This window comes from Clostridium aciditolerans, from assembly GCF_016316925.1.
GTDB classification, from domain to species: Bacteria; Bacillota; Clostridia; order Clostridiales; family Clostridiaceae; genus Clostridium_AM; species Clostridium_AM aciditolerans.
In genome coordinates this window covers 115,344-326,960 of record NZ_JAEEGB010000003.1, presented here as the reverse complement: position 1 = coordinate 326,960, position 211,617 = coordinate 115,344, and the positions used below count along the sequence as shown (strand labels likewise).

The following is a 211,617-nucleotide window of genomic DNA, read 5'->3' as shown; positions in this document are numbered from 1 at the left end:
CTTGACAGGGAGCAGTTCAATCTAAGCTCTTTTATTCTATATTTCCTCTTAAATTAAGCTACTAAATACTAATGAAGCATACTTATTCATTGTAAATAAAGACTTCTTTAGTAACTATACCTGCAATTCTCCACCTTTATTTTGTAATTCTTCATCTTTTACAACTAAACCGTTTAAAGTTTTATCTAATGACCAAAGAATAATGCCAGCTGCAAGAGCAATACCTGCAATTACAAAGTATACAGTTGAAAATTTAAATTTTAATGTAAATTCATATAACCATCCGTAAGATTTTCCTGCAAAGAAGACAGCAAGTACCCAAACACTCATCATTTGTGATAATAATCTAGGTGGAGCGAATTTACTAATAAAAGAGTTTCCAAGTGGTGAAAATACCATTTCACCAAGAGATAAAACTATACCAAATGCAATGATCCAACCTAGAGGTGCAAGATTGCTGCCTCTTGTAACATCTGCCATTGCAAAAATTACATAAGATAAACCTAATAATAGCATACCTAAAGCAGTTTTCTTAAACATACTTAAGTCACCTTGAGGTCTCTTAGCTAATTTTGTCCACAATCCGCCAAGAATCGGTCCTAATGTGATACACATAAATGCATTTAATGAGTCAAACCAAACTGATGGAACTTTAAAGCTACCTATCATCCAGTTAGCAGCTGCATTGTCTCCATCCCAGTATAAGTACACAGGCATATATGCCAAGTACCAGAACACCCAGAAGATTACGGAAAATACAGATATTAAAACAATGGCTGCAACTCTCTTTTTTTCCATTGTTGTAAGAGGTTTCTTTTCTTCTGTTTGTTTCTTTTCTTTTACTTCTTTGTGTTCATCAATCTTAAAAGGTTTTTTACCTGTTTCTCCTAAGAATCTCCATCCAAAGATGAACCAAGCAGCATCAATAAACATCATAATTGCACAAATTAAGAAACAGAAGGCGTATCCTTTAGTTACAGCAAGTACACCGATAATTGTTGTACCAAAGAAAGAACCGAAGTTAACGAAAGAGTATTGAGTAGAGAATGCACTATCTAATTGTCTTGGGTCATCAAAAAGTCTACCTGTAATAGCATTTGTCTGACACTTGAATAAACCTGTACCTATAGAAACCAAAGCAATCATTAAATTAATCATAGCAGCGCTTGAAGCCTGCCATCCTACTAAGTAACCTGCTCCCATGAAAATCATTCCGACAGGAACAAGGTATCTAGCACCTATGATACGGTCAGAAACATATGCCCCGATTAATGGTGCAAGATAAGTAAATGCAACTAGGTTTGCAGACATTTTTGCTGCATCTCCGGCAGTAAGACCAAGTCCTCCGTCTACTACTTTAGCAGCTACAAATGCTACAATTAACCATTTTGCTGAGTAGAATGCAAACCTTTCCAATGAGAAGGCTAGTGAGCATACATAAAAGCCAAATGGTCTTCTGTTTGTACTTTCCATTTTCCATCCCTCCTATAAAAATCTTAAATATTAGATGTGTATTTAAAAAACTATGTGTTCTCATCTTTGTTAAGACGATGTGCAATAGTTTCAAATACCATAGGTTGGTAACTGGTAACTTAATTCTTTTTTTGGAGTATTTAGTTGAAAAATTTAAAGTGAGAATATATTTAAAATTTAGAATATATTTCTATTATATATTAATTTAAGTTTTTTTTGTATAGTTTTACAGTGAAAATTCAAGTGTAACTATAAAATTTTTAATTTATTAAAAATTTTTAATTAATATCAAAGTTCATTCATACTTTTCATATTTTAATACGCTGTATTTGAATTCTAATTAATATATTACAAAAATTATATGATTAAAGATATTAGAGATTTATATATGAAAGAGTGGTGAGAAAATGAATTTAAAGAAATTGAACCCGTTGAGACAGTGATAAAGATAGCAAAGAAGAATATAAGCTATTTTGGAATATAAAACATTAGCAACAAAAACTGTTCTAGTTTTTGTTGCTAAGAGGTTGTATCACAATGAAAGTTATATCACTGTAATAGATTAGTCGTTTTTATTTAACCATTTATTAAGCACTTCTATATATTTCTCATTTTCCTCTACGAATGGCGCATGGCGACTGAATTCAAATAATTCCCACTCTGAATTCGGAATCTTATCATACATTGTTTTGGCAATAAGTGGTGAGCAAAGATCAAGTAAACCGCTGGTGATTAAGCAAGGTTCTTGAATATCTTCAATCTCTTTCATAAAATCAAAGTCTTTTAATGTACCAGATGGGCTGAATTCATTCTGACCCCATGCAGTTACATAAGCTTCTGTTCCAGCAACTTTTGGACGTCTTAAGCATTCTGGTGAATCTGGTCCAACTTTGCCTGCACAGTGACGAAGCATGAATTCTGCTTCTGCTTCCTGATATTCTTTTGATGAATAATCTCCAGTTTTTTCTGCTTTTGCAATGGCATCCTGCATTTCCTGTGGAAGGTATGCAACTCTTCTACGCTGTTCTTTTTCCCATAATGCAGCAGATGGTAAAGTGCTGGATAAGATATAGCTCTTTATTCCTTCTGGTTTGTACTGGCAAGCATATTGAATCGCCTGCATTCCCCCCCAGGATTGTCCTAATAAGTGAATTTCGTCTAAGCCTAAGTGTTTACGTAACTGGATTAATTCTTCAATCCATGTCTCCGCACACCACAAGTCAGGACGGGAAGGTGTTGCGGATAATCCACATCCCAATTGGTCATACATAATAACCGCACGTCCATCTTCTGCAACTTTGTCGAGTACTTCGAAATAATTATGTGTAGAACCTGGTCCGCCGTGTAATAAAACCAATGGCTTCTTATTTCCTGTACATTCACCCACTATACGATAGTATGTTTTATATTCTAGATAAGGCATATAGCCTTCAGTAATCTTCATAAGTAATCTCCTTCTGTCTATTTGGATTCAGGAACAATAATTACGTCTTTTGTATACTTATTTAATACTTCGCAGCCATCTTCAGTTATGATAACAAGGTCCTCAATACGAACACCTATCCCTTCTTCTGGAAGATAAATTCCTGGCTCAATAGAGAAGCATTGTCCCGGTTTGATAATGTCTTCATTTACAGAAGAAACATCGCCGAATTCATGATCTTCTAAACCACAGGAATGTCCAGTTCTGTGTGTGAAATATTTTCCGTATCCTTTTTCTTCAATGTAGTTTCTTGCAGCTAAGTCTACGTCACACATTCTGTTTCCAGGTTTTGCAGCAGCGATACCTCTTAAGTTTGCTTCTACAACGATATCATAGATTTCTTTCTGTCTTTCGGAAATTTCACCGATAAATACAGTTCTTGTCATATCAGATGCATAGTTCTTGTAGAATCCTCCGATATCAAGGATAACGCAGTCTCCATATTTACCTTTTGTATCATCTGTTACATGGTGTGGATCTGCTGCTCCCTTAGCATATGCTGTAATTGGATCGAAAGATACTTCGTTAATACCATGTTTTTTATAAATTTCACGAACTTTAACATTTAATTCTTTTTCAGATAAACCTTTTCCTGCCCATGGAATCAACTCATCCATTACAAGGTCATTTAATCTTGATGATTCTCTCAAAATAGCAATTTCTTCTTCATCTTTTATCATTCTTACATAGTCTACAATTAAAGAACCATTTACGAATTTGCTGCCTCCGCCAAGTTCTTGTAATCTTAATAAGAATTTAGATGGCCATACTTTATCGATACCCATAACCTTATCTTTTTCTACAAACTTGGATAAAATTTCAACTCCATCCTGAATATCGTTATACCATACGATTTCTACACCAAGATCCTTTTCTTGTGGAAATAATTCATTGATAAGGATTTTGTGATTTCCATTAACATTTAAGTATAATGCTAATAATCTTTCTCCTGGATGAATCCATTTTCCTGTTAAATAAAAAATAGCTGTTGGATCAGAGATAATCATTTGAGGAATCTTATGCTCCTCCATTGATTTTAGTATTCTGTTTAGTTTTTTTGTATCCATAGTTATTCCCTCCTAATTAAGTTATTAAATAATAATGTAATATTTTTAGTCATTGTAAACAATGATTTCTTGGTAACTATTCTATAATTATTTATTTTCCATTTCTTCTGGAGTGCTTAGCTAAAAGCTTTAAAATAAGAATATACTTAATATTTAGGATATATTTCTATTATATATTAATTTGAAGTTTTTTCATATAGTTTTACAGCAAAAATTTAAGTGCAACTGTAAAAAATTCAGTTTAATAAAAATATTTAATCAATATCGAAAGTTAAAGAATAATTAGAAAAATTAATTTAAGAGTTAGAACTGATAATATACTAGGCTTTTATCCGATCGCTACCATTGCTAACACTCCCATCTTCTATCAAAGTGGGGGATAAGCACTGCTACACGCCTGGATAAGTTCTTCTAAGGTTCAGATGGAGAAAGTCATCCTTATAAGCAAATTCCATCTGAACCTAAGAATCACTTGATAAAAGAAACTTGGTTTCAGGAGAAAGAATAGTAAAAAGAGAGTTTTTAATTAATGGTGAGTTTTATTATTCTCTTTATTCCTTTTGTTTGACAAACAGAATAGATTAATATAATATAAGAACATACCCCTAAAGGGTATGCGTTAATTAACTAGTATAAACCACAATTAATAAATAAAAGGTAAGTGTTAGTTTAGAAGGAGATGGTTTAGATGAATGATAGTAAAATTAATAAACTTGAAAATCCAATAAGAATAGAAGAGCTTAATCCAAAGAATACATTAATAAAAACAGGATTAAAAGAGAATATGGTATTATGTGATATTGGTGCTGGTACGGGTATATTTTCTTTTACAGCTGCGAAAATTAGCAGTAAAGATATTTATGCCCTTGAAATATCAGATAGTATGATTGAATTGCTAAAAAATAGAATGGATGAGCAAAATATTAAAAATATTATAATTAAGAAAGTTGACTCCAACAAGCTTCCACTAGACAGTAACATCTGTGATATGGCTATAATGGTAACTGTATTACATGAGATAGAAGATAAAGAATATATGATAAATGAGATAAAGCGAGTTTTAAAAAGAAAAGGAAAGCTTATGATAATAGAGTTTCATAAGAGAAAAACACCAATGGGACCTCCAATCGATCATAGGCTGTCAGAAAATTATGTTGAAGAACTTTGTAATAACAATGGACTAAAAACTATAGAAAAATTTTCATTAGGAGAGAACTTTTATTGTGCCGTATTTGAATCCTAATTCCGTAATTATTTAGATTTTAGAGATTTTTAAGTGGAAGTTCATTCACAAGGTTAAATGTAATAAATAACTATACTGCAGTGGAGAAATCTAGTGCAGTTTTTGGTATTTATTCCTACTGATTATGATATAATAATTATCTATTATAGAAATTATATGATTAAAGATATTAGAGACTTATATGTGAAAGGGTGGTGAGAAAATGAATTTCAATGAATTAGAACAAATAATTTTCAAAACGTCTTCTAATCTAATGCGGAAAAGTGGAGAAAAGATATTTAGAGATGGATTAGTATCTAATATTAAAGGGAAAAAAATAGATAATATATATCATATATATGGAGATGTGCTAAATAATCTTAATCATAATAAATATAAAACATATATAAAAATAAATTTATCAAATAAAAAATTAGACAGTGTAAGTTGTACTTGTGAGGATTTTAAAGAAATTTCTATAAATAAAAATCTATTTATGTGTGAGCATTTGACTGCCACAGGATACAAGTTTTTAAGTATACTTCATAAGAAAAAAGGTAAAGAAGATAACTCATTTAAAAAATTACCTGAAGATAAAAAGACAAAAGTTGAAGTAGGCATTGATGTAAAGATAACTTGCAAGTCTTGGAAAGATGAAACTAATTATGAACTAGAATTTAGATTAGGACGTGACCATAAATATTTAATTACTGATTTGAAGAATTTTATCTCTTCTTTAAATAAGGGTGAAACTATCTTTTTCAATAATCAGTTTACATATAATCCTTCACAGTATACTATTTGTACTAATGATATAAAAGTAATAGATTTTATTAAAGAATATGTTTCTTCAAATAGAGGAATATCAGATACTGGGAGAAATTTAATAATACAACCAGAGGATTTACGAGCATTTTTAGAATGTGTTGGCGGAAATAAAATTTTATTTAAATACAATGGGATAGAGTATAAAGTAGATATTCTTAAGAGAGACCTACCTGTTAGCTTTACATTAAAAGAGAAAAATGAACATTTTGTGTTAACAACACATAAAAAACTTCCAATTCCTTTAAATAGAAATAAAGATGTATACTTTTTTAATGGGCAACTTTATTTACCTTCAAAAAATCAAATTGAAATATATAGCCCTTTATATGATAAGTTTCAAAAAGAAGGTGAAATTCTATATAATAAAACTATAAAAAATTATAATGCAATTATTTCTATAATAAGCAGTATTTCAAATAATATTATAATTGGAGAAGATGTAAAGAGATTTGGGGTTAACTCTCTAAGATTTGAATTTTTAATTTATAAAGAGGAATCCAATATCTATTGTGAAGTATATGCAATTTATTATAATGAAAAAGTTAACATATTAAAGAGCAGCAGTAACAAAACAGATTTTATAAGAGATTATAATAAGGAAGAAAAAGCTCTTATGAAACTAGAATATTATAAGTTTATTAAAAGAAAAGACAAACTTATATTTATTGGCGAGGATGATGATATTTTTAATCTTTTGAGCACAAGAGAAAGTAGTATACGTTCATTAGGTAATGTTATGCTCGGAAAGGGCATGGAAGATGTAAAAATATTTGATTCATCTTTTATTGAAATAGACTTGTACGAAGAAAATGGATATTTAAGATTTAATTATAATATTGGAGACATTGATAAAACAGAGCTGAGCAATATATATGAAAGTTATAAGTCTAATAATAGATTTTATAAAACTAAAGATAATAGATTTATTGATTTTGAAGATGATGGTATTATAGGTTTCTTTAATTTAATTGAGATCTTGGATACTGATAAAAATATAGAAAAAGATTCAATAAAAATAGAAAAAAGCAAGGCTTTATACATATGGGAAAGCCTAAATAATAAGAATTATAAACTTGGTAAAGGTATTAATCTAATAAAAGATATAGAAAAGAAGTTAACTGAGATAAATGCTAGGGAAATAGCTTTACCAAAGAATCTGAAAGCAATATTGAGAGAATATCAGATAAGTGGATTTAAATGGTTTAAAAATTTAAGTGAGTTAGAATTTGGCGGCATTTTGGCAGACGAGATGGGGCTAGGTAAAACAGTTCAGACAATAGCCTTTCTTACATCAGAAGAAAATAAAAAATCTTTAATAATTACTCCAACATCGCTGATTTATAATTGGAAGGATGAGATGGATAGGTTTGCTTCTAGGTTAAAAGTTGGAATTGCACATGGAAGTATTAAAGAACAGGAAAAGGTACTAGATAAATTAGAAGAGTATGAAGTAATTTTAACTACTTACGGAACTTTAAGAAATAATATTAAAAAATACAGTAATATTCAATTTGATTATTGCATTATAGATGAGGCTCAAAATATAAAAAATCCAATAACCCAAAGTACAAGAGCAATTAAAGAAATTAAAGCAAAGGTGAAATTTGCACTTACTGGAACTCCTATTGAAAATAATTTAACCGAGCTTTGGTCAATATTTGATTTCATAATGCCAGGATATTTATACTCTAGGGAAACCTTTGATGAAAAGTTTATTTCTGACTGCGGCTGTGATTTAGATAACCTCAAATTGCTAATAAAACCTTTTATTTTAAGAAGAACTAAAAAAGAAGTTATAAAGGATTTACCAGATAAAATAGAAAAAAAGATACTAGTTGAAATGCCAGCAGCTCAAAAGGCGATATATGGTTCCTATATAAAAGAGGTCCGAGGGAAAATAAAAAATAACTCCGACGGCAAAATAGAAGTTTTTTCTTATTTGACAAAGCTAAGACAAATTTGTTTAGATCCATCCCTTATAGTTGACGAATATAAAGGTGGAAGTGGAAAACTCAAAGTTGCAATGTCATTAATTGAAGAACAGATAGCCTCTGGCGGGAAACTGCTATTATTTTCTCAATTTACTTCTGCTTTGAAAAAAATAGGTAGATCCTTAAATGAAAAGGGTATTCAATACTTCTATTTAGATGGCTCTACTGGATCTAAAGAAAGAATTAGATTGGTAAATGAGTTTAATAATAGTGATAATATAAAAGTATTTTTAATTTCACTAAAGGCAGGGGGAACTGGACTTAATTTGACTTCAGCAAGCTTAGTCATTCATTTTGATCCATGGTGGAATCCGGCAGTAGAAAATCAAGCCACAGACAGAGCTCATAGAATAGGTCAAAGGAATGTAGTAGAAGTAGTTAAGTTAGTTGCTAGAGGAACAATAGAAGAAAAAATTATTTTGCTGCAAGAACATAAGAAAGAATTGATTGACAATATCATTACAGGAGAGCTTAAAAATAGTGATATTATAAATAAATTATCAAAAGAAGAGTTAATGAAGCTTTTTGATAGAGAGTGAGCAAAACTATAGAGCTTCTAAGCTCTTTTTTGTTGAAAAAATAAAATCTGTAACAAAATAGTTGACATATCAATTATTTTCTTGATACAATAACTAAGTCAATGACAAAGAACAAAATATTAATATAGAGGGGAATTATATGGAATATATTTTTGATGAAGCACTTGGATGGATTGTTTATAAAGCAAGATTGTTAATGAAAAATAAATTACAGAAGACACTTAAAGATTACGATATTACAACGGAACAGTGGGTAATTTTAAGCGGATTATATACAAAAGAAGGGTATAATCAAAAAGATTTAGCTAAAAGATGTCTTAAAGATAGAGCTGCGCTCACAAGAATTTTAGATATACTTGAAAGAAAAGAGCTCATTAAGAGGGAAAACTCATCTAATGATAGGAGAGAATTTCTAGTTTATATGACTGATAAAGGTCGTAATTTATATGAAGAAGTGTTGCCAATGGTTATAAAAATGAATCAAGAAAATGGTTCAGTTTTTAGTGAAAGTGAGCTTCACCAATTAAAAGATTTATTAAATAAGTTGATTTTAAATTTAGAGTAATTTTTTTAATCAAATAATTGATATATCAATTATTGATAAGTCATACTTTAGCAATTATTTTGAAATTATATAATAATTACTCTAAAGTTTAATAATTAAAATTTTAAAAAGACTTATGAATAAGGAGGTGAAAAATATTTTAACTAAAAATCAACAAGCAATTATACAATATACATTTATGGAGGAATTTTATGAGTAACGTACAAAGCAAAAAGAATCGAGCAAGAAATATTACAGTATTCGCTACATTTTTAGCATTTATGGGCATAGGTGTTGTTGATCCTATATTACCAATAATTGCAGAACATATAGGTGCCAGTCCTTGGCAGGTTGAAATGTTATTTACAGCATATATTTTAACTATGGCAATTATGATGATTCCATCAGGAATTTTAGCTAATAAATTAGGTAATAAAAATATGATGTCAATTGGATTAGGCTTAGTTACACTGTTTTCTTTACTATGTGGAATTTCAAACGGAATTCCTGCACTTTCAATTTTCCGTGCAGGTTGGGGACTTGGAAATTCAATGTTTTTTGCTACAGCAATGATTTTATTAATTTCATTTACAGATAATGCAAATGATGCAATAGGTTTATACGAGGCTGCAATCGGTCTTGGAATGGCTGGAGGACCTCTACTAGGAGGAATTTTAGGTGGATATTCTTGGCGTTATCCCTTTATGGCTACTTGTATTCTTATATTCATTGCCTTTATTTTAGTTAGCTTTTTTGTTTATGAATCTAAAGATAAAAGTAAGCACAAAATAGCTGGTGGTAAAGAACTATTAAAATTAATTAAATACCGTCCTTTTATTAGTGTAGCAATGTCCTCTATGTGTTATTATTACGGATTTTTCGTAATATTAGCTTATTCACCACTTGTTATAAAAGTTTCACCTATTCAATTAGGTTTTGTGTTCTTTGGTTGGGGATTAATGCTTGCTTATGGTTCAGCTATCCTTTCTCATAACCTAGAAAAGAGATTTAGTCCTAAGAGTATTCTACCATATAGTTTATTATTATTTTTTATTTTTACTGGGTCTCTATTTTTTATAAACAGTCTATATGGGAAAATCATACTAATTATTCTATCAGGTCTAGTTTGCGGATTAAATAATGCATTATATACTAGCCATATCATGGAAGTATCTCCATATGAAAGAGGTATTACTTCAGGAGCATATAATTTTGTTCGTTGGCTTGGAGCAGCTATAGCACCTGTTTTGTCTGGAGTTTTAGGACATACATTTTCACAGCAACTTCCTTTTGCAGTAGCTAGTATTATTATTTTATTAGCAATTGGTTTAATTACAGTAAAACCTCAACAGGAGAAAGAATTAGAAAATGCAGCATAGATAAACAGTAAGCAATAACTAAAGCTCCTATAAAAATACTCTTTATTGATTTACATAAAGAGTATTTTTATAGGAATATTTCCATTATTGCTGTATAATAAAAACTACATACTTATACTGTTAAGGGGATGTGGCTAGATCGTGGATAAATTTGTTGACTTGAATTGTTGTAATAAAGTGCTTCAGCTAATGCACGAAAGTAGAAGCTGTACAGGGCTTATAAAAACCCTTTACAAGGAATGTATTCTTGTAAGCGTTGATTATTATGAGCATTTTATTTTTCCAGTAAATAAACAGGTAGAACTTATAGTATTACAAGGGAATGAACTGTTTCTTTGTAAATCAACTGTTTTAGGAATAAAAAGCAATGAAGAATACATACATCTCGTATTAAGTCCTCCTAAGATAATAAGACTTATTGACAGACGAATGTACCATAGAATTCCAATTAACTTGAAGATTTCATACCTACCTTTAGCTGCAAGCATTCATTATTACTCAATATCGGATATACCAACTGAGATACTTGCAAGAAATAGATTCAAAGCTGGTATTATAACTGATATAGGCGGTGGAGGATTAAAACTGCAGTGCTCTGATAACTTAGACGTTGGAAGTCAAATAATAGTATGTATGAATGTAAATTACAGGTTATCTCTTCTAAGTAAGATAACAAGAAAAGAAGTTATTTCAGATCCTGAAGAAACTATTTATCTTTATGGAATTTATTTTGATATTATAACAGAAAAAGAAAGAGAAAAAATAATAGAGTTTATTTTTGAAAACGAAATTTATTTAAGAGCTAAAAATAGAAAAAATGGAACAGAATAATTTATTGTATGTAGGAATACTTTTGCAAAATATTAAATAATATTAAGTGTAAATGAAGATAATTTATCCGATGACTACCAGCTCTAATACTCCCTCGTACTCTGTGAAAGCGACTATCACCAAATCACAGATTTGGGATGTCTGCTTTTCTCAAAGAGGGAGTAAAGAGCGGCTACGTCCTTGGATTCGTTCAACTAAGAATCAGGTGGGGGTTAAATGTCTAAATGGCATTTAACGGGCAAAGCCCAGGGTCGTAGACGAAACCCCATCTGATTCAAGTTTCCACTTCATCATTAGCTTTTTAACAAAAGTTTGATATTTATTAAATGAGTATTTTATTAATATACTAATATTTGCTAAAAGAATTAACATATTATTAAAAAATCTCACTATAAAAAGCATATATAGAAATGATTTGAATATTGGTAATTTTATGAAGTTAACTTTTTAACTATTATTGAAAATAATTGCAGAGAGCAATATAATTAACTTAAAAATAAAACTTAATATTTTTCGGATGACTACAGTGTGAGATAACATTTGTTAACCGAAGGAGCAATGATATAGTACCACGGCTGTATTAGAAACTCTCAGGTAAAAATAACGTTGTAGGACGAAACTCTGAAAAGACTGTTTTAAATAGCAGAACCAACGGTGTAAGATATGGGTACATATCGAAACTCTCAGGTAAAAAAACAGAGGACATGTGGGCTAACTTAAAGTTTGCCTTCATGTCCTTTTTATTTGTTGTACAAAAAATTATAGGGGGTATTGAAGTATGGAAGGATTAAAGAAGACTCCGTTGTTTAATTCTTATGAAAAATATGGGGGAAAAATTATAGATTTTGCTGGTTGGGCTTTGCCGGTGCAATACGAAGGAATAATAGCTGAGCATGAAGCAGTGCGCACGACAGCTGGGCTATTTGATGTTTCCCATATGGGGGAAGTAGAAATAATTGGAGAAGATGCTTTTAAATTCGTACAAAATTTAGTGACAAATGATATATCTATACTAGAAGATGATCAAATTTTATATACTCTTATTTGCTACCAAGATGGGGGAGTTGTTGACGATCTAATAGTTTATAGATTTAATGAAAACCACTTTTTTTTAGTAATAAATGCTGGAAATATTGAAAAGGATTTCGAGTGGATGTTAAAAAATAAAGATGGATTTGATGTAGATATAACAAATATCTCATCATCTATTGCTCAGCTTGCAATTCAAGGACCGAAAGCTCAGGCAATACTTCAAAAGCTTACAAATACAGATTTAGGGGATATTAAGTTTTTCTTCTGCAAAAGAGGTATTTTAATAGGGGGGATAAAATGCCTAGTTTCCAGAACTGGCTATACTGGGGAAGATGGTTTCGAAATTTACACAGACGTTGAAAGTGTAATAGACTTATGGGATAGGATATTGGATGTGGGAAAAGAAGATGGATTGAAACCAGTAGGGCTTGGCGCTAGAGATACTTTAAGATTTGAAGTTAATTTACCGCTCTATGGAAATGAATTGTCAGAATCTATAACACCACTTGAAGCTGGATTAGGATTCTTCGTTAAGTTGAACAAGGAGAATTTCATAGGTAAGGATGCTCTTGTAAAGCAAAAGAAGGAAGGCCTAAAAAGAAAAATAGTAGGGTTTGAAATGAAAGAAAAGGCCATTCCAAGACATGGATACGATGTTTTTGCAGAAGATAATAAGATAGGAGCTGTTACAACTGGCTATCTTTCACCATCTATTAAGAAAAATATAGGTTTAGCCTTAATTGATTCAAAGTATTCTGAACTAGGGACTACAATCTTCATTAAGGTTAGAAACAAGCTTATTGAAGCTGAAGTAGTGGATAAAAGATTTTATAAAAAAAATTACAATAAATAATCAATATTAAAAATAAGTATATGAGGGGGATATTTATATGAAAATTTTAAATGAATTATTGTACAGTAAGGATCATGAATGGGTAAAGGTTGATGGAGATAAGGCTTATATAGGGATATCAGATTTTGCTCAGCACTCCTTAGGAGAAATCGTATTTGTAGAACTACCAGAAGTTGATACGGAATTTTCTAAAGATGAAGCTTTTGGAGTTGTTGAATCGGTAAAAGCTGCTTCAGATCTTTACATTCCTGTTGGTGGAAAGGTAGTTGAAATAAATGAAAAGCTAGTTGATAATCCAGAGCTAGTCAACGAAGATGCTTACGGCAGCTGGATGATAGTAGTAGAACTATCAGATAAATCAGAACTTGATGCGCTATTAAAGGCTGACCAATACGAAAAGTTATGCGATAAGGGGGAATAGTATGCATCCATATTTACCGCTAACAGCGGAAGATAAAGAGCTAATGCTAAAAGCAATAGGGGTAAACTCTATAGATGAATTATTTGCAGATATTCCAAAGGATGTTCGTTTAGATAAAAGCTTAAATATAAACAAGGGTATGTCAGAGTTAGAGGTTCAATCTTATTTTAATAGCTTAGCTAATTTAAATAAAAGTTGTAATGACTTAGTATGTTTTTTAGGTGCAGGAGCTTATGATCACTATATACCTTCATTGATTAAGCATATAATATCAAGATCAGAATTTTACACTGCATACACTCCTTATCAAGCAGAAATAAGTCAGGGAACTCTCCAAGTAATATTTGAATATCAAACAATGATAGCAAATCTTACAGGAATGGAAGCTGCTAACGCTTCAATGTATGATGGAGCAACTGCTTGTGCAGAAGCAGCTCAAATGGCTGTAGATTCAACAAGAAGAAAGTCTGTTATTATTTCAAAAACTGTTCATCCAGAAACAAGAAAAGTACTAAAAACTTATTTGGGATTTAAAAATTTAAATTTAATTGAGATAGAAGAAATTGATGGCGTTACTGATGTAGAAAGACTTAAAGTTGAATTAAACAAAGATATAGCTGCTGTGATTATTCAAACTCCAAATTTCTTTGGAATAATTGAAGAACTAACAGAAGTAGAAAAACTTGTTCACCAAAACAAATCCTTGCTTATTGTTAGCTGTGACCCTATATCTCTTGGGGTTTTAAAAAGCCCAGGAGAATATGGCGCAGACATAGTAGTAGGTGAGGGCCAATCCTTAGGAAATAGTTTGAATTATGGAGGACCTTATTTAGGTTTTTTAGCAACAACAAACAAGTATTTAAGAAAGATGCCCGGTAGAATAGTAGGTCAAACAATAGATAAGGAAGGTAAAAGAGGTTTTGTTTTAACATTACAGGCAAGAGAGCAGCATATAAGAAGAGATAAAGCTTCATCCAATATTTGTTCAAATCAATCACTTAATGCTTTAACTGCTCTAATATATCTAACAACTCTTGGTAAAAAGGGCATAAGAGAAGTAGCTATGCAAAGTATGCAAAAATCCCATTATGCTTTTGAACAAATAACAAAGAGTGAAAAATACAATACAGTATTTAATAAACCATTCTTCAAAGAGTTTGCGGTAGCATCAAATAATTCTGCGCAAGAGATAAATAATGTTTTACTAGAAAATAAAATCCTTGGTGGATATCAATTAGAAAAGGAATACCCTCGCTACAAAAATTCAATGCTTCTTTGTGTAACTGAGAAAAGAACAAAGAGCGAAATCGACAAATTGGCATGTGTATTGGAGGGAATTAAATAATGAAGGAATATAATAAAGTTATTTTTGAACTATCCAAAGAAGGAAGAAAGGCATATTCTCTTCCTAATTGTGATGTACCAGAAGTAAGTATTGATAAATTAATTCCTGAAGAGTTCCTAAGCAGTAAAGAACCAGAGCTTCCAGAAGTCAGTGAAGTAGATGTAGTTAGGCATTTTACATTACTTTCAAATAAAAATTACGGCGTTGATTCAGGATTTTATCCTTTAGGTTCCTGTACTATGAAATATAATCCTAAAATCAATGAAGATATGGCTTCAATACCTAAGTTTTTAAATCTCCACCCCTATCAGCCAGAAGACACTGTACAGGGTGCTTTAAAGTTAATGTATGAACTTAGTGAAAAGCTAGCAGAAGTAACTGGTCTTGAAGATGTATCTCTTCAACCAGCTGCAGGGGCACATGGAGAGCTGTCAGGACTTATGGTTATTAAGGCTTATCATGAAAAAAGAGGAGATTTTAAAAGAACAAAGATAATAGTAGCAGATTCAGCCCATGGTACCAATCCAGCTTCGGCATCAGTGGCAGGATTTGATGTAATAGAAGTTCAATCTGACTCAAGTGGAGCTGTAGACATTGAAAAGCTAAGGGCTGTGTTAAGCGATGAGGTAGCAGGATTAATGCTTACTAATCCAAGCACCTTAGGATTGTTTGAAAAGAACATTGTAGAAATAGCTGAGCTTGTTCATGAAGCAGGGGGGTTATTATATTATGATGGCGCTAATATGAACGCTATTATGGGGAGAACAAGACCAGGAGATATGGGATTTGATGTATGTCATTTGAATTTACACAAAACTTTCTCAACTCCTCATGGTGGAGGGGGACCAGGAAGTGGTCCAATAGGCGTAAGAAAAGACTTAGTAGAATTCTTACCGAAACCAGTAATATCAAAAAAAGATGATAAATATTATTTAGATTATGATAGACCTTACTCAATAGGAAAGGTAAAAAGCTTCTATGGGAACTTTGGTGTCATGGTTAGAGCATTTTCATATCTCTTAACTATGGGGGCGGAAGGCTTAAAAGAAGCAAGTGAACTGGCAGTTTTAAATGCAAACTATATAAGAGCTAAATTAAAAGACTATTATGAATTACCTATAGATGATATATGTAAACATGAATTTGTTTTAGCTGGATTAAAGGATAATGATAATGTGTCAACCTTGGATATAGCAAAGAGACTGCTTGATTATGGATACCATCCTCCAACAATCTACTTCCCACTAATTGTGCATGAAGCTATAATGATAGAACCTACAGAGACAGAAAAACTTGAAACCCTTGACGAGTTTATAAATGCAATGATTAAAATTGCTGAAGAAGCAAAGGAAAATCCTGAACTTGTAAAATCCGCTCCAAATTGTACTGAGATTAAGAGGCTAGATGAAGTTAAAGCAGCAAGGTATCCAGTATTAAAATGGAGCAGATAATATAATTAACCCAACCCCAGACTGAATTAAAAAAATACCATAAAAAACCTAAGAGTTCTTAGGTTTTTTATGGTATTAAGTTTTGCTATAAGTTATAGAAATTACTACAAAAAATGATATAATATTAATGGCTATCAAGTGATTCTTAGGTTCAGATGGAGTTTGCTTATAAGGATGACTTTCTCCATCTGAACCTTAGAAGAGCTTATCCAGGTGCGTAGCAGTGCTTATCCCCCACTTTGATAGAAGATGGGGGTGTTAGCAATGGTAGCGATCGGATAAATAATCTAACAAATCATAAAGGAGTATAATATGGAAGCTAAACAAGTTTTAGAGATTGCGCTTTCTACGGGGCAAATACTTTTAAGTAATGGTGCAGAAGCTTATAGAGTTGAAGAAACAATCGAAAGAATATGTAGTTCTTACAATCTAGAGTGTGAATGTATGGTAACAGCCAAAGGCGTACTAATATCTCTTTTAGACGGCAATGATGAAAAGATAACTTCACTGAAAAAAATTAGGGCAAGGCGAGTGGATTTATATAGAATAGAACTTATTAATTCTTTTTCAAGAAATCTTCAGCATAAACCTATGACTTATGAAGAAGCTAAGCAGGTATTAAAAGATATAGAAGAAGCACCCTATTTCAGCTTTCCAGTAAGACTTTTTGCTGCAAGCATGACATCCTTTGTATATTCATTCTTCTTTAATGGGACAATCTATGATTCTATTGTTTCGGCCTTAGTAAGCATAGGGATTTACTATATGTTAGAGAAAATATCTAAAGTTGGATTCTTTCAGTTTTTTGAGTTTTTTCTTTCTGGCTTTATTATAGGAGGGTCAAGCATAATTGCACAAAGGCTATTACCCTTTGTAAGTAAAGGAAATGTTATAACCGGTGCAATAATGATATTATTACCTGGTGTAGCACTTACCAATGGTGTTAAAGATGTAATTTATGGTGACTTTGAATCAGGTATGGCTAAATTTGGTGAGGCAATGCTTATTATAATTGCTATAGGCGTAGGGATTGGTGCAGCATTAGCTATAGGAGTAGGTGTGAAATTATGATAAAACAAATAGTATTAGCGTTTTTTGGTAGTATATTTCCTGTTATTCTTTTCAATATTGACAGAAAAAAGATAATATGGACTGGCTTTTGTGGAGCTATTGGTTGGGCAACTTATCTTGTAGTATATAAGTATACAGTTAGTCCAGTTTCTTCATCCTTTGCAGGATCTTTCGTTGTAGGCGTATACAGTGAATTAATGGCAAGAAAGCTTAGAACTCCTGCGGTGCAGTTTTCAATACCAGGAATATTTCCGCTTGTGCCTGGTATAACAGCATTTAATACTATAAATTACATAGTAGAACAAGATTATTCTGCAGCATATTCAAAGGGCATGCAAACAGTAGCTGTAGCAGGAGCGATTGCTTTTGGTATAATGCTTTCAGCAACAACATTTCGTTTTGTTTCTAAATTAATGATGTCAAAAAAATTAGCACAATAGTTTTAAAGGCTGTATTCTTAAAATATGAAGAATACAGCCTTTTTTAATTAAAATTTTACAAACCACTGCTAATATTTAGTATAAAATCTATAAGCATTTGTTCATATATATAAACTGAATCTACTTTTATAAATTCATCATCACCATGCCAGTTTTGACCTGTAGGTCCAAACTCCACAGCTGGTATATCATATTTTGAATAAAATCTAGTGTCTGCAGAGCCATGCTGACCGAATATTTCAGCATTATTATTGGTTATTTTTGCTATTGACTCACTTAATTTTAATACGTATAAATCATCAACTTTTGTTTTTACAGCATCACCTATGGAGTGAATATTTACTTTAACACCAGATACTTCTTCAATTTGTCTTATTATTTCTTGAGGATCTTGTCCAGGAAGAAATCTTATATCAAGACACATTTTGCAGTAAGCAGGTACTTTATTATAAACATCTCCCCCTTCCATTTTTGATAGATTGATAGAAGGGCAGTCATAGAGTTCTGATTTTTCTTTTGCAAAAGGTAATTCTAAAATAGCGTTAAAGGTCTCATAAGCTTTTATTATAGCGTTAGTTCCCTGCCAAGGCCTACTTCCATGAGCGGATTTTCCCAAAAACTCTAAGTATACCTGCAGTATACCTTTTGCTTGTACTCCTATACCTAATTGAGTAGGCTCACCGCAGATTACAAAATCTCCTCTAAAACCATTGTCAACTAAATATTTTGAACAGTTAAAGCCACCTGTTTCTTCATCTGTAACCAATTGAAGCTGCAGCTTACAATTCAAATCTTCGTTCTTAAGCTTTAACATTGTAGTAAGCATAGCGGCAGCTCCAGCTTTCATATCGGCACTACCTCTTCCAAAAAGGTTTCCATCTTCTATATAGGGAACAAATTGTTCAGCCTTTCCAGGTACAATGTCTAAATGGCCATTAAGTATTATTTTTTTATCACCATTTCCAATAGTACATATTAAAGTTTTAAACCCATTATTTTCGATTATTTCTGTTTTTAATCCCTGGGATAATAATATATCCTCACAGAAATCTATAGCTTTGTTTGCACCTTCTAAATTTGAACTATCAATTTTAATAAGTTCTTTTGTAATTTCTATACAGTCCATATAAATAACCTCCTAGTTGTATTTATGCTAAATTAATATAGCAAAAAACATACCAAAAAGAATATAATATAAATTTTCATTGATAAATTATCAATTATTAGTTAAAGTTTTGTATATATAATAATTTGGAGGTAACAAACTAATGAAAACAATAGCTGTTGTAACAAATAGCAATTCTAGGCTAGCAAAATTTTTAAAAAACAATTTGCAAAATATTTTTAAAGGATTTGTAAAAATAAATAATTATTATATAGATGACTTAAAGGATGACTCCATAATTAAGGATGATATAGTGCTTTTTATGATAAAAGAAAAGGCTCTAGAATGTGAAAAATATGTACAAAACAAAAAGAATACCATAATAATAGAAAGAACCTTAAGGGATAGTGAAATATATAAATTATTTACCCTTCCTAAAAATACTAAAGCCTTAGTAATCAACGATAGTAAAGAAACTACTTTAGAAACAGTTTCACTACTTTATCAGATAGGAATAAGTAATTTGCAACTTATAGCTTACGAACCTGATAAAATTTATGAAGATATTAATATTGCTATAACTCCAGATGAAGAAGAACATGTGCCTAAGTATATAGAGACTATAATAAATGTTGGGAATAGGTGTATAGATACTACTACTTTCATAAAAATAATAAATAAACTCAACATAGAGGATAAAAGATTAAGCGAAAGAGTTATAAACTATTCTGAAAGTATTATAAACTTAAATAATGGTATAAAAGAAAATTATAGGCAGCTTTATGTTGCAAATGAAGAGTTAGACATCATAATTAATTCTTCTAAGGAAGGATTTTTGCTTATAGACAATGAAGAAAATATATCTTTCTATAACAATGCTTTTAAGAACATTTTCTATATAAGAGAAGATATAAAAGGTAAAAAAATTGGTGATGTTTTAGATAAAGAAGTTGTAAATACATTTACAAAAGAGATTATTAAGGATGAAATATTAGAGCTAAAAGGAAGATATATTAATGTTAATAAACAAATTGTAAAGTCCTTAGGGCAAAACATTGGCTACTGTTTCAACATTCAAGAAGTAACTTATATTAAGCAGTTGGAACAAAATTTGAGTAAAAAGCTTAGAAATAAGGGACTTATAGCTAAGTATGATTTTAATGATATACTCACTAATTCAGTTAGAATGAAAGAGTGTATAAGCTTGGCAAAAAAAATTGCTTCTTCGGATCTTACAGCATTAATTACAGGAGAAAGCGGTACTGGCAAAGAGGTCTTAGCTCAATCTATTCATAATGCATCAAATAGATCTAAACAACCTTTTGTTGCAATAAACTGCGCCGCTTTACCTGAGAGCTTACTTGAAAGCGAATTATTCGGGTATGAAGGAGGGTCCTTTACTGGGGCCTTAAAAGAAGGAAAGGCAGGATTATTTGAGCAGGCTCATAACGGTACCATATTTTTAGATGAGATAGGAGATATGCCATTATCTCTCCAAACTAGAATGCTTAGAGTAATTCAAGAAAGACAAGTTATGAGAATAGGTTCTCAAAGCGTTATAGACATTAATGTAAGAATAATTGCTGCTACCCATAGAAATTTAATGCAGATGATAAACGAGGGTAAATTTAGAGAGGATTTATTTTATAGATTAAATGTACTGCCAATAAATATTCCTCCACTTAGAGAGCGAAAAGAAGATATAATATTAATTTTAGAGAGTTCCTTAAATGGGAAAAAGAATCTAAAGCTTTCGAAAGATGTAGTAGATTTATTATTAAATTACACTTGGCCTGGAAATATAAGAGAACTTAAAAATGCTGCAGATTATATTGAGCTTATGAGTGATGAAGAAATCAAAATAGAAAATATTCCTTTTTATATTTTAAATTGCAATGTAGATTATAAGCGGGAGTGTGACTATTTAAATGATAAATGCAATGTGGAAAATGCCTTAGAGATATTAGAAATTATTGAAGAAAAAAATTCAAGTAACATGGGTGTAGGAAGAAAAAATATAGAAGAAGCCTTAAAAAATAGAAGTAGAAGCATAACGGAAGCAGAAGTAAGAAGAATTTTAACAATCTTGAATGACTTAGGAATAATTACATCCAGCTTAGGTAGAAGAGGCAGTGAACTCACTGTTAAGGGAAGAAATTTTATAAAGTGGATAAAAAATAGGATAAACTAATAACCTATTTAACCAATAAAGTAGAGGAAATTATTTGAATTTCCTCTACTTTTATTTAATTTTTAACAAAGAGAAAATTAAATATGAGAATTAACTGACACTTAAAAGTATATTTATAATTAAAATTCATTTGGCACGCAAATTGCTATATATATTTGCGAAGAAGTTACATTGGAGGGACAGATATGAATAAACCACTAATAGGAATTATAGGAAATTTATTAATTGATCAGGGAGGAATGTTTCCAGGATACAAAAGAGCATATGTAAATAACGATTATGTACAAACTGTTGCTATGGCTGGAGGTACACCATTTATACTTCCGCTGATATCGGATTATGAGACTATTAAAGGTCAGATAGCTAATATTGATGCTTTAATAATTTCAGGAGGATATGATGTAAATCCTTTAGTATATGGCGAAGAACCAATACCAGAGCAAGGGTTCTTATGTCCAGAAAGAGATGACTATGATATTAAAGTTATCAAAATTGCATTAGAGTTAAATAAACCAATACTTGGAATATGCAGAGGACTTCAAATACTAAATGCAGCACTAGGAGGAACAATATATCAAGACACATCCAAAATAGAAGGAAGCTACATAAAACATCAACAGAGTTCAAGACCAGATGTAGCTAGCCATACTGTTGAAGTAATAAAAGAAACAAAATTATATGATATATTAGGTGAAAGTGCTTTAACAAACAGCTTCCATCACCAAGCAATTAAAGAAGTTGCCACCGGATTTAAGGTTTCAGCAAGGGCAAAGGATGGAGTTATAGAAGCAATAGAAAAAGAAGAGGGTTTTGTAATCGCTGTACAATGGCACCCAGAAATGATGGCCAAAAAAGACTCAAAAATGCTTGACTTATTTAAAGCGTTAATAAAACAATGTACTAAGGAGGATTAATAATGGATAACAAGAAAAAACTAGGGCTTTGGAGTATAGTTTTACTCGGAATCAATGGAGTAATAGGTTCAGGCATATTTCTACTTCCAGGTAAGGCAATGAAGCTCATGGGACCAGGAAGTATATGGGTATATTTATTTGATATGATATTAGTTCTGTCAATGGCCTTATGTTTTGCAGAAGTTGCAGGTATGTTTAATAAAAATGGAGGTCCATATGTTTATGCAAAAGAAGCCTTTGGAGAATTTATTGGCTTTGAAGTTGGAATTATGAAGTGGGCAGTAGGTATTATAGCGTGGGCTACAATGGCGGTTGGATTCCCAACAGCTTTAGCAAAAATTTGGCCAGCAGCGGCTGATACTTATACTAAAAATATGATAGCTGTTTTAATACTTGTAGGCTTAGGATGTGTAAATATTTTAGGTGTAAGCGCTACTAAGTATTTAAATAACATAATAACTATAGGAAAATTAGTACCGTTAATATTCTTTGTAGCCATAGGTATATTTTGTATAAAGGGTTCAAATTTCACACCTATGTTTCCTAGTAATGTTACCTCAGCAACCTTTGGATCAGCCGCAATATTAATATTCTATGCCTTCACTGGCTTTGAATCTATAGCAGTAGCTGCTGAAGATATGGATAATCCTGAGAAAAATATTCCAATAGCAATTATTATAACTATGGTTTTAGTATCAATTATATACATATTAACTCAAACAGTATCAGTAGGTACTTTAGGATCAAAACTTGCTTCAAGTACTACTCCAGTTGCAGATTCAGCTAATACTTTCTTTGGGGGCTTTGGAGGAATGCTTGTTACAGCTGGAACGCTAGTTTCAATAGGGGGTATAAATATTGCTGCATCCTTTATCACTCCAAGGTCAGGAGTTGCTTTAGCTGATGACGGACTATTACCTAAAGTAATTGCAAAGAAAAGTAAATTTGATACACCTTATATTGCTATAATAGTGACTGTAATACTCGCAATTCCAATCGCAATATCAGGAAGCTTTACTCAGCTTGCAGCAATAAGCGTAATTTCAAGATTTGCCCAGTATATACCAACATGTCTTTCAGTAATTATATTTAGAAAAAGAAATGATTTAAAAAGTACATTTAGAATACCTTTTGGCCCAGTACTGCCTATTTTATCTGTAGTAGTTAGCTTATGGCTATTAACTCAAGCAACTAAACAGCAGATTATATGGGGACTTGGAGCATTAGTTATAGGAATACCACTATACTTTATAATGAGAAAAGGAAATAATTCAACAGAAAATAAAGAAGTTTATTAAAATAACATAGCTATTGCTAGATATATTCTGGCGATAGCTATGTTTTTAGTATAAAAATAGCACCAGAATTGTACTAGTGTCATTTAAAATCTTATCTCTTTGCTCTATCAAGAGCTCTATTAACAGCTAACTTCCAGTTATCAACTACATTTTTTTCATTCCCAACGTCACCAATAGTAACATTAGTTGTTTGGTTTTGAACTATAGAAGATGCTAAGTCTCTTCTAACTCGCTCATAGTTATTTACAGTATTTCCACCTGCAGTTGTGCCGTTAATAGTAGTTCCATCAGTAGCGCCGCCAGTTGTGCCGCCAGTCACCAGATTCCCAGATGCAGTTCCATTTGCACGTCCGCCTCCAGTACCAGTTATTGCTCCACTAGTAGCTCCACCTTTAGTTCCACCAGTAGTTCCTCCAGTAACATTGTCTTTAGTACCTCTAGTAGTTTCACCAGGAGTTCCGCTGGCAGTACCACCCATATTGGAGCCAATAGCAGTTCCAGCATTTCCTGTAGAAGTTTGCCTGTTAGTACTTATTTCGTTGCCTTTGGCATCAAGAGTTTTAAGGACAACATTAGAAATTCTACCTCCAGTAATTGTAACTACAGCTGCTTGATTTCCCGTTGCAGTTTTGTTACCTTCGCCAATATAAACACCATCTCTATATGTTGTGGTAGTTCCTGGATTACTGCCTTGATTTAAACCTATATTTGCTCCGCCTTGATTAATTCCCGCATTATTAAAGGAAGTATTTCTATTACCACATGCATTTAAAGAACATGTTATCAGTGCTACTGCAACAATGCTTACTACTTTTTTCATAGTATTACCTCCTAAGTTTTCATCCTTTGAGAACAGGTATAAAATATCCACGTAAAGGTAAAATAAATTTAATTAAAAATATATTTTACTAATATAAGATATCAATATTTAGGTTATCCGATATATAGGTTTTTATGCTTGCATAGTATTTTCTATCAATAGCAGTATATTCAATTAAATAATTAATACTTTATTTGAAGTGGTAGAAACATAATATGATTTCAGTGATGAAGGGGCAATGGAAAAAGTAGAACATAACTTATATAGAAAGCATGATTAAGGTGGTGAAAGAAGTCAAAATGAAATATATTTTTATAACTTTTTTTATAGCAATACAGATATATGTTTTGTTTCTTACATATTATTACAATGTTATATCCATTTTTGGATTAAAAAGGGAGAAGGAAGAGGAGGATTGCCCACCGGAGAAGAACTTTGCAATCGCCATAGCTGCACATAATGAGGAAAAGGTAGTCGGGCAGATACTTGACAATTTAAAAGAACTAGACTATCCAAAGGAACTATATGATGTTTTCGTCATATGTGATAACTGTACTGATAATACTGCTAAAATAGTTAGAGAAAAAGAAGTAGTAGCATTAGAGAGAGTTGATAGAAAAAATAAAGGAAAAGGTTACGCATTAAAATGGTTTTTTGATTTATTATTTAAAATGGACAAAAAATATGATGCAGTTGTAGTATTTGATGCTGATAATCTTGTAACAAAAAATTTTTTATTAAAGATGAATAATAATTTAATAGATGGCAATGAAGTTATACAAGGATATTTAGATAGTAAAAACCCAGATGATTCATGGGTTACACTTTCAAATGCACTGGCATATTGGATTACCAATCGGGTATTTCAATTAGCACGAAAGAGACTCAAATTAAATGCAGCACTTGGTGGAACTGGTTTTTGTATGTCTACTAATGTTTTAAGAAAATTTGGTTGGAACGCCATGAGTTTAACTGAAGATCTTGAATTCACTATGATATGCACATTAAATAATATACCAGTAGTTTGGGAGCACCATGCAAGAATTTACGATGAGAAACCTCTTACAATGAAGGCATCCTTTAGACAGAGAGTAAGATGGCTTCAAGGACATTGGGATTGCTGTTTCAGATATTCAGGTAAGTTATTAAAGCAAGCATTTACTAAAGGAAGTTTCCCATGCTTTGATGCTTTTATATATCTTATTCAGCCATCAAAGATGATATTAGATGCTTTTTCATTTACAATGTTACTATTAAGGCTCATTTTCCATAATATACCTATAATAAAATTAGTGCTTCCAGGATGGTTCTGGTTTATAGCATTGTTTTTTAGATATATAATACCAATAATAGCATTAGCTTTTGAAAGGGTGCCAATAAAGAGAATGTTTGCTATATTTATATATCCTTTATATGGCATAACATGGGTTCCAATAAGCGTACTAGGTCTAATAAAAAAGGATCAGAAAGTGTGGAGTCATACAAAGCATGATAGAGTAATTGAAGAAGAGCATTTAGAATCTATAATAAATAAAAAGAGAATTTAAGTGTAAAAAAGGAAGTGATATGACATAAAGTCATATACTTCCTTTTTTACACTACAAAATGGTAACCATTAAAGTATCCTATAGTAGTTAGCGCATTAAAAATGGTAAATAAAAATAGATATCCTAAAAATATAAATTCATACTTCTTACATAATTCCACAATATAAAAATACATTGGTATAGATACCATGAGATATCGAGGTATGCTCACTAAATCGGAGCCGGCATTTGAAAAGGGGATAGTAATAACTAAAAAACCATAAATCAGAAGAATGACTTCTTTAATAGTAAGCTTTCTAAAGTACAATATAGCATAAAGAATGAATACGCCTAAAACTGCTGTTGCAATGCAAAAACTAATTATTCCATTGTTCCATCCACCACTAGACAAAAAGTAGGGATTGAAAATATAATCTACATAACTTTTAAATGGAATACTCAACTTTCTACCCCAGTTATTTACGTCGTGAAGTGGTGCCAAAAAATCACCAGTTAGATATTTCATATAGGAAAAGTATATGCTTATTGGAATTATAGAAATAACCATACACATAAAAATCTTTTTTAATTGATCAGTAACATTTTTCTTGTTATTGATTTCTGACAGCATCATTAAAAAAATATACATAACGTTTACAAAACCGGGGAAACGGGTAATAGCTGACAATCCTGCAAAAATTGATGCATTAATATATCTGCCTTTCATAGAATAATATAGTGTTGCTGCAGACAAACATAGAAACAAGCTTTCAGTATAGGGAACAGAATAAAAGATTGAAGAAGGATAACATAATATAAGTGCTAGTGTAAAATATGTTTCACTCCTTGAAAATCTTCGAAGTTCACATATTTTATATATGTAAAATAATGCAAATAAAAGCAATCCATTTGATAAAATTAATGCGTTAATCAAGTTACTAGAGCTTATATTTAAAATTCTCATAGCTCTAATTAATAACGGATACAGCGGGAAAAAGCTTATTCTTGTAGCAGAATTGCTTTCTGACATAGTAACTTTTGGATAACCTATGTCAGCAATTTGGAAATAGAACCCGCTGTCAAACTTGTTAAAATCCTCGACAGATATTCTTTTTAATCTCGGTGATTTTATAGTATTCGTAATATCACTTTTAGCTGAATCATACATAGGAAAAGTATTAATACTAATAAATCCAAGAATATATAATGATAATCTTGAAATAAATATTAAAACAAGAATTTTTAATATTAGTATTATATTGTCAGTGAAGTTTCTTTTCAATTTGCAACCACTCCTGTATCTTAACTTGTTTGTTGCCTTTCTTTTGAACTGCTAAAAACTAAGACTTTACTTCCGACATAATTTGAAATAGTAGAAAAGACTGTTGCAAATATTTGCGACACCATGCTATCAATATTTAATTTATCAACTAAAATATAAATTACAAATAAATTTATTCCAAGAGATATTAAATTTACTATGGTAAACTTAATAAACTGTGCAATAACCTTTTTATCTCTATTTTGAAAGGTCCACCTTTTATTTAAGATATAACTATTTATCATTCCAAGAACGTATCCAAATAATGAACTTGTTAGATAGTTTATCTGTAATATTTTGTTGAGAATATAGAAAGTTGCCAATGTAATTAAAGTATTAACAGAACCTACAATGCAAAATTTTATTAATTTAATCATAAATTACCTCAAAGTTAAACTATGTTTATTTACTCAATTCCATATCTTTTATCAGAGTGAAGTTCTCTACTAACAACATATAGATGTTTAGCCAAATTCTTTTTTAAACTTAAATTTGCTGCTTTATTTATGTTCTTATCAATATTTATCTCTTTATCTATTATATATAAAGGTCTTCCTTTACTCTCATCATAAATTCTTGCTATATACTCTCCAACCACACCAATAGAAAGCAATTGAATTCCACCTATGAAGGCAATAACAGTAATAATCAAGGTCCAACCGATTGCAAAACTATTAGGTCTTATTGGAGTTGTTACCAGCAAGCAAATAAGAATACTAAGAGCTATTAAGGCAATAAAAGATCCTAGATATTCAACCATTTTTATAGGTTTTGATGAAAAAGAGAAGATACCGTCTAATGCAAATTTTATCATCTTTTTTAATGGATACTTTGTCTCACCTGCAAAACGTTCTTTTCTTTCATACTCTAAAGGGGTTTGATTAAATCCTACCCAACTAGACATACCTCTTAAAAATCTGTTTTGTTCCGGCATTTGCTTTAGGGCTTCAACAACTCTTCTATCCATTAATCTAAAATCGCCAGTATCCATAGGGATTTTTACATTGCTCATTTTATCTAGCATTCTGTAGAAGGTTTTTGCAGTAGCAAGTTTAAACCAACTTTCACCATCACGTTTTTTTCTTTTTCCGTATACTACATCATATCCATCTTCCCAAAGTTTAATCATTTCAGGTATAACCTCTGGAGGGTCCTGTAAATCAGCATCTATAATTACTATAGCATCTCCACAGGCTTTATCTATACCAGCAGTAACAGCAATTTGATGGCCAAAGTTTCTTGAAAAGCTTATTACCTTAACTCGTTGATCCTTCTGAGCTATTTTTTTCAATATCTCAAAGGTTGCATCTGTGCTTCCGTCATTAACAAAAACAATCTCATAACTAAGGTTATTTTCTTTGGCTACAGTAGTTAACCTGTTATAACATTCTTCTGCAACTTCTTCCTCAAAGTACATAGGTACGATTATTGATATAAGTTTTGAGCTCATGTTAGTAACCTCCATTTTAAAATGTTATATATTATGCTATTTTAAACATCCTCACTTATTTTGCCACATTCTGCATGTATTATTCTGATAGTAATATTTTTATTAGATAATGTTTTAGTATATTATTTGCGGCCTAGGTCACTATAAAATCAGTGATAATGTAATTTTAAGTAAAAATAAAGATAATGAGTTTATTATATATTCTTGAGGGAATAATGAGTTTAGACTGTTGATTTTAAGCAACAGTCAGGAAGGAGGAAAAATTTTGAATATATTCAAAAATAAATTTTTTGATAATATTATTGAGTATATAGAAAAATATTATTATATATTTCTTATTATAATACTGGCAATAGCACTAATTAATCTATTTTATAATTTAGGTAAGTTTCCAATCAATAGTTGGGATGAAGCAAGACATGGCGTAAGTGCTTATGAAATGATTAAAAGAAATAATTACATAGTAAATACATATTCATATACAAATGATTATTGGAATTTGAAGCCGCCTATAAGTTACTGGGCAATAGCAGCAGGGTATAGAATTGCAGGATATAATGCATTAGGACTAAGAATTTTTTCAGCCTTAGCAGGATTTATCACAATACTTTCCGTTGCTGTTTTTACATTACATAAATATGGAAGATTATCATCAATAATATCAACTTCTACTATAGCTTCAACTATGCCATATATTTTAGAACACTGTGCAAGATCAGGGGATGCGGATTCCGCATTTGTAATGTTTTTTACTTTATCTATAATTTCAATATCTTTATTGAATAGAAGCGTAAAATGGTTATATATATCAGGGACAGCTTTTTCATTAGCCTTTCTTACAAAAAGCTGGCATGCAGGTAGTATTGGGGTTATTATTGGATTATACTTAATCTTAAGTAGAAAGTTATTTAAATTAAGAGTTAGAAGTATTTGCATATTTGTTCTCAGCTGTATTTTCCCAATTATCATTTGGGGAATTTTTCGGTATGGCGCGGATAAACTTCTCTTTTTTAAAAACATGATAAATTACGATTTGCTAGCCAGATCTTCAGTAGCTTTAGAAGGTCATGTAGGAAGTACTTCCTACTATATAGAAGTATTGCAAAGCTCTTATTTCTACTGGATGCTAGTATTAGTAAGCACGGTAGTAGCTTTTACAGTAATACTTGAGCAAGAAATGATAAATAAAGATTCAATAAATGATATATTACTAATTTTATTGTGGATAATAGTACCTTTCCTTTTTTATACTAAGGCAAAGACCAAAATTGGTTGGTACATATTGCCTATATTTCCTGCAATGGCAATAATTATAGGTGCAGCATCAGGATATTTATTAAAATGTAAAAGTAGAAACCTAGCTTCTCAATTATTAATAAGTATATTGCTTTTATTCTCTACATATAAAAATGAGATATCTATTATAAAAATGATTGTAAACCCTGGAATAGATTATGCTCAAGAGACCCTTAAAAATATAGGAAAGCTACCTCAATACAAGGGACATAACATATATACATTATATAAAACTAATTCTGCAGATAATCCTAACAGATGGGATCAGAGTTATTTGCTATGTGCAGAACTTTATGGAGACATGAAGGCAGTTGAGGGGGGAGTTGAAGGCTTCTTAAGGGATAAAAGCAGTAAGCCTTTATTACTAATTTCTAAAGATAAAATATTAATATCTGAAATACAAAAAAATAATTTTAAGGTTGTCACCGAGAATGAATTTGTATACATACTAAGTAAATAATACTAGTGTTTGCTAACATAGAAAATTCAGTGCATGAAAGTGCATCTAGTATACTGAGTTTTTATTTGAAGATTGTAGGCTGTACTAACGGTATTATAATTATTGAATAATAGATATTTGCTGTATTATATTATAAGTTGTAACTCTAAAATATTGACAAATGTTGCATTTAAAAATAGAATAATTATATCATAGTAAATTACTCAGAATTTTAGTAGCTTATATTATTTATGAGGAGCGATAAGAATGGAAAGAGAAATCTATATGGATTATGCTGCTACAACCTTTATTAAGCCAGAGGTTTTAGAAGAAATGAATCCATATCTTACACAATATTTTGGTAATCCATCTTCAATTTATCATATATCAAGAAAAACAAAAGCTGCAGTTGATATAGCAAGAGATAGAATTGCCAGTGCCATAAACTCTAGAGGTGATGAGATATATTTCACAAGTGGAGGTTCAGAAGCAGATAATTGGGCAATTAAAGGAATAGCTTTTGCAAATAAAGACAAAGGGAACCATATAATTACCAGTTGTATTGAACATCATGCTGTGCTGCATACTTGCGAATACTTGGAAGATCAGGGCTTTGAAGTTACTTATTTACCCGTTAACGAACAGGGTATAATTAAAATAGATGATCTAAAGAATGCTATAACAGATAAAACTATACTCGTATCAATAATGTTTGCAAATAATGAAATTGGAACTATTGAACCTATAAAAGAAATAGGGGAGATATGTAGAGAAAAAGGAATTATTTTTCACAGTGATGCAGTACAGGCAGTAGGAAATGTTCCGATAGATGTAAAAGATATGAAAATAGATCTATTATCGATGGCATCACACAAATTCTATGGTCCTAAAGGAATGGGAGCCCTTTATGTGAGAAAAGGCATAAAAATTCATAATTTAATACATGGTGGCGCTCAAGAAAGAGCAAGAAGAGCAGGTACAGAGAACGTCGCAGGCATTGTAGGTATGGGAAAAGCTGTAGAATTGGCAGCCCAAAATATGAAAAATGAAAGTAAGAGACTAGAAAGTCTTAGAGATAAGCTTATAGGAGGACTATTAAAAATACCTGGTGCAAGGCTAAATGGAGCAGTAGGAGACAAAAGATTGCCAGGCAACGTAAATATAAGCTTTGAAGATATAGAAGGTGATGTGCTTCTTATGTCTCTTGACAGTTTAGGCGTGTGTGCTTCCAGTGGAAGTGCTTGTTCAGCAGGGGCTATAGAGCCTTCGCAGGTATTACTTTCTATAGGATTGTCAAAAGAAATGGCTAAAGGAGCCCTTAGGTTAACAATAGGTTCAAGAACAACAGAGGAAGAAGTAGATTATTTACTTGAAGTAATACCAAGTATTATAGAAAGAATTAGAAAAAATCGTATGTAAGGTTAATATTTTAGAAAATAGGTGATAAACATGAAGAAAAAAGTTGTAGTAGGAATGAGCGGAGGAGTGGATAGCTCCGTTACAGCATATCTTTTAAAAGAACAAGGATATGACGTCATAGGTGTAACTATGCAGGTTTGGCAGGAAGATGAGGAGTATGAAGCTGCTGAAGGAGGCTGCTGTTCATTAAGTGCAGTAGAAGACGCTAGAAGAGTGGCATACAAATTAGATATTCCTTTTTACGTTATGAATTTTAAGGATATATTTAAAAAGAATGTTATAGATTATTTTATCGATGAATATATGGAAGGAAGGACCCCAAACCCATGTGTTGCATGTAATAAATATATTAAATTTGATGCACTGCTCAAAAAGGCTATGGATTTAGGTGCTGAGTATGTTGCTACAGGACATTATGCAACTATAGAAAAAATAGAGGATAGATATTTGCTTAGAAGATCTGAGGATGATAGAAAAGATCAGACTTATGCGCTATATAACTTAACTCAGTTCCAATTAGCTCATACATTAATGCCATGTGGATTATATAAAAAAGATAAAATAAGAGAGATTGCTAAGGAAATAGGATTACTTGTTCATAATAAAAAAGATAGTGAAGAAATATGCTTTATTCCTGACAATGACCATGGTTCTTATATAAAAAAGCAGGTTCCAGGTAAAGTCAGAGAAGGATATTTTGTAGATAAACAAGGAAATATTTTAGGAAAGCATAAGGGAATAGTGTACTACACAATAGGCCAAAGAAAAGGTCTTGGTATAGCCCTTGGCACGCCTGTATTCGTAACTGATATAAACCCACTTACCAATACTGTTGTTCTTGGTAGTGAAGAGGATATATTTAAGACAGAATTAATAGCTAAGGATATAAACTTTATTCCTTTTGATAAACTAGAAGATACTATGGAAGTTATGGCTAAAATAAGATACTCCGCTAAACCAGAAAAAGCGTGGATAACTCCACTTGAAGATGGCAGAGTAAAGGTTAAATTTGAAAATAAACAACGTGCTATAACAAAAGGCCAATCTGTAGTATTCTATGATAAAGAATACTTAGTTGGTGGAGGAATTATAGACGAAATTATATAGAGGTCCTAACTCATAAGTTAACTTATGCTGTAATCTAATTTGGTAATTTTTATAGTATGAGAGAGGATGAATAATTGACAATTGACAGTGGACAGAGGACAATGAAGGAGGATTTTTCTACGTTACACTACGAAAAATCTTTAAATTTAAAAGAAACTCCTGCTCTTTTGCTTCGCATGAGTAAGCGATGTTTTGCTTTAGTAAAACAAGCCTGAAAAAAATAAATTAGTTTTCAGACGTAAGGAAGAAAACTCACCTTCACTGTCAATTGTACTCTGTCCTCTGTACTCTGTCCTCTGAAAATGTTACTAATACTTTTTAGTGTATAAAATAATCTTGGATTTAGAAACCCCATAATTATATGTAGACCTAGCGTTTGGCTATATAGCCTTTAATTTTTACTTTACCCATATCATTTACTCTTTTCTTATATTCCCAGTCACTTTCTCCGTCATTTCTAGCAATAAATACATCAAGTCTATGTATAGTATCAAAATTGTTTCCACCTCTGTCTGCTACAGTTAAGGTACCAAATTCATTTGTATAAATTTCTGTTCCAAGAGGCAGTACGTTATTTGCAACTATTCCTGGAGTAAGCTTTCCACCTGTACAAGTAATACCAGTATATCCACCGTTTTCTTCTGCAAGGCTTGTATAGAAAGTTAAAACAATATCTATTTCGTCTCCTAAACTATTTGTCTCTAGGCTCCCCCCACGTGAAAGCTGTTTTTTATTTGAAGGATTATTTTTTTCATCATTTTTTTCTTCAGCTTCAGATTTATTTAAATCAGACTGCTCGTTATTATCTTCAGTAATTTTGTTTTGTTCAATTTGAGAATTATTTTCCTTATTAACAGGAATTTGTTCCGGTTGATTTTTAACTTCTTGTTTAGTTTCTTGCTTTATTGTTGTTTGTTTGTCTTGGTCTATATTTTTAGTATTAATATTTTTTAATTCATTTATGTATGCTACTTCATTGCTTTTAACATTATTATATATTTGACTAGCAATACTATCTTTGCTATATACATTTGCATATCTTATGGCTATAAGATCAATTATTATAAGAATTATTAACATTACTTTCTTAACATTCGTACTCAATTAAAACATCCTCTCTATATGTTATTTCATTATATTATTATGGACAAGTTTTCAAAAATATAACCAAATTTTTCATAATAGAATTTTAAAAAGTGTGTTTTTGGCATATAAGAAAGAATTTAACAATTAGATAAAACCATTGAGATGACTTAAGTTTATAAGAAAACTATGTATAAAAATATAAAAAATGTAAAATATTATAATGAGGTGATGTCATGTCATTTAAAATTACATGGAAAACTCATTTAATATGTTTACTTGTAGCTATAATACTAACTGAGTCTATAGGAAAAATAGTAGATGAAATATTAAATAACTTCTTATCAAGAGGTGTAATAAGTTATCCTACAGATAATCCATTATTTAATTTTTATATTATAGTTGCATTGACAATAATACCAATTTGCATAATCCACGAATTAATTCATGGTATAACATTTAAACTCTTTGGGGGTAAAGTAAAATACGGGTTTAAAATAATTTATGCATACACACAAGAGGTATCAAACATGCCTATTAATAGGAATAAGTTTTTAATAGTACTTTTATCTCCAGTAGTAGTAATATCTATTACTTCTACACTATTTCCACCTTGGATTGGAGGTTTAGTCTATTTTTTTAATTTAATAGGAAGCATAGGAGATATATATATGGCTTTTGTTTTATGTAGATGCAGTTATGATAGTAAAATAATAGACAGGAAATATGGATTTGATGTTGTTAAGTAAGCTATTGTAATAATACAGTATATATATTATAATTAAAATGTTGTTTTCAAAATTATACAAATAACTCCAATATATACTATAATGTAGCAAAAGCATACATTTATTAATGCTAATTTTTAATATATATATTTTATATCGACAATAGCACACTTATTGAAAAGTAAGGTCGCAAAGCTATGGGTCTAAGGGAATTGTTAATCCTATGATTGCCAGGTTGCCGAAATATAATTTTATGTTGTATTTACATATAACATAATCTATTAGGCACCTAAAATTATTTTAGGTGCCTTTAATATTTCGTAGGTGAGGTAATGTTATGAAAAATAATTTTATGAGATTTAAAGAATGTGGCTGTAATATATATGGCACGGACAATAATATTTCTTTTCGGAAGGACGAAGTGATAGGTCAATATATAAGTTCTATTATAGGAGTGCATATCATGGAAGCAGAACTGCTAGCAGCTTTAATTTACGAAAAAGACTTTTATACCTGGGAGCATTCAAAGAATGTGGCATTCTACGCCAATACAATTTGTGAAGTACTACCAATATCAGAGGAAGAAAAGTTGAAAATTCATTTAGCATCTATATTGCACGATGTAGGGAAAATAAGTATAGATGATTTAATATTAAAGAAGCCAGATAAGCTAACAGTAGAAGAATATGAGGAAATTAAAAAGCATTCAATTATTGGCGAAAAAATAACAATGAATATTGAATACCTTGAAGATTTAAGTGATATAATAAGAAGCCATCATGAAAGATGGGATGGAACTGGTTATCCTGACGGTTTAAAAGATGATGAAATTCCACTTGCTTCTCAAATTATTGCAATTGCAGATACCTTTGATGCTTTAACATCAGACCGGATATACAGGAAATCTATTTCACAAAATTCAGCTATAGAAATATTAATTAGTGAAAAGGGAAAGCAATTTAATCCTGAGCTAGTGGATATGTTTACGGATATCTTATACAATGATATTTCATTAGAAAAATGAATTTTGTAGTTCGACATTACTTGCAAAGTGAGGTACACTAATTGATCTTTTTATCCAAATTTTACCTTGTAATGTGGCATATAAAATACTATAATACCATTATATGAATAAAAAATATAAAATAAATGTAAAATAATCAATATAAAGGTTGCAGTTAAGTATTATCTAGTCACTAAGAGGAGTGTATGCTATGAGTGGTTATGTTGAAAGCACAAAAAAAGCAGAAATATCTATGAGATTATCAGAATTTGAAATGCCTCCAATGCAAGATGTTTTAATTGTTGGTAAAAAAGCTCCAATAGGGCCAGAGGGCGCAAGAAGGATGGCAGATGCTTTGTCACCAGATCAGTATGATATTATTAGAATTGATCACGAAGCAATTGAGGCAGTTGTAATTAGAAAGTCTTTACTCAATATTCTGCCTAAGGAAAGATTAATACCATTAGTCTTAGAAGAAGGAGGAAGAATTGCTACACCTTCTATGATAATAAAAGTACAAGTAAACATTGTGCTTCAGGTTAGCAGGTCAATAGATATATGATAGGAAACATATCAGATATAATATCTTCAAATTATGTAACTATAAATGCATGTGACAGTATTCAAAAAGTTCAAGATTTGATTTTGGATAGTGATTGTCACTATTTTTTGGTTGTAGAAAATAACGAAACTGTTGGCCTGTTAACATATAAAAATTTATTTAAAGCACATCCTAATAGACTTGTGGCTGATGCTATGACAAGCTCTATTATATATATAGACAGCAATACATATATGTGGAAGGCAAAAGAGATATTTGATAAAAGCGGAGAAGAGGTTTTATTAGTTAGAGATGATAATAGGCTATTGGGAATGCTAATAAAAAATCAACTTTATAAAGAATTAGGTAAGCACATAGACCTTCTAACAGGTTTATACAAGAGTGATTACATATATTATAATATACTGAAGCTAATAAAGGGAGGAATAAATCCTGTTATTATTTTTATTGACTTAAATAACTTTGGATATATAAATAAAAAATATGGACATATTAAGGGAGATATAGTACTAGAGGAATTAAGCAAGATATTAAAGGACAATACCCCTAAAGATACTTTTTTATCAAGATTTGCAGGAGATGAATTCATTGTTTTAACTCCTTACTCAATAGAGAAATCTATTGATCTAGCAAGATATTTGATAAAAATTGTTTCTTCAAATACCTTTACTGATAATATAGATATTACTATTTCAGTTGGAGTATCTGAAGTAAAAGAGAACAGGACTATAGATGATAATATAATTTCACTTATATATAAGATGGTAAATGCAGCTAGCTTGGCTTCTACAAAAGCTAAAAATAATGAAGAACATTTAATTATTGCTAACACAGATGATATACATGAGTCTGCATAGCTATGTTTTAAGATTATATTATATGGTAACATGAAAAGTTAGATAAACTATCTAGCTTTTTTATTTTTAAATTATAAAACTCCATATCCAGAATGCGATCTATACTATGTACCTAATGAGGGAAAAAGTGCTGAGTTTAATTATGCTTTATCAAATTCTTTTGGATTTGGTGGACATAATGCTTCATTGGTTTTAAAAGCTTTTAATTCTAAAAATGTTGACTAAATTAATATTATTGTATAAAATGTTTAATAATATAATCAATTGCTATGATGAGAAGAGTAAACATATACATTCTTTTGCAGAGAGCTCCGTTAGCTGAAAAGGAGCAAAGAAGGATATGTTGAACCAAGCCTCGGAGCTTCATGTGGATCTTTATATAAAAAAGTGATATCATGACGTATGTTCACGTTAAAGAACTAGAGTATAAGTATGAATGATGATACCGTGCTCGAAAAGATTGATATGGCAACATATCAATGAATAAAGGTGGCACCACGAAAGTTTAACTCTCGTCCTTAAGACTATTAAGTTTTATGGATGAGAGTTTTTTATTTTATATATGAAATTTTTGAAAGAAACTGAAAGGATGTGGTTAGATGGGGCAAGTAAACTATTTCGTTTAAGAGAATTTATTCCTCTTCAAATTTATCAGCGTATCATATGCCTAGATAAAATATAAAATTAATTTTTAGGAGGCTGCGATATGTACAATGATAAAGAAAATTTAAATTTTATAGATAGACTAGTTAAAATAGATTTAGAAGAGGGAATATATAAAGAAATTCACACTCGTTTTCCGCCAGAACCAAATGGATACCTTCATATTGGAAGTGCTTATGCAATAAATATAAGCTATTCTTTGGCTAAAAAATATGAAGGAAAGTTTAATTTAAGATTTGATGATACAAATCCGCAAAAGGAAAATATTGAATTTGTAGAATCAATTATAGAAGACATGAAATGGTTAGGTTTCAATTATGATGATAAAGCATTTTATGGATCAGATTATAATGATCAAATATATGAATATGCAAAATATCTTATTAAAAAAGGAAAGGCATATGTTTGCGATTTAAGTAGCGGTAAAATAAGAGAATGTAGAGGAACCTTAACTCAAAAAGGAAAGGATAGCCCTTTCAGAAACAGAAGTGTTGAAGAAAACTTAGAGTTATTTAAGAAAATGAAAGAGGGATGTTTTAAAGAAGGAGAAAAGGTACTGAGAGCAAAGATAGATATGGAAAGCCCAAATATGAATATGAGGGATCCGGTTATTTATAGAATATGTTACACACCACATTATAGAACAGGAGATAAGTGGTGTATTTATCCAATGTATGATTATGCTCATCCAATTCAAGATTATATAGAAGGAATTTCACACTCTTTGTGCTCCGTAGAGTTTAAAGATCACAGACCATTATATGAATGGGTTCTAAGAGAATTAGATTTAGAGGGTTTTATACCAAGACAAATAGAATTTGGAAGAATGAGTTTAAGTGGAGTTGTTACAAGCAAAAGATATTTAAAGATGCTTGTAGCAAGCAAAGTAGTAGAAGGATGGGATGATCCTAGGATGCCAACGATAAAAGGCTTAAGGAGAAGAGGCTATACAAAAGAATCTATTCATAATTTTTTAGGTGAAATAGGAGTATCAAAAAGTGAGAGCGTTGTAGATATAGCAATGTTAGAACATTCTTTAAGACAAGATTTAAAATCTAAGGTGCCTTCAATCATGGCAGTACTTGATCCGATCAAAGTAGTGATTACAAACTTATCGGATGATTATGTTGAATATTTAGATGTGGAGAATAATAGTGAAAAGGAAGAATTAGGAACTAGAAGGATACCCTTTACTAGAAATATTTATATTGATAGAGAAGATTTTAATGAAAATCCTCCTAAAAAATATAATCGATTGTTATTAGGTGGAGAGGTTAGACTTAAATATGCATATTTTATAAGATGCAATGAAGTAATAAAAGATGAAGAGGGAAATATAATAGAATTAAGATGCACCTATGATCCCAAAACTAAAAGTGGAAGCGGTTTTACGGAAAGAAAGGTAAAAGGGACTATTCATTGGGTAAGTATCGATTATGCTGTTCCTTGCAATATTAGAATATTTTCTGATCTATTTAGAGAAGTGCCTTCAGGAGGTAACCTCTTTGAAACATTAAATTCAAATTCACTTGAAATAAAGACAAATGCCTTTGTTGAATCATCTGTTACTGAGTTAGGATATGAAGGAAGATTTCAATTTATAAGGCATGGTTATTTTATAAAGGATTTTAAATTGTCTAATGAAAATAAATTAGTATTTAATAAAATCGTATCATTAAAGAGTTCATATAAGAGTTAAAGTTTATCTTATGGTTATACTAGTACAATATTGATAATTTCCGGTTTAAAAGTGTGAAAAAAGCGTAAACTAATGATTATTAGTATTACGCTTTTTTTAAGAGCAGTTGATTGTTGTTCAATATTATGGTAATATGATGTTGTTGTAAAAAGTTTAAATATTGTAATTTAGAAGGAGAAAGAAATGAAGATTATGTTCTTAACTAGATAATCTAATTGAATATTGGTGTTTGAAGTATTTTTAAGGGGTAATATTATCCTCTTTTTGTAGAACCTTTAAACACATATTATGAGTTAAGAACATTAGTAAAATATAAAATAACCGGATATTTACTGTGTCTTTCAGCACAGTTTTTTTATGCAATTTTTTAGGCGGTTAGTGAACTATGTTTGCTTACCGTCTTTTTGTTTTGAAAAATTCTTAACTCATAAGTAAAACCTTGAAATTATATGAAAAATGAGGTGGCATTTATGACAATGATGTTAAGTCTACAAGGAATAAACAAAGAATTTGGTGAAGTAACTATTTTAAATAATGTAAATTTTAATATTGCTTTAGGAGATAGAATAGGTCTGGTAGGATTAAACGGAGCAGGTAAAAGCACCTTAGCAAATATAATTTACGGTGCCCTTAAACCTGAGCAAGGAAGTATTCTTTGGTATAAGAAGGATATTGAAATTGGATATCTTAAACAAAATAGTTTTTATAGTCAAAGAACTTGGAGTGGAAAGGAGATAAATATTAAGAATGAAGAATATATAGGAAACTTACTTGAGATATCAAGTTATCTAGGCATAGAAAAAATAGACCCAATGGAAGAAGAAAGGCTCAGCAGCTTAAGTGGTGGAGAGAAGATGAAACTTGCGTTAGCCAATATATGGTCTAGAAATCCAGACTTTCTTATACTGGATGAGCCTACTAATCATATCGATTATCAGGGAATGAATTGGCTTATAGAGGAGTTAAAAAAATATAAGGGAACTATTTTAATTATATCTCATGACAGGTATTTTTTAGATAGTGTAGTTAATAAGATAATTGAAATAAATAAAGGAACGACAAGTATCTATCATGGGAACTATAGCTTTTATAGAGAGGAAAAGAAAAGAAGATATGAAAGTGAACTTCATCAATATGAGATCCAAGAGTGTAATAAAATAAAAATCCAACAAGAAATAACCAGGTTAAAGAGCTGGTCTGATAAAGGCCACAGGGAATCAACAAAAAAGGAGGCAGCAGGGTTAGGTAAAAAAGAATATTTTAGAAAAAAGGCCAAGAAGATGGATAAACAAATAAAGTCTAAAATTAAGAGGCTTGAAAAGATAGATTTGGAAGGAGTTAAAAAACCTGAAAAAGACAAAAAAATTGATTTTAAATTTAGTGAAGCTGCTTTAAGGAAAATAAGGATTATTGAGGCAGCAGATATCAAAAAAAGTTTTGATTCTAGGATTTTATTTAGGAAAACTTCATTTTATATAATGAGTGGAGAGCGTGTGGGAGTATTTGGACCTAATGGGTGTGGTAAAAGCACCCTACTAAACACTATCATAGGTAAGGAAAGTTTAGATGAAGGAGAACTCTTTATAAGTAAATCTATAAGTATAGGGTATTTAAGCCAGGAAGCTCAAGAAATTAATAGAGAGCAATCTGTTATAGAACTGTTTGACATTGAATCAAGAGAGGATGAAAGCAGGATAAGAACGATGTTAGCAAACATGGGTTTCGATGAAAAGATGATAAAACAACCTATATCCACCTTGAGTTTAGGAGAGCTTACAAGGGTTAGAATGGCAAAGCTCATCGCTAAACATCAAGATCTACTGGTACTAGATGAACCTCTAAATCACTTGGACATCTACAGCAGAGAAAAATTAGAAGATGCACTTAGAGAATATGACGGAAGTATAATTTTGGTATCTCACGATAGATATATGATAGAAAATATTTGTGATTGTCTTTTAGTATTTGAAGATAATAAAATAAAAAAAATATTGAGTGAGCCTAAAGATTATTTAGATAAACTATTTATAAAAGACAAAAGGAATAACTCTGAGAAAAACAAAAATGAAAATAATATTAGGGAACAGAAAATGTTAATTGAAAATGAAATTGCATATGTGCTTGGTGAGTTGACAAAAGTTACGCAGGATACTCCAGCTTATAATCAGTTAGACAATAAATTTAAAGAGCTAATCAATAAAAAAAGGAATTTGGATAAATAGGATAAGTGAAGAATTTATTTTAAATAATAGGTTTAATTTAATGTTATATGGTTATAATGTAGAATGTACCTAATAAGGTATTTTCTCTTATACAGTTCATATACTAAAGCTGGTTATATTTTGCCAGCTTATTTTTTTATTAACATATCTCTATTTTAAAAGAAACTCTATCTCTTTACTTCGTTAGATCTAAAATTTTATGAATACGATAATATAGTGTTGGATAAATATTCTAATATATAATAAAATATAAAATATATCTTTATAAGTTGTTAGTAGAGAGGAGTAAAAATCAGTTGAAGGACTTTTTTTCACGAGTTTATAAATTAGTATCTCAGATACCGGAAGGTAAGGTAGCTACATATGGACAGATAGCTTTATTATTAGGTGAACCAAGAAGTGCAAGAGTAGTTGGGTGGGCTATGAGAGCAGTGCCTAAACAGCTTAATTTACCATGCCATAGAGTAGTTAATAGACTTGGAGAAATGTCACCGGGATACGTATTTGGATCGCAAGAACTTCAAAGAGCTATACTAAGTTCAGAGGGAATAACTTTTAATAAAAGCGGATGCATCAATATGAAAAAACATATATGGAGTGGGCCTGATAATGATAGGTCCTAGGGAAATAAACGCTAAAATGTTATTTAAAATGGACAAGCAAAAAATATAAGAGGCAAAGTTTACGTATAAAGATCATTTAGGGGGAATTACTAATGAAAGAAATTATAGTTAACCAAGAGAAGGTTATTATTAGAAAAGCCAATCAATATGATTCTAAAGCACTAATAGAGTACTTAAATATAATAGGAGGAGAGTCGGATTTTTTAACTTTTGGATTGGGTGAATTTGGAGGAACAGTTGAGCAGGAAGAAGAGTTTATAAAAAACACTTTAAAGAAAGATAATTCATTATTTATAATAGCAGAAGTTAATGGAAAAGTAATTGGAAATTTAAACTTTTCCGGTGGACCAAGACAAAGAAATGCTCATGTTGGTGAATTTGGAGTAAGTGTTCTCAAAGAATATTGGGGAAATGGCATAGGAGAGGAGCTTATTAGATATTTAATCAACTGGAGTAAAAATTCAGGTATAATTAGAAAAATAAATTTAAGAGTTAGAACTGATAATAAAGCCGGTATTAATTTATATAAAAAAATAGGATTTTTAGAAGAAGGAGTTTTGAAAAGAGACTATTTAATTAATGGTGAGTTCTATGATTCACTTGCAATGGGGTTATTAATTGATTAGCTTATATCAACAGGCAGACCACAAGATATAACATACCTTGTGGTCTGCCTGTTATTTTATTGAGACAATATTTCCTTGTGTTATTTCAGTTAAAATCTTTGGAGTAAGTTTAAAAACTGCATGAGGGGTTCCAGCAGCAGCCCATATTTCTTCATATTGCATTAAATCCTCATCAATTAATGTTGTAATGGAATTTTTATGCCCAATTGGAGGTATGCCGCCTATTACAAATCCTGTATTTTCAAGAACAAAATCAGCATCTGCTTTTTCAAGCTTCTCTCCAATATACTGTTTAATTATTTTTTCATTAACCCTATTTGTACCACTTGCAATAATTAGAAGTGGCTTTTGTGAGTTTTTGCATTTAAATATTAATGACTTGGCAATTTGACTTACCTGGCAACCAATTGTATCGGCTGCCTCCTGCGCAGTACGAGTTGATTCTGATAATTCAACCACATTAAGTTCAAATCCAAATTTGTTTAATGCGCTCTGCACTTTTTCAGCGCTTTTACTAAGATCTGTTGACATAAAACTACCTCCTCTACAAATAATATGTTATGATATATTGTACAACAGTATGTTATAACATACAATTACTTTGGAGGTAATTATATCTGATGGGGACGCAATAAGTTATTTTGCAAATAAACAGCATACTTATCGAAATACCTCTAATACACAAACCTGTTTTCAGCATATAATATATTATTTTAAATAAACAGAATTCTTGGCTTNNTTAGAAGTCGTTATCCAGGGACATAGCCGCTCGTGACGTACACTTGAAGAAAAGCAGAGAACCAAAATCTCTGATTTTGTGTGAATCGCTTTCACAGAGTGCAAGCAGAGATCCCAAATCTCCGATTTGGTGCGAATCGCTTTCACAGAGTGCGATGGGAGTATTAGAGCGGGTAAGTCATCGGATAAAAAATCTATTGTATTTTTCAGTATTTTTATTAATAGATATATATTATAATTTAAATATATTTATTTTAATAGAGATAGGGGAATAGTATTATGGATGACAAAGATGCTATAATTGATGACTTTAATAAGATTGCAAATACAAAGCCCTCAAATTGGGATCATAATAAACACTATCATAATTTTTTGCTAAAATTCATACCAAATGAATGTGAGAAAGCAATAGACATTGGTTGTGGAACAGGTGAATTTACTAGATTACTAGCTGAAAAATTTTATACAGTTGAAGGGATAGATTTATCACCAGAAATGGTTAGGGTAGCAGAAGAACAATCTCGAAAATATAATAATATTAAGTACCAAGTTGAGGATGTATTAGAATGGGATTTAGGACAAGAAAAATATGATTGTATAGTTTCTATTGCTACTTTTCATCATCTTCAGTTTAAAGAAATGCTATTAAAAATAAGAGAAGCTTTAAAACCAAATGGAGTATTCATGATACTTGACCTCTATAAAGAAGAAAAATTAATGGATTATTTGATATCAATAGCGGCTATACCTATAAATATAATTACTATGCTAATAAAAACAGGTAAAGTGAAGAAATCAGAAGAAGAAATTAAAGCTTGGAATGAACATGTAAAGCATGATAGATATATGACAATTAATGAAATTCAAAAAATTACCAGGGGAATAATGCCTAATGCAAAATTGGAAAGACACCTATTTTGGAGATATTCACTAGTGTGGAAAAAATAAAGTAAGGGGGATTTATTATGTTTGGTATTGTAAATTTTAGTGTTTTTATAATTACGGGAATAATACTAAACTTGACTCCAGGTGCAGATACTATGTATATATTGGGAAATAGCATGTCCAATGGCAAGAAGGCAGGTATAATGTCTGCTTTAGGAATTTCAACTGGGTGCATTGTACATACCATATTGGCGGCCTTAGGGCTCTCAGTTATATTAGCTAAATCAGCTCTTGCTTTTAACATTATTAAATATCTGGGAGCAGCCTATTTAGTATATCTTGGTATTCGTTCATTTATGTCAAAATCATCATTACTTATTCATAATGGAGATAATGAAAAAAGTAGTTTTAAAAATATATACTTTCAAGGAATTATAACCAATGTATTAAATCCTAAGGTGGCGTTATTTTTTCTAGCCTTTTTACCTCAATTTATCAATCCTAATAACACCTATGGAGCTCTACCTTTTTTATTGCTTGGATGTACATTTATTATTACTGGAACTATATGGTGTATAATTTTGGCAGTATTTTCATCCTATTTAACCGGAAAAATAAGTGAAAAGGTAGGACTAGCTAATTCATTAAATAAGATATCAGGAATTATATTTGTTGGATTAGGATTAAATTTATTACGAGCAAAACTATCGAATTAGACAAAGCTATTTTTTATATTATACAGAGATTCACAAATTGCTATATATAGAGATACTAGGCAGAAAGCTAACTTATACGCCGGGATATGTTTCCAAGCTTCAGTACGTTAAAAGCTTTTAGCCAGTCTAAAGTTTGTATTTTAGACGACCTAAGGACCTTCGAGAAACTCGCTACGCTCAGACAACTCGAAGGTGCTAAGGTTGTCTTAAAACCCTTCACTAAGACTGGCACAAAGTTTTTAAATCTATCTTCAGCTTTGGAAACGTATCCCTCTGTATAAGCTAGCTTTCTAGTTAATATCTCTATATAGATATTCAACCTGGATGCTTGACTTATTAGCGGTATTCATAGGGGGACTCTTTGTTAAGTCAATTATCGAGGTTGCATATTTATGGAATTTATGTTTTTAAAGGAAGATTGACTAGTAAAAAAATATAAAGATATATACAAAATATTGACATGATATAAAAAATATGATAACTTAGACGATATATTACAAAAAAATTCTATGAAGAGAAAAGTAATTAATATTTGTCTTCAAAGCGAATGAGGGTTGGTGTGAGCCTCAAAGGAACGATATTAGTGAAAGACATCTCTGAGAAGTTTATTTGAAATTAAGTAGGATAAATCGGTTGCCACCGTTAAAAGGTCTAAAGATATCTTTGTTTTGCTAAGATTAAGCAGGATGGCACCGTGAATTTAACCTCACTCCTACACTAGGAGTGAGGTTTTTGTATTTTATTAAACTGCTTATTGATTAAAACGAGATAAATTAGGATGGTACCGTGAATTTAAATCTTCGCTCCTAAAAGGAGTGAAGATTTTTTTATTACTAAAAAATCAATAAAATTAAGCTATTAAATAAATAAAAGGAGAGATTATTATGAAAAGAACATTAATTAGGAGCCTAGAAGAAAACTTGAATAAGAATGTAATAATTAAAGGATGGGTTCATAGAGTAAGGAGACTTAAAGGTATTACTTTTATAATTTTAAGAGATAGAAGTGGGATGGTTCAATGTGTGGTTGATAATAAAGATCCAATTATACATGGATTAAAATGTGAAAGTGTGCTGGAAGTAAGCGGTACAGTCAAAGAGGGGAAAAACTCCCTGAATAATTTTGAATTAGCAGTAGAATCTCTCAAGGTGTTGAGCAAAGTAGAAGAAGATCTGCCTATTGAAATAAATAGTGAGGAGCTAAATATTTCTCTTGATACAATGCTTAATAATAGAATTTTAAGTCTTAGACATGAAAAAAAGAATGCTATATTTAGAATACAGCATATTATAGTGGAAGGTTTTAGAGAATTTTTATCAAGAGAAGGCTTTATAGAAATATTTACCCCGAAAATTGTAGCGGAAGGAGCTGAAGGAGGAACTGCTCTCTTTAAGTTGGATTATTTTAGGAAAGATGCATACCTTGCACAAAGTCCTCAATTTTATAAACAAATGATGGTAGCCGCTGGTTATGAGAGAGTCTTCGAAATAGGAAATTTTTTCAGAGCTGAAGAACATGATACAGCTAGACATTTAAACCAATTTACGAGTATGGATCTTGAATTGGCATTTATTGAAGATGAACAAGATATTATGGATATAGAGGAAGAAATGTTAAAGCACATTATAAATAAACTAGAGTTAGAGGGAACTAGATGTTTTAAAATGTTAAATGTAGATATTCCTAAAATATTAGCGCCGATACCAAGGATAGAATTTGAATATGCAGCAAGAGTTTTAAAAGAAAACTACAACAAAATTGTAACTGACAATGACTTAGATCCAGAAGGAGAGAGGCTTTTAAGTGAGTATGCAAAGGAGAAATATAATTCAGAGTTTATTTTTGTTACAAACTACAGCAGAAAAAAGAGACCTATGTATACAATGCCTAAAGGCATAAATGGTACTAGATCCTTTGACCTTATATTCAAGGGAACGGAAATAACTTCTGGAGGCCAAAGAATACATGATTATGACATGCTAGTTGAAAGCTTTGAAATTAAAGGATTAAACCATGAAAATTTTTCAAGTTATGTGAATGTATTTAAATATGGAGTACCACCTCATGGGGGATTGGCGATAGGTCTTGAAAGGCTTTTAGCCTTACTTTTAGGAATAAATAATATCAGAGAAACATCCGCATTTCCTAGAGATAGAAGTAGATTAACACCTTAATTAGATCTAATAAATGAAAATTTGTGAGTTACTTCATCTATTTATTTGATAAGTTATATAATAAAAAAATAATAGCGGAAAACATATCCGCTATTATCTTTTTTATTATTGAGGTTTGCTTATAAACTCTTGTGTAAACATGCTTCCATAAGGACCACCAGCTCTAATCCCTATACCTATATGAGTGAAATCCGGACTTAATATGTTTTTTCTATGGCCTGGAGAATTCATCAATGCATTTTCTGCATTTTGAACATTTTGATTACCTGCGATATTCTCTCCTGCTTGAACAAAACCTACTCCAAAGGATTTCATCATATCAAAAGGACTACCGTATTTTGGTGAGTTGTGGCTAAAATAATTATTGTCTATCATATCTTGAGATTTAATTCTCGCAATATTACATAACTGCATATCAACTTTTAAAGGTTGCAAATTATTTTGAACTCGAGCATCGTTTACTAACTTTAGCATCTGCTGTTCTGCATCTGTTAATGTAGTAGCGTTTGTCTGTGCAGTTGGTGTTTTTGGTGCTGTTTGTGCTGTTGTTCCTTGAGTAGTTGTTCCAGCAGTCTCAGGTGTTGCTTGAACTGCTTTGTTTTCAGGCGCTATTGCCTTACATTGGTCTTTTGGAACAAAGCCAACTTTGTTATCTGGGAGTTTTACTGCAAACCAATCTTGAACCTGACTAACTACATTAAAGGTGTTATCTTTACTTGATGCCTGAACAACTGGAGCATCACCAGAACAGCCAGATCTTATATTTGCTTGGTCAGCGGTAATTTTTACTTTTTCAACATCACCTGTTTTAGAATATGAGGATTCTACACCTGCAGTAGGTTGCTGTGCTGACTGTTGCTTTTGGGTGCATGAGACTGTAAAAATTGACATAACAACTAAAATAGAGATAATGCTTTTCTTTTTCATTAAATTCACTCCTTAGACTTAAATAATAGAATTTACAGCATTAGTATTTGTAAGTCTAATAAATATTATTAGTAAAATTATAATTATAAAAAATTAAGAAGGTATGAGCTTTTAACTCACACCTTCTTATATAATTAATAAAAATTATCAAAGGGTGCAGGCCTGCCAAGAGCGTAACCCTGAGCGTATCGAATACCTGAATTTTTAATTATTTCGAGACATCCAATTTGTTCAATTCCCTCAGCAATTATTTCTATGGATGGTCCAATTACTTTTACTAAGTTCTCTAAGTTCTTCTGTTTTACTTTGTTATCTACTAAATTTGTCATATGACATCTATCTAATTTTATATAATCAGGCTCAAGTTGCAGCCAATGCTTTAAAAATGAATATCCTTCACCCATATCATCTACAGCTATTTTTACTTTATCCTTTTTTAGCACTTTTATTACAGACTTTAAATTTTCCCAGTCGCTTATAGGTTCTTCCTCAGATAATTCTAAAACTATTTGTGGAGCAAGTGATGAGAACTCCTTCCACCATGAAATAAACTTTTTATCAAGTAAAGTTGATGGAAATATATTTATGAATAGTGAGTGAGTATTCTTATATCTAAATAGTTGTTGAGCCTTCAAAATTAATTGATAATCAAGTATTGTAAGTGTCCTTTGTATTTCCGCTTGATGAAAAAGATCAATAGCACTAAAATCGCGATATAGCTTACTTCTTACTAATGCTTCAAATCCAAATGCCTTCATGGTATTTACCTCATATATTGGCTGATACCAGCATGTAAGGTTAGTTATATCAATCCTTTTATCTAGAAAGAAGCCCACTATAATCACGTCCCCTCAAATTATATAAGAATTAATTTAATATTTAGTAAAATAATATTCATTATTAAAATCATAACATGGCCTGGCTTATTATGTCAAATAGTGTATATTTAAGTAAGTTGAGATAAATATATACTTTAAATGGGAAAATAAGGACAATCAAGTGCAGTTATTACAAATTTTATGTGACTTCATTTCTAACTTTTTATTAATTTGTATTTAAATAAATAATTAAACACAACATAATAAATATAACAAATTTAATAAATTATAAGGGAGTTGCATATGAAATTACTTATTATAGAAGATGATGAATTAATATTACAATCAATTAAAAATAGTCTAGAAAGTAACTATCAGGTAGATGCCTCTTATAATGGAGAAGAGGGATTATATATGGCTAGACAAAACATATATGATGCAATAATACTTGATATAATGATTCCTTTATTAGATGGTTATGAGGTGTTAAAAATATTAAGAAAAGAGAATATTGACACACCAGTGCTAGTTCTTACAGCTAAGGACTCTTTAGAAGACAAAATAAAGGGTTTAAAAATAGGCGCTGACGATTATATAGTCAAACCTTTTCATATACAAGAATTAAAAGCAAGAATTGAAGCGCTACTTCGGAGATCAGGTTCAATGGCAGCAGAAAACATTTTAAAGTATAAAGAAATTGAACTTAACATTAAGAATAGAGAGCTGTCTATAAAAGGAGAAAAAATAAACCTTCAAGTTAAGTTGTTTGATCTTCTAGAATACCTAATTAACAATAAAGAAACTATTCTAACAAAAGAGCAAATATTTGATAGAGTATGGGGATTTGAATCAGATACCACTATAAACATAGTGGAGGTATACATGCATAAACTTAGAAAAATACTATCTAACTATAATTATGATAAATGTATAAAAACAATACGTGGGATTGGATATATGCTAAAAACTTATGAGGATGAAAATGTTTAAAAAACAGAGACTTAAACTAACACTATTAAATACAACAATATTTTTTATACTTTTTATTGTATTTAATATGATTATATATTTTTATGCTAAAACAAATTTATATAGAGGTGTAGATAGATCACTATTAATTTCTAAGAAAATGATAGAAAATAACTTGGCAAAAGTTAGTTTGGAACTTCCAAAGCTAGAAGCTTCAATGATTCCAGCTTTAGAATCTAATCAAATAACACAACCAGGTCCCCATAATATACCGCCTCTTGATCCACGTATAATACCCATTTTAAGAGACGAAAAAGGAAATATTCTTTTTCATTCTCAATTATCAATGTTTTATCAAAAAAATTTAGAAAATATCGAACCAACTATAACGGATAAATTATATGATATTAAATTTAATGATTTTCATTTTAGAACAATAGCCTTCAGTGTTCAAGTAGATAATAAAACTATCATGGTTCAGCTGTTAAGAAACACAAATTCAGAAAAAGAACTTCTAGATAACCTTTTAAAAATCATAATTATTGGTGGCATTATACTATTCTTAGTTGCCATAGGAGCAGGATCATTCTTAGCACAAAGAACCATGATACCTATAGTTAATGCTTGGAAAAAGCAGCGACAATTTGTTGAAGATGCTTCCCATGAACTTAGAACTCCTTTAACAGTAATTCAATCTCAATTAGAATTAATTCTTAAATATCCTGATTCTACTGTAATTAACAATGCAAATTATTTAGGAATTGCACTTTCAGAAACAAGAAGATTATCAAAACTTACATCTGATCTGCTTACACTTGCACGATCTGATTCTAATACACTGGAAATTGCAAAGAAACCTGTAAATATTAGCATTTTAATAAATAAAATAGCAGAACCCTATGTAGAAATTGCAGATTTAGAAGATAAGCATATGGAATTGAATTTAGCTGAAGCTTTAATTATAAATTGCGATGAAGAAAGAATATCTCAGCTTATAATTATTCTTTTAGATAATGCCTTAAAATATACAAATAGTGGAGATGCAATTAAAGTTAATCTTAAAAATGAAGAATCTAGATGTATTATAAGTGTAGCAGATACTGGCATAGGTATAAAAGAAGAAGAAACTAAATTGATATTTGAAAGATTCTATCGTGGAGATAAGAGCAGAACAAAACAAACAGGAGGGACGGGGCTGGGCTTATCTATTGCCAAATGGATAGTAAGTAATCACGGCGGCTTAATAAAAGCTTCACCAAATCATCCTAAAGGAACAATAATTAAGGTAACACTACCAGTTGATTAAGAGAACTTAAAAGTTCTCTTTTTTATGTTTTAAATACAAATTAAACTTATAATTTGATAACAATCTGATAATGGATAAAAATTCAATGTTATAGTTAAGGATAAGTTAAGATTTAAGTATCATAATAGTACCCATAACGAGGGATATTAAAATTAATTATATAGAAAGGGTAGGTAATTATGAAAAAAGTAACTATTAGTATAATGATAATAGCCGTATTAGGATTTGGAGGATTTGGAGTTTATAAGAGTATCAATGCTAATGCAGCAACACAAAGCAAAACTTCTCAGATTGTTAAAGCAAAAGCTTCTGTACAAAATATTCAAAAATCAGTTTCTGGGTCAGGAAGTGTTGAATCATCATCAACTGACACACTTAAATCATCCAGCAGGGATACAATACAATCAGTACTTGTAAGCAAAAATCAAGTAGTAACAAAAGGACAGGAGTTAATAACTTTTGTAAATGGAAGCGATCCTATAGTAGCACCTTACGATGGGGTTATTAGTGATATAAGTGTTTCTTCAGGTGATAGTGTAAATGCATCACAACAACTTATGACTATATTTGATGATAAAAATCTTCTTACAAAAATATCAGTAGATGAAACAGATTTAGCAAATTTGAAAGTTGGTCAAAAGGCAGATATAAAAGTTAACGCTTTTCCAGATGTGAAGTTCACTGGAGTTATTAAGGACATCAGTCAACAAGGCACATATTCTAATGGAGTTTCAAACTTTGATGTAACAATAGCTTTTGACGATATACATGATACAAAAGTAGGTATGTCCACAGAAGCTACAATAGTGACTGCATCTAAAGAGAACGTATTAGCAGTACCGGTAGAAGCGGTTAAAGAAATTAAAGGTGAAAAATATGTATTAGTGTTTAAAGATAATACGACGCCAACATTACAAAAGGTTGAGCTTGGTATTAGCAATGGAAGAATGGTAGAGATAACTAACGGGCTAGTGGCTGGTCAAGAAATTGAATTACCACAGGTTCAAAATTCTAACAATAATTCCTCAAAGATGAGAGGCATGGGCGGCTTCCAAATGATGCAAGGTGGAGGCTCAGGCGGAAGAAATAATAGGACATCAGGTGGACAAGGCAATAGCCAGGGTAAATAGAATTTAGGTGCCCTCAATTAACTAAGAAAGGAGAATTTTAATGATAGAAATTAATAATTTATCTAAATCCTATACTATGGGTGATACTGTTGTAAAAGCTTTAGATAATATAAATCTAAATATAAAAGAAAATGAATTTGTTTCTATTATAGGACCATCTGGATCCGGTAAATCTACATTAATGAATATATTAGGATGCTTAGATGTGGCTGATACTGGTAGCTATGTCTTTGACAATGTAAATATAGATAAGGCAAATGAATTAGAGTTAGCTAGAATTAGAAACAAGCAAATAGGCTTCATATTTCAAAATTTCAATTTATTATCAAAACTTAACGCAGTAGAAAATGTAGAAGTGCCTCTTTTATATAGGGGAATGAATGAAAAAGAATGTAGGAAGCTTGCTATGGAGTATATTGAAAAAGTAGGTCTTAAAGGAAGAGAACATCATAGGCCAAATCAGCTTTCAGGAGGACAGCAGCAGAGAGTGGCTATTGCAAGAGCATTAGTTGGAAATCCAAAGATTCTTTTAGCTGATGAACCTACTGGAGCATTAGATAGTAAAACTAGCAAAGAGATTATGGAACTTATAAAAGAGCTTCATAAACAAGGACAGACCATAATACTAATAACACATGACCATAAAGTTGCAGAGCAGGCGGAAAGAGTTGTTACTATAGAAGATGGTAAGCTTTATGCATAGGGAGGGGATTAAATGAGATTTTTTCAAACAATAAAACTAGCTATAAAAAATATAAAAAGCAATAAATTAAGATCTGTCCTTACTATGATAGGTATTATCATTGGGATTTCTTCAGTAATTGTATTAGTAGGTATGGGTAGTGGGTCAACAAAGCAAATAACGTCTCAAGTTCAATCACTTGGAACAAACCTTATTGCAGCAAATACATCAAGTAATGGTACTAAACAGTTTACCCTTGATAATGTAAAAGATATTGAGCAAATACAAGGAATAGATAAGGTTGCTCCAGTTATTTCTACTAATACAACTGTTAAAGTTGATAAAACCTCTCAGAGTACATCAGTAACTGGAACCACTAGTAATTTTCTTGATATAAGAAATATGACCATTGCAGAAGGTAGATTTATTGCAGATTTAGATGTAGATTATAGAAATAAAGTTGCTGTTTTAGGATCAGATATAGCACAGCAGCTTTATGGATTTACAGATCCAGTAGGAAAAGATATTGATATAAAAGGAAACACATATCAAGTTGTAGGTGTATTAAAATCACAGGGAAGTTCCATGGGAAGCAATACAGATGATATGATAGTTATACCATCTACTACGGCAATAAGTCTTGCTGGAACAAGAAATGTTCAAACTATTTATATAAAATCCTCGGATGAAAAAAATGTTGATTTAGTAACTAATGAGGTAAATAGCTATCTTACTAACTTCTTTAAATCAACTGATAACAATAATAGAGTTATGAGTCAGAAACAATTATTAGATACAATGAGTTCGATATCTAGTACTATGACGTACTTATTAGGTGGTATAGCTGCTATATCATTAATTGTAGGCGGTATAGGAGTAATGAATGTTATGCTTGTATCTGTATCAGAACGTACAAAGGAGATAGGTATTAGAAAAGCATTAGGTGGAACAAGAAAGGATATATTAGTACAATTCCTTATTGAAGCATTAGTGTTAAGCTCTTTAGGAGGCATATCAGGTGTAGTATTCGGGTTAGGTATAGGATGGGCTGTATCAGCACTCGGAATGTCAATGACTTTTTCAATACCAATAGTTATTGTAGCATTTTCATTCTCTTTAGCGGTAGGAGTTATCTTTGGTATATTCCCAGCTTATAAAGCTTCTAGCCTTAAGCCTATTGATGCATTAAGATTTGAATAAATAAAAGATGAGTAACCTAAAAGTATATTTAAGTTACTCATCTTTTATTTACATTCTTATATCTATAAGTGATGCAATCAAAAATATAGAAATATAACTAATAAATTTACATTTTGAAAATAAATGATATAATTAAAATAGACGCAAGAAAAAATTCTTTTAGGAGGTACATATGATGGTAAATAAGCAAAGATTAGTGGAGGAATTCTTAGAACTTATACAAATAGATAGTCCAAGCTCTAAGGAAGGCGCGGTAGCAAAAATTCTAGTAGACAAGCTAAAGAACTTAGGATTCGACGTATATATAGACGAAGCAGGAGTTAAAGCTGGCGGTGAAACTGGAAACGTTATCGCTACATTAAAAGGAAATAGACCAGGGAAAACTGTGTTGTTTAGTTCACATATGGATACAGTTAGTCCAGGAGAAGGTGTAAAGCCTATCATAGATGAAGTTAATGGAATAATAAAAAGTGATGGCACTACAGTGTTAGGTTCCGATGATAAGGGTGGAATAGCAGCTATACTAGAAGCTGTAAGAATAATAAAAGAAAATAACATTGAACACGGCGATATACAAATAGTGTTCTCAATATGGGAAGAAGGGGGACTATTTGGAGCTAAGTATTTAGATTATTCTAAAATCAACCCAGATTTTGCATTCGTACTAGACAGTGGTGGAGCTCCAGGACAAATAATAGTTAAAGCTCCAGCTCAAGATAAAATATCAGTTAAAATTAAAGGTAAACCAGCTCATGCAGGTTTAGTACCAGAAGAAGGCATAAGTGCAATTATGGTTGCATCTAGAGCTATAGAAAATATGAATTTACTAAGAATTGATGAAGAAACTACTGCTAATATAGGTACTATTAAAGGTGGAGTTGCTACTAATATAGTTATGCCAGAACTTGATATATTAGCAGAGGCTAGAAGTTTAGATAACTCTAAATTAGATGCTCAAACAAAGCACATGGTAGATACGTTTAAAAAAGCTGCTGCTGATTTTGGTGCAGAAATAGAAATAGAAACTGAAAGAATGTATGGCGCTTTTAGTGTAGACGAGAATGATGAAATAGTTAATATGTTAAAGAAAGTATTCTCTAATATGGGAATGGAAGCTAAAGTTGCATCAACTGGCGGCGGAAGTGATACTAATATACTAAATGCCAATGGCATAAAAGCTGTTAATTTAGGTATTGGTATGAAAAAAGCTCATACTTTAGAAGAGTATATTGCTATAGAAGATCTAATTAATTCAGCTAGAATGGTAGTTGAAATAGTAAAAGAAGCTTAATGTTTAAATTTTATATGATAGGAGCACTTATATAAGGTGACTCCTATTTTTCATTATCAACTAAAAGTGTTAATATACTAAAAGTATACAAATTATTGGCATATGGTATAATGATATAAGATTAGTTATATAAAAATATATTAGGAGGATTTACTTTATGAAGGAAATTGAGACTTTAATACCTCACAGATATCCTTTTTTATTTGTTGATGAAATTATTTCAGTTGATGAGCATGAAATTATAGGTGTAAAAAGCTTTGATGATTCCTTTGCGTTTTTTCAAGAAACATCTGCTGGACAAAAAATAGTTCCAAGTATGATATTGATTGAAGCAATGGCACAATGTGGTGGTGCAGGTGTAAAGAAGCTAAATGATAGTGAAGATGATGCATTATATGGACTTGCATCTATAGAAAACACTCAATTTCATGATACAGTCCAGGCTGGCAATACTATTAAAATGATAATTAGAAATATAAAAATATCAAATAAGATTATAAAGCAATCTGGAACTGTTTATTGTAAAGATAAAATTGCTGTAGAAGCCACTTGGATGTGTGCAAAATTCTAAATTAGAGGAGGACATTATATTTTGGGTTCAAGAATTAAAGCTATAGATGTACTGAGAGGCTTTGCAGTAGCCATAATGGTTTTATGTAATAATCCTGGTAATGGAGATAGAAATTATGTTCAATTAAGACATGTGCCATGGAATGGACTAACTTTTGCTGATTTTGGATTTCCATTTTTCATATTGATTACCGGTATGGCTATTCCTATTGTAATGAATAGGAGGTTGTCTGAGAGCAATAATAAAAAATACGTAATTTTAAAAGTTTTTATAAGAAGTTTTATATTAATAATGTTAGGCATATTTTTAAATGGTTTTCCACTATTCGATTTTACTTCAATCAGGATTCCAGGGGTTTTGCAGAGAATCGGTATAGTATACTTATTTTCTAGTTTAATATACATATCAATAAAATGTAATACAAAGAAAGATAGTCAAGTTGTTGGTTCTTTAATTGCTGTTTCTTTGATAATAATTATAGGGTATTATCTAATATTAAAGCCTTATGGATTTGAAATGGAAGGAAACTTAGTCCAAAGAATTGACTCTAGATTTTTAAGTGGACATTTAGCCTTAAAAACCTGGGACCCAGAGGGAATCTTAAGTACATTAGCATCAATTTCTTCTGGAACTCTAGGATGTACAATTGGTTATTTTTTAGTATGTAAAAGCAAAAGTGATTATAATAGGGTTTTAAATATAGGAATTCTTGGGACAATCTCTTTAGTTGGTGCTTTTTTATTTAATAAAGTATTTCCTTTTAATAAAGCTATATGGTCTAGTTCTTTTATATTAGTAACAGCTGGAGCTGCAGCTTTAAGTATAGCTATACTATATCTAATTTGTGACATTTACAAAAAAGAGGGCTTGTTTAGACCTTTTACTGCATTGGGAAGTAGTCCTATTTTTGTTTATTTAGTTTCAGAACTTATACGAAAAACTCTTTGGAGAGTTCCTATATATGATAGTCAATTTAAAGAAGTTTTGGGCTTTTGTCCATGGATTACCTTTAAATTTATAACACCTTGGGCCGGTGAATGGCTTGATTCTTTATATTTTTCAATACTGTATGTTATTCTTTGGATGTGGATTATGAATAGGATGTATTCAAAAAATAAATATATAAAATTATAAGGGCTGCTAAAAGCAGCTTTTTTGTATTCCAAAAAATTGAATATTTTTATAAAAATAGCAGATAAAAGTCGCAATAAATATGGTACAATAAATATATAAAAGGTTTTCATATTAATATTTAACTAAATTTCCAAATTAGGAGTGCTTTATCATGAATAGGTTTTTTATAAAATTCGTGCCATACATTATAACTATATCTGTATTAGTCTTACACGTTATAGGCTATTTATTAACCGTAAATCTAGAAAAACATCATTATTTTTTGATATGGTCTTTTATAGCTTTAATTGATATGGCTTTTGCATTTCGATGTGGTAAGTTAATTCAAAGGCTTCACAAAGGGGTATACGAAGATGCGCTAACAAAAGTAAACAATAGGGGGTTCTTTTATTTAAAAATGAATGAGGAACTGGAAAAGTTAAAGAAGAAAAAATCTGTGGTATCTCTGCTTATGATAGATATAGACAACTTCAAAGTTATTAATGACACTTATGGTCATGTAATAGGTGATAAGCTCGTAACTCAGTTAGCAAATGTCCTATCTCTTAACATCAGAAAAGGAGATAGCATAATTAGATGGGGAGGAGATGAGTTTGCTATAATTCTTCCAGAAACCAGCCAGGAATATGCGTACAATACGGCAGAAAGAATTAGACAAATTATAGAAGAGTATATGTTCTGTTTTAATAGTATTGCAATTAAAATTACAATTAGTATCGGTATCGCATCTATAAAAGAAGAGTTAAGTATAGACACTTTTGTAGATTTAGCTGACTGCGCGCTATACAAGGCAAAGCAGACTAAAAATACTGTTATAAATTTGAATAACTTATAAGTTTACGAAAACAACATCTCTTTTTTAGTAGTAAATCTCATTTTAGTAATAAAGGAATTTTATTATAACAAGAGCCTGCATCTAATTATGCAGGCTCTTTTAAATAAAATCTTAAGAGTGCTATCAAATTTTTGTATTAAGGGCATTATCTTCGTTGTTACCCCCGTTTCTCTTTTCTTGAATAAATGTAACAGCTGCTGGGATAAGTGATATTACTATTATAGCTATCAATACATAAGAAAAATTATTCTTTATAAAAGGTAAATTTCCAAAGAAAAATCCTCCCCATAAAAATATTGATACCCATACAAACCCTCCCGTCATGTTGTAAACTATAAAATTAGTGTAGTTCATTTCACCAACGCCAGCTACAAATGGTACGAAGGTTCTTAGTATAGGGATAAATCTTCCTAATACTATAGTCAGTGACCCATTTTTTTTATAAAATTTACGAGCTTTATTTAGATATTCTTTATTTATATACTTTATATCTTCCTTCTCTAAAATCTTTCTTCCAATCTTTTTCCCTATATGATAATTTACAGTATCACCAACTACTGCAGCGATATAAAAAATAATAAACAAAGCAAAAATATCAAGTGCACCCATAGAGGCAATTGCTCCTGTAGCAAAAAGAATTGAATCTCCAGGTAAGAATGGAGTAATAACCAATCCAGTTTCACAAAATATAATTAAAAATATAATAGCATATGTCCACATTCCATAGTTCTGTAATATTACATTTAAATATTTATCAAGATGTAGTATTACATTAATGAAAGTTCCTATAATACTCATATCCTTCTCCTTTCGTTAAAACATAATTAATTACTAAAAAGCTTAGTAAGTTTCAATTTAATCTATTTTTATCATATTCTATGTTATCTATATAAGATTAAAATCAGATTAAAAAATACTTAGATTTATGTTAAGAAATTGTTTATTCAAGTTTTATTTTCTTGAAAAAGTCCAAATCAATAAAGGTAAAAAGGAATATGTGCAAAAGGGTCTGAAAAAGAATTAGAAGAGTATTTTTCATAAGATAATCACACAGTTCAAAAATCTGAGGATAGAGCTACAACACTCTATTCTCAAAGAATAATCAAATGAAAGAGAGAATATATATGAGCAAACAATATGGCGATCCGTTAACATGTGTCTGTGCGAGGGAGGAATAACTGGATGGCAACAGTAAAGCACCTGGTTAACTCCAGGTGCTTATTATATTTAAAATGTGTAGTTGTTAAGAAGATTAAAGAAGCACACCAGGGGCAATTGGTGTGCAAGGATTCTTATTGATACTAATCCCATTAGTCTTAATATCTTTCGGATTAGAAGAAAAATGGGAAGAAGAATGGCGATGGAAAAAAGAACCGATCATCAAAACGTGGGTGTCTACGTCTACGCCTGCGTCTTCTACGATGTTTTTGCCTGTATCCTGGATCATCAGATTCATCTAAATCATAATATTCATCTGGATCATCATATTCGTATGAATCGTAGTATTCATCCCTCATAGACATTTGATAGTTGCATAGGGGGCAAGAATACATGGGATAAGTAGGATAATTCATATTTCTAGGCTGATAGTAATTTTCAATTATGTCTTCATTATTGTCATTGTAGTGGTCCGTGTTATTCATGAGATACCTCCATAAATTTTACTACAATATTATATTATGGATAAATATATAAATTGTTACTAAAAGTCAAAAATAGATGGAGATTACTGTGGACGTATAAAAAGAAAAGCTGTGTGGCAACAGTGAAGGGGAGGAAACTCCCTTTTAATATGGGACAATAAGCAACTTGGGCTTACATAACAGGTTCGAATTCTGTTTGTTACAACAACTATCCCAATGGCATTGGTAGAAATGCTAGTGTTTATTTTTTTACAAGTTGTTAAAAAAGTACATAGTTATTTAATAGCAATGACATATTGGTGTAACAATTAGTAATTATAATAATAATTGTCATCCTAAGTCATGCACACTTTTAGGAGACGTTATATATCCCTTTTTACAAATTCCTATTTGCTAAAGCACTGGTAGAAATACCAGTGCTTATTTATTTTTAAATGTAACATTATAATAAATTAATCATATAATGAAATTGATTAGAATAAAATACATTAATTACCTCCACGTTGTAGTACTGGCAGAGATGTCAGTACTTATTATTTTTAAAGAAATTAGATAAAGTGAAACTTGAATCAGATGGAGTTTCGTCTACGACCCTGGGATTTGCCCGTTAAATGCCATTTAGGCATTTAACCCCCATCTGATTCTTAGCTGAACGAATCCAGGGATGTAGCCGCTCTTTACTCTCTCTTTTAGAAAAGCAGATATCCCAAATGTTAAGCAGGCATCCCAAATCTATGATTTGGAGATGATCGCTTACACAGAGTTACGATTTGGTGATAGTCGCTTTCACAGAGTGCGAGGGAGTATTAGAGCGAGTAGTGATCGGATAAAAATAAACTGCAGCTTAAGCTGCAGTTATCTTTAATTGATCTAGGTATATATTTATTATTAATTTTATCTATTGATAATATGGATAGTATGGATAATAGTAAGGAGTATAATAATAAGGTCTTTGATAATATTGTCTGAATTCATCGTCATTGATGCTATCATTATTGATGTCATCATCTCTATACATCATATGATCTCCACATTTACATTTATGGTCCATGCTAGATGGCATTGTTTGAGTAGGCATCATTTGAGCAGGAGAAACCTGTGATGGAGACATTTGAGTAGGCATCATTTGATTTGACATCATTTGATTTGACATCATTTGATTTGACATCATTTGATTAGGCATCATTTGGTCTGGCATCATTTGATTTGACATCATTTGATTTGACATCATTTGAGTAGGCATCATTTGATTTGGCATCATTTGATTTGACATCATTTGATTTAACATCATATGAGGTCCATACATCATAGGGCAGCAGCATATCATAGGACAACACATTCCAAAATGGTGATGTCCATGATGATGCTCATGGTGATGTTCTTCGTGATGTTCTTTGTTATGCCAACGAGTATCATCTAAATTTGAATTTTGATTAAGATCCTGGTCAAAGTTCTGATCAATGTCTTGATTTTCGTTTCTATACATTGATAATCCTCCATAAAATTTTTACACACAGTGTATAATATGCAGGATTCAAAATAAGGTTACAAAATTTTGAAAAGGAAGTGAGGGGTAATGAAAATAGGACAAGTAGTAAAGGAGCAGCAGCCAGAAGAACATAAGATATTAAAGAATAAACCAAGAAAGAAACGTAGGAGAGGAAAAGAAAGCCTCTCCAGTTAGCCTAAGTAACAAAAATCATAAAATATCAAAAGCAGTTGATAATGCATTAGAAGCATATTTTTAAGAGCTCATAACGGACTCTTTTTATGTAGAATATTAAATCGTACCAGTGGTTATTATAATAATTGAGGTGATAATATGGAACATAAGGATAAAGAAATTAATAATAAAGAAAACGAAATAGTAAAACAGTTAAATAATATGACGGCCTTCGGTATTGGTGGATTAGGTATTCTCCCAGCCGCAGAAAAGGAATTAGGAAATAAAGGTATAAAATCTGATAAAGAGAACTCAAGAGAGTAATTGCTCTCTTTTTTCATGTCCAAAATAAATGAATTTTGTTATATCATATAAACCTGTATCTGAAAGTAGATGTAGGCTTGTTTAAATTTATAAAATAAGAATACTATAAAGAAAAAATCATTTTCTTACTCTAACTATTTGGCCTTTATTTATCTGATGTAATACTTTTGTTGAAATTTTTGTTAATGAATAAGGTGAGCCTCCACCAGTATAAACGAGCTCATTTTCCATAACTTTTGGGTCAATTAAAAATATAGCTTCATAGCCAAATGACGGCACTCCTCCACATATGTATCCAGTTTTATCGAGTATTTCTTCAGGAGTTGCAGTTTTTGGAATTTCTATGTTTAATGCTTTTGCTACCCTTGATGTACTTACCCTATCTGCCCCTTTAACAATAGCAACAATAAGATTACCATTGTTATCTATTAAACATATACTTTTTATAATATCTTTTGGAGATGCATTAGCGGCAGATGCGGCCTCTTGTACAGAGTGGCAGGTATTCTCATAAATATATTGTTCTGCATCTATGTTATTCTCTATTATATATTTTTTTAATTTTTCTTCAAATTCTTTCAATTTTATCACTCCATTTCGATTTTAAATATATTTACAATAATATTTTGAAATAAATTACGAATATGACTTTATTTATTAATATAATTATATAGTTTTTACCAATGCGAATAAAGGAATTTTTTAAAGTATTCTCAGATTTTAATATAGATTGTTTTATTATTTCGATATCTTCATTCTCAACTTTTAATTTTCTTACTAAATTGTAAGGGAAACTTCTTTCTTGTAAGTTAAATGACATGGAGTAATGAAATGTAGTGATATATAATTTAAGCATGGTGATAATAAAACAGAGGAGAGATATATATGGAAATTCTAAAGGTTGAAAACTTAAACAAAACTTATGGAAAAGGTGAAAATATAGTTGAAGCGCTTAAAGATATAAATCTGTCAGTAAATAAAGGGGAATTTGTGGCAATTGTAGGGGCTTCTGGTTCAGGTAAAAGTACATTACTTCACTTGCTTGGAGGCTTGGATAGACCGACAAAGGGCAAAGTCATAATTGATGGTGAAAGTATCTATAACTATAAAGAAGAAAAGCTTGCAATATTTAGAAGAAGGAAGATAGGATTTATATTTCAATTCTTTAATCTAATTCCAGTTTTAGATGTTGAGGAAAACATAGCTCTTCCAGCACTATTAGATAATGATAAAGTGGATAAAAGCTATTTAGAAGAAATTATTGAAATATTAGGACTTAAGGAGAGAAAAAATCATCTTCCCTCCGAGCTGTCAGGTGGTCAACAGCAAAGGGTGTCAATTGGAAGAGCATTATTAAATAAACCTTCAATAATACTTGCAGACGAACCAACGGGAAACCTTGATAGTAAGAATTCAAAAGAGGTTATTGAATTATTGAAATTTACAGCTAGAAAGTATAGCCAAACATTAATACTTATTACTCATGATATTAATATAGCTTCAATGGCTGATAGAGTAATTACCATAGAAGATGGTGAAATTGTTTCTGATAAGTATCTAAGAAATAAATATGGTGCATAGTCAAGGTAAATTAATATCAGGATGTGGAATTAAGGAATACTAGGAGGTAACCCAATGATAACTAACTATGGACAGCTTACGGGCAAATATTTGAAGACTAATAAGAAAAGAACTTTACTTACTATTATAGGAATTATACTGTCAGTTGCATTGATATCTTCAATTGGGCTTTTCTTTAAAGGAATACAAAATGCCCAAATAGATGACGCTAAAAATTCCTATGGGTCATGGCAACTAGCCTTTAAAGAAGCAAACCAAAGTTTAATTTCTAAAATAACAAATAATCCCAAGGTTTCTAGAAGTGGATTTTATACAGTAGGTGAAGAAACTAAATTAGAAGGAAAATTAACTGTTAATGTTACAATAGCTACAGATAAGGCTTTAGAACTTCTCCCTTATAAAGTGAAACAAGGTAAGTTTCCAGAAAACGAAAATCAAGTGGCAATAGAAAAATGGGCATTAAGTCGTATTGATAAAAATGGCAAAATAGGAGATAAAATAAAGGTCAATGAAAAAGAATATACTCTTGTAGGTATATTGGAGGATAATATAGGGAGTCAAATTGAAAATAAAGGAATTTTATTAACTAAAAATAATAAAATCGATGAGTCAAAGTCTATGCTGCTAGTGGAAATAAGTCCAAAAGTAAATTTAAAAAAGGCAGTAAAAGAACTAAAAGGATTAACTGAAAAAGATAAAGTTGGAGAAAATACTTATCTTCTTATGATGCAAGGTGCTGGAGATAAAGCTTCGGGAATGGCTGGATTATATGCTACACTAGGTATAATCATTGGAATAGTAGTTGTATCGACTATAGCAGTTATATATAATTCATTTCAAATAAGTGTTGTGGAAAGAATAAAGCAGTTTGGCCTTTTAAGGGCTGTAGGAGGAACTCCAAAACAAATAAGAAAAATTGTATTAAAAGAGGCAACAGTTTTAGCTGCCATAGGTGTTCCTTTGGGGTTAGTATGTGGTATTATAGCTATATATGGAATAAGCTTTGCTTTTAAACTAATTGGTGGAGAATCGGTTTTTCCTATGAAACCAGTAATAGATCCTAATATTATGGCTATAAGTGGAGGTGTTGGCCTAATATCAATATATTTGTCAGCATTGATACCAGCAATTTTCGCTGGCAGGATATCACCATTAGTAGCCATAAGCAGTAGGACAGCTATAACAAAAGAAAAAATAAAAAGAAGAAAAAATAGAGTTATCGGAAAAGTATTTGGTTTTGAAGCAGCACTAGCAGTTAAAAACATAAAAAGAAATAAAAAGAGATATAGGGTAACTGTTTTCTCAATAGTGATAAGTGTTGTATTATTTATTACCTTTAAGTCTTTCATGGATATGACATTAACTATAGGAAAAGATGCTAATGAATCAAAAAACATCCACTTCTCAGTTATAAGAAATTCACAAGCCACAAAGGAAGAGGCATATATAAACGAAAAAATAAGAGATAATCTTAAAAGTGTAAATGATATAGATAAGATATATAAGGTTTATGATGCATATCATTTTGATATAGCTATAGATAAGAGTAAAGAAATTAAAGAAATTCAAGATATGGGTAAAGTATATAATAAGACTAATTCAAGTGATAATCAAAAAACTATTTTAAATGGATATACAGCAGTTTATGATCAAGGGGCTTTAGAAGCTTCTAAAAAATATTTAACTTCTGGTGATATTAATGTAGAAAAACTAAATAAAGAAAATGGAGTAATTTTAATTAGCAAAAATACAATATTCAATGATAAAACACAAAAGAAGCATGTAGGGCCAGTTGCTAATATAAAAGTAGGAGATGAAATAGATCTTCAATATAGCGAAATCGCAGGAGATAGCAATAAAAAAATTGAATTTGACAAAGCAAAGACTAAAAAGGTTAAAGTCATGGCGATAGTTGAAAATGAGCCTTTTAATTTCTGGGGATCACAAGAGGGGTTAAAGTTTATTACAACTGAAGAAGTTGCTAAAAAGTTAACTAATAAGAATAGTATTGAACCGGTAGGTTTAAATATTATAATCAAAGATGTTAAAAATGAAGAAGCAGCAAAAACAGAAATAGAAACCGCAATAAAATCAAATTCTTCATTAAGAGTAATTGATAATATAGAACAAAATAGAAAAACAAAGACTTCAATACTAATGGTAAAGATATTAATATACGGATTTGTTGTAGTTGTATCTTTAATAGGAAGTGTTAATATAATAAACACAATAACAACAAATATTATATTAAGAAAAAGAGAATTTGCTGCATTAAAATCTATTGGTTTAACTCAAAAAGGATTAAAGAAAATGATAGTTTTAGAAGGATTCATGTATGGTATAGTTGGTACTATATACGGATCAATAATAGCATGCGCCTTATCATTTTCAATGTATAAAGGTTTAGGCGGAGTGAGAGAGTTTGGATGGAATTTTCCATGGAGTGCAGTAGCCATTGCTGGCATCGCGGCTATAGTAATTGGGTACCTTTCAGTACTATCACCGCTTTCGAGGATCAGAAAAGAAAATTTAATTGAAGCTATTAGGGAAGATTTTTAATGTAATATAAAGAGTTAAAGAGAATTTGTGAGGGTATCAGATATTAATGTCATGGATTGCATAGTCCATGACATTATTTTTAGCATTATCTAGAAGATAGGATAAGAACTTAAGAATTACATATTTATATCTTCAATTTAATATATAAATCAAGTATTATTAAATTAGTTATGTTTCTAGAAAATTAAAAGAGGTGAAGTGTATGTACAAATTATTGCTAGTAGAAGACGATGAATCTCTAGCACTTGGTATAGAGTTTACATTAAAAGATGAAGGCTATGAGCTTTGTAGAGCATCAACAATATCTGAAGCAGAAAATTTACTTCGTCTAAATCAGTTTGATTTAATATTATTAGATGTTAATTTGCCAGATGGAAATGGATATGAATTATGTAAGTCCATAAGAACTAAAAGTGATATACCAATAATATTTTTAACTGCATGTGATGATGAAGTTAACATAGTGTTAGGACTTGAAATAGGTGGTGATGATTACATAACAAAGCCTTTTAGAGTTAGAGAGCTTCTATCAAGAATAAAAGCATCACTAAGAAGAAGTTCTAAAATATCATCTATAGGAAATAAGCTTATAAGTGGAAATATAGTAGTTGATAATGTAAAAGCAATAGTAAAGAAAAAGGACAAGGAAGTTATTCTAACAGCTCAGGAATATAGGCTTTTATTAATATTTATGAATAAACCAAAGGTCTTAATTAAAAGAGATGAAATATTAAATGAGCTAACAGAGGGGGCAGAGTCTTTTTTCGACGAAAATACATTGTCTGTTTATATCAAGAGAATAAGAGAGAAAATAGAAGATAGTTCCAAGGATCCAGAATATATAGTGACACTAAGAGGATTGGGGTACAAATGGGATAAGGATGTTGTTAAGGAGTAGATATGCATGAAAAAATATTTTATTAATCCTGAATTAAAATTAAGCTCTTCTATACTTCTATTTTTAATGATTATATTTTTATGTTTAGAATCTTTTATACTAAAATTACATCATGACGACTTGAAAGATGACTACATAAAAAGCTTAGGAGCTATTACTGTAAGAGTAATAAATAAAAATCCAGAGCTCGAAAAAGAAATTATACCGATTATTACAAGAGAAGTATCTCAAGAAGAGGCTGATAAAGGCAGGATAATTTTAAATCGATATGGTGTAAATAAAGATTTAGAAAGTGAAGTTTTTCCCTACGTTAACAAGAATATCAAAAAAAACAATTACAGTATTATTTTTTTGTTTATATTTATGTCTGCAATATTTTTCGTATTTAATTATTTTCAATATATATTCTTTTATAAAAAAATTAGAAAGTTAACTATTGGGGCTAAGAAAGTGATTGATGGGGATTATGACTTAGCAATTAATGAAAATAAAGAAGGAGACTTCTCTAAGCTAGCAAGCTCCTTTAATTCTATGAGAGAAATTATTAGGAATAATATAGATGCCCTTAAAAATGAAAAGCAATTTCTTGTTGACTTATTATCTGATATATCTCATCAGTTAAAAACTCCTCTGTCATCAATGATTGTATATAACGATATCTTACTAAGCAAAGATCTATCAAAGGAGCAAAGAGAAACTTTCTTATTGAATAATCAAAATCAGCTTAATAGAATGAATTGGTTAATCAAAAGCATGCTTAAGCTTGCTAAGCTCGATGCAAAAGCTATAGAATTTGTAAAAGAAAAGCAAAGCTTGAATGAGACTGTACAAGATTCAATAGATGCACTAGGGAGCAAAGCACTGCAAAATAATATTAAGATAGTTTTCAAGGAAATTTCTGAAGTAGTTTTTAAGCATGATAAATTGTGGGTTGAAGAGGCTTTAATAAATATTATCAAAAATGGCATAGAGCATACTGCACAAGGAGGAGAAATAATCATAGAATTATCAGAAAATCCCATTTATAGAAGAATAATTATAGCAGATACTGGCGAAGGAATTGACGAGAAGGACTTACCTCATATTTTTAAAAGATTTTATAAAGCAAAAACCTCAAGAAAAAGTGACTCTGTAGGAATTGGATTAGCTTTAGCAAAATCAATAATTGAAGCGCATAATGGGACAATTGAAGCACAAAGCAAGGCAGGAAAAGGAACAAAATTTATCGTCACATTTCTCAAATATTAAACATATAAATTGTTTAATGCTATAACTTTCGATATTAAAAAGGCTTGCATTAGATAAGATGATCAATGGGTAGATATTTAAACATTCTTTTTAAATATATCTACTTAAAAAATTCATAACAAATCTTATTACAAGCCTTTTTTATATGTCCTTATGTTTATTCAATATTTATTCTCAAGCTAATTCAAGGTTTATTTTTATCCGACTTTGCCCATTAAAAAGCTTATGATTAATATAATAAAAACCACAGTGGTAATTTTTACATATAAATAATCTTTTTCTTTTAAAAAGACAATAATTGAAACACCAACACGAAATACTGGAATTGCTATTAAAATCATCAATCCTAAAAGTATAATGGCATAGGGCTTAAAGGACAAACAACCAGATACTACGGCAGAAGGCGTAGTTGGATAGAAATTTTCCGGGTATCCACTGTGTCCAGATATTAAAAACATCAAGAGTCCTGTTAATATTACTGATGAACTCAAGAGAACTCCTATTCTCAAAGATTTACTTATTATAAGTTCTATTTCTCCAATATTACTTTCTTTCATTAGTGTCCTCCTATTCCTTTATAAATCATTTGTATTGCTACATAAGCTAGAAAAGGTATAAATATTTTTCTAATTGTTTTACTTTTCAGTTGCTGCATAATTCTAGCTCCTATTGTAGCACCTGCAAGTACTCCAAGGGCAACAGGGGCAGCAATCTTAGGATCTATATCGCCTCTAAGAAAATACACACCGGCACTAGCGGCAGCAGTTACTCCCATCATAAAATTACTGGTCGCACTAGATACTTTTAAAGGAAGTTTCATACATAAGTCCATAGCCATAACTTTAAAACTACCGCTGCCTATCCCGAGAAGCCCTGAAATAACTCCAGCACCATACATAACGCTAAAACCAGCTGGTACGCCATCTACATTATAAGCAACATTTTTTTGCAAAGCTTTATCATAGTATTCTCCATTTAACTTGAATTTCTTTGCTAAGGGATGAACTGGTACATTCTGAGGCAATTCATCTTTGCCTTTTTTTAGCATTGCAAAAGCAGAGTATAATAACAATATTCCAAAGAGAACATAAAGATAGTTAGGATTTATTAGGCCTCCTAAGAAAGCTCCTGTTATAGCTCCAGTAGTGGTAGCTATTTCAAGGAACATGCCTACTCTTATATTAGTTATTTTATCTTTTATATATGCTACAGCTGATCCACTAGAGGTGGCAATTACCGAAATAATACTTGCTCCAATAGCGTGTTTTATATCAACACCGAATAATAATGTAAGTGCAGGAGTAATTACAGTACCACCACCAAGTCCAAGAACGGAACCTACTACTCCAGCTATAACAGATATTATTAAGATTTTTAATGCTACTAATGACAAAACATCATCTCCTTTTAGTTTGAACAAATTAGCAAATTCAAGTATTATTATAGCAGGTAAGAATACATATTAAAAATATTAAATATATATCAATTCAATATAAAAATTGTATATCAGAGGTGATGACTTTATGGATATAAAACAGCTTAAATATTTTCTTGCAATAGCCGAAGAAGGGCAAATAACAGGAGCTGCGAAAAGATTAAATATTGCTCAACCGCCACTTAGTTACCATCTAAAACTGCTTGAGGAAGAGCTAGGCGTTAAGCTTGTTGAAAGAGGAAGTCGTAAAATTCAACTAACAGATGCCGGTAAAATATTACGTAATAGAGCTGAACAAATGCTAGAGCTAGCACAGTCTACAGTTAAAGAATTAAAGGATTTTAGTACTGGACTAAAGGGAACTTTATCTATCGGTACAGTATCCTCTTCTGGAGCTACACTTCTTCCAGAGAGGATAAAAAGCTTTCATAGCGAGTATCCTGGTGTAAGTTTTGAGGTATGGGAAGGAAACACTTTTAGAATATTAGAGATATTAAATAATGGTGTAATAGAAATTGGAATTGTGAGAACCCCTTTTAATACAGATGAATTTGAAGTAAGATTTCTATCAAAAGAACCTATGATAGCAGTATATGCTAAAGACTGTAACTGGCTTGAAGAAAACAAATCTATATCTCTTGCTGATTTAATAGACAAACCATTAATTATATATAGAAGGTTTGAAAAGATAATATCTGAGTCTTGTCTCAAGGTAGGATTTGAAGCAAAAATAATTTGTAAAAACGATGATGCGAGAACCACATTGTTATGGGCTCAATCCGGCATTGGCATAGCCATTGTACCTAAAACTGCATTGGAGCTTGTTAAGAGCACAAATTTAAAATATAAAGATATTAGTGAACCATCTTTAGAAACAAGCATAGCAGCAATATGGAGAAAAGACAGATACTTATCAACTGCAGCTAAACATTTTTTAGAATTCTTTGAGGTGTAACATATAAAATAAACATAAAACCTATTAAATGTTTTCAATAGGTTTTATGTTATATTAAAATATAATAAGCATTCAGCGATCAACTTATTTACTACTTGTTTAAAACCTCATTTTTTATAACTTCCAATACTCCATTTTCTCTATTGCTTTTAGCAGCAAATCTAGCATGTTTTTTAACTTCTTCAGGTGCATTAGCCATTGCATAACTGTAGTAAGCGGATTTAAACATTTCTACATCATTAAAATAATCACCAAAAACCATTGTCTCTTCAGCAGTTATATTTAACTTTTCTTGAATGTATTTAATTGATACACCTTTATTTACATCCTTATTAATAATATCAAGCCAAATTTGTCCAGATACAGTAATTTGAAGAGACTCTCCCCAAATTGGCTTAAATACATTGTTTGAATTCTCAGCAGATCCTTTAAAATCGCATAGTGTGAATTTTAAAATATCATCATCAACTTCATAAAGGTCATCAACAACTTCATATTTTAGATAATATCTTTCAACCTCATCTATAAAATTTTTATAGTTTTTCTCAATATATGCTGATTTTTTGCCACATAATATTATCTCACAGCCATCAAGTTCTCTTCCGATTTTAATAAGTTCCTTAACTACGTTCTTATCTAATATACTTGAGTATATTTCTTCACCTTCATAAAGTACAAAACTTCCATTTTCAGCGGCGAATATTATATCATTCTTTACTCTAGAAAATTTGTTTTCAAGATTGAAGTATTGCCTGCCACTTGCGGCAACGAATATTATATTTCTTTCCTTAAGTTTCTCTATTATATGAAAAAATTCTTCATTTAATTTGTCATGTTCATTTAATAATGTACCATCCATGTCACTTGCTATAAGCTTTATCATATAGATCAACCTCTTTCTTCCATAGTGTAGAGCTTTATTATAATATGACCTTTTTAAAAAATCCACATTTTAATGGCAAACCATCAAGATTTGCTGCAATTTAATATAAAAAAGCAAGTTATCATAAATAATGCATATAATAATAAAAAAGGAATATTGTACTTTAATAATTTAATGTGATATATTATAATTATAAATATTATATATTTAGGAGAAAAAATTATGCAGAACTTAATTATAATGTTTAAAACAACTTATCACCATCATTAGTAGAGACTTACGTCATGGAAAATAACCATAGATGTAGGTCTGCTTGAATTTATAGCAGTTGTATCTATGGTGATGATAGTTAATTTAGTAAATTATCACCCATGTAGGTACAAAACCTGCATGGGTTTTTTATGTAAATAAAATAGAAAATAATTCAGGAGGAATGAAAATGGAAAAACAATTTATTAAACCATCAACTTTACCAGGATTCATGGAGTTACTACCAGCGGATCAAATTGTATTTAATAATATTATGGATATTATTAGGAGTAATTATGAAAAAGGCGGTTTTATACCTATGGATACTCCTATAATCGAAAAGACAGAAATATTATTAGCTAAGGGAGGGCAAGAAACTGATAAGCAAATTTATAGATTTACTAAAGGAAGCAATGATATATCATTGAGATTTGACTTAACAGTTCCTTTTGCTAGATATTCTGCTCAGCATATGTCTGATTTAACTTTTCCATTCCGCAGATATCAAATAGGTAAGGTATTTAGAGGTGAAAGAAATCAGAAAGGACGTTACCGCGAGTTTTATCAATGCGACATAGATATTATTAACAATGGAGAATTAAGCATAGTTAATGATGCAGAGATTCCAAGCATAATATATTCAATATTCACAGAAATTGGATTAAGTTCTTTTAAAATACGCATAAATAATAGAAAAATCTTAAATGGATTTTTTAGCTACCTCGGAATTTTAAATGGTGTAGAGGTATTAAGAATCATTGATAAGGTAGATAAAATAGGTATGGAGGCAGTTTGCGGAGAACTGAAGGAGTTAGGATTAGATGAAGCTGCTGTTGATAAGATAATTAATTTTATTGATATAAAGGGAAGTAATCAGGAAATATTAAATTCACTAGCAGAGCTAAATATTGAAAATGAAGACTTTAAGCTTGGTCTAGATGAACTTTCTAAGGTTATTTACTATATTGGATGTTTTGGAGTTCCAGAAAAAAATTATATTATAGATTTAAAAATAGCAAGAGGACTAGAATACTACACTGGAACAGTTTATGAAACAATGCTTGATGATTACCCTAATATCGGATCAATATGTTCTGGTGGCCGTTACGAGGATCTAGCAGGGCATTACACTAATCAAAAGCTTCAAGGTGTTGGAATATCTATAGGGTTAACTAGATTGTTCTCTCAACTAAGAGAACTTGGAATCCTAAAAGAAAATGCCTCTTCATCTTTAACGAAGGTGCTAGTTGTCCCTATGGGAGAAACTATGGGATACTCAGTAGAAGTTGTTAAAGAATTAAGGGAAAATAATATTATTTCAGAAGTTTACTTAGAAAATAACAAATTTAATAAAAAACTTTCATATGCCAATAAGCTAAGAATACCATTTGTCATAATAATTGGTGAAGAAGAAGTTAACAGCAAAATATTAACACTAAAAGATATGAACACTGGTGAACAATTTAGTTTATCTATAGAAGAAATAATTAATAAAGTAAAATTATAAGCAGAATTTTTAAATTTCAGAGTAAATATCGAATAAATCTAAAAGCTGGCATGTATTAAGTGCCAGTTTTATTTTGATTTTTATAAATGCTTCCAAAATTCAAAGATTTTAAGATGTTTTAAGAATAAAAGCCATAAATTCCTTATATAATATTATGTATTTGTCTGTTAAAGCGAATAAATGAGATTATACGTAGCATTTGATTGTCTACGATATTTTAATATCAGACGAATTTATGTTATAATTTACTCTATATTTCTTATTTGTGTTAGGGGGAATAATTAATGGACAATGGTCCGAGTAGTATTTTACTAGAGCTATTATTGATTTTGGTTTTAGTTCTAATCAATGCTTTTTTTGCAGCCTCGGAGATGGCGATAGTTTCTTTAAACAAGAATAAAGTTAACCATCTTGCTGAAGAAGGTAATGTAAAAGCAAAGTATTTGCTAAAACTTTTAAATGAGCCTAGTAAATTTTTAGCTACAATTCAGGTAGGAATTACCTTGGCAGGCTTTTTAGCCAGTGCATCTGCAGCAACAAATATATCAAAACATCTTTCAAATGTACTGAATAAGTTTAGTATACCAGGAAGTAATGAAATATCTGTTGTTGTTATAACAGTGCTTCTGTCATATGTCACTTTGGTTTTTGGAGAACTGTTTCCAAAAAGAATTGCATTACAAAAATCAGAACAAATAGCTATGTTTGCAATTAAACCAATATTATTTGTATCTAAAATCACTTCTCCATTTGTAAAAATGCTCACAGCATCAACAAATATACTAGTTAAAATATTTGGCATGAATTTAGACAACCTTGAAGAAAAAGTATCAGAGGAAGAAATACGCTCAATGATTAAGGTTGGAGAAGAGAATGGAGTTATTAATGAAATTGAAAAGGACATGATAGATAGCATTTTTAAATTCGATGACACCTTAGCTAAGGAAATAATGACTCCAAGAATAAATGTATTTGCTTTAGAGTTAGGTACTCCAATTGACGAGCTCTTAAATCAAATATCGGAAGAACAATATTCAAGAATACCTATATATGAAAACGACATTGATAATATTATTGGTGTTTTATATATGAAAGATCTATTTATTCAATTAAAAAATAAAGATATTGAAAATATAAATATAAAAACTCTTCTGAGACAGCCTCATTTTGTTCCAGAGACTAAGAATATAGACGCTTTATTCAGAGAATTACAGAGTACCAATAATCATATGGCCATATTGATTGATGAATATGGAGGATTTTCAGGTATCGTAACAATAGAAGACTTAATTGAAGAAATTATGGGAAATATATTTGATGAGTATGATGAAAATACAGATTACATTAAAAAAATCGATTCAAATACCTATTTAATTAATGGGTTAATACCAATAGATGAAGTTAACGAAAGTTTAAATATTAACTTACCTTCAGATGATATAGACACTATAGGAGGATTCGTAGTGACACTTTTAGGAACTATACCTAAAGATGACGATGATAGCACTATTGAATATGATAACTTAAAGTTTAAGATTGAGAAGGTAAATGAAAAAAGAATAGAAGAACTTAAAGTTTATATAGGCTAATAAATATAATATAAATATTGTTTAGACATTGGATGCTGGGTTAAACCAGCATCTTTTTTGTTTAAAAGTAATTATTTAAATAATTAAAACATAATGAAGTTTTAAAAAACATAGCAAAAAAATTAGCAAATTTATCTTTATAAGTAGTTTTTGTTGCGAAAAATATCAATAAGCAAAATGCAGAGAAAATGTTTTGAAAAATATGCTAAAATATTGTAGAATAAAGTAGTTGCAATAGTCAAATGAGGTGAAATTAATGCTTGGATGGAAAAAAAATAAAGAAAACCTAGATAAGAAAGCTGCTTATAGACCACTTGAAAACGAAACTCTGCATAACATACAAAATGGAAATGAATTAAGTCTTTTAAAACACAATCAAAAATGCATAGTAACAAGAATAAACGATAAAATTGAAGAAACTGGTTTTGCAGCTGAAAACTTAATATCATTAACACAAGATATTGCTAAAAATGCTGAAATACAAAAGGAGTCTATTGAGAAGGTTGTCAATGAAATAAGTAATTACTCAGCATTAGCGGAGGAAGTTTTTGCAAGTACTGAAAACTCAAAACGTATAGCGGAACAGACAATGGAAATAGCTAGAGAAGGTAGTAATGCAGTAGACAGCTCTATATCAGCTATGAATGAAATTGAGTTATCCGTTCAAAATGCTAAAAAAGTAGTAAACGATTTAAGTTTAAAAGCAGCTCATATAAATGAAATGCTTGCAATTATTAAAGATATAGCAAATCATACAAATCTTTTATCTTTAAATGCATCTATTGAAGCAGCTAGAGCAGGAGAAGCTGGAAGAGGATTTGCAGTGGTTGCTCAAGAAGTTAAAAATCTTGCTCAGAGAAGTGCAGAATCAGCTGGACATATATCAAATACTATTAATGAAATAAATAATAGTATAGATGAAACTATAGGAGCCATGAATAAAAGCATGGACAAAGTATTAGAGGGAAGTAATATTGGGAAAAATACTAAAGAAGTGTTTAATAATATAATAAATGCTGTAAGTACTACTAGTGAGGTGGCAGAGGAAATCAATGCAGCGGTTTCAAAACAGACGGAAAGCCTTGAGAACATAATATCTTCTACAGAAGAAATGAATAGAACCTCAGAAAAGGTTATGGGCATGGTAGAAACAGCATCACTAAATACTCAATATACTAAAACTTCACTAAATATTCTTTCAAATGTTTCAAAGGATCTACAAAGTATATCTACTAAGCTTTTAGATAAGATTGAAACAGATGAGAAAGCTGAATTAGTGCTTACAACATTTTTAAGTGAAGCTCCATTAAGTTATGATCCACAGCTTGCAATTGATACTCAGAGTGGACAAATTCTATATAATGTACATGGTGGATTGCTGCTAATAAGTTCTACCGGAGAAATTACTCCTGGAATCGCAAAAAGCTGGTATGTTGAGGATGACAACTTAACATGGATATTTAATTTAAGAAAAGGCGCCAAATTTCACAATGGTAGAGAAATAACAGCAGAAGATGTTAAATATACATATGAAAGGTTATTAAGACCATCTTTAAAATCTCCTAATAGTTGGTTCTTAGAACAAATTGAGGGTGCAAAAGAGTATAATAAAGGAATTGCACAAGAAGTTAAAGGTATAAAAATACTTGATAGGTACAGAGTCTCTCTCAAACTCACAAGGCCATACACTGGATTTTTACTTAACCTTGGACAATATGTTTGCTCAATACTTGCTAAAGAAGATGTTGAGAAAGGGAACTTAACTGGCTGTGGTCCATATATTTTAGAAAGTACAGAAAAAGATAGGTGTGTGTTAACTGCTTTTAATAATTATTTTGGTGGTTCTCCATATGTTGATAAGATTATTGTAAGATTTGAAGGGCCAAAGTCAATAGAGAGCTTTATTGATAATAAATGTGACTTTGTTACAATAGATAATAAAAAGCAAATAGAAGAGTTATCAAAAGTTAAGAACTTAGATATAAAATACAAAAGCATAATGGGAACTTACTATGCTGGCTTTAATTTGCGATCAAATTCCATATTTGCAAAAGATAATGAAATTAGGAAAGCTCTTAACTTAGCGGTTAATAAAAAGAAAATTATAGATGAAATATTAGGAGGCCTTGGAGAGGAAGCTAAGGGACCTATGCCTCCAAATATGGTTGATAATAAGTATTTATCAGGCTTTAACTATAATCAGAGATCAGCAAAAGAAATTTTAAGTAGAAAAGGCACTTTAATAGGAAACTCGAAGCTTAAAATTTTAATTAGAGAGGAAAGTAACGAGACTATTTTTTATAAAATAACACAATCAATTATAAATGACTTAAAAGAAGTAGGTATTGAATGTACTTTGGAGAAGGTAAGTCCCGATAAATATCTTAATCCAGAATCAATAAATAGAAGTGATTTGTTCTTAAGCAGATGGATATCAGATACTGGAGATATGGATAATTTTCTTCAGCCTATGTTTAATCCTTCTAACTTTACAGACTTTACCGGATACAATAATCCAAAGGTTACAGAAATGATGGAAAAGGCTAAAGAAATTGTCAACCCTGATAAGAGAATTCAATTATATAAAGAGCTACAGCAAATCATAGTTGATGATTCACCTTGGATATTCTTATATCATCCACAGCTCGGACATATTTCAAGAGAAGGTGTAATTGGTGTAAGAATTAGTCCTCTTGGAATAGTTAGATATGAAGATATAATAATAGAAAAATAGTTACTCAAAATTAAAAGAGTACATACTATAGGGCTTCAAGGCCGAAAATTGACTTACACTCCGGACTATGTTTCCAAGCTTCAGTCCGTTAAGCAGAGAGCCAAAATCTGTGATTTTGTGCGAATCGCTTACTCATCTTACGTAAGGAAGAGGAGTTTCATATAAAACTTTTAGCCAATCTAAAGCTTAAGCAGATATCCCAAATCTTTGATTTGGTGATAGTCGCTTACACAGAGTGCGTGTTTTAGACGACCTAAGAACCTTCGAGAAACTCGCTATGCTCAGTCGGACCAACTTATCAATTAACATTGATAAGTCGCTCGTGAAAAGCCATTTAGGCTCTTCACCAACTCGAAGGTGCTAAGGTTGTCTTAAAACCCTTCACTAAGACTGACACAAAATTTTTAAATCTACCTTCAGCTTTGGAAACATAGCCCTTTGTGTAAGTCAATTTTCTAGTTTGAAACTCTATATTAGTATGCGCTCTTTTTAATGATGTATGGATATATACTTTTAAGAAATTATTTATTGGTAATTAAGTTGCTTGTTGTTTTGTACTCCTATGGTTATCTACAAACCATTCTATTAAATTGCGGGCTATACTTCCTTTAGCTGGTATTTTAGGAAGCTCTTCTACGCTATACCAATCTGCATCACTAATTTCTATTCCGTCTACTTTTATTTCACCACTACTATACTCACATGTAAATGCTACCATTAAAGAATCTGGAAAAGGCCAAGGCTGGCTGCCGAAATATTTTACATTCTTAACTTGTATTCCGATTTCCTCAAAAACTTCTCTAGCAACGCAAGCTTCAAAGGATTCTCCAGGTTCTACAAATCCAGCTATGACACTGTATACATCTTTATTAAAGTTAACATTATGAGCTAGCAGTAGTTTGTTATCCTTAACAACAGCAGTTATTATTGCTGGCGATATTCTTGGATAAACTATTAGACCACAGCTAGGGCAGACTTTTGCTCTTTCATCATCTTTATCCATAAGGGGAGAGCCGCATTTATTACAATACTTATAAGTTCTATTCCAGTTAAGTAAGTGAAGGGCTCTAGAAGCCAAATTAAATAGAGGAATGTCCAGTAATGCTATAAGTGAGCGAAATTTAATAAATTGAAGGGGCTCAACAATTCTTACTTGCTTGTCTAATTCTCCAAATATGTATTCATTATTATCTTCTGATATAAAACTATCTGAATTTATTAAACTAACTTTTAAGGAATCCATATCATCATCATCGATGAAGGATATGTGGTTGTCTTTAATTCTAACTAGCAGTTCATCGCTATTAAATATAAAATAAAATTTTTTCATCTTTAGTCACACCTTTTGCATTTAATTTATTATGTTAATAATACCATAAATAAATAATTATTTTCATTATTTATTTATCTAGTGGACAATCATTCAAATATTTTCACACTCAGTAAAAGTAATTCACACTAAATCAGTGCACAGAACAATAAACTGCTATGAATATTCTATGAACTCACTTACCTCAGACAATAGAAGAAACTACAAAAACTTTGGTAAGTGTTGACATTAGATATCTAACTGTATATAATGTATATATACAGTATATATTGACTGGAGGGTTGGTATAAAACAATGAATATAATTATTTCTAATTCATCACAGGAGCCCATATATGCACAAATTGTTACACAAATAAAGCAGTCAATTTTAAAAGGTGAGCTTTCAGAGGCTGAGGGCCTTCCATCAATTAGAAACTTAGCAAAAGAACTTCAAATTAGTGTAATTACAACAAAAAGAGCTTATGATGAACTTGAAAAAGATGGGTATATTGTAACAATACCTGGCAAAGGCACTTATGTAGCTGCACAAAATAAGGAACTTATGCGAGAAACTAGATTGAAGATGGTGGAAGAAAAACTTTTGGAAGCGATTACTGCAGGAAAAAGTATAAATTTATCTTTAGAAGAAATGAAAGAAATGCTTAAGCTTTTCTATGAGGAGGTTTAATAAATGGCACCAATTTTAGAAATAAAAAATTTGAAAAAAGATTTTAAGGATTTTTCTCTAAAAAATATCAGTTTTACTCTTGAAAAAGGATTTATTATGGGGTTTATTGGTCCTAATGGAGCAGGTAAAAGTACCACTATTAAATTAATAATGAATCTGCTAAAGAAGGATGCTGGAGAGATAAAAGTTTTTGGATTAGACAACGTCAAAAATGAAAATGAAATTAAAAATAGAATTGGCTTTGTCTATGATGAAAATTACTTTTATGAGGAGTTAACTATTTCTGAAATGAAGAGAATCATTGCTCCTCTATATAAAAACTGGAGTAATGAATGTTTTAATAGATATTTAAAAGAATTTACTCTATCACCTAAGAAAAAGATAAAAGAACTATCAAAAGGAATGAAAATGAAATTTTCTCTAGCTATTGCACTTTCTCATCAAGCGGAACTTATTATTATGGATGAACCAACTTCGGGATTAGACCCATTGATAAGAAATGAGTTGCTAGATATATTCTCTTATTTAATACAAGATGAAAATAAAGGCATCTTCTTTTCAACACACATTACATCAGATTTAGATAAAATAGCTGATTATGTAACTTTAATTAACGATGGAGAAATATTATTCAGTACGACTAAGGATGAAATTCTAGATTGCTATGGACTAGTAAAAGGAAAGAAAGAGTTTTTAAATGAAGATACGAGAAAAAATTTCGTTGGTATAAAAGAAAATCAATTTGGCTTTGAGGCACTAGTAAAAAATCGAAATAGTATAAACAGATTCATTAACAATGGTATCATCATAGAAAAACCGACTCTAGAAGATGTGATGTTGTATTTTACAAGGAGGGAGTTAAATGTTTAATCTTATCATAAAAGATATTTTGATACAAAAAAAGACAGTGTTATTTACCTTTGTATATATGCTATTTCTAATAGTGTTCCTCAAAGAAGCAAGTTTTGTTTCAGCAATGGTGATGATGAGCTATATTCTCGTCATAACAGGATTTTCACTAGAGGAAAAAAATAAATCAGATATTATGTTAAATAGTTTACCTATAAAAAGAAGAAATATTGTATTGGCAAAATATCTTTCTGTTTTTATATACTTTGGAATAGGGGTAGCTGCATATTTCCTTACAGCAATTGTAGTTAGGTTATTAGGATCTCCTATTACAATACATTCTGTTACTTTAGAAGAAATAATAGGTGCACTCTTTGCAATAACTCTTTTAAATGGTATATACATTCCTGTTCTCTTTAGGGTTGGATATACAAAATCTAGAGTTGTTATCTTTGTAATGTTTTTTCTTGTTTTCTTCCTGGGAGCAGGATTTACAAAAATAATAAGTAAGGCTCAAAGTAATATATTTATAAAAACTATAGTAAATTTCTTTACTAGTAAATCTGATATGCAAATATTAGTATATCTTTTAGGTGCTATAATAATCATGATTTTAGGCTCTTTCTTACTATCCGTTAAGTTATATGAAAGCAGGGAATTTTAAGTAAGGATATTCCAAATTTCATTAAAATGCCTTAATATAATATTAAACCTAATTTTGATAATTAATTAAATATTTTAAGGAGTAAGCATGAATAATTACACAGAGCAAGCTATAGATGAACTAAAATTATGGCAGAAAAAAATGTTAAAGAAACCATCGTTTACAAGTAAGGTAACTAAAGGGCTGCAAAACAAAGTTAATAACCTAATACCTGATAAAGCAAATATAGTAATTACAGAAGCAATAAAAAATACGGTGAAAGTAGTACTTCTAGGTTCTGAATTTACAACAAAGTTACCTCTAATGAATGTATCTTTAGAAGAAAGAGAAAGACTAGTTAAGGAAAAGTTAAATTCTTATAGAAAAGCTGCTGTTTTAAGTGGTGCAGGTACAGGAGCAGGGGGATTGCTTCTAGGATTAGCAGACTTTCCAATACTTTTAAGCATAAAAATAAAGTTTTTATTTGAGGTAGCAAGCTTATATGGTTTTAATGCAGCAAATTACAAAGAAAGATTATATATTTTATATATATTTCAGTTGGCTTTTTCAAGTCCTGAGAGAAGATCACGAGTTTATTTAGAAATTGCAGACTGGGAAAACTATGTTAAACATCTTCCGGAAGATGTAAATTCCTTTGATTGGAGAACTTTTCAGCAGGAATATAGAGACTATATCGACTTAGCAAAAATGCTTCAGTTAGTTCCGGGAATTGGAGCTGTGGTTGGAGCTTATGCCAACTATCAATTATTAGATAAGCTTGGTGAAACTGCAATGAACGCTTATAGAATGAGAATTTTTAAAGACAAATAACAAATGGGTTGTCTCATAATGTTATCTATATATTATGAGACAGCTCATTTGTTATTTTTAATGTCATTATTAAAATCTAAGCTTAGCTGTTGAATCTAATATAACTTCATAAACTCTTATTAATATGTAAACTAAAAAGTATTTTTAAAATGGCCATAATTAATAATATATATCGGATAAATATAGTAATGTGACAAATAATATTACAGTAATATAGTTAGAATAATTCAACAATATACTTAGACAACAAACTAAATTTGTAAATTAATAATGAAGATAACGTTTTCTGGAATAACTTACTATGCAAGTATTTGCTGAGTTTATTGACTAAAATAAAAAGTGATGATATTATAAAATATAGTTAGACGGCTAAGTAAATTGGAGGTGACTTTATGGAATGTTTTCAAGATGATTCATTATATCATGTTTTTGCTCAAGTAATAAAACTTCACTATCACCGTACTCATACATTGCTTGATAAAGTAGGGGTGTACCCTGGTCAACCAGGTATGCTATTTTCATTATATAAGAAAGATGGACAGAGTCAGAAAGAATTGGCAAATAAGCTTAACATTAAGCCAGCTACAGCTACAGTCATGTTAAATAGGATGGAAAAGGCAGGGCTTTTAGAACGAAAAGCAGATGCTACTGATCAGCGAATTTCGCGAGTTTATATTACAGAAAAAGGAGGGGAAGTTTGCGAAGAGGTAAAAGAAGTTATGAAGATTATAAATTCGGAATGCTTTAGTAATTTTACCTCAGAGGAAGAAATATTACTTCGTAGATTGCTAATGCAAGTCAGAGATAATCTTATGAAAGTATGCGATAGAAAAACTGAAATATAACTATAGTTTTAGTAATTGGAGATGATAATTATGTTTAAATTATTTAGATTTTTAAAGCCATATGCAATGGTTGTAACAGGTATTTTAGTTCTTTTATTCTTTCAATCTATTGCAGAATTATACCTCCCTACGTTAATGTCAGATATAGTTAACACTGGTATTGTCAAGGGAGATACTAACTATATATTGAGAATCGGCGGATTTATGCTTATTGTAGCAGCAGTCAGCGGTGTTTGTACAATTTTGGCAAGTTTTTTCTCATCAAAAGTTGCAACAAAGTTTGGTCGAGATATTAGAAAAGAAGTTTTTTCAAGAGCAGAAAGTTTTTCTTTAAATGAATTTGATAAAGTAGGTACAGCGTCACTTATTACAAGAACTACAAATGATATTATGCAAGTACAACAAGTAACAATATTAATATTGCGTATGATGATTAGTGCACCACTTATGTGTATAGGTGGTATTATTATGGCTGTCTCAAAAGATGCAGAGTTGTCACTTATTCTCGTAGTAGTTATTCCTGTTCTTGCAGGTATAATTGCGCTAGTTGCAACTAAGGGAGTTCCATTATTTAAAGCAATGCAGGTAAAATTAGATAAGTTAAATCTTGTTGTACGTGAGAATCTTATAGGAATAAGAGTAATACGTGCTTTTAATCGTATAGATGATGAAAAGATACGATTTACTGAAGCTAATTCTGATTTAACCAACACTGCTATTAAAGTTAATAAAATAATGGCAGTTTTAATGCCTGCTATGATAATAATGATGAACCTTACAAGTGTTGCAATAGTTTGGTTTGGTGGAATACGTATTGATAGTGGAAAAATGCAGGTAGGAGATATGATGGCATTTATTCAATATGCTATGCAGATAATGTTTTCCTTAATTATGGTTTCTATGATGTTTGTTATGATACCTCGTGCTGAGGCTTCAGCAGTAAGAATTAACGAAGTGCTTGATATGAAACCTGAAATTAATGATCCTACAGAACCAAAAAATACTGAGAAAGAGAGAGGGTATATAGAATTTAAGGATGTTACCTTTAGTTATCCTGGTGCAGAGCAGCCAGCGATAAGCAATATTTCATTTAGTGCAAAACCTGGTGAAATAACTGCCATTATTGGCGGAACAGGTTCTGGTAAATCCACACTAATAAGCCTCATACCCCGCTTCTATGATATTGATAGTGGCAGTATTTTAGTTGACGGAATGGATATTAGAGAAATGTCCCAAGAAAACCTTAGAAAAAAAATTGGTTTTGTTCCACAAAAGGCTGTATTGTTTACTGGAACCATATCTGACAATATCAGATATGGAAAAGAGGATGCAAATGATATGGAGATTAGGCATGCAGCAGAAATTGCTCAAGCATCGGAATTTGTATCTAATATGAAAGAGGGATATGATTCCATGATTGCTCAAGGTGGTAGTAATGTTTCCGGAGGACAAAAGCAGCGTCTGGCCATTGCTCGTGCACTTGTTAGAAGACCGGAGATATTTATATTTGACGATAGCTTTTCAGCACTAGATTTTAAAACTGATGCAAAGCTTAGAGCAGCTTTAAAATCAGAAATAAAGGATTCAACAGCAATTATTGTTGCTCAAAGAGTCAGCACTGTAATAGATGCGGATAGAATTATAGTGTTAGATGAAGGTAGAATTGCAGGAATCGGCACACATAAAGCCCTTTTAAATGATTGCGAGATATATCGCGAGATAGTATCTTCACAGTTATCAGAGGAGGAATTAGCATAAAGCAAGCATCTACTAGACTTTTAGAAGCAGAAGAATAAATCACTAAAAGCTAACTGGCCTTATGCATAGAAGGAGGATATTATTATGGGTGAAAAAAGAAGAGCTGGAAGAGGTCCTATGGGTGGAGGTATGGCCATGGGAATGCCAGCAGAAAAAGCCAAAAATTTTAAGGGAACGATGAAAAGGCTTATAAAATACCTAGCACCACATAAGATAAATCTTATTGTAGTGTTTATAACAGCTATTTTAAGTACTATTTTTAGTATTGTTAGTCCTAAGATAATGGGAAAAGCTACAACCAAGTTATTTGAAGGCTTGATGAATAAATATATGTACTATGAAAAGTTGAATGCAGCAGCTTCAGCAGTAAAAAAAGGTGCGAATCCCCAGCTATTACTTCAATTAAAGCAACAGGGAGTTCCAAGTGTTGACTTTAATTATATTGGGCAAATAATACTTTATCTAATTGGTTTATATGTTATCAGTGCAGCATTCAGTTATATTCAACAGTATGTCATGGCTGGTGTTGCGCAGAAAACTGTATTTAATATGCGTAACGACTTAAACAATAAACTTGCACGTTTACCTCTTAAATATTTTGATTCACGTACACATGGAGAGATATTAAGTCGTGTTACAAATGATGTTGATACCATATCAACTACATTACAGCAGAGTTTGACTCAACTTATCACTTCAGTTGTAACTATAGTGGGTATCATTGTAATGATGTTATCAATAAGCGTAACGTTGACACTTGTTACTCTTATAACATTGCCACTATCTATAATTGTTACAACAACTATAGCAAAGCGTTCACAAAAATATTTTGTAGAACAGCAGAAAACTATTGGAGAACTAAATGGCCATGTAGAAGAGATGTATACTGGACATAAAATAGTAAAAGCTTTTGGACATGAAGAAAAATCAATAAATGAGTTTAATAGCATTAATGAAAGACTGTACAATGTAGGATGGAAGGCTCAGTTTATCTCCGGTATAATTATGCCTTTAATGAACTTTATTAACAATATAGGTTATGTTCTCGTTTGTGTTGTTGGAGGAATTTTTGTTACTAAAAAGAAAATTGAAATTGGAGATATCCAGGCATTTATTCAGTATGCAAGACAATTTGGTCAACCGATTGTTCAGACTGCAAATATAGCTAATATTCTTCAGTCTACTATAGCAGCAGCTGAGCGTGTATTTGAATTATTAGATGAAGTTGAAGAAATTCCAGATAGAGAAGATGCTAAAATCGTTGACTTTAAAAATAATCAAATACTAGAAAGAAATTTAGATGATAATAGCACAAAGGTAATAGCACCAGTAAAAGGTGAGGTTAAATTTGAAAATGTTAAATTCGGTTACAAAGAAAATGTTACCCTCATAGAAGATATGAATATAGATGTAAAAGAAGGAGAGACAATAGCAATAGTAGGTCCAACCGGCGCAGGTAAAACTACATTAATAAACCTACTAATGCGTTTTTATGAAATAAACGATGGAAAAATTACTATCGACGATGTAGACGTTAGGGATTTAAAACGTGGAGACTTGCGTACTATGTTCGGTATGGTTCTTCAAGATACATGGCTTTTTAATGGTACTATAAAAGACAATATTGCTTATGGACGCAGAGGTGCAACAGACGAGGATGTCATCAAAGCAGCAAAGGCTGCTCATGCTGATCACTTTATTAGAACGCTTCCTGAAGGGTACAATACTGTATTAAACGAAGAAGCATCTAATATATCACAAGGTCAAAAGCAGCTTTTAACTATTGCTCGTGCTATACTTGCGGATCCTGCAATACTAATTCTCGATGAGGCAACAAGTAGTGTTGACACAAGAACTGAAGTTCAGATACAAAAGGCTATGACTAACCTTATGAAGGGAAGAACCAGCTTTGTTATTGCCCATAGATTATCTACAATAAAAGATGCAGATTTGATACTTGTAATGAACAATGGTAAAATCATTGAACAAGGTAACCATAATGAGCTCCTTGATAAAGGAGGCTTTTATGCTGATCTTTACAACAGTCAATTCACAGGCAAAAATCTAGGGGAACAGGCTATTTAAGCCTAGCTAGTGTTATTGATATATAAATAAAAAACTGCTGCAGATTTTTTCTGTGCAGTTTTTTATTTTAGGCATATGAAGAGAATAAGAAACCAAAGATGCGAGAATACTGGCCTATTATTTATTTGATTATGCCTTAAATAATTATATATATTTTTGTAGTTAAATTAGAAAAAGATAGACTTTATTATAAGATAATGGTAGGATAAAACAAGTACACATAGTAATAAATGAGCATTATGATAAATTAAACTATATAAATGTTTAAATTGAAAGAGTAGGAATATATAGTATCGCGAATAATAACTATATATAAAGATATGCGTATAAAACAAAAATTTGGAGGTGTTGCATTATAAATAGAAATGCAAATTTAAATGAAAATATTAGAGCAAAAGAGATAAGATTGGTAGGAGAAGAGGAGACTCAAATAATTTCTACTAGCGAAGCATTAAAGATGGCTATAGAAAGAAACCTGGATTTAGTAATGATTTCTCCAGCAGTTAATCCACCAGTGTGTAAAATAATGGATTATAATAAATTCCTTTATGAACAAAGCAAAAAAGAAAAGGAAAATAGAAAAAAACAAAAAACTATTGATATCAAAGAAATAAGATTGAGTCCTAGCATTGAAGAACATGATATAGATGTTAAGGCTAATAACGCTAAAAAATTCCTACAAAACGAAAATAAAGTTAAGGTATCAATTAGATTTAGAGGAAGACAAAACAATTACACTCATGTAGGAAAAGAAGTTTTTGATATGTTTATCTCTAAGATAGGAGATGTTGGTATAATCGAGAAACCAGCTAAATTAGAGGGAAACAATATGATTTTGATTTTAGCCCCAAAAAAATAATAAATTATATTGATAACAATTAGCGAATTTATTTATATGTGTACAATAAAGTAAATTTAATCTTCTTGTAGGATGTCTACAGGAAGATTTTTATTTAACCTCTTTTTCTTCATTTTTAATTTGAAATTGATTTGTTTTTCCCATTATGTAGGCTAGTTTAATTATTTTCTGCTCTTCTTGGGTCATTTCTCTATCAAACATTTTTTCAAATTGCTTTATTAATTTATAAGTATCAATTTTCTTTCTTGAATTCTCATGTCGCTCTAATTTTATTTCTTTATGGGACTTATATATATTAGTTTTAATTTTTTTATTATAGATCTTTTTAAAAATTTCTGAAGTATAATAGGCATCGTAATAAGCATTATGAAAACCATCAGTAAAATAAATTTCTAATAACTCCACTGCTCTTTTTAATCCTATACTGGTCCCTTTTGGACAATTTAAGTACTTAGAAGTATAAAGTTGAAGATTTATATATTCTCTTGGGATTAAGGATGTATCTAAATTATAATATTCTAGATTTCTGAATAACTCTTTTATGTCAACCATTCCCCACGTACATAAGACATTGTCCTGCCCTCTTACAAATTCGGCTAAATCTTTATAAACCTCAATAAATGGTTTAGCCTTACTTAATTGATCAATTGTTATGCCAGTCATTTCCTGTATAAAAGGATTAAGGCTGGTATATATATTAGGCTTAACAAGACTATTTAAAGTGTCGATTATTTTAAGTTCTCTATCAAGCTTTACTGCACCAATCTGAATTATTTCAAAAGGGCATTTTGTATTTGTTGTATTTTTATTTGTTTTTATAGGATTATACTCTTGATTAAATTCTAAATCAAATACTACGTAATTCATTATATTTTCCCCTCTAAGCCAATACGAAATTTAATATGCAACAAAACATATATCTATAGTATATCTTTAATTTCTATAAAAAGTACTAATGTTTTTTAATTTGGTTATCTATATTTTCCTTTCATTGTGTCTAAATAAAATATAATGTATACTTATCATTAGTATAGGGTTTTGAGGTCAAAACTTATATTTTTTTAACTATTGTTTGATTTAGTAAAAGGGGGAAAGCAAATGAAATATACTAAGTACGGTAGGACTGATAAAAATGTTTCTGTAGTTGGATTTGGAGGACTTAGGTTTGATTTAAGTAAAGGTAATGAGGAAAATGCTGAGCTAGTTAAATATGCCTATAGCAAAGGAATTAATTATTTTGATACTGCACCAGGCTATTGCGACGGAAGAAGTGAAGATATATTAGGAATAGCTTTTAGACAAATGATTAAAGAGGGAAAAACAGATTTTTATGTTTCCACTAAAGGAAGACCCACAGTCTTTGACACTGCTGAAAAAGCTATAGATGGAGTTAAAAAATCTTTGGAAAGGCTAGGAGTACCTAAGATTCATTTTTATCATATATGGTGTATTAGAAAAATGGAGCATTATGAACTAGCAATGAGACCGGGCGGCCAATATGAAGGTCTTTTAAAATGTAAAGAAGCAGGATTAATAGACCATATTGTTTTTTCATCGCACCAACCAGGAGATCAAGTAACAGAAATACTAAATGAAAACAAATTTGACGGAGTTACAATGGGCATAAATATATTAAATTTTTCTTATAGATGGAATGGAGTTATGCACGCAAATAAAAATGGCTATGGGGTAGTAGCAATGAATCCACTTAGCGGAGGTTCTATTCCAAGTCATGAAAAAGAATTATCATTTTTGACTTCCGAAGGAGAAACAGCTACCGAATTAGCATTAAGATTTAACATTACAAGTCCTCAGATTACTATTTCATTAATAGGATTTGGAAATAAACATGATATTGATGAAGCTTGCAGAATTGCAGATGAGGGAAAACCATTTACAGAAGAAGATATTAGCATTTTAAAAAGTAAATTAGGTAAAAATATGAATGAGATTTGTACAGGCTGTGGCTATTGCAAGATTTGTCCAATGGAAATAAACATACCGGGATATATGCTTTTTTATAATGAAAAACAAATGTTTAAGAAAAGCGATGAAGAAATGATAAAATCTGTTTACGGATTAGAATACTGGAATTATACTATGAATGGTAAAAAATTTGCAGCAGATTGTATAAAATGTGGCAAATGCGAAGGTGAGTGTACTCAGCATCTACAAATTATTAAGAGATTAGAAGAAATTGCATCATGGGAAGAAAAAGGCACTAATGATATAACTGTATAGTAAGATTTTATAAACCATGACAAATTTGCAGAAGCAAAGATGTTATGGTTTATTTTATATGATACCTACTCTTGCTTTTGTCGATTGTTTTTAAAGTAAGAACTTTTAAGAATATTTGTTATTTAAAAACAATAAAAGATGTGATACAATTGATATTGAGAATCGTTATCGATTGTACAATTTGTTATTAATAAAAAATTATTTTAAAATAAAAAATAATGTAAGGGTAGGGTGATAGTGTGAGTGCTTTAATTATTGGAGGAGATAACCTTGGAAGTATCCCCTGTAAGTTATATGAGAAGGGTTTTAAGAATATTGAGCATATAAGTGGTAGAAAAGGTGGCGATAGAAGAGGCGATATTTTACTAAGAATAGATAGAGCTGATTTAGTTATAGTATTGGTAGATTATATAAGTCACTGTATTATGAAAAACACAAAAGAAAAGTTAAAAGATGTTAAAACAAAGATGATATTTACAAAAAGATCATGGTCCTATATGGAACAAGAAATAAATAATTTTTTAGAAACTTAAATAATTTTGTTAGTAATAATGATGTTAAATAGTTTAATAATAAGTTGGAGTAAACTAAATGCCAAGTTAACTGATTCTAGTTTAGTCTTTTATTATTTCTGAATTTATAAGTAGCATGTATAATATTTTCTAATATGACTCCCAGAATCTATAAGTAATACAAATAATTTTAGTAATTAATTTGTGTTAAAATGTGTTATATAGAAATAAACGGGATGGGAGACTGTTATTTATGAAAGATTTACCTAAGATATTTGATGACTTCAGTGAATCAAGAAAAAAAGGATTCATAACAATTAAAAATTTAAAAGATGAAGGAAGAAAGGTTGTAGGAACTTTCTGTACTTATACACCTTGGGAGATTATAACTGCCTCTGGTGCTGTAGCAGTGTCACTTTGTGCTAAAAGTGATGAAACAATACCTGATGCAGAAAAGCATCTGCCAAGAAACTTATGTCCACTAATAAAGTCTAGTTATGGTTTTGCCATCACTGATAAATGCCCTTATTTTTATTTTTCAGATTTAATTGTTGGTGAAACCACATGTGATGGTAAAAAGAAAATGTATGAATATTTAGGGGAAATTAAAAATGTTCACGTAATGCAATTACCTCAAACATATAAGGGAGAAGACAGCTATAGACTTTGGAAAAATGAAATTTTCAAACTAAAAGATATGCTAGAAAAAGAGTTTAATGTAGAGATAACTGAAGAAAAAATAAAGGATGCAATTAAGATTCGAAATAAAGAGAGACTAGCGTTAAAAGAATTTTATGAACTAGGAAAAATGTGTCCTCCACCTATAACAGGATTAGAAATGTTGAGGGTTTTAAATGGAGCTACATTTAAGTGGGATAAAGAAGTTGAAATAAGTGAGCTTAATGAACTTATAAAAGAATCTAAAGCCAAATATGAGGATGGAGAAAGAAAAGTGTCTCCAAAGGCAAAAAGAATACTTATTACTGGATGTCCTATGGGAGATGCAACAGAAAAAATTGTAAATGCTATTGAAGAAAATGGTGGAGTTGTTGTTTGCTACGAAAATTGCACAGGAGTAAAAGAAATAAGCAAATTAGTAAATGAGGATATTGATCCTTTCGATGCTCTAGCAGATAAATACTTAAATATAGGATGTTCATGTATGACTCCAAATGATAACAGAATAAGTCTTTTATCAGAACTAGTTGAGGACTATAAAGTTGATGGTGTTATAGATGTTATACTTCAAGCTTGTCATACCTATAGCGTAGAATCCTATAATATAAAAAGATTTATCAATGAAAATAAAAATATGCCTTATATGAGTATAGAAACAGATTATTCCCAAACAGATGTAGGTCAAATTAAAACCAGAATCGCAGCTTTTATAGAAATGCTATAGTTCTTAGTAGAACTCTCCATTAGAGAAACCCTTTTTATTCAATTTCTCTGTATTTTTATTGGTGAGTTAATTCGCTTTTTGGAGTATCTAACGAATATTTTAAATTTTTTTTGTATAATTTTTATCAATCTCTTGCAATAGTATTGTATTATTAATTTTATATGATATAATACATTATGAGTAAAATTTATAATAAATTTATTTTAACTGTTATAATATGGGGTTAATTTTATATTTAAATTAAAGAATAACTAATTCATTCATATCTTAATTACTTTTAAGCAGAGAGCCAAAATCTCTGATTTTGTGCGAATCGCTTACTCATTCGACAAAGGAGAAGGAGTTTCATTTTAAAATAGGAGATTATGCATATGAAAGAATTTAGTATTAACACAAATGTCTATTTTGGAGAAGGTTCTTTGGATAGACTAAAGGAGATTAAAAACAAAAGAGTACTAATTGTATGTGATAAATTTATGGAAACTTCAGGTGTGGCTGCAAAAATACAAGAAAAACTTGTTGATTGTGAAGTAGCTATATACAGTGATATTGTACCTGATCCATCTGTAGAGATTATTGCTGCTGGTATTCAAAAGTTACAAGATTGTAATGCTGAAATTATGATAGCTCTTGGTGGAGGTTCATCAATTGATGGAGCTAAGGCCATAAGAGAATATGCAAAAAAAGTTACTGGAGGAGTTTCTTATATAGAAGAGTGTTATGCTATACCTACTACAAGTGGTACAGGCTCTGAGGTAACTGAATATGCGGTAATTACAAATAAACAAGAAGGATTAAAATATGCTCTTGCAGATAAATCTCTTCTTCCAACAGTTGCTATTCTAGATCCTGAACTGGTAAAAACTGTACCTAAGGCTATAACTGCTGATACAGGAATGGATGTAATTACACATGCTATAGAGGCATATGTTTCAAAGAATGCCACTGATTTTTCAGATGCTCTTGCAGAAAAAGCTCTCACTTTAGCTTTTAGATTTTTACCACAGGCTTATACTGATGGAAACGATATAGTAGCAAGAGAAAAACTTCACAATGCGTCATGCCTTGCTGGTATGGCCTTTAATGCAGCTGGACTTGGAGTTACTCATAGTATAGCTCATGCAGTTGGTGGGAAATTACATATTTCTCATGGAAGAAGTAATGCTATTATACTCCCTTATGTAATTGAGTATAATGCTAATTTGAATAAATCAGCCTTTAATGCTGAATATGACATAGCAGCTAAAAAATATCAAAGACTTGCAAAACTATTGAAGCTACACGCACCAAATGTACATATTGGCGTTAATAATCTAATAAAAAGCATTATAGAACTCAAAAAGACATTGACGATTCCAGCAACATTTAAAGAACAAGGTGCCGATATGAATTTGGCTCAAGCATCAAGAGAAGAAATTGTTAATGCGGCTCTTAATGATATATGTACAACAGCGAATCCTAGGGAAGCGTCAAGAGAAGATTTATTAAAACTTTTAGATAAAGTTTTGGGATAAAAGATTGTATTTTATACCACCCATTTATGGGTGGTTTTTTATGTTTTTTCGAAAATATTGAAAAATTAGTCGAATTAAAATATAATTAGAAATATCACAAAATAAGGGGGATTTAGATGGAAAACGAATTGTATTCAATAGGAAAAGTCGGAGAAATATGCAAAATAACAAAAAAAGCATTAAGATATTATGACGAAATGGGTATACTATCTCCTGATAAAGTGGCAGATGAAAGCGGTTACAGATATTATAGCAAGAAAAATTTATTATCTGTGCCAATAATAAAATATTACAAACAGAGTGGATTTAAACTGGATGAAATGAGAGGATTTTTAGAAGGAAAAACTTATGATTTTTTTGATAAAAGCTTTAGAAAAAAAATTGATGAATTAAAAGAACTTGAGAGGGAAATAAATTTAAAAATAAGGTCCGTTAAAGATTGGCATGATCTTATAGTTGAGGCACAGATGGTAATTGAAAATAATGTTAGCAATGTTGCTATAAAATACATAGATAGTCGTACCTTAACCTTTTTAGAGCAAGATTTTAAATATGATTATATGGACTCTATAATTAATATAGAGTTTAATAATTACATTGATAGTATAAATAATGCAATAACAGGCCCTGTAATTATATGTTTTCCATCTTTTGAGGATAAAATTAATAGAAAATGCAGTAAGATGAAAATAATGCAGGAGACGATTTTAAAGTGTAAAGAGGAAGAAAGTATTGAATTTGGAGGCTGTATAGTAGCTGCTTGTTATCATATAGGATCTCATGAAACAATTAATGAAACATATAAAAAAATACAGACATGGACGGAAGAGTATGGTTATATATGTTCTGAGGAGTCCTATGAAAGATATGTAACAGATTATTGGACAACTAAAAATGTAGATAAATTTGTAACTGAAGTTTTAATTAAAGTCAGAAGAGAGAATTAACTCTACGATGGTACGTAAAAAGTGCATGAAAGCTCTAACATTTATTTTAATGTTAGAGCTTTCATGCACTTTTTATGTTAACACTTTCACATTGAAAACGTTGCCCTTAGGGGAAGGTATAAAAGAATAACAAAAGGATTATAAAGCCTATTATGTTAATAAATTACAATATAGCTAAATGGAAAAATATATTATCGTTATTGATATATTTTCGTATTTTTCATCTAAAGGATTGATATATCTAATTTTATGAAGTTTGAATTATAGCTCAAATTATAAAGTTTTAAATTATTATAAGGTTTTAAATTATAAATAAATATTTTTATAAATATATATTGACTTTACCCTATAGGGAACGGCCTATAATTTACTCAAGAGTAACATACCTAAAAGATATAAAATGAAAAGTTTTCAATAATTTAAAAATAAAATGTCCCCAATTATAACAATCCCAAAATATATTCAGTTATAAATTTCTATTAAGCAGGCATACAAAATCTTAAGCAGATATCCAAAATCTATGATTTTGAGATAGTCGCTTACACAGAGTGCTGATTTTGATATGATCGGTTAAGCAGAGAACTCAAATCTCTGATTTGAAGTGACTCGCTTACACAGCGTCTACTCATTCGACGATAGGAGAATGAGTTTCAGATTAATTTAAAAAGTATTAAGCGTATAAGCGAAAGGGGTTTTATTTTATGAAGGAAGTTTCCCAAAAGGTAGACTTAGAAGCAATTCGTGCAAAAAATAAATTATCGTCGGATTTCCTAAGAAAAGGTATTACAATTGCTCTTTTTTCAGGTCTTATGTACGGATTCTACTCAGCCTTTTTAACACTAGGTATGACAAAAGGAGTTTGGGGTGATTGGTATGGTGCTAATACAGCAGGTTTATCAGCCTTAGTTATTACATATGTACTTGGTGCTCTTGGTAGTGCTGTAAACGATACTTGTAGTGCTGTTTGGGCAATGGGTTATGCAGCAGTTAAAGGTAAACTTGGAGATTTCTTTAGATGTCTTAAAACTAAGCCAGGTGCTGTAATGATATTAGCTGCTCTTATTGGAGGACCAATATCAAGTACCGCTTATGTTGTAGCTTTAAAAATGGCTGGTTCAATTGTTATTCCAATTACAGCTCTTTGTCCAGCTATCGGCGCTATTCTAGGAAGAATATTATTTAAGCAAGAATTAAACAAGCGTATGATGCTAGGTATTGTTATCTGCGTTTTATCTAGTTTCATGATTGGTAGCACTAGTATCAGTGGAGATGCCCCTAAGGGAATGTTCTTTGGACTTTGTATCGCATTTATAGCAGCTCTTGGATGGGGATTTGAAGGTTGTGTGGCTGGATATGGTACATCTATGATCGACTCAGAAATCGGTATCACAATCCGTCAAGCAACATCAGGACTTTCAAACTTAATAATACTAGTACCTATATTTGGAATGATATTTGGTGGCGGCGTTAAATCTTCAGCTGGGTTAGCTCTTCAAGCATTCACAAGTGGACCTGCAATGATATGGTTTGCCTTAAGTGGTCTCTGTGCTTTTGTTTCCTACATGAGCTGGTATAACGGTAACAGTATGTGTGGTGCTGCTCTTGGTATGGCTTGTAATGGTACATTCTCATTCTGGGGTCCATTCTGCTGTTGGATAGTTCTTGGAATAATAAGTGGTATGGATGGATGGTCATTACCTCCAATCGTTTGGATTGCTGCTGTAACAATGATGTTCGGAATTCTTGTAATAGCTATGAATCCATTGGATTTATTCAGAAAGAAGGAGGTAGGAGCAAATGAAGCCGCTTAATTATGCAATTTTAAAATATTTTACAAAGGTTGATGAAGCTTGTGCTGATGATGTTATAAATGCCTTAAAGGGAGAGTATGGCAGCTTTAAGGCTTTAAATAAGAAAGCAGTAATAACAGCTTTAATGACAGCAGAAGCAAATGGCCTCATTGAAGAAACAAGATTTGAATTAGATGAAAATAAGGAACTAAAGGTTTACTATCATGCACATGCAGAAGGTGCTGCTACTATAAATAAATATATTAAAGACTAAAATAGGCATTATAGTTTACCAAAAATATATATGAGATGAGAATAAGGAAGGAGGACTTGAAAGTGAGATATTATGGAAACGAGGCTTTAGGTCTTGTAGAAACAATAGGATTAGTTCCTGCACTTGAGGCTGCAGACAAAATGCTTAAAGCAGCTAATGTGGAATTAATTTCATATGAAAATGTTGGTTCAACGCTTGTAACTATTATGGTAAAAGGTGATGTAGGTGCAGTAAGAGCTGCTGTAGAAGCAGGTGCTGAGGCAGCGGCAGCTATTGGTAAATTAACAGCGCATAATGTTATGCCGCGTCCTATTAGAGCAGTTGGAGATATTGTTTCAGTACACGATATTGATTTATAAAAGATAGAAGGGAAAGGATATACATATGGCAAGATATGAAGCTTTAGGGTTAATTGAAACTTTTGGTTTGGTTTTTGCTTTAGAAGCAGCAGATGCTATGTGCAAAGCAGCAAATGTTGAACTTATAGGATATGAAAATGTTGCATCAGGATATATATCTGTATTAGTTAAAGGAGATGTTGGTGCTTGCAAAGCAGCTGTAGAAGCTGGTGTTGCAGCAGTTGAAGGAATGGAAGGTGGAAATCTTTATAGTTCCATAGTTATTCCAAGTCCACACCCAGATCTTGAAAAAATAATAAAAAGATATGCTATTACAAATCTTGTAACAGAATAAAACGTGAAATTTTCCTAAAAGGAGGAGAGAAAAGTGAATATTATCGATAACGATTTACTCTCCATGCAGGAAGCCAGAATTCTTGTTGAAAATGCTCGTGAGGCGCAAAAAAAACTAGCAACCTTCCCGCAAGAAAAACTTGATGAGATAGTTGAAGCTATGGCTGAAGAGATTGAAAAACATTTAATGGAACTTGCAAAAATGTCTAATGAAGAAACTGAATATGGAAAGTGGGAAGATAAGTATATCAAGAATCACTTTGTATGCAAGTATCTGAAAAGTAGACTTAAGGATATGAAATGTGTAGGTATCATTAATGAAGATAAAGTGAACAGTACAATGGATGTTGGAGTGCCAATGGGTGTTATTATAGCCTTTTGCCCATCAACTAGTCCTGTTTCTACAACTATATATAAGGCATTAATTTCAATTAAATCAGGAAATGCGATTATATTTTCACCTCATCTAAGAGCTAAAAATACAATTTTTAAAACAATTGATATTTTGATTAGAGCTGCGGAGAGAGCAGGACTTCCAGAAGGTACTCTTGCGTATCTACATACAGTAACTAAAAGCGGTTCATTAGAACTTATGAATCATAAAGATACTTCTCTCATAATGAATACAGGAGTTCCAGAAATGCTAAAAGCAGCTTATAAATCTGGTAAACCAGTAATTTATGGAGGCAATGGAAACGGTCCAGCCTTTATAGAGCGTACAGCGGATATAAAACAAGCTGCCAAAGATATTATTGATAGCAAGAATTTTGATTATGGAGTTGTATCTGCCGCTGAACAATCAATTGTTGTTGACAGTTGCATTGTAGCGGAAGTAAAAGAAGAGCTTCAAAAGAATGGTGCATATTTTATGACAGAAGAGGAAGCGGAAAAGTTAGCATCTATATTCTTTTATAAAGATGGAAGCCCAGACTTAGAGATGATTGGAAAATCGCCACAATTCCTGGCTAAAAATGCTGGTTTTGCTGTTCCAGAAGATACAAAGGTCCTTATCTCAAAGCAGAAATTCGTTTTTCAAAAAAATCCTTACTCAAGAGAAAAGCTTTGTCCTGTACTAGCTTTTTATATAGAAGAGGACTGGATGCATGCTTGTGAAAAGTGTATAGAATTATTGCTTAGTGAGAGACAGGGACATACACTCATCATACATTCAAAGGATGAGGAAGTAATTCGCCAATTTGCACTAAAAAAACCTGTTGGAAGAGTGCTTGTTAACACTCCAGGAACTTTTGGAAGTATGGGAGCAACTACAAACTTATTTCCTTCAATGACTTTAGGCAGTGGTTCTGCAGGGGATGGGATGACTTCGGATAACGTTTCGCCTATGAACTTAATATATCTGCGTAAAGTTGGATATGGAGTTCGCAGAGTAGAAGAACTTGCTAAAACAGTAAACACTGAAGGAAATAAATTAAATACAAAAGATGAAGATAACCTTAAGTTATTAGAGAATGTCTTAAGGAAAATTATGAAGGACTTAAAATGAGCAGAGAATTCAAATCTTTGATTTGTAGTGAATCAGTTAAGCAGACATAAAAAATCTTTGATTTTTATATGATCGCTTACACTCTGTGTACTCATTCGACTAATAAGGAGAAGGAGTTTCATTTAAAAAATAAGTTAAAGAATGTGAGGTAATAAATTGGATATTCGTGAATTTTCAAATAAATTTATGGAAGCTACTAGAAACTTGTCTGAAGAAGAACGTGCTGGTTTAATGAAAATGTTTGAAAAAGTTTCTAAAGAAATAGTGAAAGAAGAACCAGCTCATACACATGTTGCAGTTGATAATAATGGTCAAATTCCAGATGGAATAACAGAGCGTTTAGTTAAGTTGAAGGAAACTTATTTAAAACATGTTCCAACTGTAACAACTCACCGTGCAAGAGCTATTACTAAAATAGCTAAAGAAAACCCTGGTATTCCTAAATCAGTTTTACGTGGTAAATGTTTTAAACACTGCTGCGAAACTGCACCACTTGTAATTCAAGATAACGAACTTATCGTTGGAGCACCAAATGGACAGCCTCGTGCAGGAGCATTTTCTCCTGATATAGCTTGGAGATGGATGGTAGATGAAATTGATACAATAGGAAATCGTCCACAGGACCCATTCTATATATCAGAAGAAGATAAGAGAGTTATGCGTGAAGAGTTATTCCCATATTGGAAAGGAAAATCTGTTGATGAGTACTGCGAAGATCAATATCGTGAAGCTGGAGTATGGGAACTTTCAGGAGAATCCTTTGTTTCAGATTGCTCATATCACGCAGTAAATGGCGGAGGAGACTCTAACCCAGGATATGATGTTATATTAATGAAAAAAGGTATGCTTGATATAAAGAGAGAAGCAGAAGAAAAATTGACTCACCTTAGCTATGAAAATCCAGAAGATATAGATAAAATCTACTTCTATAAATCATTAATAGATACTGCTGAGGGTGTTATGATATATGCTAAACGTATGTCAGACTATGCATTGGAGTTAGCATCAAAAGAAACTAACCTTAAACGTAGGGCAGAGTTATTAAAGATTTCTGAAGTAAATGCTAGAGTACCAGCACATAAGCCAAGTACTTTCTGGGAAGCAATACAAGCAGTTTGGACTATAGAATCCTTACTTGTAGTTGAAGAAAATCAAACAGGTATGTCCATAGGACGTGTTGACCAATACATGTATGAATTCTACAAAAATGATTTAGAAGCTGGACGTATGACTGATTTTGAAGCTTTTGAATTAGCAGGTTGTATGCTTATAAAAATGTCTGAAATGATGTGGATAACAAGTGAAGGTGGTTCTAAATTCTTCGCTGGTTATCAACCATTCGTTAACATGTGCTTAGGTGGTGTTACTAGAGAAGGTCGTGATGCTACAAACGAATTAACATATCTTTTAATGGATGCAGTTCGTCATGTTAAAATATATCAGCCATCTTTAGCATGTCGTATACACAAAGGATCACCACAGAAATATCTTAAAAAGATAGTTGAAGTTATTCGTGCAGGAATGGGATTCCCAGCGTGTCACTTTGACGATGTTCATATAAAAATGATGTTAGCTAAGGGTGTTTCTATAGAAGACGCAAGAGATTATTGCTTAATGGGCTGTGTTGAGCCTCAGAAGTCAGGAAGATTATATCAATGGACTTCCACAGGATACACTCAATGGCCTATATGTATAGAACTTGTGCTTAATCATGGTGTACCACTATGGTATGGCAAGCAAGTATGCCCTGACATGGGAGATTTAAGCAGCTTTAAAACTTACGAGCAGTTTGAAGCAGCTGTTAAAGAGCAAATTAAATATATTACTAAATGGACAAGTGTTGCTACAGTAATTTCTCAACGTGTTCACAGAGATCTTGCACCAAAGCCACTTATGTCTATGATGTATGAAGGCTGTATGGAAAAAGGTAGAGGAGTAGAAGCAGGTGGAGCTATGTATAACTTCGGACCTGGAGTAGTATGGAGTGGTCTTGCTACTTATACAGATTCTATGGCAGCTATAAAGAAGTTAGTATTTGAAGATAAGAAATACACTTTAGAAGAAATGAACGAAGCTTTAAAAGCTGACTTTGTTGGATATGAAAAACTAAGAAAAGATTGTTTAGAAGCACCTAAGTATGGTAATGATGATGATTATGCAGATTTAATTGCTGCTGATTTAATCAACTTTACTGAACAAGAGCACCGTAAATACAAGACATTATATTCAGTACTTAGCCATGGTACTTTATCAATCTCAAACAACACTCCATTTGGACAGTTAACTGGAGCTTCTGCAAATGGACGTAACGCATGGTTACCTTTATCAGATGGTATAAGTCCATCTCAAGGGTCAGATTATAAAGGACCTACTGCTATAATTAAGTCTGTTTCTAAAATGTCTTGTGAAGATATGAATATAGGTATGGTTCATAACTTCAAGTTAATAGCTGGGCTTCTTGATACACCAGAAGGTGAGCAGGGAATCATTACATTATTACGTAGTGCATGTGCCCTTCAGCTTGGAGAAATGCAGTTCAACTACTTAGATAACAATACTCTACTTGAAGCTCAAAAGCATCCAGAGCAATATCGTGATTTAATAGTTCGTGTTGCTGGATATAGTGCATTCTTTGTTGAGTTATGTAAAGATGTTCAAGATGAAATCATAAGCAGAACTGTGCTTACACACTTCTAAGCAGAGAACTCAAATCTTTGATTTGTAGTGAATCGCTTACTCATTCGACTAAAAGGAGAAGGAGTTTCATTTAATATTATATATTAAAAATCAAGGTAAATAAAATTGGAGAATGAAGAATATGAGCAATGGAACTTTAGGTATAATCGAACGAAAAGCGACGATTTTTAATATACAAAAATACAATATGTATGATGGAGATGGAGTAAGAACTTTAATATTTTTTCAGGGTTGCCCTCTTAGATGTAAATGGTGTGCAAATCCTGAGGGATTAATTAAAAAACATAGGGTTATGCTTAAAAGTAATTTATGTGTTGACTGCGGGGCATGTGTTTCTGTGTGCCCTGCAGGGATACACACTATCTCCAAGGAAACCTTAAAGCATGAGGTTAACCATGATATTGATTGTATTGGATGCGGCAAGTGTAAGGATGCCTGCCTTAAATCTGCTATATCGATAGTTGGAGAAGTAAAGACCATCTCTGAACTTTTAAAAATCGTAGAAGAAGATAGAACTTTTTATGAAATTTCTGGTGGCGGAGTTACATTAGGTGGCGGTGAAGTTTTAATGCAGCCTGAAGCAGCAAGCAGTTTGTTGATGGCATGTAAGCAAGAGGGGATAAACACTGCAATTGAAACATGTGGTTACGCAAAACTGGAATCAGTACTTAAGGTCGCGGAGTTCACAGATTTATTCCTATTTGACATTAAGCATATTGATTCAGATAGACATTTTCAGTTAACTGGTGTGAGAAACGAATTGATTTTAGATAATCTTAAAGAATTACTTCGCCGCAAATATAATGTAAAAATTCGTATGCCATTACTTAAAGGCTTAAATGATCACAAAGAAGACATTGAGAGAACAATGGAATTCTTGAAGACCTATAAAGATTACAGAAACTTTAAGGGAATTGATCTACTTCCATATCATAAAATGGGTGTAAATAAATACAACCAATTAGGAATGGAATATCCTATAAAAAATGATCCAAGCTTAACAGATGAAGATTTAGATAGAATAGAAAGCTGGATTAAAAAATACGATTTATCTGCAAAAGTAATTCGTCATTAAGCAGAGAACCAAAATCTATGATTTTGTGTGAATGGGTTAAGCAGATATCCCAAATCTTTGATTTGGCTATAGTCACTTACACAGCGTGTACTCATTCGACAAAGGAGAAGGAGTTTCATTAAATTAATTTTCAAATAGATAATTAAGATGGAAGGTAAGGTTTATGGGAGATTTTTCTGATAGAGATATACAGCGTATTATACAAGAGTCAGTTCCAGGGAAACAGATTACTATAGCCCATGTTATTGCATCGCCAATGCCTGATATATATGAACGTCTTGGAATTGATGAAAGGGGAGCAATAGGTATTCTAACTCTTTCTCCCTATGAAAGTGCTATTATTGCAGCAGATATTGCTACAAAGGCTTCTAATGTACAAATCGGATTCCTTGATCGTTTTACAGGTTCTGTTGTAATAAATGGTGATGTTCAAAGTGTTGAAACAGCACTTTGCGCAGTAAATGATACGCTAAAGAGTATGCTTGGATTTACTCCTGCTCCCATTACAAGAACATGAGAAAAAAACGCATAATGGTGATTGGACCTTCAAGATGTGGCAAAACTACATTAGTTAATGCATTGAATAATTATGATGGTCCATTAAGGCGAACACCAGATTTAATTTATGGTAAAAATACCATTGATGTTCCAGGCTCCTATTTAGAGAATACATGGATGTATAAACATATAATTGCAGCATCCCAGGATGCATCTCATGTACTTATATTGGTTGATCAATCCAATTGTGCAGAAATATACTCTCATGGATTTGCAAAATCTTTTAGATGTCCTGTAATTGGAGTGATAACAAAGTGTGATTTAATGCCTGAAAATGAAGAGAAATCTTTGAGACAGCTAAAGAGCATAGGAGTAACGGAACCATATTTTCATATTAGTTTTAAAGTGGGAACAGGAATTGATGCCTTAAAGAAGTATTTATTTGAAAAAGGTAAGGAGTAAAGGTCGATGATCAAATTTATTACCGAAGAGTATTTAAGAGATTTATATAGAAAAGAACCTTTTAATACCTACAAATTGCAACAGGGACAGCGGCTTACACCTGGAGCGGCTCAATATTTGTCTGATAAAAGGATAAAAATTACTGATGATTCAAAACCAAAGGAAAAGAATCAGACAAAAGCTGTAAAAGCGGTAGAAAGCATAAAAAAAGAGGAAAACAGTAATTTAATTTTAAAAAAGAAGCTTTGTTGTAAATTGAAATCTATAGAGGCAGCATTCCTTGTGACTAGTAGTGAGATATTAAAAGGAGATATTGTTCTAGCACAAAATATCATAACTTTGGGCAGAAAAATATCAAATATTAGAAATGTTGTGAGTGGAATGGGTACTCTTGAACCTATTTATTGCAAAGAGTGTACAGGCATAAATTCATTAAATTTTACAACTGAACTCCAAGATTGTTTTGAAATAACAGAATTCCATATGCAGCTTGAAAAAGGCACTGCTATCTTAAAATTGCATACACTTCGCTGTGCTTTGAGAGAATTACAGTTTGAAATAATGGATACTTACCAAAATGATGATGACAGTTTAAAAAATAAAATTGATGAAAATCTCAATTCAATAATTAATTCGCTGTCTCAATTGATTTGTTCAGCAGTGGGAGGAAAAGAATGTCAGAGAAAAATTTAACTTTTGAATATTGTGATAGGATGATTCAGAAGTTTGAAGAAGTTGTAGAAAAACCAATTCTTAATAAATCTTCTGTTTATTATACAGGTGTAGACCTAGGTACTGCATGTGTGGTACTGGCAGTTTTAGATGAAAACTATGAGCCTGTTGCAGGCGCATATAGGTATGCAGATGTAGTGCGTGATGGTATGGTTGTTGACTATATTGGAGCAGTTAGGATTGTTAGAGAGCTTAAACAGGAAATTGAGGAAAAACTTAATACTGAACTTCTTTATGCTGCTGCTGCAATTCCACCAGGAACGGATGCCTTAGATTCTGGAGCAATTAAAAATGTAGTTCAGGCTGCGGGATTTGAGCTTACGTGCCTTTTAGATGAACCTACTGCTGCTAATAATGTACTTAAAATTAAAAATGGTGCAGTGGTAGATGTTGGCGGCGGAACAACAGGAATATCAATTTTAAAGGATGGAAAAGTTATTCATGTTGTTGACGAACCTACAGGTGGAACTCATTTTTCATTAGTTCTTTCAGGTGCATATGGAATGCCTTTCAATGAGGCAGATAAATTCAAAAGAGATAACAAGAACCATAAAGAAATTTTACCAATATTAAAGCCAGTAGTGGAAAAGGTAGCATCAATTATTAATTATAATATTAAGGATTATGATGTGAAGGAAATTTCCTTAGTAGGTGGTACTTGCTGCCTTACGGGAATTGAAGAAATCATTGGAAAACAGACAGGAGTATATACTCATAAACCTAAGAATCCTATGTTTGCCACACCACTTGGAATAGCATTAAGCTGTACTCAGGATATTATAGAGTAATAAGGAGGGAGTTTAAAAGTGGATTTTAGAATTATAAAATCACCTTCCCCAAGCACTAAAGATATTCTTAGAAGAAGAATGGGTGGAAATTGTAAAACGGACTTAGACAGCAGTGATGCAATAGGACTTGTACAAGGCAAACTTATTGATATGATTTATGCTGCAGATATTGCTGAGAAAGCTGTTGGAGTTACCGTTGAAGATATTAGAGGATTATGCCCTCAGCATATGGTTCTAATTGGAATTTTTGGTGACACAGCATCCGTTGAAGCTGCATTAAATGAAATTAAATTAAAAATGAAAGAGGTAAAAGCAATATGATAGCAGCAAGACTTATTGATACTGTATGGGCAACTAGAAAAGCAGAATCACTTAATGGACTTAAATTTATGCTTGCAGAGGAAATTGGTGGAACAGATTCAGGAAGAAGATTCATTGTAGTGGATAACATTAGTGCAGGTATCGGTGATAGAGTTATAGTTACTACTGGATCTTCTGCTAGAAGAATGTTAGGAAATGACGATATTCCTGTAGATGCAGTTGTTGTTGGAATAATTGATGCAGATTGTAATTTTGGATAAGTTCAGGATTCATAAGAATTAATAATTCCTATGAATCATAGAGAACTGCAAAGGAGGTAAAAATGAATCTTCTTGAAATGGTTAGAGAAGCCGGCGTTATTGGTGCAGGTGGTGCAGGGTTTCCTACACATGCAAAGTTAACATCAAAGTCGGAATATATACTTCTTAATGGAGCTGAGTGTGAACCTTTGCTAAGGGTGGATCAGCAGTTGATGGAGTTGTTTCCAGATGAAATAATTAAAGGATTTGAAGCAGCAGGAAAATTAGTTGGAGCTAGGAAAGCTCTTATAGGTATTAAAGGAAAGCATAAAAAAGTGATTTCAATTCTGAAAGAAAGAATTGAGGCACTTCAGGTAGGCGATTTTGTTGAAGTAAAAGAGCTTCCAGATATTTATCCGGCAGGTGATGAACAGGTTCTGGTTTATGAACTTACAGGTAGAGTTGTTCCTGAAGCAGGTATTCCAATCCAGGTTGGATGTGTAGTAGTGAATTCAGAAACGGCATTAAATATTTACCATGCTTCCATGGGAGAGCCGGTTACAGAAAAATATATCACAATTGCAGGAGATATTCCTAAACGATTGACCGTAAAGGTACCGATAGGAACACCTATTATAGATGTGTTAAAGCTTAGCGGAATAGAAAATTTTGATAACTATGCGGTTATTGATGGCGGACCTATGATGGGACCTGTGATGAGTAGTATAGATGGGCATATTACAAAGAAAAACAAGGGATTTGTAATTTTGAAAAAACAGCATTTTCTTATTCGTAAGAAATCTATGAATATAGAACAGACAAGAAGAGTGAATAGAGCTTCCTGCGAACAGTGCCGTATGTGTACGGATATGTGTCCTCGTTATCTTATTGGACATAATGTGCAGCCTCACAAGATGATGAGAGCTTTAAATTATGCATTAACAGATGTTGAAGGTCAGAAGAGTGCACAGCTATGCTGTCAATGCAATTTATGTGAATTGTTCTCCTGTCCAGCAGGGCTTTATCCCAAATCTGCAAATCTCTATTTTAAAGGGAAATTGGCAGAACAGAATATAAGGTATAAACCGATGAAGTCAGAGTTCACCGCCAGCAAAAATCGTGAATATCGATTGGTTCCAAGTAAGCGCCTTATAGCTAGACTAGGTTTGCATGATTTTGATGAGCCAGCTCCTATGATAGAAGTTGAAATAAAGCCTGAATTGGTGCACATTGCAAGGAGACAGCATGTAGGGGCACCTGCAGTGACCGTTGTTAATGCTGGCGATCATGTGGAGTTGGGACAGATAATAGGGAAAATTCCTGAAGAAAGTTTGGGTGCTGCAATTCACGCAAGCATTTCAGGAACTGTTGTGGAAAGTGGAAATGATTTTATTACTATAAGGAGGGACTGATATGGCAAAAGCAATAGGAATGGTTGAATTTACAAGTATTGCACGTGGTATATATGCAGCAGATCAGATGGTAAAAACCGCTGATGTGGAAATAGTAACAGCTAGCTCTGTTTGTCCAGGTAAATATATTGCTATCATTCAAGGTGATGTTGCAGCGGTTCAGGATTCAGTCAGTGTTGGTGAAAGGTTGGCAGAAGAATTCTTAATTGATTCTATCATTATACCAAATGTCAGTCCTGAAGTATTCCCAGCAATAACAGGTGCAACAATGCCAGATAGAATTCAGGCTTTAGGAATTATAGAGTTTTTCTCCTTAGCAACTATGGTTATTGCTGCTGACGCAATTATGAAAGCTGCTGAATTACATCCTTTAGAACTTCGATTGGGAACAGGATTGGGCGGTAAGTCATTTTTCACCTTTACTGGAGACGTGGCTGCAGTTCAAACCGGTGTTGAAGCAGGAAAGGCTATTGCAGAACAAAAAGGTCTGCTGGTAAATGCTGAAGTTATACCTTCGGTGTCCGACAGACTGATAGAATCTCTGTTCTAAGCAGGCATCCAAAATCTTTGATTTTGTGATGATCACTTACTCATTCGACGAAGGAGAAGGAGTTTCATTTAAGCAGAGAACTCAAATCTTTGATTTGCAGTGAATCGCTTACTCATTCGACGAAAGGAGAAGGAGTTTCATTTAAGCAGAGAACTCAAATCTTTGATTTGTAGTGAATCGCTTACTCATTCGACGAAAGGAGAAGGAGTTTCATTTATGAATGAAAGGAAGTGATAAATTGAAAAAATTAATATGTGCAAAAGATATTGAAGCATTAATATTAAAGGGAGAAAAAGTATTTTGTGTAGATGGCAGCGAAATAATTACACCATCAGCTCAAGACCTTGCAAAAAACAATGGAATAGTATTTACTACAAAAGCTTTAGAGCCTAAAGTGCAGCAATTTGATGCTAAAAAACCTCTAAGCATAGAGGGAATGGACAGCGAAATGATGCTTAACATCTTTAAAGCAATGATGGACAAAGGTCTTTTAGAGCAAATGCTTGAATGCTTAAAAGGAAAGAATCTTCCATATGAAGCTGATAAGGATTCTAGTGGACTTAAAGTTGTTAGAGGAAGCTCAGTAAAAATGGATGTATTTGATACTGGTAATCCAGATAACAAAGTTTATTTTCAAGAACTAGTAAGTAAAGAAGAATCAAAAATGAGTGCTGGATTTTTAATTATTGAAAATTCGAAGTTTGATTGGGAATTAACTTATGAAGAACTTGACTATGTTATTGAGGGAACTTTAACAGTAGAAATCAATGGAAAGACATATACAGCTCATGCTGGAGATGTGTTATTTGTACCATCTGGTTCTAAAGTAGTTTGGGGTTCACCAGATAAAGCTAGGGTATTCTATGCAACCTATCCAGCAAACTGGGCGGATCTTTTATAGAAGACTAGGAGGATAAACCTATGCAAGCGCTTGGTTTAATAGAAACAAAAGGATTGCTTGCAGCTATTGAGGCAGCCGATACGATGGTGAAATCAGCAGATGTAAGTATTATTGAAAAAACCTATGTAGGTGGCGGTCTTGTTACAATTTCAATTACAGGTGATGTAGGTGCAGTACAAGCATCTATAGAAGCTGGAGCAGCAGCTGTTAAAAAGCTTCATGAAGAACTTTTAGTTTCACAGCATGTAATTCCACGTCCTCATCAGGAATTGGAAAGTATAATTGGACCTAAAAATCCAGAAGACTCAGTATCAAGTGAAGATATATATAATAAAGATGTAGAAAAAGCTGAAGATAATATCGAAAAAGATCAAGATGCTTTAGAGTCAGATAAAATTCATAGGGTAAATTTAGATAATCTACATAAAGATGATGTAGATGAGTTAGTAAGTAAAAATGGTATAGAGAAAGCCCTTTTTATCTTATCTAAGTTAAAGGTTGTTAAACTTAGAAATCTAGCTCGTGAATACAAAGATTTTGTAATTACAGGCAGAGCAATTTCAAAGGCAGATAAAAATTTATTAATTGCTAAATTTAAACTATATTATGAGAAAAAATAGCTATTCTTAAGGCTATGAAAGGAAGTATGAAACAATGGAAAACTTTGATAAGGATTTACGCTCAATACAGGAAGCTAGAAATCTTGCTAGGCTTGGAAAAGTAGCAGCTAATAAAATTGCTGATTATACTGAAGAGCAAATTGATAAAATTTTACGTAATATGGTTAGAGTTGCAGAAGAAAACGCTGTTTGTTTAGCTCAAATGGCAGTTGAAGAAACAGGTTTTGGTAAAGTTGAAGATAAGACTTTCAAAAACCAGTTAGCATCTACAATACTATATGATTCAATTAAAGATATGAAAACTATCGATGTAATTAGAGAAGACGAAGTAAATAAGCTTATAGAGATTGCTGAACCAGTTGGTTTAGTTATGGGTATAGTACCTTCAACAAACCCAACATCTACAGCCATTTTCAAAGCTATGATCTCAATTAAATCCCGTAATGCTATAGTGTTCTCACCACACCCATCTGCTGCAAAATGTACAACTAAAGCAGTTCAATTAATGCATGATGCTGCTGTTGCTGCTGGTGCACCAGAGAATGTTATAACTGCAGTAAGTATTCCAACAATTGGAGCTACAAATGAACTAATGAAGAGTAATGAAGTTGCTATAATAATAGCTACAGGTGGTCCAGGAATGGTTAAAGCTGCTTACAGCTCAGGAAAGCCAGCTCTTGGTGTTGGTGCAGGAAACTCTCCAGCATACATAGAAAGAACTGCTGATGTAGAGAAAGCTGTTAGAAACATCATGGCAAGTAAGACTTTCGATAATGGTACAATCTGTGCTTCAGAGCAATCAATAATCTGTGAAGAATGCAACGAAGCGAGAGTTATTGAAGAGTTCAAAAAGCAGGGTGGATACTTCATGACAAAAGAAGAGACTGATAAAGTTTGTAGATTATTATTCAAAAATGGACATGCTATGAACGCTAAGTTTGTTGGAAGAAGCCCACAAGTTATTGCAAGTGCTGCAGGAATTAGTATTCCAGAAGGAACAAGAGTACTTATAGGAAGACAAAATGGAGTAGGAGAAGGTAATCCATTATCCTTCGAAAAACTTACAACAGTTCTTGGTTTCTATACAGTAAAAGATTGGCATGAAGCATGTGAATTAAGTATTGCATTACTTCAAAATGGAATTGGTCACACAATGAGCCTTCATACTGAAGATAGAGATATAGTTATGAAGTTTGCTAAAAAGCCAGCTTCACGTATTCTTGTTAATACTGGTGGTACTCAAGGTGGAACAGGTGCAAGCACAGGACTTAATCCTTCCTTCACTTTAGGCTGCGGTACATGGGGAGGAAGCTCAGTATCTGAGAACGTTACTCCAGAACACCTTGTAAACATTAAGAGAGTTGCTTATGGTATAAAAGATTGTGCAGCATTAGCACCGAATACTCCAGCTACAAACTGTGCAAAAACTACTGAAGGTTATCTTGGAGCTCAAAACTCATTTATGAACATGAGCCCAGCTCAAATTGCAGCGGCTGCAGCAGCTTTAACTAAGGCTAATGACTGTGCTAAAAATACTAATACTTGCGCTAGCAATGAAGGTTTAAAAAATGATGAAATTGCAGACTTAGTTAACCAAATAGTTGCCGCTATTAAGGGGGCAAACTAATGGAAAATTATGAAGCAGTATTAAAGCTTTTGTTAGAAGCAGTTAAAAATAAAGAAGTAAATACTGCAGCTTCTGGGAATCCAAATGAGATTCCAGTAGGGATTTCTAATAGACATATACATCTTTCAGAAAAGGATTTAGAAGCTCTATTTGGTAAGGGTTATCAGCTTGAGAAACTTAAAGATTTATCTCAACCTGGACAATATGCTTGCAAGGAAGTTGTAACAATCTGCGGACCAAAGGGTGCAATTGAAAAAGTTAGAATACTTGGACCTGTAAGAAGTAAAACTCAAGTTGAAGTATTAACTGGAGACTGTATTAAACTTGGAGCAGCAACACATGTAAGACTATCAGGCGACTTAAATGGAACACCTTCCTTAACTTTAGTTGGACCAAAAGGTTCTGTTCAAATTGAAGAAGGATTAGTAGTTGCACAAAGACATATTCACATGACACCTGAAGATGCTAAAAATTTAGGAGTACATGATGGAGAGGTAGTATCAATAAAATTTGATAATTTAAGAGGTGGAATATACAGCAATGTAGCTGTTAGAGCTAACGATGCTTCAAAGCTTGAATGCCATCTTGATATTGAAGAAGCTAATGCTATGGGCATTACGTCAAAATCAAAAATAACAATAGTAAAATAAAAAACTAATAAAAAATAAAGTTTATAATAAAAAATTTAAATATAAAAATAAAAGATATTTAGGAGGATTTTAAAATGAAATATGATGCATTAGGAATGATAGAAACTAAAGGATTGGTAGGAGCTGTAGAGGCAGCAGATGCTATGGTTAAGGCAGCAAACGTATATTTAATAGGTAAAGAATATGTTGGAGGCGGACTTGTAACTGTTATGGTTAGAGGAGATGTTGGAGCTGTTAAAGCTGCTACAGATGCTGGTGCTGCTGCAGCACAACGTGTTGGAGAATTAATATCAGTACACGTAATACCAAGACCACATTCAGAGGTTGAAGTAATTCTTCCATCAAACAAAGAAGCTTCAAAATAAGATATTTTAGATAAACTAATGTTTTTCTAGAAATTAGTATAGGAATTTATTTCCTATACTAATTTTTATATTTTTGATAGGAAATCAAAAAATTTTATCCTATAAAAATCTTTAGAAGTTTAAGTAATAGCAAAGGAGATGTGTATATATATGATAGAGGAATTTGAAAAGTATTTGCTATACAAGGAACGTAAAAGTTTAAGTACAGTTAAGACATATTCAAGATGTGTTGAACAATTTATAAATTGGTACTATAGCTGCAAAAATGAAGAAATTTCGAAATTGGATAGGGAAACGAGTAAAGAGTACAAAGACTATTTAGTGCTCGTAGAGAAGGAAACAACGCAGACTATAAATGTTAAACTCTGTGCATTAGCTACGCTTAGCAGGTTTTTCTATCATAAAAATCCACCTAGGAATTATATTGTAAGAAAAAAATATAATAAACGTATTATTAATCGTTCAAATTAATTTAGGGGTTTAAGAGAAAAGAGAGGTATTAACAATGAACACACCATCAAAAATAACAGAATTTGTGGGAACAGCAATTGGAGATACCATTGGCTTAGTTATAGCTAATGTTGATTATTTTCTTCATGAAAAAATGGGATTAGATAAAAAATATCGTTCTATAGGAATAATTAGTTCAAGAATAGGAGCAGGTCCTCATATTATGGCAGCAGATGAGGCTGTAAAAGCTACTAATACAGAAGTAATAACTATTGAAATGCCAAGAGATACAAAGGGTGGAGCAGGACATGGATCTTTAATAATTCTAGCAGCAGAAGACGTATCAGATGCAAGAAGAGCTGTAGAAGTTGCTCTTAAAGAATTAGATAGAACTTTTGGAGATGTTTATGTATGTGATTCAGGGCACTTAGAACTTTCCTATACTGCAAGAGCAAGCTTGGCATCAGAAAAAGCATTTGGTGCCCCACTTGGAAAGGCTTTTGGAATAATTGCCAGTGCTCCAGCTGGTATCGGTTTAGTAATGGCAGATACAGCAATGAAAACTGCAAATGTTGAGCTGGTAACATATGCAAGTCCAGGTGCAGGAACAGCACACACAAATGAAGTAATTATAACAATTACTGGAGATTCGGATGCTGTTAGGCAATCAGTAATAGCTGCAAGAGAAGTTGGCTTATCTTTATTGAAAACAATGGGACAAGAGCCTCAATCTCTTACTAAACCATATATTTAACAGAGGGTGTTATTATCATAGAGAAGAAGTAGCTGGGTTCTGTGAAGAGCCATTGCGAGGTGTAAAGTATGATGTTTAAATTATTAGAATTATTTATTGTTAGAATGTCCATTCAAATAAAGAAAAGCATGTAGTTTTTGCTTTAAACTACATGCTTTTATCTTCGATTACAGCTCTATCTTAACCTTATACTCCTTAAGCGAGGGGTTAAACTGAATCAAATAAGCTAACAACTGGAAATCTCTCATAAGCTGGTCAAACCAAGGATATTTATATGTTTTTTATAACAGAGAATGGCTCAGGATGTATGAGAATATAACTGTTTGGAAAAATATGCTTTATATCTCTTTCTATATGACTGCATATATTATGGGCTTGGGTCAACGAATAATTTTCACTAAGCTTTAAATGAATGTCAATTTCTTTTTTCTGACCACTTTTTCTTGTCCTTAATCTATGATAACCTTTAATTTCATCATGTGAAGTAATGATTTCTAATATTTTACTAATATCTTCATCTGGAAGTCTGCTATCCACTAAATCTTTTATGGATCTTTTGGTTAAATCAATAGAAGTTTTTATAATTAGGAATGCTACAAATATTGCAGTCAAGGAGTCAATGATTTTTAATCCCGTTAACTTAACTACAAGGAGCCCTAAAAATACTCCTGCGGTTGTTATTACATCCGTTAAAAGATGTAATGCATCAGCTTCTAGTGCAATAGAATCAGTTTTTCTTGCCACACTAAATAACTTAGTAGATATTAAAAAGTTAACTACAGATGAAATAAACATTACCGCTAAGCCTAATCCAACACTATCTATTGATGATCCATGAATAATTTTTTTCATCGCTTCTATAATAATAAAGGCAGCAGCGAAAAATATCAAAATAGCTTCCGCAAATCCAGATACATTTTCATATTTACCATATCCAAAAGGATGGTCATCATCCTCTGTTTTTGATGCTTTTCTTATGGAAAAAAACGCTATAAAGCTAGCTAACAAGTCGATTGAAGAGTGAATAGCTTCTGATATAACACTTATAGAACCTATAAGTATACCGGCAGTAAGCTTGAAAATAATAAGTAAAGAATTTGATACAATAGATAAATAAGCAGCCTTTTCTTTGTCCATTTGATTGTTGCCTCCTAAAGTTCAGTATTTCTAGTTATATTTAATAATATCTAATCATTCATAATCTCTGATAAGGGTTTGGTTTTATAAAAATACATCTATTATAATAATATAATATGTTCAATTGATAAATATGTGATAAATCCTAAGCTTATGTAGGTAATAAATTAGCTTATTTATATAAAAAATCACTGAGAATTTAATTATCAAATGATAATTAAGAATAATTAACTTTGTATATCAATAGTATATGATATTAATTATCTCATAATATTAATTATATGATTTTTTTATAAATTGGTTCTTATTATATGATAAATATCAGCATTAGTATTTAATTAAAAATACTAATATAATTTAATCAAAATCACTCATGATTATTATATTGTTCAGTTAGAAAAAATTTTAAAACAACATATTGAACTTTGGCATAATATGTTGTATATTAAGTATGTAAGCGCTAACATATTTAAATGTGAAATAATGCTGATAATTTTAGCAAACTAGATAAATTGTTAGTTTACATCGATACAATTTATTAATCAAAATAAAAAAGTCAATATGCAAAGATATAAAGCCAAATGTGAATTTACTTAAATTCACATTTTATAATAAGTTATGTGGAAGCGCTTTCACATATTACGTATGAACAACATACATGATTTGAAACTATAACAGTAGAATTAATATAAAATTTTGAAAAATAAGGAGGTGAAGTACTGGTTTTTAAAATAATGTCATTAATTTAAAAATCAGTAGGAGATATGGTAGATAGAGTTATATGGATAGTGCTAGACAGTGTTGGAATGGGTGAAATGTATGATGCTGATAAATATGGTGATATTGGCTGTAATACAATTGGAAATGTATCAAAGGTACTAGGAGGATTAAAACTTCCTAACTTAGAAAAACTAGGACTTGGAAATATTGATAATATAAAAGGAGTTAATAAGGCAGAAAGCCCATTAGGTTGTTATGCTCGGTTAGCTGAAGCATCAAACGGAAAGGATACAACAACAGGACATTGGGAGATGGCAGGAGTAGTGTCAAAACAACCTTTCCCAACGTATCCTAACGGATTCCCAAGAGAAATTGTTGAAGCCTTTGAAGGCGCCATTGGAAGAAAAATGATAGGTAATAAGCCTGCTTCAGGAACTGCAATATTAGATGAACTTGGTGAAGAACATATGAAGACTGGCAATCCTATTGTTTACACTTCAGCAGATAGTGTATTCCAGATAGCTGTACATGAAGATATTATACCACTTGAAGAACTATATAAAATGTGCGAAATTGCAAGAAAAATACTAAAAGATGAGCATGCAGTGGCTAGAGTAATTGCTAGACCATTTATCGGACAACCAGGAAATTTCTCGAGAACTGCTAATAGAAGAGATTTTTCATTAACACCGCCACATGACACTCTACTTGATGTTTTAAAAAATAATAAATTACATGTAATGGCTGTAGGAAAAATAGAAGATATATTCTGCGGTAAAGGCATTACAGAGGCAATTCATACAAAAGATAATATGGATGGAATAGATCAAACTTTAAATTATATGAAGCAAAATAAAAAAGGATTGATATTTACAAATCTAGTTGATTTTGATATGAAGTGGGGACATCGTAATGATCCAGAAGCTTATGGAAAAGGCTTAGAGGCTTTTGATTCAAGACTTCCAGAAATACTTGAAGGAATGAGAGATTCAGATCTTTTAATGATTACTGCTGATCACGGTTGTGACCCTACTACACCGGGAACAGATCATACAAGAGAGTATGTACCTTTTATAGCTTATGGTAAAACTTTAAAATCCAATACTAACCTTGGAACAAGAAATAGCTTTGCTGATATTGGGCAGACTATTGCTGAAGTCTTTTCTTTAGAGAAAATTAAAAATGGAGAAAGTTTTTTAAAAGAAATTTTGAAATAAGATTTAATATTAAGGAGTAGATGAAATGAATTATGAATTAAAAATTAAAGAAGCATCAAATTTTATTTTAGAAAAAACAAAATATAAGCCTCAAATAGGTCTTATTTTAGGATCTGGTCTTGGAGCAATTGCAGATCAAATAGAAAATCCAGAGTTTTATCCTTATAATGAATTACCTCATTTTCCAGTATCAACTGTTCAAGGACACGCTGGTCGTTTAGTTGTTGGAACTTTAGAAGGAAAAACAGTTATAGCTATGCAGGGAAGATTCCATTATTATGAAGGGTATGATGTACAAGAAGTTGTATTCCCAGTTCGTGTTATGAAGGCACTAGGTATTGAAACCTTGGTTGTTACAAATGCTGCTGGTGCTGCAAATACAGATTATAAACCTGGAGATTTAATGATTATAAAAGATCACCTTAACCTATCAGGAACTAATCCATTAATAGGCAAAAACTTAGATGAATTTGGTCCTCGTTTCCCTGATATGTCAAATGCATATGATAAAGACTTAAGAAGCAAGGTTAAGAGTATAGCTGAAAAATTAAATATACCAGTTCAAGAGGGAGTATATGCTTGGTTTAGTGGCCCTACTTATGAGACACCTGCTGAAGTAAGAATGGCACGTATTTTAGGTGCAGATGCAGTTGGTATGTCAACTGTTCCAGAAGTAATTATAGCAAATCACAGCGGAATAAAGGTTATAGGTGTTTCATGTATGACAAATATGGCAGCAGGAATACTTGAGCAACCTTTGAGTCACGCTGAAGTAATGGAAACTTCAGAAATAGCAAGAGAAAAATTCATCAATCTTATGAAAAATATAGTAAAAGAAGTATAATCACTATTTAAAATGGTCACTTTAGTTAATAATATAAAGTGACCATTTTAAAAGCTTTATATAGTAATTAGTGATTTTGTTGAATATATTAATGTACAGTTATAAATGAGGAGGAAAAATGAATTCAAGAGAAAGAAATAGTATTTTCATAGCAGATTTCATTGTACCATTTTTATCAATATTTGGTGTAGTTATGTTTTTCCCAATATTGCCAACTCTTCAAAAGATATTTGGCGTTACAATAAGTCAGGTTTCGTGGCTACCCAATATAGGATACTTAGTGATGATTTTGTTTTCTCCAGTAGTTGGTTTTCTTATAAAGAAAACTGGAACAAAACCACTGCTTTTAACCTTTGTATTCTTATGGATACTTGGAATTTCTATAGAAATACTTTCAATAACTGTAATAAAGTATCCTTTATTTGTATTTGGAAGATTTATTGAAGCTTTAGGTGAGGCAGCATTTTTCCCATTGGTGCTTTCAATGAGTAAGGTTGCTTTAAGCAGCGAAGATCAAAAGAAGAGTTCAACCATTTTAGAAATTGGAGCTGCAGCTGGTGGACTTGTTGCTGCAATGATAACAGGAAGCTTTATTAATGAACCAATAAAACTATTCTTAATACCAATAATTATGGGCATTATAGTATGGGTTTTCATCTTAATAAGTATTAAAAATGCTCACGAAAAAGTTGAAGAAAATTTTATTAGTGAAGATTTACCACAGGATAATAAAAAGATATATATTAGCTTAGTATTGATGATATTTTCAGCACAAGCTATTTTTGGATCTATTCAGGTTTATTTAGCATACTATATGGAAAGCTTTAAAGCTATCGGAAGTACTGGAAGAGTGTTATCCTTGGAGCAAATATTAGGTGTAGTAGGAACTATACTACCAGTAATTTTACTTAGAAAACTTTCATTTAAAACAATAAGAAATTATGTGTTTATCGTATTTATCGTATCCTCTGTTGGAATTGGAGTGCATTTATCACTAGGAATATCTGTATTATTTTTGGCTCTTACAGCCCTATTTGTAGGAATAGCTTTTTCAACTTTAAACATTTTTCTTGCAAAATCAATTCATACAAATGTTTCAAGAAAAATGTCGCTATATACATCAATAAGATTTCTAGGAGGATTCCTAATATCTCTTTTATGGGGAAGACTTATTGAATTTTATGCGGTTAGAGAATTTGATTATTCTGCAACCTTTAAAATTTTATATTTTGGTATAGCTGTTTTTGCGTTTATTATAGTTGTAGTTTCTATGACTTTACAAAAGGATGAAAAAATACTAGAAGAAACACTAAAAGAGTAGGAGTAAAGTGATAAATTCACTTTACTCCTACTCATCTTTGACTTATTATTTTCTTTCAGATGCCTTATTTAAAACAATAATCCAAGTTTAAAGCCTATTTTATATCCAATAACACCTAAAAGAACTGACATTAGTATATAAATAAATGCATTAAGCTTTTTATTGCTTTCAAATAGATTAAAGCCCTCATACATAAATGTAGAAAATGTAGTGTAAGCTCCGAGAAAACCATCTCCTAAAAATATATACATGTTTTTACTTGTCCCAGCACTGCTTAATATTCCAAGTAGCAATGCTCCACTTATATTTATAAAAGCAGTTCCCACTGGAAATTGCCTTTTACAGTGAGCAGCTACAAATTTACCTAGAGAATATCTTGTTATACTTCCTAGTATTCCGCCAGTCCCTACTAATAGAAATTCCATAATTAACACCTCCAACTAAAATTTTGCGACGCAAAATTTTTTAGAGGACAGAGGAGAATTGACAGAGGACAATGAAGGAGGATTTTTCTCCATTACATTGTGAAAAATCTTTGATTTATATTATAAACTAATGTTTCGCATTAGCGAAACGAGATTAAAATAAATTAGTTTTCTGCCGTAAGGAAGAAAACTCACCTTCTCTGTCCTCTGTCAATTGTCAATTGTACTCTAAAAAATTAAAGGCCTCTAGTATCATTTTAATCATACTTATAAGCTTTTTTAGTCACTAATTTATATACAAACTCCCTTGCAACTACTACACCTAGATATGCTGCAGCTATGCCAAGAAACACTGAGTTTGTAAGATAGGTCACAGCGGAAAAATAGTCGCCCTTATCTAAAAATGTTACAGCTTCCTTGCACATAGTTGAAAAAGTAGTGTATGCACCTAAAAAGCCAGTGCAAATTCCAAGTCTTATGTCTGAATTTATTTCCCAAACTTCTAATGTGGTTGTAGTTATTAATGCAAGAAGAAAACTTCCCATTACATTAATAAAAAGTATATTAAGTGGAACTAGCTCTTTATAATTCTGTATTGGAAAAGCTTTTATATAAAGCCTTAAAATAGCTCCAAAAAAACCTCCTATTCCTATAAAAATGTATTTTCTCATTTTATGCATCTCCTCTTCATGCTTAGTATAGCAAAAAAACTCCTACTTTAATTTAAAATTAAAGTAGGAGCCATTAGCTTACGCGATTAAAGGTGAGCTCCATCACCAAAAGTATTATACTATATTTTATATTATAAATACAAGCTTTATGAGGTTTATTTTAAATATTCTAATGCCAAATCCAAATTTAGATTTGCTTCTTTCAGAAAATTATATTTAGCCTTTTGTAGGTTGATTACACTATCCATATGACTTATAAGTGACGCGTAGTCATGTTTTTTTCCATCTATTTTTATATTTTCTTTCATGTTATCGATATTTTGGTCTAAAGTTTGTCCCTTGCTAACATACTGCTTAATTTTTTCACTTAACTGCAAGGCTACATTATAATCTTTAACCCTTAAGGATTTTATAGCCATATCTAAATCATTCTTTTTACTTTTAATTTCATATATTAATTCTTCATTATTATTTGTATTTTTTATAATTAAATTTTCTTTAGTTGTTATTTGTGGCATGTACTGTTGTACTTTAGAGTTATCATTTCTTAATAATTTAGAATTAAATAAAAAAAATCCTACAGATTTTGAATAGGCTGAGCATATAGGGATTAAAGAAACTAAGATAATGATTGCTATAGATTTTTTAGTGCTTAAATTCATATTGAGTGTCTCCTTTATTACTGTATTTAATATAAAGCATATGTTTTAACTAAAAAAATATGTTGCTTTAAATATGAAACTCCTTCTCTTATCGTCGAATGAGTACTCGCTGAGTAAGTGACTCACTTCAAATCAAAGATTTGGGTTCGCTACTTAACCGATCATCTCAAAATCAACACGCTGTGTAAGTGACTATCACCAAATCATAGATTTGGGATATCTACTTAAGATTTTGGATGCCTGCTTATAAGTATAATCATTATTAATATATTTTAACATAAATTATGAAGTATAAAAATGAAATATATATTAAAATTAAAAATTATTGTTTATTTATAATATCATTTAAATGTTATAATATAGGTTGATTAAATTCAGGAGGTCTTAACTTAATGCTAGATGAAGCTAGAAAATTACTTAAGAAATATTACGGATATAGTAGTTTTAGAAAAGGTCAGGAAAAGGTTATAGAAAGTATATTAAAGGGTGAAGATACTTTTGCCATAATGCCTACAGGAGCAGGCAAATCCATATGCTATCAAATACCTGCACTTCTTCTCCCAGGTATTACTATTGTAATATCACCTTTAATATCCCTTATGAAGGATCAGGTAGATTCTTTAAATAGTGCTGGTGTTAAGGCAACTTACATAAATAGTACATTAGATAATAACGAGATGGAGCAGAGAATTTTGCTGGCTCTAAGTGGCTATGCAAAGTTATTATATATATCGCCGGAAAGGTTGGAATCAGAGAATTTTTGTCAGCTTCTTAGAACAATAAATATATCAATGATAGCAATAGATGAATGTCACTGTGTATCACAGTGGGGGCATGATTTTAGACCAAGTTATAGGACTATACAACCTCTAATTAAGAGCTTAACAGACAGGCCTGTTATTTCAGCCTTTACAGCTACAGCAACTAAAGAGGTAAAAGATGATGTTGTAAAACTTCTAGGGCTTAAAAATTCAAAGGTTTATACTACAGGCTTTGACCGTAAAAACCTGTTCTTTTCTGTAGTTAGAGGAGAAAATAAAAAAGATTATTTGATAAAATATATAGAAGATAATAAAGATCAAGTAGGTATAATATATGCAGCAACAAGAAAGGAAGTTGACAGCATATATGAGTTACTAAAAGGTAAAGGCTATGCCGTAAGCAAATATCATGCAGGATTAGATGACTCTGAAAGGAGCAAGGCTCAAGAAGACTTTATATATGATAACGTAAATATTATAGTTGCAACTAATGCTTTTGGTATGGGTATTGATAAATCAAATGTTAGATATGTAATACACTATAGCATACCTAAAAATATGGAAGCATATTATCAAGAGGCAGGACGTGCTGGAAGAGATGGCGAAGCAAGTCAATGTATTTTATTATTTGGAGCTCAAGATATAATGCTACAGAAATTTTTAATCGAACAAAGCACCTCTTTAGAAGAAAGAAGATTAATGGAATATAGAAGACTTCAACATATGGTTGATTATTGCCATACTACAAAATGTTTAAGAAAATATATTCTTGAATATTTTGAAGAAGAAAATGTTCAAGATTACTGCGATAACTGCAGCAACTGTAAAGATGAAACGGAACTTTCAGATATAACTATTGATGCTCAAAAGATTTTTTCCTGTGTAGCTAGAATGAAGCAGAGGTTTGGAACTGTACTTGTATCTCAAGTACTTAAAGGTTCAAAAGATCAGAAAGTTTCTGAGTTTGGATTTAACAAGCTATCTACCTTTGGAATAATGAAAGGATACACTTTAAAGGAAATAAAGGACCTCATAAATGTACTAATTGCGGACGACTACTTAGGCCTTACAGAAAGTCAGTTCCCTGTAGTTAGATTAAAAGAAAAAGCTGTAGGTGTGCTTAAGGGTGAACAAAAGGTATATCATAAGACACAAAAACGAAAGAAAATAGCAGTAGAAGACAACTCATTATTTGTAGTGCTGAAAACACTCAGAAAAAGTATTTCTGAGAGAGAGAATGTTCCACCTTATATTGTATTTTCAGATAGTACTTTACGAGAGATGAGTGAATATTGTCCCTTAGATGAAGAAGCTATGCTTAACATAAAAGGAGTAGGTGAAACTAAACTTAAAAAATATGGAGAGGAATTTTTACAGTCAATTAAAAGTTATGTAGACAATAAACAGTAATAACGTTTTGTGGATATCTATATAGGGTTGCAAGGCCGAAAATTGACTTACACCCCGGGCTATGTTTCCAAGCTTCAGTCCGTTAAGAACTTTTAGCCAGTCTAAAGCTTGTGTTCCAAGATAACCTAAGAACTTTCGAGAACTCGCTTCGCTCAAACAACTCTAAAGTTCTAAGGTTCTCTTAAAACCCTTCACTAAGACTGTCACAAAGTTTTTAAATCTACCTTCAGCTTTGGAAACATATCCCTTTGTGTAAGTCAATTTTCTAGTTTGTTTCTCTATAAAGTAAAAAAGGTTGGCAAAAATCCCTCTGTTAAAAAATTTCTATATTAAAACCGCTACTAAATTAATATATTTAAGAATATAAGGCTCAAAATTTTAAATGTATTAAAAGGCGGAAAGAATATGTTAAGTAAAAATGTTGTAAAAGAGGTATTAAATATATCAATCCCAGCTATTGCTGAAGCGGCAGTTTACACACTAATGTCCATGTTTGATACGATGATTATCGGTAATTATGGGGGAAACAAAGCAGTAAGTGCTGTTGGAATAAGTAATGAAATTCTTAATGCCTGTGTTGTAATATTTATCACTATAGGACTTTCTATAGGAATAACTTCATTCGTTTCTAGAAGCATAGGGGCACGAGATAAAAAAGAAGCAGAGGAATATGCGTCTATAGGATTTGTAATAGGAATTTTTCTTTCCTTTATACTATGTTATGGACTATTTATCTTCAGCAGGACAATATTGCAAATAGCTGGAGCCAGAGGAGGAGTATTAGACTTAAGTGATACTTATACTCGAATTACTATAGTTTCAATATTCTTCAATATGTTAATAAATATTATAAGTTCAATATTAAGAGGATATGGTAATACATATACGCCATTTGTGGCTTCCCTTATTGTAGCTGCTTTAAAGATTGTCTTTGATTTGGCATTAATATTTGGAATTACAGCACCTAAAATGGGCGTGATAGGAGCTGCAGTTGCTTCAGTTATTTCTCAATTTTTTGGTTTTATATTTTTACTATTATATTTGCTTATTAAATCTGAAGTTAAAATAAGACTAAGATATATGATAAAACTACATACAGGTAAAGTTAAGAATTTATTATTTTTAGCTATACCTTCCTCTATGGAAGAAGCAGCATTTAGTACAAGCAGGTTGTTAGGTACCTTTATTATAATGCGTGCTGGAACTATTCCTTTTGCTGCAAATCAAATAGCAAATATAGTTGAATCTATGTCCTTCATGCCAGGCATGGGCTTTGGTACCGCTGCAACAACTTTAGTGGGATTAAAAATTGGAGAAAGAAATTATAAAAAAGCAAAGGAATACGGTTATGCCTGCGCCCTTGGTGCTGTGATTATGATGGGGGTATTTGGAATAGTCTTTCTATTAATGCCTGGTTTCTTAGTGGATTTATTTGTAAATGAAGATGAACGGAAAGTTGTATATTTAGCATCATTGTGCTTATTTATAGGCGCTTTTGAACAGCCATCAATAGCTTTATCCTTAGTATTTGCTGGAGCGCTAAAAGGTGCTGGTGATGCCAAAAGTCCTTTTATTGTATCACTTCTCACAAGTTGGTTAATAAGAGTACCCTTAATTTTCTATTTTATACGAATATTAAAGTTATCTATTATTTATGTTTGGTGGATTACAGTTATTCAGTGGACAGTAGATGCAATCCTAATGTTCATATACTTTGAAAAAAGGTTAAATAAGTTGGGATAGATAAATATTTAACAAAACAGTAACCTGTGTTACTGACTTTTTGGTTAACTTTTACTATAATTAGTTAAAAGTCAATTGAGGAGGGGGAACATGAAATTATTAGTGATTTGTTCCGAGAAGAGTGATAAAAAGGTTGAAAATGATTTTTACGTTAAGATTGACACAAGATTTGCTAATACAAAATTTATACCTCACTTAAGAGATGAAAGAGACGTATGTACTGTATGTGGCAAATCTTGTGTTTGGTGCAGAACTAAGTACAACTTAAATTTTGAAAATAGTATTTCGCAAATAGTTAAAGTACCAGATTTTTATAAATTATTTGAAGATGAACCACTAAAATATCTTCCAGATAAATTTCAAGAGCATGATATAGCTATAATCATTGGAGTTCATCAAGACATACTTCCAGAGCTTCCTAAAATTATAAAGGAAAGTGGAGGAAAAGCTATTATTGTACCTTGTGAAGATAAGGATTGGGTGTCAAAGTGGACAAGGGAGCTGGTAATTGATGAGTGTAAAAAGTATGGACTTGAATATGCATTCCCTAAACCATTCTGCACTTTAACTTATGGCAAATTCCAATTAGTTAATGATTTTATTGATGAGTTTAAACTTGGAAAACCTAAATTTAAACTCTTTGTAAATAATGATGATGTGATAGTTAGAGCGGATGTAGTAATTTCAGCACCCTGTGGTAATGGATATAATATAGCCAAACATCTTGCAGGTACAAAATTAGGCGAAGAAGCTAAGAAATCAGTAGCAAAATACTGGCACAGCTATCCTTGCTTAGGCGGAATGCATATAGATCCTGAATTAGGTGATACAATACTTCATATTGGAGGCTATACTCACTACAACGCCCTAGAAAATGCAGAAATAATTAGAGTTGAATAGCAAATTTGAAAACCCCAATATCAATGGGGTTTTTTATTTTAGCATTTTTTAAAAATTACACTTATTTATATTTAAGCTTTTAGTCATCAGTGTAAAAAACACAACTTACACTTTTACTATAACTCTGGTGGTTGTTTTTCCATGTTTTCCATAGCACTAGCTTGCTGATTCACTTGATTCTGTTGATTTTGAGTCTGATATTGTGGTTCTTGCTCCATTACATAGCTTATTCTGCTTTGCAGCATATCTGTGCACTGTTTAAGCTGCTCTCCTAGTTTAGTATAAAGTTGTTTTGCATTTAAATCATCTGTATCCATTGAAAAAGTATTACAATTTGATTCACAGGATTTCAACATTTCTAGAGTTTGATTTAATTTGTTTACTACTGTCATCTTTTATACCTCCTACTATAGCATAACTAATATTAAACTAACAGTTAATATTATTAGTATTCTATTTGAAATGTATACAAAAACTAATAGGAAAGATGTTCAAGTCTTTTCCATAACTAAGTTTACTTTAAAATAAAAATATAAGTTATTATAATGAATGAAATAAAAAATAATTGAAACAATAAGGATTGTAAAGAAAAAAAAGTGAAAATTAAATAATTATTTGAAGAGGAGGTTCATAGCAATGACCATTGGCTCTAAGGTAAAACAAACTTTAGCTAATTTAAAAGGGGTACAGGGGACGCTAAGAATTTACTCTGTTCAATCTCAAAAGGAAGAAGCTAAAGCCGCATATAAAGAGGCTCTTACAACAACAGCATCAGTTATTAAAGACTTAGAAAATAGGTTGAAAACTTTAGAATTTGAAGAACCTCAATATAAAGGCAAGTAAGGGGCGATATGGCATGGTAGAATGGTTAGTAATTTTAATAAGATCCGTGGTTTTATTTTTTCTTGCTTTAATTTTAGTGAGATTGATAGGTAAAAAAAATATTTCCAATATAACAGCTTTTCAATTTGTTAACTATACAGTGGTCTCAATTTTAGCAGCCTTGCTTTCAGTAAACATTATTAAAAATTTTGCTTTCGGTATTATTTCTATATTAGTATGGGCGTTATTAACTATAGCTTTAGATTTTGCAGCTATGAAAAGCAGACAGTTACATAACTTAATTTATGGTGTAGAAACTCTGCTAATAAAAGACGGGAAAGTAATGGAAGAAAATTTAGAGAAAGAAAGAATGACAGGGGAAGAGCTCTTAAGAGGATTACGTTCTAAAGGTGCATTTAATTTAGCAGATGTGGAATTTGCAATTATGGAGCCTACTGGGGACATTAATGTTATTTTAAAACCAGATAAAAAGCCAATTACTCCACATGATATGGGAAAAAAAGTAGCTCCACAAGTAGCGCCACAAACAGTAATTTTAGATGGTAACATTCTCAATGAGCCTTTAAGCAATATGGGATTAAATCATAGATGGCTTAAAAGTCAACTACAAAATGCAGGAGTATCTTTAGATAATGTTTTTATTGGTCAGGTGGATGCATGTGGAGACTTATACTTGGATCTCTTTGATGACGCACTGCAACTGCCACAGTCCCAAGTAAAAGAGCTGCTTTATGCTAATATAGAGAAATGTCAGGCAGATTTAATATCTTTTGCACTTGAGACAGAAGATGAAGCAGCTAAACAGATGTACCAGCAGGATGCAGAGAAGTTAAAAGCTGTGATGGAAAAATTAGAATCTTTTTTATTACGTTAGAAGGTGATAAGAATGTCCAATAAGAAAAAGAAGAAATTAACTCCTATGCAGCAAGAATATCAAGATTTTGCTAAAGTAATGGAACCAAATCGGCCAGTATTTAAAAATTGTGTCAAAGCTTTTTTTGTAGGAGGACTTATATGCACCTTTGGACAGTTACTACAATGGCTATTTATTACATATTTTGGGTTTACCGAAAAGACAGCAGGAGATCCTACTTCAGCAACATTAATTATTATTTCAGTATTACTCACTGGTCTAGGTATATATGACCACATTGGGCAATGGGCTGGAGCAGGCACTGCAATACCCGTTACTGGATTTGCTAACTCAATGGCTTCTGCTGCTATTGAACATAGAACTGAAGGCTATGTCCTTGGCGTGGGAGGTAATATGTTTAAAATAGCTGGATCAGTAATTGTATATGGTGTTTTTTCTGCTTTTGTAGTTGCAATTATAAAAATTACACTTCAGTGGTTAGGAGGTTAAAGTCCTAAATGGACTTTAACGGGTAATTTTGCTAGGTAAAAGTTCTAAATGAACTTTTACGGGTAATTTATGAGCGGAAGCGAAAATCTTAAGTTACCCAGTTCCCGAAGGGAAACAAGCAAAATTACCCAGTGTTCCAACTAAAAGGAGGAATGTAAATGAAAAAAGGGCATCAATCTTGGGTTTTTGAATCTAAACCAGTTATTATATCTTCTGCTGCCGTTGGAGGACCTTTTGAAGCAAAAGGTGCTATAGCAGAAGACTTTGATATCCTACATGAAGATATTTGGCTAGGCCAGGATAGCTTTGAAAAAGCAGAAAAAAAACTATTGGAGCAGGCATGTGAAATAGCCATCGAAAAAGCAAAAGTAAAGAAAGAAGATATTGGATTTTTTCTCAGTGGAGATTTATTAAATCAGATTGTAACCAGCAGTTTCGCAGCACGTACTCTTTCCATTCCTTATTTGGGAATTTACGGTGCTTGTTCAAGTTCAATGGAAGGATTAGCATTGGCATCTTTATTAGTAAGCAGCAAGGCAGCAGACTACGTATTAGCTGCAGCAACCAGTCATAATTCAGCATCAGAAAAACAATATAGATATCCAACGGAATACGGTGGGCAGAAACCACCAACAGCCCAATGGACTGTAACAGGATCTGGTGCAGCAATAGTAGCAAGCAAAGGAGAAGGACCTAAAGTTACTTCTGCTACTATCGGTCGTGTTATAGATATGGGGATTTCAGATCCTTTTAATATGGGGGAGGCAATGGCACCAGCTGCAGTAGATACAATTGAAGCTCATTTTAGAGATTTAAACATAAGTCCCTCTTATTATGATATGATAGCCACTGGCGACTTAGGTGCTCTTGGTCATCGAATTGCAGGAGAACTTTTAAATAAACATGGAATGAATATTCCTCCAGAGATACTCACAGATTGTGGGCTTTTAATTTATAAACAGGATCAGCCAGTGTTATCAGGCGGAAGTGGTTGTGGTTGTTCCTCAACAGTAACTTATGGTCATCTTTTAAATCGCATGAGAAAAGGCGAACTGAAAAAAATTTTAATTGTAGCAACTGGTGCGTTAATGTCACCAATGACATTTCAACAAAAGGAAAGTATTCCAGGTATTGCTCATGCAGTATCTATAGAAATGTAAATATGCTAAACATTTTGAAAGGAGGTGACAGTATGACAGTAGGAACTCAAATGCAACAAGCAATAGCAGGTATTTAAAGTGCAGCAGCTACAATGAAAACATTTGCATTAGAAACTGAAGACCAACAAGCAAAAACAGATTTTCAAAATATAGCAAAAAATTTAGATGATGCACTTCAAACTTTACAAGGTAGACAGCAATATATTGAAGAGCAAGAACCAACATATAAACAATAAAATAAAAATGACAATTTTACATGAGAAGCTGGAAGTATAATTCTTTCAGCTTTTTATAACATATATAACTAGAATTTATATTGTTCTTATATAATAAATAAAAACTCTTATAGAGTATTGAGGTGATTAATTTGAGTGAAGCATTAATAGTTTTAGTTAGAGGAATAATTGGCTTTTTTACTTTGTTAATTTTCGCCAGAATACTTGGAAAGCAGCAGATTAGTCAGCTTACTTTCTTTGATTATGTACTGGGAATCACGATTGGATCCACAGCATCCACTTTAACTACTGATCTAACTAGTAGTGCCTGGGCACACTGGGTAGGGCTTTTAACTTGGGCGGTGATTTGCTTTGCTATGCAGTTGTCTACAATAAAGTCCAAAACTATTTCAAGCTATATTGACGGAGAGCCTACTATTGTAGTAATGAATGGAAAGATAATGGAAGATGCAATGAAAAAAATGAGATTTCGTTTATCTGACTTATTGGAACAACTTAGAACAAAAGATGTATTTGATTTAAAAGAAGTACAATTTGCAGTCTTGGAAAAAGACGGGCAACTTTCTGTATTAAAGAAACCCGAATATCTCCCTGTTACTCCAAAGGATATGAATCTTTATACAGGGCCTGGAGGATTGACAATAACACTTATATATGATGGAACTATTATACCAAAGAATCTAAAAGTCATAAACAAAGATAAGGAATGGTTAACAGATGAGTTAAGAAAAAAAGGAATAAATGATGTTGAAGATGTATTTATGGCTGCTATCGATAAAAGCAATAGTCTATATATAGATTTGTACAAAGACTTTGGAAATGCAAAATCTACTAAACAGTAGAATAGGAGGTGTATTGATGAAAAAAATAATTGCTTACAGTATACCAATTGTTATCTTGGGTTTCTTTGTGTTAATCATGACAACAGGGCAAATTCTTAAAAAGCCTATGAGAGAAGGAGAAGATGTAGCAAATTATATTTCAATAATTGTAGAAGATGTAAAGGAAGAAAACTGGAATCGTGCTGAGGAAGACAGACAAAAACTAGTGACTGCATGGGGAAAAATAGTGCCAAGAATTCAATTCAGTGTTGAAAGAGACGAAATTTATAATATTAATATTAATTTGGCAAGACTCCGTGGAATTATTATGGGAAAAGATCAAGCAGGAGCTTTAGCGGAATTAGGAGAAATATACGAGAACTGGCGGGAGTTAGGAAAGTAGTAAGGAAATAAGTAAATAAGTAAATAAGTAAATTAAATATTATTAAACATTTTTTAATTTTATAATTCACAATAACTTTAGCTATCAAATCTTTCCTTTTTTATAGTATAATTTCTATAATGGGTTTAATACTATATATTTTTGCATTAAGGGGGATTAATTAATGGAAAATAAGGATTTAAAATATGATAGACAGGGAAGGGTTCCTTACGAATACATACAAAACATATTTTCTAAGGCAGACCCAGTGGATATTTCAAATCAATCTACTATTCCTTATGACAGGGAGAGTAGTTATTTTAAAATTAAAATAATGGGAAAAAATTATACTGTAAATCATCCTTCTGGAGAACTATACGATACTGAAAGTGGAGAGGAAATTAAAGCCTATGCAATAAAAACCTTAATATTAAGATACCTTGTAAATTCTAAGGCAGTTCCTCCTTTTAATAAGGATATAACCTATAAAGAAATACCTGGTGGATTAGTATACTATAGTAATTTTTATAATAGAACTATACTTAAGCTTGCTAGAGTTTTTTCAAGTAAACCAGAAATTTTTAGAGAAGGCTCTAAAGCTGTAGGTGCACAAATCTTAGAAAGAGCAGACTTATGTTGTAAATTTGAGTTTATAAACAATGTATATATTACATTTATAGTTTGGCAAGGAGATGAGGAATTACCAGCTTCTGCAAATATATTATTTGACAAAAACATTGAATATTACTTTAACGCAGAAGACCTAGCAGTAGTTGGAGATGTTGCTATTGAACTTCTTAAAAATAAAGGGAAGATACCAGAATGGATTGGATTATATCAGAAAAAAACAAAAGATGGATATGAAATAAATTAAATATTATCATAAATAAAATCTAATTAGTGCCTTGATATTTCGGTAATAATTAGATTTTTTAAATTCAATACACTTATTTATAAATTCCTACATAGAATTATCTCAAAGGAAAATTTTTTTCTTTTTATTTTACTGTAATCTAAAGTATAATAAAATTTATTAAAGGAAGTGTGCATATGATAATATTTAAAAAGGGATTCATTTTAATAAAAATAGATGATACCAAATTATCAGAAGACATGATAAAGGAAATTGAAGATAAATTAATAAATGATGATTGCATTAGTGAAATAATTGAAAAATATAATATAGAAATTTCGTATATGTGATTTACTTTGGAGGGTGCTTACATGAAGATAATTCATACAGGGGACTGGCACATTGGGAAGATAGTGCATCAAGTCCATATGACAGAAGATCAGCGCTATATTTTAAATGAATTTATAAAGGTTATAGAAGAAGAAAAACCACATGTTATTGTTATTACAGGAGACTTATATGACAGGTCGGTTCCTCCTGTGGAAGCGGTGGAACTCTTAGATCAGGTATTTTCTAGAATACTAATAGATTTAAAAGTTCCTATAATAGCCATAGCAGGAAATCATGATAGTCCTGATAGGGTTGGCTTTGCTAGTAGAATATTGATGAACAAAGGTCTATACATTGAAGGAAGGCTTAAAAAGAATATTCAAAAGGTATCTCTTCATGATGAAACTGGACCTGTTAACTTTTATTTAGTTCCTTATGCAGATCCTGTAATAGTTCGTAATTTATTTGAAGATGAGAATATCCATACTCATGATGATGCTATGAAAGTAATAGTAACTTCTATAAAAGAAAATATGAATAAAAAAGAAAGAAATGTACTTGTAGCTCATGGATTTGTAATTGGTGGTGAAACAAGTGATTCAGAAAGACCACTTTCTATAGGAGGGACAGACTATATATGCCTAGAACATTTTGAAGAGTTTAATTATACAGCTCTTGGTCATCTCCATGGACCACAAAAGGTGGGAAGTGATAGTATAAGGTACTCTGGATCTCTTATGAAATATTCTTTCTCTGAAGTCCGTCAGAATAAATCTATAACTATAGTAAATATAGATGATGAGGGAAATGTTGAAGTAAACATACGAAAACTTACTCCAATTAGAGATATGAGGATAATACGAGGAAGCTTGGAAGAATTGTTAAAACCAGAAGTGTACAAAAATACAAATGTTCAAGATTATCTTCAAGTTGATTTAACAGATGATGGTGAGCTTATTGAGCCTATGAGTAAAATTAGAACAGTGTATCCTAATGTTTTAAAACTAACGCGAAATTCTTTTAATAAGAACTTGGAAGCTGTAGAGCAATTTTCAGCAGAACATCGAAGCAAAAGAGATATGTTTGAGCTTTTTCAAGAGTTTTATACTGGGATTACAAGAAAAGAATTTGACGAAGATAAAGCTAAGGTAATAGCTCAGGTGTTAAAAGAAGTACAAAAAGGTGAAAGGGGCGAATAATTTGAGACCTTTAAAGCTTACAATGACTGCTTTTGGACCCTATGCCAAAAATGAAGAAATAGATTTTACAATATTAAATAATAAAAGCATTTTTTTGATTACTGGACCTACTGGCGCTGGTAAAACCACAATATTTGATGGTATAAGCTATGCAATATATGGTGAAGCCAGTGGGGAAGATAGAGATGGTGAAAGCTTAAGAAGCCAATTTGCAGATGTTGATACTTTAACTTCTGTAGAATTGGAATTTGAGCTTAAAGGAACTAAGTATTATATAAAGAGAACACCAAAGCAGGAAAAGAGAAAATCAAGAGGTGAAGGAACTACAGAGCAGAAAACTGATGCAGAAATGAAAATAATACATTCAGATGAACAGGTAAAGGTTATATCTGGTGTAAGCAATGTAAATGATAAAATAAATGAAATTATGGGTATTAACTATGCTCAATTTAAGCAGATTATGATGATACCTCAAGGTGAATTCAGAAAGCTTTTAGTATCAGAGAGTAAAGACAGAGAAAAAATACTTCAGAAAATATTTGGAACGGAAGCCTATAAATTAGTTGAGATAAAGTTGAATGATAGAGCCAGAGAAATTAAAAATATAATTAAGGATTTAAATAATAAACAAAGCGAGAATATAAGTACCATACAATTTGACAATAATACTCAACTTATGGAATTGATTCAAAGTGAAAATAGAAATATAACTGAAATTGTTACTTCTTTAGAGAGTTTTATTGAAGAAGATATTGAGAAAAGGTCATCCTTAGAAAAGTCAGCAAAAGAAATTTTGAATGAGCTAGAGAAAAACCAAAAGAAAATTTTTGAGGCAAAAGAGAATAATAAAAAATTTGAGGAAAAAGAAAACCTTGAAAAAATAAAAGATAAACTTGAAAGCCAACAATCCATAATGGACTTAGAGAAAGAAAGACTTGTAAAAGCTAGAAAAGCAGCACAAATTGATGCAGTAGAAGAAAACTACATAGAAAGACATAAAGATTTAGCAATCAAAAAAAGAGAGTTAGAACTTAATCAGAGCTCCATAGAGATTGCTAGTCAAGCTTTGATTAAAGCTGAAGAAGCTCTAAAAGTTGAAAATTCCAAAGAAGAGGAAAAAATAAAGCTTTTAGAATATACTTCTGTATTAAAAGGATATAGAGAAAAAGTTAAAGTATTTGAAGATGAAAATACATCACTAAATTTAATAGAACTACAGTTAAAAGATGTTAATAATAAAAAAAATGAAAAAAAGCAATTAGTTGAAAAAATTAAAAAAGATATAGAAATCCTGTCTAACAAATTAGAAGTTGTTAGAAAAGCATCTTCAGATTATATCAAATTTAATGCTGAACTTGAAAAAACTAACCAAATATATAACAAAATATCTGATTTACATTCTGAAAACGGGAAACTTATTTCTTTTAGAAATGAATACTTAAAATATAAGAAAGAAGTCAATGAAAACAAAAAACTATATGAAGAATATGAAAAGAAATTTAGAGATATGGAACAGATATTTAGAGATGGCCAGGCTGGGGTGTTAGCTTTAGGGCTAAATACTGGAGATCCTTGCCCAGTTTGTGGCTCTACACATCATCCCAAACTTGCAAAGCTTGAAAATGATGTTCCAACAGAGGATGAACTTAAGGAATATAAGAAACTTTTAGAGGAAGCAAAAAAGAAATTTGATAAAAGTGATGCATGCTTTAGAGAAACTGATGTTAACGGAAGATTACTTTTAAATATTATTAACAGGTTAAAAGATGAGCTTAATCTTTTAATAAAAGAAAATATATTAGAGCTATCAAAAGATGATTTAACAAATTTTATAAATAATAAATTGTTAGAATTTGATAGCCTTAAAGAAAAATTATACATAGAAGTTAAGACACTTGATAAAGAAAAAAATCAAGAAGAGGCTACTTTAAAAAGCCTAAATGAAAAGAAAAACTTGCTTCAAGCTGAAGAAAATAAATTAGAAAAACTAAATGATGAATATACTCAAAAGCTAGCGGAAGTTGAGAGAAAAAAAGGGATATTAAATCAACTTACAGTTGAGATTCCAGAAAATCTTCGTTCTGAAATGGCATTAAAAAAGGTTATTGAGAACTCAGAATCTCGTTATGAGTTCATGTGTAAAGCCTTAAAAGATGCGCAGAATTTGTATAATGAATGCAAGCTGCAGTACGAAAAGCTTTTAACAGAAAATAAAGGGCTAATTAAATCACTTAATGAAGCTGAAGCTTCGCTGAAGGAAGCTGAAGGCAAGCTAAATGAAGAGATTATAAAATCTGGATTCAAAAGCTTGGAAGATTATAAAGCTTCAAAACTTAATGAAGAAGAAATTGATAATTTAAATAAAAAAATAAATGAGTTTAATGAAGAATTAAGATCTGTAAAGGATAGATACGAAAAATCCTTAAAGGATTTAGAAGGTTTAAGTATTATAGCTATAAGTACACTTTTAGAAAAAGACAAAAATATAAAGGATCAGATGGAAGTATTAGAAAAAGAAAAAACAGAGCTTCACGCTAAAATAACGAGAAATAAAAGTTCTCTGATTAGAATTAATGAATTGAGTGAACAGATTAAGGAAAAAGAAAAAGAGTACAGTATAATTGGAGATTTAGCGGAAGTAGCAAAAGGTAACAATACTGAAAGAATGACTTTTGAAAGATATGTTTTAGCAGCGTTTTTTGATGAAATAATTGAAAAAGCAAATTTAAGACTTGGTAAAATGACTGAATATAGATATGAACTTGATAGAATAAAAGAAAAGGGTAAGGGACTTACTCAAAGTGGATTGGAACTTCAAGTTTTTGATAATTATACAGGTAAATATCGTCATGTAAAAACACTATCTGGCGGAGAAAGCTTTAAAGCATCGCTTGCTTTGGCTTTAGGTCTTGCAGATGTAGTTCAGTGTTATGCTGGCGGTATAAGTATTGACACAATTTTTATTGATGAAGGCTTTGGAACTTTAGATCCTGAATCCCTCGATAATGCTATACAGTGTTTAATAGATCTTCAAAATTACGGAAGACTCGTAGGAATAATTTCTCACGTACCCGAGCTTAAAGAGAGAATTGATTCTAGACTAGAAATAATACCTAGTGCAGAGGGAAGTACTACAAAATTTAATGTTAGATAAAGGTTTGCCTCCAGTAGTCTCTGGAGCCTCCCTTCCAAATTCAGCAATAAAATTATATGCACCACTTATACAAGTATTGCATAGGATAAGGTTTATAGGGATAAATATATGAATTGGAGGGATATTATGTACTTTAGCAATAAAATATCACAATATGCTGAGGACATAAATATTAATGTAAAAATTAATTATTCAAGAGTAAAAAAAATGACTATTATAGCTTTCCTTAGTGCTTTAGCTTCAGTTTTTCAATGCTTTGGAGATTTAGCTCCCGGCATAGGCTATCTTATTAGCCCTCTAGCAACAGCACCAATTTTTATATCTACTATTTTTTCTATTTCCTATGGAATTATTGGTTATATATTAACAATGCTTCTATTGCTAGCCTTTATGCCTAGCGAGATTATTTTATTTGCTTTTACAACCGGCTTACTAGGAATATCTTTAGGGATAGGATTCTTATGCTTAGGTAGAAGAATATATATAATTGCATTTTCTGCTGTTATGCTGCTAGTAGGCATAAGTATACTGCTTTATGCTTTTCAAATTCCCGTACTTGGACCTGCAGTATCATATGATTTTAATATAAAAAAATTGTTATTCGTATATATTTTTGGGTTTTTATATAGTTGGCTGTGGACTGAGCTAATTATTATTATTCTTAAAAGGTTGAAAAAAATCTTATTCTATTGTTAGAAAATAGCTAGTAAATGAAGTGGAAACTTGAATCAGATGGGGTTTCAAACCCCACCTGATTCTTAGTTGAACGAATCCAGGGATGTAGCCGCTATTTACTCCCTCTTTGAGAAGAGGGAGTATTAGAGCGGGTAGTCATCGGATAAATATGTTAATTTAAAATATCAAGAAACCCACTGCTATTAACTATCAGCGGGCTTCTTGTCTACTAAGTCTTAAGTAATACTTATTTGCAATGTAAATTTATAAATATTAAATGGTTTTATTTTAGTTGTTCTAATACTTTTTCAATATGTCCATCTACCTTTACTTTTCTGAATATCTTTTTTATGAATCCATCTTTGTCAATAATAAAGGTACTTCTTTCAATTCCAATACTTTTTTTACCATACATATTCTTTTCTTTTAAAACCTCATATAATTTACATACATCTTCATTGGAGTCAGAAAGCAATACATATGGAATATTTATTTTTTCAATAAATTTATCATGAGAATTTAAAGAATCTCTGCTAATGCCTAAGACTATTGCATTTAAACTGCTTATAGTTACAAAGTTATCTCTAAATGCACAAGCTTGTTTTGTACAACCTGCAGTATTATCCTTAGGATAGAAATATAACACTACATTTTTCCCTAAGTAATCACTTAACCTATGTTCCTTTTTATCAGAGCCTGGTAAAGTAAAATCTGGAGCTTTTATTCCTTCTTCTATATTCATAACACTCACTGTTGCCAATAACCTATAAAAATCTATAAGTATTGTTTAATTCCCCTATTAATTCATATGGATTTTAATATGTTTTTATAGATTTATTGCAACAGTTCACCTCCTCTTAAAATATAATAATTAAGAATATTATATAATAGTTATTATTAATATTCAACATATATGGGAAAATACTATACTCATAATAACAATTTAATAGTAAAATTATCTATTAAAGATTAAAAAAAGTAATTATGCATATTATAAAAATAGGTAATATATGCTATTATTAAGAAAAGGGATTAGTATTAATTAATTTAAAGACAATTAGAGAAGAGGGAGAGTGAAAATATGTTCGAATGGAAGAAAAAATACAGCTGCAATATACAAATAATTGATGACGAACATAAAAAACTTTTTGAAATTGGACAGGCTATTTATGATTTAGCTCTGCACAAACAATATGTAGATTATTACGATAGAATACTAGACCTTATAGATGAACTTAAGGAATATACAGTTTATCATTTTTCAGATGAAGAAAAAGTTATGAGACTATATGAATATCCTAATTTTGATAATCATAAGAAAATACATGAAGATTTTATTGAAAAAATTGAAAATATAAATTTAAACCATGTAGATGATGATCAACAAAAAGCTATAATTCAATTACTGGATTTTATTTATATTTGGATAGACGGTCATATACTTGGTCAAGACCTAAAAGTAAGAGATTATTTTGAAAACTTAAAAAATGGAATAGATTTTACGAGATAATATTATAATGACTTTAAATATAATTATCTTTAAACTTAGCTGGAATTGCTATGTATAATATGTTTTATTATGGAAATCATAAAACTAAGTGTGATTTTTTAAAGTAATATAAAGGTGGTTTTAAAAATGGCTTACGGTATAAAAGAAATCAAAGGAAACAATGAAGGCATAATATTAAAGAAAGTAAGTATAAACGGAAATATATGCGGCTCATATGCAGAAGTATCTATACATCAAGTTTATGAAAACGATGGGAAAAGTGATATAGAAGGGGTTTATTTCTTCCCAATACCTAAAAGAGCTATAATTTCAGGCTTTGAAGCAGAAATAGGTGGCAGAACATTAAAGGCTGTGGTAGAAGAAAAAGAGAAATCAATTAAAATTTATGAAAATGCTAAGTTAAGAGGGGATAATGCATTCCTTTTAGAGGAATTCAAGCAGCATCAATTTAAAATAAGTATAGGAAAGATTATATCTGGGGAAACAGTAAGTATAAAACTATCATATATCAATGAACTAGAGTATAAAGATAATACTTATAAACTTGTTATTCCTGCAGTCTTTGAACAAAAGAATTTAAATGAAGATTCAAAAATAAATAGCTTTAAAAATAATGTTATAGATAAATTTTTAGGTAAAAAATATGAAGAAAATGATTTTGAATTAAAAACTAATATTTTAGTTGAGTCTCTATGCAAACTAGATTTTAATAGCCTTTACCATAAAATAGATGTTGAAAGAGACGGCGATACTATAGCTAAAATTACTTTAAATGAAGAATATGAATCCATGGATAAAGATTTTATATTATACATGAAAGAACAAGAACATTTAGAAGCTGATGGTATGATCTATGAATATAAAGAGAAGGGTGAAGAAAGAGGAATAGTCTATATAAGAATGCTTCCAAAACTTGATCACTTTGAAGAAGATGTTGAGGAAAATTATGTGTTTTTGATAGATATTTCCGATACGATGGAAGGTGAGAAGTTAGAACAAGCTAAAAATGCTCTCCAGCTTTGCATTCGTAACCTTTCTAAAGGAGACAAATTTGATATTGTGGCTATGGGCGACAGCTTAAAATACTTCTCAGAAGAAGGTATGGCAGACTTTAACGCTGATACATTAAGAAGCGCTTCAAGATGGATAGACAATTTATCAATCGAAAGCGATGCAGATATTTTTGAGGGATTAAAATATGCCTTAGAAAATGAAGGCGGTCACAACACCATATTAATATTTACCGATGATCAAGTTGAAGAAGAAGAAGAAATATTATCATATGTAAGAGAACATTTGGATGATAATAGAATATTTAGTTTTGGAATAGATTCAGCGGCAAACAATTACTTTTTAAATAAACTTGCACATGAAAGCTTTGGTAAAGCAGAATTTATAAATAATGGCAAAAGAATTGAAGATATTGTGCTAAGACAATTTAGGAGAATTCAAAGTCCAGAGGTAGATGACATACAAATTGATTGGGGAAACTTAAAAATTGCCTCTACTTATCCTAGAACTATAGAATATATGTATGATAGAGAACCTTTTTCAATTTTTGCTAACGTAATAGGAGAAGTAGGTGGAGAAGTAACTATCAAAGGAAAAGTTGGGAATAAAGATTATATTCAAAAGATAAATTTAGATAATTTTAATACAGAAGAGAATGCTACTCTACTTAAAAAAGTATGGGCTAGAAAGAGAATAAAGTCCATTGAGCTTAACATGAAAGTAGAACGTGGTGAAAAAAGAGAAGCTATGAGAAAAAAAGTAGTAGAGCTGTCTAAAAACAATGGACTCTTAAGTCAAGAAACCACTTTTATTTTCATGGAGCTTAGAGATGAACCTGTGCTTGGTATAGAGTTAAGAAATATTATTCCTCTAAAAGTTAATGAAAGTACATTAGCAGATGAACTAGAAAAATTCGATATTGAGGACACTGATGTAGTTGGATTTATATACAAGGCTCATGAAGACTTACTGGAAGACAACAATAAGGTTATGAATGATAATGAATATCTTGATAGAAAATATCCACATGAAAAGCTTTTAAGAGTTATTGCAAAAAATCAGTTTGCAGATGGAGCTTTTGTTGATTATGAGGATAGTAGTACAGAAGATAAGATAGAAACAACTGCCATGGTATTACTTGCCTTTACAATAGGTGATGAAGATATAGATATATACTTTAACCAGTTAAATAAATCAATAGAATTCTTAACTCAAAGTTATACAGATATGAACGTTAATCTAAGTAGTATAATTGCAAAAATGACAATACTAGCTTTAACTAGATGTATAGATAAAAATATATCTAAGGGAAGAAATACTGAAAAAGCTATGTATACTATAAATTATCTATATAAAATTTTAAACGAAAGAGAAAATGATAAGGTATTAGTAAATAACCTTATAGAATACTCCTTCAAGAAAAATGTTATATCTTTATTCAATATGAGTGAAGATGGAAGCTCTATAAATGAAAAAATAGTAATTGATGATGAAAGAAATTCTATCTTTAATATGGCTAAGTTAGCAGTTTTAAAAGGATTAAAAACTTTATAAGTATAAATAAAAAAGTTTACGCTTAATGGTGTAAACTTTTTTATCTAACTAACTTAATGTATATGGAGTATTAGTAGCCGTAGACACCAGATAAAATATTAATTTAGCCTCATACAGGTTATGTAAAAATTATAGAAAGATTAATAATAGGGTTGCACATTTATTATACTTGTTATATATTATATATAACAAATATGATAATACACTAGTGTTTTCAAATAAAATGAACTATGAGTGTTTAAAGTAATAATTAGGAGGAAAAAGATGATAGAACTAAGAAATGTTAATAAAAGCTATAATACTAAAGTTAAAGCAGTAGATAATATTAATTTAATAATACCTGATGGTGAAATATTTGGTTTTCTTGGTCCTAATGGTGCAGGAAAAACTACAACTATAAAGATGATAACTGGAATCATTAATGCTGATAGTGGAGACATTAGCATTAATAATATCAATATCAAGGATAATGCTTTAAAGGCTAAAATGCAATTTGGTTTTGTACCAGATAATCCTGATATGTTTTTACGATTAAAAGGTATAGAGTATTTAAATTTTATGGCAGATATCTATGGAGTTAGTAAAGATGAAAGAATTGAAAGAATTAAAAGTCTATCAGAAAGATTTGAACTTAGTAAGGCTTTAGATGATTATATTCAAAGCTACTCTCATGGCATGAGACAAAAAATAGTTTTAATGGGTGCTCTTATACACAATCCATCTGTATGGATACTAGACGAACCAATGACTGGATTAGATCCTAAATCATCATATGTATTAAAAGAGATGATGAGAGAACATGCAGATAAGGGAAACTCTGTCTTTTTCTCTACTCACGTTTTAGAAGTAGCGGAAAAGATATGTGACAGGTTTGCCATTATAAATAAAGGTGAGATACTATTTTGCGGTACTTTTAGTGAACTTAGAGAGAAATTTAAACAGGATCAATCACTAGAAAATATATTCTTGGAGATGACTGAAAATGAGTAGATATATTGTTTTAACTAAGATACTTTTAAAAAATAATATTAATCTAAGCAGTGATAAAAAGAAGAAAGCCAAAACTATTGCATTATGGATTTTAATAGCAGCCGCTTTTGCCCCAACGATAGGTATAATTGTAAACTCTATTAGTTCTGGTTATAATCTTTTATCAAGTATAAATCAAGAAGGATTAATTCTAGCACTTGGAATCTCCTTTGTAAGTATATTTGTATTCTTTTTTGGAATCTTCTATTCATTAAATGTATTGTATTTCACAAAGGATATAGAAAATCTTCTTCCTCTACCGCTAAAGCCTTCTGAAATATTAGGAGCTAAATTTACTGTAGCATTACTATATGAATATTTAACAGAACTAGTATTGTTTTTACCTATACTAATTGTATACGGAGTGAAAAGTTCCGCTTCATTCATATATTATGCATATGGTATCATAATATTTTTAATACTGCCACTTGCGCCTTTAGGAATAGTATCAGTTTTAAATATGATAATTATGAGCTTTACAAACCTTGGAAAGCATAAAGATAAGTTAAAAATCATAGGTGGAATTGGAGCTATGTTTATAGCTATTTGCATAAATATATTCATGCAAAAATTCGGAGTATCTTCAAATAATCCTGACCAAATGATTAAAATGATAACTTCGGGTAATAACTCTTTAGTTCAATTATCTAATAAGTTATTTCCAGGTTCTAGTATAGGGGCAAAAGCTTTAGTGTTCAGCAGCACTACTCAGGGCTTTTTAAACTTACTTTTATATATTATACTAACTTTAATTGTAGTCTTAGTACTATTAGTTTTAGCTGAAAAACTATATTTTAAGGGAATTGTCGGAATTTCCGAAACATACTCTAAAAGAAAAGAGCTAAATTCAGAACAATTAAGTAAATTTAGTGAAAGACACTCTCCATTGATAGCATTAACTATGAGAGAACTGAAAGTTTTATTTAGAACTCCAGTTTATTTTATGAATTGTATAATTATGAACTTTTTATGGCCTGTATTTTTATTATTACCAATGGTAACTCAACCTCAATTATTTAAAGAGCTAGAAAAGGTTACAGCAATTATAAAAGATCCTATTATTTCAGCAATTATTATTGGAGTGTCTCTATCAGTGGGAATTTTCTTAGGTGCAAGCAACTTAATAACCGCTACAGCTATATCAAGAGAAGGTCAAAATATTTTTATAAGTAAATATATTCCGGTGGACTATACTACACAGTTTGCTGCAAAAATACTATCCGGTATGATTATGGGAGTAGTATCTATCATTGTTATGCTTTTAATGGCTATTGTACTAATCAAAGCTCCATTATATCTAGTAGTAATGTCACTGATTGTGTCTATTCCTGGACTTTTATTTTCTTCTATGGCTGGACTACTAATTGATTTAAATTACCCAAAATTAAACTGGGATAATGAAGTCAAAGCTGTTAAACAAAATTTCAATGGATTTTTAAGTCTTATAGTTGGCGTACTTGGGGCTGGAATATCAGCAATACCTATTATTAAGTTTAGTGAAAAAGCATTTTATATTACAACTATAATGTTTATTTTATTCTTAATAATAGATTTCATACTATATAAAATTATCCTAACAAAGGGTGTAAGTTTATTTAAAAATATTGAGATCTAAGATTATAATAAAATCTGCGTAATTAAACGCTTGCTTAATAAGTTTAGTGTTTAGTTATGCAGATTTTTCAACTTTTGCACAAATTATAATAACATATATTTAATCGCTAAGGAAAATATATAGATGTATCAAAAGTTTTGCTTAGGAGGAATTGAAATATGGATGAAAAAAATAAAGAAATATTAAAAAGTTTAAAAGAAGCCAAAACAGACGTTGAAATATCCAGAGAGTTAGATACTCTTAGAAATCAGCAAGATTCTATGCAGCACACACTAAGTGAAATAAAATCTACTTTAGGAGCTCTATCTAACAATAATACAGCATCGCAAACTCAATCACAAGGTCAATCACAGGTAACTCAAAACGTATCTACACAGCTTTCAAATCAAATGCAAAGTTTTAGAAATCAAGCACAGCAACAGCAGCAGCAGTCAGAACAACAATTACAAAGTGCTATACAACAAGCAATGAATGCATTATCTGAAGCTAATCAACAAATTCAAGCAAATACTGCTCTTAACCAAATGACTCAATTAATAGATGGTGCTCAAAATCAATTAAAGCAAATGGCACAACAAAATCAACAGGGACAACAAAATCAACAAGGACAACAAAATCAGCAAGGAAAAGGAAAAAATCAAAATAACCAATATTTTTAGCTTGAAATGCTATTTGTTTAATATATCTAAAGTTCTTGATACAAAATTATCATATAAAGATAAAGCATAATTATAGTTTTATCATATATTAAGTTCATTCATTAATTAGCACTTGCTATTTAATGAGTGAACTTCTTTGTTGGGGGGATTTATTTTTAGAGTAAAGATAGATATTTTATAAACAGGATTTTAAGCTTCAGGTAGAGTTTTAAACTCCATCTGAAGCTTAGAAGCCGTTATCCAGGAGCGGTAGATATTGGATAAACTTTGAATAGTCTTTAAATTACATAATAATAAAATATTTAATTTTGGAAAAAGCATATAAATTTCAGGGACAATCCGACGAAAATTAATTAAAGTAAAAATGATAAGGAGGAAATTTGTAGAATTAAATTACCATAAACCATTTCTAAATTTGCTTTAGGAGGAATCAAAATGAGAATATCTAAGTTTTTGAAATTATCTGCAGCAATTTTTTTAGTATTATCAATTTTAGTAGGAAGCAGTGTTTATTATTTAAATATTTGTTTTAAAAAGGAACGTGAGGCTGTATCAAAGCAGGAAGAATCTAAACAGTTAGGAATTGATTTAGTAAATGCATCAGATTATTTAACAAATGAGGCAAGAAGATATGTTCAGTTTGGTGAAAAGATACACTATGATAACTATTGGAAAGAGGTTAATGAAACTAAAACTCGTGATAAAGTTGTTCAAAGATTAAAGGAATTAAATGCTCCAAAGGATGAATTAGAGTTGATAGAAAAGGCAAAGGGAAACTCTGATGTTCTAATCGCAACGGAAGATGCCGCTATGAAAGCAGTAGCTGCTGGTGACTTTCAAAAAGCAAGGGTATTAATGTTTGATAATAATTATGATTCTAACAAAAAAATTATTACAGATCCTATAAATGAATTCCAAAAGAAAATGAATACTAGACTACAAAGTGAAACTGAGTCAGCTAAAAAAAACCTAAATATTGCCATGATTTTTACTAATATTTTAATTATAATTCTTACTACCTTTATACTAGGTGTGTTTGTTATAATGTCGAAAAAGATTTTTGGACTATCGAAGGTCTCTGACAAACTTGAAGAACTTGCTAATAATGAAGGTGATTTAACATTAAGATTAAATATAGACAGCAAAGATGAAATAGGACAAATAGCAGGTTCATATAATAAAATGGTGGAGAATTTACAAACTCTAATTAAAGAAGTAACAAATACAACAGATAAAGTTGTTAGCTCATCACAACACTTAATGTATACTAGTGAAGAAATCTCTGCTAAAATGAAAAACATATTTGAGTCTGCAGAGCAGGTAGCAAAAGCATCAGAGGATTTAAGTGCTACTATAGAAGAAATTAATGCATCTTCTCAAGAAATTGAATTCAATACAAACAATCTAACTAACAAGGCAAATGATGGTACTAAATCTGCTGTAGAAATTCAGGAGAGAGCAATTATTGTAAAAAACAAAGGAGAAAGTGCCATTATAGCTGCAAATAATGTAAATGATGATAATTTATCAGATATTAAGCAAGCTATTGAGGCTGGAAAAGTTGTTACTGAAATCAGAGATATGTCACAAGCTATTGCCAATATTGCATCCCAAACAAATCTATTGTCATTGAATGCTGCAATAGAAGCTGCAAGGGCTGGAGAACAGGGAAAAGGCTTTGCTGTTGTTGCAGATGAGGTGAGAAAACTCGCAGAACAATCCTCTACCACCGCATCTAAAATACAAGAAGTGGTAAACGGAGTGGAAGCTGCCTTCTCAAATCTTTCAAATAGTGCCGAAAAAGTATTGGCATTTATAAATAATCAAGTAAAATCAGATTATAAACTCTTAGTAGAAACAGGCATACAGTATGAAAAGGATTCTGCCTTTGTAAATAATATAACAAAGCAAATATCAGGATCTTCAAAGGTTGTACTTGAGGCTATAGAAGAAGTAAGTAATGCTATTCAAAATGTTTCTGCAACAGCTGAAGAATCAGCAGCAAATTCTGATGAAATATTAAATAATATAAATGAAACTGCATTAGGCATAGATAAAGTAGCTGAAGCTTCTAAGGAGCAGGCAGAGTTAGTAAAAAATTTAAGTAATATGGTTAGAAAGTTTAAAGTATAGAAGACTTTGAGTAGAAGTAAAATTATATGAGGCAATTACATTATAAATTATATGAACTATTCCGGTTGATTGGTGAAAGTTCGTACCTGGTGGTACATGCCTCAATCTTTTTGGTGTCTTTGAGTATATTGGTTTTTTAACGGTAAATCCTAATATTATGTGTTTTAAATATAATATTAGGAGGAAAGACATTGAGAAATAGAAAATCAATTATTATTATTTTATTGGTGACTGGTATTTTTATAACAATATTTTTATTTTTGCATAGTAATAATAAGTATTATGTTTCTAGTTCAAAGGCAACATATTTAAGGGTAGTAGAAAGACTTACCTATAAGAATTACTATAACCAGAGATATAAATTTTCAATAAAGTATCCAGGTAATCTTATAAAAGGTGAGGAATCAACAAATGGAGATGGGATTACTCTTACCAATGAAAATGGAGATGTAAAGCTTATTGTATTTGGAAGCAATAATATATTTGATGCCACTGCAAAATCAGCTTATGAAGATACACTGAAGGAAATTAAAAATGCTTCATATAAAAAACAATCAGGGAACTGGTACGTTATTTCCTGGGTCAAAGATAATAAAATTATATACAAAAAGGAAGTAGTAGGAGATGGCAGCATAAATACTCTTATATTTGAATATCCCTTAACACAGAAAAAGTTATATGATGAGTTTTTGCAGAATCTTGGTAGCTATTTTAAAGCTCCTGAAATCGACAAAGCACATTAGAAAAATAGCTGTCTCCAATTTTATTTAGGCTCCCTCAGAATTAATTGTTTCGAGGGAGCTTTTCGTTTTTAATCATTAAGAATTCTATAAATTCAGTCTTATAATATTTTATTTAACTTACTTTGATGAAGTGAATTAATGAAATTCCCAATTCGTTTGTTTCTAGAGCTCAAATATTGGTTATGGTTGTGTACAATTTTAAAATTATTCATATTATATTTATAGAAGTAAATTTTGAGGATGTCTTATTATGTGGAATAGTTTATGTATACTAGATATAGTTCAAAGTTTTATACCACCATCTGGGAAGTTAACTATTTTAGAAAAACCTTATGTAAGGGCGGCAGTTGAAGTACTGGATGTAGATGGAGATGGAATAGCAGAAATATGTGCACAGTATAAGTTGAATACAGAAAAGTATATTATGATATTAAAAAACTACTATGGAATCTGGTATGTAGCAGTAAATAACAAATTAGAGAAGAGTTTAAGAGTCGATAATCAATTAAATACGGGAGACATAAATCTCTACGCAGCAAAAATAAAAACCTTAAAGGGAGATAAGTGGGGATTTATAAACAACAAAGGGAACTTTGTAATTAAACCTAATTTTGATTATGCCTATGATTTTCAGGATAATGGACTCGCTATAGTTGGTGTTAACGATGTCTATGGAATTATAAATACCTCTGGAAACTATGGTGTAGTCCCTAAGTACGATTTTATTAATCAATTTTCTGAAGGGCGTGCAGTCGCTACGGATAATAGGAAATCTGTACTAATTGATGAAAATGGAAGAGTATTAAAAACAAAGGAGTATGACTTTATAGGAACTTTTAAAAATGGAAGAGCTTTAGCATCAGGCTTTAATGCGCAAGGAAAATATCTTTATGGATATTTAGATAGACAGGGAAAAGAGGTAATACCTCTTCAATATGAATTTGCTAATGATTTTGTAGACGGAAAAGCATTAGTTAAGATTAAGGACAATGATTACGCATTAATAGGCCCAAACGGAGAGATTCACAATAGGTATAAGTATTACTTTGTGGGCGACCTTGGTGATGGTCTGTTAGCTTTTAAAGAAAACAGGGAAGGCAAATATGGTTATATTGACGAAAATGGAAAAATAATAATAAAACCAAAATTCATTTCAGCAATGCCATTTAACGAAGGAAGAGCTATAGTAAGCGCTAACTATGATAGAATTGCAAATAAATATGGGCTTATAGATAGAAGTGGCAATTATATAATAAAGCCTGAATACAATGATATAATTCTCTTAGGTGAAAATAGAGTAGCGTTTGGAAAAGAGATTGTAAAAGAAAAACCATTTATAGGTTCTAAGTATTCTATTGCTGATATTAATGGTAATTTCTTAACTGACTTTATCTATTATGGTGTTTCTAACTATAAAAATGGTTTAGCTTCGGCTTATGATGATAAAAATACATTTTTCATAAATGATAAAGGAAGAGTAGTAAAAAATTTACCTATTGTTAATGGCAGTGGAAGCATTAGTTTTATAGGTAAACTAATTAGAGCTTTTGCGGATAATAGGTTAACTTATTTTGATAAGAATGGAAGACTCCTGTGGAAACAAAATACCATAATTCCATTAAACAATATGTACACAATAAAGGAAGAAAAATATAAGCCTAATAAGGACTATCTAGTATACTATCCTCAAATAGAAGGGATGAAAAATTCAACTCTAGAGAAGAATATAAATGAAAGGCTAAAACAGTTATCCCAGATTAAACCAGTTGATCCTAATGTTCAACTTGAATATAACTATGGTGGAGATTTTTCTATAGAGTTACTTAAAAAGAATCTATTGGTTTTAGAACTTAATGGATACCATTATCCTTTAGGTGCAGCTCATGGCATGCCAATTAAAATTTATCAGCATATAGATCTTATTACTGGCAGGTTCTATGAACTTAAGGATTTGTTTAAGGAAAACAGTAACTACGTAAAAGTATTAAGTGATATCATAGGAGAACAAATAAAGAAAGGACAACAGCATTTCTATGTGTTCCCAGATAGCTATAAAGGAATAAGTAGAAATCAGCCTTTTTATGTAGATGAGAATGCGCTGTATATATTTTTTTTACCTTATCAAATAGCCCCATTTGTTGCAGGCTTTCCGACTTTTAGGATTCCGTTTGAGGAAATTATGAATATCATAAATGTTAATGGAGAGTTTTGGAGGTCTTTCAATTAAGTAGTAGGGTACTGCTAAATAAAAAGTAGTACCTTTTTATTTTGGGTATATACTAAAGATTATTATGTTATGGAAAGAGAATCTTTTGAAGATGATGAAGTTTTAAACAAAAATTTACATCTATAAAAATGTACGCTAATATAATATAACTAGATTCATATAACAAATAATATATAAAAAAAGACACTGATTAATTTTAGTGCCTATTTTTATTTGCAGTTATAAATTAATAATTTTTAAAATATAAATTTATAAAGCGATTGTGCAAGTGGGTGAAAAAAATGAGTTTTCGCACAATAATAAAACTTATGGATATTAAAACTCTGATTGCAGGGGTTGTTCCAGTAATTTTAGGCTCAATCTATTCAAGATATGCTTTTGGAAAGTTCAATGGTGGTTATTTTATATTATTAGCTGTTGCTATGATACTAATTCAAAGTGCAACTAATATGGTTAATGATTATTTTGATTTTAAACGTGGTGCAGACAGTAAAGAGAAGGAGAATGAAAAAGCTTTAGTGAGTGGCGAAATTACTCCAAAGCAAGTTTTAGCTATTATATTCACGTATCAATTTGTTGCTTTTATAATTTGTATTTATATAGCCAGCCAAACAAGTTATTATATTTTAATAGTTGCGCTCGCTGGTGAAACTATTTCAATTTTATATGCTTGTGGGCCTTTGCCTATTTCATATACTCCGATAGGCGAAATTGTATCTGGAGTAACCATGGGAATAGGTATAACAACAACGGTTATCTATATCTACTCAGGAGTATTTAATTTAAATACAATGCTTTTAGCAGTTCCTACCGCAGTATTTGTTGGTACCATATTATTATCTAATAATTTAAGTGATATAGAAGAAGATAGGAAAGTTGGTAGAAAGACATTACCGATACTGATAGGAATCAAAAATTCTGAAAAGCTTTGGATTTTTAATGTAACTATGTTGCTGGTATTAACATTTATTTTATTAATAATGGGCATCTATCCCATTGCTGTATTAGGAGCTGTTATTTTATTATTTCCTTATAAGTCAATTTCGAATTTCTTATCCTATGATAAGAACATTTATACAAAAAGTAAAACAATGGAACTAATAGGGGGGATTGGATTAAAATATCATTTAGCTGTGATTATTGGATTACTAATATCAATCATATTTTAGGTACGAAAAAAAGATTAGAAAGCTTTAGGCTGTCTAGTCTTTTTTTGATAATATATCATAGTAGAAAGTAACAAATTTAAACGCTAATAATCTCGTAGCAGTATCTTTGTAATTATTCTCTTCAAGGCTTGGCTTTCATCTGTATTTGGAAGTTCATTAGCCAATATCAGAGCTTTATTAGTATACCTTTGAGCGGTTTCTCTTGATTTTTTTAATCCAGCAGAGTTTTTTAAAAGGTTAAGTGCTTCATCGAAATTACCTTCCTTTAAATAAGTTCTTAAATGAGCATTTCCTCTTCTCAACTCATATAAAACAGGTAAAGTGTATATACCTTCTCTAATATCATTTCCAGAAGGTTTACCTAGAATACGATCAGAAGATGTTATATCCAGTAAATCATCTATTAATTGAAATGCCATTCCTGTGGAATAACCTATACTTTTTAATTTTTTAACTATATCTATATTGGCATTACTTTCATATGCGCCCATAGATAAACTAAGAGAAAAGAGAGAAGCACACTTACTACTAATTCTTTTTAAGTAACTTTTAATTGTAGAATCTAAGGAGTATAGAGAATAAAATTGATTTATTTCACCTCTACATATTGATTTTATAGTTTCAGACACATCTATTATACTTTTATTAGAGCAGTTTTTTGAAAATATAACATATGCTTGTGAAAAAAGATAATCTCCTGTAAATAATCCGGATTTTACTCCATGCGTGCTATGAATTGTCTTTTTGCCTCTTCTAATATTTGCCTCATCAATTATATCATCATGAACAAGGGTAGCTAAATGTAATAATTCTACTCCTGCAGAAATATTAATGAGTTTTTCTTTTTCAATTTTCCCAAAGCTTCCTCCAATTAATGTAAAAGTACCTCTAATTAATTTTCCATCATCTGCAGCTAAATCATTTAGAAGAAGTTTAACTGTTGAGTCATTATCTATTAAATTGTTCCTGATAATCTTTTTAAGTTCTATTAAATCTGTATTAAACATGCCAAGGGATCCACTTTCTCTTAACATAGATTTTCCTCTTTTCTGTGTTAGTTATGTTGAATATATATTTGTATCTATAATTATTTTATTTTTTTCTAATTAATATAGAACATATTTCTATTTTAACTTAAAATATTAAATCCATAAATTAAAATTAACTTAATAATAAGTACTCCAAACTTGATAAAGTTACATATAATAGATAATGGGAATTTTTAGAAATAATGATTTAGGAGGCTTGTTATGGAAGAAGTTATCACCTTAGCAAGATTACAATTTGCTGCTACCACCATTTATCACTTCTTTTTTGTACCATTAACAATTGGATTATCATTTTTAATTGCAGTAATGGAATCCTTATACGTTAAAACAAGGAAGGATAAGTATAAGCAAATGACTAAGTTTTGGGGTAAACTATTTCTTATAAATTTTGCAATGGGAGTTGTAACAGGTCTGGTGCAAGAGTTTCAGTTCGGGATGAACTGGTCTAATTACTCAAAATACGTTGGAGACATTTTTGGTGTACCTTTAGCAATAGAAGCACTACTTGCTTTTTTCCTAGAATCAACTTTCCTTGGAATTTGGATTTTTGGATGGGAAAAAGTTTCAAAAAAAGTACATCTTATTTCAATATGGATTGTTGCATTATCAACTACACTTTCTGCCTTCTGGATTTTAACAGCCAATTCATTTATGCATGAACCTGTAGGATACACTATAAAAAATGGAAGAGCAGAACTAACAAGCTTCACTGAGATTATTTCAAATCCGCACCTTTGGGTTCAATTTCCTCATACTATTTTTGCGTCACTAGCAACAGCAGGATTCTTTATATTAGGAATAAGTGCATATCATATTATAAAGAAAAATAATGGGGAATGGGTTAAAGCTTCATTAAAAATAGGAATTATAGTTTCAATTGTTTCAACATTATTAGTAGCAGGCATGGGTGATGTTCAGGGCAAATATCTAGTTAAGCATTTACCTATGAAGATGGCAGCAGCAGAAGCTTTATGGGAAACAAAGGATCCTGCACCACTAGCTATAATAGCTATAATTGATGAAAAAAATAAGAAAAACTCCTTTGAAATAAGCATACCAAAGCTTTTAAGTTTTATGAGCTACAATAGTTTTAGTGGTAAAGTTGAAGGTTTGAATGATATACAACAAAGATATGAAAAACAATACGGGCCAGGCAATTATATTCCGCCTGTTACAATATCATTTTATTCTTTTAGGTTGATGGTTGCCGCTGGAATATTCATGCTTTTGCTGTCATTGACTGCTTTATTTTTCTATATAAGAGGTAAAATCTACGAAAAGAAAAAACTGCTTAAAATTTTAGTTTTATCAATTGCACTACCTTATATTGCAAATACCACTGGTTGGATATTAACAGAGATAAGCCGAACACCTTGGATAGTATTTGGACTTTTAAAGCTTGATAAGGCAATTTCTCCTACTGTATCTAGTACCTATGTTTTAACATCCTTAGTAGCTTTTGTAGCTGTATATTCAATATTAATTATTATAGATTTATATTTAATGTTCAAGTTTGCCAAGATACCTCCAGAAGGAAATAAACCTTTAAATCAAAAATTTAATGACAATAGGGAGGGATCATTATGGATCTAGCAGTTGTATGGTTTATATTAATTGCTATTTTATTTATAGGATTTTTCTTCCTTGAAGGTTTTGATTTTGGAGTAGGAATACTTCTTCATTTTCTAGGAAAGACAGATAAAGAAAGAAGAATTATTATAAATACAATAGGACCATTTTGGGACGGTAATGAAGTTTGGCTTATAACAGCTGGAGGTGCAATATTTGCTGCATATCCAGTATGGTATTCAACTATGTTTAGCGGCTTTTACATGGCTCTTCTTCTAGTACTTATTGCCCTTATACTTAGGGGAGTTGCCTTTGAATTTAGGAGTAAGCATGAAAGTATTATTTGGAGAAAGATTTGGGATTGCGTAATATTTGGGAGCAGTTGCATTTTATCAATACTATGGGGGATAGCCTTAGCAAACTTAATTAAAGGTGTTCCAATAGATAATAAAATGAATTATGTTGGTGGATTTTTCGATTTGATTTCTTTTTATACATTAATTGCTGGAACAGCAACCTTATTCATATTTATCCTTCATGGTGCGATTTTTTTATCATTAAAAACAGAAGGTGCAATAGAACAAAGGGCTTTGAAAGTAGCTAGGAGCTTTGGATTATATGCAATAGTAATTGCTTTAGTGCTTATAATAGAGACTTTTGTAAAAACTGACCTATATAACAGTAAGTTTGCATTAAGTACATCTATATTAGCTGTAATATTTTTATGTTTAACTTGGTACTTGATTAGAAAGGAAAAAGCTAAAATTGCTATGATATCGAATGGTCTTTCAATTGCACTTGGTGTTGGGTCCTTATTTTTAGGAATGTTTCCAAGGGTTATGGTTTCAAATATAAAGCCTGAGTACAGTCTAACAATTTATAACGCTGCTTCAAGTCATAATACCTTACTTTTGATGACAAAGGTAGCATTGATATTTGTTCCTATTGTACTTGCATATCAGACCTGGACTTACTGGATATTTAGAAAAAGAGTTACAGGAAAGGATTTAGAGTATTAAAACCAAATATAGATAACTGATTATTTAGCTCAATATAGAGTAACTTAACCATACACAAGAACTCTAATTTGAGAGTGCAAAAGAGTTCTTGTGTCTCCATTTATATAGAAATAGGTGTAAGTTAGATGCAAATATACCATAAGGAGTATATATACTTATGTTAAATAAAAGATTGTTAAAAGAAAGCAGCATAAAAAAATTATATATACCTGTAATTATTATTAATGCAGTTATAAATTCTATTTTTATAATAGTTACAGCCGCGCTTTTAGCCTTAATAGTAGAAGGAGTATTTTTCAAAAGGTGTAATTTAAATAAGATTAACTTATATATTTTATTGTTTTTGTTAAATGCTGCTTTTAGATTTGTTTCTAACTTTTTTATTCAAAAATACATTAAAGACTGTTCAGAGGATATAAAGAATAAGATAAAGTTAGAATTTTTTAATTTAATTCTTTCAACTAATCCATATAAAATTAAAAAAAACAGTACAGGAGAACTTGTTAATATACTTACAGATGGAATGGAAATGATTACGCCTTACTATTCTCAGTATATTCCTCAAGTAGCGACCGTTGTTTTTATATCCTTAATGATTTGTACTGCTGTGGCTTTTGTAGATAGATTATCAGCATTGATAATGGTTATAACCTTTCCAATAATTCCAATATTTATGGCCCTTATAGGCTATAAAACTAAAGAATTAAATGAAAAACAGTGGAAAAAACTTAATATTCTAAGTTCACATTTTTTAGATATGCTCCAAGGATTAAATACATTAAAAAGTTTTGGTAGAAGCAAGATTCAGGAAGAAAAAATATATGAGATAAGTGAAAGCTATAGAAAATCAACAATGGAAGTTTTAAAAGTAACATTTCTCTCATCATTAGTTTTAGAATTATCGGCGACAATTAGTACTGCTGTTGTAGCAGTAGGCTTAGGTTTAAGGCTAGTTTATGGTAAAATTAGTTTTTTACATGCGTTTTTTATATTAGTACTTACACCAGATTTTTACATGCCACTTAGACAATTAGGGATGAGATTTCATTCTTCATTAAATGCTCAGGTTGTTATTCAAAAAATTGAAGATATGGAGAAGGAACTTAAGTCTGAGGAATACAATTATTCAACATATAATGTACAAGCAAATAAGAAGAAAGGGTGTAGCAAAAAGAAAAGCGATTTAAAAATAGATATTAATAAAGGTTTAAATATCGAAGTTAAAAATTTAAGATTTTCTCATGAATTTAAAGATAATCTAAATAATATAAGTTTTACGATTAACGCAGGAGAAAAGATTGCCTTAGTAGGGGAGAGTGGCTGTGGTAAAAGTACTTTGATAAATATTTTAAGTGGATTTTTAAAAGTTGATGATGATATGGTTTATATAAATGGTATCGATTTAAACAGTATAAACAAAGATAGTTATTTTAGCAAAGTTGCAATAGTACCTCAGTTTCCTCATATTTTTAATATGGACATTGAAAATAACATTTTAATGGGAAATAAGATGAACAATAGCAATATCTTAAATATCTATCAAGCTACAAAGGTTGACTTATTTTCAGAGGAATTTAAAGACAAATATAAAACAATTATTGGAGAAGGTGAAGAAATAGAAATTAGCGGCGGGGAAAGGCAAAGAATTACACTCGCAAGAGCTGTAGTAAAAAATGCTGATTTTATAATATTAGACGAAGCTACTTCCGCTTTGGACTCTAAAACAGAAGAAATTGTTGTAGATATTATGAAAGATTATTTTGAGAATAAAACAGTCTTAATTTCAGCTCACAGGTTAAATACTATAAAAGCTGTAGATAAAATTTTAGTTCTACAGGATGGTTATTTAATTGAAATAGGTAACCATGAGGAACTAATGATGAGTAGAGGCAGGTATTATAATATGATGAAGTGAAACTTGCTTCAAAAGAGCTTTTCATTGTATGGCTGGTACAGTTATTGAATAAAACTGCGGAGGAAAGTTAATGAGATTTTTTAAAGTTATGAACTATCTTATGAAAAAACATATTCCACTTGTTATTCTCTCATTATTTATGGGGACTTTTACCATATTAAGTAGTATAGGAATGTTCTCAACCTCTTCTGTTTTAATATCTAAAGCCGCTCTTCATCCAGATGTATTAGACTTAATGATTTTAATAGTTGGTGTTAGATTTTTTGGAATATCAAGGGGAGTATTTAGATATTTAGAGAGAATTTTTTCACATGATACTACTTTCAGAGTATTAAGTAGCGTTAGAAAATGGTTTTATAAAAATTTTGAGGATAACTACTCAGAAAATAATAAAGTTTATAAAAAAGGTGATATTTATAGCAAAATAGTAAGTGATGTAGATTCATTGAAAGAGTATTATTTAAGAGGAGTTTATCCATTAATAATAGCAATTTTAACGGGAATAATTACTGCTATACTTCTATCATATTTTAATAAAATTATTTCCTATTATTATATTTTAATTTATTTCTTTTGTGGTATCATTTTACCTCTTATATTATTTATATTTAATAGTAAATTAATAGAAAAAGAGTCTGAGGTAAAAAAAGAGCTAAACTTAATTCTTTTGGATATGTTAGAAGGTATTTTAGAAGTAACAATTTATTCTATGAAGGAGGAATTTAATTATAAGTTTAGCCTATTAAACAATGAATTATCTAAAATACAAAAGGGAAAAAATTTTATTGCTACGGTGGAAGATAACATACATGCTTTATTTGTAAGCATAGGAGTGGCTATATCGCTGCTAGTAGCTGCACCGTTAGTAACAGAAAATAAGTTATCTGGTATATACTATGCCGTGCTTCCACTTGCGATTATGGCTTCCTTTGAAGCATTACTGCAGATTCCTAGTATACTTTATAAACTTCAGATTTCACATAATGCTGGAAATAATATTTTATCCATTATAGAAAATAGCGAGATTGATAGATTCAATAGTTTTAGAACTCATACAACCCCCAAATCTAATACTATTTTTAACAATAATTTTACTGCCATTCTAAGTAAAAATAATTCCAGTAATAATGAGAGAGATTCTTCTCAAAATTATACCAACCCAAATGGACATATATTCATTAAAAAGGAATTAGATAACTATAATCTTTCAGTTGAAAATTTAAGTGTATATGATAAGAACTCTGGAAACTTTATTATAAAAGAATTGTCCTTTAATCTTCCTTACAGAAAAAAGATAGGGGTAGTTGGACTTAGTGGTTCTGGAAAAAGCTCTATTTTAAAAACATTGATGGGATTTATGAAGTTTCAAAAAGGAGATATTAAGTTGGGTGGCATATCATATGACAAGTTAGTAATAGATGAAATAAGAAAGGTATATACTTATGTTGAGCAAAATCCATATATTTTTAATACTACAATTAAAGAAAATTTGCTTATAGCAAACACAGGGGTAGATGAATATTCTATTATTGATACACTGAAAAAAGCTCAGGTGTTTAACTTAATTAAAGAACTTCCGGAAGGGTTAGACTCCTTTCTAGGAGAGTATGGGTCTAAAATTTCAGGTGGCGAGAAGCAGAGACTGGCAATTGCACGGGCCTTATTAAAAGATAGTAAAATAGTGCTGTTAGATGAACCAACTGCTAGTTTAGATGTAGTACTCGAAGAGAAGGTTATAGACTCAATTCATGATGCTATTAAAGATAAAAGCTGCATATGGGTAACGCACAGATTAGTAAGGATGGATAGAATAGATGAAATTTTAGTTATTCACAGAGGAGAAGTAGTGGAAAGGGGTACACATAGTGAATTATTAAATAATAAAGGGCAGTATTATAAGCTATGGAGTGCACAACACCAATATTTATTTTAAAGGAGAGTTGCTATGAAGATATTTATAGTTGGAGGAGGATTTGCTGGTATTAACGCAGCAAAGAATCTCTCTAAAAAACTTTCAACTTCTCATGAAATTTACTTAATAGATAAAAAAGAATATACAACAATGCTTCCAAACCTTCCTGAAGTAGCTAGTGGCAGATTGGAGAGCAGTGATGTAAGAGAAAATATAATAAATTTGCTTCCACAATCAGTGAAATTTATAAAAGAAGAAATATTAGAGATAAATTTTGATAAAAAAACCATAAATACAAATGAAAATGAGTATAAATATGATTATCTAATTTTAGCAACTGGCTCTACAACAAACTTATTTGGTTTTAATCAAAGCTTAGATAAAGTAAATGTATTAGATTCATTAGAGGCAGCTGAAAACATTAAAATGAAATTTTCAGAGTACTTAGATACTGCACCGGAAGCTACATTAGTAGTATCAGGAGCTGGTTTTACTGGGATGGAACTTGCTTGTAACTTATATGATCTAAGTAAAAGAAAAGAGAAAAAACTGAATGTTATTTTTGTGGAAAGAGCGAATAGAATACTACCTATGATTTCTGAAAAGTTATGCTCTCATGTTATAGACAAGTTAAATGAACTTAAGTTTAAAATATATACTGATAATCAAATTATGACATTTGATGGAAAAGATATAACTTTAAAGAACAATGAGGTTATTAAGGATGTATTTTTCTGCTGGTGTAGCGGAGTTAAGTCTGCATTAAAGCCTAGTGGAGAATACAAAATGCTTCCAGATGGAAGAATCATAGTTGATGAATTTTTATCAATTCCAGAGTATCCTGAAGTTTATGCAGTTGGAGATGCAGCTGCTATAAAGGATAAAAATAATAATTTTTTAAGAAGAGCTGTAACCTTTGCACAAATGTCTGGTAGACATGGGGCTAAAAATATTGTATCTGTAATAAATAAAAAACGAAGAATATCATTTAAACCTATGGACTTAGGGTGGATAATACCTATTTATATTTCTAGTATTGGAGCTGTGCTTGGCAAGGACATAAAAGGGCGTAAAGGAATATTTATGCATTATGTATTATGTGGCATTAAAAATTATAATTTTAGAAACTTTTGGTCAGAGTTAAAAGCTGCATTTAAATATCCTTTTGTAAAACCATAAGGCTTAAGGTGTTGTATTGATTAAAAAATCAGTACAGCACCTTTTGTATTTAATTTTCATGATCATAGTAGATTTTTTATTACTTGTAAGTTTATTGGATGCTATTTTAAATTTAAATCTGAAAAACTTGGTATTAAATTTTATCTTAATAAATATTGTAATATTAGTACTTTTTAAAAGGATGGTGTTTTATGAAAGTCATAATTATTGGCGGTGGTTGGTCTGGTTGCGCTGCAGCAATAACTGCAAAAAAAGCTGGGGCAGATGTAGCTTTATATGAAAAAACAGACTTACTTTTAGGTCTTGGAAATGTAGGAGGAATATTTAGGAATAATGGTAGATATACTGCAGCAGAAGAACTAATCAACTTAGGTGCAGGAGACTTAATACATTTAATGGATGACAATGCTAAACATAAGAATATAAACTTTCCCGAACACAATCACGCATCCCTTTATGATGTAAGTAAAGTTGAACCAGTGGTAAGGAATTATCTAGCAGATTTAGGTATTGAAATAAACCTAATTAGCAGAGTAGCAACTGTAGAAAAAGATGATAATAAGATAAAGTGTATAAAACTTCAGTATGGAAGTTTGGTAGAAGGAGATGTTTTTATAGATGCTACTGGGTCTACAGGTGCTATGGACAATTGTTCAAAGTATGGTAACGGTTGTGTAATGTGTATTTTAAGATGTCCTACCTTTGGTTCAAGGGTAAGTATTAGTGCTAAAGCTGGTGTAAAAGATTTAAATTCTGAACGGGAAGATGGAACTCCTGGTGCATTTAGTGGATCTTGCGAGATTCCAAAGGATAGTTTGTCCGATGATATTGTGCGTGAGCTAGATGAAAAAGGTGTAGTTGTTTTAAAGGTTCCTGCTGAGGACGTAAATCCAAGTAAGCTAAAAATTAAGGTTTGCCAACAATATGCTCTTAATCAGTTTGCAGAAAACTTAGTGCTTCTTGATACTGGCCACATAAAGCTTATGAGTCCTTTTTATCCTGTTGATAAACTTAGAAAAATTAATGGATTGGAGAAAGTTAGATTCATGGATCCTTATTCTGGTGGTAAAGGCAATTCTATAAGATATCTAGCAGCAGCTCCAAGAACCAATGACTTGAAAGTAATAGGGGTAGATAACTTATTCTGTGCTGGTGAAAAATCAGGATTTTTCATAGGTCACACAGAAGCAATTTGTACTGGTTCCTTATCAGGTCATAATGCGGTAAGATTTTTACTCAACATGCCTTTATTAACTCTACCAACTTTAACAGCTATAGGAGATATTATTTATTATTCGAATTACAGGTTAACAACATCTGATGGCAAGAAAATTAGACATACTTTTTCTGGAGCAGAGTATTTTGAAAGGATGAAAAGTTTAGGACTTTATTCAACTGATAATGAAGATATTAAGAATAGAATTGAAACCTTAGGGTTGAGCAATATTTTTGCGAAAAAACTAGGGTAGAATTGTATGCATTAAACAAGATCATAATAGCTAGCGTTAAATAGTTTATATATTGATTAGTATCAAGAGCTTTTTCAGGATAAGATTAAATTTTACTTTATAAAAAATAAGTTTTGGACATGCTAACAGCTTTATTCTCGATACTTATCGTTAGCATGTTCAAGCAAATAGAGTTTTTTGCAGTCAACTTTTGAGGAGCATTTTTTACATTCTAATACTAGATGGAGTATTACTAAATAAAAGATAGTACTCTTTTATTTTTTGGATATACTAAAGATTATTATATTTATAGAAGGAAGGTGATAGAATGACTGATAAAGATGTAGTACCCAATATACTTATAAATGAAAAATCTCCATACTTATTGCAACATGCTCATAATCCTGTAAATTGGTACCCATGGGGAGAAGAGGCATTTAGTAAAGCAAAAGCTGAAGATAAGCCTATATTTTTGAGTATAGGATACTCAACCTGCCATTGGTGTCATGTAATGGAACGTGAATGCTTTGAAGATGAAGATGTAGCAAAAGTATTAAATGAAAACTTTATTTCAATAAAAGTAGATAGAGAAGAAAGATCGGATATTGATAGCATATATATGACCTTTTGTCAGGCTTATACAGGAAGTGGTGGGTGGCCCCTTACCATAATAATGACTCCAGAGAAAAAGCCTTTCTTTGCTGGAACTTATTTTCCAAAAGAAAGTAAATATGGTCGACCAGGACTGATAGAACTGTTAGATTCCATATATGATATGTGGAGTAAGGATAAGAAGAGACTGATAAACTATAGTCTTGAAATGATTGACCAGATAAAGAGAGAAACTGAAATTGAAATTGATGAAAATAACAAAATTAATGAAAGTGTTATAAAGGAAACCATAGAGTCTTTAAAACAATTTTTTGATAAAAGATATGGTGGTTTTAGTAGAGTACCTAAGTTTCCAACGCCGCATAATATGTACTTTTTATTAGAGTATTACATTAAAACTGAGGATAAAAAGGCTCTAAACATGGTTGAGGAAACCTTAAAGCATATGTATAAGGGAGGAATCTTTGACCATGTAGGATTTGGATTTTCCAGATATTCTACTGATGAAAAATGGCTAGTTCCTCATTTTGAAAAGATGCTTTATGATAATGCACTTTTATCCTTGATTTATACAAAAACTTATGAAATCACAGGTAAAGAATTATATAAAAGAATTGCAGAGAAAATATATACTTATATGATAAACAATATGATATCGCCTGAGGGGGGATTTTATTCAGCAGAGGATGCAGACTCAGAAGGGATAGAAGGCAAGTTTTATGTATGGGATATAGAAGAAATAGAAAAAGTACTTGGAAAGCAGGATGGGAAAACTTATTGTGAGCTATATGGAATAACAGAAAGAGGGAATTTCGAAGAAAAAAACATACCTAACTTAATAAATAGGGATATAGAAAAGTTAGAATTAAACGAGAATCTAAAAGAGCAACTGGAAAAAATGAGAGCTAAACTATATGACTACAGGGAAAAAAGAATACATCCTTTTAAAGATGACAAGACGTTAACATCATGGAATGGTTTAGCCATTGCATCCTTTGCTTATGGTGGAAGAATTTTTAATAATCAAAGCTATATTGAAATATCAGAGCGAGCAGCTGATTTTATATTAAAAAGACTTATTCGAGATGATGGAAGGCTTCTTAGTAGATATCGTGAAGGAGAATCTGCATATGCAGCAGTACTAGAAGACTATGCATTTGTAATATGGGGGCTTATAGAACTATACAAGGCTAATTCTCAGTATAAATATCAAGAAAAGTGTATTTATTTACATGATCAAATGATGAAACTTTTCTGGGATGAAAAACAAGGTGGCTTATACTTATATGGGTTAGATAGCGAAGAACTTATAGTAAGACCTAAAGAACTTTATGACGGTGCTATTCCTTCCGGAAACTCCGTAGCTACATTCAACATGTTAAGACTTTATGACATCACTGATGATACTAAGTTTAAACAATTTGCTGAGAGACAATTTAAAGCATTCGGAACAACAGCAAAAAGAAATCCTATTGCATATACACATTTTATAACAGCATATATTAATTCTTTCAATCTGTTTGAAAAAATATAATACTTATTTATATTAAAAATATTATCACAATATGTAATTTATAGGAGGTGCTTGCAGATGATTACTGCAAATATCTCCTATTTTGCGTAGTTTAACGACAAAAAAGTATTTTTTTGCTAAATTTTATGCAAAATTTAACAAGAAGTTATTGAAGTTCATAAAATATTAATGTAAAATTTAATCGTAATGAAATAAATATCAAATATAGAATGGAGTGGAGCTATTGAGTAATATTATAAAAAGTAAAAACTCTCTAAAATTTAGAATAACAGTAAGTTCTTTATTAGTAGTGCTGTTATCTACAATTATACTAGCTGTCGTCTCATATAACGTGATAAGTAAAAAATTTCAAAATCAAGTTAAAGAAGATGGGATGCTTTTGACAGAAGAAATAAGTGCTGAAATGCAAACTAATCATACTATACTTAATCAAGTAGACAAATTATTAGGGGAAAAAATTTCAACAACAGCCTACTTGGTAGGACACAATGCTAATTTTTCTAATGAATATCTTGCTGAAGTTGCAAAGTCCATAAATGTACAAGAAATAAATATTTCTAATGCAGAGGGAGTAATATTATATTCTAATCTGCCAGCAAATATTAATTATAAATATCCTGCTGATCATCCTGTACAAGCTGTTCTAAAAGGGTCACAAGGTGAGCTTATTGAAAAAATTAGAAAGAGTAGTAGCAGCTCTGATCAAAACTATTATAAGTATGGAGCAGTTGCATTAAAGAATGGTGGACTTGTTCAAGTAGGGGTAATTGCAAATGAAGTTGCAAAATTAGGTAATGCAGTAGATGATCAAACGTTAGTAGACAGGCTAAGTAAAAAATCAAATATAGTTTATGCCTTGACAATTGATCCGAATTTAAAAGCTGCGGCACATAGTGACAAAAGTAGAATTGGAATAACCTTAACTGATGCTGGAAGCAAATCTGCAATACAGGAAGGAAAAACATATGCTTCTCTATATAATTATAAAGGTGAGAATGTCTATGATGTTTTAATTCCTATAAAAGACGCTAACGGAAAAATAATTAAGGCTGCAAATATTGGACTTTCTCTTAAGAATCAATATGCTGCTTTAAATAGTATATTAATAAGTTTTGCATTAGTATCCATTTTTACATTTTTAGTAAGTGGATTAATACTTAGGGGAATAGTAAGAAAAAATTTAAATCCTTTAAATGATTTAACAAAAGCAGCAGAAAATGTATCTCAAGGTGACTTAAGTAAAAATATTCAAATAGAAACTAATGATGAAATCGGAGTACTTGGTATAAGCTTTAATAATATGATTGAAAATCTGAGAGGTATTACTGCTAAAATTAATGAAGTGTCACAAAATCTTGCGACATCATCAAAATCATTATTGTCATCTACTGAACAGGTAGCTGAAGTTTCAGAAGAAATCTCAAACTCTACACAAGAAGTTGCAGATGGAGCTGAAAAGCAAGTAAGAGCTGCTGAAGATGTATCTCAAAGCATGAAAAATGTAGTTAGTAATATATCAACTATAAGAGATCAAGTTACAAATGTAATGAAGTTCTCAGATGATACAAGTAGGCTTGCAGCAGATGGAAGAGAAAAAATGGACAATATGGTCAATCAAATTGGCATAATAAAAAATAGTGTAAACTATTCTTCAAAGATAATATCAGAACTTCAAGAAACATCAAAACAAATAGGTAATATTGTACAAATAATTGATGGAATTGCAGATCAAACTAACCTTTTGGCTCTTAATGCCTCAATTGAAGCTGCTCGAGCAGGAGAAGCCGGGAAGGGGTTTGCCGTTGTTGCAGAAGAAGTTAGAAAGTTAGCAGAAGAATCTATGAGATCATCAAATAATATTAAGGATTTAATTATTTCTACACAACAGAAAACCGATAAGGCGCTGATTGCAATAGAGGAAGGTAACAGAGAATCTGAGAAGGGACAGTCAATTGTAAAAACTGTAGGAGACTCATTAAATGAAATTTTAAAATCCTTTGATGAAACAAGAACTAATTTACAAAGAGTTAACGAAATGGTTATTAATTCTAAAGATAATATTGATAGAATGGATGATAACATTAACGAAATTCAAGCAGTTACAACAAATACAGCTGCTAATACAGAAGAGGTTGCAGCTTCAACGGAAGAGCAAACAGCTGTACTTCAACAAGTTACAGAAAGTGTTCAACAACTAACTCAAATGGCATTAGAGTTAGAAGATAGTATAAAAATATTTAAAATATAAAGAATATATCATATAGCAAAAAAGTCTTGACAAATATTAAAATATGGTAATATAATGAGTTGTAATTTATATAGTAATTTCGTTGAAGAGAAGAGTACTTTTAGTAAATCTTAAAAAGCGAGCAGGGATGGTGAAAGCCTGTAGGAAAGCTAAATAGGAAGAGAATCTTGGAGAAACTTATGAAAAAGGTTTGATTTCAAATCACAAGTAAGTCGTTAACTGCGTTAAAGTTTTGAGTGGATTTGGCAAATGCCAGTTCAATAAGAGTGGTACCGCGGATATATAACCGTCTCTATTTTAATAGAGACGGTTTTTTTATTTTTAACCTTTAATATATAATTAAAGTATCATAATATAGGCGAAAAATATATTATTTTATATAATTTAATATAGAGAAATAATAGGGAGGTTGCAATATGGATTATAAAAAATTAGTTGCAGTAAGAATACAAGAAAATGTTGATTTAGAGTTAGATGTCATTGAAAGACTTATAGAAATACCACCAAAATCTGAGATGGGTGACTATGCTTTTCCTTGCTTTCAGCTATCTAAAACTTTGAGAAAAGCACCTAATATGATTGCTCAGGAACTAAAAGAAAAGATAAATAATGAAGGATTTGAGAAAATAGAAAGTTTAGGACCTTACTTGAACTTTTTTGTTGATAAAGTTGACTTTACAAAAAATTCAATAGAAAAGATATTAACAGAAAGAGACAGATATGGTTCATCAGACTTAGGTCATGGGAAAAATATATGTGTTGAATATTCATCAGTTAATATTGCAAAACCTTTTCATGTAGGCCATTTATTTGGTACCGCTATAGGTAGAGCTTTATATGAAATGTTAAATTCACAAGGATATAATTGTGTTAGAATAAACCATCTTGGTGATTGGGGAACTCAGTTTGGAAAGCTTATATCAGCATACAAAAGATGGTGTAATGAAGAAGCTTTGGAAAAGGAACCTATAAGTGAATTGCTAAGAATTTATGTTAAATTCCATGACGAAGCAGAAAAAGATCCATCTTTAAATGATGAAGGTCGAATGTACTTTAAGAAATTAGAAGATGGATGTGAAGAAGAAGTAAAACTATGGCAAAAGTTTAAAGACCTAAGTTTAAAGGAATTCGAAAGAGTTTATGACATGCTTGGAATAGAATTTGACTCTTATGCTGGAGAAAGCTTCTACTCTGATAAAATGGATGCTGTAATAGATGAGATTGATAAAAAAGGAATATTAGTAGAGAGTAATGGAGCAAAAGTTGTAATGTTAGATGAGTATAATATGCCTCCATGTATTATTAAAAAAGCAGATGGAGCTACTATATATGCTACCCGTGACTTAGCTGCAGCAATTTATAGAAAGAAAACCTATAATTTTGATAAGAGCATATATGTGGTTGGAGCAGGTCAGTCCCTTCATTTTAATCAAGTATTTACTACATTAAAGCTTATGGGAAATGATTGGGCAGAGGATTGCAATCATGTAGCTTATGGATTAGTTAGATTCGCAGACAAGAAATTATCCACAAGAAAAGGTGATGTTGTATTACTAGAGGATTTATTAAATGAATCTATTGAAAAAACATTACAAGTAATAAATGAAAAAAATCCTGATCTTGATAATAAGGAAGATGTAGCAAAAAAAGTAGGTATAGGTGCAGTAATATTTGCATATTTAAAAAACAGCAGAGAAAAAGATATAGTATTTGACTGGAGTGAAATATTAAGCTTCGATGGTGAGACTGGTCCATACGTACAATACAGTTATGCAAGAGGAAAGAGCATACTTAGAAGAGCAGGAGAAGTTAATGGAGAAGTAGACTATAGCAAATTAAATTCTAGTGAAGAATTTGAACTTGCAAAGTCTCTTGAAGGTTTTAATAAAGCTATACTAAATTCTATAGATAGATTAGAGCCTTTTATAGTAACAAGATATTTAATAGAGGTTGCTAAAGGTTTTAACAAGTTCTATAATGCTCACAGCATTATGAATGCAGAAGATGAAGCTACAAAGAATGCTAGATTAAAGTTAGTAGAAGCAACTTGCCAAGTGTTAAAAAATGGTTTAGGTTTGATTGGAATACAAGTAGTAGAAAAAATGTAATATTTATATATAAAAGGCAATGGATTTTTATTCATTGCCTTTTATAGAGTTTTCAAATATACTACATTATTATATAATAGATATTATAAGTTAATTTAGTTATATAATAAAATTAATGATCCTATTTTAAATTTGTGATATGTAGTAGCAATAGTTTGGAGGATTATAATGTTAATTAAAGAGTATAATGAGTTGCTGAAGATAGATAAAAATATATTCAGTGACTATGGCATGGATAGTATAGCCTATTTTGACATAGAAACTACAGGTTTTGATAAAGATGACGATAATATAATATTAATATCATTTGGTAAATTTAATGATGAGAGGAATTTTTGTATAAAGCAGTATTATGCTGAATATCTGGAAGATGAAGAAGAGATATTGTATAACTTTTTAACAGATTTACAAGAGTACAATACTTGGTGTTCTTATAATGGAATTGCCTTTGATGAACCATTTATAGTAAATAGAATGGAAAAACATAATGTAGCTCTTAATACCCCTAAAAACCATGTTGACTTATATAGAATCATTAGACCTTATTACAAGCAGCTTGGAATAGAGAGATGCAATTTGAAAGGTGTAGAAAAATATATAGGAATAAAGAGAAAGGATCAAATAGATGGCGGAATAAGTGTAGATCTATACAAAGAGTTTTTGTTAACAGGAGAAGATAGACTTAAAAATATAATTATGCTTCATAATTATGAAGATGTTTTAAGCTTACCTAAAATTCATGAGTTTATTTTTAATATTGAAAATAACAAAAACCTAATTAGAGAAAATGTAATTACTGAGAAACAGCTAAGATATTTAAAAAGTTTATTAAATAAAAACAGTATTTCTCTGGATATAGATTTAGAAAGAATGTCAAAAAAAGCCGCATCTAGAACCATAGATCAAATATTAAAGGGCTGTAGAGACTGTAATGAGTTAAGTAATATAATAAATAACAGTTACTAAAGTCCAATTTCCTTTATTATATCCTATATATTTTATGATTTATAATTTTAATTATATAAAGGGGGATATTTATGTTAAGTAAAATAATAACTTACGACATTATTAAGTTAAGTCCAAATGATACTTTGATTAAGGCACTAGAGATAATGAATGATAACAATATCAATGGTGCACCGGTGGTAGATGATAACGGATTATTGGTAGGAATGATAGTAAAAGCAGATATATATAGATTTTTAATGGATCAGGGCCATTATGATACTTGTCCAGTAGAATGGGTGATGACTAAAAAGGTTATAACTGCATCAAAAGATGAAGACGTTATCGTCATTGCAAAAAGATTAAGAGAAAATGATATAATTGCTATACCAATAGTGGACAACAATACTATATTAGGTTTAGCTACTATAGAAAATATAGTTGACTACTTTATTGAAACCTACGGTAAATAATTATGACTTATCTAATATACTAATTACAATTGGTTGTTAAATATGATATATAAAAAATCTGTCTTATTATGATTAAGACAGATTTTTTATTTCCATTATTTATTTGAATTTTTATAATTAGGGCAATGGCTGCTGCAGGAGCCACAATCACAACTACCTGAACCTTTTTTCTTTAAGTTTCTATAGAATATGCAAACTGCAGATATAACTATAATAGAGGTAACTATAATTTCTACTGCCAATTCCAACACCTCCACAATTAATATTTAGTCTTACAATAAAGAACCTATTCTAAATACTATAAAAGATACAATCCATGCAAGTACAAATTGATAAGTTAAGGAAAACGCAGCCATCTTTTTACCGTATTCTTTTTTCATGGTTGCAATAGCTGAAATACATGGAGTATATAGTAACACAAAAACTAAAAATGCATAAGCAGATACAGGGGTAAATCCGTGCACCAAGGAAGTTTGTAGATTTCCTCCATAAATAACACCCATGCTGCTTAAAACTACTTCCTTAGCCATAAGTCCTGTAAGTAAGGAAACTGAATTTTGCCAAGTACCAAAGCCTAAAGGCCCAAATAATGGTGCTATAGCTCTACCAATAGAAGCTAAAATACTATTATTCATTTCAGTCATTCCTTGTAAATTAAAATTAGATAAAAACCAAATTATTACGGATACTGCAAATATTATACCTCCGGCTTTTTTCAAAAATCCTTTTCCTTTATCCCATGTATGAAGCATAACATGTTTAAACTCAGGCATTTTGTACTCTGGAAGTTCTATTATAAAAGGCTCTTCTTCCTTTTTAAATAAAGTATTTTTAAATATTATACCTACTATGAAAGATAAAAATATCCCCATTGTATAAAGTGATAGCACTACTAGAGTTGCTTTTCCTGCAAAGAATACGGAAGTAAACATAGCATACACTGGAAGTCTTGCATTACAAGACATAAGTGGTGCTAAAAGTGCAGTAAGCTTTCTATCTTTTTCACTTTCAAGAGTCCTAGCAGACATTATTCCAGGCACTGAACATCCAAAACTAACTATCAGTGGAATAAATGCCTTTCCAGATAGTCCAGCTTTTCTCATTAATTTATCCATTATAAAAGCTGCTCTCGCCATATATCCACTATCTTCAAGAAATGATATTCCGAGAAAAAGAGCAAGGATAACAGGTAAAAATACTATTACAGAACCTACTCCTCCAACGATACCATCTATTAACAATGAACTGAACCAAGGGCTAGTACTAGATAACGCTTGATGTAAAAAAGGAATTATAGCATCATCTAGAAAACCGCTAAGCATATCTGCTATAGGTTGTCCTACCCAACTGAAGGTGAATTGAAAAATTAATGCTAATATTCCAAAGAAGATAGGGTAGGCTAAAAATTTGTTAAGTATAATTTTATCTATTCTTTCAGTTATTGAAACAGAATCCGTTTTACTATAAGATAAACACTTACTTAAGATATTACTTATGTAGCTATATGCTTCTTTCTCATGTTGAAATTGATAACCATTATCATTTGAAGGTTGTAAAAAATCGCCACCATTCAGCAAATTTTTCAACTCATCTATACCTTTGCCTTTGGAAGCTACTATAGGTAAAATTTTAACGTTTAGTTCTTTAGATAGGCAAGAATAATCAATTTTAATACCTTTAGACTCAGCTACATCTACCATATTAAGAACTAGAATTATAGGTTTATCAAATTCTTTAAGTTGAGTAGTTAAATATAAATTTCTTTCTAGGTTAGACGCATCAACTATATTTATAATTACGTCTGCATTTCCATCAAGTAAATAGTTTTTGGCAATTTTCTCTTCGTTAGAATATGTGTCCATGGCATAAATGCCAGGTAAGTCTATTACCTTAATATTATTATTAATGAAACCTTCTTTCTTTTCTACTGTTACTCCAGCCCAATTGCCTACATATTGGTTTGAACCAGTGAGAAGATTAAAAAGAGAAGTTTTACCCACGTTAGGGTTGCCAAGCAAAGCTGCTGTTATCATTTAAAAACCTCCTTCAAAAGTGTAATTTAACGGGAATTTGTTATAAATATATTTTTAGCATCTTGTTTACGTATTGCTAAATCAAATCCTCTTAAGTTTATAATTAAAGGATCTCCAAAAGGTGCAACAGTCTTTAATGCAACTTCTGTTCCTTCTATACATCCTAAAGCAAGAAGTCTCTTGGCTAGTTTTTCATCTCCACTTATATTTTCAATTAAAGCTTTTTGTCCAGGTCTTAAATCACAAATACTCATTTCTACCACCTCGTAATGAAAATCATTATCATTTATTATAGATTAATATTATCATCTTTAGAATCCTATGTCAATAAAATCTAAAATATATGTTTAAGTTTTTATAAAGTTATATTTTTTTAGATAAAATTTAATTTTTATTAAAAAATATTTTAAATAAATAGTTAGAAATTGAAGATATACAATATAGATAATGGTATAATATATGCTATAACATATAAATTTATATAGAAGAGGTATACAATGATTCCTAAAAATATAGTGCATAAAAATGGAGATTATATATATAAAAGTTCGGAAAAAAGATTTGCAAATAGATCAGAATTTTATGCAGATATATATTATCCTACGGTAAATAATAAAAGTGTTTATGAGCAATATAAATTTGAAGGGCCAATTATGAGAACTATTAATCTATCAAAAACTGGTATTTTAATTGAAAGTAAGATAGCCTTACAGGTAGGTGATTTTATTAATTTTACTTTAAAGATAGGGGATAATCCATCTTTTTGGTATCTTGCTGAAGTAAAAAGAATCACTATTAAAGAATCCTTCTATTATATAGGCTGTGAGTTCATTTCATTAGATATGAATCAGATTAATATTATAGAAAGGTATGTAGACAGCCATTAAAATATACTCATATTTGTAATAGTAGTAACGCTTAAGTTAACTAGCAAATAATGTTGACATTGAATTTTTATGCTGTTATAATGAATAAAACAAAATAAAATATATAATCTAACTTATCAAGAGTGGTGGAGGGACTGGCCCTATGAAGCCCAGCAACCGGTGTTACTTTTTTGTAATACAACGGTGCTAATTCCTGCAGCGAAGGCTGGAAGATGAGAGGAATCTACGAATTTTAAGCTCGAGGTTTTCCTCGGGCTTTTATTTTTTTATACATTAATATTTTTATGAATGATCATTGTTTAAAGGAGGAAAAGTAGTGATAAAAATTGATGGGGTTAGCAAAAGTTTTTCTGAAAAAATGGTATTAAAAGATGTAACTTTAAATATAGGAGAGGGTGAGATATTTGGAATTATAGGTCATAGTGGTGCAGGTAAATCAACATTGCTAAGATGTTTAAATGGATTAGAATCTTATGATACTGGAAGTATAAAAGTGATGTACAAAGAAGTTAAGAGTCTTGAAGAAAAAGAGCTCAGAGTTTTTAGGAAAAATTTAGGCATGATTTTTCAAAATTTTAACTTATTAAATAGAAAAAGTGTCTTTGACAACGTGGCACTTCCATTAGAAGTTTGGGGTGTGGACAAAGCCCAGATAAAAAATAGAGTTGAGAAATTATTAAATTTAGTTGGACTTGAAGACAAAATGAACAATATGCCTAGAGAGCTTAGTGGGGGACAAAAGCAAAGGGTGGCAATAGCAAGAGCTCTAGCTCTAAACCCTAAAATTTTACTTTGCGATGAAGCAACTTCAGCCCTTGACCCAAGTACTACAAAATCTATATTACAACTTTTAAAAACTATAAATGAAAAGTTAAATATTACAATAGTCATCGTAACTCACCAAATGGAAGTAATAAAGGAAGTTTGCAGTAAAATTGCAATTATGGATGCTGGTGAAGTAAAAACTGTGGGAGATGTAGAAGATTTATTTTTAAGACCAGATGCCAACTTAAAAAAATTACTAGGAGAAGATAAAACGCTTCCTCTTTCAGGACTAAACATAAGAATATTCTTTCCAAAAGAGATCAGTGAGCAAAGTATAATAACATCTATGGCAAGAACTCTAGATATAGATTTTTCAATAATATGGGGGAAATTAGAAAGGTTTAGAGATGATATACTTGGAAGCTTAGTAATAAATATTGATAAAAATGATAAGGCGAAGATCTGCGACTATTTAAATTCAAAATCTATAAATTGGGAGGTAGAATAAATGTTATTTAATGAAATATTATTTCCTGCTTTAGCAGAAACTTTATATATGGTCTGTGTTTCTACTGTATTTGCAGTAATTCTAGGATTTATACCTGCAGTTTTGTTAATTTTAACACAAGATGAAGGTTTAAAACCCAATAAAGTAATTCATAAAGTACTTGATGTAGTTATAAATTTATTAAGATCATTTCCATTTATAATATTAATGATTGCAATATTTCCTTTTACAAAATTTATTGTAGGTAAAACAATTGGTACCACAGCAGCAATAGTTCCATTAACAATTGCTGCAGCTCCTTTTGCAGCTAGAGTTATAGAATCTGCATTGAAGGAAGTTGATCCAGGTGTAATAGAAGCAGCAAAATCCTTTGGAACTAGTAATTTTCAGATAATATTTAAGGTCATGCTTACAGAGGCAATGCCATCTATAATACTTGGAATAACTCTAACTGTAATAAGTGTAGTAGGTTATTCAGCTATGGCTGGAGCTATTGGCGGTGGCGGATTAGGCGATGTTGCTGTAAAATATGGTTATTATAGATTTAAGACAGATGTTATGATTTATACTGTAATAATGCTTATATTTTTGGTTCAAGCTTTTCAAAGCTTAGGGAATATGCTCTATAAAAAACTTATAAAATAGAAGAAAACTTACATTGGGTAATATATCGATAGTTACTGTATAAAATAAGCCTCAGATAGAATAATAATTTTATCTGAGGTTCATTTTAGGCAAAATTTTAATTGAAAAAATTTATAGTTGGAATAATCTATTTTTAGGTGTAACATTATACTATGTTAGCATATATTGATTTTAATAATATTATATATGGTTATTTTTGAGGAGGTTAAAGTCCTAAATGGACTTTAACGGGTAATTTGCTAGGTAAAAGTTCTAAATGAGCTTTTACCTAGCAAATTACCCAGTGTGACCACTAAGAGGAGGAGAAAAACATGAATATAGCAGCTTTTTTTGATATTGATGGAACTTTGTATAGAGAAGGATTAATTGCTGAAGTTTTTAAAAAACTTGTAAAATATGAGGTAATACCTTCAGACAGGTGGTATAAAGAAGTAAAGCCTGAGTATGAAAAATGGGATAAACGACAAGGAAATTATGATAATTATTTATTAAAGATGGCAGATATATATATAGAAGCAATAAAAGGTCTTCACAAATCACAAATAGAATTCATAGCACGAAATGTGGTATCTCAGAAAGGAGATAGGGTTTATACCTTCACTAGAGATAGAATAAAATGGCATAAAGAAAGAGGACATAAAGTTATAACCGTTTCCGGAAGCCCTGTAGAACTTGTTAGAGAAATGGCCATAAAACACGGTTTTGATGATTACAAGGGAGCGATATACTTGATGGATAAAGATGAAGTATATACTGGTGAGGTTCTTCCAATGTGGGATAGTGAAAGTAAACGAAAAGCTATTGATGAGTTAATAAAAAAATATGATATCGATATATCTCAAAGTTATGCATACGGTGACACAGCAGGAGATTTTTCAATGATGCAGATGGTTAAGTATCCTGTATGCGTAAATCCTACTCGAGAAATTTTAAAGAAGGTTTTAAATGATGAAGAAATTAAGAAAAGAGTGCAAATTATTGTTGAAAGAAAAGATGTAGTATATAATCTTAATGCAGATTGCATTGACATATTCTAATTTAAAGTATATTATATGTAATTCTATATGAAAAAGTGATATAATATAACAACATAGTAATTTGCACAATTAATTTAGAAAAGAGTGGTATAGTGATAGAAAGACATAATAGCATAGAGGTTGAAAAGCTAACTGAAGAAAATTCTTTGGTTATAAATGGGGATAATCATTTGTATAAGGATGCCATTTTTTTTGACCTGGAGCATTATATTTATAAAAAACCAATTTGTGTAGGTGTTTTTGGTTGTTGTTATTATGATGAGCAAAAGCAAAAGTTAGAAGTAACTCAATATATGATAGAAAATAAAATGGATGTAAAAAGCATATTATTTCTTGCAAAGGACTATTTTAATCTAATGAGAACTAAATATAATAAAAAATACATTGTCACTTTTTCAGGTAATAACGATTTTACAGTAATTAATTATCTATTCCAGAAATACAACGTTGACTTGGCAATTGAAGAAGAATTTACCCAAATTGATCTGCAAAAGCAATATGAAAAAGAAAATAATACCTCTATAGGATTAAAGTCTTTAGAAAGACAATTTAATATCTTTAGAGACACAGAAGTAATAAGTGGATCTAATCTAGCTAAGACTTTTAGTAAAATTATAAAAGATAATGACTATATAATTAGAATGCCTGAAGAGAAAAAAGAAAAAATTCTCTTGTATAATGAACAGGACGTTGTAAGCTTATTTCATATATATACTAATTGGAATAATGCTTTCGACACTGAACTAGTGGCAATTAAAGAATAATTATATACTATATACGATTAATTTTGTATGGAGATAAGGGGTTTGATTAAATTGTTTAAACCAATAAAAAGTACAAAGGTTTATGAGCAAGTAATAGAGCAAATTAAAAGTATGATCGTAGATGGCAATCTTAAAAAAGGGGATAAATTGCCTTCTGAAAGGGAGTTAGTTGAACACCTTCAAGTGAGCAGAACTTCTATAAGAGAAGCCTTGAGAGCACTTCAAATTATAGGATTAATAGAATGTAGACAGGGCGAAGGCAATTATATAAGAAATAATGTAGAAAATAGCTTGTTTGAACCTTTATCAATAATGTTTATGCTTCAGGAAAGTACTCCTGCTGAAATTATAGAAATTAGAAAAATCCTTGAAGTTGAAACTGCGGCACTTGCTGCTCAAAGAATTTCAAATGAGAAGCTAGATGATATAGAAATATTAATAAAAGCATTTAAAGGCTCAAATAATGAAATGGACAATGTTAAAATAGATAAAAAGTTTCACTACGAAATAGCACAAGCTTCTAGAAATTTTTTGATTGTTAACATTTTAAATGCCATTTCTTCTTTAATGGATTCATTCATAAAAGAAGCAAGGAAAAGAATACTTGTTGATGAAAATAATAGAGAGGTATTGTCTAAGCAACATGAGGATATATATGAAGCTCTTAGGGCTCGTAATGCAAAGAAAGCAGCAGAAGCTATGAAAAAGCATTTGGATTTTGCAAATGAATATTATAAAGATTTTTAAATCTTTTAAAAGGATATCAGTTTTTAATAATAGGCTGATATCCTTTTGTTTAAGGCATATGAAAGGAAATAGCTAGTTCATATGCCTTATTGTAATTTATATAGGACATTTTTATAAATAAATATATTTTAATAATTCAAAATAATTGTTATTTTGATAACAATTATAGAAATATAATAAATAATATGATAATATAACATTAGTGGTAATACCATACTACCACTAATGTTTTCTAACATGAATTCAATTAAAGATACAATGTCAAAATAAGCTTTATTCCATTAACAACCTGAAGCTTTAATTATTTAGTTAATAGTATTTTTAACATATATGTTAATTTAATAACTTCACTTAATAGCTTCAGAGAATTTTTTTAAAATTTAAAAAAAATTTTTACTATAAATAATTAAATATAAGCACTGTTAGTATAACGTTTACAGAAATCTCCCCAATTTCCGAGATGGTGTTAATGAAATAACTATTATAGAAATAGTCTGAATATTATGCTAGAATCGAATCAATCAATGGTCATACCATATTACCTATTTCTATTGGGGGGATAAAAATGAATATGTATTTACTGTTTTTCATTGCATTAATACCAATAGTTTGGCTCATGATTTCACTAGGGGTATTAAAGACACCAGGTCATAAAGCAACACCAGTAACTTTAGGAATAACCCTGCTACTAGCAATTGCAGTATGGAAAATGCCAGCAGTAGATGCTATAAAGGCAGGGGTAGAAGGCGCTGCTAACGCTATTTGGCCTATAATTATAGTAATAATCGCAGCAGTATTTATCTACAACTTATCTATATATACAAAAAGCATGGATTTAATAAAAAAGATGATGACTGGTATTACAACTGACCAGCGAATCTTGGTTCTTATACTTGCATGGGGATTTGGTGGATTCCTTGAAGCTATTGCAGGTTTCGGAACAGCAGTCGCAATTCCTGCTAGTATTATGGCGGCGCTTGGATTTGATCCCATATTTGCTGCAATCATATGTTTAATAGCAAATACAACGCCAACAGCTTTTGGCGCTATAGGACTTCCAGTATCAACTCTTGCTAAACTTACAAATTTGGATTCTAATATGCTAAGTTATGCAGTAGGCTTACAGCTATCATTGTTAATTGTTATTGTACCAGTTGTGTTAGTAATGCTTACTGGTAAAAGTGTTAAAGCAATCAAAGGAGTTTTAGGAATAGCATTAATATCTGGACTATCTTTTGCTATACCAGAAGTGTTAGCGGCTAAATATATTGGCGCTGAACTTCCAGCAATACTTGGTTCTGTAGTATGTTTAGCTGTAACTATAGGTTGGGCTAAAATCTTCCATAAGGACAAAGCAGCTAGAGATACTGATCAAATATCCTTTAAAGAAGGATTTATGGCATGGATTCCATTTATACTGGTGTTTGCAGTTATAATACTTACAAGTTCACTGTTCCCAGGAATAAGTAAAAATTTATCTAAAATCAGTACCACAGTTAAAATATATCACTCATATACCTTCATTTGGATTAACAATCCTGGATCGCTAATTATTATAGCAGGAATTGTGGGAGGATTAATCCAAGGTGCTAAATTCGCTGAAATATTAAAAATTCTTCTAAAAACAGTTAAACAGATGACTAAATCAGCTATCACAATAATAGCAATAGTATCACTGGCAAAGATTATGAGCTACAGTGGAATGATTAAATCTATAGCGGTAGTTTTAGTTGCAGTTACAGGACATGCGTATCCAGTAATATCACCTATAATAGGAGCTCTTGGGACTTTTGTAACTGGTAGTGATACCTCCGCCAATATATTATTTGGACCACTTCAAGTAGAAGCAGCTAAGTCTTTAGGCTTGAACCCTTATTGGCTGGCAGCAGCAAATACAGGTGGAGCTACAGCAGGTAAAATGATATCACCTCAAAGTATTGCAGTTGCTACAGCAGCTACAGGCCTTACAGGTGCCGAGGGTAAAATATTGAATGCAACACTTAAATTCTGCATAATATATGTAATCGTTTTAGGAGTTATAGCATACTTTGCAGGTCCTATATTGGGGTTTTAACAATTGATTAAAAGATAATAAGTTTAACTTAATTAATATTATGTAAATTCGCTCGTTATAATAAGGAGGTAAATCATATGGCAAAAATTAAAATACCTTACCACAAACAAATATGGGAAATAGAAGTTAATGATAAAAATTTAGTTGGAATTTTAGAGTCAAAGGCAGAAAAATATAAAACAGAACTGACTCAGCAGCAAATTGTAGAAAATGCTTTAGACAATCCTATAGGCAGTTCTAAGCTTGAGGATCTAGTTAAAGACAAAAATAACATGGTTATCATAACCAGCGATCATACAAGACCAGTTCCAAGCAAAGTAACAATGCCTATACTGCTCAGAAGAATAAGAGAGGTTAACCCTAATATTGATATAAAAATACTCATAGCAACTGGATTTCATAGAGCAACTACAAAAGAAGAGCTTATAAATAAATTTGGCGAGGAAATAGTAGAAAAGGAACAAATTATAATACACGATTCAACGGACGATAGCAGCTTAGTAAAGATAGGAATTTTACCTTCCGGTGGAGAGCTTATAATAAATAAACTAGCAGTAGAGACAGAATTGCTTATTGCAGAAGGGTTTATAGAAGCTCACTTCTTTGCAGGGTTTTCCGGCGGTAGAAAAAGTGTATTACCTGGCATTGCATCAGCAAAAACTGTAATGGCAAACCATTGTTCAGAATTTATAGCAAGTCCACATGCTAGAACAGGAATACTTGAAAATAACCCTATTCATAGAGACATGCTATACGCAGCAAAAAAAGCAAAGCTTGCATTTATACTCAATGTAGTAATAGATAGCGAAAAGAAAGTAATAAATGCCTTTGCTGGACATAGAGAACGTGCACATGAACAGGGATGCAATTTTGTATTAGAACTTTCAAAGATAGATAAGGTTGATGCAGACATAGTAGTTTCAACTAATGGCGGATATCCACTGGATCAGAATATTTACCAAGCGGTTAAAGGAATGACAGCTGCTGAGGCTACTTGTAAAGAAGGTGGAGTAATTATTATGGTTGCTGCTTGTAATGATGGACATGGAGGGCAATCTTTCTATGATAATTTAGCAGATGCAAAATCACCAGCAGAATTGTTAGATAGAATAGCTAAAGTGCCAAGAAATGAAACAGTACCAGATCAATGGGAGTTTCAGATTCTAGCTAGAATGCTTAATAAGTATACAGTTATAATGGTTACGGATATGTGTGATCCAGTGATGATAAGGAACATGCATATGGAACATGCTTTCTCCTTTGAAGAAGCAATAAATAAAGCCTATGCTTTAAAAGGTAATGATGCAAAAGTAGCTGTAATACCTGATGGTGTATCAGTTATAGTTAGATAACTATGAAAACTTTAATATAAGTTTATGGAGGTATGAAAATGGATATATTAGTATGTATTAAACAAGTGCCAGGAACTACAAAAGTAGAAGTAGACCCAGTGACAGGAGTATTGAAAAGAGATGGAGTAGATTCAAAGATGAATCCATATGACTTATATGCTCTGGAAACAGCTCTAAGAATAAGAGAACAAGTTGGCGGAACTGTGAAAGTAATAAGCATGGGACCACCTCAAGCAGCAGAAGTTATAAAAGAAGCATATATGATGGGTGCAGATGAAGGAGTTCTTCTTTCAGACAGAAAATTTGCTGGAGCAGATGTTTTAGCTACATCATATACTATCTCTCAAGGTGTAAAACAGATGGGCAATATAGATTTAATACTTTGCGGAAAACAAACAACAGATGGCGACACAGCTCAAGTAGGCCCAGAAATGGCAGAATACCTTGGAATACCACATATAGCAAATGTATTGAAAATAGAGAAATTAAATACAGATTCATTAATAGTAGAAATGGATATGCCAAATACAATAGAAGTGGCAGAAGTAAAGTTTCCTTGCTTACTAACAGTAGAAAAAGATATATTTCAGCCAAGACTGCCATCATATAGAAAGAAATTAGCTACAAAAGATAGAGAAGTAAAAATGCTTAGTTTAAAGGATTTTGAAGATCAAAATGAAAAGATGTATGGATTAAACGGATCTCCAACACAAGTCGAAAGAATATTTCCGCCAGCAGTAAATACAGATAAAGAAATGTGGAATGGAAGCGGAGAGGAACTTGCAGACAAGTTAAATGCGAAGCTTAAAGAATTAAAGTTTATATAATATAATCAATAATAATATTTTCAAATTGGACTGACGTCTAGCCAGATAAATCAAATTAAAATGTTAATAATTAACCATAGTACAAGTTGGGAGGAATAAAAGTGGGTAAATTAATAGTAAATGCGGAGAAATTAACTCCTTCAATTATAGAAGATTTAGTAAAAATATGTCCCTTTAGTGCAATTGAAGAAAAGGACGGAAAGATAGAAATAAATGCTGGATGTAAGATGTGCAAGCTATGTGTTAAAAAGGGTCCGGCAGGAGTGATGGAATTTGTAGAAGAGGAGATAGTTCAAATAGACAAAAGCCTTTGGAAGGGTGTAGCAGTATATGTAGACCATGTAGAAGGCGACATTCACCCTGTAACCTACGAGCTAATCGGAAAGGGAAGAGAATTAGCGTCAAAAGTAAACTATCCAGTATATGCAGTATTTGTTGGATATGATATTAAAGATAAGGCACAGGAGCTTCTACATTATGGAGTAGATGAAGTATTTGTATATGATTATGAAGAGTTAAAAGACTTCAGAATAGAACCATATACTGCAGCAATGGAGGATTTTATAAACAAAGTAAAACCATCTACATTGCTAGTGGGAGCAACAACAGTAGGAAGATCCCTTGCACCAAGAGTAGCTGCAAGATTTAAGACAGGACTTACAGCTGACTGTACAATACTTGATATGAAAGAAAATACTGATTTAGTGCAAATAAGGCCGGCCTTTGGCGGTAATATTATGGCACAAATTATAAACCCAAATAACAGACCACAACTTGCTACAGTAAGATATAAGGTTATGGATGCCCCAGAAAGATCAGCAGAAGCATCTGGAATAATAACTGTTGCAGAGATGGACAAATCAAAGCTTGCTTCAAATATAAGTGTATTAAAAATAACAAATAAAGAATTAGAATCAAGCATATCTGAAGCTGATGTAATAGTGGCTGCTGGAAGAGGAGTAAAATCAGAAAAAGATTTAGAAATGATAAAAGAACTTGCTGATTTACTTGGAGCTCAAATAGCAGTAACAAGGCCTTTAATTGAAGCAGGATATGCAGATGCTAAAAAACAAATAGGGTTAAGCGGTAGAACAGTAAAGCCGAAACTAATAATAACCTGCGGAATATCTGGAGCAGTTCAATTTGCTGCAGGTATGAATAATTCGGATTGTATAGTGGCTATAAACAAAGATCCTAAAGCTTCTATATTCAATGTAGCTCACTATGGGATAGTAGGGGATTTATATGAAGTAGTGCCAAGACTCATAAATAATATTAAAGAAGGAAAAGGTCTAATCTAGCTGATCTATGATAAACCATAATACAAGAGTTAGCAAGCATTAGAATAAAAATAAATTCATAATAATAGAAAAGATTTGGAGGTAAGCAAAATGGCATGTAATTGTGCGAACCAATATAAAAAGCTTGATGAAAAGGATATAAAATTTCTAATTGAACTATTAGGTGAAGATAGAGTATTTATAGGTGAAAATATAAATGAAGATTTTAGTCATGATGAATTAGGTGGAATTAGCAAGATGCCGGATGCTGTAGTAGAAGTACAGAATACAGAAGAAGTTTCAAAAATAATGGCTTATGCTTATGAGAATAATCTTCCAGTGGTTGCTAGAGGTTCAGGTACTGGATTAGTTGGAGCTTCTGTTCCACTTCATGGTGGAATAATGATAAACTTAACTAAAATGAACAATATACTTGAAATAGATGAAGAAAATCTAACATTAACAGTAGAACCAGGTGTCTTGCTAATGGAAATAGGTAAATATGTAGAAGAGCATGATTTATTTTATCCACCAGATCCAGGTGAAAAATCTGCTACAATAGGTGGAAATATTAATACTAATGCTGGTGGTATGAGAGCGGTTAAATATGGAGTTACAAGGGATTACGTAAGAGGGCTTGAAGTAGTTCTTCCAAATGGAAAGGTAATCGAAGTTGGCGGCAAAGTAGTTAAAAACAGTTCCGGCTACAGCATAAAAGATTTAATATGCGGTTCAGAAGGTACATTGGGAATAGTAACAAAGGCTATACTAAAGCTATTACCACTTCCTAAAAAAGCGATAAGTTTATTGATACCATTCCCTAACCTCGAAAAAGCAATAAATACAGTACCAAAGATTATTAAATCAAAATCAATACCAACAGCTATAGAATTTATGCAAAGAGAAGTTATATTAGCCGCTGAAGAATTCCTTGGAAAGAAATTTCCGGATAATTCATCTGATGCATACCTACTATTAACTTTTGATGGAAATAGCAAAGAAGACATAGAAAGAGATTATGACAGAGTTGCTCAAATCTGTTTAGAGGAAGGAGCTTTAGACGTATATATAACGGATACAGATGAAAGAAAAGAAGCAGTATGGTCAGCAAGAGGAGCCTTCCTTGAAGCAGTTAAAGCTACAACAACAGAAATGGATGAATGTGATGTTGTTGTTCCAAGAAACAGAGTAGCGGAGTTTGTTAAGTATACAGATGAACTTCAAGAACAGTTTAATATAAGAATAAGAAGCTTCGGACATGCTGGAGACGGTAATCTACATGTATATGTTCTAAGAGATGAATTATCACAAGAAGAATGGGAAAAGAAACTTAGCGAAGTCTTTGAATGTATGTATAAAAAATCTGTTGAACTTAACGGGTTGGTATCAGGAGAGCACGGAATAGGATATGCTAAGAGACCATATTTATTTGAACAATACGGTGATGATTATATGGAGCTCATGAGAAATATCAAGTTAGCCTTCGATCCTAAAAATATATTAAATCCAGGTAAAGTGTGTCAATAGTATACTCGCCTATAATTTATCATAGATAAAGAACTCGGAACTTTTAAGCTCTGGGTTCTTTATCTTTTTTTACTAAGGGTGCGGCATACCTTGAATATTCTTTGAAATAGAATCTTCAGGAAGTTTTCCTTCTATTTCTAAATAGTAGTGTCTTATAGGTTTTAAGTCATTGTCTAATTCATAAACTAGAGGAATTCCTGTAGGAATATTCAAGCTTGAAATTCCGTCACCAGGAATGTCATCTAAATATCTAACTAATGCCCTTAGAGTATTACCGTGTGCAGATATAATGATGTTTTTACCGGATTTAATTTGTGGTGCAATAGTACTATGCCAATACTGCATTACTCTTTCTTCCGTGTCATTAAGATTCTCTGTAAGTGGAATTTGAGAGTCCTTTAAGGCTTTATACTTACTTTCAAATCCAGCATACCTTTTATCTCCCTTATCTAAAGGAGGAGGGCTCACATACACAAATCGTCTCCACCTATGTACTTGTTCTTCTCCGTATTTTTCGGCAGTTTCTTTTTTATCAAGGCCTTGAAGTGCACCATAATGCCTCTCATTTAACTGCCAGCACTTATATACCGGTATCCACATTAAATCCATTTCATCAAGTAAAATCCACAAGGTTCTAATTGCTCTTTTTAATACAGAGGTATATGCTATGTCAAAGGTAAATCCATTTTCAGCTAGTATCTTTCCGGCTCTTCTTGCTTCTTTTAGTCCATCTTCCGTTAAATCTACATCTGTCCATCCAGTAAATCTATTTTCCTTATTCCATATACTTTGACCGTGCCTTAGTAAAACTAGTTTTATCATAATTACACCTTCCTTATCAGTATGTACTAAAGATTGTATTTATTTAGCATGAAAAAAGTAGTATAATATTACTTTGTTACAAGTTTAAAAGACCTATTACTTAGTTTTTTAATTTTTAGCAGTATTATACATAGTATAATTATTAATAATAATTACTTTAGGCATCTGAAAGAAAATAGCAAATCAAATATGCGACGGATATTTTGTGTCAGACAAGGAGAAAGGTTCCGCAGATAGCCGACCCTATCTAAGGGTTCTGCCGACGCAGTATGACACAAAATAGACTAGCAGATTGACTAGTTATTTTTTGAAGATGCCTTAATAAGAACAACATAGAAAATAATTACAGGTGAGTTAAATGAAAAAATTAATATTAGCAGAAAAGCCTTCAGTAGCTAGAAATATTGCAGAAGCGCTTAAGTGTAAGATGAAAAAAGATGGATATATAGAAGGAGAGAATTATATAATAACATGGGCCTTTGGTCATTTGTTAACACTTTACGATTGTAAGGACTATGATCCTAAGCTAGCGCTATGGAGCTTTGAAAATTTTCCTTATATACCAGAAGAGTTCAAATATAAAATAAAAAATGATGGTAAAAACAAAAATGTAGTAGATCCTGGTGCAAAAAAACAACTTGAAATAATAAGAAGCCTTGTTAATAGACAGGATGTTACAGATATAGTATCAGCTACAGACTTTGATAGAGAAGGGGAACTTATAGCACTTCTCATATTTGACTATCTAAAAGTTACTAAACCTATACATAGAATATTAATTAACGAATGGACACCAACTGAAATCAACAAGGGACTAAATAATCTTAAAAAGAATTCGGAAATGAAGCCCTTACAAGATGCAGGAGTAAGTAGACAACTGGCAGATTGGGTTATAGGAATTAACTTTACCTCTATTGCTACAATGAAATATACAAGAGGAAAGGGAAACCTTTTAAACATTGGAAGAGTATTAATGCCCACTCTTAAGATGATATATGATAGAGAGATGCAAATAAAGAATTTCAAGGTGGAAGAATTTTTCGAGTTAAATGCAACCTTCAAAGGTGAAGCGGGTACATATAAAGGTAAGTTCTTTCATGGTAAAAAGGATAAGTTTCCCAATAAACAAAGTGTAGAAAGACTTAAAGATGAAATACATGGGAAAGACGGCATTATAAAAGAAAAAACAGTAGAAGTTAAGAAGGAGAATTCACCAAGTTTATTTAATCTAAGTAATTTACAGGGATATGTAACAAGCAAATATAAAGGCTTTACTGCAGATAAAGTATTAAAAGTAGCGCAGAGCTTATATGAAAAGAAACATATCACGTATCCAAGAACAGAAAGTACAGCACTAGAAGAAAGCATAAAAGATAAAGCTAAAAATGTATTAGAAACGCTAAAAAAAGATTTGCCTTTTAAAGACGAAGTAGTATTTAATACTTCTAAGAAGGTATTTAACAATGAAAAAGTAGAAAGCCATAGTGCTATTATACCAACTTATATTATTCCTAAAAATTTAACAGAAGACGAAAGAATCGTGTATAATTCAATAAAAAACAGATTCATATCTCAATTTATGCCTTCAGCAGAATACGAGAATACAGAGATAATAACTAGTGTGCAAGGGGATAACTACGAAAGGTTATTCTCAACTAAAGGGAAAATACTGAGAGTTAAGGGATGGCTTAAACTTTATGATGAAGATAAAAAAGACGAATTACTACCTCCAGTTAATAAAAATGACGTAGTTAAGATGGTAGAAATTAAAGTGGTGTCAAAAAAGAGCAAGCCACCAGCACATCATACAGAAAAAACTCTTTTAAAAGCCATGGAAACCTGCGGAAAGAATTCTAACAGCAGTGATGAGGATGATAACGAAGAGGATTCCTCCATACTTTATGGATACTCTATAGGGACTGCAGCTACAAGAGCGGAAACTATAAACAAGTTAAAGTATGCTGATTATATAACTACAAAAGGAAAATCATTATTAATTACAGAGAAGGGGATAAAGCTTATTGAAAACTTCCCTTTAAAGGAATTGATGGATACGGATTATACCGGAAGATTAGAGAAGAAATTATATGATGTTGAAAAGGGAACCTTTAATAAAAGAGATTTTCTAAATGAGATATTTACCTTTACCAAAGAAGGAGTAGTTAAAATAAAAAGAATTAGAGCTGAATTGATATGTGATACAAGGCCGAATGTTACTGAAAGTAAAAAGTAATTAAATACTGCCTATGGTCGCTATCTGTAGTAGTGAAACATATGATTGTAACTTAGATGCGTCTGCTATTATAATAAAATAGTATAAGAAGGCGGTGATAGCGGTGAGTAATATTTTATGGAAAATTCAAGATACGGCTAATAAGTATGTTACTGTACTATCTCAAATACTTAAAGTGGATGTTGTAATTGTAGATTTGAACTTAATAAGGGTAGCTGGAACAGTGCGGTATAAGGAAAAAAATAACTTAAATATGTCTGACGAAGGTCATATTGCTAAGATGGTTATTGAAACTGGAGAAAAGAAAATTATTAGTAATCCAAAGGAAAATGAGATTTGCAAGAATTGTCCCGAAAGATTAAATTGTGTTGAGACTTTTCATATGAACGCGCCAATTAAGCTGAACGGAAAAGGTCATCGGTATCATAGCCTTTGTATGTACTACTGAATCACAAAGAAATCATATATTGGAGAACTATGATACTTTTATTAACTTTCTTGATCAAATTTCAGATTTAATCTCCTCAAAAGCTCTTGAGACAAAAGAGAATGAAAGAAACCTAGAAGTTGCTAACCAAAAGGCGCTTACATTAACTACAACAAAAGAAAAAATTGGTTTAAGTAGTATTATTGGAGAATCAAAAGAAATACAAATATTAAATCAAAAAATAAAGAGGATTGCTTCATCTATATCAACAGTGCTAATAACAGGTGAAAGTGGTACGGGTAAAGAGCTTTATGCAAGAGCACTTCATAACGAAAGCGAAAGATCTGAAGGGCCCTTTATTGCTGTCAACTGTGCTGCAATTCCTGAAAACCTGTTAGAGAGCGAATTGTTTGGTTATGTAAGAGGTGCTTTTACAGGAGCGGATCCTAAGGGTAAAATAGGGAAGTTTGAGCAGGCGAATAACGGAACTATTTTTTTAGATGAAATAGGTGATATGCCATTATACATACAGGTTAAACTGTTAAGGGTATTGGAACAAAGGGAAGTTGCCAGACTGGGTTCCAATAAGCTGATAAGTATCAATGCAAGAGTGATTGCTGCTACCAATAAAAACTTAGAAGACATGGTTAAAAACAATACTTTTAGAGAAGATTTATATTACAGATTGAATGTAATCCCACTTTTTCTTCCACCTCTTAGGAAAAGAAAAAGCGATATAAAATTATTAGCTAATTATTTTATAAATAAATTTTCAAGGTTATTTAATAAAAAGGTAGTTAGTATATCACAAAGCTTTTGGAGCTTTATAGTAAACTATAATTGGCCTGGAAATGTAAGAGAACTTCAAAATACAATAGAGTATATAATTAACATGATGGGAGAGGATGGACACATTTGTGATGATCTGTTACCCCCAAAGATCAAAAACATAACAGAATTATTAAAAGATGATAATTGTGGTATAGAACATATGGAAAAAGAACTCTTTAAAAAAGCAATTGAGATTTATGGCTCTGCTGGTGAATCAAAAAAAGTTATTGCTGAGAAGATGGGAATAGGTATTGCCACCTTATACCGCAAATTAAAGAAAAAGAATCGCCTATTATAGGGTTATATGAACAATAATTTTGTAGAAAAGGGCTAAAATGCTATGTATAATAAATATAAACACAAAAGCTATAAGAAAATAAAGTATAAGTGTATAAATGAGAATATTTATCAGTATTTTAGATATTATGAACTGATAAAAAAGAAGGGGGAAGAACAATGGCTGTAAAGGAAATATTATTACTAGGCAATGAAAAACTCTATGAGGTATGTAAAGAAGTTTCAAAAGATGAAATTGACAAAGCAAAACGAATAGTTGAAGATTTACATGATACAATGATGAATTTTAGAGAAAAATATGGTTTTGGAAGGGCAATAGCGGCACCTCAAATAAATGAATTGTATAGAATAATCTACATGAATTTTGACAACAATTCTATTGCTTTTATAAATCCAAGACTTGAATTTTTCGAGAATGAGAAATTCGAAATGTGGGATGACTGTATGAGTTATCCTGGGTTAGAAGTAAAATTATATAGATATAAAAAATGTAGAGTTTATTATAAGGATTTAAACTGGACTGATTGCAGCATAGAATTTGAAGGGGACTTAGCTGAATTAATACAGCATGAATACGATCATTTAGATGGCGTATTAGCGGTACAGAGAGCAATTGACAATAAATCCTTTAGAATAAACAAAAATAAGTCAGGGTGCTTTTAGTATTCATGTAGGGGAGTGAATACATAAAAAGGATTAGGAATTAGTAAAAAGCAGTTTCGAGTATAGATTGATTAATTATGACTCATATTTAAAATCGGAAAGCTGTTAGAATAATACAACTTTCCGATTTATTTTTATTGCTAAATATCTTCCTCGCTAAGCGGGTTAGAACGAACTGCTTCCCTTAGCTTTTCATCATCAACGTGAGTGTAAATCTGTGTAGTAGATACATTCTCATGACCTAGAATCTTTTGAAGACTTCTTATATCTACATTTCCGTACTTATACATAAGTGTAGCAGCGGTATGCCTTAATTTATGGGGAGTATATTTATCTGTATCTAAATCTGCTTTCTCAAGGTATTTTTTTAGCATTAATTCTACAGATCTTTTATTTATTCTAACGTTATTTTTACTTATAAAAAGAGCATCCTTATCTTTAATCTTATCGTAATCTTGATTTCTAACCATTAAATAGTTACGTATAGCCTTCATGCAGGCGCTGTTCAAATATACAGTTCTTTCTTTATTACCTTTTCCTATGACTGTTAAAGTATCTTCTTTGATTCTAGAAATATCTATACCGCATAATTCCGAAAGTCTTAAACCACAGTTTAAAAATAATGTTATTATGCAGTAATCTCTTTCTCTATATTTTCCGTCTATAGAATTTAAAAGAGCTTTACTTTCTTCTAATGTAAGGTAAATAGGATTTCTCTTACTTATCTTAGGTGATTCCAACTCCAAAGCCGGGTTTTCATCTATAATTTTTGCTTTGCCATGGAGATATTTAAAGAAAGATTTTAATGTAGCTACTTTTCTAGCTCTGGCATAACTGCCGTTGCTTCTGTAATTCTCTGCGAAGGATATAAATGCGAACAAATCGCTAAGCTTTATTCTTTTGATGAAGTTATCGTCTATATCATTTATTTGTATAGTTTCAAAGTCTTGATTGTTTGCAACTCTTCCTCTATACAGTTTTAGAAATCTAAAAAACATAATGAGATCAACTTTATATCCATCTATGGTATTTTTAGATTTGCCACGAATAGTGCCTAAGTAATTTAAAAAGTCATTTAAACACTCAGGAATATCTGGGTCATAAATATGATTTAAGTCGTAATGCATTTTGGTCCATTCCCCCTCTATTTTTTGACTCAACTTCGCTAAATGTGTATTTAGCGAATATAGTATTCTACAAAATAGCGTAAAAATCCTGCTAATTTATAATAATTTATTATATATATCAATAAAAATATTTATAATCTAAAAATCTCTTAACTTTAGATATATCAACATTTATATAAACCATAATCTAAAATCAACAATTATCATTATATATTAAAATCTATATTTAATGCAATTATACACTAAATTCTTTGTATATAATTGTAAAAACCACTTCTTATATTTCTACATCTAAATTTCAATTGATAATATTCTCAATTGGCACAAAAATTATTTTTATGCTGTTTTTAATTCATTTTATCATTCCTCAACCTTCATTTTAAAAAAATACATTTTGTGGCAAATCAGTGGATATTTATTAAATCATCAATTCAACACATATGGTGATAACTTTGTGGATTCAATTTTCATCCATTTCCCCTACTCTTCCCCACGCAGTAGGTTAGGAGGAATAAAATGTAATTTTATGGTGACTTTTATACTTATTAATGTCGTAAAATATTATACATTTATTTATAAAAATACAAAATAAAAATTCTTCAATCGTATTTTTGTACAATTGAAGAATTTTAAAAATAATTTTTTTAATAGAATTGATTTTTCTATTATTTGTTTTTAAGTTTATCCATTACACTAAAAAGTTCTTTATCTGTAACCTGAGGAAAACTTTCATAATGCATACCCACAGCATAAAATTCACTTGGTATCAACAAACATATTACTTCATCAACAATTTTACTGAAACGCTCAACAGTTTCAGAAGGAGCAACAGGAACTGCTATTATAATTTTTCTTGCTTGCAGCTTTTTTATAGACTCTATAGCCGCAAGTAAAGTAAAGCCAGTAGCTATACCGTCATCAATTACAATTACAACCTTGTTCTTTACATCCGGTGGATCCTCATCTCCTCTATACTCTCTTAGCCTTCGTTTAATTTCTATTAATTCTGATGCTACTTGTTTTTTTATATATTCATCTGGTATGTTAAAATATTGTACTATTTTCTCATCTAGAACATAAGTTCCATCCATAGATACTGCACCTATTGCCACTTCCTCATTATGTGGGGCGCCGATTTTTCGTGGAGTAATCAAATCCCATTTAAAATTAAACTTTTTTATGGTGTTATACGCAGTTTCAACTCCACCTCTTGGTATTGCTAGAACAACTACATCTTCAGCTTTAAACTTTTCTAATTTTTCAGCAAGCTTCTCTCCAGCATCATATCTATTCAAAAACATAGTATCACTCTTTCCCAAATAAGTATCTAGTATAAGTTTAACTAAATATGCTGTATTTATTCTTATTTCATATAATATAATCTCATTGCTTTTAATAGAATAAATAGTCTCCTACAGTTATTAAAATTCTATACTGAAATTACTTATTACAATATGGTAAAAGAGATTTTACATGTTTATTTTCTTCCTCTATTAAAATAGTTAACATTTTATAACTGTCCTTTTCGGTGTCATTAACCTTTTTAACCAATTTTCCTCTTAAGTTTATAAGTAGTGCTGCATTTTCTTTTTCAAAGTTCACTATAAATCCTATTAATTCCTTAATGTTTTTTAGATTAGGCATGTCTATCTTGCTTTTGAATTGAGCAATAGCTTGAGATATTTTATCATAAGTGAAAATATCTATTTCCACGTTATCCTCATCAGTTATACTGTTTTTCATCTGATCAAAATATGCTACGTGCCTCCCCTCCTCTCTGGCCATTACCTTACATAATATCTTAAAACTATCATAATTTTTGTTATCTATATTTGAGATATTGGAGTATAACTTTGACATCTCCTTCTCTATATCTATTAATTTGTCCAAAACATCCTTTATCGTATAACTCATTTTATTACCTCCTATATATTTGATAATTTATTTATAAATACACCTATTGGATATATTTTATCATACATTCTTAATTATTTTTAAATAATTTATTTTATTAGTTTACATAATAATTAATATGTTACCTATGATATAAGCAAATTTTTAAAAAATGAATAATATTTATGTAATAAGGTAAAATATACAAATGTGATCATGTTATTTAAATTTTTTATTTGTATTAAAGGAGATTTTTAAATGAAAGTTGGAATACCTAAAGGATTATTGTATTATAAGTACTACCCCTTCATGGAAACCTTTTTTACAGAGCTCGGAGCAGAGATTATTACCTCTCCAGAAACAAATAAAGAGATATTAGATATGGGAGTAAAATATTGTATAGATGAAGCTTGCTTACCTGTAAAGGTTTTTCATGGTCATGTTGCATATATTAAAGATAAATGCGATATAATCTTTATTCCACGTATTATGCAAATAAGTGCAAACGAATATATTTGCCCTAAGTTTTGTGGTCTTCCAGAAATGGTGATAAATAATATACCTGATATGCCTCAGACTATTACCTCCCCCATTTATGCATTCTCTAAGAAAAGCTTAAGAAGCTGGGCTAGAAATACAGGTATTATATTTACCAAAAACTATTTAAAAATAGGTAAAGCATATGAGGCTGCTTTAAAAGCTCAAAAGCTTCATAAAGGCGGTATAAAAAATGATAATTTTAAATTAAATGTAGCTTTAGTAGGTCATCCCTATAATGTTTATGATAAATTCGTAAATATGGATGTGATTAAAAAACTTAATAATTTAGGCATTGGCGTGATAACTGAAGAGAATATAGAAAGCAATTATATACAAGATCAAATTAATTCGCTTTTCAAAAGACCTTTTTGGACTTTTGCTAAAAACTCTTATGGTTTCTCTACTTATTTAGCTGAGAATAATAAAATAGATGGAATAGTGTATATATCTTCCTTTGCCTGTGGAATAGACTCTGTAGTTATAGAGCTTATAAAAGATAAATTAGATGATTTTCCACTGTTAATCTTAAAAATCGATGAACATACTGGCGAAGCAGGCTTTGATACAAGATTAGAAGCCTTTTCTGATATGCTTGAAAGGAGATGTGTTACATATGAAAATAACCTTTCCTCATCTTGGTAACACCTACTTTGCTGCAAAAGCTTTATTTGATGGCCTAGGAGTAGAATATGTTATACCTCCCTTAAGCAATAAAGCTGCCCTGGAAGTAGGATCGCTATATTCCCCTGAGGAAATATGTTTGCCTTTTAAAATAATGATAGGCAATTATATTGAAAGTATTAAGCAAGGTGCAGATACTATAATATTTGTAGGAAGCTGCGGACCCTGTAGGTTTGGGGAATACTGTGAGCTTCAGATGAACTTATTAAAAAAGTTAGGTCATGATCTAGAATTTATTGTGATTGATAACCCTAGAGACATAGGTTTGAAAGAGCTTTTTAATCGGATAAGTTCAATTTCGAAAAACAGTAGTAAATCAAAAAAAGATCAACTTAAAGCTGTGTATTATGCAGTAAAAATTATAAATTTAATAGACGAAATAGAAAGCACAGCTCACTATCTTGCTGGATACGAAGTAAATAAAGGACAGTGTAAGATGCTTTTGAATCAATGTAAAACTGAAGCAATAAAACAAAACACGCCAGAACAAATGTTCGAACATCTGAAAAAGTATAAAAACTTACTAGAAACTGTACATATTGACAAGAAAAAAAATCCTATTAAGATTGCTATTATAGGTGAAATATATACTGTCATCGAACCTTTCTCTAGTCTATACATTGAAGATAAATTAATGGACTACGGAATTTCAACAAAAAGACATCTTACCCCTAGTTGGTGGGTTAAAAATATGTCTTTAACTAAGTTAAACTTAAACTCTTTGGATATTCGGAGAGCCTCAAAGGAATATCTTCCATTATATATTGGTGGCCACGCAAGAGAGTGCATTGGAGAAGCTGTGCTGGCAAAAGAGCAAAATTTTGATGGAGCAATTCAGATATTCCCTATGGGATGTATGCCTGAAATTGTCTCAAAAGCTATACTTCCAACTATATCTAGAGATAAAGATTTTCCAATACTAACTCTAGTTGTAGATGAGATGACTGGCGAGGCAGGCTATATAACCAGAATAGAGGCATTCTTAGATTTGCTTGAAAGGAGAAAAAGAAATGTATTATATGGGAGTTGATGTTGGTTCTGTTAGTACCGACATTGTGCTTGTAGACAATAACATGAATGTTGTAGAATCGCTGTATTTGAGAACTAAAGGTAGACCAATTAACGCTATTCAAGAAGGATTTAAATTCTTAAAAGACAAATACGATGCAAAGCAAATAAAAGCTGTTGGAACAACTGGCAGCGGAAGGCAGATTGCATCATTTTTAATTGGCGGTGATGTGGTTAAAAATGAAATAACAGCTCATGCAGTTGCTTCCCTTCAAACTAATAAAAACTTAAGAACTATTATTGAAATTGGAGGCCAAGATTCAAAAATAATAATTTTGAACAATGGAATTGTAACAGATTTTGCTATGAACACTGTTTGTGCCGCTGGAACTGGTTCATTTCTTGATAGGCAGGCAGAAAGATTAGATATTCCCATTGAGGAATTCGGAGACTATGCCCTTCAATCTAATAATCCCGTAAGAATAGCAGGAAGATGTGCTGTTTTTGCAGAGTCTGATATGATACATAAACAACAGCTTGGATATAGCGAAAAAGATATCATTAAAGGTCTTTGTGATGCTTTAGTTAGAAATTATCTTAATAACGTAGCTAAAGGAAAAGAAATTAAATCTGAAATTTTCTTCCAAGGAGGAGTAGCTGCAAATATAGGTATGAAAGCCGCTTTTGAAGAAGCATTAGGATGTGAAGTTACAGTTCCAAAAAACTATAAAGTCATGGGTTCAATAGGAGCTTCAATTTTGGCAAGAGAGTATTTAGAAAAGACTGGAGAAAAAACTAAGTTTAAAGGATTTGATTTAGCTGATATGGAATTTGTCTCAAGAAGCTTTGAATGTAAAGGTTGCACCAATGGATGTGAGGTAGTAAAGATATTAGGAAGCGAAACAGTTGTAGGCTACTTTGGTGACAGATGTGGTAAATGGAGTGGCAGCGTATTAGCTGTATAAACACTACTAGGCTCCAGCTAAAATCTTAAATTATACACTCATGTAAATCATTGAAATAGTGAAATACTTTTAGTTGAGGGTTGAGAGTTGAAAATCGAAAGTTGAGAGTGAATGATGATTTTTCATAGAAAAATCTCTAAGTTGTAGATTTTCTGAATCATAGAGTAAGAAAATCATCTATAACTATCCATTATCCGCTGTCAACTTTCAACTATTTATTTTTTCTCTTCTTATTATAAAAATTATCAACTTAGATTATAGCATAAATTAGCTTTGAGTTTATTTCCCTATGTAGGGCTTATAAAGGAACAAGGAACATCTACTAAACACTTACCACAAACATCTGAAACCCCAATATTTGAATAAAGATTATCATTATGTAAGCACATTTCATAGCATTTTTTTCTATCAAAACGATTCTCTTTTAATGCATCATTTACACATCTTTTTACACACTTCTTACATGTATTATTAGCTTTATATAAGCAATGTTCCTTTATTCTTTTATCAGAGGTCTCCAAAATTAAGTTTGTAACTACACTTGCAAATCTTCCACAACATCCCCTTTCTGTAATAAGCATATTATTTAAACCAAAGGTTCCTAAGCCTGAAATAAAAGCTACATGTCTTTGAGACCAATCACTTATTAATTTGTATGTATCGAAATTATAAGTTAATGGAATCACACTACAGTGATACCCCTTTTGTTCTAAATCACTCTTAATATAATTGTTTAAATTAGTCATCATTTCATTCGTTTCAACATAAGCAACTGCCCAAGCTTCAGAGCTCTCCTTACCTTTTATATTACTATATGCTATAGAGTTATCAAAAGGTATGAAGTAACAAATAACTGTTTTTGCATCTTCTAAAAAATCCTTTGGAAGCATATGTGAAGGCGATACTATATGTTTTAAATTAATGAACTCTTCATCATCTGCATTTGCAAAAGCCACTAGAGGCTCTCTATATTTAGTTTTAACAGATTTTATGTCTCCATAATTATTAACATAATTTTTTATAAGCTCTTCAATATATTTTTTCACCTATATCCCCCACCCTTTTATGTTATATTTAGTTTTATAACTTTAAGATTTACCTTTTATTTCTTATCTATATACTGTTGTAAATCATTATTACATATTATTAATTAATTTTCTATCATTTTGAAATATAAAAATTAATTACATTACGAGTTTATATAGAGTTACCTTGAAAAGAAATGGGATAAACAACGTACAGGAAAGTATTAAAGCAACTAGTTATTGGGAAACTATGAATAATTTAAATTACACTATCTAATAATAAAAATAGAAGCTGCTTAAAATTCCATATAGCAATTATTGAGAAAGGGTGTTGTCGATTGAATATTGACGAATCTTTAGTATGTCCAAAATGTAATAGTACTCACTTTGATATAAAGCGTGAAGCTACTTATGTCTATACTTATAAATTAAATACACCAGATACAGTTTCAAATAGCAAAAATGAATCTGCGCTACCTTTTTTATTTGATAATAGAGAGCAAACCTGTTCAAATGAATATTTAGAATGCGAAGAATGTGGAGCTCGTTATCCTTGCCCATTCTTTAATGATAATCAGAGAATTAACCTTACTATTTTGCAGAAAGCTATAAGAGCTGATCATAAAGAGGAGCCTGACTTTTTTGGATAACTAATAGGCTTTTACTTCATAAAAAGCATACTAATGAACAATTATTTAGTATGCTTTTATCCTATCTTTTAATATTTCATGTAATTTAAAAACAATTCTTTGCTTAAACTTCTATGAACATTGAAGAATATTAACCCTATATACTTAATTTTATTGTTGTTGATGTATTACTAAATTTTTATCTTTCATAATTTTCTTGTTTGTAAGTTATTTTACATTTTTCTAATTTACATAATATTTAATATGTTACTATAAAAACCTTTAAACAGCTAATTTGTCAGTTGTTCAAAAATATGGCTATGTGAATTTAACATTTACTTAAAAAATTATATATATTATCATAAATCAAAATTAACAAACACACAATATAATAAATATAATAGCATTTATTATCCACTATTGCGATACAGCTTTAAAAATAAATCTGAAGGGAGATATTTTATGAAAAGTATCACATATGGAGATGTATCTTTTAAAGCAATGAGTCAAATTATTAAAAATTATATCCAAAGCGATAGAAACTGCAAATACAAAATATCTATAGGAACAGATTCTCAAAATTTTGATGTAACTAAAGTTGTCGTTGTAGTGGCAGTTTGGAAAGTTGGAAATGGCGGTATATTCTTTTACGATATTAAACATGTAGATAAAATATCAAATTTGCAGTAAAAAATTTTTTATGAAACCAGTTTGAGTATTGAACTAGCTCAAAGGTTATCAGAAAAATTCGATAAAGAAGATTTTAAATGTGATATGAGTATACATGTTGACATAGGTGATGATGGTTTAACATCAAAAATGATACCAGAGATATTAGGTTGGGTTAAAAGTTGTGGGTTTGATTGTAATGTAAAACCATATTCATATGCAGCTTCTAGCATTGCAAATAAGTACTCAAAATAACTCTTTAATAAATTACTAAATGGCAGCCTGATTATCAATAGCTTGCTGCCATTTAATTTTACTATTTACATACCATATTGTTTTGTAAAAAAGCAACCTCCTAAAGTATTTTTAGAAGGTTGCTTGCCGCTATTTAATATAAATTACCAATAAATATTTTCTTTTAATTCTGCTTTAGGCCCTAAATTTACATCTTTTAAGGCCCAGTTCTTAAACTCTTGGAAACCAGTTCTATCAACAATATAACCTATATGTTCCTTTCCTCCTGGTGCCTCTTTATCTATATATTCTCTTATATAATCGTAGGTGTTAAGAATTATTTTTATAATGCTTTCCTCATCTACCCATTTAATAAAATCTTGAGCAAGTCTTGGATTTTTCTTTCCTGTTCTGCCCATTATCACTAACTTGTAATATTTTTCCCTACTTCTTGTCCATGCTCCTGTTGGGCACTTTCCAATACATTCTCCACAGCCTATACATTTATCATGATCTCTTATCACTTTGAAATTTTCAAAACTTAGTGCTCCTGTGGCCCTCTTTTCACAGTTCGTTACACAAGCCTTACAACCTATACATCTATAGCTATCATATTGAGGCTCTGTCATCCCAATAATTCCAAAGTCATGCATTCTAGATTTTATACAGTCATTTGGACATCCAGTAAGAGCTACTTTTACATGAAAGTCATTAGGGAATATAGCCTTCTCTATCCTTTTTGCAAAAGCAGTAGTATTGTAATTACCAAAAGGACAAACTCTATTTCCTACACATGCAGATACATTTCTTGTACCTGACGCTGGATATCCTGTTTTAGGATTAATCTGATTTATTTCTAATCCTTCTATAACTGGTTGAATTATTTTATTTATCTCTGGGATATGCTTCATATCTATCCCTGGTATTTCAAAACCTTGCCTTGTAGTTATATGCACTGTTCCATTTCCAAATTCCTCTGCTACTTTTTGAAGAATTGCAAAATGCTTTGCCTCCATATGTCCACCAGGAACTCTTATTCTTATAGCGGTTTTTCCTCTTTCTTTTGTTACTCTAAAGGCATTCTTTTTAAGGACTTTTGTATTGATATCCATAACGCTCCCCCCTTTAATCAATCAAACTCTTAGCTGCAACGTAATTAAATACTGGACCTTCTAAACAGATATACGTGTCATCTATCTTACAATGGCCGCATTTTCCAACACCACAACACATTTTTCTTTCATATGATACCCAGATGTTTTCCTCTTTTATTCCTTTTTTAATAAATTCCGCTACGGTAAACTTCATCATTATTGGTGGTCCAACTACTATAACCTGTGCACTTTCTATACTATCGATCTTTAAATCCTTTACATAGTTAGTTATCAAACCTACATTTCCTGTATAACCTTCTTCTCCTTTGTCTACAGTTAAAGTAGTGTTAATATTTTCACTCCATCTTTGTATATCATCTTTGAATAATATATCTTGTGGAGATTTAAATCCCATAAGAACATTAAATTTCTTCACTTCATTTATATGCTCACTAAAATAATCTATTATACCTTTCACAGGAGCTAGTCCTGTTCCTCCAGCCGCTATAATAAGTTCCTTACCTTTGTATTCATTTATATCAAATCCATTTCCATAAGGTCCTCTTATAAAAAGCTTATCTCCTGGAAAAAATGTATGAATTACATCAGTAACTACACCTACACGTCTTATAGTTAAATCTACATATCCATCACCAATACCACATACGGATATAGGTGCTTCTCCGTATTTTGGTACAGAAACTTCAAAGAATTGTCCTGGTTTTACTTCACCTCTATATTCCATTCTAAAAGTGTAATCTATATCCGTATGTGGAGTTATACTAATTATTTTACTAAGTGTAGGTAAATATATATTTTCCATTTATTCCACCTCTTCCATTGCTTTATTTAACTTATTAACACAATTTGAAAAAGATATATATTCAGGACAAATGTCGTCACATCTTCCACAGCCTACGCACATATGGTAGCCAAATCTTTTATTAAAATCATAAACCTTATGCATGACTTTAAATCTCATTCTGTCGCCCTTATCTTTTCTAAAGCTATGTCCCCCGGCCATGTCTGTGTACCCATCTACTTGGCAAGACGCCCACACTCTTCTTCTTTCACCGGTATTCTTGTTATCTTTGTAGAATATATCCTGCATAGTAAAGCATGTACATGTTCCACATACAGTGTTACATCTTCCACAAGCTATACATCTTGATGAATACTCCTTCCATCCTTCCCAATTGAATACTCTTTGGTCTAAATTCTCTGGTATATTTACTTTTGTCTCATTAGAATCTATAAATGTTGGTTTTACCGGAACTTCTTCCATTCCTTTAAAGTATTCATCGAAGCTTTCATCTTTACATTCTATAGATACTTGTCCGTTACTTTCTCTTACAAATAAATCGTATTCATTTGTTGTATTACTGCCCATACTCACACAAAAACAGTTTTCAAAACTATTTTTACATTCCATAAGCACAAATTTTACTTTATCTCTTAATTTTCTATAATAAGAGTCCTCATAACCATTATTTAAATAAATTTGATCTAATCTTTTTATAGCGTGTATATCACAACTTCTTAAGAAGATTAGAATTCTTTTATCCTCTACTTTAGGTTCTGTTATACTGTCTTCTGTAAAATAGAATAAGGTTTGAGTAATTGGAAGAATAATTTCTTTTGGTGAGAACTGTGATTTTTCGTTAAAGACTATCTGATCAATACTTGTAACTTGACCATATCTTATTGTATCTGTATCTGAAAATGTTCCTTTTCCTTCTAGAAGTACTGGCGCATATATTTTATATTCCTGCCCTATCTTTTCTAGAAAATCATTAAACTTACTGTGGTTCATTATAAAACCCATGTTAACCCTCCTTATGCTTATACAGCCATATTATCCTTAATCTTTTATAACTTACACTTATCATTAGAAACATACCAATATGCAAATGCTACAAATATCATTCCACCAATGATATTACCTAATGTTACTGCTGTTAAATTATATGCTAATCCACTTAAGGATACTACAGCCTTATGAGGTATCATTACTGATATTGATAAAAGTGTCATATTAGCAACGCTGTGTTCAAAACCTGAGGTTATAAATGCAAACAAGCACCAGAAAATCATGATAAGTTTTGCTGTTTCCTCTTTTAACTTAAAAGAACACCATACAGCTAAGCAAACAAGAATATTACATAAAATACCTCTTATTACAAGTTCTATAAATGGAGCTGACATTTTTGCTGCAGAGGCTTTAATTATAAAATCTGCAGTTGCTCCTTTAGAAAGTCCTGAATATACAAATAATGCAGCTAATATAATTGCTCCTATAAGATTTCCAACATAACTAAAGAACCATACACTAAACAAAGATTTCCATGTAACTTTCTTCTCTAGAACTCCAATGGTCATCACCATATTGTTTCCTGTAAATAGCTCTGATCCTGCCATAATAACAAGACTTAAAGCGATAGCAAAAGAAACTCCCATGACTATTTTAGTGGCCGGTGAATTTGCTGAGGACAATATGCCTCCAATAGTGAAAATTAATAAGATTCCAAAGCCAACAAACATTCCTGCTAAAGCAGATGCAATTACATATCTACTTTTGCTATTTTTAAGAAAAGTAGCTTTTTTAATAGATGCCTCACCTATTTTATTAATTTCTTCTTTAAACATCATTAACACCCTTTCCTACTCGTTATATATTTAACATAACATGTTTGTTAAAAAAATAATGTGATAATCATCACAATTATTAAATAATTCACTAAAGAATTTAAATATAAAAAGAGCTGTCATAAATAAAGACAGCTCTTCCAATGAGCAGAGAAGCAAAATCTTAAGCAGGCATCCAAAATCTTTGATTTTGATATGGTCGCTTACACAGCGTGTACTCCTTTGAGAAATCGAAAAGGAGCTTCCATTTCTAATTTATATTAATTATCTTCATCAAGCTCCTTAAACTTAATCTCCTTTAAGTATATGCCATTCTTTTCTTCAACTTTGTTTTTACCAATATCATCGATGCTTGCTTTTATTGAACCAAACATCGTTTGAAGAGTTTTACTTGCAAAGGATTCTAATTCATCAAATATTTCTTCAGCGCCTTTCAATTTAGATACATATACATCCATCTGTTGGTTGGATAGATTTTTAACTATTTTACTTATAACAAACTCTAGATCATTATTACCAGGAAGTACAACTACATCCCCTGTTTGTAATGATAAATATATTGGGTTGTCAGCTTCAATTCCCTCTACTAAATCTTCATAACTATCATCTACATCTTCTGATAACAGATAAAAATTAACTAATACTTTCATAAAAGTGTGTTCCCCTCCAATTTAATATAATTGTAATGTGACACATTATTATTTTTCTTCACATTAGTATTATATTGAATTGGCATTTATTGTGTGTATATTTTTTTATCTATCCGTAAAGTACTATGTGAAAATAATCATTAGTAAATATCTACTTGTGTTCCAATGGGAACAGTATCGTATAGTTCCTTTGCATCACTACTATTCATACGAACGCACCCATGACTGATTGCTTTTGATATTGACGAAGGAATGTCAGTTCCATGAATACCATAGATTCCAAAAGGGACATTAAGCCTCATGAAATGTCCACCAAATTGTTCTCCCCATAAACCCTTCATAGTAATTTTCCAATGACCTAAAGGAGTAGGAGTACTAGGTTTACCAACAGCAACTGGATACTGTTTTATTAAAACATTGTTTTTGAATAATTTTAATATCCGCCTTCTTGTATTAACCTCAATACGATACATTAAAACACCTCCATTAATACAATTTATTCATCGATATATGTATTAATAATAAATTGTATAGGGAAAATAAAAATAATTATAAAGGATGTGTTAGTTTTGGACTTAAGTATATTAGATCAAGCTATTAGAATATTTGTTGCTATTATTGTTGGCGGTATAATAGGATTAGAACGAATGAAATTTCACAAAGCAGCAGGAGTAAGAACCCATGCAATTATAACGGTTATATGTACTATGTTAACAATAGTATCAGCCTATGGATTTGCTGAACTACCTGGTGCTAAAGATCCTACTAGGTTGATATCAAATATACTAACTGGGGTAGGCTTTTTAGCAGGTGGGGTTATATATGTAACTACTAAAAAGGATGCGAAACATATAGAAGAAGGTGTCGTAGGATTGACGACTGCTGCAGGAATTTTTGGAGCTGCCATGCTGGGAATCCCAATTGGATTAGGTCATTTTCAGTTAGTTATACTAACAGTAGCAGGTATAGAGTTATCTCTTCAAAGCGAGAATATAATAAAAAAGCTTCATATGCTTAAGGAAAGTGAGGAAGAACAAAAACTTGAGTAAATTATAAACTCTTTAAATCCTTCTTCAAAAGTTTTTTCTTGCGCTAATCCGTTAACGTTTAGTTTCTTTTTCATAAAAATCATCTCAAAAAACCAACATCTCCTTTATGTTTTTTACACTAGGATATGTTGGTTTTCTTATAGGCTATTTTAAATTTTAAAATTGAATTAAGTGATATTTTTATCTTCCTTTAAAGTACAATGAGAGTTCTTCTGGGTCTCTTACAATTATTTTTTTGCCTAAGAATTTTATTATTCCTATTTTTTCGAAATTATTTATGCACCTTGAAATTGTTTCTCTTGTACTGCCTAACATATCCGCCAGATAGGTAATGCTTATATTTAAATTTATCAAAACTCCATCTTCAGTTTGCATTCCATAGTCCCTACAAAGTTTCCAGAGCTTTGCCGCTACCTTCTTATCCATTTTTATTGGTACAGTATTTTTGAGCTGCCTGTAGAGCCTTCTAATTTTTCTTGACATTGAGTTAATTATAATTTGAGATAAATTAAAGTCCTTAGACATTATTTCCAAAAGATCATTTTTATTTAAATAAACTATGTAGCTATCCTCAAAGGCCTCACAATTTATCGATGCAGATACGTTATCAAAAATAACTTCATTTATAAATTCTCCACTACTAAGAATATAAATTACTCTTTTTTGACCTTCTTCTGAATTTCTAAACATGGTTACTTTTCCACTTAAAACTATATATATCTTATCAACATCGTCTCTTTCTGAAAATAGTATTTGTCCTTTTTTCAATTTTATTTTTGAGGATTTCAATCTTAGCTCTTTCCTAGTTGTTTCATCTAAATTATTAAATATAGTTAGCTGATTGAAATCGTCATATGTAACTTTACTCATAATGACGTCTCCTTTGAATTACAGAAAATCTGCACACTACCAAGGTAGTATGCAGTATTTATCAAGCTTAATATCATTACTTTTGGTCTTCATTAAATATTATAATTTTTTCATCCTTAACATCTACAATTATTTTATCATTTTGTGATATTTCTTCAAACAATATTTTATCTACAAAGTAAGGCTTAATTTCCTGTTGAACTACTCTATTTATTTCTCTCGCTCCATACTCTGAATTAAGTCCTTTTTGAGCAAGCCATGCATAACAATCTTCTGTTACATGTATTGTTATATTTTTAGCTTTTAATTTCTCTTCAAATTCACCTATGGCTTTTCTAGCTACCAACCTAGCCATATCTTCATCCATTTTATTAAATACAATTATTTCATCTAATCTATTTCTAAATTCAGGAGAAAATACTTTCTGTACTTCTGCATCGATAGCATCAAAGTGTACTTTTCTATTTCCAAAGCCCATAAGGGATTTTCCAATAGAAGAGGCTCCTGCATTAGAAGTCATGATTAATATTACATTCCTAAAATCTGTTTTTCTTCCAGTACTGTCTGTTACTGTAGCATAATCCATCAATTGAAGTAAAATGTTTAAAACATCTGGATGAACCTTTTCAATTTCATCTAAAAGAAGTACGCAATATGGAGTTTTTCTTATAGAATCTGTTAAAAGACCACCTTCTTCATATCCTACATATCCCGGTGGAGCTCCGATAAGCCTTGCAACGGTATGTTTTTCTTGATATTCGCTCATGTCAAACCTTATTAATGGAATATTTAATGATTTTGACAGCTGCTTACAAATTTCGGTTTTTCCTACTCCTGTAGGGCCAACAAACAATAAGTTTGCAACTGGCTTATTATCATCATTAAATCCCGCTCGTGATCTTTTAATGGCACTTACAATAGTTTCTATAGCCTTATCTTGACCAAATATTTTTTCCTTTAAGTTTCTCTCTAGACCTTTAATTAATTCTAATTCGTTGGAAGAAACACTTTGCTCAGGTATCTTAGCTATAAAAGAAATAATTTTTTCTATATCATCAGAGTTAATAGTAACTGTATCTTCATTTTCTGAGTGAAGTCTAACATAAGCCCCTACTTCATCAATGACATCAATGGCCTTGTCTGGAAGGTATCTATCATTAATATATTTTGCAGAAAGCTCTACAGCTGCATTTATTGCTTCCTTTGTATATTTAACATTATGAAATTCTTCATAGTTTTCCTTAATTCCAGATAAAATTCTATAAGTTTCTTCTATAGACGGTTCTGACACCTCAATCTTTTGAAACCTTCTAGATAATGCTTTATCTTTTTCAAAAACTTTTTTATATTCATCATATGTGGTAGATCCAATAAATCTTATTTTTCCTTCAGTTAAAAAAGGCTTAAGGATATTAGAAGCATCTAAGGAGCCGCCTGAAACAGATCCAGCTCCTATTATTGTGTGGATCTCATCTATATAAACAATAGGTCTTTCTTCCTTCTCAATACCTTTAAGTACTTTTTTGATTCTCTCTTCAAAATCGCCTCTATATTTTGTTCCGGCAAGCATAGCACCTAAATCAATGGAATATATTTTACTGTTTTGAAGTAATTTAGGCACTTTATTTTCTGCTATTAATTTTGCTAATCCTTTTGTTATTGCAGTTTTGCCTACCCCTGGATCTCCTACGTGTATAGGATTATTTTTAAGTCTTCTTGATAAAACTTGGATAGTTCTATCTAATATATCCTCTCTACCAATCAAAGAATCGAATTTCCCTTGTTCTGCTTTTTCTGTAAGCTCAACGGTGAACTCAGATAGTATTGATTTGCTGCTCACTTTTTCTTCATCTAACAGCATATCAAACTCTTCACCATCATCTTCCACCACTTCAAAGTCAAGTTCAGATATTCCGTGAGTTATATAATTTAAAATATCTAATCTTCTTATACCCTGCTTTTTCAAAAAATAACTAGCAAAACTCTCCGATTCGTCATATATGGATATAAAAATATCTCCAAGCTTAATGATATCTTTCTCTGCTGCTAAAACATGTTCCCCTGCAGAAGATATTATATTTTGAACCCCAATAGTCTCCAGCGGTTCACCTTCATCTATAAGATCAATATTCTCATTAAAGTATTTAACTAAATCACTTTTTAAATCTTCTACACTTCCTCCAATGCCTTCTATCATATTTCTTCCCTCTTTAAAAAAGAGTGATGCATATAAGATATGCTCAGGTGTAAAATATTCATGCTTTGAATATTTTGCTTCATTATAAGCAGCAGCAATAACTTCATTTAATATTCCATCTAATCTCATAGTTATTCCTCTTCCATACTAAATTTTAGTGGGAAACCACTTTCTTCTGCCATATTTACGGCTTGTACTGTCTTGGTTGCTGCGATATCATATGAGTATATCCCAGCAACACCTATCCCTACTCTGTGTACGTCATACATAATTTTTGTAGCTTCAATAACTTGTTTTTTAAAAACCTTAACAAGTACTTCTATTACAAACTCCATGGTGGTGTAATCATCATTGTGAACAAGCACCTTATACATCTTTGGTTTTTTTATTTTAATTTTTGTATCTTCTTTTAAAATAGATTTTTGTGACATTTTAACAACTCCATTAGTATAAATATTATGTTTAAGGTTATTTTAACATATGCGATTTAAAGTTAACATGGCTTTGCAATGAACATGTTTTACTTTCTTGTATACAACAAAAGGTTGTAAAATGTTCAATAAACCCATCAGAATCTTCATTTAAATATATGAAATTAAACTCTCTAGGTATATATATATCTTTTATTGGCACTATTTTAATTAAGCCTAGCTCAAGCTCTCTCTTAATTGTTTCTCTCGATATTATAGTGTACCCTAGATTTGACTCGACTAATGATTTAATAGCATTTATACTTCCAATTTCCATATAAGGTTTTATCATATTTAAATTATATCCAACTTCAACCAGCTTATTTTCAATTATTTTTCTAGTTCCAGACCCTTTTTCTCTTAATATCAAGTTTCCTTCTAAAACCTCTTGTAATTCTACATTTTCTCTTTTTGAAAAACAGTGTTTTGGTGATACTGCTAAAACAAGCTCATCATCCTTAAATTTCTTATATTTAAATATACCCTTATCAAAAGGACCTTCTACAAGTGCCAAATCCAGCTTCGCGCTTAATAATTTTTCAATTATTTCTCTTGTATTACTTACTTGAAGAAGTATGTCTATGTTTATATGTATATTTTTATATCTTCCTAAAATATAAGGAAGAACATAATCACCTATTGTTCTTGTTGCCCCTACATTATATGTTTTATTAATTCCTGATCTATTTCTAAGTTCCATATCTAATGTTCTATATAGCATTTCTAACTTTTGCGCATATTTAAATAAAATTTCTCCTTCTTCTGTCAGGTCTATCTCTCTTCCCTGCTTCTTAATTAAAGTTACACCGTAATAATCCTCTAAAAACTTAATATGTTGAGATACTGCAGGTTGGGTTAAATTTAATATTTGAGCTGCTTTGGTAAAATTCTTTATCTTACTGACAATCAAAAATGTATTCAATCTTAAGTCCAACACTTGCTTAAAGCCTCCCTAATATTTTTACAATAAAAAGCATTTTATATAATAAACCGTAAAAGGTAAATAAAAACGGGATTGTCAATTGTCAATCCTGATCTTATTTTTTAATGTTTATATTTTATAATTCCAACTGCGATACCTATTATATTTGTGCCCTCATCAGTTATAGGTATTGGGTTGTATTTGCTATTTTCAGGCATTAGTTTAATTCCACCTTTGCCTATTGAAAGCCTTTTTAGTGTAGCACTTCCATCAATATCAACAGCAACAATATCATTATTTTGCGCAGCATATTGCTTTCTTATTACTACATAATCATTATCCTCAATGTTAACATTTATCATACTATCACCTTTAACCTTGAGTATAAAGCAGTCATTTACGCCTTTCAACCAAAACTTAGGTATATAAAATTTATCTTCTATATCTGGATTTATTAATATAGGTTCTCCCGCTGCAATGTCGTTGTAAACCACAAGCTCTTTTAATTCGTCTTTTGTATATTCATCTTCTCTATCTTCATTCTTTACAATCACATCTGATATATCATTTATATCTCTAACAAAATCATACTTTCTATTATGTCGTATGTCATGATATTCAAAAGTTTCAATAGAGAGAACACTTTCGTAATAGTTATTTTTTTCTTCTGTATTCACTCTTTCTAAATTATTCACTTTTTCTTTCAGCTCCAAACTATCTGTATATGTATTTTTAAGAGAATAAGTTTTTATTTTTGTATCTATTCCAATACTATTGAGTTTTCTTCCTTTAACAAACCAGCCATTGGGGTTAGTATTGTTATCTTGGCTATTTACCAAAAGCATACTGCCATAGTCTTTATTATTTAGCAATGCCTTTACAATTTCAAATTGTACTTTCGTAAAATTTTGAAACTCATCTACTATTATATGTGTGACCTTATTATTCAAATTCTTAATATAATCCAAGGCTATTAGGTCTCTTTCTTCACTATCTACTAAATGATTCTCTTCTAAGATTTTATTATATGACAGCATAAGATTAAAAATAGCTTCTCTTGATTTGGAATTTTTTAAAAGTCTTAGAGGACCTTCGCCCTTCTTAACCTTTCTTCCTGTTCTATCAGCACTTTGATATGCATCAATAGTATTATAATTACAACATTTTATCCATTTTATTTCATCTGTAAGGAATCTACTGTACTTCAAATCTAATATTTTTAAATTTTTATATCGTTCCTTTATAGTTTTTATGCATTTATTTATTGTAATTATTTTATCCTCTTCTTTAATGATTGTATATTTGTTCTTTTCACTATTATTAAAGTATTTACATATAATATTTTCAATGCTGCAGAAAGTTAACTTGTCCTCATGATTAGTGAATAATGTTATATATTCTAATTTATTGTTTTCTTCTACTTTATCATATATTTTTCTAGCAATATCCACATTTATATCTTTATCTGATACTATTAATACTGTATCATCCTCAAACAAACAATATTGATTCTTTAAATATATAGCTCTATGTATTGCTGCTGTGGTTTTTCCAGATGAAACCTTTCCTTTTAGCAAACTACATCCCAATTGTTTATTTAATACTATCCTTCTCTGAACTGCATCTAATTTCACCTTTTCACCTCCAAACAGGAATATAAATCGATATATATATTATAACTCAACTGTCGCTATAATGGTTATAAAATATTTCGTGAATAATTCAATCTAAAAGAGGTTGTTGAATAATCCAACAACCCCCTTTAATTTGTGTCATGCATTTTTTCTTCTTTCTTCTTTATTATTTTTTTCGTAACTGCTGTACATAATCCAAGCGACCACTGAGAAGAATACTGGTCCAGCTATACTCCAAATTGTAGTCTTCATATCACCATTTATAGCTGGTTCTATTATTGAAAATACATTAGCAAATCCTACAGTAAGCACAACTACTATTGTCCATATAAAAGCACTATTGTAAGTTTTATATACTGCAAATGGTTTCCCAATCTTTTCATTCTTTTTGAATGGAGGAAAAGCAATTGCTATGAACATATATGGAAGAGTCATTGCTACATTAGTCATTGCAACTAATATATCAAAAAACTTCGACATTGAATCTCCACCAAAGGATACTAAAAATATTATTATACAGACTATGGTAGCTTGAATCCACATAGCATTTAGAGGCATTCCACCTTTTAATTCTCCCATTTTTCCGGGCCACAGCCTAGTAGGAGTACCTTCTATTATTTGTTTTAACGGAGAATATGTTAGTGTAAAGAATGCTCCTGATAAAGCTAAAAACATTGAAAGTCCAACAAATCTTGCTATCCATGCACCCATAGCTACAGCAGTAGCTTCACTTGCTCCAAATGCAGTTCCAAGTGCATATCCCAAATTAGCCATTACTACGTAACCTGCATTACCTAGATGAACGCCTTGTGTATTCATAACCTGTGCCCAGTTAGTGAATATACCAACCATAAATATACCTAATGAATATCCTATTGATATAATAACTGCTGATATAACAACTCCTTTAGGGAAGGTTCTTTCCGCATTTTCAGTCTGATCAACTAATCCACCAACAACCTCTATACCACCATAGGCGAATATAGCGTAAACTATAAATGCTAGAGAAACAATTGCATTTCCAACAAACTTAGGGTTTGGTGATTGTGTAAATGAACTTAGCCCTTGAATAGGCTGCGCTAATTGCCCCTTATTTCCAATCAGAACCAACAATGCACCAACTAGCAAAACAATATTTAGTGCTGCAACAGCTGTTCCACCTAATGACGTTATTCTTTTGATTTTATCTAAACCTTTAGTGGATACATAAGTTACAAATATAATCCATAGTATTCCTAATATTCCTAAAGTCTTAGGTCCAGATAATCCAAATAATGACCATGCTTTTGTTGTATCTTTTCCAAATATCGCATTTGATATCGGAACCCATACGCCTGATGCAACGTTTACCATCCAAATAATATAAGATGCATACCACATAAATGTGCCCATAAATGCAAATTTAGGTCCTATTGATTTTTCCATCCATGAATAAATTCCACCTCTTTCATTCTTAAAGGCCGCACCAAACTCAGCCATCATTAATGCAAAAGGAATGAAAAATGTTATTCCTGATAAAATATACCAAGGAATAGCAGCATAACCCATTTTATAGAATGATCTTGGTATATTATTAAATCCATATACAGAAGTAAATATCATTAGTACTAATGATACTAATGTTAATTTTTTTGTTGAATCTACATTTGAACCCATTTTTACCCTCCTTATTGTTATCATTCATTTTTAATTTATCAAACTCGAATATTATTTATTTGTATATCAATAATATTCCCAGACTATTATATAAAATACTATTATATAGCGTAAAAAATAAACCTCGAAGAATGGCCTTTCTTCGAGGTTTGTAAATTTTAACAATTTTTAATATAGGGTTACTAATCTTAAAGTTAGTTTCCCTATAATTTATTTTTAAAGTTGAATAACTTTGCTATTACGGAAAATAAATAAATTTATGTCCACAGTTTATACATTCGAAATACATATTGTTATCTTCATTATTTCTACATACCTTAAAAATTTCTCCAGTGCATTTAGAACATATGGTGGGAAAAATTGAATTCATTTCTCGATTAAGTTTTTCTACTGTTTTACACTCTGTACATATCATAAGCACCTTTAGTCTTTGTACATTAATCTTAAACCTATTTCCTTTGCATCCTTCTTTTTTACATACTACGGTATTTAACATTATACCATCTCCCTCCTATTTTTTAATATTCAAAAAGAGATGATAATATGCCTATGAGGAGAGTCTTCTCTCCTCATAGCTGCTACCACTGTAATCCCTGTGGCTAAACCATCTATTGTCCCTGATTGTGTAATAAATCAATATTGAAATATATTATATTTGAATTATTGACAATTACGGATTAATTATACAATAAATGACATCTAGGAAAACCTAGGATTATTGTACACACTTCATTATTTTACTTATATACTTCCTATCATTGCTTATCCTTATGAGGCTTTGAATAAAATACTTATCTTTACTTTTGGGCATCTCCTTTCTTTCTATTAACTTAATCATAACCATACAAATATTATAATTTCTCACATGAGTGTGCCCTTCCTTAAAATTTTTATGCCTGTTGTGAACTATATAACCATCTCCCGCTTTATAAATCTTAAAATCTGGGTTTTGATATATTTGTACACTCACTGCACTTCACCTCATAAACATATTAACATTATTTCGTTATAAAAATATTAAATCTTTTTTAATATTATGACAATAAATTAAAAAGTTTTCTCATTATATATTTTATTATATTTACTATGTAGTTTAACTGTTACAAAGTATTCAGTGCAAACTATGGAGCTACTAACTGTCTACCTGTGAACCCTATAGAAAAAGCCAGGTAGAATATGTCTACCTGGCAGTTAACTCTAGCTATGTTCTATTTTAAACCTTGTTCGTAAGCTTCTACCATTTTCTTAACCATGTTTCCACCTACTGATCCAGCTTCTCTTGAAGTAAGATCTCCATTATAGCCTTCTTTTAAGTTTACTCCAACTTCTCTAGCTGATTCCATTTTAAATTGATCTAATCCTTGTTTAGCTTGTGGAACTAGTACTCTATTACCTCTACTTGCCATAAATTTATTCCTCCTTAAAATATATTTTATTTTCTGTATTTATTTGATTGTACTATAAGTTTGCGCGATTTTTAGATTATTAATCTATTAAATTACATACAAAAGCTCTATTAATTACTATTTTTGGTTTACAAACTCATATTTTATAATTTTATGTCGATTTTTCTTGTTTGATTTATACAAACAGAATCCAATAATAGTAGTATATTTTTTTAAAATAGGGTTAAAATTATTTTTGTGTTGCTATAATAAAATTCCTTTATAATATTTACTTAAAAATAGAGCACTCCTAATTTAGATAGGAGTGCTCTCAAAATGTTACTTCTATATATTTATTTATATTGTCAAATCATACTAGCTGATGTAAATTATTAGAACATCTCAATAGAATCAAAAGGAAATACTCTTATTACTGCATGCCCTTTTAAGTCCTTTAAATTTATAGGTCCTAGTATTCTACTATCAATACTATTGGTTCTATTATCTCCTAATACAAATACATATCCACTGGGAACAGTATATCTAGACTGAGTAGATAATGGCTCTGTTATATTGTTTGCAGAAAGATAGTTCTCATTTAGCATATTTCCATTAAGATATACATGCCCATTTTTTATTTCAACGATATCACCAGCTACACCTATTACTCTTTTTATGTAATAATCTCCATTCTCATTCTTAGAATCAAAGACAACTATCTGACCTCGTTTAACATTAGATGTTTCTGTGCTTATCTTTTCTAAAAACAATATATCTTTATTGTGAAGAGTAGGCTGCATTGAAGGACCTTCAACAGTTGCCCTTGCAAATACATAGTTGTGAAATAACAAAGCTATAAACAATGCTGCGATAATAGAAATCGCATATTCTTTTATTTCTTTCGCTAATTGGTTATTCATATGCTCATCTCCTTTAAGTTATTTAATTAATTTTATCATAACTTTATTTAAAATCTTATATTAAATTTTAAAATATTTATTAAAATTTACCTTTCTTTATATTTAAATTTTTTATATTACCTTAGTAATATTTATACTATTTTTTCCATGGATATAAGTAAATAAATAGAGAAAAATAAAACAAGTAAGAGAGGTGACAATTTATGCAAAATAATGCAGATTTAACTCCACATGAATTATTAGAGTTACACGAATTAATGAATAGTGAAATTGTAAGTTTAAAAAGAACTGAAGCAAGTATGTCAATGGTAAATGATAATGAGTTGAAGAATTACATGCAGCAATGTTTAAATTCTAAAAAATCAGCCCTTCAGCAAATACAAAACTTTATTAACAATCAGTGTAATTTAGGTAACAATCAAAATAACAATGCTAATCAAAACAATCAGAGTAATCAACAGAATAACCAACAAAATAATCAGCAAAATAACCAACAAAATAATCAACAAAATAATCAGCAAACTAGCCAAAACAGTCAAAATAACCAAAACAATGAAAGTAACCAAAACAATCCAAGTGGTGGTTCTTTCGGTTAAAAAGACCTAGATAGGAGGTAATATAATAATGTCATGGATAGACACTGCTTGCAATATTATGTCAAGTAATACTCAAAATAATAATAACAATAACAGTA

Annotated in this window: 193 protein-coding genes, 3 pseudogenes, 4 riboswitches and 3 other annotated features (1 of these 203 cut by a window edge); of the genes and pseudogenes, 144 read left to right on the top strand and 52 right to left on the bottom strand. The window is 31.0% G+C overall.

Annotation, left to right across the window (positions count from 1 at the left end):
- Window positions 1-114: 114 nt before the first annotated feature.
- The 3 genes from I6U51_RS02685 to I6U51_RS02675 all read right to left on the bottom strand — a co-directional run bounded on the left by I6U51_RS02685 (window position 115) and on the right by I6U51_RS02675 (window position 4,023).
- Window positions 115-1,473: a peptide MFS transporter gene (locus I6U51_RS02685; protein ID WP_211141054.1), complete on the bottom strand. Its 1,359-nt coding sequence runs from the start codon at window positions 1,471-1,473 to the stop codon at window positions 115-117.
- A gap of 562 nt (window positions 1,474-2,035) precedes the next feature.
- Complete coding sequence (pepI, locus tag I6U51_RS02680; protein WP_211141053.1) at window positions 2,036-2,917, bottom strand: proline iminopeptidase; 882 nt, start codon at window positions 2,915-2,917, stop codon at window positions 2,036-2,038.
- 17 nt (window positions 2,918-2,934) lie between these two features.
- Entirely contained in the window at window positions 2,935-4,023 is a 1,089-nt protein-coding gene (locus tag I6U51_RS02675; protein ID WP_211141052.1) for a M24 family metallopeptidase, read from the bottom strand.
- A gap of 688 nt (window positions 4,024-4,711) precedes the next feature.
- Between I6U51_RS02675 and I6U51_RS02670 the strand changes: the two genes are divergently transcribed.
- The 11 genes from I6U51_RS02670 to I6U51_RS02620 all read left to right on the top strand — a co-directional run bounded on the left by I6U51_RS02670 (window position 4,712) and on the right by I6U51_RS02620 (window position 17,970).
- Window positions 4,712-5,266 (top strand): class I SAM-dependent methyltransferase, encoded by a 555-nt coding sequence (locus I6U51_RS02670; RefSeq protein WP_211141051.1) that lies wholly within the window; start codon window positions 4,712-4,714, stop codon window positions 5,264-5,266.
- 202 nt (window positions 5,267-5,468) lie between these two features.
- Window positions 5,469-8,603: a DEAD/DEAH box helicase gene (locus I6U51_RS02665; RefSeq protein WP_211141050.1), complete on the top strand. Its 3,135-nt coding sequence runs from the start codon at window positions 5,469-5,471 to the stop codon at window positions 8,601-8,603.
- A 139-nt stretch (window positions 8,604-8,742) separates the two neighbouring features.
- On the top strand, window positions 8,743-9,168 hold the full coding sequence (locus tag I6U51_RS02660; RefSeq protein WP_211141049.1) for a MarR family winged helix-turn-helix transcriptional regulator: 426 nt from the start codon (window positions 8,743-8,745) through the stop codon (window positions 9,166-9,168).
- Window positions 9,169-9,359: 191 nt separating this feature from the next.
- Window positions 9,360-10,526, top strand: coding sequence for an MFS transporter (locus tag I6U51_RS02655; protein ID WP_211141048.1), 1,167 nt, complete (start codon window positions 9,360-9,362; stop codon window positions 10,524-10,526).
- 141 nt (window positions 10,527-10,667) lie between these two features.
- A complete protein-coding gene (locus tag I6U51_RS25280; protein ID WP_211141047.1) occupies window positions 10,668-11,357 on the top strand; it encodes a PilZ domain-containing protein in 690 nt (229 codons plus the stop codon).
- A 517-nt stretch (window positions 11,358-11,874) separates the two neighbouring features.
- A riboswitch (glycine riboswitch) is annotated at window positions 11,875-11,973 on the top strand.
- Between the two features lie 162 nt (window positions 11,974-12,135).
- Window positions 12,136-13,242, top strand: coding sequence for a glycine cleavage system aminomethyltransferase GcvT (gene gcvT / locus I6U51_RS02645; RefSeq protein ID WP_211141046.1), 1,107 nt, complete (start codon window positions 12,136-12,138; stop codon window positions 13,240-13,242).
- A 37-nt stretch (window positions 13,243-13,279) separates the two neighbouring features.
- Window positions 13,280-13,663 (top strand): glycine cleavage system protein GcvH, encoded by a 384-nt coding sequence (gene gcvH / locus I6U51_RS02640; protein ID WP_211141045.1) that lies wholly within the window; start codon window positions 13,280-13,282, stop codon window positions 13,661-13,663.
- A 1-nt stretch (window position 13,664) separates the two neighbouring features.
- The gene (gene gcvPA / locus I6U51_RS02635) at window positions 13,665-15,008 is read left to right on the top strand and encodes an aminomethyl-transferring glycine dehydrogenase subunit GcvPA (RefSeq protein WP_211141044.1); all 1,344 of its coding nucleotides are present in this window, start codon (window positions 13,665-13,667) and stop codon (window positions 15,006-15,008) included.
- Entirely contained in the window at window positions 15,008-16,459 is a 1,452-nt protein-coding gene (gcvPB, locus tag I6U51_RS02630) for an aminomethyl-transferring glycine dehydrogenase subunit GcvPB (RefSeq protein WP_211141043.1), read from the top strand. The genes gcvPA and gcvPB overlap by 1 nt, the downstream gene beginning before the upstream one ends.
- Window positions 16,460-16,771: 312 nt before the next feature.
- Entirely contained in the window at window positions 16,772-17,530 is a 759-nt protein-coding gene (locus I6U51_RS02625) for a threonine/serine exporter family protein (RefSeq protein ID WP_211141042.1), read from the top strand.
- A complete protein-coding gene (locus I6U51_RS02620; protein WP_211141041.1) occupies window positions 17,527-17,970 on the top strand; it encodes a threonine/serine exporter family protein in 444 nt (147 codons plus the stop codon). Before I6U51_RS02625 ends, I6U51_RS02620 begins: the two co-directional genes overlap by 4 nt.
- A gap of 55 nt (window positions 17,971-18,025) precedes the next feature.
- Here I6U51_RS02620 and I6U51_RS02615 read toward each other — a convergent pair whose 3' ends face one another.
- Entirely contained in the window at window positions 18,026-19,096 is a 1,071-nt protein-coding gene (locus I6U51_RS02615; RefSeq protein WP_211141040.1) for a M20 family metallopeptidase, read from the bottom strand.
- A 142-nt stretch (window positions 19,097-19,238) separates the two neighbouring features.
- Here I6U51_RS02615 and I6U51_RS02610 point away from each other — a divergent pair, with 142 nt between their 5' ends.
- The 3 genes from I6U51_RS02610 to I6U51_RS02600 all read left to right on the top strand — a co-directional run bounded on the left by I6U51_RS02610 (window position 19,239) and on the right by I6U51_RS02600 (window position 23,478).
- A complete protein-coding gene (locus tag I6U51_RS02610) occupies window positions 19,239-21,266 on the top strand; it encodes a sigma 54-interacting transcriptional regulator (RefSeq protein WP_211141039.1) in 2,028 nt (675 codons plus the stop codon).
- Between the two features lie 185 nt (window positions 21,267-21,451).
- The gene (locus tag I6U51_RS02605) at window positions 21,452-22,180 is read left to right on the top strand and encodes a gamma-glutamyl-gamma-aminobutyrate hydrolase family protein (RefSeq protein ID WP_211141038.1); all 729 of its coding nucleotides are present in this window, start codon (window positions 21,452-21,454) and stop codon (window positions 22,178-22,180) included.
- A 2-nt stretch (window positions 22,181-22,182) separates the two neighbouring features.
- Complete coding sequence (locus tag I6U51_RS02600) at window positions 22,183-23,478, top strand: APC family permease (protein WP_211141037.1); 1,296 nt, start codon at window positions 22,183-22,185, stop codon at window positions 23,476-23,478.
- A gap of 91 nt (window positions 23,479-23,569) precedes the next feature.
- On the opposite strand, the gene I6U51_RS02595 is transcribed toward I6U51_RS02600, so the two are convergent.
- Window positions 23,570-24,298: a hypothetical protein gene (locus tag I6U51_RS02595; RefSeq protein WP_211141036.1), complete on the bottom strand. Its 729-nt coding sequence runs from the start codon at window positions 24,296-24,298 to the stop codon at window positions 23,570-23,572.
- Between the two features lie 272 nt (window positions 24,299-24,570).
- On the opposite strand from I6U51_RS02595, the gene I6U51_RS02590 reads away from it, so the two are divergent.
- Window positions 24,571-25,845, top strand: coding sequence for a glycosyltransferase family 2 protein (locus I6U51_RS02590; protein WP_246517034.1), 1,275 nt, complete (start codon window positions 24,571-24,573; stop codon window positions 25,843-25,845).
- 46 nt (window positions 25,846-25,891) lie between these two features.
- On the opposite strand, the gene I6U51_RS02585 is transcribed toward I6U51_RS02590, so the two are convergent.
- Genes I6U51_RS02585 through I6U51_RS02575 form a run of 3 tightly spaced genes read right to left on the bottom strand, consistent with a single transcriptional unit; the run spans window position 25,892 to window position 28,595 of the window.
- Window positions 25,892-27,106: a mannosyltransferase family protein gene (locus I6U51_RS02585; RefSeq protein WP_211141035.1), complete on the bottom strand. Its 1,215-nt coding sequence runs from the start codon at window positions 27,104-27,106 to the stop codon at window positions 25,892-25,894.
- A gap of 20 nt (window positions 27,107-27,126) precedes the next feature.
- On the bottom strand, window positions 27,127-27,522 hold the full coding sequence (locus I6U51_RS02580) for a GtrA family protein (protein ID WP_211141034.1): 396 nt from the start codon (window positions 27,520-27,522) through the stop codon (window positions 27,127-27,129).
- 29 nt (window positions 27,523-27,551) lie between these two features.
- On the bottom strand, window positions 27,552-28,595 hold the full coding sequence (locus I6U51_RS02575; RefSeq protein ID WP_211141033.1) for a glycosyltransferase family 2 protein: 1,044 nt from the start codon (window positions 28,593-28,595) through the stop codon (window positions 27,552-27,554).
- A gap of 265 nt (window positions 28,596-28,860) precedes the next feature.
- Between I6U51_RS02575 and I6U51_RS02570 the strand changes: the two genes are divergently transcribed.
- The 3 genes from I6U51_RS02570 to mnmA all read left to right on the top strand — a co-directional run bounded on the left by I6U51_RS02570 (window position 28,861) and on the right by mnmA (window position 32,856).
- Complete coding sequence (locus I6U51_RS02570; RefSeq protein ID WP_211141032.1) at window positions 28,861-30,351, top strand: ArnT family glycosyltransferase; 1,491 nt, start codon at window positions 28,861-28,863, stop codon at window positions 30,349-30,351.
- Between the two features lie 246 nt (window positions 30,352-30,597).
- A complete protein-coding gene (nifS, locus tag I6U51_RS02565) occupies window positions 30,598-31,749 on the top strand; it encodes a cysteine desulfurase NifS (protein ID WP_211141031.1) in 1,152 nt (383 codons plus the stop codon).
- Between the two features lie 30 nt (window positions 31,750-31,779).
- Window positions 31,780-32,856, top strand: a complete 1,077-nt coding sequence (gene mnmA, locus I6U51_RS02560; protein ID WP_211141030.1) for a tRNA 2-thiouridine(34) synthase MnmA — start codon at window positions 31,780-31,782, stop codon at window positions 32,854-32,856.
- A gap of 369 nt (window positions 32,857-33,225) precedes the next feature.
- Here the strand turns inward: mnmA and I6U51_RS02555 are convergent, their stop codons facing one another.
- The gene (locus I6U51_RS02555) at window positions 33,226-33,960 is read right to left on the bottom strand and encodes a 3D domain-containing protein (RefSeq protein WP_211141029.1); all 735 of its coding nucleotides are present in this window, start codon (window positions 33,958-33,960) and stop codon (window positions 33,226-33,228) included.
- A 215-nt stretch (window positions 33,961-34,175) separates the two neighbouring features.
- Between I6U51_RS02555 and I6U51_RS02550 the strand changes: the two genes are divergently transcribed.
- The 9 genes and pseudogenes from I6U51_RS02550 (at window position 34,176) to I6U51_RS02515 (ending at window position 42,922) form a co-directional block, all read left to right on the top strand.
- Complete coding sequence (locus I6U51_RS02550; RefSeq protein ID WP_211141028.1) at window positions 34,176-34,688, top strand: DUF3267 domain-containing protein; 513 nt, start codon at window positions 34,176-34,178, stop codon at window positions 34,686-34,688.
- A 133-nt stretch (window positions 34,689-34,821) separates the two neighbouring features.
- A riboswitch (cyclic di-GMP riboswitch) is annotated at window positions 34,822-34,910 on the top strand.
- Between the two features lie 94 nt (window positions 34,911-35,004).
- Window positions 35,005-35,691: an HD-GYP domain-containing protein gene (locus tag I6U51_RS02545; RefSeq protein WP_211141027.1), complete on the top strand. Its 687-nt coding sequence runs from the start codon at window positions 35,005-35,007 to the stop codon at window positions 35,689-35,691.
- A 190-nt stretch (window positions 35,692-35,881) separates the two neighbouring features.
- On the top strand, window positions 35,882-36,232 hold the full coding sequence (locus tag I6U51_RS02540; RefSeq protein ID WP_211141026.1) for a hypothetical protein: 351 nt from the start codon (window positions 35,882-35,884) through the stop codon (window positions 36,230-36,232).
- Complete coding sequence (locus I6U51_RS02535; RefSeq protein WP_211141025.1) at window positions 36,229-37,089, top strand: GGDEF domain-containing protein; 861 nt, start codon at window positions 36,229-36,231, stop codon at window positions 37,087-37,089. The genes I6U51_RS02540 and I6U51_RS02535 overlap by 4 nt, the downstream gene beginning before the upstream one ends.
- Window positions 37,090-37,155: 66 nt before the next feature.
- Window positions 37,156-37,314 (top strand): annotated as a pseudogene (locus tag I6U51_RS24630) (beta-ketoacyl-[acyl-carrier-protein] synthase II); the annotation flags it as partial.
- A 35-nt stretch (window positions 37,315-37,349) separates the two neighbouring features.
- Window positions 37,350-37,612 (top strand) — a binding site (T-box leader).
- 183 nt (window positions 37,613-37,795) lie between these two features.
- Window positions 37,796-39,451, top strand: a complete 1,656-nt coding sequence (locus I6U51_RS02530) for a glutamine--tRNA ligase/YqeY domain fusion protein (protein ID WP_211141024.1) — start codon at window positions 37,796-37,798, stop codon at window positions 39,449-39,451.
- A 470-nt stretch (window positions 39,452-39,921) separates the two neighbouring features.
- Entirely contained in the window at window positions 39,922-41,673 is a 1,752-nt protein-coding gene (abc-f, locus tag I6U51_RS02525) for a ribosomal protection-like ABC-F family protein (RefSeq protein ID WP_211141023.1), read from the top strand.
- Between the two features lie 296 nt (window positions 41,674-41,969).
- Window positions 41,970-42,296, top strand: a complete 327-nt coding sequence (locus I6U51_RS02520; protein ID WP_211141022.1) for an MGMT family protein — start codon at window positions 41,970-41,972, stop codon at window positions 42,294-42,296.
- Between the two features lie 92 nt (window positions 42,297-42,388).
- Window positions 42,389-42,922, top strand: a complete 534-nt coding sequence (locus I6U51_RS02515) for a GNAT family N-acetyltransferase (RefSeq protein WP_211141021.1) — start codon at window positions 42,389-42,391, stop codon at window positions 42,920-42,922.
- Between the two features lie 51 nt (window positions 42,923-42,973).
- Here the strand turns inward: I6U51_RS02515 and I6U51_RS02510 are convergent, their stop codons facing one another.
- The gene (locus I6U51_RS02510) at window positions 42,974-43,453 is read right to left on the bottom strand and encodes a YbaK/EbsC family protein (protein WP_211141020.1); all 480 of its coding nucleotides are present in this window, start codon (window positions 43,451-43,453) and stop codon (window positions 42,974-42,976) included.
- A gap of 486 nt (window positions 43,454-43,939) precedes the next feature.
- Here I6U51_RS02510 and I6U51_RS02505 point away from each other — a divergent pair, with 486 nt between their 5' ends.
- The 3 genes from I6U51_RS02505 (at window position 43,940) to aspS (ending at window position 47,435) form a co-directional block, all read left to right on the top strand.
- Complete coding sequence (locus I6U51_RS02505) at window positions 43,940-44,608, top strand: class I SAM-dependent methyltransferase (RefSeq protein ID WP_211141019.1); 669 nt, start codon at window positions 43,940-43,942, stop codon at window positions 44,606-44,608.
- A gap of 17 nt (window positions 44,609-44,625) precedes the next feature.
- Entirely contained in the window at window positions 44,626-45,261 is a 636-nt protein-coding gene (locus tag I6U51_RS02500) for a LysE family translocator (protein ID WP_178908322.1), read from the top strand.
- A gap of 500 nt (window positions 45,262-45,761) precedes the next feature.
- Window positions 45,762-45,978 (top strand) — a binding site (T-box leader).
- 167 nt (window positions 45,979-46,145) lie between these two features.
- Complete coding sequence (gene aspS, locus I6U51_RS02495; RefSeq protein ID WP_211141018.1) at window positions 46,146-47,435, top strand: aspartate--tRNA(Asn) ligase; 1,290 nt, start codon at window positions 46,146-46,148, stop codon at window positions 47,433-47,435.
- Between the two features lie 105 nt (window positions 47,436-47,540).
- On the opposite strand, the gene I6U51_RS02490 is transcribed toward aspS, so the two are convergent.
- Both I6U51_RS02490 and I6U51_RS02485 read right to left on the bottom strand, forming a co-directional pair.
- On the bottom strand, window positions 47,541-48,362 hold the full coding sequence (locus I6U51_RS02490) for a CAP domain-containing protein (RefSeq protein WP_211141017.1): 822 nt from the start codon (window positions 48,360-48,362) through the stop codon (window positions 47,541-47,543).
- 134 nt (window positions 48,363-48,496) lie between these two features.
- The gene (locus I6U51_RS02485) at window positions 48,497-49,198 is read right to left on the bottom strand and encodes an EAL domain-containing protein (RefSeq protein WP_211141016.1); all 702 of its coding nucleotides are present in this window, start codon (window positions 49,196-49,198) and stop codon (window positions 48,497-48,499) included.
- A gap of 285 nt (window positions 49,199-49,483) precedes the next feature.
- On the opposite strand from I6U51_RS02485, the gene I6U51_RS02480 reads away from it, so the two are divergent.
- From I6U51_RS02480 to I6U51_RS02440, 9 genes are all read left to right on the top strand, one after another.
- A complete protein-coding gene (locus I6U51_RS02480) occupies window positions 49,484-50,170 on the top strand; it encodes a response regulator transcription factor (RefSeq protein WP_211141015.1) in 687 nt (228 codons plus the stop codon).
- On the top strand, window positions 50,163-51,455 hold the full coding sequence (locus I6U51_RS02475; RefSeq protein WP_211141014.1) for a sensor histidine kinase: 1,293 nt from the start codon (window positions 50,163-50,165) through the stop codon (window positions 51,453-51,455). Before I6U51_RS02480 ends, I6U51_RS02475 begins: the two co-directional genes overlap by 8 nt.
- A gap of 179 nt (window positions 51,456-51,634) precedes the next feature.
- On the top strand, window positions 51,635-52,585 hold the full coding sequence (locus I6U51_RS02470; RefSeq protein ID WP_211141013.1) for an efflux RND transporter periplasmic adaptor subunit: 951 nt from the start codon (window positions 51,635-51,637) through the stop codon (window positions 52,583-52,585).
- Window positions 52,586-52,625: 40 nt separating this feature from the next.
- Entirely contained in the window at window positions 52,626-53,288 is a 663-nt protein-coding gene (locus I6U51_RS02465; protein WP_211141012.1) for an ABC transporter ATP-binding protein, read from the top strand.
- A gap of 12 nt (window positions 53,289-53,300) precedes the next feature.
- On the top strand, window positions 53,301-54,467 hold the full coding sequence (locus I6U51_RS02460) for an ABC transporter permease (RefSeq protein ID WP_211141011.1): 1,167 nt from the start codon (window positions 53,301-53,303) through the stop codon (window positions 54,465-54,467).
- 175 nt (window positions 54,468-54,642) lie between these two features.
- Window positions 54,643-55,758 (top strand): M20/M25/M40 family metallo-hydrolase, encoded by a 1,116-nt coding sequence (locus tag I6U51_RS02455; protein ID WP_211141072.1) that lies wholly within the window; start codon window positions 54,643-54,645, stop codon window positions 55,756-55,758.
- Between the two features lie 157 nt (window positions 55,759-55,915).
- Window positions 55,916-56,329, top strand: a complete 414-nt coding sequence (locus I6U51_RS02450; protein ID WP_211141010.1) for a 3-hydroxyacyl-ACP dehydratase FabZ family protein — start codon at window positions 55,916-55,918, stop codon at window positions 56,327-56,329.
- Between the two features lie 21 nt (window positions 56,330-56,350).
- The gene (locus tag I6U51_RS02445; RefSeq protein ID WP_211141009.1) at window positions 56,351-57,463 is read left to right on the top strand and encodes an acyltransferase family protein; all 1,113 of its coding nucleotides are present in this window, start codon (window positions 56,351-56,353) and stop codon (window positions 57,461-57,463) included.
- Window positions 57,464-57,614: 151 nt separating this feature from the next.
- Window positions 57,615-58,298: a GGDEF domain-containing protein gene (locus I6U51_RS02440; protein WP_211141008.1), complete on the top strand. Its 684-nt coding sequence runs from the start codon at window positions 57,615-57,617 to the stop codon at window positions 58,296-58,298.
- A gap of 123 nt (window positions 58,299-58,421) precedes the next feature.
- Here I6U51_RS02440 and I6U51_RS02435 read toward each other — a convergent pair whose 3' ends face one another.
- The 3 genes from I6U51_RS02435 to I6U51_RS02425 all read right to left on the bottom strand — a co-directional run bounded on the left by I6U51_RS02435 (window position 58,422) and on the right by I6U51_RS02425 (window position 61,427).
- Window positions 58,422-59,096, bottom strand: a complete 675-nt coding sequence (locus I6U51_RS02435) for a DedA family protein (protein WP_211141007.1) — start codon at window positions 59,094-59,096, stop codon at window positions 58,422-58,424.
- 533 nt (window positions 59,097-59,629) lie between these two features.
- A complete protein-coding gene (locus I6U51_RS02430; RefSeq protein WP_211141006.1) occupies window positions 59,630-59,941 on the bottom strand; it encodes a hypothetical protein in 312 nt (103 codons plus the stop codon).
- Window positions 59,942-60,839: 898 nt separating this feature from the next.
- Window positions 60,840-61,427 carry a hypothetical protein gene (locus I6U51_RS02425; protein WP_211141005.1) on the bottom strand — a complete coding sequence of 196 codons (588 nt, stop codon included), beginning with the start codon at window positions 61,425-61,427 and terminating at the stop codon, window positions 60,840-60,842.
- Between the two features lie 336 nt (window positions 61,428-61,763).
- On the opposite strand from I6U51_RS02425, the gene I6U51_RS02420 reads away from it, so the two are divergent.
- The gene (locus tag I6U51_RS02420; RefSeq protein ID WP_211141004.1) at window positions 61,764-61,928 is read left to right on the top strand and encodes a hypothetical protein; all 165 of its coding nucleotides are present in this window, start codon (window positions 61,764-61,766) and stop codon (window positions 61,926-61,928) included.
- 117 nt (window positions 61,929-62,045) lie between these two features.
- Here the strand turns inward: I6U51_RS02420 and I6U51_RS02415 are convergent, their stop codons facing one another.
- Window positions 62,046-62,510 (bottom strand): aminoacyl-tRNA deacylase, encoded by a 465-nt coding sequence (locus tag I6U51_RS02415; protein WP_246517033.1) that lies wholly within the window; start codon window positions 62,508-62,510, stop codon window positions 62,046-62,048.
- Between the two features lie 303 nt (window positions 62,511-62,813).
- On the opposite strand from I6U51_RS02415, the gene I6U51_RS02410 reads away from it, so the two are divergent.
- The 4 genes from I6U51_RS02410 (at window position 62,814) to I6U51_RS02395 (ending at window position 68,214) form a co-directional block, all read left to right on the top strand.
- Window positions 62,814-63,509: an ABC transporter ATP-binding protein gene (locus I6U51_RS02410; protein WP_211141003.1), complete on the top strand. Its 696-nt coding sequence runs from the start codon at window positions 62,814-62,816 to the stop codon at window positions 63,507-63,509.
- Between the two features lie 54 nt (window positions 63,510-63,563).
- Complete coding sequence (locus I6U51_RS02405) at window positions 63,564-66,068, top strand: ABC transporter permease (protein WP_211141002.1); 2,505 nt, start codon at window positions 63,564-63,566, stop codon at window positions 66,066-66,068.
- Window positions 66,069-66,270: 202 nt separating this feature from the next.
- Window positions 66,271-66,966 carry a response regulator transcription factor gene (locus I6U51_RS02400; RefSeq protein WP_211141001.1) on the top strand — a complete coding sequence of 232 codons (696 nt, stop codon included), beginning with the start codon at window positions 66,271-66,273 and terminating at the stop codon, window positions 66,964-66,966.
- 6 nt (window positions 66,967-66,972) lie between these two features.
- Entirely contained in the window at window positions 66,973-68,214 is a 1,242-nt protein-coding gene (locus I6U51_RS02395; protein WP_211141000.1) for a HAMP domain-containing sensor histidine kinase, read from the top strand.
- Between the two features lie 197 nt (window positions 68,215-68,411).
- Here the strand turns inward: I6U51_RS02395 and I6U51_RS02390 are convergent, their stop codons facing one another.
- Both I6U51_RS02390 and I6U51_RS02385 read right to left on the bottom strand, forming a co-directional pair.
- Window positions 68,412-68,771: a DUF1634 domain-containing protein gene (locus tag I6U51_RS02390; RefSeq protein WP_211140999.1), complete on the bottom strand. Its 360-nt coding sequence runs from the start codon at window positions 68,769-68,771 to the stop codon at window positions 68,412-68,414.
- Window positions 68,771-69,607 carry a sulfite exporter TauE/SafE family protein gene (locus I6U51_RS02385; RefSeq protein WP_211140998.1) on the bottom strand — a complete coding sequence of 279 codons (837 nt, stop codon included), beginning with the start codon at window positions 69,605-69,607 and terminating at the stop codon, window positions 68,771-68,773. The genes I6U51_RS02390 and I6U51_RS02385 overlap by 1 nt, the downstream gene beginning before the upstream one ends.
- A 130-nt stretch (window positions 69,608-69,737) precedes the next feature.
- Here I6U51_RS02385 and I6U51_RS02380 point away from each other — a divergent pair, with 130 nt between their 5' ends.
- Entirely contained in the window at window positions 69,738-70,604 is an 867-nt protein-coding gene (locus I6U51_RS02380; protein ID WP_211140997.1) for a LysR family transcriptional regulator, read from the top strand.
- Between the two features lie 91 nt (window positions 70,605-70,695).
- On the opposite strand, the gene I6U51_RS02375 is transcribed toward I6U51_RS02380, so the two are convergent.
- Complete coding sequence (locus tag I6U51_RS02375; RefSeq protein ID WP_211140996.1) at window positions 70,696-71,487, bottom strand: Cof-type HAD-IIB family hydrolase; 792 nt, start codon at window positions 71,485-71,487, stop codon at window positions 70,696-70,698.
- Between the two features lie 439 nt (window positions 71,488-71,926).
- Between I6U51_RS02375 and hisS the strand changes: the two genes are divergently transcribed.
- The 3 genes from hisS to I6U51_RS02360 all read left to right on the top strand — a co-directional run bounded on the left by hisS (window position 71,927) and on the right by I6U51_RS02360 (window position 77,566).
- Window positions 71,927-73,243 (top strand): histidine--tRNA ligase, encoded by a 1,317-nt coding sequence (gene hisS / locus I6U51_RS02370; RefSeq protein WP_211140995.1) that lies wholly within the window; start codon window positions 71,927-71,929, stop codon window positions 73,241-73,243.
- Between the two features lie 284 nt (window positions 73,244-73,527).
- Window positions 73,528-74,832, top strand: a complete 1,305-nt coding sequence (locus I6U51_RS02365; protein ID WP_211140994.1) for a hemolysin family protein — start codon at window positions 73,528-73,530, stop codon at window positions 74,830-74,832.
- A 256-nt stretch (window positions 74,833-75,088) separates the two neighbouring features.
- On the top strand, window positions 75,089-77,566 hold the full coding sequence (locus tag I6U51_RS02360; RefSeq protein ID WP_211140993.1) for an ABC transporter substrate-binding protein: 2,478 nt from the start codon (window positions 75,089-75,091) through the stop codon (window positions 77,564-77,566).
- A gap of 535 nt (window positions 77,567-78,101) precedes the next feature.
- Here I6U51_RS02360 and nudC read toward each other — a convergent pair.
- Window positions 78,102-78,896: an NAD(+) diphosphatase gene (nudC, locus tag I6U51_RS02355; RefSeq protein ID WP_246517032.1), complete on the bottom strand. Its 795-nt coding sequence runs from the start codon at window positions 78,894-78,896 to the stop codon at window positions 78,102-78,104.
- A 294-nt stretch (window positions 78,897-79,190) separates the two neighbouring features.
- Here nudC and I6U51_RS02350 point away from each other — a divergent pair, with 294 nt between their 5' ends.
- From I6U51_RS02350 to infC, 8 genes are all read left to right on the top strand, one after another.
- Window positions 79,191-79,565 carry a GntR family transcriptional regulator gene (locus I6U51_RS02350; RefSeq protein WP_211140992.1) on the top strand — a complete coding sequence of 125 codons (375 nt, stop codon included), beginning with the start codon at window positions 79,191-79,193 and terminating at the stop codon, window positions 79,563-79,565.
- Between the two features lie 3 nt (window positions 79,566-79,568).
- Window positions 79,569-80,435 (top strand): ABC transporter ATP-binding protein, encoded by an 867-nt coding sequence (locus I6U51_RS02345; RefSeq protein ID WP_211140991.1) that lies wholly within the window; start codon window positions 79,569-79,571, stop codon window positions 80,433-80,435.
- Window positions 80,428-81,078 (top strand): ABC-2 transporter permease, encoded by a 651-nt coding sequence (locus tag I6U51_RS02340; RefSeq protein ID WP_211140990.1) that lies wholly within the window; start codon window positions 80,428-80,430, stop codon window positions 81,076-81,078. The genes I6U51_RS02345 and I6U51_RS02340 overlap by 8 nt, the downstream gene beginning before the upstream one ends.
- An 87-nt stretch (window positions 81,079-81,165) precedes the next feature.
- Window positions 81,166-81,888: an EcsC family protein gene (locus I6U51_RS02335; protein ID WP_211140989.1), complete on the top strand. Its 723-nt coding sequence runs from the start codon at window positions 81,166-81,168 to the stop codon at window positions 81,886-81,888.
- A 392-nt stretch (window positions 81,889-82,280) separates the two neighbouring features.
- Window positions 82,281-82,733, top strand: coding sequence for a MarR family winged helix-turn-helix transcriptional regulator (locus I6U51_RS02330; RefSeq protein WP_211140988.1), 453 nt, complete (start codon window positions 82,281-82,283; stop codon window positions 82,731-82,733).
- A 30-nt stretch (window positions 82,734-82,763) separates the two neighbouring features.
- Window positions 82,764-84,491, top strand: coding sequence for an ABC transporter ATP-binding protein (locus tag I6U51_RS02325; RefSeq protein ID WP_211140987.1), 1,728 nt, complete (start codon window positions 82,764-82,766; stop codon window positions 84,489-84,491).
- 84 nt (window positions 84,492-84,575) lie between these two features.
- The gene (locus I6U51_RS02320) at window positions 84,576-86,576 is read left to right on the top strand and encodes an ABC transporter ATP-binding protein (RefSeq protein WP_211140986.1); all 2,001 of its coding nucleotides are present in this window, start codon (window positions 84,576-84,578) and stop codon (window positions 86,574-86,576) included.
- Between the two features lie 352 nt (window positions 86,577-86,928).
- Entirely contained in the window at window positions 86,929-87,435 is a 507-nt protein-coding gene (gene infC, locus I6U51_RS02315) for a translation initiation factor IF-3 (protein ID WP_211141069.1), read from the top strand.
- 90 nt (window positions 87,436-87,525) lie between these two features.
- On the opposite strand, the gene I6U51_RS02310 is transcribed toward infC, so the two are convergent.
- On the bottom strand, window positions 87,526-88,302 hold the full coding sequence (locus I6U51_RS02310; RefSeq protein WP_211140985.1) for a 3'-5' exonuclease: 777 nt from the start codon (window positions 88,300-88,302) through the stop codon (window positions 87,526-87,528).
- Window positions 88,303-88,533: 231 nt separating this feature from the next.
- On the opposite strand from I6U51_RS02310, the gene I6U51_RS02305 reads away from it, so the two are divergent.
- From I6U51_RS02305 to pduB, 27 genes are all read left to right on the top strand, one after another.
- The gene (locus I6U51_RS02305; protein ID WP_211140984.1) at window positions 88,534-89,676 is read left to right on the top strand and encodes an aldo/keto reductase; all 1,143 of its coding nucleotides are present in this window, start codon (window positions 88,534-88,536) and stop codon (window positions 89,674-89,676) included.
- A gap of 239 nt (window positions 89,677-89,915) precedes the next feature.
- Window positions 89,916-90,209 carry a DUF2325 domain-containing protein gene (locus I6U51_RS02300; RefSeq protein WP_211140983.1) on the top strand — a complete coding sequence of 98 codons (294 nt, stop codon included), beginning with the start codon at window positions 89,916-89,918 and terminating at the stop codon, window positions 90,207-90,209.
- Between the two features lie 232 nt (window positions 90,210-90,441).
- The gene (locus I6U51_RS02295; protein ID WP_211140982.1) at window positions 90,442-91,590 is read left to right on the top strand and encodes a double-cubane-cluster-containing anaerobic reductase; all 1,149 of its coding nucleotides are present in this window, start codon (window positions 90,442-90,444) and stop codon (window positions 91,588-91,590) included.
- 371 nt (window positions 91,591-91,961) lie between these two features.
- Complete coding sequence (locus I6U51_RS02290) at window positions 91,962-93,104, top strand: 1-propanol dehydrogenase PduQ (protein ID WP_211140981.1); 1,143 nt, start codon at window positions 91,962-91,964, stop codon at window positions 93,102-93,104.
- 116 nt (window positions 93,105-93,220) lie between these two features.
- The gene (locus tag I6U51_RS02285) at window positions 93,221-94,051 is read left to right on the top strand and encodes a MerR family transcriptional regulator (protein WP_211140980.1); all 831 of its coding nucleotides are present in this window, start codon (window positions 93,221-93,223) and stop codon (window positions 94,049-94,051) included.
- A 701-nt stretch (window positions 94,052-94,752) separates the two neighbouring features.
- Window positions 94,753-95,862: a hypothetical protein gene (locus I6U51_RS02280; RefSeq protein WP_211140979.1), complete on the top strand. Its 1,110-nt coding sequence runs from the start codon at window positions 94,753-94,755 to the stop codon at window positions 95,860-95,862.
- Complete coding sequence (locus tag I6U51_RS02275) at window positions 95,849-96,115, top strand: hypothetical protein (protein WP_211140978.1); 267 nt, start codon at window positions 95,849-95,851, stop codon at window positions 96,113-96,115. The genes I6U51_RS02280 and I6U51_RS02275 overlap by 14 nt, the downstream gene beginning before the upstream one ends.
- A gap of 62 nt (window positions 96,116-96,177) precedes the next feature.
- Window positions 96,178-96,474, top strand: a complete 297-nt coding sequence (locus tag I6U51_RS02270; protein ID WP_308038281.1) for a BMC domain-containing protein — start codon at window positions 96,178-96,180, stop codon at window positions 96,472-96,474.
- A 25-nt stretch (window positions 96,475-96,499) separates the two neighbouring features.
- Window positions 96,500-96,808 carry a BMC domain-containing protein gene (locus tag I6U51_RS02265; RefSeq protein ID WP_211140976.1) on the top strand — a complete coding sequence of 103 codons (309 nt, stop codon included), beginning with the start codon at window positions 96,500-96,502 and terminating at the stop codon, window positions 96,806-96,808.
- Between the two features lie 33 nt (window positions 96,809-96,841).
- A complete protein-coding gene (locus tag I6U51_RS02260; RefSeq protein ID WP_211140975.1) occupies window positions 96,842-98,311 on the top strand; it encodes an aldehyde dehydrogenase family protein in 1,470 nt (489 codons plus the stop codon).
- A 156-nt stretch (window positions 98,312-98,467) separates the two neighbouring features.
- Window positions 98,468-101,008: a choline trimethylamine-lyase gene (cutC, locus tag I6U51_RS02255; RefSeq protein WP_211140974.1), complete on the top strand. Its 2,541-nt coding sequence runs from the start codon at window positions 98,468-98,470 to the stop codon at window positions 101,006-101,008.
- Between the two features lie 121 nt (window positions 101,009-101,129).
- Window positions 101,130-102,083, top strand: coding sequence for a choline TMA-lyase-activating enzyme (gene cutD / locus I6U51_RS02250; protein ID WP_211140973.1), 954 nt, complete (start codon window positions 101,130-101,132; stop codon window positions 102,081-102,083).
- A gap of 163 nt (window positions 102,084-102,246) precedes the next feature.
- The gene (locus tag I6U51_RS02245) at window positions 102,247-102,600 is read left to right on the top strand and encodes a BMC domain-containing protein (RefSeq protein ID WP_211140972.1); all 354 of its coding nucleotides are present in this window, start codon (window positions 102,247-102,249) and stop codon (window positions 102,598-102,600) included.
- A complete protein-coding gene (locus I6U51_RS02240) occupies window positions 102,597-103,043 on the top strand; it encodes a EutP/PduV family microcompartment system protein (RefSeq protein ID WP_211140971.1) in 447 nt (148 codons plus the stop codon). Before I6U51_RS02245 ends, I6U51_RS02240 begins: the two co-directional genes overlap by 4 nt.
- A gap of 6 nt (window positions 103,044-103,049) precedes the next feature.
- A complete protein-coding gene (locus I6U51_RS02235; RefSeq protein WP_211140970.1) occupies window positions 103,050-103,736 on the top strand; it encodes a cobalamin adenosyltransferase in 687 nt (228 codons plus the stop codon).
- The gene (gene eutJ / locus I6U51_RS02230; protein WP_211140969.1) at window positions 103,718-104,563 is read left to right on the top strand and encodes an ethanolamine utilization protein EutJ; all 846 of its coding nucleotides are present in this window, start codon (window positions 103,718-103,720) and stop codon (window positions 104,561-104,563) included. Before I6U51_RS02235 ends, eutJ begins: the two co-directional genes overlap by 19 nt.
- 18 nt (window positions 104,564-104,581) lie before the next feature.
- Window positions 104,582-104,884, top strand: a complete 303-nt coding sequence (locus I6U51_RS02225) for a BMC domain-containing protein (RefSeq protein WP_211140968.1) — start codon at window positions 104,582-104,584, stop codon at window positions 104,882-104,884.
- A complete protein-coding gene (locus tag I6U51_RS02220; RefSeq protein ID WP_211140967.1) occupies window positions 104,881-105,144 on the top strand; it encodes a EutN/CcmL family microcompartment protein in 264 nt (87 codons plus the stop codon). The genes I6U51_RS02225 and I6U51_RS02220 overlap by 4 nt, the downstream gene beginning before the upstream one ends.
- A gap of 62 nt (window positions 105,145-105,206) precedes the next feature.
- A complete protein-coding gene (locus I6U51_RS02215; RefSeq protein ID WP_211140966.1) occupies window positions 105,207-106,535 on the top strand; it encodes a 4Fe-4S dicluster domain-containing protein in 1,329 nt (442 codons plus the stop codon).
- A 1-nt stretch (window position 106,536) separates the two neighbouring features.
- Window positions 106,537-107,085 carry a BMC domain-containing protein gene (locus tag I6U51_RS02210; RefSeq protein ID WP_211140965.1) on the top strand — a complete coding sequence of 183 codons (549 nt, stop codon included), beginning with the start codon at window positions 106,537-106,539 and terminating at the stop codon, window positions 107,083-107,085.
- Between the two features lie 238 nt (window positions 107,086-107,323).
- Entirely contained in the window at window positions 107,324-107,986 is a 663-nt protein-coding gene (locus tag I6U51_RS02205) for a cupin domain-containing protein (protein WP_211141068.1), read from the top strand.
- Between the two features lie 20 nt (window positions 107,987-108,006).
- Window positions 108,007-108,606 (top strand): BMC domain-containing protein, encoded by a 600-nt coding sequence (locus tag I6U51_RS02200; RefSeq protein ID WP_211140964.1) that lies wholly within the window; start codon window positions 108,007-108,009, stop codon window positions 108,604-108,606.
- Window positions 108,607-108,640: 34 nt separating this feature from the next.
- The gene (locus tag I6U51_RS02195; RefSeq protein ID WP_211140963.1) at window positions 108,641-110,233 is read left to right on the top strand and encodes an acetaldehyde dehydrogenase (acetylating); all 1,593 of its coding nucleotides are present in this window, start codon (window positions 108,641-108,643) and stop codon (window positions 110,231-110,233) included.
- The gene (locus I6U51_RS02190; RefSeq protein ID WP_211140962.1) at window positions 110,233-110,883 is read left to right on the top strand and encodes a phosphate propanoyltransferase; all 651 of its coding nucleotides are present in this window, start codon (window positions 110,233-110,235) and stop codon (window positions 110,881-110,883) included. Before I6U51_RS02195 ends, I6U51_RS02190 begins: the two co-directional genes overlap by 1 nt.
- Window positions 110,884-110,957: 74 nt before the next feature.
- The gene (gene eutM / locus I6U51_RS02185; RefSeq protein ID WP_211140961.1) at window positions 110,958-111,248 is read left to right on the top strand and encodes an ethanolamine utilization microcompartment protein EutM; all 291 of its coding nucleotides are present in this window, start codon (window positions 110,958-110,960) and stop codon (window positions 111,246-111,248) included.
- Between the two features lie 150 nt (window positions 111,249-111,398).
- On the top strand, window positions 111,399-111,719 hold the full coding sequence (locus I6U51_RS02180; protein ID WP_211140960.1) for a phage integrase N-terminal SAM-like domain-containing protein: 321 nt from the start codon (window positions 111,399-111,401) through the stop codon (window positions 111,717-111,719).
- A 34-nt stretch (window positions 111,720-111,753) separates the two neighbouring features.
- Entirely contained in the window at window positions 111,754-112,452 is a 699-nt protein-coding gene (pduB, locus tag I6U51_RS02175) for a propanediol utilization microcompartment protein PduB (protein WP_211140959.1), read from the top strand.
- Window positions 112,453-112,722: 270 nt separating this feature from the next.
- Here pduB and I6U51_RS02170 read toward each other — a convergent pair whose 3' ends face one another.
- Window positions 112,723-113,589: a cation diffusion facilitator family transporter gene (locus tag I6U51_RS02170; protein ID WP_211140958.1), complete on the bottom strand. Its 867-nt coding sequence runs from the start codon at window positions 113,587-113,589 to the stop codon at window positions 112,723-112,725.
- Window positions 113,590-114,353: 764 nt separating this feature from the next.
- Here I6U51_RS02170 and I6U51_RS02165 point away from each other — a divergent pair.
- The 3 genes from I6U51_RS02165 (at window position 114,354) to I6U51_RS02155 (ending at window position 117,691) form a co-directional block, all read left to right on the top strand.
- Window positions 114,354-115,526, top strand: a complete 1,173-nt coding sequence (locus I6U51_RS02165; protein WP_211140957.1) for a phosphopentomutase — start codon at window positions 114,354-114,356, stop codon at window positions 115,524-115,526.
- Window positions 115,527-115,551: 25 nt separating this feature from the next.
- Window positions 115,552-116,370: a purine-nucleoside phosphorylase gene (locus I6U51_RS02160; RefSeq protein WP_211140956.1), complete on the top strand. Its 819-nt coding sequence runs from the start codon at window positions 115,552-115,554 to the stop codon at window positions 116,368-116,370.
- A gap of 118 nt (window positions 116,371-116,488) precedes the next feature.
- On the top strand, window positions 116,489-117,691 hold the full coding sequence (locus I6U51_RS02155; protein WP_211140955.1) for an MFS transporter: 1,203 nt from the start codon (window positions 116,489-116,491) through the stop codon (window positions 117,689-117,691).
- Window positions 117,692-117,759: 68 nt separating this feature from the next.
- Here the strand turns inward: I6U51_RS02155 and crcB are convergent, their stop codons facing one another.
- From crcB to I6U51_RS02140, 3 genes are all read right to left on the bottom strand, one after another.
- Window positions 117,760-118,116, bottom strand: coding sequence for a fluoride efflux transporter CrcB (crcB, locus tag I6U51_RS02150; RefSeq protein ID WP_211140954.1), 357 nt, complete (start codon window positions 118,114-118,116; stop codon window positions 117,760-117,762).
- Window positions 118,117-118,373: 257 nt separating this feature from the next.
- On the bottom strand, window positions 118,374-118,787 hold the full coding sequence (locus I6U51_RS02145; RefSeq protein WP_211140953.1) for a fluoride efflux transporter FluC: 414 nt from the start codon (window positions 118,785-118,787) through the stop codon (window positions 118,374-118,376).
- Between the two features lie 57 nt (window positions 118,788-118,844).
- Window positions 118,845-118,903: riboswitch (Fluoride riboswitch) on the bottom strand.
- Window positions 118,904-118,942: 39 nt separating this feature from the next.
- Window positions 118,943-119,449, bottom strand: coding sequence for a hypothetical protein (locus I6U51_RS02140; protein WP_211140952.1), 507 nt, complete (start codon window positions 119,447-119,449; stop codon window positions 118,943-118,945).
- Between the two features lie 392 nt (window positions 119,450-119,841).
- On the opposite strand from I6U51_RS02140, the gene recQ reads away from it, so the two are divergent.
- The 3 genes from recQ (at window position 119,842) to I6U51_RS02125 (ending at window position 124,263) form a co-directional block, all read left to right on the top strand.
- On the top strand, window positions 119,842-121,620 hold the full coding sequence (gene recQ, locus I6U51_RS02135) for a DNA helicase RecQ (protein ID WP_211140951.1): 1,779 nt from the start codon (window positions 119,842-119,844) through the stop codon (window positions 121,618-121,620).
- A gap of 405 nt (window positions 121,621-122,025) precedes the next feature.
- Complete coding sequence (locus I6U51_RS02130; protein WP_211140950.1) at window positions 122,026-123,363, top strand: MATE family efflux transporter; 1,338 nt, start codon at window positions 122,026-122,028, stop codon at window positions 123,361-123,363.
- 90 nt (window positions 123,364-123,453) lie between these two features.
- Window positions 123,454-124,263 (top strand): DUF166 domain-containing protein, encoded by an 810-nt coding sequence (locus I6U51_RS02125; protein WP_211140949.1) that lies wholly within the window; start codon window positions 123,454-123,456, stop codon window positions 124,261-124,263.
- 116 nt (window positions 124,264-124,379) lie between these two features.
- Here I6U51_RS02125 and I6U51_RS02120 read toward each other — a convergent pair whose 3' ends face one another.
- Complete coding sequence (locus I6U51_RS02120) at window positions 124,380-124,655, bottom strand: DUF1657 domain-containing protein (RefSeq protein WP_211140948.1); 276 nt, start codon at window positions 124,653-124,655, stop codon at window positions 124,380-124,382.
- Window positions 124,656-124,899: 244 nt separating this feature from the next.
- On the opposite strand from I6U51_RS02120, the gene I6U51_RS02115 reads away from it, so the two are divergent.
- The 12 genes and pseudogenes from I6U51_RS02115 to I6U51_RS02060 all read left to right on the top strand — a co-directional run bounded on the left by I6U51_RS02115 (window position 124,900) and on the right by I6U51_RS02060 (window position 135,300).
- Window positions 124,900-125,106 (top strand): DUF1657 domain-containing protein, encoded by a 207-nt coding sequence (locus tag I6U51_RS02115; protein WP_211140947.1) that lies wholly within the window; start codon window positions 124,900-124,902, stop codon window positions 125,104-125,106.
- Between the two features lie 13 nt (window positions 125,107-125,119).
- Window positions 125,120-125,980 (top strand): DUF421 domain-containing protein, encoded by an 861-nt coding sequence (locus I6U51_RS02110; protein ID WP_211140946.1) that lies wholly within the window; start codon window positions 125,120-125,122, stop codon window positions 125,978-125,980.
- Between the two features lie 12 nt (window positions 125,981-125,992).
- Window positions 125,993-126,469 (top strand): stage V sporulation protein AC, encoded by a 477-nt coding sequence (spoVAC, locus tag I6U51_RS02105; protein ID WP_211140945.1) that lies wholly within the window; start codon window positions 125,993-125,995, stop codon window positions 126,467-126,469.
- 158 nt (window positions 126,470-126,627) lie between these two features.
- Window positions 126,628-127,629 (top strand): stage V sporulation protein AD, encoded by a 1,002-nt coding sequence (spoVAD, locus tag I6U51_RS02100; RefSeq protein WP_211140944.1) that lies wholly within the window; start codon window positions 126,628-126,630, stop codon window positions 127,627-127,629.
- Window positions 127,630-127,661: 32 nt separating this feature from the next.
- A pseudogene (locus I6U51_RS02095) lies at window positions 127,662-127,865 on the top strand (DUF1657 domain-containing protein).
- Window positions 127,866-127,996: 131 nt separating this feature from the next.
- Window positions 127,997-128,707 carry a DUF421 domain-containing protein gene (locus I6U51_RS02090; protein WP_211140943.1) on the top strand — a complete coding sequence of 237 codons (711 nt, stop codon included), beginning with the start codon at window positions 127,997-127,999 and terminating at the stop codon, window positions 128,705-128,707.
- A 16-nt stretch (window positions 128,708-128,723) separates the two neighbouring features.
- Window positions 128,724-129,089 carry a DUF4363 family protein gene (locus tag I6U51_RS02085; RefSeq protein ID WP_211140942.1) on the top strand — a complete coding sequence of 122 codons (366 nt, stop codon included), beginning with the start codon at window positions 128,724-128,726 and terminating at the stop codon, window positions 129,087-129,089.
- A 163-nt stretch (window positions 129,090-129,252) separates the two neighbouring features.
- The gene (locus I6U51_RS02080; protein WP_211140941.1) at window positions 129,253-129,942 is read left to right on the top strand and encodes a DUF3786 domain-containing protein; all 690 of its coding nucleotides are present in this window, start codon (window positions 129,253-129,255) and stop codon (window positions 129,940-129,942) included.
- 176 nt (window positions 129,943-130,118) lie between these two features.
- On the top strand, window positions 130,119-130,271 hold the full coding sequence (locus tag I6U51_RS02075; RefSeq protein WP_211140940.1) for a hypothetical protein: 153 nt from the start codon (window positions 130,119-130,121) through the stop codon (window positions 130,269-130,271).
- A gap of 21 nt (window positions 130,272-130,292) precedes the next feature.
- On the top strand, window positions 130,293-131,450 hold the full coding sequence (locus tag I6U51_RS02070) for an exonuclease SbcCD subunit D (protein WP_211140939.1): 1,158 nt from the start codon (window positions 130,293-130,295) through the stop codon (window positions 131,448-131,450).
- 1 nt (window position 131,451) lies between these two features.
- Complete coding sequence (locus I6U51_RS02065; RefSeq protein ID WP_211140938.1) at window positions 131,452-134,604, top strand: AAA family ATPase; 3,153 nt, start codon at window positions 131,452-131,454, stop codon at window positions 134,602-134,604.
- Between the two features lie 126 nt (window positions 134,605-134,730).
- The gene (locus I6U51_RS02060) at window positions 134,731-135,300 is read left to right on the top strand and encodes a hypothetical protein (protein ID WP_211140937.1); all 570 of its coding nucleotides are present in this window, start codon (window positions 134,731-134,733) and stop codon (window positions 135,298-135,300) included.
- Window positions 135,301-135,562: 262 nt separating this feature from the next.
- Here I6U51_RS02060 and I6U51_RS02055 read toward each other — a convergent pair whose 3' ends face one another.
- Window positions 135,563-136,021, bottom strand: coding sequence for a peroxiredoxin (locus I6U51_RS02055; protein ID WP_211140936.1), 459 nt, complete (start codon window positions 136,019-136,021; stop codon window positions 135,563-135,565).
- 339 nt (window positions 136,022-136,360) lie between these two features.
- On the opposite strand from I6U51_RS02055, the gene I6U51_RS02050 reads away from it, so the two are divergent.
- The 9 genes from I6U51_RS02050 (at window position 136,361) to I6U51_RS02010 (ending at window position 148,929) form a co-directional block, all read left to right on the top strand.
- Window positions 136,361-136,789 carry a bacteriohemerythrin gene (locus I6U51_RS02050; RefSeq protein ID WP_211140935.1) on the top strand — a complete coding sequence of 143 codons (429 nt, stop codon included), beginning with the start codon at window positions 136,361-136,363 and terminating at the stop codon, window positions 136,787-136,789.
- Window positions 136,790-136,915: 126 nt separating this feature from the next.
- Entirely contained in the window at window positions 136,916-139,354 is a 2,439-nt protein-coding gene (locus I6U51_RS02045; protein ID WP_211140934.1) for a VIT and vWA domain-containing protein, read from the top strand.
- A gap of 264 nt (window positions 139,355-139,618) precedes the next feature.
- Complete coding sequence (locus I6U51_RS02040) at window positions 139,619-140,344, top strand: ABC transporter ATP-binding protein (protein WP_211140933.1); 726 nt, start codon at window positions 139,619-139,621, stop codon at window positions 140,342-140,344.
- On the top strand, window positions 140,337-141,998 hold the full coding sequence (locus I6U51_RS02035) for a putative ABC transporter permease subunit (protein ID WP_211140932.1): 1,662 nt from the start codon (window positions 140,337-140,339) through the stop codon (window positions 141,996-141,998). The genes I6U51_RS02040 and I6U51_RS02035 overlap by 8 nt, the downstream gene beginning before the upstream one ends.
- A 158-nt stretch (window positions 141,999-142,156) precedes the next feature.
- Window positions 142,157-142,657 (top strand): hypothetical protein, encoded by a 501-nt coding sequence (locus I6U51_RS02030; RefSeq protein ID WP_211140931.1) that lies wholly within the window; start codon window positions 142,157-142,159, stop codon window positions 142,655-142,657.
- Window positions 142,658-143,092: 435 nt separating this feature from the next.
- Window positions 143,093-144,790 (top strand): methyl-accepting chemotaxis protein, encoded by a 1,698-nt coding sequence (locus I6U51_RS02025; protein WP_211140930.1) that lies wholly within the window; start codon window positions 143,093-143,095, stop codon window positions 144,788-144,790.
- Between the two features lie 191 nt (window positions 144,791-144,981).
- Complete coding sequence (locus tag I6U51_RS02020; RefSeq protein WP_211140929.1) at window positions 144,982-145,533, top strand: hypothetical protein; 552 nt, start codon at window positions 144,982-144,984, stop codon at window positions 145,531-145,533.
- Between the two features lie 250 nt (window positions 145,534-145,783).
- The gene (locus I6U51_RS02015; protein ID WP_211140928.1) at window positions 145,784-147,760 is read left to right on the top strand and encodes a WG repeat-containing protein; all 1,977 of its coding nucleotides are present in this window, start codon (window positions 145,784-145,786) and stop codon (window positions 147,758-147,760) included.
- Window positions 147,761-148,041: 281 nt separating this feature from the next.
- Window positions 148,042-148,929 carry a prenyltransferase gene (locus I6U51_RS02010; protein ID WP_211140927.1) on the top strand — a complete coding sequence of 296 codons (888 nt, stop codon included), beginning with the start codon at window positions 148,042-148,044 and terminating at the stop codon, window positions 148,927-148,929.
- A gap of 83 nt (window positions 148,930-149,012) precedes the next feature.
- On the opposite strand, the gene I6U51_RS02005 is transcribed toward I6U51_RS02010, so the two are convergent.
- The gene (locus I6U51_RS02005) at window positions 149,013-149,963 is read right to left on the bottom strand and encodes a polyprenyl synthetase family protein (protein ID WP_211140926.1); all 951 of its coding nucleotides are present in this window, start codon (window positions 149,961-149,963) and stop codon (window positions 149,013-149,015) included.
- A 216-nt stretch (window positions 149,964-150,179) separates the two neighbouring features.
- Here I6U51_RS02005 and I6U51_RS02000 point away from each other — a divergent pair, with 216 nt between their 5' ends.
- The 11 genes from I6U51_RS02000 (at window position 150,180) to I6U51_RS01950 (ending at window position 166,940) form a co-directional block, all read left to right on the top strand.
- Complete coding sequence (locus I6U51_RS02000; RefSeq protein ID WP_211140925.1) at window positions 150,180-151,571, top strand: cytochrome ubiquinol oxidase subunit I; 1,392 nt, start codon at window positions 150,180-150,182, stop codon at window positions 151,569-151,571.
- Complete coding sequence (gene cydB, locus I6U51_RS01995) at window positions 151,562-152,566, top strand: cytochrome d ubiquinol oxidase subunit II (protein WP_211140924.1); 1,005 nt, start codon at window positions 151,562-151,564, stop codon at window positions 152,564-152,566. The genes I6U51_RS02000 and cydB overlap by 10 nt, the downstream gene beginning before the upstream one ends.
- Before the next feature lie 157 nt (window positions 152,567-152,723).
- Complete coding sequence (cydD, locus tag I6U51_RS01990; RefSeq protein ID WP_211140923.1) at window positions 152,724-154,481, top strand: thiol reductant ABC exporter subunit CydD; 1,758 nt, start codon at window positions 152,724-152,726, stop codon at window positions 154,479-154,481.
- 70 nt (window positions 154,482-154,551) lie between these two features.
- Entirely contained in the window at window positions 154,552-156,414 is a 1,863-nt protein-coding gene (cydC, locus tag I6U51_RS01985) for a thiol reductant ABC exporter subunit CydC (protein ID WP_211140922.1), read from the top strand.
- Window positions 156,415-156,426: 12 nt separating this feature from the next.
- Window positions 156,427-157,572, top strand: a complete 1,146-nt coding sequence (locus I6U51_RS01980) for an NAD(P)/FAD-dependent oxidoreductase (RefSeq protein WP_211140921.1) — start codon at window positions 156,427-156,429, stop codon at window positions 157,570-157,572.
- A 191-nt stretch (window positions 157,573-157,763) separates the two neighbouring features.
- Window positions 157,764-159,041 carry an FAD-dependent oxidoreductase gene (locus I6U51_RS01975; RefSeq protein WP_211140920.1) on the top strand — a complete coding sequence of 426 codons (1,278 nt, stop codon included), beginning with the start codon at window positions 157,764-157,766 and terminating at the stop codon, window positions 159,039-159,041.
- A 307-nt stretch (window positions 159,042-159,348) separates the two neighbouring features.
- A complete protein-coding gene (locus I6U51_RS01970; protein ID WP_211140919.1) occupies window positions 159,349-161,166 on the top strand; it encodes a thioredoxin domain-containing protein in 1,818 nt (605 codons plus the stop codon).
- A 214-nt stretch (window positions 161,167-161,380) separates the two neighbouring features.
- Window positions 161,381-163,414 (top strand): methyl-accepting chemotaxis protein, encoded by a 2,034-nt coding sequence (locus tag I6U51_RS01965; RefSeq protein ID WP_425489737.1) that lies wholly within the window; start codon window positions 161,381-161,383, stop codon window positions 163,412-163,414.
- A 73-nt stretch (window positions 163,415-163,487) separates the two neighbouring features.
- Window positions 163,488-163,711, top strand: a binding site (T-box leader).
- Window positions 163,712-163,830: 119 nt separating this feature from the next.
- Entirely contained in the window at window positions 163,831-165,522 is a 1,692-nt protein-coding gene (argS, locus tag I6U51_RS01960; RefSeq protein ID WP_211140918.1) for an arginine--tRNA ligase, read from the top strand.
- Between the two features lie 168 nt (window positions 165,523-165,690).
- Entirely contained in the window at window positions 165,691-166,488 is a 798-nt protein-coding gene (locus I6U51_RS01955; protein WP_211140917.1) for a ribonuclease H-like domain-containing protein, read from the top strand.
- A 71-nt stretch (window positions 166,489-166,559) separates the two neighbouring features.
- Window positions 166,560-166,940, top strand: coding sequence for a CBS domain-containing protein (locus tag I6U51_RS01950; RefSeq protein ID WP_211140916.1), 381 nt, complete (start codon window positions 166,560-166,562; stop codon window positions 166,938-166,940).
- A gap of 95 nt (window positions 166,941-167,035) precedes the next feature.
- On the opposite strand, the gene I6U51_RS01945 is transcribed toward I6U51_RS01950, so the two are convergent.
- Genes I6U51_RS01945 through I6U51_RS01935 form a run of 3 tightly spaced genes read right to left on the bottom strand, consistent with a single transcriptional unit; the run spans window position 167,036 to window position 169,227 of the window.
- Window positions 167,036-167,182, bottom strand: coding sequence for a FeoB-associated Cys-rich membrane protein (locus I6U51_RS01945; protein ID WP_211140915.1), 147 nt, complete (start codon window positions 167,180-167,182; stop codon window positions 167,036-167,038).
- Between the two features lie 30 nt (window positions 167,183-167,212).
- On the bottom strand, window positions 167,213-168,973 hold the full coding sequence (gene feoB / locus I6U51_RS01940; protein ID WP_211140914.1) for a ferrous iron transport protein B: 1,761 nt from the start codon (window positions 168,971-168,973) through the stop codon (window positions 167,213-167,215).
- A gap of 26 nt (window positions 168,974-168,999) precedes the next feature.
- Window positions 169,000-169,227 (bottom strand): FeoA family protein, encoded by a 228-nt coding sequence (locus I6U51_RS01935; RefSeq protein WP_178907587.1) that lies wholly within the window; start codon window positions 169,225-169,227, stop codon window positions 169,000-169,002.
- A 243-nt stretch (window positions 169,228-169,470) separates the two neighbouring features.
- Between I6U51_RS01935 and I6U51_RS01930 the strand changes: the two genes are divergently transcribed.
- The 11 genes from I6U51_RS01930 to I6U51_RS01880 all read left to right on the top strand — a co-directional run bounded on the left by I6U51_RS01930 (window position 169,471) and on the right by I6U51_RS01880 (window position 181,386).
- Entirely contained in the window at window positions 169,471-169,860 is a 390-nt protein-coding gene (locus tag I6U51_RS01930; RefSeq protein ID WP_211140913.1) for a PilZ domain-containing protein, read from the top strand.
- A 110-nt stretch (window positions 169,861-169,970) separates the two neighbouring features.
- A riboswitch (SAM riboswitch) is annotated at window positions 169,971-170,079 on the top strand.
- Window positions 170,080-170,176: 97 nt separating this feature from the next.
- Window positions 170,177-171,133, top strand: coding sequence for an ATP-binding cassette domain-containing protein (locus I6U51_RS01925; protein WP_211140912.1), 957 nt, complete (start codon window positions 170,177-170,179; stop codon window positions 171,131-171,133).
- A complete protein-coding gene (locus tag I6U51_RS01920) occupies window positions 171,134-171,778 on the top strand; it encodes a methionine ABC transporter permease (RefSeq protein WP_211140911.1) in 645 nt (214 codons plus the stop codon). It abuts the gene before it with no gap.
- 311 nt (window positions 171,779-172,089) lie between these two features.
- A complete protein-coding gene (locus I6U51_RS01915; RefSeq protein ID WP_211140910.1) occupies window positions 172,090-172,815 on the top strand; it encodes an HAD-IB family hydrolase in 726 nt (241 codons plus the stop codon).
- 113 nt (window positions 172,816-172,928) lie between these two features.
- The gene (locus I6U51_RS01910; protein WP_211141066.1) at window positions 172,929-173,579 is read left to right on the top strand and encodes a ribonuclease H-like domain-containing protein; all 651 of its coding nucleotides are present in this window, start codon (window positions 172,929-172,931) and stop codon (window positions 173,577-173,579) included.
- 51 nt (window positions 173,580-173,630) lie between these two features.
- Complete coding sequence (locus tag I6U51_RS01905) at window positions 173,631-174,326, top strand: FadR/GntR family transcriptional regulator (protein ID WP_211141065.1); 696 nt, start codon at window positions 173,631-173,633, stop codon at window positions 174,324-174,326.
- 565 nt (window positions 174,327-174,891) lie between these two features.
- Entirely contained in the window at window positions 174,892-176,400 is a 1,509-nt protein-coding gene (locus I6U51_RS01900) for an L-lactate permease (protein ID WP_211140909.1), read from the top strand.
- A 77-nt stretch (window positions 176,401-176,477) separates the two neighbouring features.
- A complete protein-coding gene (gene larA / locus I6U51_RS01895; protein WP_211140908.1) occupies window positions 176,478-177,752 on the top strand; it encodes a nickel-dependent lactate racemase in 1,275 nt (424 codons plus the stop codon).
- Between the two features lie 38 nt (window positions 177,753-177,790).
- Window positions 177,791-178,579, top strand: a complete 789-nt coding sequence (locus tag I6U51_RS01890; protein ID WP_211140907.1) for an electron transfer flavoprotein subunit beta/FixA family protein — start codon at window positions 177,791-177,793, stop codon at window positions 178,577-178,579.
- A 101-nt stretch (window positions 178,580-178,680) separates the two neighbouring features.
- Window positions 178,681-179,880 carry an FAD-binding protein gene (locus tag I6U51_RS01885; protein ID WP_211140906.1) on the top strand — a complete coding sequence of 400 codons (1,200 nt, stop codon included), beginning with the start codon at window positions 178,681-178,683 and terminating at the stop codon, window positions 179,878-179,880.
- Between the two features lie 90 nt (window positions 179,881-179,970).
- Window positions 179,971-181,386 carry an FAD-binding oxidoreductase gene (locus I6U51_RS01880; protein WP_211140905.1) on the top strand — a complete coding sequence of 472 codons (1,416 nt, stop codon included), beginning with the start codon at window positions 179,971-179,973 and terminating at the stop codon, window positions 181,384-181,386.
- Window positions 181,387-181,458: 72 nt separating this feature from the next.
- Here I6U51_RS01880 and gpmA read toward each other — a convergent pair whose 3' ends face one another.
- The gene (gpmA, locus tag I6U51_RS01875; protein ID WP_211140904.1) at window positions 181,459-182,208 is read right to left on the bottom strand and encodes a 2,3-diphosphoglycerate-dependent phosphoglycerate mutase; all 750 of its coding nucleotides are present in this window, start codon (window positions 182,206-182,208) and stop codon (window positions 181,459-181,461) included.
- Window positions 182,209-182,566: 358 nt separating this feature from the next.
- Between gpmA and I6U51_RS01870 the strand changes: the two genes are divergently transcribed.
- The 4 genes from I6U51_RS01870 to I6U51_RS01860 all read left to right on the top strand — a co-directional run bounded on the left by I6U51_RS01870 (window position 182,567) and on the right by I6U51_RS01860 (window position 186,659).
- A complete protein-coding gene (locus I6U51_RS01870; protein WP_211140903.1) occupies window positions 182,567-184,441 on the top strand; it encodes a type IA DNA topoisomerase in 1,875 nt (624 codons plus the stop codon).
- A 103-nt stretch (window positions 184,442-184,544) separates the two neighbouring features.
- Window positions 184,545-184,889, top strand: a complete 345-nt coding sequence (locus I6U51_RS25410; protein ID WP_425489736.1) for a hypothetical protein — start codon at window positions 184,545-184,547, stop codon at window positions 184,887-184,889.
- Window positions 184,890-184,908: 19 nt separating this feature from the next.
- Window positions 184,909-185,997 carry a sigma-54 interaction domain-containing protein gene (locus I6U51_RS01865; protein ID WP_425489735.1) on the top strand — a complete coding sequence of 363 codons (1,089 nt, stop codon included), beginning with the start codon at window positions 184,909-184,911 and terminating at the stop codon, window positions 185,995-185,997.
- Window positions 185,998-186,155: 158 nt separating this feature from the next.
- On the top strand, window positions 186,156-186,659 hold the full coding sequence (locus tag I6U51_RS01860) for a peptide deformylase (RefSeq protein ID WP_211140902.1): 504 nt from the start codon (window positions 186,156-186,158) through the stop codon (window positions 186,657-186,659).
- A gap of 140 nt (window positions 186,660-186,799) precedes the next feature.
- Here I6U51_RS01860 and I6U51_RS01855 read toward each other — a convergent pair whose 3' ends face one another.
- From I6U51_RS01855 to I6U51_RS01845, 3 genes are all read right to left on the bottom strand, one after another.
- A complete protein-coding gene (locus I6U51_RS01855; RefSeq protein WP_211140901.1) occupies window positions 186,800-187,786 on the bottom strand; it encodes a tyrosine recombinase XerC in 987 nt (328 codons plus the stop codon).
- A 665-nt stretch (window positions 187,787-188,451) separates the two neighbouring features.
- Window positions 188,452-189,105, bottom strand: coding sequence for a phosphoribosyltransferase (locus tag I6U51_RS01850; RefSeq protein WP_246517029.1), 654 nt, complete (start codon window positions 189,103-189,105; stop codon window positions 188,452-188,454).
- A 121-nt stretch (window positions 189,106-189,226) separates the two neighbouring features.
- Window positions 189,227-189,700, bottom strand: coding sequence for a ferritin family protein (locus tag I6U51_RS01845; protein WP_211140900.1), 474 nt, complete (start codon window positions 189,698-189,700; stop codon window positions 189,227-189,229).
- A gap of 237 nt (window positions 189,701-189,937) precedes the next feature.
- On the opposite strand from I6U51_RS01845, the gene I6U51_RS01840 reads away from it, so the two are divergent.
- From I6U51_RS01840 to I6U51_RS01830, 3 genes are read left to right on the top strand one after another with little or no spacing between them, the layout of a single operon-like run.
- A complete protein-coding gene (locus I6U51_RS01840) occupies window positions 189,938-190,861 on the top strand; it encodes an acyl-CoA dehydratase activase-related protein (RefSeq protein ID WP_211140899.1) in 924 nt (307 codons plus the stop codon).
- Window positions 190,833-191,930 carry an acyl-CoA dehydratase activase-related protein gene (locus tag I6U51_RS01835; protein ID WP_211140898.1) on the top strand — a complete coding sequence of 366 codons (1,098 nt, stop codon included), beginning with the start codon at window positions 190,833-190,835 and terminating at the stop codon, window positions 191,928-191,930. The genes I6U51_RS01840 and I6U51_RS01835 overlap by 29 nt, the downstream gene beginning before the upstream one ends.
- A complete protein-coding gene (locus I6U51_RS01830) occupies window positions 191,911-192,873 on the top strand; it encodes an acyl-CoA dehydratase activase (protein ID WP_211140897.1) in 963 nt (320 codons plus the stop codon). Before I6U51_RS01835 ends, I6U51_RS01830 begins: the two co-directional genes overlap by 20 nt.
- A 287-nt stretch (window positions 192,874-193,160) precedes the next feature.
- Here the strand turns inward: I6U51_RS01830 and I6U51_RS01825 are convergent, their stop codons facing one another.
- Window positions 193,161-193,919, bottom strand: a complete 759-nt coding sequence (locus tag I6U51_RS01825; protein ID WP_211140896.1) for an epoxyqueuosine reductase — start codon at window positions 193,917-193,919, stop codon at window positions 193,161-193,163.
- Between the two features lie 317 nt (window positions 193,920-194,236).
- Here I6U51_RS01825 and I6U51_RS01820 point away from each other — a divergent pair, with 317 nt between their 5' ends.
- Both I6U51_RS01820 and I6U51_RS01815 read left to right on the top strand, forming a co-directional pair.
- The gene (locus tag I6U51_RS01820; RefSeq protein WP_211140895.1) at window positions 194,237-194,548 is read left to right on the top strand and encodes a hypothetical protein; all 312 of its coding nucleotides are present in this window, start codon (window positions 194,237-194,239) and stop codon (window positions 194,546-194,548) included.
- 441 nt (window positions 194,549-194,989) lie between these two features.
- Window positions 194,990-195,451 (top strand): annotated as a pseudogene (locus I6U51_RS01815) (ribonuclease H-like YkuK family protein).
- A gap of 143 nt (window positions 195,452-195,594) precedes the next feature.
- On the opposite strand, the gene asrC reads toward I6U51_RS01815, so the two are convergent.
- The 6 genes from asrC to I6U51_RS01785 form a co-directional block, all read right to left on the bottom strand.
- A complete protein-coding gene (gene asrC / locus I6U51_RS01810; protein WP_211140894.1) occupies window positions 195,595-196,542 on the bottom strand; it encodes a sulfite reductase subunit C in 948 nt (315 codons plus the stop codon).
- Between the two features lie 13 nt (window positions 196,543-196,555).
- Complete coding sequence (gene asrB / locus I6U51_RS01805) at window positions 196,556-197,347, bottom strand: anaerobic sulfite reductase subunit AsrB (protein WP_211140893.1); 792 nt, start codon at window positions 197,345-197,347, stop codon at window positions 196,556-196,558.
- Window positions 197,348-198,349, bottom strand: a complete 1,002-nt coding sequence (gene asrA, locus I6U51_RS01800; protein ID WP_211140892.1) for an anaerobic sulfite reductase subunit AsrA — start codon at window positions 198,347-198,349, stop codon at window positions 197,348-197,350.
- 44 nt (window positions 198,350-198,393) lie between these two features.
- Window positions 198,394-199,170: a formate/nitrite transporter family protein gene (locus tag I6U51_RS01795; RefSeq protein WP_211140891.1), complete on the bottom strand. Its 777-nt coding sequence runs from the start codon at window positions 199,168-199,170 to the stop codon at window positions 198,394-198,396.
- A gap of 260 nt (window positions 199,171-199,430) precedes the next feature.
- A complete protein-coding gene (locus tag I6U51_RS01790) occupies window positions 199,431-199,820 on the bottom strand; it encodes a hypothetical protein (RefSeq protein ID WP_211140890.1) in 390 nt (129 codons plus the stop codon).
- A 140-nt stretch (window positions 199,821-199,960) separates the two neighbouring features.
- Window positions 199,961-200,293 (bottom strand): L,D-transpeptidase, encoded by a 333-nt coding sequence (locus tag I6U51_RS01785; RefSeq protein WP_211140889.1) that lies wholly within the window; start codon window positions 200,291-200,293, stop codon window positions 199,961-199,963.
- Between the two features lie 96 nt (window positions 200,294-200,389).
- Here I6U51_RS01785 and I6U51_RS01780 point away from each other — a divergent pair, with 96 nt between their 5' ends.
- The gene (locus I6U51_RS01780; protein ID WP_211140888.1) at window positions 200,390-200,869 is read left to right on the top strand and encodes an MgtC/SapB family protein; all 480 of its coding nucleotides are present in this window, start codon (window positions 200,390-200,392) and stop codon (window positions 200,867-200,869) included.
- 180 nt (window positions 200,870-201,049) lie between these two features.
- On the opposite strand, the gene I6U51_RS01775 is transcribed toward I6U51_RS01780, so the two are convergent.
- The 10 genes from I6U51_RS01775 to lepB all read right to left on the bottom strand — a co-directional run bounded on the left by I6U51_RS01775 (window position 201,050) and on the right by lepB (window position 210,923).
- On the bottom strand, window positions 201,050-201,739 hold the full coding sequence (locus I6U51_RS01775; protein WP_211140887.1) for a Crp/Fnr family transcriptional regulator: 690 nt from the start codon (window positions 201,737-201,739) through the stop codon (window positions 201,050-201,052).
- A 76-nt stretch (window positions 201,740-201,815) separates the two neighbouring features.
- The gene (clpA, locus tag I6U51_RS01770) at window positions 201,816-204,065 is read right to left on the bottom strand and encodes an ATP-dependent Clp protease ATP-binding subunit ClpA (protein WP_211140886.1); all 2,250 of its coding nucleotides are present in this window, start codon (window positions 204,063-204,065) and stop codon (window positions 201,816-201,818) included.
- Between the two features lie 2 nt (window positions 204,066-204,067).
- Window positions 204,068-204,367, bottom strand: coding sequence for an ATP-dependent Clp protease adaptor ClpS (locus tag I6U51_RS01765; protein WP_211140885.1), 300 nt, complete (start codon window positions 204,365-204,367; stop codon window positions 204,068-204,070).
- Window positions 204,368-204,404: 37 nt separating this feature from the next.
- The gene (locus tag I6U51_RS01760; protein WP_211140884.1) at window positions 204,405-205,343 is read right to left on the bottom strand and encodes a LysR substrate-binding domain-containing protein; all 939 of its coding nucleotides are present in this window, start codon (window positions 205,341-205,343) and stop codon (window positions 204,405-204,407) included.
- A gap of 107 nt (window positions 205,344-205,450) precedes the next feature.
- Window positions 205,451-206,962, bottom strand: a complete 1,512-nt coding sequence (locus I6U51_RS01755; protein WP_211140883.1) for a S24 family peptidase — start codon at window positions 206,960-206,962, stop codon at window positions 205,451-205,453.
- Between the two features lie 138 nt (window positions 206,963-207,100).
- On the bottom strand, window positions 207,101-208,618 hold the full coding sequence (gene yjeM, locus I6U51_RS01750) for a glutamate/gamma-aminobutyrate family transporter YjeM (protein WP_211140882.1): 1,518 nt from the start codon (window positions 208,616-208,618) through the stop codon (window positions 207,101-207,103).
- A gap of 238 nt (window positions 208,619-208,856) precedes the next feature.
- Window positions 208,857-209,114 (bottom strand): hypothetical protein, encoded by a 258-nt coding sequence (locus I6U51_RS01745; protein WP_211140881.1) that lies wholly within the window; start codon window positions 209,112-209,114, stop codon window positions 208,857-208,859.
- 219 nt (window positions 209,115-209,333) lie between these two features.
- Window positions 209,334-209,456 (bottom strand): hypothetical protein, encoded by a 123-nt coding sequence (locus I6U51_RS24990; protein WP_281395912.1) that lies wholly within the window; start codon window positions 209,454-209,456, stop codon window positions 209,334-209,336.
- 370 nt (window positions 209,457-209,826) lie between these two features.
- Entirely contained in the window at window positions 209,827-210,024 is a 198-nt protein-coding gene (locus I6U51_RS01735) for an alpha/beta-type small acid-soluble spore protein (protein ID WP_178907624.1), read from the bottom strand.
- Between the two features lie 371 nt (window positions 210,025-210,395).
- The gene (gene lepB, locus I6U51_RS01730; RefSeq protein ID WP_211140879.1) at window positions 210,396-210,923 is read right to left on the bottom strand and encodes a signal peptidase I; all 528 of its coding nucleotides are present in this window, start codon (window positions 210,921-210,923) and stop codon (window positions 210,396-210,398) included.
- Window positions 210,924-211,126: 203 nt separating this feature from the next.
- Here lepB and I6U51_RS01725 point away from each other — a divergent pair, with 203 nt between their 5' ends.
- Both I6U51_RS01725 and I6U51_RS01720 read left to right on the top strand, forming a co-directional pair.
- On the top strand, window positions 211,127-211,519 hold the full coding sequence (locus tag I6U51_RS01725) for a hypothetical protein (protein ID WP_211140878.1): 393 nt from the start codon (window positions 211,127-211,129) through the stop codon (window positions 211,517-211,519).
- Window positions 211,520-211,547: 28 nt separating this feature from the next.
- Window positions 211,548-211,617, top strand: partial view of a spore coat protein gene (locus tag I6U51_RS01720; RefSeq protein ID WP_246517028.1) — the start only. The gene runs 329 nt beyond the window's last position; only the first 70 of its 399 coding nucleotides appear in the window; the start codon lies at window positions 211,548-211,550; its stop codon lies off the right edge, out of view.

Excerpts from the sequence above, each read along its gene's own strand:
- I6U51_RS02685 (WP_211141054.1), bottom strand. The coding sequence starts at position 1,473 with ATGGAAAGTACAAACAGAAGACCATTTGGCTTTTATGTATGCTCACTA.
- pepI (WP_211141053.1), bottom strand. The coding sequence starts at position 2,917 with ATGAAGATTACTGAAGGCTATATGCCTTATCTAGAATATAAAACATAC.
- I6U51_RS02675 (WP_211141052.1), bottom strand. The coding sequence starts at position 4,023 with ATGGATACAAAAAAACTAAACAGAATACTAAAATCAATGGAGGAGCAT.
- I6U51_RS02670 (WP_211141051.1), top strand. The coding sequence starts at position 4,712 with ATGAATGATAGTAAAATTAATAAACTTGAAAATCCAATAAGAATAGAA.
- I6U51_RS02665 (WP_211141050.1), top strand. The coding sequence starts at position 5,469 with ATGAATTTCAATGAATTAGAACAAATAATTTTCAAAACGTCTTCTAAT.
- I6U51_RS02660 (WP_211141049.1), top strand. The coding sequence starts at position 8,743 with ATGGAATATATTTTTGATGAAGCACTTGGATGGATTGTTTATAAAGCA.
- I6U51_RS02655 (WP_211141048.1), top strand. The coding sequence starts at position 9,360 with ATGAGTAACGTACAAAGCAAAAAGAATCGAGCAAGAAATATTACAGTA.
- gcvT (WP_211141046.1), top strand. The coding sequence starts at position 12,136 with ATGGAAGGATTAAAGAAGACTCCGTTGTTTAATTCTTATGAAAAATAT.
- gcvH (WP_211141045.1), top strand. The coding sequence starts at position 13,280 with ATGAAAATTTTAAATGAATTATTGTACAGTAAGGATCATGAATGGGTA.
- gcvPA (WP_211141044.1), top strand. The coding sequence starts at position 13,665 with ATGCATCCATATTTACCGCTAACAGCGGAAGATAAAGAGCTAATGCTA.
- gcvPB (WP_211141043.1), top strand. The coding sequence starts at position 15,008 with ATGAAGGAATATAATAAAGTTATTTTTGAACTATCCAAAGAAGGAAGA.
- I6U51_RS02625 (WP_211141042.1), top strand. The coding sequence starts at position 16,772 with ATGGAAGCTAAACAAGTTTTAGAGATTGCGCTTTCTACGGGGCAAATA.
- I6U51_RS02620 (WP_211141041.1), top strand. The coding sequence starts at position 17,527 with ATGATAAAACAAATAGTATTAGCGTTTTTTGGTAGTATATTTCCTGTT.
- I6U51_RS02615 (WP_211141040.1), bottom strand. The coding sequence starts at position 19,096 with ATGGACTGTATAGAAATTACAAAAGAACTTATTAAAATTGATAGTTCA.
- I6U51_RS02610 (WP_211141039.1), top strand. The coding sequence starts at position 19,239 with ATGAAAACAATAGCTGTTGTAACAAATAGCAATTCTAGGCTAGCAAAA.
- I6U51_RS02605 (WP_211141038.1), top strand. The coding sequence starts at position 21,452 with ATGAATAAACCACTAATAGGAATTATAGGAAATTTATTAATTGATCAG.
- I6U51_RS02600 (WP_211141037.1), top strand. The coding sequence starts at position 22,183 with ATGGATAACAAGAAAAAACTAGGGCTTTGGAGTATAGTTTTACTCGGA.
- I6U51_RS02595 (WP_211141036.1), bottom strand. The coding sequence starts at position 24,298 with ATGAAAAAAGTAGTAAGCATTGTTGCAGTAGCACTGATAACATGTTCT.
- I6U51_RS02590 (WP_246517034.1), top strand. The coding sequence starts at position 24,571 with ATGATTAAGGTGGTGAAAGAAGTCAAAATGAAATATATTTTTATAACT.
- I6U51_RS02580 (WP_211141034.1), bottom strand. The coding sequence starts at position 27,522 with ATGATTAAATTAATAAAATTTTGCATTGTAGGTTCTGTTAATACTTTA.
- I6U51_RS02575 (WP_211141033.1), bottom strand. The coding sequence starts at position 28,595 with ATGAGCTCAAAACTTATATCAATAATCGTACCTATGTACTTTGAGGAA.
- nifS (WP_211141031.1), top strand. The coding sequence starts at position 30,598 with ATGGAAAGAGAAATCTATATGGATTATGCTGCTACAACCTTTATTAAG.
- mnmA (WP_211141030.1), top strand. The coding sequence starts at position 31,780 with ATGAAGAAAAAAGTTGTAGTAGGAATGAGCGGAGGAGTGGATAGCTCC.
- I6U51_RS02550 (WP_211141028.1), top strand. The coding sequence starts at position 34,176 with ATGTCATTTAAAATTACATGGAAAACTCATTTAATATGTTTACTTGTA.
- I6U51_RS02545 (WP_211141027.1), top strand. The coding sequence starts at position 35,005 with ATGAAAAATAATTTTATGAGATTTAAAGAATGTGGCTGTAATATATAT.
- I6U51_RS02540 (WP_211141026.1), top strand. The coding sequence starts at position 35,882 with ATGAGTGGTTATGTTGAAAGCACAAAAAAAGCAGAAATATCTATGAGA.
- I6U51_RS02535 (WP_211141025.1), top strand. The coding sequence starts at position 36,229 with ATGATAGGAAACATATCAGATATAATATCTTCAAATTATGTAACTATA.
- I6U51_RS02530 (WP_211141024.1), top strand. The coding sequence starts at position 37,796 with ATGTACAATGATAAAGAAAATTTAAATTTTATAGATAGACTAGTTAAA.
- abc-f (WP_211141023.1), top strand. The coding sequence starts at position 39,922 with ATGACAATGATGTTAAGTCTACAAGGAATAAACAAAGAATTTGGTGAA.
- I6U51_RS02515 (WP_211141021.1), top strand. The coding sequence starts at position 42,389 with ATGAAAGAAATTATAGTTAACCAAGAGAAGGTTATTATTAGAAAAGCC.
- I6U51_RS02510 (WP_211141020.1), bottom strand. The coding sequence starts at position 43,453 with ATGTCAACAGATCTTAGTAAAAGCGCTGAAAAAGTGCAGAGCGCATTA.
- I6U51_RS02505 (WP_211141019.1), top strand. The coding sequence starts at position 43,940 with ATGGATGACAAAGATGCTATAATTGATGACTTTAATAAGATTGCAAAT.
- I6U51_RS02500 (WP_178908322.1), top strand. The coding sequence starts at position 44,626 with ATGTTTGGTATTGTAAATTTTAGTGTTTTTATAATTACGGGAATAATA.
- aspS (WP_211141018.1), top strand. The coding sequence starts at position 46,146 with ATGAAAAGAACATTAATTAGGAGCCTAGAAGAAAACTTGAATAAGAAT.
- I6U51_RS02490 (WP_211141017.1), bottom strand. The coding sequence starts at position 48,362 with ATGAAAAAGAAAAGCATTATCTCTATTTTAGTTGTTATGTCAATTTTT.
- I6U51_RS02480 (WP_211141015.1), top strand. The coding sequence starts at position 49,484 with ATGAAATTACTTATTATAGAAGATGATGAATTAATATTACAATCAATT.
- I6U51_RS02475 (WP_211141014.1), top strand. The coding sequence starts at position 50,163 with ATGTTTAAAAAACAGAGACTTAAACTAACACTATTAAATACAACAATA.
- I6U51_RS02470 (WP_211141013.1), top strand. The coding sequence starts at position 51,635 with ATGAAAAAAGTAACTATTAGTATAATGATAATAGCCGTATTAGGATTT.
- I6U51_RS02465 (WP_211141012.1), top strand. The coding sequence starts at position 52,626 with ATGATAGAAATTAATAATTTATCTAAATCCTATACTATGGGTGATACT.
- I6U51_RS02460 (WP_211141011.1), top strand. The coding sequence starts at position 53,301 with ATGAGATTTTTTCAAACAATAAAACTAGCTATAAAAAATATAAAAAGC.
- I6U51_RS02455 (WP_211141072.1), top strand. The coding sequence starts at position 54,643 with ATGGTAAATAAGCAAAGATTAGTGGAGGAATTCTTAGAACTTATACAA.
- I6U51_RS02450 (WP_211141010.1), top strand. The coding sequence starts at position 55,916 with ATGAAGGAAATTGAGACTTTAATACCTCACAGATATCCTTTTTTATTT.
- I6U51_RS02440 (WP_211141008.1), top strand. The coding sequence starts at position 57,615 with ATGAATAGGTTTTTTATAAAATTCGTGCCATACATTATAACTATATCT.
- I6U51_RS02435 (WP_211141007.1), bottom strand. The coding sequence starts at position 59,096 with ATGAGTATTATAGGAACTTTCATTAATGTAATACTACATCTTGATAAA.
- I6U51_RS02430 (WP_211141006.1), bottom strand. The coding sequence starts at position 59,941 with ATGAATAACACGGACCACTACAATGACAATAATGAAGACATAATTGAA.
- I6U51_RS02425 (WP_211141005.1), bottom strand. The coding sequence starts at position 61,427 with ATGTATAGAAACGAAAATCAAGACATTGATCAGAACTTTGACCAGGAT.
- I6U51_RS02420 (WP_211141004.1), top strand. The coding sequence starts at position 61,764 with ATGGAACATAAGGATAAAGAAATTAATAATAAAGAAAACGAAATAGTA.
- I6U51_RS02410 (WP_211141003.1), top strand. The coding sequence starts at position 62,814 with ATGGAAATTCTAAAGGTTGAAAACTTAAACAAAACTTATGGAAAAGGT.
- I6U51_RS02405 (WP_211141002.1), top strand. The coding sequence starts at position 63,564 with ATGATAACTAACTATGGACAGCTTACGGGCAAATATTTGAAGACTAAT.
- I6U51_RS02400 (WP_211141001.1), top strand. The coding sequence starts at position 66,271 with ATGTACAAATTATTGCTAGTAGAAGACGATGAATCTCTAGCACTTGGT.
- I6U51_RS02395 (WP_211141000.1), top strand. The coding sequence starts at position 66,973 with ATGAAAAAATATTTTATTAATCCTGAATTAAAATTAAGCTCTTCTATA.
- I6U51_RS02390 (WP_211140999.1), bottom strand. The coding sequence starts at position 68,771 with ATGAAAGAAAGTAATATTGGAGAAATAGAACTTATAATAAGTAAATCT.
- I6U51_RS02380 (WP_211140997.1), top strand. The coding sequence starts at position 69,738 with ATGGATATAAAACAGCTTAAATATTTTCTTGCAATAGCCGAAGAAGGG.
- I6U51_RS02375 (WP_211140996.1), bottom strand. The coding sequence starts at position 71,487 with ATGATAAAGCTTATAGCAAGTGACATGGATGGTACATTATTAAATGAA.
- hisS (WP_211140995.1), top strand. The coding sequence starts at position 71,927 with ATGGAAAAACAATTTATTAAACCATCAACTTTACCAGGATTCATGGAG.
- I6U51_RS02365 (WP_211140994.1), top strand. The coding sequence starts at position 73,528 with ATGGACAATGGTCCGAGTAGTATTTTACTAGAGCTATTATTGATTTTG.
- I6U51_RS02360 (WP_211140993.1), top strand. The coding sequence starts at position 75,089 with ATGCTTGGATGGAAAAAAAATAAAGAAAACCTAGATAAGAAAGCTGCT.
- nudC (WP_246517032.1), bottom strand. The coding sequence starts at position 78,896 with ATGAAAAAATTTTATTTTATATTTAATAGCGATGAACTGCTAGTTAGA.
- I6U51_RS02350 (WP_211140992.1), top strand. The coding sequence starts at position 79,191 with ATGAATATAATTATTTCTAATTCATCACAGGAGCCCATATATGCACAA.
- I6U51_RS02345 (WP_211140991.1), top strand. The coding sequence starts at position 79,569 with ATGGCACCAATTTTAGAAATAAAAAATTTGAAAAAAGATTTTAAGGAT.
- I6U51_RS02340 (WP_211140990.1), top strand. The coding sequence starts at position 80,428 with ATGTTTAATCTTATCATAAAAGATATTTTGATACAAAAAAAGACAGTG.
- I6U51_RS02335 (WP_211140989.1), top strand. The coding sequence starts at position 81,166 with ATGAATAATTACACAGAGCAAGCTATAGATGAACTAAAATTATGGCAG.
- I6U51_RS02330 (WP_211140988.1), top strand. The coding sequence starts at position 82,281 with ATGGAATGTTTTCAAGATGATTCATTATATCATGTTTTTGCTCAAGTA.
- I6U51_RS02325 (WP_211140987.1), top strand. The coding sequence starts at position 82,764 with ATGTTTAAATTATTTAGATTTTTAAAGCCATATGCAATGGTTGTAACA.
- I6U51_RS02320 (WP_211140986.1), top strand. The coding sequence starts at position 84,576 with ATGGGTGAAAAAAGAAGAGCTGGAAGAGGTCCTATGGGTGGAGGTATG.
- I6U51_RS02310 (WP_211140985.1), bottom strand. The coding sequence starts at position 88,302 with ATGAATTACGTAGTATTTGATTTAGAATTTAATCAAGAGTATAATCCT.
- I6U51_RS02305 (WP_211140984.1), top strand. The coding sequence starts at position 88,534 with ATGAAATATACTAAGTACGGTAGGACTGATAAAAATGTTTCTGTAGTT.
- I6U51_RS02295 (WP_211140982.1), top strand. The coding sequence starts at position 90,442 with ATGAAAGATTTACCTAAGATATTTGATGACTTCAGTGAATCAAGAAAA.
- I6U51_RS02290 (WP_211140981.1), top strand. The coding sequence starts at position 91,962 with ATGAAAGAATTTAGTATTAACACAAATGTCTATTTTGGAGAAGGTTCT.
- I6U51_RS02285 (WP_211140980.1), top strand. The coding sequence starts at position 93,221 with ATGGAAAACGAATTGTATTCAATAGGAAAAGTCGGAGAAATATGCAAA.
- I6U51_RS02280 (WP_211140979.1), top strand. The coding sequence starts at position 94,753 with ATGAAGGAAGTTTCCCAAAAGGTAGACTTAGAAGCAATTCGTGCAAAA.
- I6U51_RS02275 (WP_211140978.1), top strand. The coding sequence starts at position 95,849 with ATGAAGCCGCTTAATTATGCAATTTTAAAATATTTTACAAAGGTTGAT.
- I6U51_RS02265 (WP_211140976.1), top strand. The coding sequence starts at position 96,500 with ATGGCAAGATATGAAGCTTTAGGGTTAATTGAAACTTTTGGTTTGGTT.
- cutD (WP_211140973.1), top strand. The coding sequence starts at position 101,130 with ATGAGCAATGGAACTTTAGGTATAATCGAACGAAAAGCGACGATTTTT.
- I6U51_RS02245 (WP_211140972.1), top strand. The coding sequence starts at position 102,247 with ATGGGAGATTTTTCTGATAGAGATATACAGCGTATTATACAAGAGTCA.
- I6U51_RS02240 (WP_211140971.1), top strand. The coding sequence starts at position 102,597 with ATGAGAAAAAAACGCATAATGGTGATTGGACCTTCAAGATGTGGCAAA.
- I6U51_RS02235 (WP_211140970.1), top strand. The coding sequence starts at position 103,050 with ATGATCAAATTTATTACCGAAGAGTATTTAAGAGATTTATATAGAAAA.
- eutJ (WP_211140969.1), top strand. The coding sequence starts at position 103,718 with ATGTCAGAGAAAAATTTAACTTTTGAATATTGTGATAGGATGATTCAG.
- I6U51_RS02220 (WP_211140967.1), top strand. The coding sequence starts at position 104,881 with ATGATAGCAGCAAGACTTATTGATACTGTATGGGCAACTAGAAAAGCA.
- I6U51_RS02215 (WP_211140966.1), top strand. The coding sequence starts at position 105,207 with ATGAATCTTCTTGAAATGGTTAGAGAAGCCGGCGTTATTGGTGCAGGT.
- I6U51_RS02210 (WP_211140965.1), top strand. The coding sequence starts at position 106,537 with ATGGCAAAAGCAATAGGAATGGTTGAATTTACAAGTATTGCACGTGGT.
- I6U51_RS02200 (WP_211140964.1), top strand. The coding sequence starts at position 108,007 with ATGCAAGCGCTTGGTTTAATAGAAACAAAAGGATTGCTTGCAGCTATT.
- I6U51_RS02195 (WP_211140963.1), top strand. The coding sequence starts at position 108,641 with ATGGAAAACTTTGATAAGGATTTACGCTCAATACAGGAAGCTAGAAAT.
- I6U51_RS02190 (WP_211140962.1), top strand. The coding sequence starts at position 110,233 with ATGGAAAATTATGAAGCAGTATTAAAGCTTTTGTTAGAAGCAGTTAAA.
- eutM (WP_211140961.1), top strand. The coding sequence starts at position 110,958 with ATGAAATATGATGCATTAGGAATGATAGAAACTAAAGGATTGGTAGGA.
- I6U51_RS02180 (WP_211140960.1), top strand. The coding sequence starts at position 111,399 with ATGATAGAGGAATTTGAAAAGTATTTGCTATACAAGGAACGTAAAAGT.
- pduB (WP_211140959.1), top strand. The coding sequence starts at position 111,754 with ATGAACACACCATCAAAAATAACAGAATTTGTGGGAACAGCAATTGGA.
- I6U51_RS02170 (WP_211140958.1), bottom strand. The coding sequence starts at position 113,589 with ATGGACAAAGAAAAGGCTGCTTATTTATCTATTGTATCAAATTCTTTA.
- I6U51_RS02165 (WP_211140957.1), top strand. The coding sequence starts at position 114,354 with ATGGTAGATAGAGTTATATGGATAGTGCTAGACAGTGTTGGAATGGGT.
- I6U51_RS02160 (WP_211140956.1), top strand. The coding sequence starts at position 115,552 with ATGAATTATGAATTAAAAATTAAAGAAGCATCAAATTTTATTTTAGAA.
- I6U51_RS02155 (WP_211140955.1), top strand. The coding sequence starts at position 116,489 with ATGAATTCAAGAGAAAGAAATAGTATTTTCATAGCAGATTTCATTGTA.
- crcB (WP_211140954.1), bottom strand. The coding sequence starts at position 118,116 with ATGGAATTTCTATTAGTAGGGACTGGCGGAATACTAGGAAGTATAACA.
- I6U51_RS02145 (WP_211140953.1), bottom strand. The coding sequence starts at position 118,787 with ATGAGAAAATACATTTTTATAGGAATAGGAGGTTTTTTTGGAGCTATT.
- I6U51_RS02140 (WP_211140952.1), bottom strand. The coding sequence starts at position 119,449 with ATGAATTTAAGCACTAAAAAATCTATAGCAATCATTATCTTAGTTTCT.
- recQ (WP_211140951.1), top strand. The coding sequence starts at position 119,842 with ATGCTAGATGAAGCTAGAAAATTACTTAAGAAATATTACGGATATAGT.
- I6U51_RS02130 (WP_211140950.1), top strand. The coding sequence starts at position 122,026 with ATGTTAAGTAAAAATGTTGTAAAAGAGGTATTAAATATATCAATCCCA.
- I6U51_RS02125 (WP_211140949.1), top strand. The coding sequence starts at position 123,454 with ATGAAATTATTAGTGATTTGTTCCGAGAAGAGTGATAAAAAGGTTGAA.
- I6U51_RS02120 (WP_211140948.1), bottom strand. The coding sequence starts at position 124,655 with ATGACAGTAGTAAACAAATTAAATCAAACTCTAGAAATGTTGAAATCC.
- I6U51_RS02115 (WP_211140947.1), top strand. The coding sequence starts at position 124,900 with ATGACCATTGGCTCTAAGGTAAAACAAACTTTAGCTAATTTAAAAGGG.
- I6U51_RS02110 (WP_211140946.1), top strand. The coding sequence starts at position 125,120 with ATGGTAGAATGGTTAGTAATTTTAATAAGATCCGTGGTTTTATTTTTT.
- spoVAC (WP_211140945.1), top strand. The coding sequence starts at position 125,993 with ATGTCCAATAAGAAAAAGAAGAAATTAACTCCTATGCAGCAAGAATAT.
- spoVAD (WP_211140944.1), top strand. The coding sequence starts at position 126,628 with ATGAAAAAAGGGCATCAATCTTGGGTTTTTGAATCTAAACCAGTTATT.
- I6U51_RS02085 (WP_211140942.1), top strand. The coding sequence starts at position 128,724 with ATGAAAAAAATAATTGCTTACAGTATACCAATTGTTATCTTGGGTTTC.
- I6U51_RS02080 (WP_211140941.1), top strand. The coding sequence starts at position 129,253 with ATGGAAAATAAGGATTTAAAATATGATAGACAGGGAAGGGTTCCTTAC.
- I6U51_RS02075 (WP_211140940.1), top strand. The coding sequence starts at position 130,119 with ATGATAATATTTAAAAAGGGATTCATTTTAATAAAAATAGATGATACC.
- I6U51_RS02070 (WP_211140939.1), top strand. The coding sequence starts at position 130,293 with ATGAAGATAATTCATACAGGGGACTGGCACATTGGGAAGATAGTGCAT.
- I6U51_RS02060 (WP_211140937.1), top strand. The coding sequence starts at position 134,731 with ATGTACTTTAGCAATAAAATATCACAATATGCTGAGGACATAAATATT.
- I6U51_RS02055 (WP_211140936.1), bottom strand. The coding sequence starts at position 136,021 with ATGAATATAGAAGAAGGAATAAAAGCTCCAGATTTTACTTTACCAGGC.
- I6U51_RS02050 (WP_211140935.1), top strand. The coding sequence starts at position 136,361 with ATGTTCGAATGGAAGAAAAAATACAGCTGCAATATACAAATAATTGAT.
- I6U51_RS02045 (WP_211140934.1), top strand. The coding sequence starts at position 136,916 with ATGGCTTACGGTATAAAAGAAATCAAAGGAAACAATGAAGGCATAATA.
- I6U51_RS02040 (WP_211140933.1), top strand. The coding sequence starts at position 139,619 with ATGATAGAACTAAGAAATGTTAATAAAAGCTATAATACTAAAGTTAAA.
- I6U51_RS02035 (WP_211140932.1), top strand. The coding sequence starts at position 140,337 with ATGAGTAGATATATTGTTTTAACTAAGATACTTTTAAAAAATAATATT.
- I6U51_RS02030 (WP_211140931.1), top strand. The coding sequence starts at position 142,157 with ATGGATGAAAAAAATAAAGAAATATTAAAAAGTTTAAAAGAAGCCAAA.
- I6U51_RS02025 (WP_211140930.1), top strand. The coding sequence starts at position 143,093 with ATGAGAATATCTAAGTTTTTGAAATTATCTGCAGCAATTTTTTTAGTA.
- I6U51_RS02015 (WP_211140928.1), top strand. The coding sequence starts at position 145,784 with ATGTGGAATAGTTTATGTATACTAGATATAGTTCAAAGTTTTATACCA.
- I6U51_RS02010 (WP_211140927.1), top strand. The coding sequence starts at position 148,042 with ATGAGTTTTCGCACAATAATAAAACTTATGGATATTAAAACTCTGATT.
- I6U51_RS02005 (WP_211140926.1), bottom strand. The coding sequence starts at position 149,963 with ATGTTAAGAGAAAGTGGATCCCTTGGCATGTTTAATACAGATTTAATA.
- I6U51_RS02000 (WP_211140925.1), top strand. The coding sequence starts at position 150,180 with ATGGAAGAAGTTATCACCTTAGCAAGATTACAATTTGCTGCTACCACC.
- cydB (WP_211140924.1), top strand. The coding sequence starts at position 151,562 with ATGGATCTAGCAGTTGTATGGTTTATATTAATTGCTATTTTATTTATA.
- cydD (WP_211140923.1), top strand. The coding sequence starts at position 152,724 with ATGTTAAATAAAAGATTGTTAAAAGAAAGCAGCATAAAAAAATTATAT.
- cydC (WP_211140922.1), top strand. The coding sequence starts at position 154,552 with ATGAGATTTTTTAAAGTTATGAACTATCTTATGAAAAAACATATTCCA.
- I6U51_RS01980 (WP_211140921.1), top strand. The coding sequence starts at position 156,427 with ATGAAGATATTTATAGTTGGAGGAGGATTTGCTGGTATTAACGCAGCA.
- I6U51_RS01975 (WP_211140920.1), top strand. The coding sequence starts at position 157,764 with ATGAAAGTCATAATTATTGGCGGTGGTTGGTCTGGTTGCGCTGCAGCA.
- I6U51_RS01970 (WP_211140919.1), top strand. The coding sequence starts at position 159,349 with ATGACTGATAAAGATGTAGTACCCAATATACTTATAAATGAAAAATCT.
- argS (WP_211140918.1), top strand. The coding sequence starts at position 163,831 with ATGGATTATAAAAAATTAGTTGCAGTAAGAATACAAGAAAATGTTGAT.
- I6U51_RS01955 (WP_211140917.1), top strand. The coding sequence starts at position 165,691 with ATGTTAATTAAAGAGTATAATGAGTTGCTGAAGATAGATAAAAATATA.
- I6U51_RS01950 (WP_211140916.1), top strand. The coding sequence starts at position 166,560 with ATGTTAAGTAAAATAATAACTTACGACATTATTAAGTTAAGTCCAAAT.
- feoB (WP_211140914.1), bottom strand. The coding sequence starts at position 168,973 with ATGATAACAGCAGCTTTGCTTGGCAACCCTAACGTGGGTAAAACTTCT.
- I6U51_RS01935 (WP_178907587.1), bottom strand. The coding sequence starts at position 169,227 with ATGAGTATTTGTGATTTAAGACCTGGACAAAAAGCTTTAATTGAAAAT.
- I6U51_RS01930 (WP_211140913.1), top strand. The coding sequence starts at position 169,471 with ATGATTCCTAAAAATATAGTGCATAAAAATGGAGATTATATATATAAA.
- I6U51_RS01920 (WP_211140911.1), top strand. The coding sequence starts at position 171,134 with ATGTTATTTAATGAAATATTATTTCCTGCTTTAGCAGAAACTTTATAT.
- I6U51_RS01915 (WP_211140910.1), top strand. The coding sequence starts at position 172,090 with ATGAATATAGCAGCTTTTTTTGATATTGATGGAACTTTGTATAGAGAA.
- I6U51_RS01900 (WP_211140909.1), top strand. The coding sequence starts at position 174,892 with ATGAATATGTATTTACTGTTTTTCATTGCATTAATACCAATAGTTTGG.
- larA (WP_211140908.1), top strand. The coding sequence starts at position 176,478 with ATGGCAAAAATTAAAATACCTTACCACAAACAAATATGGGAAATAGAA.
- I6U51_RS01890 (WP_211140907.1), top strand. The coding sequence starts at position 177,791 with ATGGATATATTAGTATGTATTAAACAAGTGCCAGGAACTACAAAAGTA.
- I6U51_RS01880 (WP_211140905.1), top strand. The coding sequence starts at position 179,971 with ATGGCATGTAATTGTGCGAACCAATATAAAAAGCTTGATGAAAAGGAT.
- gpmA (WP_211140904.1), bottom strand. The coding sequence starts at position 182,208 with ATGATAAAACTAGTTTTACTAAGGCACGGTCAAAGTATATGGAATAAG.
- I6U51_RS01870 (WP_211140903.1), top strand. The coding sequence starts at position 182,567 with ATGAAAAAATTAATATTAGCAGAAAAGCCTTCAGTAGCTAGAAATATT.
- I6U51_RS01860 (WP_211140902.1), top strand. The coding sequence starts at position 186,156 with ATGGCTGTAAAGGAAATATTATTACTAGGCAATGAAAAACTCTATGAG.
- I6U51_RS01855 (WP_211140901.1), bottom strand. The coding sequence starts at position 187,786 with ATGCATTACGACTTAAATCATATTTATGACCCAGATATTCCTGAGTGT.
- I6U51_RS01845 (WP_211140900.1), bottom strand. The coding sequence starts at position 189,700 with ATGAGTTATACGATAAAGGATGTTTTGGACAAATTAATAGATATAGAG.
- I6U51_RS01840 (WP_211140899.1), top strand. The coding sequence starts at position 189,938 with ATGAAAGTTGGAATACCTAAAGGATTATTGTATTATAAGTACTACCCC.
- I6U51_RS01835 (WP_211140898.1), top strand. The coding sequence starts at position 190,833 with ATGAAAATAACCTTTCCTCATCTTGGTAACACCTACTTTGCTGCAAAA.
- I6U51_RS01830 (WP_211140897.1), top strand. The coding sequence starts at position 191,911 with ATGTATTATATGGGAGTTGATGTTGGTTCTGTTAGTACCGACATTGTG.
- asrC (WP_211140894.1), bottom strand. The coding sequence starts at position 196,542 with ATGGATATCAATACAAAAGTCCTTAAAAAGAATGCCTTTAGAGTAACA.
- asrB (WP_211140893.1), bottom strand. The coding sequence starts at position 197,347 with ATGGAAAATATATATTTACCTACACTTAGTAAAATAATTAGTATAACT.
- asrA (WP_211140892.1), bottom strand. The coding sequence starts at position 198,349 with ATGGGTTTTATAATGAACCACAGTAAGTTTAATGATTTTCTAGAAAAG.
- I6U51_RS01795 (WP_211140891.1), bottom strand. The coding sequence starts at position 199,170 with ATGTTTAAAGAAGAAATTAATAAAATAGGTGAGGCATCTATTAAAAAA.
- I6U51_RS01790 (WP_211140890.1), bottom strand. The coding sequence starts at position 199,820 with ATGAAAGTATTAGTTAATTTTTATCTGTTATCAGAAGATGTAGATGAT.
- I6U51_RS01785 (WP_211140889.1), bottom strand. The coding sequence starts at position 200,293 with ATGTATCGTATTGAGGTTAATACAAGAAGGCGGATATTAAAATTATTC.
- I6U51_RS01775 (WP_211140887.1), bottom strand. The coding sequence starts at position 201,739 with ATGAGTAAAGTTACATATGACGATTTCAATCAGCTAACTATATTTAAT.
- clpA (WP_211140886.1), bottom strand. The coding sequence starts at position 204,065 with ATGAGATTAGATGGAATATTAAATGAAGTTATTGCTGCTGCTTATAAT.
- I6U51_RS01765 (WP_211140885.1), bottom strand. The coding sequence starts at position 204,367 with ATGTCACAAAAATCTATTTTAAAAGAAGATACAAAAATTAAAATAAAA.
- yjeM (WP_211140882.1), bottom strand. The coding sequence starts at position 208,618 with ATGGGTTCAAATGTAGATTCAACAAAAAAATTAACATTAGTATCATTA.
- I6U51_RS01745 (WP_211140881.1), bottom strand. The coding sequence starts at position 209,114 with ATGTTAAATACCGTAGTATGTAAAAAAGAAGGATGCAAAGGAAATAGG.
- I6U51_RS24990 (WP_281395912.1), bottom strand. The coding sequence starts at position 209,456 with ATGATTAAGTTAATAGAAAGAAAGGAGATGCCCAAAAGTAAAGATAAG.
- I6U51_RS01735 (WP_178907624.1), bottom strand. The coding sequence starts at position 210,024 with ATGGCAAGTAGAGGTAATAGAGTACTAGTTCCACAAGCTAAACAAGGA.
- lepB (WP_211140879.1), bottom strand. The coding sequence starts at position 210,923 with ATGAATAACCAATTAGCGAAAGAAATAAAAGAATATGCGATTTCTATT.
- I6U51_RS01725 (WP_211140878.1), top strand. The coding sequence starts at position 211,127 with ATGCAAAATAATGCAGATTTAACTCCACATGAATTATTAGAGTTACAC.